The sequence below is a fragment of the Streptomyces sp. NPDC090119 genome, from assembly GCF_044747085.1.
GTDB lineage: Bacteria > Actinomycetota > Actinomycetes > Streptomycetales > Streptomycetaceae > Streptomyces.
This window is the reverse complement of sequence record NZ_JBIVDK010000004.1, coordinates 110837-336184: the sequence shown is the minus strand read 5'-3', so window position 1 is coordinate 336184 and position 225348 is coordinate 110837. Positions and strand designations below refer to the sequence as shown.

General features: G+C 71.8%; 207 protein-coding genes, 5 pseudogenes and 1 riboswitch. Of the genes and pseudogenes, 125 read left to right on the top strand and 87 right to left on the bottom strand.

Going from position 1 to position 225348, the window contains the following annotated elements:
- Positions 1–249: 249 nt before the first annotated feature.
- Positions 250–672, bottom strand: coding sequence for a YjbQ family protein (locus ACIPPM_RS19350; protein WP_382847214.1), 423 nt, complete (start codon positions 670–672; stop codon positions 250–252).
- 122 nt (positions 673–794) lie between these two features.
- Between ACIPPM_RS19350 and ACIPPM_RS19345 the strand changes: the two genes are divergently transcribed.
- The 5 genes from ACIPPM_RS19345 (at position 795) to ACIPPM_RS19325 (ending at position 4859) form a co-directional block, all read left to right on the top strand.
- Positions 795–878 (top strand): putative leader peptide, encoded by an 84-nt coding sequence (locus ACIPPM_RS19345; protein WP_343235472.1) that lies wholly within the window; start codon positions 795–797, stop codon positions 876–878.
- A gap of 143 nt (positions 879–1021) precedes the next feature.
- Entirely contained in the window at positions 1022–1891 is an 870-nt protein-coding gene (locus ACIPPM_RS19340) for an ABC transporter permease (protein ID WP_401449154.1), read from the top strand.
- A complete protein-coding gene (locus ACIPPM_RS19335; RefSeq protein WP_401449152.1) occupies positions 1864–2619 on the top strand; it encodes an ABC transporter ATP-binding protein in 756 nt (251 codons plus the stop codon). The genes ACIPPM_RS19340 and ACIPPM_RS19335 overlap by 28 nt, the downstream gene beginning before the upstream one ends.
- Before the next feature lie 51 nt (positions 2620–2670).
- The gene (locus tag ACIPPM_RS19330) at positions 2671–3684 is read left to right on the top strand and encodes an ABC transporter substrate-binding protein (protein ID WP_401450114.1); all 1014 of its coding nucleotides are present in this window, start codon (positions 2671–2673) and stop codon (positions 3682–3684) included.
- Between the two features lie 17 nt (positions 3685–3701).
- The gene (locus tag ACIPPM_RS19325; RefSeq protein WP_401449149.1) at positions 3702–4859 is read left to right on the top strand and encodes an LLM class flavin-dependent oxidoreductase; all 1158 of its coding nucleotides are present in this window, start codon (positions 3702–3704) and stop codon (positions 4857–4859) included.
- 39 nt (positions 4860–4898) lie between these two features.
- On the opposite strand, the gene mltG is transcribed toward ACIPPM_RS19325, so the two are convergent.
- Both mltG and ACIPPM_RS19315 read right to left on the bottom strand, forming a co-directional pair.
- A complete protein-coding gene (mltG, locus tag ACIPPM_RS19320; RefSeq protein ID WP_401449147.1) occupies positions 4899–5777 on the bottom strand; it encodes an endolytic transglycosylase MltG in 879 nt (292 codons plus the stop codon).
- An 82-nt stretch (positions 5778–5859) separates the two neighbouring features.
- Positions 5860–7635, bottom strand: a complete 1776-nt coding sequence (locus ACIPPM_RS19315) for an ABC transporter ATP-binding protein (protein WP_401449144.1) — start codon at positions 7633–7635, stop codon at positions 5860–5862.
- 142 nt (positions 7636–7777) lie between these two features.
- Here ACIPPM_RS19315 and ACIPPM_RS19310 point away from each other — a divergent pair, with 142 nt between their 5' ends.
- The 5 genes from ACIPPM_RS19310 (at position 7778) to ACIPPM_RS19290 (ending at position 13113) form a co-directional block, all read left to right on the top strand.
- Positions 7778–8224: a MarR family winged helix-turn-helix transcriptional regulator gene (locus tag ACIPPM_RS19310; RefSeq protein WP_401449141.1), complete on the top strand. Its 447-nt coding sequence runs from the start codon at positions 7778–7780 to the stop codon at positions 8222–8224.
- Between the two features lie 240 nt (positions 8225–8464).
- Complete coding sequence (locus ACIPPM_RS19305; RefSeq protein ID WP_401449138.1) at positions 8465–10318, top strand: ABC transporter transmembrane domain-containing protein; 1854 nt, start codon at positions 8465–8467, stop codon at positions 10316–10318.
- The gene (locus ACIPPM_RS19300; protein WP_401449136.1) at positions 10315–12096 is read left to right on the top strand and encodes an ABC transporter ATP-binding protein; all 1782 of its coding nucleotides are present in this window, start codon (positions 10315–10317) and stop codon (positions 12094–12096) included. The genes ACIPPM_RS19305 and ACIPPM_RS19300 overlap by 4 nt, the downstream gene beginning before the upstream one ends.
- 243 nt (positions 12097–12339) lie before the next feature.
- Positions 12340–12810, top strand: coding sequence for a DUF5709 domain-containing protein (locus ACIPPM_RS19295; RefSeq protein WP_401449134.1), 471 nt, complete (start codon positions 12340–12342; stop codon positions 12808–12810).
- A 42-nt stretch (positions 12811–12852) separates the two neighbouring features.
- Positions 12853–13113 (top strand): type B 50S ribosomal protein L31, encoded by a 261-nt coding sequence (locus tag ACIPPM_RS19290; RefSeq protein WP_401449131.1) that lies wholly within the window; start codon positions 12853–12855, stop codon positions 13111–13113.
- 14 nt (positions 13114–13127) lie between these two features.
- On the opposite strand, the gene ACIPPM_RS19285 is transcribed toward ACIPPM_RS19290, so the two are convergent.
- The gene (locus ACIPPM_RS19285) at positions 13128–13922 is read right to left on the bottom strand and encodes a metal-dependent hydrolase (RefSeq protein WP_401449128.1); all 795 of its coding nucleotides are present in this window, start codon (positions 13920–13922) and stop codon (positions 13128–13130) included.
- A gap of 145 nt (positions 13923–14067) precedes the next feature.
- Here ACIPPM_RS19285 and ACIPPM_RS19280 point away from each other — a divergent pair, with 145 nt between their 5' ends.
- Together ACIPPM_RS19280 and ACIPPM_RS19275 are read left to right on the top strand one after the other, a co-directional pair.
- Positions 14068–16581 carry a DEAD/DEAH box helicase gene (locus ACIPPM_RS19280; RefSeq protein WP_401449125.1) on the top strand — a complete coding sequence of 838 codons (2514 nt, stop codon included), beginning with the start codon at positions 14068–14070 and terminating at the stop codon, positions 16579–16581.
- Between the two features lie 19 nt (positions 16582–16600).
- Positions 16601–17467, top strand: a complete 867-nt coding sequence (locus tag ACIPPM_RS19275) for an acyl-CoA thioesterase (protein ID WP_401449123.1) — start codon at positions 16601–16603, stop codon at positions 17465–17467.
- Here ACIPPM_RS19275 and ACIPPM_RS19270 read toward each other — a convergent pair.
- Both ACIPPM_RS19270 and ACIPPM_RS19265 read right to left on the bottom strand, forming a co-directional pair.
- Positions 17454–18518 carry a DUF6397 family protein gene (locus tag ACIPPM_RS19270; RefSeq protein ID WP_401449121.1) on the bottom strand — a complete coding sequence of 355 codons (1065 nt, stop codon included), beginning with the start codon at positions 18516–18518 and terminating at the stop codon, positions 17454–17456. The genes ACIPPM_RS19275 and ACIPPM_RS19270 overlap by 14 nt on opposite strands.
- Positions 18519–18640: 122 nt before the next feature.
- Positions 18641–19054: a roadblock/LC7 domain-containing protein gene (locus tag ACIPPM_RS19265; protein WP_161150532.1), complete on the bottom strand. Its 414-nt coding sequence runs from the start codon at positions 19052–19054 to the stop codon at positions 18641–18643.
- Between the two features lie 92 nt (positions 19055–19146).
- Here ACIPPM_RS19265 and ACIPPM_RS19260 point away from each other — a divergent pair, with 92 nt between their 5' ends.
- Entirely contained in the window at positions 19147–19575 is a 429-nt protein-coding gene (locus ACIPPM_RS19260; RefSeq protein ID WP_388998835.1) for a PPOX class F420-dependent oxidoreductase, read from the top strand.
- A gap of 7 nt (positions 19576–19582) precedes the next feature.
- On the opposite strand, the gene ACIPPM_RS19255 is transcribed toward ACIPPM_RS19260, so the two are convergent.
- The 5 genes from ACIPPM_RS19255 to ACIPPM_RS19235 all read right to left on the bottom strand — a co-directional run bounded on the left by ACIPPM_RS19255 (position 19583) and on the right by ACIPPM_RS19235 (position 24606).
- The gene (locus ACIPPM_RS19255) at positions 19583–20185 is read right to left on the bottom strand and encodes an ATP/GTP-binding protein (protein ID WP_031180290.1); all 603 of its coding nucleotides are present in this window, start codon (positions 20183–20185) and stop codon (positions 19583–19585) included.
- A gap of 191 nt (positions 20186–20376) precedes the next feature.
- Positions 20377–20790: a DUF742 domain-containing protein gene (locus ACIPPM_RS19250; RefSeq protein WP_401449118.1), complete on the bottom strand. Its 414-nt coding sequence runs from the start codon at positions 20788–20790 to the stop codon at positions 20377–20379.
- 18 nt (positions 20791–20808) lie between these two features.
- On the bottom strand, positions 20809–21246 hold the full coding sequence (locus ACIPPM_RS19245; RefSeq protein WP_401449116.1) for a roadblock/LC7 domain-containing protein: 438 nt from the start codon (positions 21244–21246) through the stop codon (positions 20809–20811).
- Complete coding sequence (locus ACIPPM_RS19240) at positions 21243–23783, bottom strand: nitrate- and nitrite sensing domain-containing protein (RefSeq protein WP_401449114.1); 2541 nt, start codon at positions 23781–23783, stop codon at positions 21243–21245. Before ACIPPM_RS19240 ends, ACIPPM_RS19245 begins: the two co-directional genes overlap by 4 nt.
- Before the next feature lie 49 nt (positions 23784–23832).
- Complete coding sequence (locus ACIPPM_RS19235) at positions 23833–24606, bottom strand: MHYT domain-containing protein (RefSeq protein WP_401449112.1); 774 nt, start codon at positions 24604–24606, stop codon at positions 23833–23835.
- 173 nt (positions 24607–24779) lie between these two features.
- Here ACIPPM_RS19235 and ACIPPM_RS19230 point away from each other — a divergent pair, with 173 nt between their 5' ends.
- Positions 24780–25379 (top strand): class I SAM-dependent methyltransferase, encoded by a 600-nt coding sequence (locus ACIPPM_RS19230; protein WP_401449109.1) that lies wholly within the window; start codon positions 24780–24782, stop codon positions 25377–25379.
- A gap of 30 nt (positions 25380–25409) precedes the next feature.
- Here the strand turns inward: ACIPPM_RS19230 and ACIPPM_RS19225 are convergent, their stop codons facing one another.
- A complete protein-coding gene (locus tag ACIPPM_RS19225) occupies positions 25410–26309 on the bottom strand; it encodes an oxygenase MpaB family protein (protein WP_401449106.1) in 900 nt (299 codons plus the stop codon).
- A gap of 96 nt (positions 26310–26405) precedes the next feature.
- Here ACIPPM_RS19225 and ACIPPM_RS19220 point away from each other — a divergent pair, with 96 nt between their 5' ends.
- Both ACIPPM_RS19220 and ACIPPM_RS19215 read left to right on the top strand, forming a co-directional pair.
- Positions 26406–26702 (top strand): hypothetical protein, encoded by a 297-nt coding sequence (locus tag ACIPPM_RS19220; protein ID WP_401449104.1) that lies wholly within the window; start codon positions 26406–26408, stop codon positions 26700–26702.
- Between the two features lie 139 nt (positions 26703–26841).
- On the top strand, positions 26842–27705 hold the full coding sequence (locus ACIPPM_RS19215; RefSeq protein ID WP_401449101.1) for a hypothetical protein: 864 nt from the start codon (positions 26842–26844) through the stop codon (positions 27703–27705).
- An 11-nt stretch (positions 27706–27716) separates the two neighbouring features.
- Here the strand turns inward: ACIPPM_RS19215 and ACIPPM_RS19210 are convergent, their stop codons facing one another.
- Positions 27717–27899, bottom strand: coding sequence for a hypothetical protein (locus ACIPPM_RS19210; RefSeq protein ID WP_399714630.1), 183 nt, complete (start codon positions 27897–27899; stop codon positions 27717–27719).
- A gap of 278 nt (positions 27900–28177) precedes the next feature.
- Positions 28178–29344 (bottom strand): xylose isomerase, encoded by a 1167-nt coding sequence (xylA, locus tag ACIPPM_RS19205; RefSeq protein WP_401449098.1) that lies wholly within the window; start codon positions 29342–29344, stop codon positions 28178–28180.
- A gap of 160 nt (positions 29345–29504) precedes the next feature.
- Between xylA and xylB the strand changes: the two genes are divergently transcribed.
- From xylB to adh, 5 genes are all read left to right on the top strand, one after another.
- On the top strand, positions 29505–30950 hold the full coding sequence (gene xylB, locus ACIPPM_RS19200) for a xylulokinase (RefSeq protein ID WP_401449095.1): 1446 nt from the start codon (positions 29505–29507) through the stop codon (positions 30948–30950).
- Positions 30951–31101: 151 nt separating this feature from the next.
- Positions 31102–32310 (top strand): ROK family protein, encoded by a 1209-nt coding sequence (locus tag ACIPPM_RS19195; RefSeq protein WP_401449093.1) that lies wholly within the window; start codon positions 31102–31104, stop codon positions 32308–32310.
- Between the two features lie 493 nt (positions 32311–32803).
- On the top strand, positions 32804–33400 hold the full coding sequence (locus ACIPPM_RS19190) for an N-acetylmuramoyl-L-alanine amidase (protein ID WP_401449090.1): 597 nt from the start codon (positions 32804–32806) through the stop codon (positions 33398–33400).
- A gap of 77 nt (positions 33401–33477) precedes the next feature.
- The gene (locus ACIPPM_RS19185; protein ID WP_401449088.1) at positions 33478–34812 is read left to right on the top strand and encodes a GAF domain-containing protein; all 1335 of its coding nucleotides are present in this window, start codon (positions 33478–33480) and stop codon (positions 34810–34812) included.
- Positions 34813–34868: 56 nt separating this feature from the next.
- Entirely contained in the window at positions 34869–36392 is a 1524-nt protein-coding gene (adh, locus tag ACIPPM_RS19180) for an aldehyde dehydrogenase (RefSeq protein ID WP_401449086.1), read from the top strand.
- 89 nt (positions 36393–36481) lie between these two features.
- On the opposite strand, the gene ACIPPM_RS19175 is transcribed toward adh, so the two are convergent.
- From ACIPPM_RS19175 to ACIPPM_RS19165, 3 genes and pseudogenes are all read right to left on the bottom strand, one after another.
- The gene (locus ACIPPM_RS19175; RefSeq protein ID WP_401449084.1) at positions 36482–38188 is read right to left on the bottom strand and encodes a RecQ family ATP-dependent DNA helicase; all 1707 of its coding nucleotides are present in this window, start codon (positions 38186–38188) and stop codon (positions 36482–36484) included.
- A gap of 108 nt (positions 38189–38296) precedes the next feature.
- Complete coding sequence (locus tag ACIPPM_RS19170; RefSeq protein ID WP_401449082.1) at positions 38297–38491, bottom strand: hypothetical protein; 195 nt, start codon at positions 38489–38491, stop codon at positions 38297–38299.
- Between the two features lie 32 nt (positions 38492–38523).
- A pseudogene (locus ACIPPM_RS19165) lies at positions 38524–39440 on the bottom strand (LysR family transcriptional regulator).
- Between the two features lie 103 nt (positions 39441–39543).
- Here ACIPPM_RS19165 and ACIPPM_RS19160 point away from each other — a divergent pair.
- The 3 genes from ACIPPM_RS19160 to ACIPPM_RS19150 all read left to right on the top strand — a co-directional run bounded on the left by ACIPPM_RS19160 (position 39544) and on the right by ACIPPM_RS19150 (position 41317).
- Entirely contained in the window at positions 39544–40452 is a 909-nt protein-coding gene (locus tag ACIPPM_RS19160; protein WP_401449080.1) for an EamA family transporter, read from the top strand.
- Between the two features lie 138 nt (positions 40453–40590).
- On the top strand, positions 40591–40878 hold the full coding sequence (locus ACIPPM_RS19155; protein WP_401449078.1) for a DUF4190 domain-containing protein: 288 nt from the start codon (positions 40591–40593) through the stop codon (positions 40876–40878).
- Between the two features lie 64 nt (positions 40879–40942).
- Entirely contained in the window at positions 40943–41317 is a 375-nt protein-coding gene (locus tag ACIPPM_RS19150; RefSeq protein ID WP_401449075.1) for a VOC family protein, read from the top strand.
- A 14-nt stretch (positions 41318–41331) separates the two neighbouring features.
- On the opposite strand, the gene ACIPPM_RS19145 is transcribed toward ACIPPM_RS19150, so the two are convergent.
- Genes ACIPPM_RS19145 through ACIPPM_RS19125 form a run of 5 tightly spaced genes read right to left on the bottom strand, consistent with a single transcriptional unit; the run spans position 41332 to position 46823 of the window.
- Positions 41332–42222 carry a Gfo/Idh/MocA family protein gene (locus ACIPPM_RS19145; RefSeq protein ID WP_401449073.1) on the bottom strand — a complete coding sequence of 297 codons (891 nt, stop codon included), beginning with the start codon at positions 42220–42222 and terminating at the stop codon, positions 41332–41334.
- A 37-nt stretch (positions 42223–42259) separates the two neighbouring features.
- Positions 42260–43459, bottom strand: a complete 1200-nt coding sequence (locus tag ACIPPM_RS19140; RefSeq protein ID WP_401450112.1) for an ROK family transcriptional regulator — start codon at positions 43457–43459, stop codon at positions 42260–42262.
- 36 nt (positions 43460–43495) lie between these two features.
- On the bottom strand, positions 43496–44380 hold the full coding sequence (locus ACIPPM_RS19135) for a carbohydrate ABC transporter permease (protein ID WP_401449071.1): 885 nt from the start codon (positions 44378–44380) through the stop codon (positions 43496–43498).
- A complete protein-coding gene (locus ACIPPM_RS19130; RefSeq protein WP_401449069.1) occupies positions 44377–45396 on the bottom strand; it encodes a carbohydrate ABC transporter permease in 1020 nt (339 codons plus the stop codon). The genes ACIPPM_RS19135 and ACIPPM_RS19130 overlap by 4 nt, the downstream gene beginning before the upstream one ends.
- A 23-nt stretch (positions 45397–45419) precedes the next feature.
- Complete coding sequence (locus tag ACIPPM_RS19125) at positions 45420–46823, bottom strand: ABC transporter substrate-binding protein (RefSeq protein WP_401449066.1); 1404 nt, start codon at positions 46821–46823, stop codon at positions 45420–45422.
- A gap of 127 nt (positions 46824–46950) precedes the next feature.
- On the opposite strand from ACIPPM_RS19125, the gene ACIPPM_RS19120 reads away from it, so the two are divergent.
- The 5 genes from ACIPPM_RS19120 to ACIPPM_RS19100 are packed head-to-tail and all read left to right on the top strand — an operon-like array spanning position 46951 to position 52744.
- Positions 46951–47997 (top strand): zinc-binding alcohol dehydrogenase, encoded by a 1047-nt coding sequence (locus ACIPPM_RS19120; protein ID WP_401449064.1) that lies wholly within the window; start codon positions 46951–46953, stop codon positions 47995–47997.
- Between the two features lie 12 nt (positions 47998–48009).
- Positions 48010–48810 (top strand): sugar phosphate isomerase/epimerase family protein, encoded by an 801-nt coding sequence (locus tag ACIPPM_RS19115; RefSeq protein WP_401449063.1) that lies wholly within the window; start codon positions 48010–48012, stop codon positions 48808–48810.
- Positions 48807–50147, top strand: coding sequence for an MGH1-like glycoside hydrolase domain-containing protein (locus ACIPPM_RS19110; RefSeq protein ID WP_401449060.1), 1341 nt, complete (start codon positions 48807–48809; stop codon positions 50145–50147). The genes ACIPPM_RS19115 and ACIPPM_RS19110 overlap by 4 nt, the downstream gene beginning before the upstream one ends.
- The gene (locus tag ACIPPM_RS19105; RefSeq protein ID WP_401449058.1) at positions 50144–52048 is read left to right on the top strand and encodes a glycogen debranching N-terminal domain-containing protein; all 1905 of its coding nucleotides are present in this window, start codon (positions 50144–50146) and stop codon (positions 52046–52048) included. Before ACIPPM_RS19110 ends, ACIPPM_RS19105 begins: the two co-directional genes overlap by 4 nt.
- Before the next feature lie 27 nt (positions 52049–52075).
- A complete protein-coding gene (locus ACIPPM_RS19100; RefSeq protein ID WP_401449056.1) occupies positions 52076–52744 on the top strand; it encodes a Type 1 glutamine amidotransferase-like domain-containing protein in 669 nt (222 codons plus the stop codon).
- Positions 52745–52888: 144 nt separating this feature from the next.
- Here the strand turns inward: ACIPPM_RS19100 and ACIPPM_RS19095 are convergent, their stop codons facing one another.
- The 5 genes from ACIPPM_RS19095 to ACIPPM_RS19075 all read right to left on the bottom strand — a co-directional run bounded on the left by ACIPPM_RS19095 (position 52889) and on the right by ACIPPM_RS19075 (position 60360).
- On the bottom strand, positions 52889–55390 hold the full coding sequence (locus ACIPPM_RS19095) for a glycoside hydrolase family 2 protein (RefSeq protein WP_401449054.1): 2502 nt from the start codon (positions 55388–55390) through the stop codon (positions 52889–52891).
- Positions 55391–55407: 17 nt separating this feature from the next.
- Positions 55408–56283, bottom strand: coding sequence for a carbohydrate ABC transporter permease (locus ACIPPM_RS19090; RefSeq protein WP_401449051.1), 876 nt, complete (start codon positions 56281–56283; stop codon positions 55408–55410).
- Complete coding sequence (locus ACIPPM_RS19085) at positions 56280–57266, bottom strand: carbohydrate ABC transporter permease (protein ID WP_401449049.1); 987 nt, start codon at positions 57264–57266, stop codon at positions 56280–56282. The genes ACIPPM_RS19090 and ACIPPM_RS19085 overlap by 4 nt, the downstream gene beginning before the upstream one ends.
- A 174-nt stretch (positions 57267–57440) precedes the next feature.
- The gene (locus ACIPPM_RS19080) at positions 57441–58757 is read right to left on the bottom strand and encodes an ABC transporter substrate-binding protein (protein ID WP_401449047.1); all 1317 of its coding nucleotides are present in this window, start codon (positions 58755–58757) and stop codon (positions 57441–57443) included.
- Positions 58758–58995: 238 nt separating this feature from the next.
- Positions 58996–60360 (bottom strand): RICIN domain-containing protein, encoded by a 1365-nt coding sequence (locus ACIPPM_RS19075; protein WP_401449045.1) that lies wholly within the window; start codon positions 60358–60360, stop codon positions 58996–58998.
- Between the two features lie 349 nt (positions 60361–60709).
- Here ACIPPM_RS19075 and ACIPPM_RS19070 point away from each other — a divergent pair, with 349 nt between their 5' ends.
- A complete protein-coding gene (locus tag ACIPPM_RS19070) occupies positions 60710–62167 on the top strand; it encodes a glycosyl hydrolase (RefSeq protein ID WP_401449043.1) in 1458 nt (485 codons plus the stop codon).
- 30 nt (positions 62168–62197) lie between these two features.
- The gene (locus tag ACIPPM_RS19065) at positions 62198–63655 is read left to right on the top strand and encodes a glycosyl hydrolase (protein WP_401449041.1); all 1458 of its coding nucleotides are present in this window, start codon (positions 62198–62200) and stop codon (positions 63653–63655) included.
- 16 nt (positions 63656–63671) lie between these two features.
- Here the strand turns inward: ACIPPM_RS19065 and ACIPPM_RS19060 are convergent, their stop codons facing one another.
- A complete protein-coding gene (locus ACIPPM_RS19060) occupies positions 63672–65033 on the bottom strand; it encodes a GH1 family beta-glucosidase (protein WP_401449038.1) in 1362 nt (453 codons plus the stop codon).
- A gap of 278 nt (positions 65034–65311) precedes the next feature.
- On the opposite strand from ACIPPM_RS19060, the gene ACIPPM_RS19055 reads away from it, so the two are divergent.
- Positions 65312–66355: a LacI family DNA-binding transcriptional regulator gene (locus tag ACIPPM_RS19055; protein WP_401449036.1), complete on the top strand. Its 1044-nt coding sequence runs from the start codon at positions 65312–65314 to the stop codon at positions 66353–66355.
- A gap of 13 nt (positions 66356–66368) precedes the next feature.
- Here ACIPPM_RS19055 and manD read toward each other — a convergent pair whose 3' ends face one another.
- Complete coding sequence (gene manD, locus ACIPPM_RS19050) at positions 66369–67610, bottom strand: D-mannonate dehydratase ManD (protein ID WP_401449033.1); 1242 nt, start codon at positions 67608–67610, stop codon at positions 66369–66371.
- Positions 67611–68391: 781 nt separating this feature from the next.
- Here manD and ACIPPM_RS19045 point away from each other — a divergent pair.
- The 4 genes from ACIPPM_RS19045 to ACIPPM_RS19030 all read left to right on the top strand — a co-directional run bounded on the left by ACIPPM_RS19045 (position 68392) and on the right by ACIPPM_RS19030 (position 72041).
- The gene (locus ACIPPM_RS19045; RefSeq protein ID WP_401450110.1) at positions 68392–68805 is read left to right on the top strand and encodes a hypothetical protein; all 414 of its coding nucleotides are present in this window, start codon (positions 68392–68394) and stop codon (positions 68803–68805) included.
- Positions 68806–69040: 235 nt separating this feature from the next.
- Complete coding sequence (locus ACIPPM_RS19040) at positions 69041–70117, top strand: methyltransferase domain-containing protein (RefSeq protein ID WP_401449031.1); 1077 nt, start codon at positions 69041–69043, stop codon at positions 70115–70117.
- A gap of 377 nt (positions 70118–70494) precedes the next feature.
- Positions 70495–71439 carry an SDR family NAD(P)-dependent oxidoreductase gene (locus ACIPPM_RS19035; protein ID WP_401449029.1) on the top strand — a complete coding sequence of 315 codons (945 nt, stop codon included), beginning with the start codon at positions 70495–70497 and terminating at the stop codon, positions 71437–71439.
- A complete protein-coding gene (locus ACIPPM_RS19030) occupies positions 71436–72041 on the top strand; it encodes a TetR family transcriptional regulator (RefSeq protein ID WP_401449026.1) in 606 nt (201 codons plus the stop codon). The genes ACIPPM_RS19035 and ACIPPM_RS19030 overlap by 4 nt, the downstream gene beginning before the upstream one ends.
- A gap of 56 nt (positions 72042–72097) precedes the next feature.
- Here the strand turns inward: ACIPPM_RS19030 and ACIPPM_RS19025 are convergent, their stop codons facing one another.
- Positions 72098–72583, bottom strand: coding sequence for an SRPBCC family protein (locus ACIPPM_RS19025; protein ID WP_401449024.1), 486 nt, complete (start codon positions 72581–72583; stop codon positions 72098–72100).
- A 169-nt stretch (positions 72584–72752) separates the two neighbouring features.
- Here ACIPPM_RS19025 and ACIPPM_RS19020 point away from each other — a divergent pair, with 169 nt between their 5' ends.
- The 4 genes from ACIPPM_RS19020 to ACIPPM_RS19005 all read left to right on the top strand — a co-directional run bounded on the left by ACIPPM_RS19020 (position 72753) and on the right by ACIPPM_RS19005 (position 76129).
- Positions 72753–73634 carry a CPBP family intramembrane glutamic endopeptidase gene (locus ACIPPM_RS19020; protein WP_401449021.1) on the top strand — a complete coding sequence of 294 codons (882 nt, stop codon included), beginning with the start codon at positions 72753–72755 and terminating at the stop codon, positions 73632–73634.
- On the top strand, positions 73634–74887 hold the full coding sequence (locus ACIPPM_RS19015; RefSeq protein WP_401449018.1) for a sensor histidine kinase: 1254 nt from the start codon (positions 73634–73636) through the stop codon (positions 74885–74887). The genes ACIPPM_RS19020 and ACIPPM_RS19015 overlap by 1 nt, the downstream gene beginning before the upstream one ends.
- The gene (locus tag ACIPPM_RS19010; RefSeq protein WP_401449016.1) at positions 74884–75555 is read left to right on the top strand and encodes a response regulator; all 672 of its coding nucleotides are present in this window, start codon (positions 74884–74886) and stop codon (positions 75553–75555) included. Before ACIPPM_RS19015 ends, ACIPPM_RS19010 begins: the two co-directional genes overlap by 4 nt.
- 76 nt (positions 75556–75631) lie before the next feature.
- The gene (locus ACIPPM_RS19005) at positions 75632–76129 is read left to right on the top strand and encodes an SRPBCC family protein (RefSeq protein WP_401449014.1); all 498 of its coding nucleotides are present in this window, start codon (positions 75632–75634) and stop codon (positions 76127–76129) included.
- Here the strand turns inward: ACIPPM_RS19005 and ACIPPM_RS19000 are convergent.
- From ACIPPM_RS19000 to ACIPPM_RS18985, 4 genes are all read right to left on the bottom strand, one after another.
- Positions 76126–77571: a purine-cytosine permease family protein gene (locus ACIPPM_RS19000; RefSeq protein ID WP_401450108.1), complete on the bottom strand. Its 1446-nt coding sequence runs from the start codon at positions 77569–77571 to the stop codon at positions 76126–76128. The two genes, ACIPPM_RS19005 and ACIPPM_RS19000, sit on opposite strands and share 4 nt — an antisense overlap.
- Before the next feature lie 188 nt (positions 77572–77759).
- Complete coding sequence (locus ACIPPM_RS18995; RefSeq protein ID WP_401449011.1) at positions 77760–79568, bottom strand: cellulase family glycosylhydrolase; 1809 nt, start codon at positions 79566–79568, stop codon at positions 77760–77762.
- Positions 79569–79929: 361 nt separating this feature from the next.
- Complete coding sequence (locus ACIPPM_RS18990; protein WP_401449008.1) at positions 79930–80547, bottom strand: phosphatase PAP2 family protein; 618 nt, start codon at positions 80545–80547, stop codon at positions 79930–79932.
- Positions 80547–81221, bottom strand: coding sequence for a DedA family protein (locus ACIPPM_RS18985; RefSeq protein WP_401449005.1), 675 nt, complete (start codon positions 81219–81221; stop codon positions 80547–80549). The genes ACIPPM_RS18990 and ACIPPM_RS18985 overlap by 1 nt, the downstream gene beginning before the upstream one ends.
- 149 nt (positions 81222–81370) lie before the next feature.
- Here ACIPPM_RS18985 and ACIPPM_RS18980 point away from each other — a divergent pair, with 149 nt between their 5' ends.
- From ACIPPM_RS18980 to ACIPPM_RS18945, 8 genes and pseudogenes are all read left to right on the top strand, one after another.
- Positions 81371–81742 carry a BlaI/MecI/CopY family transcriptional regulator gene (locus ACIPPM_RS18980; RefSeq protein ID WP_401449002.1) on the top strand — a complete coding sequence of 124 codons (372 nt, stop codon included), beginning with the start codon at positions 81371–81373 and terminating at the stop codon, positions 81740–81742.
- A complete protein-coding gene (locus tag ACIPPM_RS18975) occupies positions 81739–82680 on the top strand; it encodes a M48 family metalloprotease (protein ID WP_401448999.1) in 942 nt (313 codons plus the stop codon). Before ACIPPM_RS18980 ends, ACIPPM_RS18975 begins: the two co-directional genes overlap by 4 nt.
- A gap of 120 nt (positions 82681–82800) precedes the next feature.
- Positions 82801–83660 (top strand): annotated as a pseudogene (locus ACIPPM_RS18970) (imelysin family protein).
- A 31-nt stretch (positions 83661–83691) separates the two neighbouring features.
- Positions 83692–84264, top strand: a pseudogene (locus ACIPPM_RS18965) (FTR1 family protein); the annotation flags it as partial.
- A 53-nt stretch (positions 84265–84317) separates the two neighbouring features.
- Positions 84318–84908: a hypothetical protein gene (locus ACIPPM_RS18960; protein ID WP_401448996.1), complete on the top strand. Its 591-nt coding sequence runs from the start codon at positions 84318–84320 to the stop codon at positions 84906–84908.
- A 216-nt stretch (positions 84909–85124) separates the two neighbouring features.
- The gene (locus ACIPPM_RS18955) at positions 85125–85826 is read left to right on the top strand and encodes a phosphatase PAP2 family protein (RefSeq protein ID WP_401448994.1); all 702 of its coding nucleotides are present in this window, start codon (positions 85125–85127) and stop codon (positions 85824–85826) included.
- Positions 85808–86470 carry a response regulator transcription factor gene (locus ACIPPM_RS18950; protein ID WP_401448991.1) on the top strand — a complete coding sequence of 221 codons (663 nt, stop codon included), beginning with the start codon at positions 85808–85810 and terminating at the stop codon, positions 86468–86470. The genes ACIPPM_RS18955 and ACIPPM_RS18950 overlap by 19 nt, the downstream gene beginning before the upstream one ends.
- The gene (locus ACIPPM_RS18945) at positions 86467–87828 is read left to right on the top strand and encodes a sensor histidine kinase (protein ID WP_401448988.1); all 1362 of its coding nucleotides are present in this window, start codon (positions 86467–86469) and stop codon (positions 87826–87828) included. The genes ACIPPM_RS18950 and ACIPPM_RS18945 overlap by 4 nt, the downstream gene beginning before the upstream one ends.
- 5 nt (positions 87829–87833) lie before the next feature.
- On the opposite strand, the gene ACIPPM_RS18940 is transcribed toward ACIPPM_RS18945, so the two are convergent.
- Entirely contained in the window at positions 87834–88664 is an 831-nt protein-coding gene (locus ACIPPM_RS18940; protein ID WP_401448985.1) for a hypothetical protein, read from the bottom strand.
- Between the two features lie 239 nt (positions 88665–88903).
- On the opposite strand from ACIPPM_RS18940, the gene ACIPPM_RS18935 reads away from it, so the two are divergent.
- The 4 genes from ACIPPM_RS18935 to ACIPPM_RS18920 all read left to right on the top strand — a co-directional run bounded on the left by ACIPPM_RS18935 (position 88904) and on the right by ACIPPM_RS18920 (position 91525).
- Complete coding sequence (locus ACIPPM_RS18935; protein WP_401448982.1) at positions 88904–89845, top strand: ATP-binding cassette domain-containing protein; 942 nt, start codon at positions 88904–88906, stop codon at positions 89843–89845.
- On the top strand, positions 89842–90681 hold the full coding sequence (locus tag ACIPPM_RS18930; protein ID WP_401448979.1) for an ABC transporter permease: 840 nt from the start codon (positions 89842–89844) through the stop codon (positions 90679–90681). Before ACIPPM_RS18935 ends, ACIPPM_RS18930 begins: the two co-directional genes overlap by 4 nt.
- A gap of 70 nt (positions 90682–90751) precedes the next feature.
- The gene (locus ACIPPM_RS18925; RefSeq protein WP_401448977.1) at positions 90752–91009 is read left to right on the top strand and encodes a hypothetical protein; all 258 of its coding nucleotides are present in this window, start codon (positions 90752–90754) and stop codon (positions 91007–91009) included.
- A gap of 27 nt (positions 91010–91036) precedes the next feature.
- On the top strand, positions 91037–91525 hold the full coding sequence (locus tag ACIPPM_RS18920; protein ID WP_401448975.1) for an MATE family efflux transporter: 489 nt from the start codon (positions 91037–91039) through the stop codon (positions 91523–91525).
- Here the strand turns inward: ACIPPM_RS18920 and ACIPPM_RS18915 are convergent.
- The 5 genes and pseudogenes from ACIPPM_RS18915 to ACIPPM_RS18895 form a co-directional block, all read right to left on the bottom strand.
- Positions 91440–92381, bottom strand: coding sequence for a M56 family metallopeptidase (locus ACIPPM_RS18915; RefSeq protein WP_401448973.1), 942 nt, complete (start codon positions 92379–92381; stop codon positions 91440–91442). The genes ACIPPM_RS18920 and ACIPPM_RS18915 overlap by 86 nt on opposite strands.
- The gene (locus ACIPPM_RS18910; protein WP_401448971.1) at positions 92378–92773 is read right to left on the bottom strand and encodes a BlaI/MecI/CopY family transcriptional regulator; all 396 of its coding nucleotides are present in this window, start codon (positions 92771–92773) and stop codon (positions 92378–92380) included. Before ACIPPM_RS18910 ends, ACIPPM_RS18915 begins: the two co-directional genes overlap by 4 nt.
- Before the next feature lie 76 nt (positions 92774–92849).
- Positions 92850–94157, bottom strand: coding sequence for a copper amine oxidase (locus tag ACIPPM_RS18905; RefSeq protein ID WP_401448968.1), 1308 nt, complete (start codon positions 94155–94157; stop codon positions 92850–92852).
- A gap of 40 nt (positions 94158–94197) precedes the next feature.
- Positions 94198–94974: a Tat pathway signal sequence domain protein gene (locus ACIPPM_RS18900; RefSeq protein WP_401448965.1), complete on the bottom strand. Its 777-nt coding sequence runs from the start codon at positions 94972–94974 to the stop codon at positions 94198–94200.
- Between the two features lie 169 nt (positions 94975–95143).
- A pseudogene (locus tag ACIPPM_RS18895) lies at positions 95144–95762 on the bottom strand (TOPRIM nucleotidyl transferase/hydrolase domain-containing protein).
- A gap of 76 nt (positions 95763–95838) precedes the next feature.
- On the opposite strand from ACIPPM_RS18895, the gene ACIPPM_RS18890 reads away from it, so the two are divergent.
- The 3 genes from ACIPPM_RS18890 to ACIPPM_RS18880 all read left to right on the top strand — a co-directional run bounded on the left by ACIPPM_RS18890 (position 95839) and on the right by ACIPPM_RS18880 (position 98778).
- Positions 95839–96348 (top strand): 2'-5' RNA ligase family protein, encoded by a 510-nt coding sequence (locus ACIPPM_RS18890; RefSeq protein ID WP_401448962.1) that lies wholly within the window; start codon positions 95839–95841, stop codon positions 96346–96348.
- 111 nt (positions 96349–96459) lie between these two features.
- Entirely contained in the window at positions 96460–96867 is a 408-nt protein-coding gene (locus tag ACIPPM_RS18885; RefSeq protein ID WP_401448960.1) for an FKBP-type peptidyl-prolyl cis-trans isomerase, read from the top strand.
- Positions 96868–97041: 174 nt separating this feature from the next.
- Positions 97042–98778, top strand: coding sequence for a DUF4157 domain-containing protein (locus ACIPPM_RS18880; protein WP_401448957.1), 1737 nt, complete (start codon positions 97042–97044; stop codon positions 98776–98778).
- Positions 98779–98802: 24 nt separating this feature from the next.
- On the opposite strand, the gene ACIPPM_RS18875 is transcribed toward ACIPPM_RS18880, so the two are convergent.
- Entirely contained in the window at positions 98803–100044 is a 1242-nt protein-coding gene (locus tag ACIPPM_RS18875) for a hypothetical protein (RefSeq protein ID WP_401448955.1), read from the bottom strand.
- 262 nt (positions 100045–100306) lie between these two features.
- Positions 100307–101659 (bottom strand): hydrolytic protein, encoded by a 1353-nt coding sequence (locus ACIPPM_RS18870; RefSeq protein ID WP_401448953.1) that lies wholly within the window; start codon positions 101657–101659, stop codon positions 100307–100309.
- A gap of 216 nt (positions 101660–101875) precedes the next feature.
- Between ACIPPM_RS18870 and ACIPPM_RS18865 the strand changes: the two genes are divergently transcribed.
- From ACIPPM_RS18865 to ACIPPM_RS18785, 17 genes are all read left to right on the top strand, one after another.
- Positions 101876–102583, top strand: a complete 708-nt coding sequence (locus ACIPPM_RS18865) for a LuxR C-terminal-related transcriptional regulator (protein WP_393593362.1) — start codon at positions 101876–101878, stop codon at positions 102581–102583.
- Positions 102584–102804: 221 nt separating this feature from the next.
- Entirely contained in the window at positions 102805–105942 is a 3138-nt protein-coding gene (locus tag ACIPPM_RS18860) for a hypothetical protein (protein ID WP_401450106.1), read from the top strand.
- A complete protein-coding gene (locus ACIPPM_RS18855) occupies positions 105939–106646 on the top strand; it encodes a DUF4255 domain-containing protein (RefSeq protein WP_401448950.1) in 708 nt (235 codons plus the stop codon). The genes ACIPPM_RS18860 and ACIPPM_RS18855 overlap by 4 nt, the downstream gene beginning before the upstream one ends.
- Positions 106643–108688, top strand: coding sequence for an ATP-binding protein (locus ACIPPM_RS18850; RefSeq protein ID WP_401448948.1), 2046 nt, complete (start codon positions 106643–106645; stop codon positions 108686–108688). The genes ACIPPM_RS18855 and ACIPPM_RS18850 overlap by 4 nt, the downstream gene beginning before the upstream one ends.
- Positions 108689–108829: 141 nt before the next feature.
- On the top strand, positions 108830–110383 hold the full coding sequence (locus ACIPPM_RS18845) for a phage tail sheath family protein (protein ID WP_401448946.1): 1554 nt from the start codon (positions 108830–108832) through the stop codon (positions 110381–110383).
- 48 nt (positions 110384–110431) lie between these two features.
- Entirely contained in the window at positions 110432–110872 is a 441-nt protein-coding gene (locus tag ACIPPM_RS18840; protein WP_388999042.1) for a phage tail protein, read from the top strand.
- Positions 110869–111366 (top strand): zinc-ribbon domain-containing protein, encoded by a 498-nt coding sequence (locus ACIPPM_RS18835; RefSeq protein WP_031183844.1) that lies wholly within the window; start codon positions 110869–110871, stop codon positions 111364–111366. Before ACIPPM_RS18840 ends, ACIPPM_RS18835 begins: the two co-directional genes overlap by 4 nt.
- Positions 111363–111521: a DUF6760 family protein gene (locus tag ACIPPM_RS18830; RefSeq protein WP_401448942.1), complete on the top strand. Its 159-nt coding sequence runs from the start codon at positions 111363–111365 to the stop codon at positions 111519–111521. The genes ACIPPM_RS18835 and ACIPPM_RS18830 overlap by 4 nt, the downstream gene beginning before the upstream one ends.
- Positions 111522–112866: 1345 nt before the next feature.
- Complete coding sequence (locus ACIPPM_RS18825) at positions 112867–114429, top strand: hypothetical protein (protein ID WP_401448940.1); 1563 nt, start codon at positions 112867–112869, stop codon at positions 114427–114429.
- 53 nt (positions 114430–114482) lie between these two features.
- On the top strand, positions 114483–114908 hold the full coding sequence (locus ACIPPM_RS18820) for a phage tail protein (protein ID WP_031181814.1): 426 nt from the start codon (positions 114483–114485) through the stop codon (positions 114906–114908).
- Positions 114909–114967: 59 nt separating this feature from the next.
- Entirely contained in the window at positions 114968–115690 is a 723-nt protein-coding gene (locus tag ACIPPM_RS18815) for a LysM peptidoglycan-binding domain-containing protein (protein WP_401448938.1), read from the top strand.
- The gene (locus tag ACIPPM_RS18810; protein WP_401448936.1) at positions 115687–117507 is read left to right on the top strand and encodes a VgrG-related protein; all 1821 of its coding nucleotides are present in this window, start codon (positions 115687–115689) and stop codon (positions 117505–117507) included. The genes ACIPPM_RS18815 and ACIPPM_RS18810 overlap by 4 nt, the downstream gene beginning before the upstream one ends.
- Before the next feature lie 44 nt (positions 117508–117551).
- Positions 117552–117872 (top strand): PAAR domain-containing protein, encoded by a 321-nt coding sequence (locus tag ACIPPM_RS18805; protein WP_401448934.1) that lies wholly within the window; start codon positions 117552–117554, stop codon positions 117870–117872.
- On the top strand, positions 117869–118291 hold the full coding sequence (locus ACIPPM_RS18800; RefSeq protein WP_401448932.1) for a GPW/gp25 family protein: 423 nt from the start codon (positions 117869–117871) through the stop codon (positions 118289–118291). Before ACIPPM_RS18805 ends, ACIPPM_RS18800 begins: the two co-directional genes overlap by 4 nt.
- Entirely contained in the window at positions 118291–120249 is a 1959-nt protein-coding gene (locus ACIPPM_RS18795) for a putative baseplate assembly protein (protein WP_401448930.1), read from the top strand. The genes ACIPPM_RS18800 and ACIPPM_RS18795 overlap by 1 nt, the downstream gene beginning before the upstream one ends.
- The gene (locus tag ACIPPM_RS18790; RefSeq protein WP_401448928.1) at positions 120246–120815 is read left to right on the top strand and encodes a phage tail protein; all 570 of its coding nucleotides are present in this window, start codon (positions 120246–120248) and stop codon (positions 120813–120815) included. The genes ACIPPM_RS18795 and ACIPPM_RS18790 overlap by 4 nt, the downstream gene beginning before the upstream one ends.
- A gap of 316 nt (positions 120816–121131) precedes the next feature.
- On the top strand, positions 121132–121959 hold the full coding sequence (locus tag ACIPPM_RS18785; RefSeq protein WP_401448925.1) for a zinc ribbon domain-containing protein: 828 nt from the start codon (positions 121132–121134) through the stop codon (positions 121957–121959).
- Between the two features lie 3 nt (positions 121960–121962).
- On the opposite strand, the gene ACIPPM_RS18780 is transcribed toward ACIPPM_RS18785, so the two are convergent.
- Both ACIPPM_RS18780 and ACIPPM_RS18775 read right to left on the bottom strand, forming a co-directional pair.
- Complete coding sequence (locus ACIPPM_RS18780; protein ID WP_401448922.1) at positions 121963–123324, bottom strand: mycothione reductase; 1362 nt, start codon at positions 123322–123324, stop codon at positions 121963–121965.
- Between the two features lie 45 nt (positions 123325–123369).
- Positions 123370–124743, bottom strand: a complete 1374-nt coding sequence (locus ACIPPM_RS18775; protein ID WP_393593384.1) for an NAD-dependent succinate-semialdehyde dehydrogenase — start codon at positions 124741–124743, stop codon at positions 123370–123372.
- 559 nt (positions 124744–125302) lie between these two features.
- Here ACIPPM_RS18775 and ACIPPM_RS18770 point away from each other — a divergent pair.
- From ACIPPM_RS18770 to ACIPPM_RS18760, 3 genes are all read left to right on the top strand, one after another.
- Complete coding sequence (locus ACIPPM_RS18770; protein ID WP_401448919.1) at positions 125303–131104, top strand: hypothetical protein; 5802 nt, start codon at positions 125303–125305, stop codon at positions 131102–131104.
- Positions 131105–131202: 98 nt separating this feature from the next.
- Positions 131203–132666: a hypothetical protein gene (locus ACIPPM_RS18765; protein WP_401448917.1), complete on the top strand. Its 1464-nt coding sequence runs from the start codon at positions 131203–131205 to the stop codon at positions 132664–132666.
- Positions 132667–132775: 109 nt separating this feature from the next.
- The gene (locus ACIPPM_RS18760) at positions 132776–133063 is read left to right on the top strand and encodes a hypothetical protein (RefSeq protein WP_401448915.1); all 288 of its coding nucleotides are present in this window, start codon (positions 132776–132778) and stop codon (positions 133061–133063) included.
- 22 nt (positions 133064–133085) lie between these two features.
- On the opposite strand, the gene ACIPPM_RS18755 is transcribed toward ACIPPM_RS18760, so the two are convergent.
- Positions 133086–134240 carry a glutathione-independent formaldehyde dehydrogenase gene (locus tag ACIPPM_RS18755; RefSeq protein WP_401448912.1) on the bottom strand — a complete coding sequence of 385 codons (1155 nt, stop codon included), beginning with the start codon at positions 134238–134240 and terminating at the stop codon, positions 133086–133088.
- Positions 134241–134659: 419 nt separating this feature from the next.
- Here ACIPPM_RS18755 and asnB point away from each other — a divergent pair, with 419 nt between their 5' ends.
- The 5 genes from asnB (at position 134660) to ACIPPM_RS18730 (ending at position 139787) form a co-directional block, all read left to right on the top strand.
- The gene (gene asnB / locus ACIPPM_RS18750; protein ID WP_401448910.1) at positions 134660–136501 is read left to right on the top strand and encodes an asparagine synthase (glutamine-hydrolyzing); all 1842 of its coding nucleotides are present in this window, start codon (positions 134660–134662) and stop codon (positions 136499–136501) included.
- A gap of 287 nt (positions 136502–136788) precedes the next feature.
- Positions 136789–137688 carry a glycoside hydrolase family 19 protein gene (locus ACIPPM_RS18745; RefSeq protein ID WP_401448907.1) on the top strand — a complete coding sequence of 300 codons (900 nt, stop codon included), beginning with the start codon at positions 136789–136791 and terminating at the stop codon, positions 137686–137688.
- A gap of 142 nt (positions 137689–137830) precedes the next feature.
- Positions 137831–138499 (top strand): HemK2/MTQ2 family protein methyltransferase, encoded by a 669-nt coding sequence (locus ACIPPM_RS18740; protein WP_401448904.1) that lies wholly within the window; start codon positions 137831–137833, stop codon positions 138497–138499.
- Between the two features lie 77 nt (positions 138500–138576).
- Positions 138577–138804 carry a CDGSH iron-sulfur domain-containing protein gene (locus tag ACIPPM_RS18735; RefSeq protein ID WP_401448901.1) on the top strand — a complete coding sequence of 76 codons (228 nt, stop codon included), beginning with the start codon at positions 138577–138579 and terminating at the stop codon, positions 138802–138804.
- The gene (locus ACIPPM_RS18730) at positions 138801–139787 is read left to right on the top strand and encodes an iron-containing redox enzyme family protein (protein ID WP_401448899.1); all 987 of its coding nucleotides are present in this window, start codon (positions 138801–138803) and stop codon (positions 139785–139787) included. The genes ACIPPM_RS18735 and ACIPPM_RS18730 overlap by 4 nt, the downstream gene beginning before the upstream one ends.
- Before the next feature lie 72 nt (positions 139788–139859).
- Here the strand turns inward: ACIPPM_RS18730 and ACIPPM_RS18725 are convergent, their stop codons facing one another.
- Together ACIPPM_RS18725 and ACIPPM_RS18720 are read right to left on the bottom strand one after the other, a co-directional pair.
- Positions 139860–140573 (bottom strand): hypothetical protein, encoded by a 714-nt coding sequence (locus ACIPPM_RS18725; protein WP_401448896.1) that lies wholly within the window; start codon positions 140571–140573, stop codon positions 139860–139862.
- Positions 140574–140617: 44 nt separating this feature from the next.
- On the bottom strand, positions 140618–141196 hold the full coding sequence (locus tag ACIPPM_RS18720) for a hypothetical protein (RefSeq protein ID WP_401448894.1): 579 nt from the start codon (positions 141194–141196) through the stop codon (positions 140618–140620).
- 228 nt (positions 141197–141424) lie between these two features.
- Between ACIPPM_RS18720 and ACIPPM_RS18715 the strand changes: the two genes are divergently transcribed.
- Positions 141425–141751 (top strand): DUF6343 family protein, encoded by a 327-nt coding sequence (locus ACIPPM_RS18715; RefSeq protein WP_401448892.1) that lies wholly within the window; start codon positions 141425–141427, stop codon positions 141749–141751.
- A 76-nt stretch (positions 141752–141827) separates the two neighbouring features.
- Here the strand turns inward: ACIPPM_RS18715 and ACIPPM_RS18710 are convergent, their stop codons facing one another.
- The gene (locus ACIPPM_RS18710) at positions 141828–143015 is read right to left on the bottom strand and encodes a zinc-dependent alcohol dehydrogenase (protein WP_401448889.1); all 1188 of its coding nucleotides are present in this window, start codon (positions 143013–143015) and stop codon (positions 141828–141830) included.
- A 66-nt stretch (positions 143016–143081) separates the two neighbouring features.
- Positions 143082–143297, bottom strand: coding sequence for a hypothetical protein (locus tag ACIPPM_RS18705; RefSeq protein ID WP_401448887.1), 216 nt, complete (start codon positions 143295–143297; stop codon positions 143082–143084).
- Between the two features lie 220 nt (positions 143298–143517).
- Here ACIPPM_RS18705 and ACIPPM_RS18700 point away from each other — a divergent pair, with 220 nt between their 5' ends.
- The 3 genes from ACIPPM_RS18700 to ACIPPM_RS18690 all read left to right on the top strand — a co-directional run bounded on the left by ACIPPM_RS18700 (position 143518) and on the right by ACIPPM_RS18690 (position 145255).
- Positions 143518–143877: a DUF3040 domain-containing protein gene (locus tag ACIPPM_RS18700; RefSeq protein WP_401448885.1), complete on the top strand. Its 360-nt coding sequence runs from the start codon at positions 143518–143520 to the stop codon at positions 143875–143877.
- Positions 143878–143891: 14 nt separating this feature from the next.
- Complete coding sequence (locus tag ACIPPM_RS18695; RefSeq protein WP_401448882.1) at positions 143892–144095, top strand: hypothetical protein; 204 nt, start codon at positions 143892–143894, stop codon at positions 144093–144095.
- Positions 144096–144208: 113 nt separating this feature from the next.
- A complete protein-coding gene (locus ACIPPM_RS18690; RefSeq protein ID WP_401450103.1) occupies positions 144209–145255 on the top strand; it encodes a PucR family transcriptional regulator in 1047 nt (348 codons plus the stop codon).
- A 42-nt stretch (positions 145256–145297) separates the two neighbouring features.
- Here the strand turns inward: ACIPPM_RS18690 and ACIPPM_RS18685 are convergent, their stop codons facing one another.
- Both ACIPPM_RS18685 and ACIPPM_RS18680 read right to left on the bottom strand, forming a co-directional pair.
- Complete coding sequence (locus ACIPPM_RS18685; RefSeq protein ID WP_401448879.1) at positions 145298–146821, bottom strand: flotillin family protein; 1524 nt, start codon at positions 146819–146821, stop codon at positions 145298–145300.
- A 78-nt stretch (positions 146822–146899) separates the two neighbouring features.
- A complete protein-coding gene (locus tag ACIPPM_RS18680; protein ID WP_401448877.1) occupies positions 146900–147409 on the bottom strand; it encodes an NfeD family protein in 510 nt (169 codons plus the stop codon).
- 262 nt (positions 147410–147671) lie between these two features.
- Between ACIPPM_RS18680 and ACIPPM_RS18675 the strand changes: the two genes are divergently transcribed.
- Together ACIPPM_RS18675 and ACIPPM_RS18670 are read left to right on the top strand one after the other, a co-directional pair.
- Positions 147672–148175, top strand: a complete 504-nt coding sequence (locus ACIPPM_RS18675; protein WP_401448875.1) for an SRPBCC family protein — start codon at positions 147672–147674, stop codon at positions 148173–148175.
- Positions 148172–149803 (top strand): phytoene desaturase family protein, encoded by a 1632-nt coding sequence (locus ACIPPM_RS18670; RefSeq protein WP_401448872.1) that lies wholly within the window; start codon positions 148172–148174, stop codon positions 149801–149803. The genes ACIPPM_RS18675 and ACIPPM_RS18670 overlap by 4 nt, the downstream gene beginning before the upstream one ends.
- Positions 149804–149832: 29 nt before the next feature.
- Here the strand turns inward: ACIPPM_RS18670 and ACIPPM_RS18665 are convergent, their stop codons facing one another.
- The 7 genes from ACIPPM_RS18665 to ACIPPM_RS18635 form a co-directional block, all read right to left on the bottom strand.
- Positions 149833–150384, bottom strand: a complete 552-nt coding sequence (locus ACIPPM_RS18665) for a type 1 glutamine amidotransferase domain-containing protein (protein ID WP_401448869.1) — start codon at positions 150382–150384, stop codon at positions 149833–149835.
- 107 nt (positions 150385–150491) lie between these two features.
- Complete coding sequence (locus tag ACIPPM_RS18660) at positions 150492–151340, bottom strand: STM4011 family radical SAM protein (protein WP_401448867.1); 849 nt, start codon at positions 151338–151340, stop codon at positions 150492–150494.
- Positions 151341–151350: 10 nt separating this feature from the next.
- On the bottom strand, positions 151351–152685 hold the full coding sequence (locus ACIPPM_RS18655; RefSeq protein WP_401448865.1) for an STM4012 family radical SAM protein: 1335 nt from the start codon (positions 152683–152685) through the stop codon (positions 151351–151353).
- Positions 152682–153494, bottom strand: coding sequence for an STM4013/SEN3800 family hydrolase (locus ACIPPM_RS18650; RefSeq protein ID WP_401450100.1), 813 nt, complete (start codon positions 153492–153494; stop codon positions 152682–152684). Before ACIPPM_RS18650 ends, ACIPPM_RS18655 begins: the two co-directional genes overlap by 4 nt.
- 46 nt (positions 153495–153540) lie before the next feature.
- A complete protein-coding gene (locus tag ACIPPM_RS18645) occupies positions 153541–154686 on the bottom strand; it encodes an STM4014 family protein (RefSeq protein WP_401448862.1) in 1146 nt (381 codons plus the stop codon).
- 10 nt (positions 154687–154696) lie between these two features.
- Positions 154697–155653, bottom strand: coding sequence for an STM4015 family protein (locus ACIPPM_RS18640; protein WP_401448859.1), 957 nt, complete (start codon positions 155651–155653; stop codon positions 154697–154699).
- Positions 155654–155773: 120 nt separating this feature from the next.
- Complete coding sequence (locus ACIPPM_RS18635) at positions 155774–156121, bottom strand: DUF1330 domain-containing protein (RefSeq protein ID WP_401448856.1); 348 nt, start codon at positions 156119–156121, stop codon at positions 155774–155776.
- A 277-nt stretch (positions 156122–156398) separates the two neighbouring features.
- On the opposite strand from ACIPPM_RS18635, the gene ACIPPM_RS18630 reads away from it, so the two are divergent.
- On the top strand, positions 156399–156602 hold the full coding sequence (locus ACIPPM_RS18630) for a cold-shock protein (RefSeq protein WP_007502648.1): 204 nt from the start codon (positions 156399–156401) through the stop codon (positions 156600–156602).
- Between the two features lie 87 nt (positions 156603–156689).
- Positions 156690–158375 (top strand): DEAD/DEAH box helicase, encoded by a 1686-nt coding sequence (locus ACIPPM_RS18625; RefSeq protein ID WP_401448853.1) that lies wholly within the window; start codon positions 156690–156692, stop codon positions 158373–158375.
- Positions 158376–158480: 105 nt separating this feature from the next.
- On the opposite strand, the gene ACIPPM_RS18620 is transcribed toward ACIPPM_RS18625, so the two are convergent.
- From ACIPPM_RS18620 to kdpF, 8 genes are all read right to left on the bottom strand, one after another.
- Complete coding sequence (locus ACIPPM_RS18620; RefSeq protein WP_388999149.1) at positions 158481–158927, bottom strand: response regulator; 447 nt, start codon at positions 158925–158927, stop codon at positions 158481–158483.
- Positions 158924–160465 carry a CHASE3 domain-containing protein gene (locus ACIPPM_RS18615; RefSeq protein WP_401450098.1) on the bottom strand — a complete coding sequence of 514 codons (1542 nt, stop codon included), beginning with the start codon at positions 160463–160465 and terminating at the stop codon, positions 158924–158926. Before ACIPPM_RS18615 ends, ACIPPM_RS18620 begins: the two co-directional genes overlap by 4 nt.
- A gap of 148 nt (positions 160466–160613) precedes the next feature.
- Positions 160614–161840 carry a PP2C family protein-serine/threonine phosphatase gene (locus ACIPPM_RS18610; RefSeq protein WP_401448850.1) on the bottom strand — a complete coding sequence of 409 codons (1227 nt, stop codon included), beginning with the start codon at positions 161838–161840 and terminating at the stop codon, positions 160614–160616.
- Positions 161841–162005: 165 nt separating this feature from the next.
- A complete protein-coding gene (locus tag ACIPPM_RS18605) occupies positions 162006–162692 on the bottom strand; it encodes a response regulator transcription factor (RefSeq protein WP_401448847.1) in 687 nt (228 codons plus the stop codon).
- Between the two features lie 112 nt (positions 162693–162804).
- Positions 162805–163473, bottom strand: coding sequence for a potassium-transporting ATPase subunit C (locus ACIPPM_RS18600; protein WP_401448845.1), 669 nt, complete (start codon positions 163471–163473; stop codon positions 162805–162807).
- A gap of 2 nt (positions 163474–163475) precedes the next feature.
- Complete coding sequence (gene kdpB / locus ACIPPM_RS18595; RefSeq protein ID WP_401448843.1) at positions 163476–165575, bottom strand: potassium-transporting ATPase subunit KdpB; 2100 nt, start codon at positions 165573–165575, stop codon at positions 163476–163478.
- A gap of 53 nt (positions 165576–165628) precedes the next feature.
- The gene (kdpA, locus tag ACIPPM_RS18590) at positions 165629–167290 is read right to left on the bottom strand and encodes a potassium-transporting ATPase subunit KdpA (RefSeq protein ID WP_401448841.1); all 1662 of its coding nucleotides are present in this window, start codon (positions 167288–167290) and stop codon (positions 165629–165631) included.
- Positions 167291–167298: 8 nt separating this feature from the next.
- The gene (gene kdpF, locus ACIPPM_RS18585; protein ID WP_009326374.1) at positions 167299–167388 is read right to left on the bottom strand and encodes a K(+)-transporting ATPase subunit F; all 90 of its coding nucleotides are present in this window, start codon (positions 167386–167388) and stop codon (positions 167299–167301) included.
- Positions 167389–167825: 437 nt separating this feature from the next.
- Between kdpF and ACIPPM_RS18580 the strand changes: the two genes are divergently transcribed.
- From ACIPPM_RS18580 to ACIPPM_RS18550, 7 genes and pseudogenes are all read left to right on the top strand, one after another.
- Positions 167826–169130 carry an NUDIX domain-containing protein gene (locus ACIPPM_RS18580; RefSeq protein ID WP_401448839.1) on the top strand — a complete coding sequence of 435 codons (1305 nt, stop codon included), beginning with the start codon at positions 167826–167828 and terminating at the stop codon, positions 169128–169130.
- A gap of 81 nt (positions 169131–169211) precedes the next feature.
- Positions 169212–170246, top strand: a complete 1035-nt coding sequence (locus tag ACIPPM_RS18575) for a GNAT family N-acetyltransferase (RefSeq protein ID WP_401448837.1) — start codon at positions 169212–169214, stop codon at positions 170244–170246.
- Positions 170247–170257: 11 nt separating this feature from the next.
- Positions 170258–170922: pseudogene (locus ACIPPM_RS18570) on the top strand (M15 family metallopeptidase).
- Positions 170923–171029: 107 nt separating this feature from the next.
- Positions 171030–172595, top strand: a complete 1566-nt coding sequence (locus tag ACIPPM_RS18565; protein WP_401448834.1) for a M1 family metallopeptidase — start codon at positions 171030–171032, stop codon at positions 172593–172595.
- Positions 172596–172792: 197 nt separating this feature from the next.
- Complete coding sequence (locus ACIPPM_RS18560) at positions 172793–174778, top strand: N-acetylmuramoyl-L-alanine amidase (RefSeq protein ID WP_401448831.1); 1986 nt, start codon at positions 172793–172795, stop codon at positions 174776–174778.
- A gap of 75 nt (positions 174779–174853) precedes the next feature.
- The gene (locus ACIPPM_RS18555) at positions 174854–175201 is read left to right on the top strand and encodes a VOC family protein (protein ID WP_401448829.1); all 348 of its coding nucleotides are present in this window, start codon (positions 174854–174856) and stop codon (positions 175199–175201) included.
- Positions 175202–175272: 71 nt separating this feature from the next.
- Positions 175273–175635: a DUF779 domain-containing protein gene (locus ACIPPM_RS18550; protein WP_401448827.1), complete on the top strand. Its 363-nt coding sequence runs from the start codon at positions 175273–175275 to the stop codon at positions 175633–175635.
- Positions 175636–175645: 10 nt separating this feature from the next.
- On the opposite strand, the gene ACIPPM_RS18545 is transcribed toward ACIPPM_RS18550, so the two are convergent.
- The 5 genes from ACIPPM_RS18545 to ACIPPM_RS18525 form a co-directional block, all read right to left on the bottom strand.
- A complete protein-coding gene (locus tag ACIPPM_RS18545; RefSeq protein ID WP_031181865.1) occupies positions 175646–175840 on the bottom strand; it encodes a hypothetical protein in 195 nt (64 codons plus the stop codon).
- Positions 175841–175941: 101 nt separating this feature from the next.
- Complete coding sequence (locus ACIPPM_RS18540; RefSeq protein WP_401448824.1) at positions 175942–177033, bottom strand: acyl-CoA dehydrogenase family protein; 1092 nt, start codon at positions 177031–177033, stop codon at positions 175942–175944.
- Positions 177030–178211, bottom strand: a complete 1182-nt coding sequence (locus tag ACIPPM_RS18535) for an acyl-CoA dehydrogenase family protein (protein WP_401448822.1) — start codon at positions 178209–178211, stop codon at positions 177030–177032. Before ACIPPM_RS18535 ends, ACIPPM_RS18540 begins: the two co-directional genes overlap by 4 nt.
- A complete protein-coding gene (locus ACIPPM_RS18530; protein WP_401448820.1) occupies positions 178208–179179 on the bottom strand; it encodes an NADPH:quinone oxidoreductase family protein in 972 nt (323 codons plus the stop codon). The genes ACIPPM_RS18535 and ACIPPM_RS18530 overlap by 4 nt, the downstream gene beginning before the upstream one ends.
- Positions 179180–179314: 135 nt before the next feature.
- Positions 179315–179929, bottom strand: coding sequence for a helix-turn-helix domain-containing protein (locus ACIPPM_RS18525; protein WP_401448818.1), 615 nt, complete (start codon positions 179927–179929; stop codon positions 179315–179317).
- Between the two features lie 79 nt (positions 179930–180008).
- On the opposite strand from ACIPPM_RS18525, the gene ACIPPM_RS18520 reads away from it, so the two are divergent.
- The 7 genes from ACIPPM_RS18520 (at position 180009) to ACIPPM_RS18490 (ending at position 186770) form a co-directional block, all read left to right on the top strand.
- The gene (locus ACIPPM_RS18520; protein ID WP_401448816.1) at positions 180009–181547 is read left to right on the top strand and encodes an ATP-dependent DNA ligase; all 1539 of its coding nucleotides are present in this window, start codon (positions 180009–180011) and stop codon (positions 181545–181547) included.
- Complete coding sequence (locus ACIPPM_RS18515) at positions 181544–182017, top strand: NUDIX domain-containing protein (protein ID WP_401448814.1); 474 nt, start codon at positions 181544–181546, stop codon at positions 182015–182017. Before ACIPPM_RS18520 ends, ACIPPM_RS18515 begins: the two co-directional genes overlap by 4 nt.
- A 76-nt stretch (positions 182018–182093) precedes the next feature.
- Entirely contained in the window at positions 182094–183479 is a 1386-nt protein-coding gene (locus tag ACIPPM_RS18510) for an NADP-dependent succinic semialdehyde dehydrogenase (RefSeq protein ID WP_401448812.1), read from the top strand.
- 25 nt (positions 183480–183504) lie between these two features.
- Complete coding sequence (locus ACIPPM_RS18505) at positions 183505–183738, top strand: DUF6213 family protein (protein ID WP_031181873.1); 234 nt, start codon at positions 183505–183507, stop codon at positions 183736–183738.
- A 227-nt stretch (positions 183739–183965) separates the two neighbouring features.
- Complete coding sequence (locus tag ACIPPM_RS18500; RefSeq protein WP_388999209.1) at positions 183966–185030, top strand: type III polyketide synthase; 1065 nt, start codon at positions 183966–183968, stop codon at positions 185028–185030.
- On the top strand, positions 185027–186241 hold the full coding sequence (locus ACIPPM_RS18495) for a cytochrome P450 (RefSeq protein WP_401448809.1): 1215 nt from the start codon (positions 185027–185029) through the stop codon (positions 186239–186241). Before ACIPPM_RS18500 ends, ACIPPM_RS18495 begins: the two co-directional genes overlap by 4 nt.
- 7 nt (positions 186242–186248) lie before the next feature.
- Positions 186249–186770 carry a cupin domain-containing protein gene (locus ACIPPM_RS18490; RefSeq protein WP_401448807.1) on the top strand — a complete coding sequence of 174 codons (522 nt, stop codon included), beginning with the start codon at positions 186249–186251 and terminating at the stop codon, positions 186768–186770.
- A gap of 84 nt (positions 186771–186854) precedes the next feature.
- Here the strand turns inward: ACIPPM_RS18490 and ACIPPM_RS18485 are convergent, their stop codons facing one another.
- On the bottom strand, positions 186855–188081 hold the full coding sequence (locus tag ACIPPM_RS18485) for an acyl-CoA dehydrogenase family protein (RefSeq protein ID WP_401448805.1): 1227 nt from the start codon (positions 188079–188081) through the stop codon (positions 186855–186857).
- A gap of 187 nt (positions 188082–188268) precedes the next feature.
- Here ACIPPM_RS18485 and ACIPPM_RS18480 point away from each other — a divergent pair, with 187 nt between their 5' ends.
- On the top strand, positions 188269–188913 hold the full coding sequence (locus tag ACIPPM_RS18480; protein ID WP_393602497.1) for a TetR family transcriptional regulator: 645 nt from the start codon (positions 188269–188271) through the stop codon (positions 188911–188913).
- 16 nt (positions 188914–188929) lie between these two features.
- Here the strand turns inward: ACIPPM_RS18480 and def are convergent, their stop codons facing one another.
- On the bottom strand, positions 188930–189469 hold the full coding sequence (def, locus tag ACIPPM_RS18475) for a peptide deformylase (protein ID WP_401448802.1): 540 nt from the start codon (positions 189467–189469) through the stop codon (positions 188930–188932).
- A 161-nt stretch (positions 189470–189630) separates the two neighbouring features.
- On the opposite strand from def, the gene ACIPPM_RS18470 reads away from it, so the two are divergent.
- The 8 genes from ACIPPM_RS18470 (at position 189631) to rocD (ending at position 196932) form a co-directional block, all read left to right on the top strand.
- Positions 189631–190869 (top strand): MurT ligase domain-containing protein, encoded by a 1239-nt coding sequence (locus ACIPPM_RS18470; RefSeq protein ID WP_135791091.1) that lies wholly within the window; start codon positions 189631–189633, stop codon positions 190867–190869.
- Between the two features lie 23 nt (positions 190870–190892).
- Positions 190893–191621 (top strand): type 1 glutamine amidotransferase, encoded by a 729-nt coding sequence (locus ACIPPM_RS18465; RefSeq protein ID WP_393602501.1) that lies wholly within the window; start codon positions 190893–190895, stop codon positions 191619–191621.
- Between the two features lie 211 nt (positions 191622–191832).
- Positions 191833–192858: a 6-phosphofructokinase gene (locus tag ACIPPM_RS18460; RefSeq protein WP_401448799.1), complete on the top strand. Its 1026-nt coding sequence runs from the start codon at positions 191833–191835 to the stop codon at positions 192856–192858.
- Positions 192859–192964: 106 nt separating this feature from the next.
- Positions 192965–193915, top strand: coding sequence for a cytochrome c oxidase assembly protein (locus tag ACIPPM_RS18455; RefSeq protein WP_401448796.1), 951 nt, complete (start codon positions 192965–192967; stop codon positions 193913–193915).
- A 90-nt stretch (positions 193916–194005) separates the two neighbouring features.
- On the top strand, positions 194006–194191 hold the full coding sequence (locus ACIPPM_RS18450; RefSeq protein WP_388999235.1) for a hypothetical protein: 186 nt from the start codon (positions 194006–194008) through the stop codon (positions 194189–194191).
- A gap of 52 nt (positions 194192–194243) precedes the next feature.
- Positions 194244–194729 carry an Lrp/AsnC family transcriptional regulator gene (locus tag ACIPPM_RS18445; RefSeq protein WP_388999238.1) on the top strand — a complete coding sequence of 162 codons (486 nt, stop codon included), beginning with the start codon at positions 194244–194246 and terminating at the stop codon, positions 194727–194729.
- A 167-nt stretch (positions 194730–194896) separates the two neighbouring features.
- A complete protein-coding gene (gene ddaH, locus ACIPPM_RS18440; protein ID WP_401448793.1) occupies positions 194897–195709 on the top strand; it encodes a dimethylargininase in 813 nt (270 codons plus the stop codon).
- Positions 195706–196932, top strand: coding sequence for an ornithine--oxo-acid transaminase (gene rocD, locus ACIPPM_RS18435; RefSeq protein ID WP_401448790.1), 1227 nt, complete (start codon positions 195706–195708; stop codon positions 196930–196932). The genes ddaH and rocD overlap by 4 nt, the downstream gene beginning before the upstream one ends.
- A 46-nt stretch (positions 196933–196978) precedes the next feature.
- Here rocD and ACIPPM_RS18430 read toward each other — a convergent pair whose 3' ends face one another.
- The 4 genes from ACIPPM_RS18430 to ACIPPM_RS18415 all read right to left on the bottom strand — a co-directional run bounded on the left by ACIPPM_RS18430 (position 196979) and on the right by ACIPPM_RS18415 (position 200864).
- Complete coding sequence (locus ACIPPM_RS18430; RefSeq protein WP_401448787.1) at positions 196979–197578, bottom strand: DUF305 domain-containing protein; 600 nt, start codon at positions 197576–197578, stop codon at positions 196979–196981.
- Between the two features lie 82 nt (positions 197579–197660).
- The gene (locus ACIPPM_RS18425) at positions 197661–198059 is read right to left on the bottom strand and encodes a DUF6153 family protein (protein WP_401448785.1); all 399 of its coding nucleotides are present in this window, start codon (positions 198057–198059) and stop codon (positions 197661–197663) included.
- Positions 198060–198122: 63 nt separating this feature from the next.
- A complete protein-coding gene (locus ACIPPM_RS18420) occupies positions 198123–199409 on the bottom strand; it encodes a cytochrome d ubiquinol oxidase subunit II (protein ID WP_401448783.1) in 1287 nt (428 codons plus the stop codon).
- Positions 199410–200864: a cytochrome ubiquinol oxidase subunit I gene (locus ACIPPM_RS18415; RefSeq protein WP_401448781.1), complete on the bottom strand. Its 1455-nt coding sequence runs from the start codon at positions 200862–200864 to the stop codon at positions 199410–199412. It abuts the gene before it with no gap.
- 198 nt (positions 200865–201062) lie between these two features.
- On the opposite strand from ACIPPM_RS18415, the gene ACIPPM_RS18410 reads away from it, so the two are divergent.
- Positions 201063–201773 carry a lysophospholipid acyltransferase family protein gene (locus ACIPPM_RS18410; protein ID WP_401448779.1) on the top strand — a complete coding sequence of 237 codons (711 nt, stop codon included), beginning with the start codon at positions 201063–201065 and terminating at the stop codon, positions 201771–201773.
- A 77-nt stretch (positions 201774–201850) separates the two neighbouring features.
- On the opposite strand, the gene ACIPPM_RS18405 is transcribed toward ACIPPM_RS18410, so the two are convergent.
- From ACIPPM_RS18405 to ACIPPM_RS18370, 8 genes are all read right to left on the bottom strand, one after another.
- The gene (locus ACIPPM_RS18405; RefSeq protein WP_401448777.1) at positions 201851–203446 is read right to left on the bottom strand and encodes an alpha/beta hydrolase; all 1596 of its coding nucleotides are present in this window, start codon (positions 203444–203446) and stop codon (positions 201851–201853) included.
- 114 nt (positions 203447–203560) lie between these two features.
- Entirely contained in the window at positions 203561–204331 is a 771-nt protein-coding gene (locus ACIPPM_RS18400; protein ID WP_401450096.1) for an urease accessory protein UreD, read from the bottom strand.
- A complete protein-coding gene (ureG, locus tag ACIPPM_RS18395) occupies positions 204328–205005 on the bottom strand; it encodes an urease accessory protein UreG (protein WP_401448774.1) in 678 nt (225 codons plus the stop codon). The genes ACIPPM_RS18400 and ureG overlap by 4 nt, the downstream gene beginning before the upstream one ends.
- Before the next feature lie 32 nt (positions 205006–205037).
- Positions 205038–205712, bottom strand: a complete 675-nt coding sequence (locus tag ACIPPM_RS18390; protein ID WP_401448772.1) for an urease accessory protein UreF — start codon at positions 205710–205712, stop codon at positions 205038–205040.
- Positions 205713–205720: 8 nt separating this feature from the next.
- A complete protein-coding gene (locus tag ACIPPM_RS18385; protein WP_401448770.1) occupies positions 205721–207442 on the bottom strand; it encodes an urease subunit alpha in 1722 nt (573 codons plus the stop codon).
- Entirely contained in the window at positions 207435–207746 is a 312-nt protein-coding gene (locus tag ACIPPM_RS18380) for an urease subunit beta (RefSeq protein ID WP_401448768.1), read from the bottom strand. The genes ACIPPM_RS18385 and ACIPPM_RS18380 overlap by 8 nt, the downstream gene beginning before the upstream one ends.
- Positions 207747–207756: 10 nt before the next feature.
- Positions 207757–208059 (bottom strand): urease subunit gamma, encoded by a 303-nt coding sequence (locus ACIPPM_RS18375; RefSeq protein WP_401450094.1) that lies wholly within the window; start codon positions 208057–208059, stop codon positions 207757–207759.
- Between the two features lie 214 nt (positions 208060–208273).
- Positions 208274–208564, bottom strand: a complete 291-nt coding sequence (locus ACIPPM_RS18370) for a type II toxin-antitoxin system Phd/YefM family antitoxin (protein WP_401448766.1) — start codon at positions 208562–208564, stop codon at positions 208274–208276.
- 86 nt (positions 208565–208650) lie between these two features.
- On the opposite strand from ACIPPM_RS18370, the gene ACIPPM_RS18365 reads away from it, so the two are divergent.
- From ACIPPM_RS18365 to ACIPPM_RS18355, 3 genes are all read left to right on the top strand, one after another.
- A complete protein-coding gene (locus tag ACIPPM_RS18365; protein WP_401448764.1) occupies positions 208651–209277 on the top strand; it encodes an ATP-dependent Clp protease proteolytic subunit in 627 nt (208 codons plus the stop codon).
- A gap of 7 nt (positions 209278–209284) precedes the next feature.
- Positions 209285–209593, top strand: coding sequence for a hypothetical protein (locus ACIPPM_RS18360; protein ID WP_401448762.1), 309 nt, complete (start codon positions 209285–209287; stop codon positions 209591–209593).
- Positions 209594–209934: 341 nt separating this feature from the next.
- Positions 209935–210148, top strand: a riboswitch (cyclic di-AMP (ydaO/yuaA leader).
- Between the two features lie 3 nt (positions 210149–210151).
- Entirely contained in the window at positions 210152–210625 is a 474-nt protein-coding gene (locus ACIPPM_RS18355) for a C40 family peptidase (RefSeq protein ID WP_401448759.1), read from the top strand.
- Between the two features lie 87 nt (positions 210626–210712).
- On the opposite strand, the gene ACIPPM_RS18350 is transcribed toward ACIPPM_RS18355, so the two are convergent.
- Positions 210713–211183, bottom strand: coding sequence for an ATP-binding protein (locus tag ACIPPM_RS18350; RefSeq protein WP_401448757.1), 471 nt, complete (start codon positions 211181–211183; stop codon positions 210713–210715).
- A gap of 222 nt (positions 211184–211405) precedes the next feature.
- Positions 211406–212536 (bottom strand): 8-amino-7-oxononanoate synthase, encoded by a 1131-nt coding sequence (locus tag ACIPPM_RS18345; protein WP_401448755.1) that lies wholly within the window; start codon positions 212534–212536, stop codon positions 211406–211408.
- Positions 212537–212714: 178 nt separating this feature from the next.
- Between ACIPPM_RS18345 and bioB the strand changes: the two genes are divergently transcribed.
- From bioB to ACIPPM_RS18295, 10 genes are all read left to right on the top strand, one after another.
- Positions 212715–213917, top strand: coding sequence for a biotin synthase BioB (gene bioB, locus ACIPPM_RS18340; RefSeq protein ID WP_401448753.1), 1203 nt, complete (start codon positions 212715–212717; stop codon positions 213915–213917).
- Positions 213910–215187: an adenosylmethionine--8-amino-7-oxononanoate transaminase gene (locus ACIPPM_RS18335; RefSeq protein WP_401448750.1), complete on the top strand. Its 1278-nt coding sequence runs from the start codon at positions 213910–213912 to the stop codon at positions 215185–215187. The genes bioB and ACIPPM_RS18335 overlap by 8 nt, the downstream gene beginning before the upstream one ends.
- A gap of 1 nt (position 215188) precedes the next feature.
- Positions 215189–215908 (top strand): dethiobiotin synthase, encoded by a 720-nt coding sequence (gene bioD, locus ACIPPM_RS18330; protein WP_401448748.1) that lies wholly within the window; start codon positions 215189–215191, stop codon positions 215906–215908.
- A 102-nt stretch (positions 215909–216010) separates the two neighbouring features.
- Positions 216011–216865: an ABC transporter ATP-binding protein gene (locus tag ACIPPM_RS18325; RefSeq protein WP_401448746.1), complete on the top strand. Its 855-nt coding sequence runs from the start codon at positions 216011–216013 to the stop codon at positions 216863–216865.
- Positions 216866–216870: 5 nt separating this feature from the next.
- Positions 216871–219438, top strand: coding sequence for an ABC transporter permease (locus tag ACIPPM_RS18320; RefSeq protein ID WP_401448744.1), 2568 nt, complete (start codon positions 216871–216873; stop codon positions 219436–219438).
- Between the two features lie 216 nt (positions 219439–219654).
- A complete protein-coding gene (locus ACIPPM_RS18315; RefSeq protein ID WP_401448742.1) occupies positions 219655–221349 on the top strand; it encodes a DEAD/DEAH box helicase in 1695 nt (564 codons plus the stop codon).
- 80 nt (positions 221350–221429) lie between these two features.
- A complete protein-coding gene (locus ACIPPM_RS18310; RefSeq protein ID WP_401448740.1) occupies positions 221430–221855 on the top strand; it encodes a GNAT family N-acetyltransferase in 426 nt (141 codons plus the stop codon).
- A 172-nt stretch (positions 221856–222027) separates the two neighbouring features.
- Entirely contained in the window at positions 222028–223383 is a 1356-nt protein-coding gene (locus ACIPPM_RS18305; RefSeq protein ID WP_401448737.1) for a hemolysin family protein, read from the top strand.
- The gene (locus tag ACIPPM_RS18300) at positions 223380–224393 is read left to right on the top strand and encodes a hemolysin family protein (protein ID WP_393593528.1); all 1014 of its coding nucleotides are present in this window, start codon (positions 223380–223382) and stop codon (positions 224391–224393) included. The genes ACIPPM_RS18305 and ACIPPM_RS18300 overlap by 4 nt, the downstream gene beginning before the upstream one ends.
- Positions 224394–224476: 83 nt before the next feature.
- The gene (locus ACIPPM_RS18295) at positions 224477–225277 is read left to right on the top strand and encodes an SGNH/GDSL hydrolase family protein (RefSeq protein ID WP_401448734.1); all 801 of its coding nucleotides are present in this window, start codon (positions 224477–224479) and stop codon (positions 225275–225277) included.
- Positions 225278–225348 lie beyond the last annotated feature (71 nt).

The window sequence follows — 225348 nt, the reverse complement described above, 5'->3', positions numbered from 1 at the left end:
GCTGCCCAGGAGGATGGAGCTGCCGACGCTCAGGCCCGTTCCAAGCACGGCCGACTCGATGACGAAGCTCAGCCCGCCGACAGTCGCCAATCCGATCACACCCATCGCGATTCCCTGAGGCAGTGTGCCGCACACTCTTGTCGCGTCCGCTGGGATCGAAGTGGTTGATGGAGGCGCCAGCGTAGAGGTCGGTTTGCTGCCGGAGGCGTCACCAGGCCGGTGATTCCGACCTGGACGTCAGTGAGGTGGTCACCCCAGAAAACTCAACCGCACCTGTCGGTTCGGATTATCCCTGTTCGTGTCCACCAGGCAGACCGACTGCCAGGTACCCAGTTCCAGGCTGCCGCCGATCACCGGCAGGGTCGCGTGGGGTGGGACGATCGCGGGGAGGACGTGGTCGCGGCCGTGGCCGGGGCTGCCGTGGCGGTGCTGCCAGCGGTCGTCGGCGGGAAGCAGGGTGTGCAGGGCGGTGAGCAGGTCGTCGTCGCTGCCCGCGCCGGTCTCGATGACGGCGACACCGCAGGTCGCATGGGGTACGAAGATGTTGAGGAGGCCATCGCGGCCCGCCGCGACCTCGCCCAGGAAGTGCTCGCATTCCTGAGTGAGGTCGACGACCCGCTCGCGGGAACCGGTGGCGACGTCGAGCACGCGCGTGGTGAAGGCATCTGACATGCCTCCATCCTCACCCGGTCGCCGTGTTTCACGCCCCTCGACGCGACCGTTCCGCGATACAGGCCGTCCACTGGACGAGACACCGTTGACCGGCGAACGCCCGGCTGGCTACGTTCACCGGCATGTCGCGTTCAGCCCTGCTCACCACGCGCGGTCACATCGACCTGCTGCGGGTGGCCTCCGCCGCTTGTCGCCCCGGCCGCTGACGCCTTTTACCCGTTCCACCTCCGCCCTTCCTTCGGGCCGCCTCGCGTTCCCCGTCCGCCACACGTGACCCTCCGCTGAGCCGAGGGCGCCGTGGCGGTCATGGGCGCACCTTCTTCAGCGCTCTCCACCGTGTGGAGCACCCATGAGCATCAGTCATGCCCCACCCCATACGTCCGACGCCCCGGACATGACCGGACTTCCCGCTTCTCCCCCGCTGCAACGCCTCGTTGCCACCTCCTCCCGGCGCACCAGGCTCCCCCGCTGGCTGCGCCGTACCACTGGCCCGCTCGCCCTCCTCATCCTGTGGCAAGTGCTCAGCAGCACGGGCGTGTTGACGCCCGATGTACTCGCCTCACCGGGCCGAATAGCCCAGGTCGCCGGTGATCTGATAGCCGATGGTTCGCTGCCCTCCGCAATGGGCGTCTCTCTGCAACGCGTCGCCGCCGGGCTGGTCCTCGGCACCGTCGTCGGCACCGGACTCGCCCTGATATCCGGGCTGTTCCGCATCGGCGAGGACATGGTCGACGCCCCGGTGCAGATGTTGCGGACGGTGCCCTTCGTGGGCCTCATCCCGCTCTTCATCATCTGGTTCGGCATCGGGGAGGCCCCCAAGATCGCCATCATCACCCTGGGGGTGACCTTCCCGCTCTATCTGAACGTCTACGCGGGCATTCGCGGCGTGGATTCCCAACTCATCGAGGCCGGTGAGTCATTGGGACTGTCCCGCTGGGGTCTCGTCCGCCATGTGGTGCTGCCCGGCGCCCTGCCCGGCGCGCTCACCGGCCTGCGCTACTCCCTCGGCATCGCCTGGCTGGCCCTGGTCTTCGCCGAACAGGTCAACGCCGACTCCGGCATCGGCTTCCTGATGGTGCAGGCACGCGACTTCCTGCGGACCGACGTGATCGTGGTCTGCCTGATCGTCTACGCCTTCCTCGGCCTCCTCGCCGATTTCATCGTCCGCTCCCTCGAAAGGCTGTTGCTGCGATGGCGACCGACGTTCACGGGCCGGTGAGCCCCGCGACCACCGAGGCCGCCCAGGCCGTCCATGTCGAGGGGCTGACCCGCGCCTTCGACGGCCGAGCCATCATCGACGACCTCGAACTCGACCTCGCGCCGGGTGAGTTCGTCGCCCTGCTCGGCCGCAGCGGCTGCGGCAAGTCGACACTGCTCCGCGTCCTCGCCGGACTCGACCGCGACATCGACGGCACTGTACTGGTCCCCCGCCGCCGCTCGGTCGCCTTTCAGGCGCCCCGGCTGATGCCGTGGAAGAGGGTGTGGCGCAACGTTCTGCTGGGACTGCCGGGCAAACCCGAACGCGCCCTGGCGGAGCAGGCGTTGGAGGAGGTGGGGCTCGGCCATCGAGTGAACGCGTGGCCGAAGACCCTGTCCGGCGGCGAGGCCCAGCGCGTCTCGCTCGCCCGCGCCCTGGTCCGCGAACCCGATCTGCTGCTGCTCGACGAGCCGTTCGGCGCCCTGGACGCGCTGACTCGTATCAACGCCCAGCGTCTGGTAGGTGAGTTGTGGCAGCGCCGGGGCTGCGCGGTCCTGCTGGTCACCCATGACGTGGAGGAGGCCGTGCTGCTCGCCGACCGCGTCCTGGTCATGGACGGCGGCCGCATCGCCCATGAGCAGCGTGTCGAACTCGACCACCCCCGCGACCTGACCGACCCCCGCTTCGCCGCGATCCGCGCCGACCTGCTGGCACGCCTCGGCGTCACGCCGACGGCGGAAGCGGCCTGAACCTCCCCCGCCCACTCGCGTCATGACCCTCGCACCATGAACGGAACCTTCATGCGACGACTCCTGGCCCCCGCCGCGCTAGTCCTTCCCTTGGCCCTTCTGCTCACCTCCTGCGGTGGGGACTCCGCGGCCGACACGGGCGCGCGGACCGACGGCTCGGGCTCCGTCACTCTCGCCGTCGGCGACCAGAAGGGCGGCTCCGAGGCCATCCTGCGGGCCGCCGGGGAGCTGAAGAACCTGGACTACCGGATCAAGTGGTCGACCTTCAGCTCGGGGCCGCCACTGCTGGAAGCGGTCAACGCCGGGGCCGTGGACATCGGCGGTGTCGGCAACACCCCGCCCGTGTTCGCGGCGGGCGCCGGCTCCAAGATCGCTGTGGTGGCCGCCTGGCACGGCACGTCCCGAGGCGACGCCATCCTCGTCCGGAACGACTCCGAGCTCACCGGTCCGAAGCAGCTCAAGGGCCGGTCCGTGGCCGTCGCCCAGGGCTCCTCCGCCCACTACCAACTGGTCGCCTCCCTCGAAGCGGCCGGGCTCCAGCTGAAGGACATCAAGGTCAAGTACCTCCAGCCGGCCGACGCGCTCGCCGCGTTCAACTCCGGCAAGGTCGACGCCTGGGCGGTCTGGGACCCGTACACCTCGCAGGTGCTCAACAGCAAGCGGGGCCGGGTCCTCACCACCGGCGACGGTGTCACCAACGGGCTCGCCTTCCAGGTCGCCTCGCCCGGCGCGCTGCGCGACGCGAAGAAGGCCGCCGCCGCCAAGGACTACCTGGCCCGGCTGCGGCGCGCGCAGGACTGGGTGAACGGACATCAGGAGGAGTGGGCCAAGGTGTGGGCGAAGGACACCGGTCTGCCGTACGAGGTGGCGCTCGCCTCCGTACGCCGTACCAACGCCACCCGGGTCGCCGTCGCCGTGGACAAACCGCTCGTCGCCTCCGAGCAGAAGATCGCCGACACCTTCACCGAGCTGAACCTGATCCCGAAGAAGGTCGACTTCGGCGACTTCGTGGACCCGCGCTTCAACGGCGCCCTGCCGCCCTCCACAACTCCGGCCAAGCACTGACACAGGAGGCCCCCCACATGACCGTACGACTCCACTGGTTCCTGCCGACCGGCGGCGACGGCCGCACCCTGGTCGACCGGCACGCCTACGGCTCCAACATCGGCCGCGAGACCCGCGGCCTGCGCACCCCCGACATCGAGTACCTGGCGCAGATAGCCAAGGCGGCCGAGCAACTGGGCTTCGAGGCGGTGCTGACCCCGACCGGCACCTGGTGCGAGGACGCCTGGCTGACCACGGTGGCCCTCGCCCAGCACACCGAACGCCTGAAGTTCCTGGTGGCCTTCCGCCCCGGACTGCTCTCCCCCACCCTGGCCGCCCAGATGGCCGCGACCTACCAGCGCCTGACCCGTGGGCGGCTTCTGCTCAACGTGGTCACGGGTGGCGACTCGTCCGAGCAACGCCGCTTCGGCGACCACCTCGACCACGACCGGCGCTACGAACGCACGGACGAGTTCCTCTCCGTCGTACGCGGCGTCTGGCGAGGCGAGCCCTACGACTTCCACGGCGCCCACTACCAGGTGGACGGCGGTCTCACCTCCCTCCCGCCGGACCCGGTGCCGGAGGTGTTCTTCGGCGGCTCCTCCCAGGCCGCGGGACCGGTGGCCGCCCGCCATGCCGACGTGTACCTGACCTGGGGCGAGCCACCGGCCCAGGTGAAGGCGAAGATCGACTGGATTCGCTCACTGGCCGAGCGGGAGGGGCGCACGGTCCGCTTCGGCATCCGGCTGCACACCATCTCCCGCGACTCGTCCGCCGATGCCTGGGCGACGGCGAACCGGCTGCTCGACGACCTGGACGCCGACACCATCGCCGCCGCCCAGGCAGCCCTGGGTCGCAGCGAGTCGGTGGGACAGCGGCGGATGCTGGAACTGCACGGCGGCTCCCGCGACCAGCTGGAGATCTACCCCAACCTCTGGGCCGGCGTCGGCCTGGTCCGGGGCGGCGCGGGCACCGCGCTGGTCGGCAGTCACGCGGAGGTCGCCGACCGGATCGAGGAGTACCACGCCCTCGGCGTCGAGCACTTCGTGCTCTCCGGCTATCCGCATCTGGAGGAGGCGTACTGGTTCGGCGAGGGTGTGATCCCCGAACTGGGCGCCCGCGGGCTGCTGTCCGCCGACACCGCGTCCCGGACCACCGGTCGCGAGGCCCCGCTCCTGGCCGCCCAGGGTCGCTGAGCCCTCGGAGCACCGCTCACCACCGGCCGCCCCGGCAGCTCACCGGGGCGGCCGCGTGACCGGGCTCGCGCTGCCCGACGGCGTGCTCGACCTGGCGGCGGCCTTCTGCTGGGCGTTGAAGTCGGCCACGTTCCGCAGATGCCTGGTGTAGTCGGCGGTGAAGCGGGTGTCGCCGGGCTTGACGGTGACGAAGTACAGCCAGTCCCCCTTCGGCGGATTGGTCACCGCGCGCATCGCGTCCTCACCGGGGTTGTCGATCGGCGTGGGTGGCAGCCCCATGCGCTGGTAGGAGTTGTACGGGCTCTCGATCCGGGTGTCGTCGACGCTGGTGTGGATGGTGTTGCGCTTCAGGGCGTAGTTGAGGGTCGAGTCCATCTGGAGCGGCATCCCGCGCTCCAGGCGGTTGAAGACGACGCGGGCCACCTTCCCCATGTCGCTCTTGGTGGCCGCTTCGGCCTGCACGATGCTCGCGACGGTGACGGCCTCGTAGACGTTCATCGCGTTCCGCTGCGCTCCGGCCGCGACCGGTGCGCCGTTGAACCGTCGGTTGGCCGTCTCGACCATCTGCCGGAGCAGCGACTCGGCGGTGGTGTCGTCGGTGAGGGTGTAGGTCGCCGGGAACAGATAGCCCTCCGGGTTTCCCTCGGCGGCGGACTCCAGCTTGAGCCCCGCCTTGGCGACGGTCTTGCGGGCGCTGCCGGGCGGCAGTGCGAGCGCCTTGTCGACCGCGTCGTAGATCTGGCTCGCGCGCCAGCCCTCCGGGATCACGAGGGTGGTGGGCTCGTCGTCGCCGAATCCCCCCAGGCTCAGCGGCACCACCACGGCGGTGCCGACCAGGACGGCGCCGACCCCGGTGAGGGCGAGCCTGCCCCGGCGCGTCAGTCGCGTCATGCTCCGTGACGGAGTCTTCGTCTGCATGCGGGCACGGTAATACGCATATCACCGTAAACTCGACATATCTTCAGCTTGTCGGCTTCCGATCGCCCGTCATGACGACCCGTCAGCCAGTGGGTTCCAGCTGGGCGTCCCTGCGCACCAGCGCCGCGTAGCGACCGTCGCGCTCCAGCAGTTCGTCGTGCGTGCCCAGTTCGGCCACCCGGCCGGAGTCGAGGACGGCTATCTGGTCGGCGTCCCGGACGGTCGAGAGCCGATGGGCGATGGTGATGGTCGTCCGGTCGGCCGACAACGCGTCGATCGCCTCCTGGACCGCCGCCTCGGTACGGGTGTCCAGCGCGCTGGTCGCCTCGTCGAGGATGAGGACGGGCGGGTCGCGCAGGATGGTGCGGGCGATCGCCAGGCGTTGCTTCTCCCCACCGGAGAACCGGTGTCCGCGTTCACCGACGATCGTGTCGTATCCGTCGGGCAGCCCGGTGATGTGGTCGTGGATCTGGGCGGCGCGGGCCGCCGTGTGCAGCTCGTCGTCGGTGGCGTCGGGTTTGGCGAAGCGGAGGTTGTCGGCGACGGAGGCGTGGAAGAGGTAGGTCTCCTGCGCGACGACGCCGACCGCGCGGGCGACGGTGTCGAAGTCGAGGTCGCGGACATCCACCCCGTCGACGGTGACGCGGCCGCCGGTGACGTCGTACAGCCGGGGCACCAGGCAGCCGAACGTCGATTTTCCGGCGCCGGTCGGACCCACGACGGCGAGGCTGCCTCCGGCCGGCACGGTGAGGTCGATGCCGTCCAGGACCGGGCCGCTCTTCTCGTCGTACCGGAACTCGACCCCCTCGAAGCGGACCTCTCCCTTGATGTCGTCGAGGTGGACGGGGTCCACGCGTTCGGTGATGTCGATGGGCAGGTCGAGGTACTCGAAGATGCGCTGGAAGAGCGCGAGGGACGTCTGGATCTGGACCCCGGTGGACAGCAGGCTCACGGCGGGCCGGAACAGACCCTGCTGGAGGGAGACGAAGGCGACGAGCGTGCCCAGCGAGACGCCGGGGCCTCCGAACTGGAGGGCCAGTCCCGCGGCCCAGTAGATGAACGCGGGCATCGCCGCCATGACGATCGTGATCACCGCCATGCGCCAGCGTCCCGCCATGCTCGCCCGGACCTCCAGGTCGACCAGGCGCTCGGACTCCTCGGCGAAGCCCGCGGTCAGCGAGTCGGAGCGGCCCATGGTGCGGCCGAGCAGGATGCCGCTGACGGACAGCGACTCGGTGACGGTGGCGGCCATCACGGCCATCTGTTTCTGCCGCCGGGTGGTGATTCTCTTGCGCTCGTCGCCGACCCGGCGGCTGATCCACACGAACACCGGGAGGAGGACCAGCGAGACGAGCGTGAGTCGCCAGTCGAGGGCGACCATCGCCACGATCGTGGCGACCACGCTGGTGGTGTTGGAGACCAGGGAGGTGGCGGTGGAGGTGACGGTGGCCTGCATCCCGCCGATGTCATTGGCGATGCGGGACTGCACCTCGCCGGTGCGGGTGCGGGTGAAGAAGGCGAGGGACATCCGCTGGAGTCGGCCGTAGACGGCGGTGCGCAGGTCGTGCATGACGCGCTGGCCGACGGTGGTCGAGATCAGCGTCTGGAGGACGCCGAAGACACTGGAGAGGACCGCGCTGAGGATCATGCCGAGCGCGAGCAGGCTCAGCAGTCCGGTGCGGCCCTGCGGGATGGCGACGTCGAGGATCTCCCGCAACAGGAAGGGTGTGGCCACCGAGACCAGCGAGGAGGCGCCGACCAGCAGGCCGACGACGGCGAGCCGACCGCGGTAGGGACGGAAGAGTTGGAGGATGCGGCGCACCTGTCGGGGCTGCTCCCCGGCGTCAGGAGGCGGCATCCAGGACGTTTCTCGTTCGAGGCTCAAAGGACTCCTAGGAAGGCGAGAAGGGCCGGACCGACGGGCGGCCGACTCTGACTCATTGATCATAGCTCACTGTTACCTATACTCACAATGAATGTGGTCCTGATATTGTTCCCGCATGACGACCCCAGATCCCGAGGGTGTGCTCGCCGAGCAGTTGCTGCGGCTGACCCGCCGGGTGCACCGCATCCAGAAGCGCCATCTCGAATGGCGTGACCTGGGGGTCACTCCCGCCCAGTCCCGCCTGCTGCGCACCCTCGCGCACTACGACTCGCCCCCACGCATGGCCGACCTCGCCGAGCGCCTGGAGGTGGTGCCGCGCGCGGTGACGACCCTGGTCGACGGCCTCGAGGCGCACGGCAAGGTCCGCCGGGTCCCGGACCCGACCAACCGCAGGGTCACCCGGATCGAGCTGACGGACGAGGGCCGCGCCACTCTGGGCGAACTGCGCGGAGCGCGCCGCTCCGCCGCCGAGGAGATCCTCGCTCCGCTGACCGAGAAGGAGCGACAGGTGCTCGGTGTCCTGCTGGACACCCTGGTGGACGGCGACACCACGCAGCGGTGAAGGCCCGCTCGGCCTCCCGTCGTCCTCCGCTTTCCTCGCATCCTCGCTTCCCCCGTCCGCGCGCCCTTGATCTGCGCGTTGTCGGGCCGAGAGGCGTGGCCGGAACCCGGTTACGGGTCGGGCGACCCGGGAAAAACCGTTTGAAATTCACCTCCACGCAAGGCGAACCTGTCACGGCTTGCCGCCACCTCCGGGTGTCGCCGCAGCCTGCCCCTCCCTGATACGAGCCACTGGGACGCCATGCAGATCCAAGACCTTCCGTACTCAGATCCCGGCGTACCGGACGCGCGTTCCGGCCCCCGCCTGCTGTGGTGGCTCGGGCGCAACCAGTTGGACGGGCAGTGCAAGGCACTGCTGTGGGGCGTGCTGCACTTCGTCTCGGTCTGCGCCCTACCCTTCTGCGTGGGCGTGGCCGTCCAGGCGGCCGTCGACCGCTCCGCCACCCGGCTGGCCCTGACCGGCGGTCTGATGCTGCTGTGCGGCACGGGCATCGCGGGGGGCGACACCTTCCTGCACCGCGCCGCGGTCACCAACTGGATCACGGCGGCCGCCCGCCTCCAGCAACTCCTGGCACGCAAGGCCGCTCACCTGGGCTCCGCACTGACCAGGCGGGTCGCCGCGGGAGAAGTCGTGACCGTATCGACGGGCGACGTCGAGAAGATCGGATGGTTCGTCGAGGCGGTGTCCCGCTTCACCGCGGCCGCGGTGACCGTCGTCGTGGTGTGCGTCGCGCTGGTCGTCTACCAGCCCGCCCTCGGCGTGATCGTCGCCGCGGGGCTGCCGGTGGTCGCGCTCGCGGTACTGCCTCTGCTGCCACGGGCCACCACCCGGGCCGACGTTCAGCGCGAGAAGGCCGGCCGCGCCACCGAACTGGCCTCGGACACCGTGGCCGGACTGCGGGTGCTGCGGGGAATCGGCGGCGAGGAACTGTTCCTGGACCGCTACCGCCGTGCCTCGCAGGAGGTGCGGCACGCCGCGGTGCGCAGCGCCCGGATGTGGTCGGCCATCTCGGCGCTGCAGGTACTGCTGCCGGGTCTGCTGCTGATCGTGGTCGTCCTGCGCGGCGTCCAGCTGGCCCGCGAGGGGCGGATCACGGTCGGTGAACTCGTCACCGTCTACAGCGCGATCATGATCGTCAACTATCCGCTGCGGCACTTCGTCGAGATCGCCATGGCGTACTCCTTCTCCCGGCCTTCCGCCCAACGGGCCGCGCGGGTCCTGTCGTTGGGACGCCCCACGGACACCGACGGCTCGCGCGCGAGCGAGGTGCCGGACGGCGATCTGTTCGACCCGGCCACCGGCCTTCTCGCCCCGGCCCACGCGTTCACCGCCGTGGTGTGCGGAGACCCGGACATGGCGGGTCGTCTCGCAGATCGTCTGGGTGGCCATCCCGCCGAGGCAGCCGTGTCGGTGCTGCTCGGCGGAGTGCCACTGGACGAGCTTCCCCTCGACCACGCCCGCACCGTCGTCCTGGTCCAGGACAAGGACCCGGTGCTGCTGTCCGGAACCCTGCGCGAACTGCTCGACGTACCCGCCTCCGGCGCCGTCCGCGCCGAGGACGCGCTGTCGGCCGCCCAGTGCGCGGACGTTCTGGACGCCCTGGTGCAGGGGTCGCTGGACGCCCGCGACCCGATGGACGCGCGGATCACGGAGCGCGGACGCTCCCTGTCCGGCGGCCAGCGGCAGCGTCTCGCCCTGGCCCGTTCCCTCGTCGCGGACCCGCAGGTCCTGGTACTGGACGAACCGACCTCCGCCGTGGACTCGCACACCGAGGCGAGGATCGCGGACGGGCTGCGCCGACTGCGCTCGGGCCGTACGACCGTGGTGCTCACCTCCTCCCCACTGCTGCTGGACCGCGCGGACGGGGTCGTCTTCCTCCATGAGGGCAAGGTCGCGGCGACGGGTACCCACCGCGAGCTGATCGGCTCCGAGCCCCGGTACCGCGCCGTCGTGACACGGGAGACCGAGGACGAGCAGCGCCAGGCCGAGGACGCCACCGGGCCGCCCTCGGCGCGGGAACGGTCAGCCACCACCGACGGAGCCGCTCTCCTGGGCGCTCTCGAACCGCTGGAAGAGATCGAGGAGAGCGCATGATCGGCGTAGCGCCACCGGCCTACGACCCGGCGGCCCCGACCACCGCCACGACCCTCCCCATCGGCGCGGCCGCGACCGTGCGCGACTACGTGGCGGAACTCTTCCGCCGTCATCGACGGGCCTTCCTGCTACTCATCGCCGTCAACACGATCGCGGTGATCGCCTCCATGGTGGGGCCCTATCTGCTCGGCGCTCTGGTCGAACGCGTGGCCGACCGGGCCTCCGACACCCATCTGGGGCTCACCATCGGGCTCTTCCTGCTCGCATTGGTCGTCCAGGCGCTCTTCACGCTGCAGGTGCGGCTGCGGGGCGCGATGCTCGGCGAGCGGATGCTGGCCGACCTGCGCGAGGACTTCCTGATCCGCTCGGTGCGGCTGCCGCCGGGGGTACTGGAGCGGGCCGGCACGGGCGACCTGCTCTCCCGCATCACCACCGACATCGACCGTCTGTCCAACGCCATGCGGGAGGCCGTTCCCGAGCTGGCGATCGGCGTCGTGTGGGCGCTGCTGCTGCTCGGCGGACTCGTCGTGACGGCCCCGCCACTCGCTGCCGCCATCCTGCTCGCGGTGCCGGTGCTGGTGGCCGGGTGCCGCTGGTACTTCAAGCGCGCCCCTTCCGGCTACCGCTCGGAATCCGCCGGGTACGCGGCCGTCGCCGCCGCGCTCGCGGAAACCGTGGACGCCGGCCGCACCATCGAGGCCCACCGCCTCGGCGCCCGCCGCATCGCCCTCTCGGACGAGCGGATCGCACAGTGGACGGTGTGGGAGAGGTACACGCTCTGGCTGCGCTCGGTGCTGTTCCCCGTGATCAACGCCGTCCACGTCATCGTGCTGGGCTCCGTCCTGATGGTCGGCGGTGTTCTCGTCCTGCGGGGCTGGATGGACGTGGGGCAGCTGACCACGGGCGCGCTGATCGCCCAGATGCTGGTCGACCCGGTCAACCTGATCCTTCGCTGGTACGACGAGGTACAGGTCGCCCAGGTGTCGCTGGCCAGGCTCGTCGGAGTCCGGGACATCGAGCCGGACGCCGGTGACGCCTCGCTGGTACCGGACGGGCGGGACGTGGACGCGGACCGGGTGCACTTCGGCTACCGCGAGGGCGTCGACGTGCTGCGTGCGGTGTCCCTTCGAGTCGCGCCGGGCACCCGGCTGGCCCTGGTCGGCCCGTCCGGCGCGGGCAAGTCCACGCTGGGCAGGCTGCTCGCCGGTGTCTACGCGCCGCGGACCGGCCATGTCACCCTGGGCGGCGCGGAGCTGTCCGGGATGGCCGCCGAACGCGTCCGCGCGCACGTCGCCCTCGTCAACCAGGAGCACCACGTCTTCGTCGGCTCCCTGCGCGACAACCTCCTTCTGGCCCGTACCGAGGCGCGGGACGCCGAGCTGTGGGCGGCGCTGGGCGCGGTCGACGCGGACACCTGGGCGCGGGCGCTGGACTCGGGGCTGGACACCGAGGTCGGTTCCGGAGGTCTGTCGCTGACCCCGGCGCAGGCCCAGCAGATCGCACTGGCGCGGCTGGTGCTGGCCGACCCGCACACACTGGTGCTGGACGAAGCGACCTCGCTCCTCGATCCACGCGCGGCACGCCATCTGGAACGGTCCCTGTCCCGCGTCCTCGACGGGCGCACGGTGATCGCCATCGCACACCGGCTGCACACCGCCCACGACGCCGACGTGATCGCGGTCGTCGAGAACGGCCGAGTCAGCGAGCTGGGCAGCCACGACGACCTGGTCGCGGCGGACGGCGCCTACGCCGCGCTCTGGCGCTCCTGGCACGGATGAGGGGCGGCGTACCGGGACCGACCGGAGTGGGGTGGGGCGAAGGGGCCGGTGCCGCCTCAGCCCCACCGCGCGGCGTTGCCGTTGCGCGGTCCCGAATCGGGGTGGAAGGCTGGACGAAGGCACAGGGCCCGGAATCCGGGGGACGTTTTCCCGGCCGTCATGTGGGACAGCAGGGCCGTATGTGCCCATGGGCCCGCGCCGGTGATGACGGCGCCGGGTCGTGCTCAGCGGATGGAGGTTCACGTGAACAGCGCCGACGGATGGGGTGACGACGTCTACCAGCCCGGCACCGACGAGATCCAGGAGGACTCCGGTGTGCTCGACGTCGAGGACACGCTGGACAGCGACGGTGTCGACGACCCCCTCGACCGGGGCTGGTCCCCTCCCGAGCGGCCGTGGGCGGTCGAGCACGATGGAGTGACGGCGGCGGAACGCGCGGCCGGGGAGACGCTGGACCAGCGGCTCGCCGAGGAACTGCCCGACGCGGCCGCCCCCGACGGCGACGGTCTCGGTGACTGCGACGGCACCGACGGTGAACTGCTCGACAACGAGGTCGGCCTCCGGCGTTCCGGCCGCCTGGTGGCACCCGACGAGGGCACCCACGAGGACGAGGAGAGCGCGCTCGTGGCCACCGACGTGGGCATCGACGGGGCAGCCGCCTCCGCCGAGGAGGCCGCCGTGCACATCGTCGACGAGGACTCCCTTCCCGGCTGATCCGGAAGCCTCCCGCCCCACCGACTCGTGCGAGGAGCCGCCATGCAGGACAAGCAGTCCGGTTACCGTCCCGTCGTCTTCCGCGACCGCTCGGCGGGCTACGCCTTTCTCACCCGGTCCACTGCGGTCAGCGAACAGACCATCGACTGGGACGACGGCGAGACCTACCCGGTGGTCGACGTGGAGATCTCTTCCGAGAGCCACCCCTTCTACACCGGCAAGGCCCGCACGCTCGACAGCGAGGGGCGCATCGACCGGTACGAGCGCAGATACGGCGGGAAGCCCCCGGACGCGACCGCCTGACGGGGAGCGCCTCGTCAGATGAAGTTGAGGGCCGCCGCGCCGCCCACTCCCCCGAGCAGCATGAACGCGGGCATGAGCACCCGCAGCTCGACCCAGCTGCCCGCCCGGAATCGCAGCGGCTTCGGCGGCCCGATCGGGTACCAGCGCTTGCGGCCCACCGGGATCGGCCACAGGACGGGGCAGCCGGACACGGTCAGCGCGTCCCCGAGATCGTGGACCAGGGCACCCAGCACGACCGGCAGACCCAGCCACATGTACTCCTGGCCGGGGGCCGTGAACAGCCAGTCGGCACCCTGGCCCGGCTTGTCCAGCATTCCCGCCAGGATCCAGGCACTGGTCGCCGCGAGCAGCCAGACCAGCACATCGCTGCTGGAACCACGTGCCGCCCGCCAGAGCAGACCCTCGATGGCCAGCACCATGTGCACGAACAGGATGCCCAGGACGCCCCAGCGGCCGCAGGTGATCGCCACCGCGGAGCTGCCCGCCCCGATCAGGACCGCCCACAGCCAGGTGTGGGTGAGGGTGCGGTGACCGCCCGACCGACGCGCGTCGCCCGGCTTCCGGGTCGCCTTGTAGACGGCGTACGACAGTTTGTCGACGATCTCGCAGATCCAGCGGGACACGGGTCCGAAGGCCCGGGAGATGGTGGCCGCCTTGTGGTCCAGGTCGGGGGCGAGCGCGGCCCCCGCACAGACGAGGGCACCCACCAGCAGGACCGGCCAGGGCATCGGGTAGCCGAAGGCCGCGGCGGCCGCTCCGACGCCCAGCCAGGCCGCGGCCCCCGACAGTGAGTGTGCTGGTCCCATCATGGCCGCGTCCCGCCCCATTCCTCGTGTGCCGCTGTCCAGTTGACCTGCGGTGCTGATGCTCTGTCGGCGACACAGCGTAGCCTCCATGATCTTGACGCCCGCAGCCGATTCCCCGGTTGACGGCACGGCCAGGCAAGATGGGGGCGTGACCCTCATCGATCAGCTGCCGCAGACCGCCGACCCCGACGCCCTGTACGAATCCTTCGAGTCGTGGGCCCAGGATCGCGGCCTCACCCTCTATCCCCACCAGGAAGAGGCGCTGATCGAGGTGGTGTCCGGGGCGAACGTGATCGTCTCGACGCCCACCGGTTCCGGTAAGAGCATGATCGCCGCCGGGGCGCACTTCGCTGCGCTGGCCCGCGACGAGGTCACCTTCTACACCGCTCCGATCAAGGCCCTGGTGTCGGAGAAGTTCTTCGAGCTGTGCAAGATCTTCGGCACCGAGAACGTGGGCATGCTGACCGGCGACGCCTCGGTGAACGCCGACGCGCCCGTGATCTGCTGCACGGCCGAGGTTCTGGCGTCCATCGCGCTGCGTGACGGCAAGGACGCGGACATCGGCCAGGTGGTGATGGACGAGTTCCACTTCTACGCGGAGGGCGACCGGGGCTGGGCCTGGCAGATCCCGCTGCTGGAGCTGCCGCAGGCGCAGTTCGTCCTGATGTCGGCCACGCTCGGCGACGTGTCCTTCTTCGAGAAGGACCTCACCCGCCGTACCGGCCGCCCCACTGCCGTGGTCCGCTCTGCCACGCGCCCCGTACCGCTCTCCTACGAGTACCGGCTCACCCCGCTCACCGAGACGCTCACCGAGCTGCTGGAGACCAGGCAGGCTCCGGTGTACATCGTGCACTTCACGCAGGCGCAGGCCGTGGAGCGGGCGCAGGCGCTGATGAGCATCAACATGTGCACGCGTGAGGAGAAGGACCGGATCGCCGAGCTGATCGGCAACTTCCGCTTCACCACCAAGTTCGGCCAGAACCTCTCCCGTTACGTACGGCACGGCATCGGCGTCCACCACGCCGGCATGCTGCCCAAGTACCGGCGCCTGGTGGAGAAGCTCGCCCAGGCCGGTCTGCTGAAGGTCATCTGCGGCACGGACACCCTCGGTGTCGGCGTCAACGTGCCCATCCGCACCGTACTGTTCACGGCGCTGACCAAGTACGACGGGAACCGGGTGCGCACCCTGCGGGCCCGCGAGTTCCACCAGATCGCGGGACGGGCCGGACGCGCCGGCTTCGACACCGCCGGACTGGTCGTCGCGCAGGCGCCCGAGCATGTCATCGAGAACGAGAAGGCCCTCGCCAAGGCGGGGGACGACGCCAAGAAGCGCCGCAAGGTGGTGCGCAAGAAGGCTCCGGAGGGCTTCGTCGGCTGGACGGAGAGCACCTTCGAGAAGCTGATCGCGGCCGATCCGGAGCCGCTGACCTCGCGGTTCAGGGTGACGCACACCATGCTGCTGTCGGTGATCGCCCGGCCCGGCAACGCCTTCGAGGCGATGCGCCACCTGCTGGAGGACAACCACGAGCCGCGCAGGCAGCAGCTGCGGCACATCCGCCGCGCCATCGCCATCTACCGCTCTCTGCTGGACGGCGGCATCGTCGAGAAGCTCGACAAGCCGGATGCCGAAGGCCGCATCGTGCGGCTCACGGTCGATCTCCAGTCGGACTTCGCGCTCAACCAGCCGCTGTCCACGTTCGCGCTCGCCGCCTTCGAACTCCTCGACCCCGAGTCGCCGTCCTACGCCCTCGACATGGTGTCCATCGTCGAGTCCACCCTGGACGACCCGCGGCAGATCCTCGCCGCCCAGCAGAACAAGGCGCGCGGTGAGGCCGTGGCCCTGATGAAGGCGGACGGCGTCGAGTACGAGGAGCGCATGGAGCGGCTCCAGGACATCACCTACCCCAAGCCGATGGAAGAGCTGCTCTTCCACGCCTACGACACCTACCGCAAGAGCCACCCGTGGGTCGGCGACCATCCGCTGTCGCCGAAGTCGGTCGTCCGCGACATGTACGAGCGGGCCCTGTCCTTCACCGAGTTGGTGTCCCTCTACGAGCTGGCACGCACCGAGGGCATCGTCCTGCGCTACCTGGCCGGCGCCTACAAGGCCCTCGATCACACCATCCCGGACGATCTGAAGTCCGAGGACCTCCAGGATCTGATCGAGTGGCTCGGTGAGATGGTCCGCCAGGTGGACTCCAGCCTCCTGGACGAGTGGGAGCAGCTGGCCAACCCCGAGGTGATGACCGCCGAGGAGGCGCAGGAGAAGGCCGACGAGGTGAAGCCCGTCACCACCAACGCCCGCGCCTTCCGCGTGCTGGTCCGCAACGCCCTCTTCCGCCGCGTGGAGCTGGCCGCACTCGACCAGGTCGACGAACTCGGCGAGATGGACGCCGAGTCCGGCTGGGACGCGGACGCGTGGGGCGAGGCCATGGACAAGTACTGGGACGAGTACGAGGACCTCGGCACCGGCCCCGACGCCCGCGGCCCCAAGCTGCTGGTGATCAAGGAGGAGCCGCAGAACGGTCTGTGGCGCGTCCGCCAGATCTTCGACGACCCCGATGATGACCACGACTGGGGCATCAGCGCGGAAGTCGATCTCGCCGCTTCCGACGCGGAGGGCCGAGCGGTCGTCCGTGTCACCGATGTCGGCCAGTTGTGAAAACAGGAGAAACCCACCGATGACGAATCCGGCCGAGAGCCTGGTCGATCTGCTCGACCTGGAGCAGATCGAGGTCAACATCTTCCGCGGCCGAAGCCCGCAGGAGTCCCTCCAGAGGGTCTTCGGCGGCCAGGTGGCGGGCCAGGCGCTGGTCGCCGCGGGGCGCACCACGGAAGGTGACCGCCCCGTGCACTCGCTGCACGCGTACTTCCTCCGCCCGGGCCGGCCGGGCGTGCCGATCGTGTACCAGGTGGAGCGCGTCCGTGACGGACGCTCGTTCACCACGCGGCGCGTCACGGCCGTGCAGCAGGGTCGCACGATCTTCAATCTGACCGCCTCCTTTCACAAGCCTGAGGAAGGACCGTTCGAGCACCAGCTGCCACCGGCCCGTGTGGTGCCGGACCCCGAGTCGCTGCCGCCGGTGGCCGAGGAGATCCGGAAGCACCTGGGCGCGCTGCCGGAGCAGTTGGAGCTGATGGCGCGCCGCCAGCCCTTCGACATCCGCTATGTCGACCGGCTGCGCTGGAACCCCGACGAGATCGAGGGCGCCGAGCCACGCAGTGCCGTGTGGATGCGCGCGGTGGGACCGCTCGGTGACGACCCGCTGGTCCACACCTGCGCGCTGACCTACGCCAGCGACATGACCCTGCTGGACGCGGTGCGCATTCCGATCGAGCCGCTCTGGGGTCAGCGGAACTTCGACATGGCGTCGCTGGACCACGCCATGTGGTTCCACCGTCCCTTCCGCGCCGACGAGTGGTTCCTCTACGACCAGGAGTCCCCGATCGCCATCGGCGGCCGTGGCCTGGCTCGCGGGCGCATCTACGACGTGCACGGGCAACTGCTGGTGTCGGTCGTCCAGGAGGGCCTGTTCAGGTCCCTCTAGCGTGACGTCCGGTCGGCGCGCTCCGAGGGGTTCTGCGGCACAGCCAGGTCAGCAGCCCTCGGGGTGGTCGCGGCGCGTCCGATACGGGCGCGTGTCCGTCGCGGGCGCGCGTCCGGGAGGTCGGTTCATCGGACCGGACGCGCGCCACGGCGATGTCGCTCGCCTCTGCCGCTGCGGGAGTTCGCGGCACCGGCGCTGTGGGCAGTCGCCGCACGCGCGCCCTGCGCGTCGTGTGATCGCGTGGGCCAGGTGCTGGTGACGAGACGGGCTGCGGCACGCGTGTGGCCTCCAGTTGTCGGGCCAGGTCCGCGGTCAGCCAGGCGATCTCGTCCGCGTCCCGCGCCGTCATGATCTCCTCGCCGAGCAGCGCGGAGGGAGACCCGGGGGCACCGTGGTCGGGCAGGGCGGGCCGGAGCCGGTTCAATCGAGCGCGTTCATAGGGACTCTTGACGATCCCCGCGATCTCGGCGTCCGGCAGGAAGGCGGCGATGGCCCCGGCTCGTGTCCACGGGTCCTCGGCCTGGCGCAGCAGGAATCCGAGATGGCGTCCCCGCCAATTGCGCGGTCGCAGATCGAGCCCCGACATCAGCTGGCTCCTGAGTGTCTCGGGCGTCCTGCCCTTGATCAGTTCGGCGTGGTCGTCGTTCGCCGCGAACTGCCTTAGTTCCTCGGCCAGATACAGCCACACCACGGCCCGATACCGGTTGAGGTAGAGGTGCACGGGCACCAGCAGCCCCAGCCGGGCGAGCCGGGCGAACCTGCCTTCGGAGACGCCCATGAGGGAGGCGCCCTCCTTGGTGCCCACGATCCGCACCCGCGCACGGAGCGTCTCGGGAAAACCCGCCTGCGCCTGGAGGCGGGCGATCTCCGCCCAGTCGACTCGGCGGCCACCGCCTCCCTCGTCGGGCACGGTGCGGATGCGGCCGAGTTGGACGGCCAGGTCGAACTCGTAGCGCTTGAGACCCAGTTCTCGAGCCGCGCGGCTCGGCGCGCAGCGCGCGGGGCGTTCTGGGGTCAGGGTGGTCACGGATGCGATGGTGGTTTCCGGCATGGCATGCTCCCCCGTGGAGTCCGGCTCACGCCCTGTGCGTTCGCCGTGCACACACCGTAGCCAAAGCCGCGCACTCCGCGGCAAGCCTGTGGATAACTCTCCGGGCTGCTCTGTTCCCCAGGTCAGAGCTCGGATACCGGGGTGTGTTCGGGCTGCCGGGCATTCACCCCGAGGTGTTCGCCGACCCGGTTCACGAGCAGCGTCATCTCGTAGGCGATCTGGCCGATGTCCGCCTCCGCACCGCTCAGCAGGCACAGGCAGCTGCTGGGCCCGGCTGCGGTGACGAACAGTACGGCGTCGTCGTACTCGATCATGGTCTGGCGGACGCGGCCCGCGCCGAAATGGCGTCCCGAGCCCTTGGCCAGGCTGTGCAGTCCGGAGGACACGGCTGCCAAATGCTCCGCGTCCTCACGCCTTAGTCCGGTGCTCGCCCCGGTGACCAGTCCGTCGTTCGAGAGCACCAGCGCGTGCCGCACGTGGTCCACGCGCTGGGTGAGATCGTCCAGGAGCCATCCCAGTCCCTGGTTCTGCGCCATGTTCCGTCTCCCCGTGTGGCCTCTCCCCCTGGCTGGAGGAGCTTTCCGCAAGCCTTCCCCACCTCCGGCGTCCGGGCAAGCAGGATGGGCGTATGGCACACAAGATGACCGACGAGGAATGGCGGGCGTTCGTCTCGGACGGCACCCGGACCGGCAAGCTGGCGACCGTAAGGGCCGATGGAAGCCCTCATATCGCCCCGATCTGGTTCCTGCTCGACGGTGACGAGCTGGTCTTCAACACCGGTGAGGAGACAGTGAAAGGGCGCAATCTCGCCCGTGACCCACGGGTCGCGCTCTGCGTGGACGACGACCGGCCGCCGTTCTCGTTCGTGGTGCTGAACGGCCAGGCCCGTTTGTCCGAGGATCTGGACGACATCCGCCGGTGGGCGACCCGGATCGCCGCGCGGTACATGGGCGAGGACCGCGCCGAGGAGTTCGGTGCCCGCAACGGCGTTCCGGGTGAACTGCTGGTGAGGGTGCACATCGACCACGTGGTCGCCGTGCAGGACCTCGCGGACTGAGGCGGGCTCAGCTCACCGAGTCGAGGAGCCGGGCGGTGTGCATGCGCCCGGCGTACTCGACGAGGCGGATCAGGACTTCCTTGCCGGAGTCGCGGTCACGGGCGTCGCAGAGCACCACGGGTGTCCCCTGGTCCAGGTCGAGGGCGCGCGAGACGTCATGGGCGCCGTAGGGACGTGCGCCGGGGAAGCAGTTGACGGCGACGACGAACGGAATGCGCCGGTGCTCGAAGTAGTCGACCGCCGGGAAGCAGTCCTCCAGTCGGCGGGTGTCGGCGAGGACCACGGCTCCGAGGGCTCCTTGCGAGAGTTCGTCCCAGATGAACCAGAAGCGGTCCTGTCCCGGCGTCCCGAACAGGTACAGGGCGAGGCCGGAGCGGATGGTGATGCGGCCGAAGTCCATGGCAACGGTCGTGGTGACCTTGTGGTCCACTCCGTCGGTGTCGTCGACCAGCTGGCCCGCCTCGCTGAGAAGTTCCTCGGTGCGCAGCGGCCGGATCTCGCTGACGGAGCCGACCAGGGTGGTCTTGCCGACGCCGAATCCCCCCGCCACCAGTATCTTCAGCGCCAGGGCGGAGATGTCGTCGGCGGCTTCGACGTGCTCAGAGGCCATGATCACTTCTCTCGGGAGGGCCGGCTGCGGTCGATGTGCTCGGGGCGTGAGGTCAGCATCATGACAACTTCGACACCGCCTCGGGGGTTCGGACTGAAAAGCACCAGATGTGACCGACTTCCGGCCGATCGACCACCGGAAGCATGCGGAACGGCGATCGAAGAGGCGCCGGGTCGGTCGTGAACGTTCATCTACAGGGCCCGCAACCCTTCGATGACCTCGCGCAGAATCCGCTCGTCCGGCAGTTGGGCAGGTGGTACCGGGCGGCTGACGGTGACGCGGCCCAGTTCCAGCAGGTCGCCCAGGAGGACTCGGACCACTCCTACGGGCAGGTCCGCGTCCGCCGCGAGTTCCGCGACCGACTGCGTCTCGGTGCGGCACAGCTCGATCAGGGTCCGGTGTTCCGGACCGAGCGCGCTGTCCTCGTCCGCCCCTGGTGTGGCGGGGTCGAGGGTGACGAGGGCAATGAGGTCGAAGGGGACTCCGGTGGGGCCTGGCTGGGTGCGTCCGCCGGTCATGGCGTAGGGGCGCACCAGTGGACCTGCCTCGCCGTCGTACCACTGGCTGCCCTCGTCCCGGAGGTCGCCCGGCGGGTTCTCGGTCATCCGTCGTGGCCTTCCCGGTCAGCCTGCTGCGGGCGGCCGTGAGGCGACGCGCGGTGCGGTGTAGAGGTGTTCGCCCACGCGTCTGACCAGGCGTGCCATCTCGTAGGCGACCAGGCCGATGTCGGCGGTCGCCGCCGTGAGAACGGCAAGACAGGAGCCGTCCCCCGCGGCAACCACGAAGAGGAAGGCGTCGTCCAGTTCCACCATGGTCTGACGGACGCCGCCCGCGCCGAAGTGGCGTCCCGTGCCCTTGGCCAGGCTGTTGAAACCGGAGGCCACGGCGGCGAGGTGTTCGGCGTCGTCGCGGCCGAGGCCGGTGGAGGCTCCGACCGCGAGGCCGTCGTTGGACAGCACGACGGCGTGGCGTACCTCGCCCACCCTCCTGACCAAATCGTCCAGGAGCCAGTCGAGTTCGCCGGATCGCTGGTTCACGGTCGTGTTCGGCTCCTGGATCATGCCGGTTCTCCTTCGGTGCTGTCGCTGCCCGTGACGGGCGCTGCTGCGAGGCGGCCGGGGCGGCGCCCGCCACCGCGTACCCAGCCGTCGCGGTAGGCCGCCATGCGGTCCCGCACGATTTCGGGGGTCCGCCCCTCGTCGCCGGGAGGTTCGGGTTCCGCCGCCGGTTCGGCTGGGCGCTCCTTGCGGAGCTGGGGCGCCAGACTGGCCTGGCGCACACGGCGCGGAAGGTCGTCCGAGGACTCGGAGTCGGTCGGCGGGCAGTGGGGCCTCAAGGTGCTGACTCCGGACGGCGGTGTGTCGGGGGCGGGTTCGGCGGGCGGTGGCACGGTGGCGGCGGCCGGTGGCACTGTGGCGGCCAGGGCGGGTCGCTCCGCCTGCGTGGTCACCACGGCCGGTACCGGCACGGGAGCGTCGGGCACGCGCGCGTAATCGTGTTCAGGCTCTCGGTCGACCGGGATTTCCTCCACGGGCTGCTCCGACGTGCCCTGGTGCACCAGGGCGGTGGGCAGGAGTACGACGGCGGTGGTGCCGCCGTACGGGGAGGTGCGCAGGTGCACCTTGATGCCTTGGCGGGCCGCGAGTCTGCTGACCACGAAGAGGCCCAGGCGGTCACTGTCGAAGAGGTCGAGGGCCTCTGACTGCTCGATGCGCCGGTTGGCCTCCACGAGGGTCTCGGCGCTCATGCCGAGGCCCCGGTCCTCGACCTCGAGCACGTAGCCGTTGCCGACTGGTTCACCGGACACGCGCACGCGCGTGTGGGGCGGCGAGAACTGGGCGGCGTTCTCGACCAGTTCCGCGAGCAGGTGGGTGAGGTCGGCGACGGCCGCTCCGACGACGGCCGCCTCCGGGAGCTGGCGGACCTCGACGCGCGCGTAGTCCTCGATCTCGGAGACCGCCGCGCGGACGACATTGGTCAGGGACACCGGCATGCGCCAGGCCCGGCCGGGCGCTGCCCCGGAAAGGATGATCAGACTTTCGGCGTGGCGCCGCATACGTGTGGTGAGGTGGTCGAGCCGGAACAGGTCACTCAGCTCGTTCGGGTCGTCGGAGCGGCGCTCCATGCTGTCGAGCAGGCTGAGCTGACGATGGACCAGTACCTGGCTGCGCCGGGCGAGGTTGACGAAGACGCCGGAGATGCCGCTGGCGAGTTCGGCGCGTTCCACCGCGGCGCGCAGGGCGGCCCGGTGCACGGTCGTCAGGGCCTCCGCGACCTGCCCGGTCTCATCCTCCGCGGGCGGTCCGGCGGGCGCCTCTGCGCGGATGTCGATGTCCGCGCCCGCGCGGAGTTTCCGCATGGCCGCCGGGAGTTTACGGCGGGCGATGTCCAGAGCGTCGTTGCGCAGACTCACCAGCTCGACCACGAGCGTGCGTCCGATCCGGACCGAGATGACGAGAGAGGCGACGACGGCGGCCAGGCCGAAGAGCACGGCGGCGCCGGCCGGGCTCAGCAGCCCGTGGGTGAACGGGTCGGCGCGGCCCGCGACCGCGCGGCTCGTGTCCGCCGCGATGGTGCTCATGTCCGCCTGCACGCGCGCGTGGGCGGTGGCCCAGGCCGAACCGGGCGCCGAGTCGATCGCCTTGGCGCCGGGGCCCGCGGCGAGGACGCGGTCCTCAGTGGCGGTGAGGGCGAGGTAGGCGCTGCCGTGGGCGACGCGGTTCCAGGCGGCGCGCTGGGCGGCGGGCAGATCGGCCACGGCGACCTGGGTGAGAGCGCGCCGGTTGGCGACGGCACCGTCCAGCAGCCGCAGCCGCGCGCCGCCGAGTTGGTCGCCGGGGCGCGTGCTCGCGAGGACAGTGTTCTCCTGGGCCAGTGCTTCGGCCGCTCGGGAGAATTCGAGCAGCACGCGCGCGTCGGAGCCGATATCGGCCCGCTGGATGCCGGAGAGGGCGCCATCGACGGCAAAGGCCGCGTCGATGGTCCTGGAGTACCGGCCGTACGCCGTCGCCCAGTCCGCCTGGCGGCCGAGCACGGCGGCACGCAGCGTGCGGAGCTGCTCGGCGCCGCCGACGAAGGTCTCCAGACGGCTGCCCACTCCGGCGGGGAGCTGCTGGCCGGCGGCGACGGTGCTGTCGTCGCCGAGGCGCAGCTCGGCCACCGCCCTGTCGGTGGTGGCCGCGCTGCCGCGGAGGTCGTTCCCGTGTGCCGCGTCCGGTTCGGCGGCGTACCGGACGGCGGCGGAACGTTCCACCTGGAGAGCTGCGACGGCCACCGCGACAGGGGTACGCAGTTCGGTGTCGACGCGCTGCGACTCGCGCAGTCCGGAGACGTCCTGGGCGGTGGTCACGGTGGCGTAGGCCCACAGCGCGAGGAGGGAGACCACCGGCACCATGAGGAGGCAGACCACCTTGGCGCGCACGGTCCGGGGGCGCATGTGCCAACGGCCCGCACGCGTGGGCGCGTAGTCCGGCGACATGTCGAGGTACGGGTCCGGTCCCTCGTCGGCCGGTGGCCCGGCATGCGCGCGTCGGCCGCGTAGCGGGGTCGGGGACTGCGCCGGTGGTCCGGCCTGGGGAGTGCTACGGGGTGGGCGCATGGCCTCCTCGCTCGGGCAGTGGGTCAGGGCTCTGGGGGCCGGGATTCCGTCAGCGGGCGGCGCCCTCGACGGGCCGTTGGGCCGTGGCGGACGCCTGGCGCTCGTCCGCCGTGGGCGAGAGGGCGACGAAGGCCGAGGTGATGAAGAGGTAGGAGCCGAGGCCCACGGCGAGCGGGAAGATGAACTGCATGGCCGTGGCTCCCGGCAGGGTCGCGCCCGAGGGGCTGACATGGACGCCCACCGCGAACATGCCGCTGTAGTGCATGCTGCTGACGGCCGCCCCCATGACGAGGGAGGCGAGCGTGACCGCGAGCGGGGACTTGATGTTGAGGGCCGCCCAGAGCGCGGCCGTGGCGGCGACGACCGCGATGACGATCGACAGCGCGACGAGGACGGGATCGTAGGTCACGTCGCCGTGCAGCCGGACCGCGGCCATGCCCAGGTAGTGCATGCTGGCGACGCCGAGGCCGGTGGTGAGGCCGCCGATCAGGAGGGCGCGGTTGCGGTCCTTGCCGTAACCGACGGCGAAGACGCCCGCGCACACGACGACCATGGCGACGACGAGGCTCAGGATGGTCAGCGGCACGTCGTAGCGGATGTCGGTGCCGCTGACGCGGAAACCGAGCATGGCCACGAAGTGCATGGTCCAGATGCCGGTCCCGATCGCCGAAGCGGCGGTGATCAGCCAGTTGCGCCGGGCCCGGCCGGTCGTGGCCAGCGCGCGTACCGTGCAGCGCAGGCCGAGTGCGGCCCCGATGCAGGCCATCGCATACGAGAGCGTCGGGGTCAGCCAGCCGAAGGCCGCGTGGTCAAGGTGTCCCATGGCCTCCGGACGCTAGCCGTGGCAGGGGCGTACAGAGGGGGCGCGTTTCGAAAGCTGGCACAACATGACGCGGAGGGTGTCCGAACATGACGTGGAGTTGCGGTGAAAAGATCGCATCGCGCTCGATCCATGCGCGTGCGGCGTCAGCGGTCGTGGTGAGAGATCATCGGAGTATGAGTGACGACCACACCCACGTCCAGGAGTTCTTCACCGCGCGGGCGGCCGACTGGGACAGCAAGTTTCCCGACGACGGCCCCGCCTATGCGGCCGCCGTGTCCGACATGGGGTTGAGCGTGGGCGGCCGGGTACTCGACGCGGGGTGCGGCACGGGCCGCGCGCTCCCGTCACTGCGCGCGGCTGTGGGACCGTCCGGGACGGTGATCGGGGCCGATCTCACCCTGGCCATGCTCGAGGCCGCCGCTCGGGCCGGGCGGAACGAGGAAGGGGCGCTGCTGCTCGCGGACGTCACCACGCTGCCCCTGCGGTCGGAGACCCTGGACGCCGTCTTCGCGGCGGGTCTCATCGCGCACCTCCCCGAGCCGCGCGAGAACCTGCGCGAACTGGCCCGGGTAGTGCGGCCCGGTGGCACGCTCGCCCTGTTCCACCCCATCGGCCGGGCCGCCCTGGCCGCTCGCCAGGGCAGGCAGCTCACGCCCGGCGACCTGCGGGCGGAAGCCAACCTCGGCCCTCTCCTGGCGCGTTCCGGCTGGCGCATGACCTCGTACGTCGATGAGCCCGACTACTTCCTCGCGCTGGCGGTCCGCGAGTCCTGAGACCGGCTTGCCGGAATCCGGGCCCTAGTCTCACTCCACCGTGTCGGCCGCCTTCGCCTGCTTCACCGGGCAACCGCCCATTCCCGGCACAGGGCGCGTGCCCAGGTCAGCGGGGCGGTAGCCGTTCGGGTAGCTCTTGATCTCCCGGTTCTGCCGCGCGAAATGGGGCGCTCGGCGCGGAGGCAGCAGCCTGACCAGCCGCCCGCGTGTCCGTACGACGCGACGCGCCAGCGAGGTGATCGTCGCGCTCGGTGCTTCGTAGCGGAAGGCACGCAGCAACGGCTCGTCGAGCAGGGCGAGCGTCGCCGAACGCAACAGTGGTGCCAGCGGCCGCGGATACCAGGACGCCATGAGGTCGAGCGTCGCGTCGGACACCTGCCGGGCCCGCTCGTCCCAGGCGAAGTGCTCTTTCTCGTACGAGTCGAGGAGGGCCTCGAATTCCTCGAACGTCTCCGGGATGTCGGGGATGCCCATGTGCCGCCCGAGGGTGCGGTAGTACTCCGTGGTGGCGACGATCTCGTGCCGGGACAGGCGCCGCCAGGCGTAGGTGTCGATCCAGCGTCTGGGCATCACGACGAAGGTCGACAGCACGTAGCGCATGTCGTCGTCGCTGATGTCGTAGCCGCGGTGCATCTGGTTGATGCGCCGGATCGCGCTACGGCCCTCGTGGGCGGCGAAGCCGTGTTCCATGACGGTGTCGAGCAGCAGGGCCGTGTCGTCGTACCGCCGCTGCGAGCGTTCGGTCAGCTCCGCCGTCTCGGCGAGCAGCCGGCCGATGCCGGGGACGGCGTAGGTGCGGTAGAGAGCCAGTTCCAGCGCTCGCGTGTAGTCCCAGGGGAATTCGAACGCGGCGCTGAGACGGTAGATCTCCACGGCGTCGGCGACCGGGTCCAGCCGCCGGATCCGGTCGAGCCGCTCGAAGCGTTTCACCGTGAGGTCCCCCTTATGCCGCCGGAGTTTCAACTCTACTTTGAGCAACGGGACATGTGCGAGGAGTGAGACCCCGGCCGGGGGAAGGTGGTTCGCGTGTTCGACCTACTGCGCAAGTACGCCGTCAGACTGGGCACTTCCCCGCGCGGGCAAGCCGTCGCCGAGCGGAAGAGGCGTGGGCACAATCTCTTCGAGGCCGCGGCGGCCTACGTGGTGGCCCGTGCGCAGGACGACCAGGACGGAGTGGACGAGGCGTCATCGTGGGTGTCGCCGGAGGCGCTCTCCTTCGGTGTCGGTGAACTGGCGAGCCGAGCGGTCCTCACCCTCGCCCGAGAGCGTTCCATGACCCCGAGGGCGGTGGCCCGCGACCTGCTGGGCCTGCCCGCGGACTGAGGAAGGCCCGGCCGGACAGGGGTGTTTCGCCCCTGTCCGGCAGGAAAACCGCAGCTCCCACCGGTGCGCGGACTCGTGACAAGCCTCTCCCCCGCGCACTAGGGTGCGCGCCGACGGACGAACCACTGGGGAGGCTGAGATGGCCGGGTCGGACGATGCACCCGTGGCTGCCGCGGACGAAGCGCTGTACGTGTTGACGGCGGTGCTGCTGACGCCCGCGCAGTTCCCGAGCGTGCTGGGTGACGACTACCCCGCGGCCTGCTCGGCACTGGGTCTCACACCGCTCGACGAGGGGTACGGGCTGGTGCTCGGGCAGGACGGTGCCGGAGCGCGGTGGACGGCGGTCATCGACGACGTCTCCCTGGTCGCGGTGGCGATCGCCTCCTGGGACTGCGGCATGGAGTACGACCTGTCGCCCGACGAGCGCACGCTCGTGGCGGCCCTCCCCGGCTGGCCGCTGGCACTGGCCGTCGCCGCACCCGACGTACCGGCCCCGCACGATCCGGTCACCGATGCCGAGGACCCACCTCCGCTCAGCCCGCCAGACACCAGCATCTGGGGGGCGGCCCAGCGGCGCCTCGGTGCCGACGAGATAGCCCTCCAATGGGCGGAGTGGCGCGGTCGGCTCGATGACGCCGACGTCCTGCCGAAGGAGCGCCCTTCAAGTACCGAAGCACCCGCACCGGAGACCGAGGCCGACACCGGCGCCGAACCCGGAGCTGCGGCCAAGCCCCGGCATCCGGGCGTACGCGAGGCGCTGGCGCAGGCGCGCGCCTACATCGACGCGCCGCCGCCCCTCGGACGTGTCCGTTCGTCGTTCGCCCCTGGTGACGCGCGGACGCTGCGTGCCGACGGTCCCGGCTGGTCGATCGTGGCCCGCACCGACGACATCGCGTTCGTCCTGCTCGACGCGGAGCCCGGCGAGGTCATCCCCGTGGGACGCGGTCCTGAACTCCCCGGCCTGCTGGAAGGGCTGGACAAGATCGCCGTACGTCCGATCTGACCCCGCTCGGCTCAGCGGCCGATCTCCTTGCGCGTGACCCGGCGCAGCCTGCGCCGCTGCGAGGGGTCCAGCGCCAGGTACGCGGCGGCGGGAACCCCCACCACGATCAGGAACGCCACCCACCAGGGCAGCCATATCAACAAGATCAGCCCGACCGCCACGCCACCTACGGCGATCTTCGCGTTTCTCGACATGCGCTCCGCCTCCTTCGTCACGTCCCACTGCCGCTCTCTGCATGGAAAACGGTCCCGGGCACCCCACGGTTCCGGCCGCCGCCCCTGAGACATCCCCGAAACCGGACCCTGAGGAACCCTGAGACGCCGTTCGGAGGCTGCAAACGATCTCCGTGGCCCTGAGGGTGATCACCCGCTCCAGCGACGAGCGACGAGTCCATCCAGCACTCACCGATGCCGATGGGAAGACGCGGGGCGCGCGTGCCCGGCCACAGTGGACCGTCCACGCGCGCGCCCTGTCAGCCGCGTGCGCCGAGCAGGTGATCCATCGCGAGCTGGTCGAGCTGCTCGAAGGCCATGCCACGTGCGGCGGCGGAGTCGACGTCGAAGTCCTCGAAGGCCGAACGGTCGGCGAGCAGGTCGTCGAGGCCGTCCGCGGCCGTGGGCAGCGCCAGCTCGTCCAGCCGCGAAGCGCGCAGTGCTTCCTGCACCTCCGGGTCGGCGCGGAAGGCGGTCGCGCGGTCCTTCAGGATGAGGTAGTTGCGCATGCATCCGGCGGCCGAAGCCCAGACGCCGTCGAGGTCCTCGGTCCGCGGCGGCTTGAAGTCGAAGTGCCGGGGCCCCTCGTACCCGGCGGTCTCCAGGAGGTCGACGAGCCAGAAGGCGGCCCGAAGGTCACCGGCACCGAAGCGCAGGTCCTGGTCGTACTTGATGCCCGACTGGCCGTTGAGGTCGATGTGGAAGAGCTTGCCCGCCCAGAGAGCCTGCGCGATGCCGTGGGGGAAGTTGAGCCCGGCCATCTGCTCGTGCCCGACCTCGGGGTTGACGCCGTACAGCTCGGGGCGCTCCAGGCGCTCGATGAAGGCGAGGGCATGGCCGACGGTGGGGAGCAGGATGTCACCGCGCGGCTCGTTGGGCTTGGGCTCGATGGCGAAGCGGATGTCGTAGCCCTGGGCGGTGACGTACTCACCGAGGAGGTCGAACGCCTCCTTCATACGGTCCAGGGCCGCCCGGACGTCCTTGGCGCCACCTGACTCGGCACCCTCACGGCCGCCCCAGGCGACATAGGTCTCCGCGCCCAGTTCGACGGCGAGGTCGATGTTGCGGATCGTCTTGCGGAGCGCGTAGCGGCGCACGTCGCGGTCGTTGGCGGTGAACGCGCCGTCCTTGAAGACGGGGTGGGTGAAGAGGTTGGTCGTCGCCATCGGTACGGCCATGCCGGTCGCGTCCAGGGCCTGGCGGAAGCGCTTGATGTGCGACTCGCGCTCGGTCTCGGAGGCGCCGAAGGGGATCAGGTCGTCGTCGTGGAAGGTCACCCCGTGCGCGCCGAGCTCGGCCAGCCGCTGCACGGACTCGACCGGGTCGAGGGCACGGCGGGTGGCGTCGCCGAACGGGTCCCTCCCCTGCCAACCGACGGTCCACAGGCCGAAGGTGAACTTGTCCTCGGGGGTGGGCTGGTAGTTCATACCGCGGCTCCTCGGTGCGTACGACTATTTCGTCATGGCCGTTTACAAATTAGTATGCGGAGGCGCCTCTGGGAAGAGACCGGATGTCTCCGACACCGGGGCGCCATCGACGAACGGCGTCGCTGCCGGTCGATGACGCCGCAGAAGAGGGAGAGCCCGAATGTCAGCAGCCGAGGGTCCGCTCGTCGTCGGTGTGGACACGTCCACCCAGTCCACGAAGGCACTGGTCGTCGACGCGTCCACCGGACAGGTGGTGGCGAGCGGCCAGGCCGCGCACAAGGTGACGTCGGGCGCCGGACGGGAGAGCGATCCGCGTCAGTGGTGGGACGCGCTGTGCGAGGCGCTGCGCCAGTGCGGCGAGGCGGCGCAAGAGGCGGCGGCGGTGTCGATCGGCGGCCAGCAGCACGGCCTGGTCACAATGGACGCGCACGGCGAGCCGGTACGCCCCGCGCTGCTGTGGAACGACGTCCGCTCGGCACCGCAGGCCCGGCGTCTTGTGGACGAACTGGGCGGCCCGGACGCCTGGGCGGAGCGCACGGGCAGCGTGCCGGGCGCGTCGTTCACGGTGTCGAAGTGGGCGTGGCTCGCGGAACACGAGCCGGACGCGGTCCGCGCCACCAGGTCCGTGCGTCTCCCCCACGACTACCTCACCGAACGTCTCACCGGCCTGGGCACGACCGACCGTGGCGATGTCTCCGGCACCGGTTGGTGGGCGTCGGCGACGGAGTCGTACCACGAGGAGACCCTCGCGCACGTGGGGCTCGATCCGGCACTGCTGCCCCGGGTGGCGCGGCCCGGCGAGGTGGTCGGCACCGTGCGCGACGGCCATGACCTGCCGTTCTCCAAGGGCACTCTGGTGGCGCCGGGAACCGGGGACAACGCGGCCGCCGCGCTCGGTCTCGGCCTTCGCCCGGGCACCCCGGTGCTCAGCCTCGGCACATCGGGCACGGTGTACGCGGTCTCGGAGCGCCGCCCCACCGATCCGACCGGCACGGTGGCGGGCTTCGCCGACGCGCACGGCGCCTGGCTTCCCCTTGCCTGCACCCTGAACTGCACCCTCGCCGTGGACCGGGTCGCGGCGCTGCTGGGACTGGACCGCGAGGCCGTGGAGCCCGGCACCTCGGTGACCCTGCTGCCCTATCTGGACGGCGAACGCACCCCGAATCTGCCCCACGCCTCCGGGCTGTTGCACGGCCTGCGCCATGACACGACCCCCGGTCAGGTACTCCAGGCCGCCTACGACGGCGCGGTGCACTCGCTGCTCGGCGCACTGGACCTGGTCCTCGACCAGGACGCCGACCGCACCGCTCCCCTCCTGCTGATCGGTGGCGGCGCACGCGGGACGGCCTGGCAGCAGACGGTGCGACGACTGTCGGGGCGGCCGGTACAGATCCCCGAGGCGAAGGAACTGGTCGCGCTCGGCGCGGCCGCTCAAGCGGCGGGGCTCCTGACCGGCGAGGACCCGGCGGCCGTCGCTCGCCGCTGGAACACGACGGAGGGACGCGTCCTGGACGCCGTGGAACGGAACGAGGAAGCCCTGGCCCGGATCGCCGGGGTACTCTCCGACGCGTCCCCGCTGTTGGAGCGGGATACGGACTCCCTCTGAGCCCGACGAGGCCCCGACCGGGCGCGTGCCCGGGTACGGCCGGACGCCGGACTGCCAGGGAGGACCACACGCAAGACCCGGCAGGCGACGGCCGACCGAACCGCCAGCCGCACACCCGCCACGGACATGGGCACGAAGAATCGACGGAGGCATGACCGCACCGCCGCACGACAGCCGACCTACGGGGAGCGGACGCACCCTGCCGGACACCCAGCAGGGCATGCGTCGCCGCAACCTTGCCCGGGTCATGCACACCGTCGGCACGGACGGCCCGCTGTCACGCGCCACGGTCGCCTCACGCATCGGCCTCACGCGGGCGGCCGTTTCCTCCCTCGTGGACGAACTGATCCGCTGGGACCTGCTGGAGGAACTGGGGCCCGAGCGACCGAGCCGGGTGGGACGGCCCGGCTCCGCGCTCGCGGTGAGCGGCCGCGGTCCCGCCGGGATCGGCGCGGAGATCGGCGTGGACCACCTCGCGGTGTGCGCCGTCGACCTTCGCGGCACGGTACGCGCGCGAGCCGAACGGCGCGGCGCGAACCGGGGACGGTCTCCGGAGTCCGTGGCCCAGGAACTGACGCGACTGATCCAGCAGGTGACGGCCGAGGTGGAGAAGGACGGCCTGTGGGTCGCCGGGCTCGCGGTCGCCGTACCCGGACTGGTCGCCCGCGACGGCCGTACCGTCGTACGTGCTCCCAATCTCGGCTGGCATGACACCGACCTCGGCAGCGTGCTGCCCGACAGCGTTCCGCTGACCGTGGACAACGAGGCCAACTTCGGCGCGCTGGCCGAGCTGTGGCTCGGCGTCGGCACACCCGGCGACTTCTTGCACGTCTCGGCGGAGATCGGCATCGGCGCGGCGATCGTCGTGAACGGGCAGCTGCTGCGCGGTACCCGCGGATTCGCCGGCGAACTGGGCCATGTACCGGTCCGGCCGGACGGCCCTCCCTGTCCGTGCGGGGGACGCGGCTGTCTGGAGCAGTACGCCGGAGAGGAGGCCGTGCTGCGGCTGGCCGGGATCGAAGCCCGCGAGGACGTGATGGGGGTGCTGGCGAAGCGGGCCGAGGCAGGCGACGACGAGGTGCGCACGGCACTCGGCGAGGCCGGTACAGCGCTCGGCATCGCCCTGACCGGAGCGGTCAATCTCCTGGACCCGGACACGATCGTCCTGGGTGGTGCGTTGGCGGCCCTCTCCCCATGGCTTCTCCCCTCTCTGCAACGCGAGCTGCGCGGCCGCGCAGCCGGTCCGCCATGTCCTGTCGCGGTGTCCGAGCTGGGTCCGCAGGGGCCGCTGCTCGGTGCCGCGCATTCGGTGGTGCGGGCCGTGCTCGACGATCCGGCGTTGGTGGCGGAACGGCCCTGACATTTCGGTGGATGCCCATGACGAACGCCTGTGACGCTCGCTGATGCCCGATACCCCTCGAACGGGTGGCCGACTTATCCACAATCCGCGAGTTGTCCACGGACCTGGCGCCCACCCTTCTACCCAACTCCCGTGCGCCGTACCGTGATTCGCATGTGTCGCGTCCGCTGCCCTTGAGCGGCGGAAGCGCAGGCCACACACGCGCCGAGCCTCAGCCGACACCGGCATCGAGGGGAGACATGTACATGGAATCGACCGGCTCACGACACCAGAGCCGACACCACCACGACCATTCCCGGTTCCCGCTGACCGGAACTGACACTGTGTCGGTCATACGCGCACGACTCCGCTGAACTGTGCGCGCACCACCCCCACGACCGCGCGCACTCCTCCAGCGACGGCTCTCAAGGACCCGCGCACCTCAACACACTCAACTGCCGCCTCATTCACGGCAGGTGACACTCACACTGCTGAAGGGCAGCCGACGATGGAGATGAACCAGCCCCGTACCCACCTCACCCGACGCGGCATCCTCAAGGGCGCGGCACTCGCCGCCGTCCCCTACGCACTCCTCCCCGGCCCCCAGGCGGCCGCCCAGACGGCGCTCGACTACCCGCCCGGCGAGTGGCAGCCGGCGAGCAACGGCAACTACACGGCGTCCAGCCGCCCCGCCGCCTACAAGATCGACCGAGTGATCATCCACGTCACCCAGGAGACCTACACCCGCACACTCACCATCTTCCAGAACCCCGAGAAGAAGGTGTCCGCGCACTATCTCGTGCGCTCGGCGGACGGCCATGTCGCCCAGTGCGTCCGGGAAGCAGATGTCGCCTGGCACGCGGGCGACTGGGCCTACAACACCCGCAGTATCGGCATCGAGCACGAGGGCTGGGTGGACCAGCCCGCCTACTTCACCAACGCCCTCTACGAGCAGTCCGCGAGACTGACGGCCGCGGTGTGCGACAAGTACGGCATCCCCAAGGACAGGGAGCACATCATCGGCCACTTCCAGGTTCCCGGCACCGACCACACCGACCCAGGGATGAACTGGGACTGGTTCCGGTACATCAGGCTTGTCAATTTCTCCTGACCTCACGTCGGCCCGGTTGTCCGCGGAGGAGTCGCGCGTGACGATGGCCCAGTTGATTCCCTCGCAGGGAGGACGAGTTGACCGATCAGTGGGTGGCTCTGGAGCCGGGAGTCGACCCAGGCGAAAGAGTCCGGGCACTGCGCCGAGCGCATGAGACCTTCACGACCGTCGGTACGGTTCCGCGCCCGGTCCGGCCAGTGGTGGCCGAGTCGTGGCGACGCAGCGCGCGGGCAGGTGTGGGACCGGACGGCACGGCGAGCGTGGAACTGACCGACGACGACCTCGGCGCCTACCGCGCCGAGCATCCCCTGGCCCAGGTCATGCCGCTGGTCCGGGAACTGGTGGGCACGTTCGCCGCCGACGGCTCGCATCTGCTCGCGGTGTGCGACGCGCACGGCAGGCTGATGTGGGTCGAGGGGCATCCGACGACGCTACGGCGGGCGGACCGGATGAACTTCGTGCCGGGGGCTCGGTGGTCGGAGGCGGCTGTCGGCACCAACGCGCCGGGCACAGCGGTGGCCGTGGACCGTCCGGTGCAGGTCTTCGCGGCGGAGCACTTCATACGGCGCGTGCAGCCGTGGACCTGTGCGGCCGCGCCGATCCACGATCCGCACACCGGCCGGGTCCTCGGAGCCGTCGACATCACCGGAGGAGACGGGCTGGCGCATCCGCACAGCCTGGGCTTCGTGCAGGCGGTGGCCCGCGCGGCCGAGTCACAGCTCAGCCTCCTCACCCCTCCGAAACCGCTGGAAGACACCGTCACGCTGGGCGCGCTGGGCCGGGACGAGGCGGAGCTCCGTCCAGACGGCGGCCGCCGGATCAGGCTGAGCCGTCGGCACAGTGAGATTCTCGTGCTCCTGGCCCGCCATCCCGAGGGCATGACCGGCGACGAGCTGTTGTGCGCGCTGTACGCGGACGAATCGGTGACGCCGGTGACCTTGCGCGCCGAGCTGGCCAGACTGCGTCCGCTGCTGCCGCCCGGGCTGCTGGCATCCCGGCCGTACCGGCTGTCCCTGCCGGTCGAGTGCGACGCGGATCTGGTGGAACGGCAGCTGGAGACGGGTGCGCTCACGGCCGCCATACGGGCGTACCGCGGGCCGCTGCTGCCGGGCTCCGAGGCCCCGGCTGTCGTACGGGTGCGGCGTAGGCTCGCCGCGGCCCTCCGGACGGCACTGATCACGCGCGGCGACCCGGATCTGCTGGCGGACTGGGCGCACGCGCCCTGGGGTGAGCACGACCTGCTGGTCTGGCGGGCTCTGGCGGCAGTGCGACCGAGCGCTCCGGCGCGGGCACGGATCGCGGCGCTGGAAGCCGAACTGGGCGTTCCCGGGGTACCGAGCCGTCGTCCTCACGTCCGCCAGACACCCTGGGTGACCAGCGGTGCAACATGTTCGCAACGTCCGCCCGTCTAGCCTCACGACGGGAGCTGCCCAACGGCGGGCAGCGCTGCACCGGGAGGCAGACCAGCATGACCCGTTACGCGACGCCCGGCTCCGAGGGCTCGATCGTCTCCTACCAGCCGCGGTACGACCACTTCATCGGCGGGGAGTACGTGCCGCCGGCGCGCGGGCAGTACTTCGAGAACCCGTCGCCGGTCAACGGGCAGCCGTTCACCGAGATCGCTCGCGGTACCGCGGAGGACGTCGAGCGGGCACTCGACGCGGCGCACGCGGCCGCGCCCGGCTGGGGCAGTACGTCGGTGACGGTGCGTTCGGACATGCTGCTGAAGATCGCCGACCGTATGGAGGCCAACCTAGAGGCCTTGGCGGTGGCCGAGAGCTGGGAGAACGGCAAGCCGGTCCGTGAGACGCTGGCCGCGGACATTCCGCTGGCCATCGACCACTTCCGTTACTTCGCGGGGGCGATCCGCGCGCAGGAGGGGTCGCTCGGTGAGATCGACGACGACACCGTGGCGTACCACTTCCACGAGCCGCTCGGGGTCGTCGCGCAGATCATCCCGTGGAACTTCCCGATCCTGATGGCGGCCTGGAAGCTGGCGCCCGCGCTCGCCGCGGGCAACGCGGTCATCCTCAAGCCCGCCGAACAGACCCCGGCCTCCATCCACTACTGGATGAGCCTGATCGCCGACCTGCTGCCGCCGGGCGTGCTCAACATCGTCAACGGCTTCGGCGTGGAGGCAGGCAAGCCGCTGGCCTCCAGCCCCCGGGTCGCGAAGGTGGCGTTCACCGGGGAGACCACGACCGGGCGGCTGATCATGCAGTACGCCTCCGAGAACATCAAGCCGGTCACGCTGGAGCTGGGCGGCAAGTCGCCCAACATCTTCTTCGACGACGTGTGGGCGCACGACGACGACTTCCGGGACAAGGCGCTCGAGGGCTTCACCATGTTCGCGCTCAACCAGGGCGAGGTGTGCACCTGCCCCTCCCGGGCTCTCGTCCAACGCGGCCACTACACCGACTTCCTGGAGGCGGCCGTGGCCCGCACCCAGCAGATCAAGCCGGGGCACCCGCTCGACACCGACACGATGATCGGCGCCCAGGCGTCCAACGACCAGCTGGAGAAGATCCTCTCCTACCTGGACATCGGCCGTCAGGAGGGCGCCAAGGTGCTCACCGGTGGCGAACGCGTCGAGTACGACGGCGAGCTGAAGGGCGGGTACTACGTCCAGCCGACCATCTTCGAGGGCGACAACCGGATGCGGATCTTCCAGGAGGAGATCTTCGGCCCAGTCGTCTCGGTGACGTCCTTCGACGATTTCGACGACGCGATGATGCTGGCCAACGACACGCTGTACGGCCTCGGCGCCGGCGTCTGGACCCGCGACATCAACACCGCCTACCGCGCCGGCCGCACGATCCAGGCGGGCCGCGTCTGGACCAACTGCTACCACGCCTACCCGGCCCACGCGGCCTTCGGCGGCTACAAGCAGTCCGGAATCGGCCGCGAGACCCACAAGATGATGCTGGAGCACTACCAGCAGACGAAGAATCTCCTCGTCTCCTACTCGCCGAAGAAGCTGGGCTTTTTCTAGACAGAAGACGTAAGGCGCCTGACCTGGGTTTTTACCCTTCAGGCGCCTTCCGCTCCCCCGTCAGGGTGGGTTCATCATTCCGGACCAGCTCAGCACACGGTCAGCAGATGGTTCCTGTTGATGACCTCGAGGGACAGCGTGCGGTATCCCACCGTCTCGAACAGCACCGTCAACCGCTCGTTCTCCTCGCTCATGACCGACCCCTGCCCCCACTGCTCGTGCCGTACGAGAGTGCCGGGCGGGAAGGGGTGCTGGTCCCCGGCGGGCGTCGGAGACGCCGACTCGGGGATCGGGCCACCCGTACCGGCCAGTACGGCGGGTCCGCCCTCCGTACCGCCGTCCTCCGCCAGTTCGGCGGCCTCGCACCGGTCGCACGCGCCGCAGGACTCGTCCTGCTCGCCGACCTGACCGAAGTAGCCGAGCAGGAACCGGCGCCGACAGCCGGTGGCCTCCGCGTAGCCCCGCATCATGTCGACTCGGGACCGTTCCAACTGCTGGTGGGCGTCGCCGAGTTCGATCGCCTGCTGTGCGGCGGCCTCCGGGCCGACCGTGCCGGTGGCCTCCAGTTCGCCGCCCTCGGTGGTGTGCACGGCGTCGACCTGCTCCAGGAGGTTGACGACGGCCGTGAGGCGGCTCGCCGTCAGGTTGGTCTCGTCGCGCAGCTCGGTCGGCGGGACGGGCCCGTCGTGCTCCTCCAGCGTGCTCACGACCTGGGTGACGGTGTCCGGGTCCGGCCGTCCCGCCGCGAAGAAGCGCTGCATGCCGAGGTCCTGCGGCCGGTAGGCGAGTATCGCGCGGGATTCCTCGCCGTCGCGTCCGGCGCGGCCGATCTCCTGGTAATAGGCGTCCAGGGAGCCGGGGACGGAGGCGTGCAGCACGAAGCGGACGTTCGGCTTGTCGATGCCCATCCCGAAGGCGGAGGTCGCCACGACCACGTCCAGCTCGCCCGCCATGAACCGGTCGTGCACGTCGCCCCGCTCCCGTGCGGGCAGCCCCGCGTGGTAGGCGGCCGCGTCCAGCCCGAGCAGGCTCAGTTCGTCGGCGTACTCCTCGGCCTCCCGGCGCGTACCGGCGTACACGAGGCCGGGCTTGGCCTCCGCGGCGGCGCGTTCGACGACGGCACGCTTCTTGGCCGCGGCCTCCCGGAACGGGACGACCTCCAGGTGGATGTTGGGCCGGTCGAAGCCGGTGACCACCTCGTGCACGTCGCGCATGCCGAGCTGGCTGACGATGTCGGCCCGTACCGGTGCGGCGGCGCTCGCGGTCAGGGCCAGTACGGGAGGCCGGCCGAGCCGGTCGATGACCTGGCCGAGCCGCAGGTAGTCGGGGCGGAAGTCGTGCCCCCACGACGACACGCACTGCGCCTCGTCGACGACGAACAGCGCGGGCTCCGCGGCGGCGAGCTGCTCGACCACCTCGTCCTTGGCGAGCTGCTCGGGCGCCAGGAAGAGGAAGTCGACGTCACCCTCGCTGATCCGGTCCCACACCGCCGCGTTCTCGCTGCCGCTCTGGGACGAGTTCACGGCCGCCGCTTCCGCGCCGTCGCGGCTCAGCAGCCCCCGCACCTGGTCCCGCTGGAGGGCGACGAGCGGCGACACCACGACGGTCGGCCCCGGCAGCAGCAGCCCCGGCACCTGGTAGACGGCCGACTTCCCGGCTCCGGTGGGCATCACGACCAGCGTGTCCCGCCGCTCCATCACCGCTTCCATCGCCACCAGCTGCTCGGGCCGCAGCTCGTCCCACCCGAACACGTCCAGCGCGCTCTTCCGCAGCCGCTTCGCCGTCGCGGTACTCATCATGCTCCCCCTGAATTCCGGGCCTTGCTCAGATCACCGGAATCGGCGCCTGCGTGAGCACCCGGTACCCCGGGGAGGCCGGAGTAGCGCCCCGGCGGCTCGGGAACCTCAGGAAGGTGGGGTCACCCGGAGGTCCTGCGAAGGCGAGCCGCCGAAGAAGTCCCCCAGCGACGACGCGAGCGCCTCCGGAGCCTCCTCCGCCACATGGTGCCCCGCGTCGATGCCGTGACCCGGCCCGCCGTGGCGGACGAGGATCGACGCCTCGTCGACCGGAATCCGGCTGGTCTCGAAGTCCTCGAACACGACCTGGCCCTCCCCCGACGTGTCTCCCCCGCCTACCCCACAGGCCCGTCGGGCAACTCCGCCCACCCCTGCTGCAGCGCGCGCACCGTCTCCACGATCGCCGGCCGCCCGCTCGCCCCCGTACGCCACAGGGCGTACAACCGGCGGACCGGTGCCGGATCGAGCGGCACCTCCACCGCGCCGGGCGGCAGCGGCCCACGCCCCAGCCGGGGCACGAGCCCGATGCCGAGGCCAGCCGCGACGAGGGCGACCAACGTCGGGTTCTCATCGGCCTGATGGACGATCTCCGGCGTATGCCCGGCCTCGCGGAGGGTACGGATCAGCCAGTCGTGGCACACCCGCCCCGGCGGCTGGCACACCCACCGCTGACCGCCAAGTTCCGTACGCCGTACGGAGGTACGCCCCGCGAAGGGATGCGTCCGGGGCACCAGCAGCGTGCACGGGTCGTCCCCGAGCACCGCCTGTGCACCCCCGGCGGGAGTGGCAGCGGGGCTACGTCCCAGTCGTGCACCACCGCCAGGTCGACGGCTCCCTTGGCCACCATGTCGACGGACAGATGCGGGTCGACCTCGCTGAGCCGGGCGTCCAACGCGGGGTGTCGTACGGCCAGTTCGGCCAGCACCTCCGGCAGCAGCCCACGGGCCGCCGAGGCGAAGGCGGCGACGATGAGCAGCCCGGCGGGCACCCCACGCCGCTGCTCCAGCTCCGTCTCGGCCCGCTCCATGACGGCAAGCATCTCCTGTGCTGCGGAGGCGAGTTGACGGGCTTCGGCGGTGAGGCGGACGCCCCGGCCGTCCCGTTCCAGCAGGACGGACCTGGTCTCGCGCTCCAGCTTGGTGATCTGCTGGGACACGGCGGACGGGGTGTAGCCCAGCGCGGAGGCGGCGGCGCCCACACTGCCGTGCACGGACACGGCGTGCAGCGCGCGCAGCCGCTGGAGATCGAGCATGCGGGACCACCTCTCGGACCACTCAACTCATCAGCACCGCTTAATCCAACCATGCAGAACTCGTCGCTGGTGCTTCATCGAGCTGGGATGTGATCCTCTCCCCATGCGTCCGTCCCACCTCGCTCTCGCCGTTCTCGTCGCCGCCGTCTGGGGTGTCAACTTCACCGTCATCGAGATCGGCCTCGCGCACTTCCCGCCGCTGCTCTTCTCCGCCCTGCGCTTCCTGGCGGCCGCGCTCCCGGCGGTGTTCCTGGTCGGCCGCCCCAAGGTGGCGTGGAAGTGGATCGTGGCCGTGGGACTGGTGCTGGGGGTGGCCAAGTTCGGGCTGCTGTTCGTCTCGATGGACCGGGGCATGCCGGCCGGGCTGTCCTCGCTGGTGCTGCAGATCCAGGCGGTGTTCACGGCCGTGTTCGCCTTCGCCGTCCTCGGGGAGCGGCCCTCACGGCTGGGGGTGCTCGGCATGGCGGTCGCGCTGGCCGGGATCGGCGTGGCCGCCTTGGACGAGGGTGCGTCGGGGCCGCTCGGGGCGTTCGTGCTGTGCGTGCTGGCCGCCGCCTGCTGGGGCGCGTCCAACGTGCTGACCCGCAAGGCCGCCCCGCCGGACTCGCTGAACTTCATGGTGTGGGTCAGCACGGTCCCGGTCCTGCCGCTGCTCGGCCTCTCCCTGCTCACCGAGGGCCCGTCCCGCGACCTCGACGCGCTCGCCGCCCTCGACTGGCCGGGGGCGGGCACGATCCTCCACGTCGCCTGGATCACGACCGTCTTCGGCTTCGGCGCCTGGGGCTGGCTGCTGCGCCGTCACCCCGCGTCCACAGTGGCGCCGTTCTCCCTGCTCGTCCCGTTCTTCGGCATGTCCTCCGCGGCCCTCTTCCTCGGCGAACCGGTGAGCGCCCTGCGCTGGTGCGCGGCGGCACTGCTGATCGGCGGGGTGGCCCTGGCGTCCTTCGCCCCTCGGCGGCGGGCAACGGAGCCCGGCGCGGCGATCGGGGTCCCCGTACCGGTACGGAAGTGAATTCGAGGTTCCACTTAATCCCTGGTTTCCCGTGGAATGCCGCAACGCCCCCCGGGCACACGGAGCCCAAGCACAAAAAGGCGACTGGGCGTTCATTCGACGTACCGGCATTCCTCTTTTCATGGAATGGGAGTTCTCATGACGAGTTACGGTGGCCAGCCGGCCGCTCGATCCGGTTCGCGGACCAATGGTCTCGCCATCGCGGGCCTGGTGTGCGGTATTGCCGGGTTCTTCTTCTTCAACGTCATTCTCGGCCCCCTGGCGATCATCTTCGGTATCGTCGGCGCGCGGCAGTCGGGCGCCAAGGGCGGGCGCGGAATGGCGAAGGCGGCCGTCGTTCTCGGCATCCTGGACCTCGTGGTCTTCGCCATTCTGATGATCGTGGCCGCGAACAACGGCGGATTCCACTGGTACGTCGGAGGCTGACGCCGGAATCGATATTCCGATATCCGGAAGCATGCGGAATGTGGGCTGCGGGCAGTGGTGAGCCATGACGACACTGCTCGCAGCCTTTGTGCTCGGTACCCCCGACCCGCCCGCACTGGCCGATTTCTATCGCGCCCTGCTGGGCTGGGAAGAGGTCGACCGGGAGTCCGACTGGGTCCGGCTCAAGGCCTTGGAGCGCGAACGCCCGGGTCTGAGCTTCCAGTTGGAGAAGGATTTCCGCCCACCGGTCTGGCCGTCCGGCCCCGGCGAGCAGCAGATGCAGGCCCACCTGGACATCCAGGTCGACGACCTCGCCGCCGAGACCGAGCGGGCGTGTGCCCTGGGTGCGACGGTGGAGAAGTACCAGCCGCAGGACGATGTCCGCGTGCTGCGCGACCCCCACGGCCACGTCTTCTGCCTCTTCCTCCTCGGCGCCTGAGCGGCGCGCGCGGCTCAGCCCTGTGCCGCCAGCTCCAGCAGTTCCTGCAGCCTCAGCCCCCGGCCGGCGTCCAGCTCGGTCGGGGTGTTCGTGCGTACGGCGGTGGCGAGCTCTTGGCGTAGCAAGGGCCAGCACTCCTCGTGGTCGATCCCGGCGGTGTCGTACCGCAACGGCTCGGCGGGACCGAAGAGTTCGACCGTGGTGACCGCTCGGGGCACGGCCACGCTGCCCGACAGAGTGGCCTGGCTGACGGCGCCGTTCGCGTGCTCGCAGGTCAACTCGGTCCAGCGGCGCGGATCTCCGGTGCGGCGGATGGCGGTGATCGGGGCTATCGCCGTGTCGAGAAGGTCCAGCAGATGCGGGCCGAGGTCGAGCAGGGCGCCGTGTTCCAGCCGCCAGCCCGTGGCGAAGTCGCCGCCCAGGAAGGCCCCGTGGAGGTAGCAGGAGCGGGCGCCGACGATGTCCAGGGTGCGCGCGGCCCGCAGGAAGGCCCGGGTGGCGGGGTGGTAGCGCTTGGTCAGGACGAGCTGGGAGACGACACCGGCCTCGGCGACCGCGTCGGCCACCCGTCGGGCCGCCGACAGGTCCGGGCCGAGCGGTTTCTCCAGCAGCAGCGCCTTCCCCCGCTTCGCGGCGAGCGGGGCCAGTTCGGCCTGCACGGCGGGCGGCACGGCGAAGGCGACCGCCTCGCAGTGGTCGAGCAACTCCTCGAATTCGGCGGCGACATGGGCGCCGTAGGGCGCGGCGGCCTGCGCGGCGGCCTCGGGGCGGCGGGCCCAGACGGCGGACAGCCGGGTCTCGGGTCCGGCGGCCAGCACACGGGCGTGCATGGCGTGGGCCCATGGACCGGCACCGACCAGTCCGACCTCGACGGGACGGTGCGGCCAGGGAACGGGTGTGGTCATGACTTCCTGTCCGAACGAGGTTGAGGAGAGGGCGGGTTCAGCGAGCGAGCCGCTCCAGCCGGGCGTCCGCGCGGTCGGCCGAGTAGAGGAACTGCACGACCATGGCGGCGGCGCCGATGAGCCCGGCGTGGTCGCCGAGCCGGGACGTGACGATCTGGAGGTTGCCGGTGGTGCGCGGCATGGCGCGCTGGTAGATCAGTTCCCGCACCCCGGTGAGATACGGGACCCCGGACAGCTCGCCCGCGAGCATCAGCACACCGGGGTTGAGCAGGGTGACGACCGTGACCAGCACCTCGCCCGTACGCCGTCCCGCTTCCCGCGCGAGCCGTACGGCCTCCGGGTGGCCCTCGGCGAGCAGGCGCCGGACATCGCGACCGGAGGCGGTGTCCAGGCCGAGCGCGCCCAGTTCGCGGGCGAGCGCGCCGCCGCTGGCCACGGCGGCGAGGCAGCCGTGCGCACCGCACATGCACTGCGCGTCGGGACGGTCGTGCAGCCGGATGTGCCCGATGTCGCCCGCGCCGCCGTCGATACCCCGGTACACGGAGTCGCCGATGACGACGCCCGCGCCGATCCCGGTGGACGCCTTCACCAGGACGAAGGAGTCGCAGTCGGCGTGGTTGGCCCGCTGCTCGGCCAGGGCCATCAGGTTGGCGTCGTTGTCGACGAACACCGGTACGGGGCCGTCCTCCATGGAGCCGCCGATGCGCCGGGCGTAGGTCTCCTGGAGGCGTTCCCGGATCGGGTACTGGTCCCAGCCGGGCATGATGGGCGGCTCCACGACCCGGCCGGTCGCGAAGTCCACCGGGCCGGGGACGGACACGCCGATCCCGCAGATCCGGGCCGGGGAGACGCCCGCGGCGGCCAGCAGGTCGGGGAACCAGTCGACGAGCCGGTCCAGCACCGGCTCGGGGCCGTCGGCGATCTCCATGGGCCCGGTGTGCTCGGCGAGGATCGTGCCCGCGAGGTCCAGGACGGCGGCCCGCGCGTGCCGGGTCTCCAGGTCGACGGCGAGGACGGCCGCGTGCGCCGGGTCGAACACGATCCGGCCGGAGGGGCGGCCCCCGGTCGAGGCGCCGGTGGTGTGCCGTATCCAGCCCGCCCGGTTGAGCAGGTCCAGCCGCTGGCCCACGGTGGAGCGGGAGAGGCCGGTGACGCGCTGGAGATCGGCGCGGGTGTTGGCGCGTCCGTCGCGGATGAGCTGGAGCAGTCCTCCCGCGCTGACCTGACTGGGCGTCATCATGATGTCCCCCTGGACTCCTGGTTCCGCTGGGCTTCAGCTCTTGTCGGCACCGCTGGTCAGGCCCTCGGTGAGCAGCCGTTCGGCGGCGAAGAACAGAAGTACCACGGGCACCGTCAGCACCACAGAACCGGCCATCAGCACCGTCTTGGGCACCTCGATGCCGTTGGACAGCTGGGCCAGGCCCAGTGAGACGGTCCACTTGCCGGGCGATGCGGCCAGGAAGAGCAGCGCGAACAGGAACTCGTTCCAGGCGATCATGAAGACGTACAGCCCGGTCGCCATGAGCGAGGGCAGCGCCAGCGGCAGGATCACCTTGCGGAGGGTCTGCAGGCGCGAGCAACCGTCCAGCGCGGCGGCCTCCTCGACCGAGTACGGGATGGTGACCAGGTAGTTCTTCAGCATGTAGATGGACACCGGCACGGTCTGCGCGACGTACACCACCGCCAGGCCCACCAGGCTGGAGGAGAGGCCGAGCCGGGCGAAGATCACGAACAGCGGGACGGCGAGCAGCGTCGCGGGGAACAGGTAGACCGCGAGGAAGAGGGCGCTGACCTGGCGGTGCCCGAAGAACTTCAGCCGGCTCACCGCGTAGGCGCCCGGTACGGCGGCCACCAGGGTGAGCGCGACCGTGCCGAGCGACACCAGCGCCGAGTTGGCCAGGAAGCCGAGGAAGCCCTGCCCGCCGTCGTCGGACGACTTCAGCACGTTCCGGTAGGTGTCGAGGGTGAGGTCGCGGGCGGAGACCCACAGCGAGCCGGGGTCGAGGAGCAGCGCGTCGATGGGCTTCACCGACAGCAGCAGCATGTAGTAGAAGGGGAGCACGGTGATCACGGCGAGGAAGGCGATGACGCACCAGCGCGCCACGCCGAAGAACCGCTCCTCGAACCGGGCCCTGCTCAGGGCGGCCTTGCGGGTCACGCTTCCTCCTGGACCTTGTTGCCGAAGAACTTGAAGTAGCAGCCCAGCAGGATCATCAGCGAGACCGCGAGCACCAGCGCCTGGGCGGCCGCGGCGCCCACGTCGTAGCGGGCGGTCAGGAAGTCGTAGACCCGGACGGCCGCGACGTCGGTGCCCGCGCCGCCGCCGGTGAGCAGGTAGACGTCGTCGAACTTGTTGAACGTCATGATGAAGCGCAGCACGCACAGCAGGGCGATGACCGGCATGAGCTGCGGGAGCAGGATGTGCCGGAAGCGCTGCGAGACGGTGGCCCCGTCGACCTCCGCGGCCTCCTCCAGGCCGTCCGGGACCGCCTGGAGACGGGCGAGCAGGAAGAGGAAGGCGAACGGGAAGTAGCGCCAGCACTCGAAGGCGATGACGGTCAGCAGCGCCAGCGGTATGTGGAAGTGCGCGCCGAACAGGCCGACTTCGTAGCTGCGGGTGGAGAGGAAGGCGACGGGGTCGTCCCAGCCGAAGAGGCGGTGCCCCCAGTCGTTCACGATGCCGTACTGCGGGCTGAGCGCCACCTCCCACACGAAGGCGACGGCGACGACGGGCGCCACGTACGGCAGGAGCATCGCCGCGCGCAGCAGGGCGCGGCCGCGGAACGGGCGGCGCAGGGCGAGCGCGGCCACCAGGCCGAGGAGGACGGAGCCGAGGGTGCCGCCCGCGGTGTAGAGCAGGGTGGTCAGCAGGCTGGACCAGAATCCGGCCGATTCGAAGACCGCCGTGAAGTTGTCCAGTGTCCAGCGGCCGAACAGGCCCATGCCCTGGATGTCGACGAGCCGGGCGTGCTGGAAGGCCAGCAGGAGGGTCCACAGGATCGGCAGGACGACCACGACGAGGACGACGATCAGGGTGGGAGAGACGAAGGCGAGACCGGCGCGGTTGGCACGCCGTTCGGCGGTCATCGGCCGGGCGGGCGGCTGCTGTCGTGCGGCGGGGGGCCGGGGTTCGGTGTCCGGGCGCGGCGCTGCGCCGGAGGGGGCTCGGGTCATGGGGATGCCTTTGTGACGTGCGGCTACTTCAGGGACTTCTGCAGCGCGGCGACCTCGTCGTCGGCTTCGCGGGCCGCCTCCTTCGGGGAGAGCTGGCCGCTGGTCATCGCGCCGATCGCCTTGGGTACGGGCAGTTCGCCGTTGGTGGCGCCGACGAGGGCGCCCTCGCCCTGCTCGATGCCCCAGCGGCGCATCTTGCCGACTCCGGCGGCGAGTTCGTTGAGCAGGCTCGGCGGGTACACCTGGTCGAACGGCTTCTTGGTGTCGACCCCGATGTCGCTGTGCCGCCAGGCGTCGAGATAGCGGTGGGGTTCGGCCGAAGTGCCCTTGCGGACGGGGATCTTGCCCTCGGGCGACATCCCGAACCAGGACTCGTAACCGGAGTTCATCATGTACTCGATGAACTGCTGCGAGGCCGCCGTCTCCGCGGTCTTGGTGGTGACCCAGGAGGTGATCTCCCCGAACTGGGCGCCTTCGCGGGCGTCGGGGCCCTTGAGCGCGGTCACGATGCCGCTGTCCCGGGCGAGTCGGCCGGGGTCCTTCTTGCACGCGGGGCAGCTCGGCAGGGCGTCCTTGCGCAGGCCCGCCAGCTCGTCCAGCAGGAACGAGGACCAGATGACCATGGAGGAGCGGCCGGCGAAGTAGGTGGCGCGGGTGGAGTCGACGCTCTGGGTGCCGGGGGCGCCGTGTTCGCGGGCGAGCTGGTCGTAGGTGCGGAACGCGGTCTCGCACTGCGGGCTGTGCAGGTCGACCTTGTGGTCGTCGTCGACGAGTTGGCAGCCGTTGGCGAGGGCCACGCTCTCGAAGCTCTGCGAGGTGAACACGTCGGAGGGGTCGGTGGCCGCCGACATGCCGTCGTGGCCGCCGCCGTCCAGCGCCCGTGCCGCGGTGAGTGCGCGGTCGTAGGTGTCGGGGGCGGCGAGGTGTTTCCGGGCGAAGTCGTCCTTGCGGTACACGAGCAGCTGGAGCCAGGCGTCGGAGGGGACGCCGAGGTGGGTGCGGCCGTCGGAGGTGAGCCCGAGCGCGTTGGCGTTGAACGTGCCGGGCCCGAGTTCCTTGACGATCCGCCCCGGTATCTCCGTGTTGAGCAGGCCGTTTCCGTACATCTGCCAGACCTGGCCCATCGGGGCGGCGCCGATCACGTCGGGGAGGTCGCCGGAGGCGGCCGCAGACATGATCAGCTGTGGGAGCTGGCCCTCGTCCACCCCGACGAGGTGCACTTTCACGCCCGACTTCCGCTCGAAGCCGTCGATGATCTTCCGCGTCGCCCCGACACGGTCGGGGAGGTTCTCCAGCGACCACACGGTGATCTCGTGGTCGGGTCTGCCGGGGCCGGTGCTGCCGGAGCAGCCGGTGACCAGCGCCAGTCCCAGGGCTGAGGTGAGGCCCACCGTGGTCGTCAGCGACCGTCGGCTCTTGGTGCGCATTGCGTCTGTCCTCGTGTCGACTTACGTCTACCGATCACGCATCTCAGCATCACTTTTGCTTGTTGACAAGACATAAGTGCGGGTTATTGTCGACGCAACCCGCAGCCGCAACCTTCCGGAGCCATCCGTGGAACGCGTCGTTCAATTCACCGGCCCGCGTCAGGTGGAGGTGGCCGAGCAGTCTCGCGCCGACCTCCCGCCCGGCCATCTCAGGGTCCGTACCCGCTACTCCGGCATATCCGCCGGTACCGAGCTGACCGCCTACCGGGGCACCAACCCCTACCTCACTCGCACCTGGGACCCCGAGGCCCGCCTCTTCCGGGACGGCGCCGCGGGCATCGAGTACCCGGTGGCAGGCTGGGGGTACTCCGAGGTCGGCGAAGTCATCGAGATATCACCGGAGTTGGCCGGTACGCCGGGCCTGCCGCGCCTCGGCGACACCGTGTGGGGCATCTGGGGGCACCGCAGCGAGGGCATCGTCCCCGTGGAGCGCATGATCGGCCACACCCTGCCCGCCGGACTGGACGACCTCTCGGGCGCGTTCGCCCGGGTCGGGGCCATCGCGTACAACGCGGTCCTGGCCGGGGACATCCACCTCGGTGAGGACGTCGCCGTGTTCGGCCAGGGCGTGATCGGCCTGCTCACCACCCGGCTCGCCCAACTCAACGGCGCCCGCGTCATCGCCGTCGACGCCTTGGACGACCGGCTGGAGGCCGCGAAGCGGTACGGCGCCCGGCACACCCTCAACGCCCGCACCGACGCCGTCGCCGAACGCGTCCGCGAGATCACCGCCGGGCTCGGCGCCGACCTCGCCATCGAGATCAGCGGCGCCCACCCCGCGTTGCAGGAGGCCATGCGCTCGGTCGCGGTCGGCGGCCGCGTGGTCGCCTCCGGTTTCTACCAGGGCGACGGCATCGGGCTCCGGCTCGGCGACGAGTTCCACCACAACCGGGTCCAGCTCGTCTGCTCCCAGATCGGCGGCGTGCCCCCGGCGCTGTCGCACCGCTGGAGCCAGGAACGCCTCCAGCACACCTTCCTGCGCCTGGTCGCCGAGGGCCAGGTCGATGTGAACTCCCTGGTCAGCCATGTCGTCCCGGCCGCCGACGCCGCCGACGCCTACGTACTGCTGGACGAGCGCCCCGCCGACGCGCTCCAGGTCGTCCTGGAATTCTGAGAGGTTCTACTGATGCTCACGATCGCCGCCCAGGAGCAACTGCTGCCCGGTGACACTCTCCAGGCCAAGTGGGAGTTCGCGCAGGACGCCGGATACGGCGCCATCGAGCTGCGCGCCAAGGGCGACCTCCACTTCGCCGGGCGCCTGGACGAACTCAAGCAGGCCGCCAAGGACGGGGTGGTCATGCCCACCGTCTGTGTCGACATGCTGCACTTCCTCGGCGCCTTCGACACGGAACTGCGCCGCGACGCCATAGCCCAGCTCAAGTCCCAGCTCACCGTGATCGCGGAGATCGGCGGCCGGGGCGCCCAGACCCCCGCCTCCTACGGCATGTTCTCCCGCCGTCTGCCGCCCTTCGAGCCCCCGCGCACCGTGGAGGAGGACCGCGAGATCCTCCTCACCGGCCTCACCGAGCTGGGCGAACACGCCCGCAGGGAGGGCGTCACGCTCTATCTGGAGCCGCTCAACCGGTACGAGGACCACATGGTCAACCGGCTGGAGCAGGCCGCCGACCTGATCCGCGCGACCGGCCTGGACTCGGTCCGGATCGGCATCGACAGCTACCACATGAACATCGAGGAGAGCGACCCGTCGGCCGCGATCCTGGCCCACGCCGAGTACATCGGGCATGCCCAGGTCTCCGACTCCAACCGCCTCCAGCCCGGCGCCGGTCACCTCGACTGGCCCGCCTGGCTCGGCGCCCTGCACACCATCGGCTACGACGGTGTCCTCGCGGCCGAGTGCCGGCTCGGTGGGGACCCCGTCGAGGCCGTCCGTTCCGTCCCGGCGTTCCTGCGGAGGTCGGGCGCATGACGGCGGTACTCGAACGCCCCTCCCCCGCCCACACTCTCCGGCGTGGCGCGGCGCGGGTCCTGTTGGACAACTGGACCGGGACCGCCACCGTCCCCTCCCGCACGCTCTACCCGCACCAGTGGAGCTGGGACTCCGCCTTCATCGCCATCGGGCTGCGCCACCTCTCCGCCCGGCGCGCCCAACGCGAACTGGAGTCCCTGCTCGCCGGGCAGTGGGCCGACGGCCGTATCCCGCACATCGTCTTCAACCCCGCCCAGCCGTACGACGCGTACTTCCCGAGCCCCGACTTCTGGCAGTCCTCCACCGCCGGGCGGCCCTCCGGCGCCCCGGCCGCGCCGGAGACCTCGGGCATCGTGCAGCCGCCCGTCCACGCGCTCGCCGCGTGGCTCGTGCACCGGGCGGACCCGGCCGAGTCGGACCGGCGCGGCTTCCTCGCCCGCGTCCACCCCCGGCTGGCCGCCTGGCACGACTACCTGCTCACCCGGCGCGACCTCGGGGGCGGCGGCCTGGCGGCCGTGGTCCACCCGTGGGAGCCCGGCATGGACAACAGCCCCTGCTGGGACGGCCCGTTGAGCTCGGTCGGCCCGGCCGACCCGGACACCTACCTGCGTGCCGACCTCGACCACGGCCAGGCCGCCGACCGCCCCACCGACCTGGACTACGGCCGCTACGTCCGCCTCGCCACCGACTACCGGGCCACCGGTTACGACGACCGCGCGACCGACCACGCCTTCGCCGTCGAGGACCCCTGCTTCAACGCGCTGCTCATCGCCAGCGAACGGGCCCTCGCCGCGATGTCCCGCCATCTCGGGGGAAGCGGCGCCGAGCACGAGAAGCGTGCGCGGGATCTCACCGGGCGGCTGGTGGAGCGGCTGTGGGACGAGGAGGCGGGGCTGTTCCGGGCCCGCGATCTGGTGGCGGGCGGGCTGATCGGCGAACGCGGGGTCACCGGCCTCGTCCCGCTCCTCGTGCCGGGGCTGCCGACCGGGATCGCCCGCCGTCTCGCCGACACCGTTGCCGGGCCACATTTCCGGGCCCCCGGCACCGGGCTGGTCCCCAGCTACGACCTCACCGGGCACGCCTTCGACCCGCAGCGGTACTGGCGTGGACCGGCCTGGTTCAACACCGCCTGGCTCGTCCACCAGGGTCTGCGCACCCATGGTCACCACGCCCGGGCCGACGAGTTGCGCCGGAGCTTCCTGGCCGAGGCGGGGCGGTCCGGCTTCGCGGAGTACGTCGACCCCACCACCGGTACCGGCCGGGGCGCCCGGAACTTCTCCTGGACCGCCGCCCTCACCCTCGACCTGCTCGCTCACGAAGAGGAGCCCCTGCCATGACCCCGGCCGACCCCCACGTCCAACTGGTCCGGGACGCCACCTTCGCCCGCCTCGACACCACGGGCGCCATCACCGGCGTACGCGGCACCGCGCCCGACGGCGTGTTCGCGCGCGACGGCCGCCACCTGAGCCGCTGGCAGCTCACAGTCGACGGCAGCCACCCGGCCGTCCTCGTACCGGCCGCGCGCGAGGACGACCACACGACGTCCTGCGTACTGACCCCGAAGGGCACGCGCGACGCCCCGCCCGCCTACACGGTCTTCCGTCAACAGAGCGTGGCGGCAGGCGAGTTCACCGAGCATCTGCGTCTGGTCAACAACCGTCCGGACGCGGTGACCGCCCGCCTCGAACTCACCGTGGACTGCGACTTCGCCGACCTGTTCGAGCTGCGGGCCGACGACCGGGACTACCCGAAGCCGGACGGCAGGCGGGAGGTAAGGACGGCACCCGGCGGCCTGGTCTACGCGTACCACCGGGCCGACTGGCACGCCGGGACGACGGTCACGTGTCACCCGGCGCCGGACGGCATCGCCGCCCCGGATGCCGGGACAACGGCCCGTACCCTCACCTGGGAGCTGGAGCTCGCCGAGCACGGGGAGGCGGAACTGCGCCTGACGGTCCGCACCGACCCGGCCCCACCCTCCTCGTCCCCGGCCGTCGAGCGGACCGCGCCGGAGGCGAACGACGACCTTGCCCGCGCCTGCGAACGCGGCCTGGCCGACATCGACTTGCTGACCATCGCGGTCGAGGGCGTGGACGGCGAGCAGGTACGCGTCCCGGCCGCCGGCATCCCGTGGTTCCTCACACTCTTCGGCCGCGACTCGCTGCTGACCTCGTACTTCCTGCTCCCCTACCGCCCCGGCACCGCAGCCGCCACCCTCAGCGCCCTCGCGGCGACCCAGGGCACCCGGTACGACGACTTCAGCGGCGAGCAGCCCGGCCGGATCGTGCACGAGACCCGCCAGGGGGAGCTGGCCCACTTCCGCCAGGTCCCCTACGGCCGCTACTACGGCGCCGTCGACGCCACCCCGCTGTTCCTGGTGCTGCTGCACGCCCACCACGAGACGACCGGCGACCCGGCGCTCGCTTCCCGCCTGGAGCAGCACGCCCGCAGCGCCGTCGACTGGATGCTGACCGACGGCGGACTGTCGCAGCACGGCTACCTCGTCTACTCCCCCGACCCGAACGGCCTGGTCAACCAGAACTGGAAGGACTCGGCCGGCGCGATCTGCTTCACCGACGGCACCCAGGCGAAGGGCCCGATCGCGGTCTGCGAGGCGCAGGGTTACGCGTACGACGCGCTGGTCCGTACGGCGGAACTGGCGGAGAAGGTCTGGGGGGACGCGGAGTACGCGGAGCAACTCCGCTCCTTCGCCTCGGCCTTGAGGCAACGCTTCGCTGACGACTTCTGGATGCCGGGCCCCGGCTTCCCGGCTCTGGCGCTGGACGGCGACGGACGCCAGGTCGACGCGCTGGCCTCGGACGCCGGGCATCTCCTCTGGTCCGGCATCCTCGACGAGGACCGCGCCCGGCGGGTGGGCCGACGCCTGCTGGCGCCCGACTTCTTCTCCGGCTGGGCCATACGCACCCTCGCCGCGGGCCAACGCCCCTACCACCCCCTCTCCTACCACCGGGGCAGCGCGTGGCCCCACGACAACGCCGTCATCGCCCTCGGCCTCGCCCGGCACGGCCTCCACGCCGAACTGCGCACCCTGTCGGAGGCGTTGACGGCAGCAGCGGCCCACCACGGCCACCGCCTCCCGGAAGTCCTGGCGGGCTACGCCCGCGGCTCGACCTCCACCCCGGTCCCGTACCCCCACTCCTGCGCCCCGCAGGCGTGGGCAGCGGCAACACCATTGGCCCTGCGGACCGCGCTGCGGCAGTCGGCGGGCGTTGCCTGAGTCCGACGGGCGTGATTGGCTCGGCCGATGGAACTTCTGCTGACGTCGGCCGGGCTGCGCAACGAGACCCTGAAGGATGCCCTACGGGACATGCTGGGCAAGCCGTTCGGGTCGGCGAACATCGTGTACGTCCCGACGGCGTCCATGGCCGAGTCCGGGGACCACGGGTGGCTCCTCGCCGACATGGCGAGCGTGCATGGCCTGGGCTGGCGGGAGTTCGACATCCTGGAGCTGAACGGCTTGCCGCAGCGGCTGGTGCTCGACCGGCTGCTGCGCGCCGACGTCATCTATGTCGGCGGCGGCAACCAGTACCACCTCGCCCGCAGCATCACCGGCAACGGCCTGGCCGACGGCTTCCTGAAGGCCCTGAACGACCGGGTCTATGTGGGCCTGAGCGCGGGCTCGATGATCCTCAGCCGACACCTCACCACCCACTCCGCCGACGTCCTCGGGGACACGGCGGACCTCCACCTGCTCGGCGCGACCACCGTGACCCCGCCCTTCGGCCTCCTCGACTCCTACCTGAAGCCCCACCTTTACTCGCCGAACTTCCCGGAACGCGACGACACCTGGGCCGACCGCATCGCCGCCCGAGCCGACTTCCCGATCTACTTCATCGACGACGACACCGCGCTGCGCGTCCGCGACGACAAGGTGGACGTCGTCTCGGAGGGCCGGTACCGCTTCCACCCATGACCGGCCCTCACCTCGACGGCGCGCGACAGCGGGAAGCCGGGGGCCGGGTCGGCAGTTGGCCTCTCGCAACGAGGACATCCTCCTTGCGCCACTCCTCCCGCACGCCCGCGCCAGGACGATCCAGCCCCCGCCCTGGTTCCGTGTTCAGCGCGACGCGTCGCCGAAGAGGATCGGCGCACCCGAGCCGTTGACCGCGCGGAGGGCGCCCAGCAGCGTCTCGGGGGCCTTGCCGTCCCAGCCTGTGACGGCGAACTCGGCGCTCTCCCCCGGCAGCAGTGTCACCAGACCGCGGTCGGCGCGGGCGTCGGGGTGGAGGCGGTCGGCCTGCAGGAGGAGGTCCCGCAGCAGGGTGTGCGCGGTCACCGTCACCCGGGTGCCCCCGTCCTCCCGGGTGACCTTGATGACGGCCTCGGCGGGCGGGTAGGCGAACTGCCGGTCCGGCACCGTGAAGTGCAGGGCGCGCAGGCCGTCCGCGTCGGCGACGAGGAACTCGCGGCGCGGATCGTCCGGCGTCGTCAGTGTGTCGGGCAGCTCGACGTCGGTCACCGCGCGCGCCGGGACGTCGACGGGCACCCGCTGCTCGGCCGCGACCGCGCCGTGGACGTCGAGGCGGCGCACCGTGGCCTCACAACTCCAGTGCGTGGCGCTCTGGTTCACCGCGGTCAGGACCAGTCGGCCGTCCTTGCGCCTGAGGGTGAGCAGGCGGTCGGCGTAGAGGCGGCCCAGTTCGTGGTAGAGCGGCTTCTCGCGCTCGTCGCCGTCGATGGCGGCCCAACTGGTCACCGGCCAGCAGTCGTTGAGCTGCCAGAGGATCACGCCTGCGCAGTGCGGCCAGTGGGCGCGCCAGTGCTCGACGCCGGTGGCGACGGCGCGTACCTGGTTGACCTGGGTCAGGTAGTGCCAGGTGTCGTAGTCGCCGGGGGCGGCGAAGTGCGGGGCGAGGCCGCGGGCGAGCTTGCCGTTGCCGTCCTCGGCTTTCTGGTGGTGCTGGACGCCGGGCGAGTCGGGCGTCAGCGGGTCGTCGGTGACGGCGCGCCGCAGGGTGGCGTGGGCCGGGGGCGCCTGCCAGCCGAACTCGGCGACGAAGCGGGGTACGTCGTCGCGGTAGGCGGAGTGGTCGAGGCGGTTCCACACCTCCCAGGAGTGGCTGGTGCCGTGTGCAGGGTCGTTGGGGTGCAGGTCGCGCGAGCCGGACCAGGGGCTGCCCGCCCAGTAGGGCCGGGTGGGGTCGGTGGCGGCGACGACGCGCGGGAGGACGTCCAGGTAGTAGCCCTCGCCCCATGAGGCGCCGGCGAGTTGGGGCTCCCAGCCCCAGTCACGGAAGCCCCACAGGTTCTCGTTGTTGCCGTTCCACAGCACCAGGGAGGCGTGCGGCATCAGGCGGACCACGTTCTCGCGGGCCTCGGCCTCGACCTCCGAGCGCAGCGGCTCCTCCTCCGGGTAGGCGGCGCAGGCGAAGAGGAAGTCCTGCCAGACCATCAGGCCCAGCTCGTCGCAGATGTCGTAGAAGGACTCGCTCTCGTAGACGCCGCCGCCCCACACGCGGACGAGGTCCACGCCTGCCGCCGCCGCCTGGGTCAGGCGGCGGCGGTAGCGGGCCGCGTCGACGCGGGTGATCAGGGCGTCGTCGGGAATCCAGTTGACGCCACGCACGAAGGTCCGCACGCCGTTGACGACGAGGGTGAAGCCGCTGCCCGCGGCGTCGGCGGACGTGTCCAGTTCGACGGTGCGGAAGCCGACGCGGCGCTCCCACCCGTCCAGCGGCTCGGCGGACGCGTCGGCGTCGGTGAGGGTCAGCGCACAGGCGTACAGGTGCTGGTCCCCGTAGCCGCGCGGCCACCACAGGTCGGCGTCCGGCACCTGGACGTCCACGGTGGCCGTCGTGGCGCCCGGCGCCAGTTCCACGTCCGCCTCGGCGTCGCCGACGCGGGCGACCGCGCGCAGGACACGGTCGGCGCCGCCCTCGGTTCGCTCGACTTCGATGCGCAGCCGTACCCGCCCGGTGCCGTCGGGGCCGACGGTGACTTCCGGACGGACCTCGGCGAGCCGGGCCACCGACCAGTGCTCCAGCCGGGCCTGCCGCCAGATCCCGGCGGTGACCAGGGTGGGCCCCCAGTCCCAGCCGAAGGAACTGGCCATCTTGCGGACGAAGTTGAAGGGCTCGGGGTAGGCGTTGGGGCGCGGTCCGAGCAGGTCGCGCACGCGTTCCGCCTCGTGGTGGGCGGAGGTGAAGTCGACTTCCAGGAGCGTTACGGTGCCGCCGCCGGTGCGGCCGGTGACGTCGTACCGGTAGGAGCGGTGCATGTTGCGGGTGGCGCCGAGCCGTTCCCCGCCGAGCCGGATCTCCGCGACCGTGTCGAGGCCGTCGAAGACGAGGTCGGTGCGCTCGTGCCCGGCGGCGTCCGCCGCCGCCAGGCGGGTGCGGTAGCTCCAGTCGGCGCGGCCGACCCAGGCCACTTCCGTCTCGTTGCGGTCCAGGAAGGGGTCCGGGATCAGTCCGGCGGCCAGCAGGTCGGTGTGCACGCAGCCCGGCACGGTGGCGGGCAGCGCCGCGTCGAGCAGGGCGTCCGGTGCCTGGCCGGGGCGGTGCCTGGTGGTGTTCAGGCTCACGGTCCAGCCGCTGGTGAGGGGCGTGCTGACCTTCATGCGTACTCCTTCTTCGCTCACTTGGTGGCACCGGCGGCGAAGCCGTTGTAGATGAATCGCTGCAGTACCAGGAAGACCACGAGGCTGGGCACGATGACGAGGGCCGCGCCCGCGGAGATGACTTCCCAGTGGGCGCCGTAGGGGCCCTTGAAGCGGAACAGCGAGGTGGAGACGGTGCCGAGGCCGTCGCTCGGCATGTAGAGGAAGGGGATGTAGAAGTCGTTGTAGACGGCGACGCCCTTGACGATGACCACGGTGGCGACGGCCGGCTTCAGCAGCGGCAGGATGATGCGCCGGTAGATCGTGAAGGAGTTCGCGCCGTCCAGTCGGGCCGCCTCGTCGAGGGAGACCGGGATGGACCGGATGAACTGAAGGAAGATGTAGATCGACACGATGTCGGTGCCCATGTAGAGCAGGACGGGCGCCCACCGGGTGTCCATCACCCCCATGCCGTTGACGATCTGGTACGTGGCGACCTGCGTGGTCACGCTGGGCACCAGCGAGGCGACGAGGAACAGCGCCATGACCAGCTTCTTGAACGGGAAGTGGAAGCGGTCGATGGCGTAGGCGGTCATGGAGCCGATCAGTACGGTGCCGAGCACCGAGAAGAACAGGATGAACGTGGTGTTCCCGAGGGCCCGCAGCATGTGGCCGTCGGTGAAGGCGACCGTGTAGTTGTGCGGGTTCAGCCAGTCGTCGGGCAGGGCCAGGGCGCTGCCGTCGGCCATCTCCCGGCTGCTGCGCAGGGAGGTGAGGAGGACGGCGGCCAGCGGCACCAGGACGACGGCGCTCGCGAGCACCAGGGAGAGGTACTTGAGGAACACCGCGACATGGCCGCGCAGCGGGGCCGTCGCCCTGCGCGGGCCGGTGCCGGGTCCGGTGACCGTCGTCATGACTGCTCCACCCTCTCGTCCGGGAACAGCGCCCGCTGCAACCAGGTGATCAGCAGGACGAACACCAGCAGCACGACCGCCGCGGCCGAGGCGAGCCCCGTCTTGTTGAAGTTGAACGCCAGCTTGATGGTCTGGATGACGAAGGTCTGGCTGTTGTTGGCGCCCCCGGTCATCACGTACGGAATCTCGAACACCGACAGGGCGCCGGAGACCGCGAGGATGACGCTGAGCGAGACGATGGGCCGGATGCTGGGCGCGATGATGTGGCGGAACTGCTGCCAGCGGCTCGCCCCGTCCAGCGCGGCGGCCTCGTACAGCTCCGGGGGGATGGACTGGATGGCGCCGATGAACAGGACCATGTTCAGGCCCATGAAGCGCCACACGGAGACGCCCGCGAGCGAGGTGTTGACCAGGTCGGGGTCGCCGAGCCACAGGTGGGGGCCTGCGCCGAACCAGTGCAGCACCGTGTCGAGGGTGCCGCCCGGCTGGAAGAAGTAGAGGAACACGAAGCCGATCGCGACGCCGTTGATCAGGTAGGGGAAGAACAGGATTCCCTTGAAGAGGTTGCGCAGCCGGGTGTTGAAGCTGAGCACCGTGGCGAAGTAGAGCGCCAGGGCGATCTGTACGGCCGATCCGGCGAGGTAGAAGAGGCTGACCCAGAAGACACGGAAGAGCTGGGGCCGGGTGAAGAGTTCGGTGTAGTTCTCCAGGCCGACATAGGAGCTCGTCGGGCTCAGTCCGTCCCAGTCGGTGAGGCTGTAGGAGAGGAGGCTGACCACCGGCACGCAGGTGAAGGTCACCAGGAAGGCGAGCGGGGCGATCAGGTAGAGCCACGGGGTGAACCAGCGGTGGCCGCGTCCGCCGCGACGCGGGCGCCCGGCGGGTTCGTACCGGGCCGTCCCGCGCGCGGGGGCGGCGGGCGCGTCCGGCGGCGGCAGGGTACGGGCGGGTGGGGTGCGGCCCGCGGTCCGCGGTGCGCTCATCCGGTCCTTCTTCCGATCGCCGCTGCGGTCAACGGCTTCTGGTGGGCGGTGTGCTGGTGGGGCGGGCACGACGGGGGACGGCGTGGCGGTGGTGGCCGCGCCCGGGGAGGTCGTCGGCACTCCCCCGGGCGCGGCCACGGCGGCGGGGCCCGCTCGGCCCCGGTCGCGGGTGGGTCAGCCGAGGGTGCCTTGGGCCTCGGACCACCTCTGATTGAGGTCCTTCAGGACGCTGTCCAGGCTGCCGCCGGCGGTCCCGCGCGCCGTGTCGACGATGCGCTGCGGGTAGTCCTGGGCGTTGAGGCCGACCTCGGACGCCTTGTCGATCTCGTCCACCTGGGCGGTCTTCTTGTTGACGAGGTGGACGAACTTCACGTCGGCGGCCTCGAAGGGCTTCAGCGGGGCCGGGAGCGGGGTGCCCTTGACCGAGGAGATGGACAGGGCGGCCTGGGCGTCACCGGACTTGTTGATGTACCAGTCCAGCCAGGCCCGGGCGGCCTCCTTGTTCTTGGAGTGGGCGCTGACGGCGTACTGGTAGTCGGGACGCACCACCGAGCAGAAGTGGCCGTCCTTCTGCGTGGGGAAGGGCATGAAGCCGATGTCGTCGGGGTTCTTGCCGGCGTCCTTCGCGGCGGCCCGCATCTGCACCACCGCCCAGGAGCCGAGCCACATGGTGCCGACCTGGCCGGTGCCGATCAGCTTCTTGGAGTTCTCCCAGTTGGTGGTGGTCGGGTCGGCCTCGGCCAGCTTGTCGTGCACGATGTCGTACAGCAGCGTGTCGACGGTGTACAGGTCCTGGCCGGGCGCCCAGGGCTCCTTGGTGTCGGCCAGCTTGTCGTTGGCGGCCGGGTCGCAGCTGGGCGAGCCGAGGGCGTTGCCCCAGTTCGTCATGGGCCAGCCGTCGTGGTAGTTCGTGTAGTAGGGCGTGACCTTGGTCTTGGTCTTGATGGCCTTCAGCGCGTCCAGGAACTCCTGCGGCGTGGTGGGCCAGTCGGTGACGCCCGCCTGCTTCCAGACGGCCTTGTTGTAGACGAAGCCGTTGGCGGTGCCGATGTTGGCGATGCCGTAGACCTTGCCGCCGACGGTGGCGCGGTCGGTGAAGTCGTACTTCTTCGACAGGTCGGCGGAGGGGCCGAGCGGGGCGAAGAAGTTCGGATACTGCTTCAGCGGGACCGAGTTGGGGATGGACAGGACGTCGCCGTAGTTCTCGCTGTTGAGGCGGATCTTGACGTCGCCCTCGTAGTCGGTGAGGCCCTGGAACTTCACCGTGACGTTCGGATACTCCTTCTTGAACCGGTCGGCGTAGCCCTTGAGGGTGCCGTCCTGTACCTGGTCGGTGCGGTTGGTGAGGACGGTGATGGTGCCGGACACCTTCTTCGGGTCGCTCGGTGCGTTCGCCGCGTCCGACGAGGACGATCCGCCGCCCGACCCGGCGCATGCCGAGAGGGTGAGGGCGAGGACGACTCCGGTGCCGGCCAGGACTGTTCTGCGCATGCCGGATCCAACTCCTAGTGCTCGAGCTGTGCTTGACGGGACACGCCGCGCTGCATGCCGCGCAGCGACGGACGTCTCGTCGTCGGGCGAAAGCGGCTGACGGCTGTTTAACGTAGGGGGAACATGGAGCCCTGTCCATAGAACGGTCTAGTTCGGTAAGGGCTAGGTGGCCGCGGGCATGCGGCACGAGGCGTGGGCCCTGGGACAGAGCGTTTGAGTGACGGCGAGCCAGGACGGGCTAGGCCAGGGGGTGCCGCTGGAAGAAGTCCCACATCAGCGTGTTGGCGCTGATCTCATGGGTGACCTTGCCGTTGCCGTTGTCGTAGGGCGAGTCGGGCCAGGTGTGACCGCCGTCGGAGACGGTGTACAGCTCGACGTCGGCACCGCCCCGGCAGCCGCTGTAGAGACCGCGCTGCACGTGCGTGGACACCTGGGTGACGGCGGGGCCGGTGGTGCAGCCGTTCAACGTCGCCCAGCGCTGCTGCGCCACGGGCACCGAGTAGCGCCAGGCGGTGCCGTCGCCGCCGCCGTCGTACGGATTGGTGGCGTCCTGCCGACCGTGGAAGGCGATCACCGGAACGGGGCGCGAGGGCGCGCAGCTCGCCGGGTCGGGGCGGCTGCCGTCCGCCGGGTCCGGACGGCCTGCGCGCAGACCCGCGACCGGCGCGATGGCGGCGATCCGGTCGGAGAGCAGACAGCCCAGCGCGGAGGTCATGCGTCCTCCGCCGGAGTAGCCGGTGGCGTAGACCCGCGCCGGGTCCAGGCAGGCGACGTCGGTGAGGGTGTCGATGACCTGCCGGAGGAAGCCGACATCGTCGCGGGTGCCGCTGGGCGTCACGTACGGCACGTTCCAGATGTAGCCGCTGCCGCTGGGCACCGCACCGGTCGGTGCCGCCACGACGAAGCCCTTGGCGTCGGCGGTGGGCGTCAGGTTGCTGTACGTCAGCTGCCCCGGACCGGTGGACTGGCTGCCGTGCAGGTCGAGGACGAGCGGGAGTCGGGTGCCGACGGCGCGCTGCGGGACGTGGACGCGCACCTGGTAGGTCTTGCCGCCGAAGCTGACGGGGGTGTCGTACTCACCGCTGCCGAGCCTCGGCGTGCACGAGCCGGGCGGGGGCGTGGTGCCGCCGTCGGGGAGGCGCCAGGTCTGCCAGGGGTTGGTGTTGCGGTCCCAGATCTGCAGGCGTGTGCCGTTGGCGGTGCTGCCGCCGGGGACGTCGAGATACCTGCCGGACTGGGGGTTCTTCAGGTGTCCGTCGGACTCGGCCGTCCACTGCTGTGCGCCGGAGCCGTTGCAGCCCCACAGTTGGAGCTTGGTGCCGTTGGCGGTGCCCTGGCCGGTGACGTCCAGGCACTTGCCCAGGGCCCGCAGGGTGCCGTCCGTACCCACCGTCCACTTCTGCGCGTCACTGCCATTGCAGTCGTAGAGCTGTACGGCCGTGCCGTTCGCGGTGCCGGACGCCGCCACGTCGACGCATTTGCCGCCGACGCCGGTGATCGGGCCGGTGGTGGGCGTGGCGGCGGAGGCGGTGGAGCCGGTACTGACGGTGAGGAGGGCCGCGGCGGTCGCGAGGGCGGCCGCGGCTGTCAGGGGTGTGCGCATGCGGGGGCCTTTCGTGTGCGGTTCGAGGTGGCGGCCCACTCATGGCATCTGCGGTGCCGGGTGAGGGGTCGCGTCACCGTAGACCCGGGGTGTTCGGGTGTCCATAGACCGTTCAAGTAGAGGGAGCGCTCCCATAGCCGTCTCGCCGGAGCCCAACTGGCCTCTCACCTGCTGAGGTCAATGGAAAGACCCTCCATGAAGTCCGAGCAGCCGAACTAACGCGTTTTATTTGGAGGCTGCTGAATCCATTGACACGTCCTGAACCCCGCTCTAGCTTCCAGGCGTCGATCCCTCCCCCACCCCCCGCGCCTGACATCGATGTCAGGCGCCGCCACGAGAGGGTCTCCCCTTGAGATCGAAGCTCTTCACGCGCAAGCACCTGGCCGCACTCGCGGCGCTTTCCCTGGCCGCCACCGGCTGGCTGGCCGCCGCCCCCTCCCAGGCCGCCGTCGCCCCCGCGCCGAGGGCCGCCGCGCTCGGTCCGTCCACGCCCCAGGCAGTGGTCGACTACCTGCGGCAGATCAGCGGCAACCACGTGGTCAGCGGCGTCCACAACAAGGAGCCGCTCAGCAACCCGTCGCAGTACACCGCGCAGGCGCACTCCCTCACCGGCAAGTGGCCGGGGCTGTGGGGCGGTGAACTGGGCTTCCGCGCGGACGACGTGGCCAACCGCCAGAGCCTGGTCAACCAGGCGAAGACCGAGTGGAACAACGGCTCGCTGGTGAGCCTCACCTGGCACATGTGCCGACCCGACGTGCCGACCTGCGAGTTCAACGGAGGCATCGACGGCAGCCGCCTCTCGGACGCCGAGTGGCAGCAGCTGATCACCAACGGCACTTCGCTGAACACCGCCTACAAGAACAAGCTGGAGGGAGCGGTGTCCTACCTCCAGCAGCTCAAGGACGCCGGGATACCGGTGCTCTTCCGGCCGCTGCACGAGATGAACGAGGGCTGGGCCTGGTGGGGCGGCCGGTCCGGCGCCAACGGCAGCGCGCGGCTGTTCCAGATCACCCGCGACTACCTGACGTCGCGGGGCCTGAACAACATCGTCTGGGTCTGGAACGTCAAGGACACCGACGCCAACAACGGCTCGGCCGGTGTGTCCGGCTTCTACCCAGGTGACAACTACGTCGACGTCGCGAGCCTCGACCCGTGGAACAAGGGCTACCCGACGAACGACTGGTACCAGGCCCTGGTCAACGTCTCCCACGGCAAGCCCATCTCACTGGCCGAGGTCGGCACCGTCCCCTCGCCGTCCCAGCTCGCCGCGCAGCCGCGCTGGGCGTGGTTCATGATCTGGGCCGAGTACCTCACCTCGTCCAACTCCGCCTCCGGACTCCAGACCACCTTCAACAACGCGCGGGTCCTGAACCAGGGGCAGGTCACCGTCGGCGGCGGGGGTCCGACGACGCCCCCGACCGGGCGGACGGGGCCGGTCACCGGCGCGGGCGGCAAGTGCGTCGACGTCGCGGGATCGGCCACGGCCAACGGGACCACCGTCCAGTTGTACGACTGCAACGGCAGTGACGCGCAGAAGTGGACCGTCGGTACGGACGGCACGCTGCGGGCGCTGGGCAAGTGTCTGGACGTGACCGGCCAGGGCACCGCCAACGGCACCAAGCTCCAACTCTGGGACTGCAACGGCTCCGGCGCCCAGCAGTGGACGGCCGAGTCCGACGGACACCTGAAGAACCCCCAGTCCGGCCGCTACCTCGACGTCCCCGGTGGCGGCACCGCCAACGGCACACGCCTGCAGATCTGGGACCGCAACACCAACCCCTGGCAGACCTGGCACCTCCCCGCTTGAACCCACCGGGCCCCCACGAAAGGCACAGCCATGTCCCTACGCGCCAGAACACGCGCCTTACTGTCCGGCACCGCCACGGCCACGGCCATCGCCCTCACCCTGACGATCGGTGGCACCGGCGCCTCCGCGGCACCCCCCGCCCCCTCGGGCGTCAACAAGGCCGATGTGCTCGCGTACCTGAAGGGTCTCACCGGCAACCACGTCCTGTCCGGGCAGCAGGGCGGGGCCAACAGCGATCCCGCCTACTGGACCCAGCGGGTCCACGACATCACCGGCAAGTACCCGGCCGTCTGGAACGGCGACTTCGGGTTCAGCCAGAACGACATCGACAACCGGCAGAAGGTGATCGACCAGGCCAAGACCGAGTGGAACAACGGCAGTCTGCCCGGCCTGATGATGCACGCCTGCCGTCCCGACGTGCCGACCTGCAATTTCGAGGGCGGCTCCAACCCGGTGAAGGGCAGCAAGCTGTCCGACGCCGAGTGGCAGCAGGTGATCACCGACGGCACCAAGCTGAACACCGACTACAAGCGCAAGCTCGACCAGTTCGGCAGCTACTTCCAGCAGCTCAAGGACGCCGGGATACCGGTGCTGTTCCGCCCGCTGCACGAACTGAACGAGGGCTGGGCCTGGTGGGGCGGCCGGTCCGGCGCCAACGGCAGCGCCCGGCTCTTCCAGATCACCCATGACTACCTGACGGCCAAGGGCCTGGACAACATCATCTGGGTGTGGGCGCCCAAGGACGTGCAGGGCGGCGCCTCGCAGGCGGCGAGCTACTACCCCGGTGACGCCTACGTCGATGTGGTCGGCCTGGACGTCTGGTGGGCCAAGTTCCCCGCCACCGACTGGTACAACGCGCTGTCGAACATCGCCGGCACCAAGAAGCCGATGGCGCTCGCCGAGGTCGGCAGCGTCCCCCAGCCCGCCCAGCTCTCCGCGCAGCCCAAGTGGGTCTACTGGAACGTGTGGCTGGACTACCTGACCAACGGGTCGTACAACACCAACGATTCGGTCAAGGCGGGCTACTACGACTCCCGGGTGCTCAGCCAGGGCCAGGTCAGCATTCCGGCGGGTGGCGGAGGTCCGACGACGCCCCCGACCGGGCGGACGGGGGCGGTCACCGGCGTGGGCGGCAAGTGCGTGGACGTCGCGGGATCGGCCACGGCCAACGGGACCGCCGTCCAGCTGTACGACTGCAACGGCAGTGACGCGCAGAAGTGGACCGTCGGCACCGACGGGACGCTGCGGGCGCTGGGCAAGTGTCTGGACGTGACCGGCCAGGGCACCGCCAACGGCACCAAGCTCCAACTCTGGGACTGCAACGGCTCCGGCGCCCAGCAGTGGACGGCCGAGTCCGACGGACACCTGAAGAACCCCCAGTCCGGCAGGTACCTCGACGTCCCCGGCGGAAACACCGCCAACGGCACACGCCTGCAGATCTGGGACCGCAACACCAACGCCTGGCAGGTCTGGCGCCTCCCCGCCTGACCATCGGGGCGGTCGCTTACGCCTGGGGCCGCCGCCGAGCCCGTAGGAAGTCGCTTAACCAGCGGGCGCTCTCCTTCGGGGTGCGGGTCATGGTCTCCCGGTCCACCGAGACGAGGCCGAAGGTGGGGCCGTAGCCGTGCGCCCACTCGAAGTTGTCCAGCAGGGTCCACACGAAGTAGCCGCGCACGTCGGCGCCCCGGTCGTACGCCTCGGCGACCGCGTCGATGTGCGCGGCGAGGAAGGCTATGCGGTCGGCGTCGCGGACCTGGCCGTCCACCAGGGCGGCGTCGGGGAAGGCGCCGCCGTTCTCGGTGATCACCAGCGGGACGGCCGGGTACTCCCGGGTCAGGCGCACGAGCAGGTCGGTGAGGCCGTCGGGGGTGATCGGCCAGCCGAGTCCGGTGGCCGGCCCGCCCTCCTCGCGGACGGGCGGGCCCTCGGCGCTGATCCGCTCGCTGAAGTAGTAGTTCACACCGAGGACGTCGAGGGGGGTGGCGATGACGTCCAGGTCGCCGTCGCGGACCGGGAGCGTGATGCCCTCCTCGGCGAGGCCGGCGGTGACGTCCTCGGGGTAGGCGTTACGCAGCAAGGGGTCGAGGTAGAGGCGGATACCGAGGCCGTCGGCGTGGTGGGCGGCGGCGACGTCCGGGGCGCTGTCGGTGGCGGGCAGGGCCGGTGTGAGGTTGAGGGTGAGGCCGAAGTCGTGTTCGGGACCGGCCTGTTCGCGCATCCGGCGCACCGCCTCGCCGTGGCCGAGCAGCAGGTGGTGGACGGCGTGCAGGGCGGCCTCGCGGTCGCGGCGGCCGGGGGCGTGCATGCCGTCGGCGTAGCCGTACATCGCCACGCACCAGGGCTCGTTGAGGGTGGTCCAGGAGCGGACGCGGTCGCCGAGCCGGTCGAAGACGAGGGTGGCATAGTCGGCGAAGCGGTGGGCGGTGTCGCGGTGCGGCCAGCCACCGGCGTCCTCCAGCTCCTGGGGCAGGTCCCAGTGGTAGAGGGTCAGCCAGGGGTCGACGCCGCGCGCGAGCAGCCGGTCCACGAGACGGTCGTAGAAGTCGAGGCCGGCCGGATTGGCGGGGCCCCGGCCGCCGGGCTGGACGCGGGGCCAGGAGACGGAGAAGCGGTACGTGTCCACGCCGAGGCCGGCCAGCAGGTCGACGTCCTCCGGCATGCGGCGGTAGTGGTCGCAGGCCGCCTCGCCGGTGTCGCCCCCGGTGACCGCGCCGGGCACGCGGCAGAAGGTGTCCCAGATGGAGTCGGTGCGGCCGTCGGCCGTGGGCGCGCCCTCGATCTGGAAGGCGGAGGTGGCCACGCCGAAGCGGAAGTCCGTCGGCAGGAGATGGGCACGGGCAGGCCGGGGCAGGGGGCGGTGGGACATGGAGGTCCTCGGCTCTCGTCACGGAGCGCGGGCGGCGGCAGGGTCACGCCGCCGACGGGGTGTGCTCAGCGTAGGAGGCGGGGCCGGTCCTGTCCATAAAACGTTTGAGTAGCCGCTCGACTCGGGCATGATCACAGGCACCTGAGTCTTCAGCGCCGGTAGGGGCTAGGCTAGGGCGGGCGTGGTGCTCGCGCGATCTATCGGCACCGGCCCGCCCGGCTCGGGCAGCGGCGGCGCCCCGCCCTGGGGCACGATCACGACACGAAGGCGGAACTCCGGTGAGTCAGACGGCAGCGTCCCCGAGCGACCGGCGCAAGGCGACGATCAAGGACGTCGCCAAGCTGGCGGGCGTCTCGCCCTCCGCGGTGACCATCGCGGTGCACAACAAGCCGGGGGTCTCCGCGAAGACGAAGGAGCGCATCCTCAAGGCCGCCCGCGAGCTGGGGTGGAGTCCGAACCAGGCCGCGCAGTCGCTGTCCGGTCAGGCTCTGCACACGGTGGGCCTGGCCATCGCCCGGCCTGCCCGGATGCTGGGTCTGGAGCCCTTCTACATGGAGTTCATCTCCGGCATCGAGAGCGTGCTGACCCGGCACTCCTGCTCGCTGCTGCTGCGGCTGGTGGAGCCGGAGGAGGAGATCGAGGTGCACCGGGAGTGGTGGCAGGGCAACCGGGTCAGCGGCAGCATCCTGGTCGACCTGCGGGTGGACGATCCGCGCATCCCGGCGCTCTCGGCGATCGGGCTGCCCGCCGTGGTGGTCGGGCATCCGTCGCTGGCCGGGCCGTTCACGTCGGTGTGGACCGACGACGCGGCGGCGACCGTGGAGGCCGTGCGCTACCTCGCCGCGCTCGGCCACCGCCGGATCGCCCGGGTCAGCGGGCCGGCCGAGTTGGGCCACAGCGCCATCCGCACCAAGGCGTTCACCGAGACCGCCGCGGAACTCGGCCTCCAGGCGCGGACGGTGGTCGCCGACTTCTCCGCCGACCAGGGGAGCCGAGCCTGCCGGACGCTGCTGCTGGCGGCGGAGCGTCCGACGGCGATCATCTTCGACAACGACCTGATGGCCGTCACAGCGCTCGGTGTCGCCTCGGAGTTCGGCCTCTCGGTGCCGCGGGACCTGTCCCTCCTCGCCTGGGACGACTCCCAGTTGTGCCAGCTCACCCGGCCCATGCTGTCGGCGATGCAGCACGACGTGTTCTCCTTCGGCGCCGACGTCACGGAGACGCTGTTCGACGTCATGGTGCGCCGCGAGGCCGCCTCGCACACCGCCCAGGTACCCAGCCTGGTACCGCGCGGCTCGACGGCACCGCCACCGCGCGACTAGGGGGTGTCTTGTCTCACCAGTCGTGCACGGTGCCGTCCGCGAGGCGGTTCACCGGCAGGTAGGCGGCCCGGTAGGGGAAGCGGGCGGCTGCCGCGTCGTCCAGTTCGACACCGAGGCCGGGTGCGTCGCCGGGGTGCAGCAGGCCGTCGGTGAAGCGGTAGGACGTGCGGAAGACCTCCAGGGTCTCGGGGGCGTGCCGCATGTACTCCTGGATGCCGAAGTTGTGCACGGCCAGGTCGAGGTGCAGGGCGGCGGCCATGCCCACCGGCGAGATGTCGGTGGGGCCGTGCATACCGGATTTGATGCCGAACACCGCTGCCAGGTCGAGCAGTTTGCGCATCGCCGTGATGCCCCCGGCGTGGGTCACCGCCGAGCGAACGTAGTCGATCAGCCGCTCCTGGAGCAGCGTGGTGTAGTCGTGGACGGAGTTGAACACCTCCCCGATGGCCAGAGGGGTGGTGGTGTGCTCCCGGATCAGCCGCAGGGCGCCCTGATCTTCGGCCGGGGTGGCGTCCTCCAGCCAGAACAGGTCATAGGGTTCGAGATCCTTGCCGAGCCGGGCCGCCTGAATGGGCGTCATGCGGTGGTGGCCGTCGTGCAGCAGCGGCAGTTCGGGGCCGAAGGTGTGGCGTACGGCCTCGAAGACCCCTGGCATGTGGCGCAGGTAGGCGCGGGTGTCCCAGGTCTCCTCGGTGGGGCGGACCCGGTCCGGGCGGGCGCGGCGGGCCGGTTCGTAGTCGTAGCGCTCCCCTCCCCCGGCGGCGGAGGCGGCGACGCCGTAGACGGAGTCGAGGCCGGGGATGCCGCTCTGGACGCGCACGGCGCGGAATCCGGCGGCCAGGTGCTCGCGGACCGAGTCGAGCAGCTCGGGGACGTCGCGCCCCGAGGCGTGCCCGTAGGCCAGGGCGCCGGTGCGGCAGGCGCCGCCGAGGAGCTGGTAGACGGGCAGCCCGGCGGCCTTGCCCTTGATGTCCCACAGGGCGATGTCGACGGCCGCGATCGCCGCCATGGTGACCGGGCCGCGGCGCCAGTAGGCGCCCCGGTAGAGGTACTGCCAGGTGTCCTCGACGGCGTGTGCGTCCCGGCCGATCAGCAGCGGGGCGACGTGCTCACGCAGATATGCCTCGACGGCGAGTTCCCGGCCGTTGAGGGTGGCGTCGCCGAGGCCGGTGAGGCCGTCCTCGGTGGTGATGCGCAGGGTGACGAAGTTGCGGCCGGGGCTGGTCACGACGACATCGGCGGCGGTGATCTTCACGGTGTCCTCCCGTCGGGCAGGGGTACGCGGCTCACGGGCGCCGCCGGGCCACGAGCACGCCGTACGGCGGCAGTTCCGCGCTGGTGATCTCCTTGCCGTCGATGTCCTCCGGCACGCCTGCGTCCACGCGGGGGCTGAGGAACCACACGCCGCGGTGCCCGTCGGCGTGCGCCGGTGTCGGCGGCGAGTGCCGCGTACACGGGGCGCCCGGCGGAGGGGGGCGGCCGCCATGTGCTCCAGGGGGTCACGAGGTGGCCCGTGCCGACACGGTGGCTCAGCAGCGCGGAGCTCTGGACCAGCCCTGCTCGCAGTGGGTGCGTCTAGCGCCTCCTTCTCGAACGATTCATGACCAGCACCCCTACGACGCCGCCAACCGCTCCGACAACGAGACCTATGACTGCCGTGGTTACGATCGTGACTCCCCTTCCTGGTGCAATGGGGCCTCCAGCCTTCGGGCCCGGTATGAGGTTTGCACGTGATCGACACCGGCGATCGACGTTTTTCCTCGGCTTGAACGTCGGCAAGGGCGAACACCACGCAACGCCGCCGGACCGGCGGGCGCCAGCCGGTCCCCCCTGCTACGGCCGAAGGCGCCGAGGATGGCCGAACGTGCGGTCCAGGACATCTACGCCACCCTGGGCGAACAGACCGTGACGGTCCTGGAGGGACGGGATGCTGGGACGCCCGGCTTCGTCCGTAGGATCACTCCGTGCCTGCCGACGAACGCGTAACCCGGTCCACGCTCTCCGGTCTTATCCAGCCGATAGCGGCTCCTCAACCGATGCCGGAGCTGCCCCAGCGGATCTGGTCGGATGACGACTGGAAGCGAATCCAGCTGGGCTACGCGTCACGGGACATGGACGAGAAGTGGGACGTCTTCACGGAGGGCGAGGTCGTCTTCCTGCACCGAAGCTGGACAGGTAACGGAACCTTCGCAGCGACCTTCGCGCCCGTCGACGGCGGTGGATGGCGGATCGTCAGTGCCGTGGTCGAACGTGACGCCGAACGCTATCGAGGAACGGACGATGCCTACGACCGCGTCATGCTTGAGCTGGTGATCAGCGCCATCGTGCTCGGCGAGCCAGCGACAGACCTTCGGACGCAGTTGGTCGAGTTGACACGCCGGAAGTCGAGTTCCGATGCCCCGGCCGGGCTGATCCAGCACAGCGCCGTGGGGCTGCGCTCCGGCTCCTAGCCGATGACTCCGGAACCGTTGGACGGACGTCGGATGCAGATCAGGCTGCAGGCGGCTTCGAGCAGACCCGGGTGGAGATCCGCCGTTCAGGGGTGGGCGGCCACAGCACCCGATCTGTGGCGTTTCGTGCGATTGACTCCGACAGGTCCGATATAGCGTCAAGCTCACGAAGGGCGGGAGACGGTTCTCTCCGCCACGACATGTGGGTGCGGCCGGATCGATCGGAGGTGTGGTCGTGTCGGTCGACATGAGCACCGTGGACGAAGCGAAGTTGAACGAGCTGCTCGGGAAGGTCGTGACCGATCTGGGTGCGGTCGCGGCGGCGCCCCTGGCCCTGCTCGGGGAGAGGCTGGGGCTCTTCCGGGCCCTCGCGGACGGCGAAGCCGTCACCCCCGGCGGGCTCGCGGAGCGCACCGGGACCACCGAGCGCAACGTCCGCGAATGGCTGGCCGCGATGGCCGCCAGCGGGTACCTGAACCACGAGGGCGACGACCACTTCCGTATGACACCGGAACAGAGCGCGGTCTTCGCCGACGAGAACAGCCCGGCCTTCGCGCTGGGCGGCTACCAGGCGTTCCTGTCCTGCGGCTCGGCCGAGGAGCGGGACCGGCTGGAGCGCGCCTTCCGGGACGGCCACGGCGTCGGCTGGCACGAGCACCATCCGGACCTGTTCGCGGGCACGGGCCGCTTCTTCCGTCCGGGCTACGCCGCGCATCTGGTGGACGAGTGGCTGCCGGCGCTGACCGGCGTGGTGGAGAAGCTGCGCGACGGCGGCAGGGCGGCCGACGTGGGCTGCGGACTGGGCCACTCCACCGTGATGATCGGCCAGGCATTCCCGGACGCCCTGGTGACCGGCTTCGACAGTCACGTGCCGTCCGTCGAGGCGGCTCGGGAGCTGGCGGCGGAGCGTGGCGTCGGGGGCCGGGTCTCGTTCGAGGTGGCCGGTGCGAAGGACTTCGGGGGTGGGCCGTACGACCTGATCGCGTTCTTCGACTGCCTGCACGACATGGGTGACCCGGTCGGCGCTCTGGCACACAGCAGGGAGCAGCTGGCCGAGGGCGGCAGCATCATGCTCGTGGAGCCGTTCGCGGGCGACCGGCTGGAGGAGAACCTCACGCCGCTCGGCCGCACGTTCTACAGCGCCTCGTCCCTGATCTGCACCCCGGCCTCGCAGTCCCAGGAGGTCGGCCGCGCTCTGGGCGCGCAGGCGGGCGAGGAGCGCACCCGCCAGGTCGCGTCGGAGGCCGGGCTGACCCAGTTCCGGCAAGCGGCACAAACCCCGTTCAACATCGTCTACGAGGCCCGCGTCTGACCGCGGAGCCCCAAGGAGGGAGCGGGGCGGCAGCGATCTGCTGCTCACCGCCGTCCTCCGCCCCGACGTCACGCTGCGGCACCGGTCGCCGCACATCCCCACCGCCGAGGACCTGATCGAGTATCCGCACCGGCACAAGCGCTCGGCGGTCAGCCGGCGTGAGGTCGGCACCGACACCGACTCGTTCGCCGCCGCACTGCGGTCGGGCCCTGCGCGAGGACCCCGACATCCCGCCCCTCGGCGATGGCATGCAGACCCTCGAAACCAGCCTCACCACCCTCGTCACGACAGGCGTCTCGGTCGACCCCACCTGGCCACCGACTCACCATGTTACGGTACTGAGTACCACATGGAACTCGGTACCGAAGGAGCCTGCCATGGGCAGCCGGACGATCGTGTTGACCGGAGTGACCCGCGGTTTCGGCCGCGAGGCCGTCGAGTCGCTGATGCGGGAACGGCCGCAGGACCACTACGTCGTGCTGGCACGCCGGGGCGGCGAACGCCTCGCCGTGGAACTCGCCCAGGCCACCGGCGCTACCGGGGTCACCGGCGTGGACTGTGACCTCGCTTCGCTCGCCGAGATCAGGCGAGCGGTGGCAGAGATCCTGCGCGGGCTCGACACCGGACGCCTCCCGCCCCTGGGTGGCTACCTCGGCAACGCCGGCCTGACGCTCACGACGACCCAGAACCGCACCACGGACGGGTACGAGATGACCTTCGGGGTCAATGTGCTGTCCCACTACCTGCTCGTCCGGGAGCTGCTGCCCCGGTTCACCGGTCCGGGCTGGATCGTGCTCACCTCGAGCGACTGCCACTTCGGGCAGTTCCGCCACACCCTCGGCGCCACACCGCCGCCGCGCTGGGAGACGCCGGACCGACTGGCCACGCCCCGTGCCGGTGGATCGCGGGAGGCCGGACGGGCGTACGCGACCAGCAAACTCGGCGTCATCTACCTGACCCACGCGCTGGCCCGCCGCCTGCCCGACACCGTCGGCGTCTACTCCTACAACCCGGCGCTCGTCGCGGGCACCGATTTCTTCCGCCACGCCCCGGGGCCCGTGCGGGGCGTGCTCAACGGGTTCTTCCAGCTTCAGCGGTTCCTCGGCCGGGGCATGACGCCGCGGCAGGCGGGCGCCCGGCTCGCCGAGACGATCCTGACCGGGCTGACCGCCCGGACCGGCTCCTACCTCGATCGCGGCCGCGACGTCCCGTCGTCGCCGGAGTCGTACGACGAGGCCCGCGAGGAGGAGCTGTGGCGCGAGGCCGCCCGCCTCGTCGACGCCGACCGGCGGGTGGAAGGGGCGGATATCCTGGCCGGATGAGCGTGAACGAGTTTCCGGTGGAGTCCTTGCGGGACCGTAAACGCCGCCGGACCCGGGAACGGATCATCGAGACGGCCTTCGCGCTCTTCATGGAGCGGGGGTTCGACGTCGTCACCGTGGACGAGATCGCCCAGCGGGCCGAGATCGGCCGCACCACCTTCTTCCGCTACTTCGGCGACAAGCAGGAAGTCGTCTTCTCCACCGAGGACGACTTCCTGGGCGCGCTCACCGCGGCCATGCGCGAGGCGCCCGCCGAGCCGCTCAAGGATCTCGCGCAGGCACTCGCCACATCTCGGCGGCTGCTGCTCGCCCTCTGCACCGAGGCCGCCCGCGACCCCGGCCACCACGCGGTGTACCACCGTCTGGTCACGCAGCACCCCGAGCTCGAAGACCGGCACACCCGCAAGACCCGGCACTACGCCGACCTCCTCGAGAAACACCTGCTCGACCATGGCGCCCCGCCCGCCACCGCCGTCCTCGCCGCCCAGTTGACCCTCGCCTGCTACCAGGCGGCGTGGCGCCTCGGCGGCCACGACGCGACGGCGCTGCTCCGCGAGGCGAACGACGCCTTCGACCTCCTGCTGGGCGCCACCGCCAGATGACCGGCGGACCGACCGTTTCCGCCAGGGAGCCGCATCGACCGGCATCGTCCTCGGACTCAGCGCGCACGCGCGGTGGCCACCTCGGCGAGGGAGTCCAGAGTCGCCTCCATGCCTGCGGTGTTGTGCGCTTTCAGGTCGAGGAGTTCCTCCCGGCTCTCACCCATGACCGGGAAGAGGCGTTCGACCTGCCAGGTCTCGGTCACGAGGGTGCCTCCGTCCTGGGGTCGGAGGCGGTAGTGCCACAGGGTGGCGTCCGCGCCCTGGACGACGACGTACCAGGCGAATTCACGTCCGGCCTCAGCCGCGTGGACGCGTGACCGGGTCACCCACTCGTGGTCGTGCCGCACATCCGCGTTGACGGCCGTGAACCATGAGCCCACCCGCGGCGCACCCTCGGTCTCGTATGTCGCGGAGACCAGGTCGGGTGTCCACGCGGGGGATGCCGTCACGTCGCTGATCAGGTCGTACACGGTCTGCGGGGGCGCGTCGATCCACCGCTCGCGCCGTACCCGCAACTCGGACAGTTCCACCAGGTCTGACATGGCGAGCCCTTCGGAAAGGGTGTCGAGCGTAACCCTCCAGCGCCTCCAACGCCCCTTGTTGCATCGAAAGTTGTAGGCGCCGAGGTTCGGCGGAACGGCGCTCGAAGCCGGAGCGGTGCGGTCCCTACCTTCGGATGGTCGCTCACCACCGTCCGGGAGGAACGCACAGATGTCCTCGCTCATCCGATCGCATCCACTGGCCGCCTTCTTCGCGCTCGCCTGCACGCTCAGCTGGCTCGGCTGGGTGAACTACATCCTCTCCAACCAGGGTCTGGGCATCATCGACGTCGATTACCCGGCCGTCCTCGGGACCACTCAGCTCGTCGGTGTGCTGCCCGGCGCGTACCTCGGTCCGATCGGCTCGGCCCTCATCGTCACCGCTGTCGTCGACGGTTGCGCCGGGCTGCGCGCCTGGGCGGGGCGGCTGTTCCGGTGGCGGGTCGGCGCGCGCTGGTACGCCGTCGCGCTGCTGGCCGTTCCCGCGGGACTGATGGTCGTCGGAACGGTCTTCTCCGGCGGCCGGATCTCGGCGCCGTCCCTGCTCGGCGCGTATCTCCCGGTCCTCGTGCTCCAGTTGGTCACGACGGGGCTCGCCGAGGAGCCCGGCTGGCGGGACTTCGCCTTGAGCAGGCTGCAGCGGCGGTACTCGCCACTCGTGTCCGCCGCGATCCTCGGACCGGTGTGGACGGTCTGGCACTACCCCCTCTTCCTCACGGACTGGGCGGAGGGCAATCGGGGTTGGGCGGGGCTGCTCGCCTTCACCGTGTTCTGCGTGTCGTTCAACGTCGTCATGTCGTGGATGTTCAACCGCACGAACGAGTCGCTGCCCCTGTCGATGCTCATGCACGTCAGCGTCAACACCTTCGTCTCCGTGCTCTGGGCGGACATCTTCCCCGGCCTCGCCACCGTCGCCATCCCGGTCATGTCCGTGGGGTCCGTGGTGGCGGCGCTCGCGATCATCACGCTCACCCGGGGGCGGCTCGGTCACCCGGCGCCGGTGGAACAGTCGGTCGAGGTCGAGCGTCACGGCGCTCCCCTACACTCCCGATGATGACCACTTCGCGGAGCGTGGCCGGGCGGGAAGCGCGGGGCGGCGCCGTGGTCGCGGGGGTCTGCTGCCTCGTCCTCGGCGTCGCGATCCTGCTGGCCGTGCCGCCCGTCGCCGAGCTGCCGGGCAGTTCCAGCACCGTTTCCGCCGTCGGTTCCGCCGCGTGGTGCGCGATCCTCGTCGCCGTGGCGGTGCAGTCGGGCGCCGTCGCGCTGAGCACGCGGAAGCCTCGTACCGCCACGGCGGTGGTCGTCCTCACCGCGCTTCTGCTCGCCGGTGTCGCGCCCGGCGACCTCGTCAGCGTGACCGCGGTGCCCGAGATCGCCGCTGCCTATCTGATCGCCGTGACGACCGGTCACCGACTGCGAAACGGGACGGCGGCGGCACTGTTCGCCGGAGTCACGGCAGCCACCGCCGTGAACGCCGTACGTTCCGGCACGGCGGGTCCGCTCGCCGCGCTGGGCCTGGGCGTCGGTCAGGGCCTCATCGTGGTGGGGGTTCCGCTGCTCATCGCCCTTGTCGTCGTCGGCAGACGTGAGGTGCGCGCGGCCCACCAGCGGGAGATCGCCGCGCTGTCGGGTGAGAGGGAGGCCCTGGTCGCCTCGGCGATCGCCGCCGAGCGGATCGCCCTCGCCCGCGATCTGCACGACATCGCCGCCCACCACCTCTCCGGCATCGCCATGCTCGCGGCCGCCCTGGGGCGGCAGGTCGACGACCGGCCCGCCGCGCGGGAGTCGGCGGACGACATCCGTGCCCAGAGCATGGCCGTCCTCGCCGACCTCCGCAGAATGGTCGGGCTGCTGCGCGACGACCACATGGCACCGCTCGCCGAGCGGTCGCTCCGGGCGATCCCCGACCTGCTCGAACCACGGCGCGCGGACGGTCACGGCATCGCTCTCACCGTCCGGCCGGACGGTGCCGACCTGGGCGCCGGGGTCTCCGCCCTCGCCCAGGTGGTCGGCTACCACATGGTCCAGGAAGCTCTGGCGAACGCGTCCCTGCACGCGCCCGGCGCACGATGCTCCGTCGTGCTCGACGGCACCGGTAACGACCGCGTCGCCATCACCGTCCGCAACGACCGCGCCCCGGGTCCTGTCCCCGCCTCCGAGCGCGGGGGCTTCGGCCTGATCGGTATGCGCGAGCGGGCCGCCCTCGTGGGGGCGGGCGTCGACTACGGGCCGACGCCCGGCGGCGGATGGCAGGTCACGCTGGAGCTGCCGCGCGAACGGCGCCTGACGGAAGGGGTGAGCCCGTGACCACGGGAATCCGCGTGGTGATCGCCGATGACCAGCCGCTCGTGCGGAAGGGACTCGCCGCGCTTCTCGCCACCGAGGACGGCATCGAAGTCGTCGGCGTCGCCGAGGACGGGGCGGAGGCGCTGCGGCTGATCCGGCAACAGCGCCCGGACGTGGCGTGCCTCGACATCCGCATGCCGCGGATGAACGGCGTGGACGTCGCGCGCGCCGTGCAGCACGACCAGGTCGAGGTGCTCATGCTCACCACCTTCGACCTGGACGAGTACGTCTTCGGTGCGCTGGAGGCGGGCGCCGCGGGGTTCCTGCTCAAGGACTCCGACCCGGACGTCATCGCCCACGCCATCCGCCAGGTCGCCCTGGGCCGCGGCATGATCGATCAGGGACTGACCCGGCGTGTCCTGCGCGCGTTCGTCGCGCACCGCCCGGCGCGGCCCGTCACCGTACGGGAGGACGCGGTGGCCGACGGCATCCTGACCCTGCGCGAACTCGACATCCTGCGGCTGCTCGCGCAGGGCATGAGCAACAGCGACATCGCGTCCGAGCTGTGTATCGAACCGTCCACGGTGAAGTCCCACCTCGCCCGGATGCTGCCCAAGCTCGGCGCGGCCTCACGTCTCCAAGCGGTCGTCTGGGCCTACCAGAACCGGGTGGTAGCCCTCCCCGAGTAGGAACGTATCCATGTACCGGCGATACCAGGTTCGTTGGGTCCTGGTTGCCGGACCGACACCGGCGGATTCTTGACTCATGCTGATCACACGCACCGACCGGACAGTGTCCATCACCGTGTTCGCGAGAACATCGGTCTCCCCCGAGACCGCGTTCTCCGTCATCGCGCCGATCGATCTTTCCCTGGTGTTCAAGGCGGACCGCTTCTTCCCCGGCGTCAGCCACATCGAGGGCCAGCACGACACCTGGGATCACGCCGGGGTGGCCCGGGAGCCGCACTTCACCGACGGGTCCCACGTCACCGAGCGACTGACCGAGTACACGGCCCCGCACGGCTTCGCCTACGAACTCACCGGGTTCACCAACGTGCTCAACAGCCTGGCACAGGGCGTCCGCGGAGAGTTCTCGTTCCTGCCCGACGGCACGGGGACCAACATCCGGTGGACCTACGAGTTCAAGCCCCGCCACGGGCGTGGATGGGTCCTGGGCGGCCCGTTCAAACCCTTGTGGCAGCGCTACATGCAGCGGGCCGTCGACCGCATGGTCGACATTTCCGAGGGCCGGGACCCTCGCTAGTCGCGGCGGGTCGGGACAGGTACGCGACGGCCCGCCCCCGGAGTGACGCCCTCGGCGGAGGCGCCGGACCTCGCCACCAGCCAGTACAGCGTGGCCGGTACGGCGAGGCCGATGATCCAGGAGATGTCCGCGCCGCCGAGGGATGCGACGAGGGGGCCGGTGTAGAAGGACGTTGCCAGGAAGGGGAGTTGGGCCAGGACGCCGACCGCGTAGACGATCAGGGCGTCGGCGCGCCAGGCGCCGTAGCGGCCGTGGGGGGCGAAGAGGGCGGGGATGTCGTAGCGCTCGCGGGAGATCAGGTAGTAGTCGACGAGGTTGATGGCCGACCAGGGCGTGAAGAAGGTCAGCAGGAACAGCAGGAAGTCCTTGAACGAGACCAGGAAGCTGTCCTTGCCCAGCAGGGCCAGCGCGGTGCCGGTCACCATGATCACGGCGATGTACGCGGCCCGGCCGCGCGGCGACAGCGTCCGTCGGCCACGGAAGCCGCTGATCCCCGTGACCATGGAGATGAAACCGCCGTAGGTGTTGAGGACGTTGATGGTGAGCTTGCCCAGGGCGATGACGAAGTACAGGAGCGACGCGGCCGCCCCGGCGCCGCCGAGCGAGACGACGTAACCAACCTGGTCGTCGAGGAACCGCTCCCCCGCGCTCGCCGCCACCAGCACGCCGAACGTCATGGACCACTGGGAGCCGAGCGCCGAGCCGGACAGCGTCCACCAGAATGTCGCCTTGGCGCTGGTCGTGCGCGGCAGGTAGCGCGAGTAGTCGGCGACGTACGGGCCGAAGGCGAGCTGCCAGGACGCGGAGAGCGACATGGCCAGCAGGAACATCGGCAGGGAGAAGTGGGCGTCGCCGAGCAGCGCGCCCACGTCGACGCGGTCGAGCAGCCGGACGCCCAGGAAGACGAAGGCGACGGCGCAGACAGCGCTCGCGACGCGGCCCAGGCCGTGGATGACGCGGTAGCCGATCGTGGCCACGACGGCGGTCAGCACGGCGAAGGCGACGATGCCCGTGGTGTCGTCGGTGTGGGTGAGGCGGGCGGTGGCCTGTCCGGCGAGCACGCTGCCGCTCGCGAAGAACCCGACGTACATCAGGATGACCAGGAGCAGCGGCACGGCGGCGCCCCGGACGCCGAACTGGGCCCGCGACTGGATCATCTGCGGGAGTCCGAGCCTCGGACCCTGCGCGGAGTGCAGTGCCATGACGGCGCCGCCCAGCAGGTTGCCCGCGACGAGCCCCACGAGCGACCAGACGACGTCGCCGCCGAAGACGACGGCCAGGGCGCCGGTGACGATGGCGGTGATCTGCAGGTTCGCACCGAGCCAGAGCGTGAACTGGCTGAACGCCCGGCCGTGTCGCTCACTGTCCGGCACCACGTCGATGGAGTGCCGCTCGATGATGCCGTCTGACCCGCCGGGGCTGCCCGTGGTGCGCGCGTCCATGTGGTCGGTACGACCTGCCCTGGTCATCGTCTGCCCTCCGCGCGCCGGTCCACCCGCTCTGCATATGGGTATGCAGACTCTGATCCACTGAATGATTTGTCAATAGTCCGGCGGCCCGGCACTGGTCGGCGCATGCCGGGTGAGCCGACCGGTCCCCGGGGTCCGGTCGGCTCACGCGTGACCGGGGCTCAGCTCGTCCGGCAGGTCAGGGCCGGTGCGGCGGCACCCCCCGGGGCCGCGCCGAAGCCGAACGACGCGGTCGCGCCGGGAGCGAGCGCTCCGTTGTGACCGGCGTCGGTGACCGTCACCGCCTTCCCGGTCTGGGTGTAGGAGGCGTTCCACATCCCGCTGATGGTCTGCGGGCCCTCCCAGGTCCAGGTGACGCGCCAGCCCTTCGTCGCCGTGCTGCCGGTGTTCTTCACGGTGACATCGGCGTTGAAGCCGCTGCCCCAGTCGCTGCTCACCTTGTACGTCGCCGTGCAGCCCGCGTCTCCCCCGCCGGAGCCGGAGGTCTTCGCGGTCACCGGTGCCGAGGCGGCGGAGGTGTTGCCCGCCGCGTCCCGCGCCCGCACGGTGTAGCCGTACCTCGTGCCCGCGCTGAGCCCGGTGTCGGTGAACGAGGTGCCGGTGACCGAACCGGCCTTGGCGGTGCCCCGGTACACGTCGTACCCGGTCACGCCGGTGTCGTCGGTGGACGCCGACCAGCTCAGCGAGAGCGAGGACGCCGTCGCGCCGGTCACGGTCAGCCCGGTCGGCACGGAGGGTGCCGTGGTGTCGCCCCCGCCGCCCGAGCCGCCCGCACCGAAACCGGGGGCCTTGATGCTCGCGAGGTAGCCGTCCTTGACGGTGTCCACGCTCTGCCAGTCGTCCTTCAAGATGCCGCCGGTGTCACCGGAGTTGGGGTTCCACGACCAGAACGTCCACTGGAAGCTGTCGGCGCCCGCCGTGCTGGTGGGGCGCAGGTAGTCGACGAGGGCGGCAAGCCACTTCTGGTCCACCGCTGCCTGCAGGGTGGTGCCGAACTCGCCGAGCAGCACCGGCGCGGTGTTCTGCTTGACGAGGTAGCCCCAGTGCTCGTCCCAGATGGCGGGCATGTTCGCCGGGAACGACGGGTCGCTGAACCAGGGCTGCTGGGCGACGCTGGTGGCGTAGTCGTGCGCGGAGTACACCAGGCGGTTCGGGACGTTCAGCCGTACCGGTGCGGTGGCGGCACCGGCCAGGTTGCCGCCCCACCAGTAGCTCTTTCCGCCGACCGTCTGTACGCCCTCCACGAAGATCAGCAGGTCGGGGTTGGCCGCCAGCACCGCGTTCCCGGCCCGTTCGGCGGCGAGGCGCCAGTCGGTGGCCTGGTCGCCGCAACCCCAACAGGCCGGGTCGTGGGGTTCGTTGTGGAGGTCGATGCCGACCACGGCCGAGTTGCCCCGGTAGCGGGTGGCCAGCGCCTTGAGGTGACTGATCCAGGTGCTCTCCGGGACGGCGGAGGTGTACCAGAGCGCCGACTGCGCCGACGAGTCGGGCCGGTGCCGGTCGAGGACCACCTTCAGGCCGATCGAGCCCGCGTAGTCGACGATCTTGTCCATGACCTGGAGGGAGTTCAGGCCCTCGAGGTCGGCGTTGAGACCGTTCGCGTACGAGATGCCGTTCGGGGTGGTGCCCTTGAAGATGTCGTCGCTGTAGGGCAGTCGGATGGTGTTGTACCCGAGCGACTTCATCTGGTCCGTCATGGACTTGTAGTCGCGCGACCAGAGGCCGTGGGCCACGTAGTTGGCCGTCTCGAATCCGAACCAGTTGATCCCGGCCATGCGCACCGGCTGGTTCTGCGCGTCGAGCAGGCGCCGTCCACTGGTGTGCCAGGGGCCGGTGCCGGGTGCGGCGGCCTCCCTCGCGGGGGTGGCCTGTGCGGAGACGGCGGTGAGCGGGATCAGTGCGGAGACCGCCAGCAGCAGGGCGACCAGGGCGTGCCGGAGGCGGCGTAAGAGCGGGTGCGGGTGTCGCATCGGAGACCTCTCCAGAGCTGTGGGAGCGCTCCCACCTTCAGGCGGAAGGGAGTTCGGGCGCCGGTGGAGCGGAGGGGTGTCCGGCGCGACGGCTCTCGTCGGTCCGAGCGGAGCGCCCCGTGTCGGGCGGGCCTCGTGCGTCGGGACCGGACTCAGCCCATGGAAGCCACTAAGCGTGCACACGTCAACACCTTGCGCACCGGCCGTTCATGGGCGGCGGCACTCCCCCGCCCGCCGCCGCCCACGCGTCCGCGCTCCCCCCGCCCGCCGCCACCCGCACGTCCGCGACACCCCGGCCGCACCGGACGAACCCGCCGTCACCGAGCAGTTCGCCCGGCCGCCCCGCCAGAGCGGCCGGGCCTCAGGACGCGACCAGCGGACGCCAGCGTCCCCGGCCCAGCAGCGTGGCCAGGGCGTCGGCGTACCGGGAGAGGGCCAGGGCGAGCAGTGCCGCGACGAGTGCTCCGACGGCGAGGCCCGCGACGATGTCGTGCGGATAGTGGGCGCCGACCCATACGCGGGAGGCCGCCATCGCCAGCGCGCCGATCGTGGCGATCGCGCCGAGGCGGGCGCTGACGAACCACAGGGCCACCGCCGCCGCGGCCGCCAGAGTGGCGTGGTTGCTGGGGAAGGACCAGTCGCCGGGAGCGGGACACGCCTCCAGCGTGATGACGTGCAGGGACTGGCAGGGCCGGTTCTCCCGGATCGCCTGCTTCAGCACGGTGCTGACGACGAACGCCAGCACGGTGAGCGCGGGCGCGGCGAGCGCCTTCACGGCCCGCGCCGCGTCCCGGTGGCGGGCCTGCCACCAGCCGATCAGCATCAGGACGGCGAACAGGGCGAGCCCGTAGGTGGAGTAGCCGGAGACGAGCTGGTCCAGCCAGGGCGGCGCGTGGTGCGCGGTGTCGACCACGTCGACGTAGATCGCGCCGTCGATGCCCGAGCCGTCGTACGCCTGCGTGGTGGTCGCGGTGTGCATCACGCGCCCCCGTTCGCACCACGGGAGCGGCGGGAGCGCAGGAGCTCCAGGCCGACCGGGATGAGCGACACGATGACGACGACGGCGATGATCGGCAGCAGATAGCGGTCGACGTCGGGGACCGACGCGCCGAGGCCGTAGCCCGCCAGCACCAGGCCGACGGTCCACACCAGACCACCGACGACCTGCCAGAGGGCGAAGGTGCGCGCCGGGACGGCCAGAACACCCGCCAGCGGATTCAGCACGGTCCGCACGACCGGGAGGAAGCGGGCGAGCACGATGGCCTTGGCGTGTCCGTACCGTTCGAGGATGTCCGCCGCCCGGTCCGCGCCCTCGCCGATCCTGCGGGACTTCGTACGCTTGAGCAGGGCCGGACCGGCCCGACGGCCGAGCAGATAGGCGAACTGGGCTCCGGCGAGCGCGCCGGTCGCGGCCGCGACGAGGACCCAGCCCAGGGAGAGGTGGACCGAGCCGCCGGCCGAGCCCGAGGCGCACAGCAGTCCGGCCGTGAACAGCAGTGAGTCGCCCGGCAGGAAGAATCCGATGAGCAGGCCGGTCTCGGCGAACAGGATCACGGCGATACCGAGCGTGCCGAAGGTGGCGAGCAGCGACTGGGCGTCGAGCACGTTCACGGCGAGTTGGAGCGGGGGTGCTGCGTGGTGCGCGAGCGTCATCGGCGCTGGCCCCTTCGAGGGTGACGGTCGGGTATACCGGACACGGACGGACCGGGACCTCTGCGGGAACGAGGCAGCGATCCACTTGCGTCTACAGGACTGTAGTCGGTCTACTTCACTGTAGACGACTCGAAGAAGGGCACGGTTCCATGACCGAGGCAGTGGGTGAGCGCAGACCCGCCGGCGAGCTGGAGGCGAGTGTGCTGGCGGCCCTGTGCGCGGCGGGTGGGCCGCAGTCGGCCGCCGATGTGCGAGCCGCGATACCGCAAGAGCTGGCCCGCACCACGGTGGCGACCCTCCTCGCGCGGCTCTTCGAGAAGGGGGCGGTGGGACGGAGTCCGGGTCGGCGCGGCTTCCTGTACTTCGCGCGGGAGGACTCCCACGGCTTGACCGCGCAGCGCATGCACCGGGAACTGGACCAGGACGACGACCGCAGTACGGTACTGGCCAGGTTCGTCGAAGGACTCAGCGCCGCCGACGAGGCGGAGCTCAAGCGCCTGCTGGACGGAGGCGGCCGTTGATCACTCTGCTGCTGATCCCCCTCGTCCTCCCGTGGGTCCTGCCGCCGCTGGCGCGGCGCGCCGTCGAGAGGGTCCGGCCCGAGACCGCGCTGTGGACGGTCACCTGCGCCACGGTCGCACTCGCCGTGGGAGTCCTGGCGAGCCTCGTCGTCCTGCTGCTGCCGCCGGCCCTCGCCTTCCCTCCGGCGGCCGCGCTCGCGGAGCTGATCCGACCGCTCACCACGGGCCCGCGCCCCCTGGTCCTCGGGGTCTCCGCGCTCTCCTCCGGCGCGCTCGCCCTGGCCGCCGTCCGCGTCGTACGCGGGGCCGCGTCGGAGGTGGCGCACCTGCGCACCGTGCGTCGGCTCGTCCACGGTCTGCCGGACGCGGGAGGGCTGTGCGTCCTGGACGATCCCCGTCCCGACGCGTTCGCGCTGCCGGGCGGACCGGCCCGGTCGGACCGGATCGTCGTGACCACCGGCATGCTGCGCGCCCTGGGGCCCGTGGAGCGTGAGGCCCTGCTCGCGCACGAGCGGGCTCACCTGGCCGCCCGACATCACCTCTTCCTGGGTGCCGCCCAGCTCGCCGCCTGGTGCCATCCGGCTCTGGCCGCTGCCACCGGCCACATCTCGTTCGCCGCCGAGCGGGCGGCCGACGAAGCCGCGGCCCGGCGCTGCGGCGACCGCGGCACCGCGGCGCAGGCCGTCGGGCGTGCCGCCCTGGCGGCGAGCAGCGCCCGCAGGTCCACCGCCGCTCCCGCGCTGGCCCCCGGCGCCGCCACCGGTCCGGTCCCGGCCCGAGTGAGGGCGCTGCTCTCCCCCGCGCCCGTGCGGCGGATGGCTCCGGCGCTGCTGGCCATGCTCCTCGTCTGCACGGCGGCCGGGGCATCCGCGCTGGCCGGTGCCGTCCGGCTGCACCAGGACGTGGAGGTCGCCCAGGGCGAGTCACCCGGCGACTGACGGCCCCTCACCGCGTGGAGTAAGGGCAGCCTTTCCTCACCGTCTACATCTATGTAGACTCCGCTGCGGCCGGACGGGTGCGTCCGTGCCACCGGCCCACGCGTGTGAATCGAGGCATCCATGCCCGCCAGACCCCGTCCCCTGCTCCTCGGCGCGGGCACCGCGACAGCTGTCGTGGCCACCCTGTCGGGCTGCACCCAGAAGGCGGCGAGCGACGAGGGCGCGATCACGGTGACCGCCTCGGACTCCACCTGCGCGGTGTCCAGGACCGAGATCGCGGCCGGGCACGTCACCCTGGCCCTGGAGAACAAGGGCTCCAAGGTCACCGAGGTGTACGTCCTCTTCCCGGACGACCGGATCGCGGCGGAGCGCGAGAACATCGGCCCCGACACCAGGGCGACGCTGGTCAGCGAACTCAAGGCGGGCGCCTACGAGATCGCGTGCAAGCCCGGCATGAAGGGCGACGGCATCCGCCGGAAGGTCACGCTCACCGGCGACGCGACGGCCGCCCGGCGCAGTCCCCGGGCGGACGCCGCGGTCGCCGCCTACCGTTCCTACGTGCTGGCGCAGGCCGAGCAGACCCTGCCGAGGGCGAAGGCGTTCGCCGACGCGGTGCGGGCCGGTGACCTCGACCAGGCGAAGAAGCTGTACGCCCCCTCCCGGATCGGGTGGGAGCGCACCGAGCCGGTCGGCTGCTGACGGACCTGGACGCCTGGGTGAAGAAGGTCGGCACCGCCGAGATCACGCCGACCTCCATGGCCAACGGCGCCAAGAGCCTCCTCGACGAGGTCGCCCGCAACAAGGTCACCGGCGAGGAGGAGCGCTACTCGCACACCGACCTGGTCGACTTCAAGGCCAACCTCGAGGGCGCGCGGAAGTCGTACGACCAGGTCTCCGAGGCGAAGCGCAAGGAGCTGTCGGACGGGGTCAACGCGCTGGCCGAGCCGCTGTCGAAGCTCGCCGCAGCCGTGGCCAAGTGAGCCGCGAGAGAAAGGAACCGGCGTGTTCGGCGCCCGCCACCTCAAGAGCGAACTGCAGGGCAGGCTCGACGCAGCGCTCGCCCTCGGCACCGGCGCCCTGGTGATCACCTCCTTCTTCGCCGTCGGCCGCGAGGGACTGGAGACGTCCCTGTTCATCTGGACCGCCGTCCAGGCCGGCGGCGACGGTGTGCGCCCCCTCGTCGGCGCCCTGCTCGGCCTCGCCACCTCGGTGGTGCTGGGCTGGCTGTTCTACCAGGGGACGCTGCGCATCGACCTGGCCAAGTTCTTCCGCTGGACGGGCGCGATGCTCGTCCTAGTGGCCGCGGGCGTCCTCGCGTACGGCATCCACGACCTCCAGGAAGGCGACCTCCTGCCCGGACTGCGCAGCCTCGCCTTCGACATCAGCGGCACCATCGCGCCCGACTCCTGGTACGGCACCCTGCTGAAGGGCGTCTTCAACTTCCAGCCCGACCCGACCGTTCTCCAGGTCGTCGTGTGGCTGCTGTATCTGGTGCCGGTGATGACCCTCTTCCTCGTCCCCGAGCGTTCCCGCCCACTGACCCGGCCCCGGCAGCCCGCCGCCGAGCAGGAAGCGGGCCGGTAGCCACCGCACGGCGTCCGTCCGTGCGCCCCCGCCGTCATCCAGGGAGTGGGCCGATGCCCGAAAGCCGAAGGCCCGTCGCCGAGTCGGTGCGCGCCGCCGTGCCGCAGGCCGAGCGGGTGCTGGCCTGGCTGGCGGCTGGTGAGGACATCGAACGCACCCTGCGCGTCCCGCTCGGCGGGCTGCCGAGTGCGCGGGACGAACGTCTCGCGCACATGGCCGAGGTCCTCCGGGCCACAGCCCAGGGACTGGGGCCGAGCGCGGCCGCCGTATGGGCGGGCGTACCCGAGCACCTGTTGCGGCAGTGGCTGGAGAAGGACCGGGAGTTCGCCGCTGCGGTGCGGGCGGCCTCATCTCTGGCCTCGGCACACGGAGTTGAGCCGGGAGCGAGGACACCGGCGGCGATCCGTACCGTCGTACTCGCCCTGCGGAACGGCGCGTCCTGGGAGGCGGCCGCCACCATGGCGGGGCTCAGCGATCACAAGCTCCGCCAGCTGTGGAGAGCGTCCCCCATGCTGGTCGCGCTGATGGAGGCGGCGCGTCGCGCCCGCCCCCGCAGGACACGGACCAACGGCACTGTGGAGCACCGGCCCCGGACGTCGGGCAACGGTTCCGGTTACCGGCTCGTGCGGCGCGACGACGCATGAGGGGTCATCTCGGGCGCGGGTAAGCGGGATCGCGCCGTCGGGAACGTCTCACCCTTCCGGATCGTCTACTGTGTTGTAGACCGTCTACAGCTCTGTAGTCACCGCATGCTCGCTCCGCGGTGCGCGAGGGAAGGGGCCCCGTCCCATGTCCATCTGTATCGACGCCGTGGCGTGGCGGCCGGGACGGCAACGCTCCGGCGCAGCGCCGATCGTCGGATGAGGCGCCGGGAGGCCGCGGATCTGGCCGGGAGTGTCACGCTCGGGATCTGGGCCGCGTTCGGCGTGCTGGCCGCGGTGGCCGTCGGGGGCGGAGGCGCGCCACTGGAGCTCGACCGCGACCTGCTCGCCTGGTCGCTCGGACACCGACCGGGCGCGGCACTGGCCCTGGCCCGCGCGGTGACCGGCACCGGGACCGGCGTGCTCCCGTACGCGCTGCTCGTGGTGGCCGCCCTCGTGACCGGGCGCACCTCCCGGCAGCGACTCGGCGCCGCCGCGTTCGGCGTGCTCTGCCTGGGCACCGGCCAGGCCCTCCGGTACGCGGTGATGGGGCTAACCCGACGGCCGCGCCCGCCGTTCGCGGACTGGGCGACGCACGCCTCCGGCTGGGCGTTCCCTTCGGGGCACAGCACGACGGGCGCGCTCACGGCCAGGCTGCTGCTCGTCGCCATTGTGCTGCGCGCTCCGCGAGGCGGGGCGGTGCTGCGGCTGCTCATCGGCTGCTGGGGTGCGGCGGTGGGGCTCAGCCGGGTCTACCTGGGGGTGCACTGGTTCACCGATGTCGCCGGGGGCTGGTTGTTCGCGGCGGGCTGGCTGGGCGTGTGTCTGTGGGGCGCCGCCCGGTGGCTGCCCGACCTGTTCGTCGCGGGTCGCGAGCCCCGGCCGAGCACCGAGGAAGGCTCATGCGGCCCAAGATCCTGATCGTCGAGGACGACCACGCGCTACGGGACTCGCTGCGCCGCGGACTGTCCGGCGACTTCGACCCCGTGACGGCCGCCGACGGCGCGACGGCGTTGCGGCTCGCGGACACCGGTATCGAGGCCGCGGTGCTGGACATCGGCCTGCCCGACTCGGACGGGCGCGACGTGTGCCAGGCGATGCGGGCCAACGGGTTCCGCGCTCCGGTGATCTTCCTGACCGCCCGGCACCGGATCACCGACCGGCTGTCCGGCTTCTCCGCCGGAGGAGACGACTACCTGTCCAAGCCGTTCCATCTCGCCGAGCTGACGGCACGGCTGCGAGCGATGCTGAAACGGTCCGCCGACCGGCCCGCGGTGTCGCACGCCGACCTCGTCCTGGACGCCGTCAACCACAGCATGGCGAGCGGTGGCGGGGCACCCGTCGCCCTGTCACCGACGGAGTTCCGGCTGCTGGCCGCGCTGGTCGCCGCCGGGGGAAGCATCGTGCGCCGCCTCGACCTCGTACGGACCGGCTGGCCCGAGGGCGCGTACGTCAGTGACAACACGCTGGACCAGTACCTCTCACGGATGCGGCGCAAGCTGCGCGAGGCGGGCAGTGGTCTGTCGATCGGCACCGCCCGCGGGGTCGGGCACCGCCTGTCATGACACCGCTGGCGCATCGACTCGCCCCACGCACGCTGCGAGGCCGTCTGTCCCTGGTGGCGCTGACCACGGCGGCGCTGATCATGACGCTGCTCACCATCGTGTTCAACCTGGCCGGCACCCGGCATCTACGGGCCCAGGCGGACGCGGAGCTGCGCAACCGGGCCGAGGCCGTCGCCACCACCGTCGACACCAGCGGCTCCCGGGCGCGCGTACGGGAGAGCGTGAACGACCAGCTGCTCGACACCAACGTGTGGATCTACGCGGACGGCCGACTGCTGGAGGGGCCGTCCGTCACGGCAGCGCCGGGCGGCCGACTCTCCGCGGTCGCCGCCGACATGGCCGGTGCGGGGCGACAGAGGTGCGCGACCGCCGACGGCGGCCTGCCGGTCCGCCTGTGTTCGCTGCGGGTGCCGGGTACGCATGCCGCCGTGATCGTCACCGCGCTGAGCCTGGGCCCGTACCGCGGTTCCGCCGATGCCCTGCTCAGGGCGTCACTCGTGCTCGACGCCGTGATGCTCGCGTGTACGTACGTCCTCACCCGGCTGTCGGTCGGCCGGGCGCTGCGCCCTGTGCAGTCCATGACCGCGCAGGCCGCCCAGTGGGGTGCGGTGGGGTCCGAGGAGCGGTTCGGCGCGGCGCACCATCCGGTCGAACTGGCCAGGCTCGGAGGCTCGCTGGACGTGCTGCTGGACCGGATACGGTCCGTGCTCCGGCACGAGCGGCAGCTGACCGGGGAGCTGTCCCACGAACTGCGCACCCCGCTCACCCGGATGGTCGTGGAACTCGACTGGTGGCGGGCCCGGCCGCGCTCGGAGGCCGAGACCCGGGCCACCCACCAGCGGCTCACCGAAGCGGCGCACTCGATGCGCGGTATCTGCGACGCGCTCCTCGACGACGCCCGTGAGCGGGCACTGGACACACCGGGCGCCACCGATGTCCTGCCGGTATTGGAGCGCATGCTCCGGCAGCTCCACTCGACAGAGGGTGTGAGAAGCACGCTCGATGCCGAGGAGCCGACCATCGGGGCGGCTCTCCCGCCCGCCCTGCTCGAACGCGTCGTCAGTCCTCTGCTGGCCAACGCCGTCCGCTACGCCCGTTCGAGCGTGACGGTGTCGGCCCGCCGGACCGCCGACGGCGTCCGCGTCGAGGTCACCGACGACGGCCCCGGCGTGCCCGAGGACTTCGTGGGAGACCTGTTCACTCCCGGTCGGCGCGCCGACGGCGACGACGGGCACGACGGTGCGGGCCTGGGGCTGCCTCTCGCGCGACGGCTGGCCCGCTCCGTGGGCGGTGAGGTCTCCTTCGACTCCGGTCACACGCGCGGAGCCCGGTTCACGGTCACTCTGCCCGCCCGCTGACGGGATCACGAGGAGGGCGTGGGCCTCGCCGAAGTGACGTCCTTACGGGTCACGGTCAGATGGATCACGAGTCCCAGGATCACCGCGAGGAACAGCGCACTCGTCACCACGGTGCCCAGGCCCAGGCCGCCGTCGGCGGACGGCTGGGAGAGGTAGTCGCCGATGGACGCGCCGAGGGGGCGGGTCAGCACGTAGGCGATCCAGAAACTCAGGACCGCGTTCATACCGAGGGTGAAACGCGCGACGGCTGTCGCCGCGATGGCGATCGCGAACAACAACGCGCCCAGCCAGTAACCCAGGTTCATCCGTTCGGAGACCAGATCCCCGGCCGCCGTGCCGAGGGCGAAGGTGAACAGGACGGTGAGCCAGTAGAACGTCTCCCTGGCGGCGGTGTCGATGTGGTGGATGGACAGCGTCCGCTCACGCCGGTACCAGACCGCGAAGACGACCGCGAGGAGTACGGCGAACACCGCGGTGCTGGTCTCCAGCGGCACCCCCAGGTTGTCCGTGAGGTTGTCGCTGATCAGCGTGCCGACGACGCTGATGAGGGCGACGGCGAGCCAGTACACCCCCGCGCGGTAGGACCGGGTGCGGAACTGGGCGACGAGCGCCGCCGCCAGCAGGGCACTCATCAGCACGGACACCCCGGTCAGGCCCAGTCCCGCCTTCCCGGCCAGCAGATCGGCCGCCGTCTCGCCGACCGTCGTGCACAGCACCTTGATGATCCAGAAGTAGGCGGTGACCTCGGGGACCTTGTTCCAGCGCGGTTGGAGCCGGGGCCAGGAGGCAGCGCCGGGCTCGACGGAGGGAGCGGGGTCTGATGTCTCGTATGTCATGAGGCCGCACCGTGCCACTCGCCGCCTGAACAGATCCTGACCACCGCGCGTCACCGTGCATTCCTCCGGACGCGTCCAAAAGGCGGAAAAGCGAGCCTCCGGACATGACAGCGACCTGAATATCTCGGCCAAATTCCGTGGGTCGCGCGTTAGGTCGCCGACCGGCGTGGCATTTCTTGGGCGATCTCCAAGACGGCGAGGAATACGTCGTCGCACGCGACCAGAGAGGCGGCGGACCGATGATCGAAGCTCGGCAACTCAGCAAGAGATACGGCGAGAAAACCGCCGTGGACGGCCTGGACTTCGTGGTGAAGCCGGGTTCCGTGACCGGATTCCTGGGCCCCAACGGGGCGGGAAAGTCCACGACCATGCGCATGATCGTGGGCCTGGACGCCCCGACGAGCGGCACCGTCACGGTGAACGGGCACCGGTACGACCGGCACCGGGCGCCGCTCCAGGAGGTCGGCACCCTCCTGGAGGCCCGGTCGATCCATCCGGGCCGCTCCGCGTACCAGCACCTCAGGGCGTTGGCGCTGACCCACGGCATCCCCCGCCGCCGCGTCGACGAGGTGATCGGCCTCACCGGCCTCGGCAGCGTGGCCGGGAAGCGGGCCGGTGCCTTCTCGCTGGGCATGGGACAGCGGCTCGGCATCGCTGCGGCGCTGCTGGGCGACCCGCGGACGGTGATGCTGGACGAGCCCGTCAACGGGCTGGACCCCGAGGGCGTGCTCTGGGTTCGCAACCTGCTGACGTCGCTCGCGGCGGAGGGGCGCACGGTGTTCGTGTCCTCGCACCTGATGAGCGAAGTGGCGCTGGTGGCGGACCACTTGATCGTCGTCGGACGTGGCCGACTGCTGGCCGACACGACCGTGCGGGAGCTCGTGCGCGAAGCGGGCGGCAACACCGTGCGGGTGGCCGCCCAGGACCCCGCCCGGCTGCGGGACGTGCTGGCGGGGCCCGGCGTGGAGATCACCGGACAGGCCGGTACGGAGGAGCTTCAGGTGACCGGGCTGTCGGCCCGCGACATCGGTCTGCGCGCGGCCGAGCACGGGATCGCCCTCTTCGAACTGCACACGCGTCAGGTCTCGTTGGAGGAGGCATTCATGGAACTGACCAGGGACGCCGTGGAGTATCAGGGCATCCGGGCCGAGGCCGTCGCGTCCGCCGGGGGGCTCGCGTGAGCACCCTCACCGCGGCCACCGAGGCACCGCCCGCCGCGAGCGGCCGTCCCGCCTACCGGGTGACCGGACGGCGCGTGCTCGCCTCGGAGTGGGCCAAGCTCTTCTCGCTGCGCTCCTCCTGGATCGTCCTCGGGCTGAGCCTGCTGTTCGTCGTCGGCTTCGGGCTGATCGCCGCGTTCCGCTTCCGGTCCGAGATCGGGTCCGGGCACATGGACCAGGACTTCGCCCGGCAGAACGCGGTGGGCCTGTCGCTCTTCGGCACGAACTTCGCCCAGTTGGCCGTGGGCGTCCTCGGGGTGCTGGTCACGGCCGGGGAGTACTCCACGGGCATGATCCGCTCGACGCTGGCGGCCGTACCGCGTCGGCTCCCGGTGCTGTGGTCCAAGGCGGCCGTGACCGGGCTGGTCTCGCTGGTCGTCGCGACGGCCGGGGTGTTCGTGGCCTTCCTCTTCGGCAGCCGGATCGTCGCCGGTACGCCCGGCGCCATGGGCTTCTCGCACCCCGGCGTCGTACGGAGTCTGCTGGGCGCCGGGCTGTACCTGTGCCTGGTCGGTGTGATCGGGGCCGCGCTGGGTGCGCTGCTGCGCTCCGTGGCGGGCGCCATCTCGGTCCTGGTCGCCGCGCTGATGCTGATCCCGGGCCTGGTCACCCTGCTCCCGAGCTCCTGGCACGACGGCATCAGCCCCTACCTGCCCGGCAACGCGGGTGCGGCGATGTTCGCCGTGACCCACGACGCCACCACGCTGACGCCCGGCGCCGGTCTGCTGGTCCTCCTCGGCTGGACCGCGCTCACGCTGGCCGCTGCCGCATATCGCCTGACGCACACCGACGCGTAGGGACGAGAAGTGCGGCGGAGAACGCGGAGCGGGTCGAACTGCCTACCTGGGCTCGATCGCCCTGTTCGCGGTGGCGGTCTCGGTCCCGGCCGTCGCGGACCGCACGGGTGTCCTCGGCGCGGTGACCGCGTTCTGGTCGGCCTACGTACTGACCCGTCCCCTCGGCTCGTCGATCGCCGACTGGATGGCCGCGCCCCACGCCCACGGCGGGCTCGGCTGGGGTGTCGGCCCGGTCACGCTGTCCTGGACGCCGGCGATCCTCGGTTTCGTGGGCTGTCTGATGGTGTCCCGCCGGGACTCCGTCGCCCCGGGCGCGGGCCGACCGTGAACCGCCCTGGCCTGCGCGGCCACGGTCATGACCGCCGTCGGCCTCGTCTATCTCACCCTGCCGCGCCTCGTCCTGGCCCCGATCCTGACGAACGGCTCCGCCCGGGCCATGACCATCGCCGGCCAACTGCTGATCGTCACGGCCTTCCTGCAGTTCTTCGACTGCGCCCAGAACATCGGCGTCGGTCTGCTGCGGGGTCTGGACGACACCAGGAGCGGTTTCCGGATCACCGTGATCGGCTACTGGGCCGTCGGCCTGCCCGCCGCATGGCTTCTCGCCTTCGCCCTGCACCTGGAGACGGTGGGAATCTGGCTCGGCCTCCTCACCGGCCTGGCCGCGACCGCCCTGCCCTGCTGCGCCGCTACGACACCGCGCTCACGGCGACACACCCCCAGCCCGTTCCCAGCACATGAGACGGCCGCACGCGCCCCTACTCCGCGCCGATCAGCCGCCGAGCCGCGTACTCCACGTACTCGTGCAGTCCGTAGGCCAGTCCGAGAGCCGCCACCGCCGTGACCACCACGGTTCCCGCCAGGGCGACGGCGGCTCGCCGGGCGCCCCCGCGCGGGGCCGTCGGCTCGGGGCGGAGCAGTGCCTCGACACGCCGTGGCACGGGGCCGTTCACCGCCGACAGCAGTGGATAGGCGCCGCCACGGCGGTGGGACGAACCGGCCAGGGCCGCCCGTGCGATGGCCGCGGCGGCGATCCGGCGGTCGCCCATGACTCGGGCCGCGCTCTCGTCCGCCCACCGCTCCAGGTGAAAGGCGAGCGATGCGCGCAGCCCCCGCAGGGCCGGGTGGACGACGGTGGCGAGGTCGACCACCGCCGACAGCAGGTGATGGCGCCCGGCCAGATGAGCCCGTTCATGCGCGAGCAGCACTTCGCGCTCGCCCGCCTTCAGCGTCCGCACCGTGCCGGAGGTCAGCACGACCCGGCCGGGCCGCCCCTGGTACGCGGGGAGCGCGAAGGCGTCCACGTCGGCGGCGGGAATCACCAGCACATCCCCGTCACCCGTCCCTTCACCGGCCAGCTGCCAGGCCCGCCGCAGCAGCGCACGCTGCCGCGCCCACCGGCGGACCAGCAGCACGGCCTGGACGAGCAGAACCGCACCCGCCGTACCGGCGAACGGCACCGCGGCCGGCCACTCCGCCAGCACCTGGGCGAGGGACATCCGCTCCAGGGCGGCGAGGAACGGTACGTGGAACAGACCGACCAGCGCCGCGGTCGTGCCGCCTGCCAGGAGGACCGCCGCGCCCGCCAACGCCCAGGACGCCTCACGAGGCGGCAGCACCAGGGCCAGGCGCCGGGCGACCAGGGCGGCGCCCCAGGGAAACCCCAGGGCCAGCACGACCAGGGCCAGTACCCAGGTCACTCGGGTTCTGCCTCGGCCTCGGTCTCGGCCTGGAGCAGCAGGCGTCGCAGCGTCTCCTCGTCGCTCTCGGACAGGGAGGACACGAACCGCTTCAGGACCAGGTCGCGGGCGGGCTCGCTCTCCAGTTCGCGGCGCATGCGGTCGGCGACCAGCCCCGCCGCGTCCTCCACCGGCTCGTACGCGAAGCCGCGTCCCGCGGGGGTACGGCGCAGGACGCCCTTCTCGAAGAGGCGGGTCAGGGTGGTGGCCATGGTCGTCCTGGCCAGCCCCTTGTCGAGGGCCGTGTTGACCTCCTGCGCGGTCAGCGGCCTGCCGGCCTCCCACAGCACCGCCAGCACGTCCGCGGCCAGCTCGCCGTGGGCCCGCCTCTCCTCCCGACGCTTGTCCGGCATTCTCTCCCCGTCCTTGGGCCCGCAGTTTTTCGGACAGCCAACGTACCGCCCCGTCGACAACGGTCCGTCGCCGACCTCAGGAGTGGGGATGGCCGTTCACACCGGCCAGGTCGCGCGGGGTGAGCGGGTTCATGGCGGTCACGTCACGCGGGGCGAGGGAGAAGCCCTGCCAGTGCACCGGCATCGGCTGCTGGTCCTCGTCCCGGGCGATGTGGTGGAAGCCGATGTTCACCCAGGTGATCGGGTGGGTCAGCGTCTCCCCGTTCACGAACCTGTCCACGCCGGCGGGGCTGCCGTTCGGGCACCCCGGATTGTTGCTCGCGTACTGCTCGCACGCCTTGTACTGGGTGAAGAACACGTCGTGCCGGGTGTACGGGCGCCCGGGGTGCTTCTGGCTGGCGCCGGGCACGATCTCGTAGGAACGGGGGTGGCCGTCCTTGTTCTTGCCCGCGGTGCTCACCACGCGCCACCAACGCATGTCGGTGCGGTCGCCGCTGAGTTCCTTGGTGATCGGCGTGCGACGGGTGGTGGTGGTCGGGCTGCCGCGTCCGCTCGGCGGGGTGACCTTGGAGTCGTACTGCTCGGCCTTGGTCCTGGTGGAGCCGTCGAGGTTGAAGTCCAGCCGCCAGAACACGTTGTGGGCGTGGCTCTCGGCCTTGGCCTGGGCGCCCTTGCCGATGGGCCAGCCCCGGGTGTCGCCGCCGTCGAAGTCGTAGGGCGAAAGGCTGCCGGTGGCGCCGACGTTGGAGCTGATGGTGCCGTCGGAGGCGAAGCGCCACTCGGTGATGTACTCGTACCACGACGCCTTGTTGACGGTGTAGACGAGCAGGTCCTTGCCCTGGGCCGTGTAGAGGTGGCCGTTGCCGTCGGTGCTGGCGTCGTTGTTGAGGCGGTAGGCGTGCCCGCGGGCGCGGGTGGTGACGCACAGGCCCGCGACGGTGCCCCGGTCGGGAACCTTGACGGACTTGATGGTGCCGCCGGGGCATTCGTCGGGGCGGAGCTTCTGCAGTTGCTGGCCGAAGTCGGTGCCGGTGACGTCGTCGTACTCCGCGTCGCCGTCGTCGTAGGGCACGTGGACCTGGGCGAGACGGGCGCTGGCGAGGACGCGGATGGGCTTGGCCTCGCCCTTGGGCTGGTAGCCGACCTTGTCCAGGATCAGGCCGGAGAGGGTGTTGTAGTGCCAGCACATGCGCCAGGTGGTGCCGCCGTCGAGGGTCTGCTCGATCTTGTAGGCGGTGCTGCAGTCGGCCGGGGCGGGCGCGGCGGGTGCCGCGGCCGCGGGGCTCACCAGGGCGAGCGGTGAGCCGAGGAGGGCGACGGCCGTGAGGATCGTCGCGGCCCGGTTTCGGGCATGCCGGAACAGGGTGCCGTACGGGACATGCATGACTGGTCGGCTCCTTCGCCGAAGAGGGAAGAGCGGGAAGTCAGCCGAGACGGCCGACGGAGCGGGCGCTGAGGTCGACGACGAAGGCCCGGGTGTCGATCCAGGGGCCGTTCCTGACCTTGGCCACGACCTGCAGACAGCGGTGCTCACCGCACGCCTCGAGGGCGGCGGGCAGTCGCTCGACGGTCTCCTTGCGGAAGACGAATCCGCTGAGGTCGAGGTCCGCGGGTCCGGTGAGGTTCTTCCCGGTGGCCTTCCGGTAGTCCTGCTTGAGGCCCTTGCCGTGGGCGTCGGCGATCAACACGCGGGCCGCTTCGGTGAGTTCCGCACCGCTGGGCGGTGGCTGCACGTGCCGGGCCGTGGTCGTGGAGGTGACCTTGCCGGTTCCCAGGTCCACCGTCCTGGTGGTGGTGACGTTCGCCTGGTAGTCGTAGTAGATGATCTCCGCGCGGCGAGCCCCCCGGCCCGTCGCGTCCTCGGCGAGGTTGGTGGCGATGCGCTGCGGGCCGCGGTCTCCCTCGACGTCCCGCGCGGCGGCGCTCATGCCGCTGCCGCGCAGTGCGATCTGCTCGGCACGCGCGGTCTCGGCGTCGGTGAGCGGGTCGCTCCCGACGCCGTGTTCCGGCTCCCGGGGCGCGGCCTCGACCTTGCCCGCGGGTGCCACGGCGTCCTGGCTCGCGGTACCGGCCGACTCGGCGCGCACCCCGGTCTCCGTCTGCTCCGGGAGCGTGACGGCTAACAGCAGGGCACCCGTGGCCACGGCGAGCGATCCGCCCGCCACGACCTTGCCGAGGTGACGTTCGATGACATGCCGCACATGATCCTCCTGTCCGACTCGGCACCCCATGTCGCGGATGTGCCGACGGTGCGTTCAGGCGGATAGACGGTCACCACTCCCTGAGCGTTGCCTGTGAGACCGAATCAATGACGACAATTCAGATGACGTGTGTGTCAAGGCTGTTGAGAGCAGAGGAGCCGATCGGCGGTCACAGGCTCGCGAGCAGGCCATCGAGCGGCGCGGGCACCTGGTCCGGTTCGAGGGCCTCGGCGAGTACGCGCCCGTAGTGGATCTTGCGCCCCTTCTTCGTGCCGAGGAAGCGCCGCAATTGCTGCTGCGGGGTGCGGTCCCGCTGGGCGGGCTGGCCGAGGAAGATCTCCAGGGACCGCAGGTCCCCCTCCGCGCGTACGAGGTCCTTCACCCGGGTCACCCCCAGCGCACGGATCAGCTCCTCCTCCAGGTCCGCCACGCACACCTGGAACCCGTGCCGCGGGGCACCCGCCCTCTCCAGGCCGCGGACGTAGTAGCGGTACTCCGCCTCGTCGCACATGCCGGTGAGGCGCAGGTCGAGGCCGGGCGGCCCCAGGAGACGGGCGAAGTGCCCGACGTTCATCGCGCCGCCCATCGGCAGGACACAGATCCCCTCGGCCGCCAGGTCCCTGCTCCGGCGCGCGGCCAGCGCCGTGACCGCCGCCGCGTCGCTCGGCCCTTCGAGCAGCACGACCACCCGGACCGGCAGCCGGTCGGCCAGCTCGCGCGCGAGCTCGCCGGACCCCCCGGGCCATCCACCCCGTGACCGCGTCCCGGAACGCCCCCATGTCAGCCATGCCACGAGTCTGGTCGTTCCCGGCCCGCGACGACAGGGAATATCCGCCGGTGCGGCCCGCGCCCTACGCTGGTCCTGTGCGCACGGTGGAGCTGCTGCCCGATGAAGCGACCGAGGCACGGGTACGGCGGGTCTGGGCGTGGCTCGCGGCGGCGGGGATGCCCAGCCTGGCCGGTCACCGGCACCCCACGAACCGGCCCCACCTCACCCTGACGACCGCGTCCGAGCTGCCCCGGGACGCACGGCCCGCGCTGACGGCCGCGCTCTCCGTACTCCCGCTCCCCCTACGGCTGGAGCACACGCTCCGCTTCGAGGGACGTACCTCGGTGCTGGCCTGGCGCGTCGTACCCGATGCCGCGCTGGCCGCCCTCCAACGGCGGGTGTGGGAGCTGCTGCCCGGGGCCGGTAACCCGCTGTTCGAGCCGGACGACTGGGTACCCCACCTCACCCTCGGCCGGACCCGCTCCAGGACCGGCCCATGGCCCGCGGACCTCCTGCCCACCGAGCTGTCCGAGCCCTGGGAGGGAACCTTCACCGCGGCACGGAGCTACGACAGCGAGACGCGGACCGTGCAGTGCCTCACCTAGACGTGGTCCACGCCTGCTCCGGGGCGGCCCGTGCGCTCGGTAACGTGACCCCCTGTCCCCATGTCCGGCTGGTCCGGGCGCCGGCTTCAGATGGAGAGTGACGAAACCGCGATGAGTGAACCGACGAAGCCCGAGGTCGACGTTCCCGGGGGTGACGCTCCCACCGAGCTGACCGTCCGGGACCTGGTCGTCGGGGACGGGGCCGAGGTGAAGCCGGGGATGGTGGTCCGGGTCCACTACGTCGGGGTGAACTTCGCGTCCGGGAGGGAGTTCGACTCCTCCTGGGACCGGGGCGAGCCGTACAAGTTCGCCCTGGGCGGCGGCAAGGTCATCAAGGGCTGGGACCGGGGGGTGCGGGGCATGAGGGTCGGCGGTCGGCGCGAGATCGTCGTCCCGCCGCGTCTCGGCTACGGGAATCAGTCGCCGTCGCCGCTGATCCCGCCGGGCTCGACCCTGGTCTTCGTGGTGGACCTGGTGGACGTGTACTCGGGCCCGGCCGGGTGGAGCAAGGGCCGGTAGCCGGGACCGGTGCGGGCCGCCCGCCCCGCACACCGCTGGCCATGGGCTTCTCCACGGGCACGGTTCTCACACAGGCACCCTCCGGGCAACCCCCCTGCCCCGCCACTGCCTCGGGCGTCCTGGTGGGCGCGGTGCGGGGCGGTCACCATGGAGGTACGTGAGGGAAGGTGCGAGATGGCGACACACCAGCGGCGGGGTCGGCAGGGCGGCCAGGGTGACGAGACGGCCGAGGGCCGGGGTGCGGCTTCGGCCCCCCGGACGGATGCCGTCGTAGCGGCCGGGCCGGAGCGGGCGGTGAGTCCGGGCAGTGTCGCGGCACTCCAGCGCTCGGCCGGGAACGCCGCCGCGGCGGCCGCCGTGCAGCGGTCGTCGGTGCATCGGGTGCTGCGTAAGGCCGGGCGGCCGCTGGACACCTCGGTGCGCGGGGAGATGGAGGCCCGGTTCGGCACCGGGTTCGGGGACGTGCGGGTGCACAGCGGGCCGGACGCGGAGCGGTCCGCGACCGAGATCGGCGCCCGTGCCTACACCGCGGGCAGTCATGTCGTACTGGGGCGCGGCGGCGGTGACAAGCACACCCTGGCGCACGAGTTGACGCATGTCGTGCAGCAGCGGCAGGGGCCGGTGTCCGGTACCGACTCGGGGCACGGCTTCGCCCTGTCCGATCCGGGGGACCGTTTCGAGCGGGCCGCGGAGTCCAACGCGCACCGGGTGATGTCCGGCCCGGTGCCGGACCGGTCCGGCACGGACTCGGGGCCGTCCCGGGACGGCGCGGCCGGGTCGGTGCAGCGGGCGCCCGCCACGGACTCCGGTCCGGTGCGGCGGGCCGCCGCCGCGGACCCCGCGATGGTGCAGCGGGCGCTGACCATGACGCTGGAGAACGCGACAGTCGCGCACTACCTGCCGTCGAAGGAGGGTGCGGAGGCGGCGCGGGACCTGCCGATCCAGCGCCCGCACGAGGTGAGCGGGCCGGTCCGGAAGACCGGCACGAAGGGCAGGGCCGCCGCTCCCAACCCGATCGCGGTGGGCAAGCTCCAGCAGGCTTACAAGGTGCGGGCGCGCGCCAACAAGTGGAAGGTGCCCAGCGAGGGGGAGGTGTGGAAGGACCTGTTCGGCGGGGCCGGGTACGACCGCGGGCACGTCATGGGTCTGGAGGTCGGCGGTGTGGACGACTCCAAGAACATCGTCCCGCAGTGGTCGCTCAACCAGGGCACCGGCATGTGGCGGCGCATGGAGCGGGCGCTCGCGGATCTCGACGCGGGCACCGTGCGGTTCGTGGTGCACTACGCGTCGGCGAACGGCACCCAGCGTGCGGTGATGGTGCCGACACGGATCGACGTCTACCACGACGGCGCGCACTACAAGCAGTGGGAGAACGAGCCGGACACCAACGACCTGATCAGGGCCGGGGCCGACCCGAGCGACATCTTCACCTTCTACGAGAAGGCCATGAACACCCTCGGTCTCAGCTCCGGCGACACCCTTACGAGCGGGGAGATGGACGACTTCGTCTACAAGGCGATGAGCACGGACCGGGCCGACATTCTCGCGCACGACGACTACCACAAGGCGGTCACCGCGGACAGCACGCCGGCTGCCGACGCCGCCGACCAGCACGAGGCGGGCATCTCCAAGTCCGACATCCCCCTGGACCGCCGCAAGAAGCAGCTCGAACGGTACGTGGCCGCGGATCTGGTGACCCGGAACGGCACGGGGGACACGGCCACCTACACGCTGCGCGACGTTCCGGACCTCGCGCCGGACAGTGACTCCAGCTCTTCGAGCGGTTCGGACGTGGAGATGTCCGAGGGGTCCCAGTCTCCGGGGCAGCCGTTCCTGACGATGAACTTCGACTCGCAGAGCAGCGGGGAGGAGTACCAGGACTCCGACGACCAGATGTCGACCTCTCCCTGACCGGGGCGTCGCCCGGCGCCGTCATCAGGCGCCGGGCGAACCCGAACGGGGCGATTCCCGCGCGGAGTTGGCCCGTGTGTTGTGCGGGGTGGTGGACTCCCGGAAGCGCAGGTCGCGCCCCTCGCGGCGGAACAGGTCGTCCACGAAGGCGTCGAGGGCGTCGAGCTCCTCCTCGCGCGAGTAGATGTCGACGAGGGCCTGGCGTTGGTCCCGGTCGATGATCCGCTGCCGGTCGAACCACGACTGGTCGGCGGGCGCCTGGGGCAGTCCGTCGAACTCCTTCTGCGTACGAACGTGGAAGCTCTCGACCGGTTCGAGGACGGCCGGGCCGCCGCCCGGGGCGTCGTGGGCGTGGTAGACGACGAAGACCAGCCCGTCCACGGCGCCGTCCCCGATCCGCTTGCGCAGCTCGGGCCACTCCAGGGTGCTGAGCACGCTGGAGCCGACGGTGCCGTCCAGGGCGTGGGCGGTGACGGTGCCGGTGAGGGCCTGGACGTAGGTCGTCGACAGGCGCTTCCAGAGCGCGGCCAGGGCGTCGGAGGCACTCCAGTTGGACAGGCCGAACAGGAGGCCGTCGAAGATGCGGCCCTGGACGGACGCCTCCAGGACCACGCCCCGGCCCACGCCCGCGTCCTCGGTGGGGATGGCCGAGTTCATCTTGGCCCAGAGCTGTCCGTGGTCCGCCGAGGCGCCGGCGACCCGGTCGAGCGACTCCTGGAAGCCCTCCTTGCCCTGGTGCCGGGCGTACCAGGAGTACTGGACGCGGTGGCCCTGCACCCGGGGGTCCTGGAATCCGGCGATGATCCGGCCGATGGCACCCCCGTCCACCCCGGTGGGCCGCCCGGCCCGCAGGTCGGCCTCGATGTTGTCGAGGAAGCCCTCGATGCCGGAGGTGAAGCCGTCCATGTTCTTCAGCGCCTCGATCCTGCCGATGCGCTGGAGGAGTTCGGCCTTGTCCTGGGCGAACTTGATCTGCTGCCGGTCGGCGAGGGGCACCGACGGGGCGGACGCCTGGGAGCTCTCGGTCTGCTGCGATTCCTGTGACTTCTGCGAGGTGCGCGAGGGTGGCCGCGAGGACTCGGGCGAACGCTGGACGACGTCCTCGGACTCGGACCGGGCGTCCGCGACCAGCCGGGACACCGCCGCGTTGCCCGCCGACCGCTGGAGGGCCAGGAGGGGAGGAGCCGGTGGGCCGCCCGGCCGTGCCCGATCGGTGTCGGGACCGTGCGTTCCGTCCCGGTCCGTCCCGTGTCTGTGTGTGCGCACCGCGCTCCCTCACCCCGGTCGAGCGGAACCGGATCATGACGGTGATCCCGCTCCGATGCTTAGAGGAGATCAAGCCAAGTTTGATTCATAGTCAATGACGCCTACACGCGGTTACCGAGAGAAATTCAGGCAAGACACCCGAACATAGTTGAGCAAATTCGGTCATTTGCGCGACAGGACCGGGGTCCGTTTTCCGGACTCCCGGCCCTGTCGCGGCTTTGCATCACGGCGCGTCTCGCAGAGCATGGGCGTGACGCCCAAGTCACCTGATGTCGCTGAGCACTCCGCTGACGTTGAGCACCTCATGGCACTCCTGGGCCCGCCTGCCGGTGGCGGGGGTGCCGGGCTTGGCACAGGTGACCTGGGCGGTGACCGTGTCGTTCGCGGCGATCCTGATGGGGGTGACCCAGTGATAGTCCTGGTTGCGGAAGGTCTCCAGCGCGATCGTCGTGATCTTCCGGTCACCGAAGTTGATGGTCAGCACCCCCTCGTCGCCCTGGAAGTTGGCCACGACGATGTCGGTGACCTGGAAGACCTTGTCGGCGGGGACCGTGTACGTGCCGGTCTTCTCCGCGCCGCCGCCCGTCTGTACGTCGATGGTGGCCGAGCTCTGGCCGCCGCCCGCGGCTCCACCGCCGCCGCCACCGCCGGTTCCCGTCCCGGTGCCCGTACCGTCGCCGCCACCCGTGCCCGGCTGACTGCCCGCGCCACCACTGCCGGTGCCGGGCCGCCCGCCGTCGGCTCCGGTGCCCGGACCGGCCTGCTCGCTGCCGCCGGGGGTGGGCCGCTGCTGGACGACCTCGTCGGCCGCCTCCTTGGCCGCGCTGCGCACGGCGGGCCGCACCAGGGTGAACCAGGCGAGGAGCAGCGCGATCAGGGCGGCGAGCACGGCGAGCAGCCACTTGGGGAAGACCGGGATCTGTACGAACTCCGCGTCCAGCGGTGTACGGATGGCGTCGGTCGGTTCCGGCTGCGTGGCCTCCGGTTGCGCCGTCTCGGCGACGGTGACCGTGAACGGCCAGATCACCGGGGCGCCGAACCACACCGGCTTGCCGATGCGCGCCCGCAGGCCGACCTCCGCCGACTCGCCGGGCTCCAGCGTCTGTTCGGCGGGCTTGACGGTGAAGCGCAGTTCCTCGCCGGGCTGGGCGGGGGTGAAGCCCAGGGTCACCGGGGAGTTGCCCTCGTTGCGCAGCGCCAGCCGGTAGCGGCCGCGCAGCCAGCCCCGGCGACGGCGCGGGGCGATCTCGGCGCGCAGCTCCCGGAACTCCTCGACGCGCACCGTCGATTCGGGCACCCGTACCGCCTCGGGGTGCTCGGTGGGCAGCACGCGCACGGCGAGCGGCAGTTCACCGGCCCGGACCTCGGGGGACCTCGGGGGTTCGAGGCGGATGGTCACCGTCTCGGAGGTTCCCGGGTACAGGGACACGCGCGCGGGCTCCACCGTGGCCCAGGCCGCGCAGTCGCCGACCACCTCGAGGCCGTATGCCTCGACGATGTCGCTGTCGTTGCGGACGGTCAGGGTGGTGGTGGCGAGGCCGCCGGGCGTCACCGACACCGCGGGGATGTCGGAACCGGGCGCGCCGGGGCTTGGGGTGGGTGCTGGAGACGTCACACGGTGACCGTATGACGGGGCCCCCGCACTTCGGAGAGACGCGAGGGCAAGCCCGCGGGCAGCGCGTGTGCCCCGGACAGCGCTCCCCTACTCCCTTCGGGATAGCACCAGTTGACTTTCGAAGACCCTGCGCGGGCCGACTTCCGCCGCTCGGTCCCGCACGTTGCTCCACGGCGCGTCGCACCACCCCCCACACGTTCGATGGAAACAGGACTCATGACCACGAGCTGCCCTCAGGCCAACCATCCCGCTCCCGCCGCCCACACCGCGCCCTGGACCACCTCGGCCCGGCGGCCCGAGCGGGTGTCCGTCACCGTCTACGCCCCCGATCCCGTCCTCTACGTCGGCATCGTGCACCAGTTGCGCCAGCGTCCCGAGATCGAGTTCGTGGAGGCCGGGTCGGCCGACAGCGCCCAGGTCTCCCTGATCACCGTCGACACGGTGGACGACGAGACATCGGCGCTGCTCAACCGGCTGCGCCACAACTCCGCGACCCGGACCGGCCTGGTGGTCGGTACCTTCGAGTCGGGTGACGCTCTCCAGCGCGCCATAGACAACGGTGTCGCCGCGGTGCTCCGCCGTGCCGAGGCCGACCAGGACCGGCTGCTGCGTCTGGTCCTCGCCATAGCCAACGGCGAGGGCATGCTGCCCGGCGATCTGCTCGCCAAACTCCTCACCCACGTCGGCAGCATGCAGCGCTCCTCCCCGCTCGACCCGCGGGCGGCGTCGCTGTCCACGCTGGCGCCCCGGGAGACGGAGATGCTGCGGCTGGTGGCGGAGGGCCTGGACACCGGGGAGATCGCCCGGAAGACCTCGTACTCCGAGCGCACCGTGAAGAACGTGCTGCACGAGGTGATCACCCGGTTGCAGCTCCGCAACCGGGCCCACGCGGTCGGCTACGCCCTGCGCAACGGCCTGATCTGACAGGTGCGTTGACCACCGGCTGTCGGCACACTGCCCGAAAGCCCCTCCACCCCTTCCCCCGAGAGCGTCCCGTCGGCCCTGCCGCACCGGGGACGGCGGCGCCCAGGATGGCGGGCGGTTGTGGATGAGCGGAGTGCGGACGGTGAGGTGGGCCCGTGACGGGCACGGACAAGGCCGGCGGGTGGCGGTACCCGCTGGAGCGGATCGGCCTGGCATTGCTGATGCTGGTCCCCTTGCTGGCGGTCACCGCGGCCGCCGGTCCCGGTACGGCGAAGGCCCGCCCGCGAGCCGGTGACGCGGCGGCGACCCGGATCGCCTTCGCGGGTACCCGGCACCGCAGCCTGGGCCGGGTGGTGACGACGAAGTCCAGCACCCCGCTGTTCGGCGCCGGTGCCACCCACTACGACGTGGAACCCTCGGCGCTGGGCGCTCAGTTGGTGTTCGCCAGCCGCCGGGACGAGCGGAACCCGCAGGTCTACCTGCGGGCCGCCGACGGCTCCGTGGCCAAGCTGACCAGCGGCCGGGACGCGGCGCACCCGCGGCTGACGCCGGACGGCCGGTCGGTGGTCTTCGACTCCGCCGAGCCAGGCGGCCCCGGTGGGGCGACCCAGCGCGACCTGTGGCTGGTGCGCACCGACGGCACGGGCCTGACCAGGCTGACGAACACCCCGGCCGACGAGGAGTGCCCGACGGTGTCGCCGGACGGGCAGCGTCTGGCCTATTCCAGCACCACCGACCCGCTGGCCGGGCAGCAGATCTACGTCCGCCCGCTCCAGGGCGGCAACGCGAACCGGGTCACCGGTCCGGAGAACGGCACGGCGAGCGATCCGGCGTGGAACCCGCTGGACACCGCCGAGAAGCGCGACATCATCGCGTACACGGCGACCACCGCCGACGGCCCCAAGCTGCGCTATGTCTATGCCAGTTCGGGTGACGGCGGCCCACTGCTGGGCGCTACGGAGGCAGGCTGGCGTACCCATGGGGCAGCGTGGTTGCCCGATGGGAACCAGCTGCTGTTCCTCAGCCCGGACCGCGACTGCACTTGCGAGGGCGACTTCGACCACGTCTTCAAGACGGTCGTGCACTCCGACAACGACGCCAACCGGTCGCTGGTCCTGACCGAGGACCGCGAGGTCGGCACGGTCACCTGGCTCGGACCGGTGGACGGCGGCGGGGCCGTGGTGGACCGCGTCACCGCGGCCGGACCGCATGTGGTGACCCTCCAGGACGCTCGCGCGGACGGCTCCGACCCCCGCGACCTGGGTCTGACGATCCTGAACGAGGACCCGGCCGCCGACACCAACACCGACCCGACGAAGGACCCGCTGTTCCAGCCCGCCGCCGGGTCCGACCCGTGGACGGAGCGGCAGAACTACACCCCGGACGGGCGGCGGATCGTGCTGACCCGGTTCGAGGACTCCGACGCCGGACGCGTCGAGCGGATCTGGCTGGCCGACGCCGACGGCTCCAACGCGCGGCCCCTGCCGCTGGCCGGTCGCGGCGCGAAGGACTGGGACACCGATCCGACCCTTTCCCCCGACGGCAAGTCCCTCGCCTTCCGGCGTACTTCACCCGGTGGCACCGGCGACGCGGCGGGGCCGAGCCGGGTGCTCGTCGCCGACGTGGCGACCGGCGCGCTCCGGGGCACGATCACCCCGCCGGCCGGGCAGGCGCAGGGCACCGACGCCCAGCCCACCTGGTCCTCGGACGGCACCCGGCTCGCCTTCACCCGTACGCAGGTCATCAACGGCGGCAACGGCAACAAGCACATCTGGACGGTCCCGGTCGACCGCCTCGACCAGCAGCGCGACCTCAGCGCCGCCGACTGTCCCGGCGCCTGCGACGTCATCGACGACAGCCCGGCCTTCTCCCCCGACGGGCTGACCATCGCCTTCAACCGCAAGGCGGGCGGCGGTCGCGTCGACCAGCAGGGCGGGCTCCTGCTCACCTCGGTGTCGGGTGACGACTGCCGGGTGCTGCTGCCCGCCGCCGCCCGTGGTCTGCCGGGCGCCTGCGGCCGGGAGCTGCCGGACGCCTCGGCCACGGGTCCGTTCCAGCCGCGGGACGCCGCCTGGACGGCCGACGGTACGAGCCTGGTGTTCAGCTCCCGTGCCGAACTCGCGGCGAACAGCCCGGAGAAGCTGAGCCGGGTGGACGTGGAGTCGGGCGCCCTGACCCCGCTCACCACCGGGCTGGGGGGCCGCCAGAAGGAGCCCTCGGTGCAGCAGTCCGTGGACCTCGCGGTACAGGCCCCCGACACGTCGGGGCGGGTGATCGTCGGCCGTACCGGCACCGTCCGCGTCGACGTCGTCAACCAGGGCCCGGCGGCCTCGCCGGGCACCCGGTTCACCGTGGCGCCGCCCCTCGGGGCGACCGTCACCGGGCTGACCGCGCCCGGCCGGAACTGCGACGTGCGCGGCCTCACCTGCGACCTCGGCGTGGTGCCGCCCGGCGCGACCGTCCCGGTGACCGTCACCGTCACCGGGGTCACGCCCGGCGACCAGCCGCTGGACTGGTCGGTGACCGGCGCCGTGCTCGACCCCGACCCGAGCGACAACACCGACCGCACGGTGGTCCCGGTGCGCGAGGCGCCCGCGCCGCCCGACCCGACGCCGAGCCCGACCCCGCCCACCCCGACGCCGACGCCGCCCACGACGCCTCCGGTGCCGCCCGCGCCCCCGGCGCCGCCGGTTCCGGAACCCCCGGCGCCGAAGGCCGGGCCGGGCGTGACGGTCACCGCCAATCCGAACCCCGGCTATGTCGGCGGCCGCGTGGTCGTCACGTACACCGTCCGCAACGGCCGCAACGCGCTGGCCACCGGGCTCCGGCTGCGCATCGGCCTGCCCGCGAACATCCCGAACAACGGGCGCCCGCCGGGCTGTGACGCGGGCTGGCTGTGCGCGCTGCCCGATCTGGCGCCCGGTGCCCGCAGCACCCTCCAGGTCGTGCTCAGCCCGAAGAAGGCGCTGACCGCCACGGTCACCGGCAAGCTGACCACCACCGGCACGGACGCCGACCGGGGCGACAACTCCGCCCGGCAGCGGCTGCGTGTCCTCCAGCCCCGGATCATCGCGGTGCCGCCGATCGGCAAGCCCGGCTTCGTGACCTCGGTGCGCGGCAAGGACTTCCCGCCGGGCGTGCCGGTCCGGTTCCGCTGGAAGCCCGGCATCACGGCCGCCGCCGCGCCGACGGTGCCGCTGCCGGACGGCACGTTCATCGGGCAGCTGCTGATCCTGGCCAAGGACCAGACGGGCCCGCGCACCATCACCGCGAGCGGCCCCGGCTTCTCCCCGGTGAAGACGGACTTCCTGGTCGTCAACGGCAGCGTGCAGCCCCCGGACGAGGTGACCCGCCGATGATCCACGAGGTCGACGAGGCCCTGCGGGGCCTGCTGGAGGAGTCCGGGCTCGCGGCGTCGGGCGTCGAGGTGGTCTTCGACGCGCCGACCAGCGACTGGGCGGCCCGGCGCAGCGCGCCCACGGTGTGCGCGTTCCTGTACGACGTCCGGGAGGACAACTCCCGGCGCAACAGCAGCGCGGGCGAGATCTACGACGAGGACGGCTTCGTCGTCGCCCGGCGCTCGCCCGCCCGGTGGTTCGAGCTGACGTATCTGGTCACCGCGTGGGCGAGCCGCCCGCAGGACGAGCACCGGCTGCTGTCCCAGGTGCTGACCACCCTGGTGTCCACGGACACCCTGGCCCCGCATCTGCTCACCGGCACGCTGGCCGAACTCGGCCTGATCGTGGGCATCGACGGGGGCGGCACCGGTCTGGACGCCCCGGCCGCGTCCGACGTGTGGTCCGCGCTCGGCGGCGAGCTGAAGCCCTCGCTCGGGGTCCGGGTACGGGCGCCGCTGGCCGGCATCGTGCGGGTCGCCGCGCCGCCGGTCACCGAGGGCGTGGTCGTACGGTCGGTGCCCCGGTCGCAGCCGGACGAGCCGGAGTCGGCGCGCCGACTCCGCTACGCGGAGATCGACGACCCCGGCGGGGAGGGCTTCGGCGGCTCCCGGGAGCGGCGGCCCGCGCCCGCCCGGCGCCGCAGGAGGGGTGACCGCCAGCCATGACGCACACCGTGGAACCGGAGCTGTGGCGGCGGCTGGGCATCGTGGAGGAGCGGGTACGGAAGGCGGTCGCCGCGCGACGGGCCGTCGACCCCGACCCGGACGACCCCTACCGCGGCCAGTACCTCACCCCCGAGGCGGCACAGCGCGTCCTCGACACCCGCGCCGAACCGTCCGCGACCGAGCCCGAGCAGCCTTCGGAGGGCTCCGAACTCGGCCGCCTGGCTACGGACTTCGACCTCACCCCCCTCGACCTCGACCTGCTGCTGGTCGCCCTGGCCCCCGACCTGGACGCCCGCCTGGAGCAGCTCTACGGCTACCTGAACGACGACCTCACCCGGCGCCGCCCCACGATCGGGCTGGCCCTCGAACTGTGCGGGCACACCGGGCGGTCCCCGGCCCGGTTCCGCCTCTCCCCCGGCGCGCCACTGCTCACCGGGGGCCTGCTGGAGGTCCATGACCCGGAACGGCCGCCGCTGTCACGGGTGTTGGTCGTGCCGGACCGGGTGACCGCGCATCTGCTGGGCGACACGGCGCCGGACGCCCTGCTGGGTTCCGTGCTCGGGGAGCGCACCGCCGACCCGGCGGCCGACCCCGCGCTGGTCCGGCGGGCCGCCGACGCGGCCCGGAGCGGCACCGGGCATGTGCACCTACGGGCAGTCGGCGGTGCCCCCGAGGGCCTGGCGGACGCCGCCCTGCGCGAAACGGGCCGCACACCGCTGGTCCTGGACGCGACGGCGCTGTCCCGGCACGCCCGCGACCTGCCCCGACTGGCCGCGGCCGCCGCCCGCGAGGCCCGGCTGACCGGCGCCGGGGTGGTGCTCGGCCCGCTGGACGACCTCCCCGACAAGCCGTCCGAGCGGACCCATGTGCTGCGCACGGTGTGCGCGGCGCTGTCCGGCATTCCGCTGTTCACCTACGGCTCGCAGGTCTGGGACCCGGGGTGGGCCGTCCGTACCCCGGTGTCCTTCACGGTGGGCACCTCCTCGCCCGAGCAGCAGGCCGTGCGGTGGCGGTTCGCGCTGGAGGCGGCCGGGGCCCCGGACGGCTCGGGCAGCGAGGACCTGGCGCGTGCCGTGTCCGCGCACCGGCTCGACTCGGGGCAGCTCCGGCGCGCGGCCGACGCGGCGGTGCGCACGGCCGCGCTCTCCGGGCGCCCGGTGGACGCCGAGGACGTACGGACCGCCGTACGGGCGCAGAACGGCGCGGGCCTCGCCCGGCTGGCGCGCCGGGTGGAGCCCGCGGTCGGCTGGGACGACCTGGTGCTGCCGCCGCGGACCCTGAAGGGGCTGCGCGAACTCGCGGTGCGCGCCCGCCACCGCGACCAGGTGCTCGGCCAGTGGGGCATGCGGCCCGGCGGCGGCCGGGGGCGTGGCGTGATCGCGCTGTTCGCCGGGGAGTCCGGCACCGGTAAGACGATGTCCGCCGAGGTGGTCGCCACCGACCTGGGCATGGATCTGTACGTGGTCGACCTGTCGACCGTGGTGGACAAGTACATCGGGGAGACCGAGAAGAACCTGGAACGGATCTTCACCGAGGCGTCGGCGGTCAACGCGGTCCTGCTCTTCGACGAGGCGGACGCGATCTTCGGCAAGCGCTCCGAGGTGAAGGACGCCCGCGACCGGCACGCCAACATCGAGTCGGCGTACCTGCTCCAGCGCATGGAGTCCTTCGACGGCATCGCCGTTCTGACCACCAACCTCCGGGCCAACCTGGACGAGGCGTTCACCCGGCGGCTCGACGTGGTGGCCGACTTCCCGATACCGGACGCGGCGCAGCGGCTCGCCCTGTGGGACCGCTGTCTCGGTGACCGGCTGCCGCGCGCCGAGGACGTCGACCTGACGTTCTGCGCGGATCGCTTCGAGCTGGCGGGCGGCTCGATCCGGTCATGTGCGGTGACGGCCGCGTATCTCGCGGCGGAATCGGGGAACGAGCTGACCATGCGGCAGGTCGTGGAGTCGGTCGCGCAGGAGTACCGCAAGCTCGGCCGGCTGGTGCTGGCCGCCGAGTTCGGTTCCTGGCTCGCGCAGGTCACGGGCGCCTGACCCTGCACGCGCGGTGCGGCCCGTCCGCCCGCGCGGGCAGCCGGGCTGCCCCCGGGCAGGGCCCGATGTCCCCTGCCTCCGGGCACGGCCTGAGGAAAGGGTGGAGGAGACCCGGACCGCAGGACCCGTGAAGGAGCGAGCATGCCGACGTACCTCACCCCAGGTGTTTACGTGGAGGAGGTGCAGTCCGGTGCTCGCCCGATCGAGGGTGTGGGCACCGCCGTCGCCGCGTTCGTCGGCTTCGCCGAGGAAGGGCCGTTCCACGAGCCCACGCTGGTGACGAGCTGGGACCAGTACAGCCGCCTGTTCGGCGGTTTCGTGCAGAGCGCGTACCTGCCGCACTCCGTCTACGGCTACTTCGCCAACGGTGGTGGCTCCGCCTACATCGTCCGCATCGGCGGCTCCGCCGACGACTCCTCCGCCCCGGCCGGTGACGGCGCGCGGCGCGAGCAGGCGGCACTCGCCGTCGAGGTGGGCGGCTTCCAGATAGCGGCCAAGCCCGGCGTGACCGGCGTGTCCATCGAGATCGCCGACCCGGAGGGCGAGAACCCGCCGGAGGACCGCTTCCGCGTCCTGGTCCGCCAGGGCGAGCAGGTCGCCGAGACCTACGACGCCTCGACCCGCCGCAACGTCAAGGGCTACCTGCCCACCCAGGCGCGCGGCTCGAAGCTGATCGAGGTGACCGAGCAGCGCGGCGGGAACCAGACCCGCCCGGCCGCCCAGACGATCGCCGTGCCGGACGCCCCGGCCGCCCCCGCGCCCGCCACCTCCGGCCAGGTGGCCCGGCTGAACCCGGCGGAGTACGTCGGCGACGCCGACGCGCGCACCGGCTTCGCCGGGCTGGAGAGCGTGGACGAGATCACCATGGTCGCCGTCCCCGACCTGATGAGCGCCTACCAGCGCGGTGACATCGACGCCGAGGGCGTGCGCACGGTGCAGCTCGCCGTCATCTCGCACTGCGAGCAGATGGGCGACCGGGTCGCCGTCCTCGACGCCCCGCCCGGCCTCTCCGCGCAGGCGGTCCGCAACTGGCGCAACGACGAGGCGGGTTACGACTCCCGCTACGCCACCCTGTACTACCCCTGGGTGCGGGTGCTGGACCCAGCAGCCGGGCGCAACATCACCGTCCCGCCGAGCGGGCACGTCGCCGGTCTGTGGGCCCGCAGCGACGCCGAGCGCGGGGTGCACAAGGCGCCCGCGAACGAGGTCATCCGCGGCGCGGTCGACCTGGAGCTGCGGCTGAGCAAGGGCGAGCAGGACCTGCTCAACCCGATCGGCGTGAACTGCATCCGCACCTTCCCCGGCCGGGGTGTGCGGGTCTGGGGTGCGCGCACCCTCTCCTCCGACCCGGCGTGGCGCTACCTGAACGTGCGCCGACTGTTCAACTACCTGGAGGAGTCGATCCTGCTCGGCACCCAGTGGGTGGTGTTCGAGCCGAACGACGACCGGCTGTGGTCGAGCATCCGGCGCAACGTCAGCGCCTTCCTCACCGAGGAGTGGCGCCGGGGTGCCCTGTTCGGGCGGACGGCCGCCGAGGCGTTCTACGTCAAGTGCGACCGGGACAACAATCCGCAGGAGTCCATCGACCAGGGACGCGTGGTCTGCGAGATCGGTGTCTCGCCGGTCAAGCCCGCCGAGTTCGTGGTGTTCCGCCTGGCGCAGTTCTCCGACAGCACCAGCCTCGTCGACGAGTGACCTCCGTCGCTTCCGGCACTTACCCACCCAGAAAGGTGACAGACAGTCATGGCTGAGGGCGATGCTCTTTCCACCCACATCTTCGGCGTCCAGCTCGGCGGCTACCTGGTCGAATCCATCCAGGAGATCAGCGGCCTGAGCGTCGAGGAGGAGGTGGTCGAGGTCCGGCAGGTCAGCTCCGAGGGCAAGCAGATCATCCGCAAGCAGCCGGGCGCCCGCCAGGCAGGCGAGATCACGATCACCCGCGGGCTCGACCAGAGCAGCGAGTTCACCTCCTGGATCAAGGAGACGCTGAACAACGGCGCGGTGGACACGGCGCGGCAGAACCTCACCATCGAGATCAAGGACTCCACCGGTGAGACCGTGCGGCGCATCCAGCTGATGCAGGGCTGGGCGTCCAAGTGGGAGGGCCCGTCCCTCAAGGCGGGCGAGTCGGCGGCCGCCACCGAGTCCGTGACCATCGTGTTCGAGGAGATCATCGTCGAATGAGGCGCCGTACGGTGACCGCGGGCAACCTGGACGAGATCCTCCAGGCGACGGCTCCCGCGAAGGACGAGGCCGAGGCGGTGTCCAAGCCGTTCACGCCCGCGGCGCCGCCGCGCCAGGAGCCCGCGCTGCGCACGGAGTTCGAGTTCGAGCTGCCGCGCGGGTACGTCGACGAGGCGGGCACCGTGCACCGGCACGGCTCGATGCGCCTGGCCACGGCCCGCGACGAGCTGCGCCCGCAGATCGACCTGCGGGTCAAGGAGAACCCCGCGTACCTCAGTGTCGTGCTGCTCAGCCAGGTGATCACCCGGATCGGCACGGTCACCGATGTGCACGCGGGGATCGTGGAGCGGATGTACGCGACCGACGTCGCGTTCCTCCAGGACTTCTACCGGCGCGTCAACAGCGAAGGGCACACGCGTGCGGCGGTCACCTGCCCGCACTGCGAGGGCGGCTTCGAGGTCGACCTCTCGGGTGGGCGCCTGGGGGAATCGTGACGTACGCGCCTTCCCGGCTGCGGGAGGAGATCGCGTACGTCGCCTACCACTTCCACTGGAGCCGCGAGGAGATCCTCGACCTGACCCATGGCGAGCGCCGGGAGTGGGTCTCCGAGATCGCCCGCATCAACACCCGCGTGAACGAAGGCGGTTGACCGCATGGGATGGCGAGACAGGGTGCGTCGGCCCCGGCCGTCCGCCGCCGAGAACGTCGGCAGCACCGGCTCCACCTCCGTGGAGCGGGCGTCTGCCGGCGTCGGCGCGCCCGAGGGCTGGGACGGCGGCTGGCGTGCCGCAGCCACGCCCGAACTGACGGTGTCCCGCGCCCCGTTGGCGGTCAGTGACGGCCTCGGTTTCCGTGCGGGGCTGGCGGCTTGGCGCGACCCGTCCTTCGACACGGGCCTCGCGCACGGGGTGCTGTCCTCGGCTCCGGCCGGACTGGTGCGGGGAGTCGCCCGACCCGCCTCGGCGTCCGGGGAGACGTTCAGCGGCGGCGGGCCGCTGCTGCTGCGTGCGGTGCGGCGGGAGGAAGCGGAGGAGGTCGCGCCCGCGGTCGGGGAGCGGCTGGAGAGGGTCGTCGCCGGTCGGTCCCGCGAGGGGGAGCGGTCGGCGGGGTCCGGGTCGGCGTCGGCGTCCAGGAAGGGCGCGAAAGGCGCGGAGGGCGGGCGGTCCGGTGGGCCCGCGGTGCAGCGGCGTGCGGCTGACTCCGTCGAGGAGCAGCGTGGGCTCACGTCCTCGGTGTCTCCGGCTGTGCTCGGCGCGGGCGAGGCTCCGCAGGTGCAGCGGGCGGCCGTGACGCCGACCGCGGCGCCGAGGGCGTCGCTTCCTGTGGTGCGGCGCGTTGCGGTGGTGGAGCCCCGTACGGGTGGGGCCGCTTCGCCGGGTCCCGTGCCGACACGTTCCACCGCTCGTCCCGAGAGTGCTTCGGCGCCGTCCGGCAGTGACAGCGGGCGCGCCGCTGCCGCCTCCCCCGCTTCCGTACGTCCGCTTCCCGTGGGCCGCTCGCTGATCGTCGCCCGGCGGCCGGTCGGTCCTGTGCGCCGGGTGGCTCCTGTGGCGAGCGCCGCTCCGAAGGCGGCCGCGCCCGCCGCGCAGGCCGAGCCGGAGCCGCAGGCCGCTCGGGCGGAGCAGGCGGACCGGACGACGGTTCAGCGGCGTGAGGGGAGCCGTCCGCCGCTGGGTGAGCCGTTGACCCAACTCCCGCCTACCGCAGTGCCGATGAAGCAGGGACCCGTGGCGGGGAACGCTCCGGGGCCCGCGCTTCCCGTGGTGCAGAGCCGGGCGGAGCCGACGGCGACCGGGGAGCGGCCCGTGCCGTCCACCGAGCCTGTCCAGCGCCGGGTCGAGCCTCAGGCTCCCCGCATCCGGACGGGTCTGGGGGCACCCTTGTCCGAGCTGCCTCCGACGGCCGACGTGCCCGGAAGCCGACAGCGGTCGGGGCGGGCGCCGGTGCAGCGTTCCACCGCACCTACACCGCAACAGCTGTCGCAGAAGCCTCTGTTGAGCGGACCGGATCGCGGCGCCGAGTCCACGCCCGACGCCGTCGTCCAGCGCCGCGCGACCACGGACCCCGCACCGACCGGCGCCCCCGCCGACTCGACGCCCCTGACCGTGGCCCGTCCGAACACCCCCGCGCAGGAGACGCCCGGCACCGCTGGCAAGGACGCCCCGGCGTCCAAGGACACGCGTCCCACGGCACAGCGCGCCCCGGCGAATCCGGCTGCCACGCCCCGCACCTCCGAGCGCCCGACCCTGGGCGCCCCGGAGCGGCAGAGTCCCGTAACCCCGGCCACGCCCCCCGGCGGCCGGAACCCCGCACGCCCGGCCACGACCCCCGATCGCCCCGCCCCCGGCGTCGGCCAAGGCGCGGTGCCCCTGACCCCGGCGCGGCCGGGCACGTCGGCCCCCCAGGCGTCCGGCACCAACACAGCGTCCGGCGCCAACCAGGCTTCCGTGCCGCCGACTTCGACCCGCCCGAGCACGCCCGGCAAAGCTCCCGCCAACGCGCCCGGCACCGGTCAGAACTCGGTCCCCCTGACCCCCGCCCGCCCGGTCAAGCCCAGCGTCCAGACCTCCCGCACCGACCAGCACCCGGCACGCCCGGCCACCCCGGCCCACCACGCACCCGGTACCGCCCAGTCCCCCACGGCCTCGGCTCCGGGGCACCCCGGCATGCCCACCCGCAGAACGCCCGGCGCATCCGGCACGCAGGAGACCGCAGCACCCCGTACACCTGGCACCCCGAAGAAAGCGGCACCCGGCGCCACCCCCCTGGTCGTAGCCCGGTCGGTCACCCTCACCGGTCAGCCCACCCCCACGGCCGCCCTCAAGCCGTCCCCCACCCTGAACCTCCTCCCCGCCCGTCCCCTCACCCTCAGCACCGAGGCGACACCCCCCGTGGCCGCGCCCGCGCAGCGCAGGACCGCCGAACGACCGGTGGTGGCCGCCCGCTGGGCACGCGAGTCGGCCGGGACGCAACCGTCGGCGCCGGTCCAGCGTGCGCCCCAAACCCCGGCCGCCCGCACCCCCCGCCCCACCCCGCTGGCCGCGACCCCCAACGCCCCCGCGCCACGCCCGCTCCCGACGACGGCACCCCAACCGCCCGCCGTACAGCCCTTCCTGGTGAACGCCCCCGCCCGCGAGACCATCGCACCGGCCCCCGCGCCCGTGGTCCGTCCCACGCACGTCCAGCGGGACACCGGCGGAGCGCACGCGACCGCGTCGAACGCCGCGCCCCCGCTGGTCCGCCCCGCGCAGATCCAGCGGGACACCGGCACGGCGCCCGCCGTACCGCACCCCGCTCCCCCGGTGTTCCACACCCAGATCCAGCGGGACACGGGCGGCACCACCACCCCGCCCGCCCAGGGCGTGCCCGCCGACGTGCCCACGTCCACGAAGCAGCAGGTCAACGGCGCAGGCCACGGCAAGCTGCCCGCCCCCGAGTCCTCCACCGACCTCGACGACCTGGCGCGCCGCCTGCTGGACCCCGTCGCCCGTCTGCTGCGCAACGAGCTGCGCAGGGGCCGGGACCGCACGGGCCGCCCCTTCGACGGCCGTCGCTGAACCTCACGCCCCACACCCACCCCGAACGCCCCACGGACGGAAACCCGAGCAGCATGACCGACAACATCTTCGCCACGAGCGTGTTCTTCCGGCTCGCCATCGGCGGGAACGACCTCGGCGCCTTCCACACGTGTTCCGGCATGGGTGCCCAGGTCGAGATGGAGACGTACGCGGAGGGCGGGAACAACGGGTTCACCTGGCAGCTGCCGGGCCGGGTGACCTGGTCGAACATCACGCTGACCCGGCCGGTCACGGCGGACACGGCGAAGATCGGCCGCTGGCTGGACGAGACGCTGCGCCGGGTGGAGCCGAAGGACGGCGAGATCGTGGCGCTGCGCCCCGACCTGAGCCGCATCATCGGCTGGCAGGTGTACGGGATCGTGCCGGTGCGCTGGCAGGGCCCGTCGTTCGACCCGGCCAGTTCGCAGGCGGCGGTGGAGACGCTGGAGATCGCGCACGAGGGGCTGGTTCCTTCCTGACCGCCCGCTCGCCCCACGCAGTCCCCACCTCCAAGGCTCCCAGGAAGGAACCACCCCCCATGTCCCCATCGGTCCGCGCCAGCCGGGCCAGGGCGCAGCTCACGCTCAAGGAGCCGCCTGCCTCCGTCGGCGCCAAGCCCGGCGGCACGCTCGCGCGGCTCGACCTGCAGTTCAACCCGTCGACGCTGGAGCTGAGCAAGTCCGTCGAGTGGCGGCGCTCCCCCGCGCGCATGGCGGGCGAGTCGGCGCTGCCGGAGTTCGTCGGCAGTGGGCCCCGGACGCTGAGCCTGGAGGTGTTCCTGGACGCGACGGCCACCCACGACAACTCCGTGGAGCAGGCCGTGGAGAAGCTGATGAAGGCATGCGTGCCCACGCAGGCGAGCCTCGGCCGGAAGAAGCCGGCGAGCCCCTGGGTGCGGTTCGAGTGGGGCACGGCGCGTACGACGTCGTTCGACGGGGTGCTGACCAGCCTGTCGGTGTCGTACACGCTGTTCGACGTGGACGGGAAGCCGCTCCGGGCCACCTGCTCGCTGTCCATCGAGGAGGCGAGCGTCGATGCGCGGGGGCAGAACCCGACGTCCGGCTCGAAGACGGCGCGCAGCACGCACACGGTGGTGGCGGGCGACAGCCTGGCGATGCTGGCGTGGCGGGAGTACGGGGACGCGGCGGCCTGGCGGGCCATCGCCGAGGCCAACGGCATCGACGATCCGATGGCGCTGGAGCCCGGCAGTGAACTGGTGGTGCCCGGACTGCGGGACGCCGGGGACGAGGAGGAGCGGTGAAGCCTTCGGAGTCGGGGGACGTCAGGTCGTTCGCGGCCGACCCCGTGGTCGAGGCGCCGGGCGAGCTGCCGCAGACCTGGGCGACCCAGCTGGTGAGCTGTGTGGTCGAGGAGAGCGTGGGGCTGCCGGACATGGCGGTGCTCACCTACCGCGACCAGCAGCACGAGTTCCTGGCCGCGACCGGCGTCACGATCGGCACCCCGCTGAAGGTGTCGGTGGTGACGGTGAAGGGGCAGGCGCGGGAGCCGCTGTTCAACGGCGAGGTGACGGCGCTGGAGCTGGACCGGGACGGCACCGGCACGTTCACCGTGGTCCGGGCGTACTCCAAGGCGCACCGGCTGCAGCGGGGCCGGAAGGTGGTCGCGTACCGGAACATGACGACCTCGGCGATCATCCGCAAGGTCGTCACCTCGGCGGGGCTGGCCTGCGGCAAGGTGGAGGCCCCGGCGGTGACGCACAAGCAGCTCTCGCAGGCGAACGTCTCCGACTGGGACTTCCTGCAGTATCTGGCGGCCGAGTGCGGGGCGCAGGTGCGGGTGGACGACAAGGGGGTCGTCCAGTTCACCCGGCCGGTGAAGGCGTCCGGCGCGCCGTCGCCGTCGATGCCCGCGACGCGCAGCCCGCTGGTGCTGGAGTACGGGCGGAACCTGCTGGCGCTCCGGGCGTCGCTGTCGATGGCGGACGCGGCGCAGAAGGTGCAGGTGCGCGGCTGGGACGCGACGACCAAGCGGGCCGTGGTGGCCGAGCAGGCGTCCATCACCAGCGACACGGTCGTGCCCGGTCTGAGCCCGGCGTCGGTGAACCGGTTCGGGAAGAAGACGCAGGTGACGGTGGCCGACACCCCGTACCGCACGCAGGCGGAGGCCACCGCGGTGGCGCGGGCGACCGCGGACCAGGTCAGCGCGTCCTACGGTGACCTGGAGGCGCTGACCACCGGCAATCCGGCGCTGCACGCGGGCAAGGCGGTGGCGCTGGGCAACGTGGGCCCGGCGTTCTCGGGGCGGTACACGACGACGGCGGTGCAGCACGTGCTGGAGCCACACGGCGGTTTCCGGACCACCCTGTGGGTCAGCAGCCGCCCCGATCCCTCGCTGACCGGTCTGTCCGGTGCCGGGTCCGGTGCGCGGGGTCCCCGCATCCCGGGGCTGGCGATCGGCGTGGTCACCGACGTGCGCGAGCCGAACGGCGCCGAACAGGGCGCGGTGCGGCTGAAGTTCCCCTGGCTGGACGACACGTACGTCTCGGACTGGACGCGTACCGTGCAGTGGGGCGGCAAGGGCGGCGGCGGGGTGGTCAGCCCCGAGGTCAACGACGAGGTGCTGGTCGGGTTCGAGCAGGGGCTGCTGGACAGTCCGTACGTCCTCGGCGGGCTCTACAACGGGGTGGACAAGCCGTCGAAGCACGATGTGCCGCTGATCGACAAGACCAGCGGGAAGGTCAACCGGCGTTCCTTCGTGTCGCGTTCGGGGCACCGGCTGGAGCTGCTGGACGCGCCCCGGCCGGGTCCGTCGGGGCTGCGGCTGGTGACGGCGGACAAGCGGCTGGAGGTCCGGATGGACGATCGCCAGGACCGGATCGAGGTGACCGTGTACCGGGCGCCGGGGCAGGCGGGCACGTCCATGGTGCTGGACAAGCAGGACATCACCCTGAGCGCGCCGATGGGCCAGGTGGTCCTGAAGGGGCGCCAGGTGGTGCTGGAGGGGCAGACGCAGGTCTCCGTGTCCGGTGGCGCGGTGGCGGTGTCCGGGCGCTCGTCGGTCGAGGTGGACGGCGGTCTGCTGGGTGTCCTGAAGGCCAAGCTCATCCGGATCAACTGAGCCGTTCCGCATGTGTGTTGTTGTCGATTACCGAGGAGTCCATGATGCCGGCCGCAGCCCGTACCGGTGATCCCACGAGCCACGGCGGCCGGATCACCACCCCGCCGCCCGCGGCCGCGACGCGGGTGGCGACCGTACTCATCGGGGGTCGCCCGGCGGCCGTCGTGGGCAGCCTGCACGTGTGCGTGGTCCCGCCGCACGCGGCCACCGGACCGGCGAACGTGATCATCCCCGATCCGAAGGCGCTGGTTGGCAAGGGCGTCCTGATCGGCGGGCTGCCCGCCGCGCGGATGGGGGACAGGACGACGTGCCAGGCGCAGATCGTGATGGGTGAGTTGAGCGTGGAGATAGGTGGCGTGCTGTGAGTGAGCGGTTCATCGGCCGCGGCTGGGCGTTCCCGCTGCGAGTCGGCCCCACCGGCGGCATCGCCATGGTGGAGCGGGCGCGGGAGATCGAGGAGGCGATCCGGCTGATCCTCGGCACCGCGCCCGGCGAGCGGCCGATGCGTCCCGAGTTCGGCTGCGGCATCCACGACTACGTGTTCGCGCCGGGCGACGGCGCCACGGCGGGCCGGGTCGCGCAGCAGGTGCGGGAGGCGCTGGAGCGGTGGGAGCCGCGGATCACCGTGGACGACGTCGTGGTGGCCTTCGACGCGGTGGACGCCGGGACGCTCTACATAGACGTGCACTACACGGTGCGTTCCACCAATGACCGGCGCAATCTTGTGTTTCCGTTCTACACGATCCCCTCCGAGGAGGGTGTCGAGGAAGTGGTCGGCGACTGATGGTCCTGCCCTCCCCCAATCTGGACGACCGGCGCTTCCAGCAGCTCGTCGACGAGGCGAAACGGTATGTGCAGCAGCGCGCCCCCGAGTGGACCGACCACAATGTGTCGGACCCCGGTGTCACGCTGATCGAGACGTTCGCCTATCTGGTGGACCAGTTGCTGTACCGGCTGAACCGGGTCCCGGAGAAGAACTACCTGGCTTTCCTGGACCTGTTGGGCATCCGGCTGTTCCCGCCGTCGGCGGCGGCCGCCGAGGTCGACTTCTGGCTCTCCGCACCGCAGCCGGAGACGGTGACGCTGACCGCGGGCACCGAGGTGACGACCGGCGCGGGCGAGGACGAGGAAGCCGTCGTCTTCGCCACGACCGGCGAACTGCGCATCGTACCCAGCGAGTTGATCCGACTGGTGACGGCGCCGCGCGGCGGTGAGCAGACCGACCGGACGAACGCGCTCGCCGAGGGCCGGGACGTGCCCTGCTTCCAGACGACGCCGGAGCCCGGTGACGCGCTGCTGTTCGGGCTGCCGACGGCGGTGCCGCGCTGTGTGGTCGCCGTCCGCCTGGACAGCCGGGTCGAGGGCGTCGGCGTCGACCCGCGCCAGCCCCCGCTGGCCTGGGAGGCGTGGGACGGCACGCGCTGGCTGCGGTGCGAGACCGGCGAGGACACCACGGGCGGTCTGAACCGGCCCGGCGAGGTCATCGTCTACGTGCCCGCGTCGCACACCGCGTCCGTGATCGGCGGGACGCACGCGGGCTGGCTGCGCTGCCGGGTGATTCCGGCCGAGCCCGGCCAGCCGTTCTACTCCGAGTCGCCGACCGTGCGGGAGGCCGCCGTGTTCACGGTGGGCGGCACGATGACGGTCGAGCACGCGGAGACGGTGACGGATGTGCCGCTCGGCGTCTCCGAGGGGGTCGCGGGGCAGACGTTCCGCCTCGACCGGCCGCCGGTGCTGCTCGATGGCGAGCCGCCCGTGGTGGAGGTGTCCTCCGCCGACGGCTGGCAGCGCTGGCAGGTCGTCGAGCACTTCGGCCGCTCCGGCCCCGAGGACCGGCACGTACGGGTCGACGCCACCTCGGGCGAGTTCGGCTTCGCGCCCGCGCTGCGCGAACCCGACGGCACGCTGCGCGCGTGCGGCGCGGTGCCCGGCAAGGGCACCCAGATCCGGGTGGCCCGCTACCGCACCGGTGGCGGCCCGGCGGGCAACGTGGCGCGCGGCGCGATCAATGTGCTGCGCAGTTCGGTGCCGTACGTCGCCCGCGTCGGCAACCGGGAGGCGGCGCGCGGCGGGGTCGCGGGCGAGACGGTGGCCAACGCCCGGCTGCGCGCCCCGCAGGCGCTGCGCATGCAGGAGCGCGCGGTGACCGCCGAGGACCACGAGATCATCGCCCGGCAGGCGGCGCCCTCGGTACGCCGGGTGCGCTGTCTGCCCGCCGCCGACGAGCCGGGCGCGGTACGGGTCCTGGTGGTGCCGGACGCGGTCCCGGACGTCGACGGCCGGGTCCGCTTCGAGCAGCTCATCCCGTCCGACCAGGTGCTCGCGACGATCACCGGGGCGCTGGACGAGCGGCGCCTGATCGGCACCCGGCTCGTCGTGGAACCGCCGGTCTACCAGGGCGTCACCGTGGTGGCCCGGCTCACCGCCCCGGCCGCCGTCGCCGACCGGGTACGGGCCACCGCCCTGGCCGCGCTCTACGACCACCTGGACCCGCTACACGGCGGCCCCGACGGCACGGGCTGGCCGTTCGGGCGGCCGGTGCAGTACGGCGAGGTGTTCGGCGTGCTCCAGCGTGCCGTGGGTGACGTGCTGGTGGAGGACATCCGGCTGTTCCCGGCCGACCCGGTGACCGGGCGGCGCGGTACGCCGGTCGATCGGGTCGACATCGGCGCGGGCGCGCTGGTCTTCCCGTACCAGCACCAGGTGGTCGTCACGGCGGCGGAGCCGGAGGCCCGGGTATGAGCCGCGCCGCGATCCCCGGTCTGCCGAGCCGCCATCCGATCGGCGGGCAGCTGCCCGCGTTGTACGCGGAGGACGACTTCGCCCAGCGTTTCACCGCGGGTCTCGACACGGTCCTGGCCCCGGTGTTCAGCACCCTGGACAATCTGCCCGCCTACCTCGACCCGAGGGTGGCCCCCGACGACTTCGTGGCCTGGCTCGCCTCCTGGGTGGGCGGCGTGGACGATCCGCGCTGGCCCGCCGAGCTGCGCCGCGAGGCCACGGTCCGGGCGATGGAGCTGCACCGGGGGCGCGGGACGAAGCGCGGGATGCTGGAGGCGCTGCGGCTGATCCTCGGGGTCGGCGCCGAGATCACCGGCGACGGTGCCGCCGTCTGGTCCCGCACCCCCGGAGCCGAGCTGCCGCCCGCGCCGGACGCCGAGGTCGTCGTACGGGTGTGGCCCGAGCGGGACGCGACGGTCGACGCGTCCCGCGTCCACGAACTGGTCCGGGCGCTGTGCCCGGTGCACACACGATGCCGGGTGGAGGTCCTCACCGCTCCGCCCGCCGACTCCGGCGAAGGGGAGTGACGTCATGCGTGAGTGTCCCGCCTGCGGGGCTTCGAACGAGGCGACGGACGACTTCTGCTGGAACTGCGGGAGTTACCTCGGCTGGTCGGAGGGGTCGGCACGGGGCCGGGGCGGGTCGGCCGACACCCCCGCGGAACCGGCGCCGGAGCCGGCCGCCGAGCCCACGCCACGGCCTGCGGCCGCCGAGGAGCCCACGCCGGAACCCGCACCGGCTCCGGCTCCTACGGCTCCAGCTCCCGAGCGCGCCCCGGAGGCGTCCAGCCCGGCTCCCCCGGTCCCCGAGCCACCGACTCCTCCGACTCCCCCTGCGACCCCTGTGGTCCCGACGGCCCCGGTGGTCCCGGCGACCCCGGTGGCCCCGGCGGCCCCGCAGCCGGTCAAACCGGCCAAGGCGGTCGCCCCCCGGCCGGTGGTCCGGCCGCTCCCGGCGACGGACGAGGACACCTCCGGGGTGCCGTGCCCCGTCTGCGGTACGCCCAACCCGGCGTACCGCCGTTTCTGCCGGAAGTGCGCCGCGCCGCTGACGCCCGCGACGACTCGGGAGCGGCTGCCGTGGTGGCGGACCGTGTGGCCGTTCCGGCGCCGCACCCGTGGCGGCTCCGGGCGGCTGGCGCGGCTGCTGGTCATCCTCGCGGTGGTGCTGGCGCTGTGCGCGGCGGGTTTCCTGCTGCTCCCGGCCGGACGGAAGCTGATCGAGGACACGCGGGACAAGCTGGGCACACCCAAGGCGGTGAGTCCGTCCCGCGTCTCCGCGACGGCCGAGCTGCCGGGACACTCGGCCCGGCTGACCACGGACGGCCTCACCAACCGCTACTGGGCGATCCCCGGCAAGGGCGCGGCGGTGACGTACACGTTCGCGAAGCCGTTCCGGTTCGTGGACGTGATCGTCACCAACGGCGCGTCCAAGAACGCCGAGGATTACGGCACCCAGGCCCGCGCCCTCCATCTGGACATGGATGTCTTCGCGGAGGACGGCAAGGTCCAGCGCAAGGAGATCGACCTGAGCGACAAGCCCGGCCCGCAGCCGATCGTGGTCGGCATGAGCCGGGTCACCCAGGTCCGGCTGACCCTCAGCGACCCGGTCGGCCTGTCCGGCGGACGGCACGTCGCGCTGGCGGAGGTGGAGTTCTTCCAGCGGACGTGACGCTCAGTCCAGCTCTCGCAGGGCGTTCTCCACGACCTCCGTCAGGGCCGGGTGGATCCAGAGCGGCTGCTCCGCGAGGTCGCGTGCGGTGATGCCGAAGGTCTGGGCCACCACCAGCGGCTGGATGAGGGTGGCCGCCTGCGGGCCGAGCAGGTGTGCGCCGAGCAGGCGGCCGGTGCGCCGGTCGACGAGCACCTTGCAGAAGCCCTGGGTCTCCTCCAGGGCCCAGCCGTAGGCCACGTCCTCGTACCGGTGGGTGGCAGCGGCGTAGTCGAGGCCCTGCTCGCGGGCCTCCTGCTCGGTGAGGCCGACCTGGGCGATCTGCGGGCGGGTGAACACGGCGGCGGGCACCGCGTCGTAGCTCATGGTGCGCGGGTCGCCGGGGTGGACCAGGTTGTGCGCGACCACCTCGGCCTCGCGGTTGGCGACGTGCTTGAGCGGTACGGGCGTGGACACGTCCCCGAGCGCCCACACGCCCTCGGCGCTGGTGCGCAGCTGCTCGTCCACGGTGATCCGGCCGTCCTCGGCGTCGATCCCGGCCGCGTCCAGGCCGAGCCGGTCCCCGTTGGGGCGGCGGCCAACGGCCACCAGCAACTTGTCGGCGCGCAGCTCGGTGCCGTCGTCCAGGGTGAGGCGCAGGTCGCCCGGCTCCCCCGAGACCTCGGTCAGCTCGCGGCTCAGGCGCAGGTCCCACCGGTCGCGCACGATGTCGGTGAACGCCTCCGAGATCGCTTCGTCCTGCTGGCCCAGCAGCCGGTCCTGCTGCTCGACCACGGTGACGTGGCTGCCCGCCGAGTGGAAGACGTGCGCGAGTTCGGCGGCGATGTACCCGCCGCCGAGCACGACGAGGCGCTCCGGCGGACTGTCCAGCCGCATCACCGTGTCGGAGGTCTCGTACGGCAGCCCGGAGTCGGCGACCACCGGGGGTACGACGGGGCGGCCGCCGACCGCGACGACGATCCGGTCGGCGCGCAGCTCGACCGGGCCGCTCCCGGTCTCCACGGCGAGGGTCCGGTCGCCGGTGAAGCGGGCGCGGCCCCGGTAGACGGTGATGTTGTCCGCGGCCCGGCGCCCCTGCTCACCCTCCTTGGCGGCGGCGTCGAGGCGGCCGAACACCCGCTCGCGGGCGTCGGCCCAGCGCACCTGGCGCAGCTCGGCGTCGACGTCGTGGCGGTGGGCGTCGCGGACGGTGTCGGCCACGTCGGCGGTGGCGGCGAGCATCTTGCTGGGGATGCAGCCCGCGTTGAGGCAGGTGCCGCCGAAGGGGCCCTCGGAGACGATCGCGACGTCCAGGTGGGCGAAGCGGTCGTCGACGAGGGCGTTGCCCGTCCCGGCTCCGAGGACGATCAGGTCATGAGTGCGCATGCCGGGAACGTGTCCCTTCGGTCGGCATTCATGTCCCTTCGCCCCTCAGCGGGTGACGCGGACCAGCTTGTGGTTGGCGAACTCCTCCATGCCGTAGCGGCCCAGTTCGCGGCCGAAGCCGGACCGCTTGACCCCGCCGAAGGGCAGCTCGGCGGCGGTGCCCGCCGGTCCGCCGAGGAACACCATGCCGGTGGCGAGGCGCTGGGCCACCCGGTCGGCCTGTTCGTCGTCGTCGGTCTGCACCGAGGCGCTCAGGCCGTACGGCGAGTTGTTGGCGAACTCGACCGCCTCGTCCTCGGAGCCGACCTTGAAGAGCAGCGCGACCGGGCCGAACAGCTCCTCCTTGTAGGCCCGCATCTCGGGCGTGATGTCCGCGAGCACCGTCGGCTCGTACCAGGAGCCCGGCCGGTCCACGCGGCGGCCGCCCGCCAGCACGGTCGCGCCCTTGGAGATGGCGTCCTGGACCTGCTCGTCCAGGGTCTCGACGGCCTTCTCGGAGGAGAGCGGGCCCATGAAGGTGCCGGGGTCGGTGGGGTCGCCGGGGACGATACGGCGGACCGCCTCGGTGTACTGCTCGGCGAAGTCGTCGTAGTGCTCGTCCAGCGCGATGATCCGCTTGGCGGAGTTGCACGCCTGGCCCGCGTTGAACATGCGGCCCTGGAGGGTGTTCTTCACGACCCGGGACATGTCCGAGACGCCGAGGATCAGATACGGGTCGGAGCCGCCCAGCTCCAGCACGACCTTCTTCAGGTTCCGGCCCGCGATCTCGGCGACGGCCGCGCCCGCCCGCTCGGAGCCGGTCAGGGAGACGCCCTGGATACGGTCGTCGGCGATCACGTCCTCGATCTGCGCGTTGCTGGCGAAGATGTTGACGTAGGCGCCCTTCGGCAGCCCGGCGTCCTGGAAGATCCGCTCCATCTCCAGCGCGGACTCCGGACACTGCGGGGCGTGCTTGAGCAGGATCGCGTTGCCCAGCATCAGGTTGGGCGCGGCGAAGCGGGCGACCTGGTAGTACGGGAAGTTCCACGGCATGATCCCGAGCAGGGTGCCGACGGCCTCCTTGCGGATGACGGCACGGCCGCCGGAGGCCACGTCCAGCTCCTCCTCCTTCATGAACTCCTCGCCGTGGTCGGCGTAGTACCGGTAGATCGAGACGACGATGTCGATCTCGCCGAGGGCCTGCTTGACCGGCTTGCCCATCTCGCGGGTGATGATCCCGGCGAGCTGGTCCCGGCGCTCCTCGTACAGGTCGGCCACCCGGTGCAGCACGGCCGCGCGCTCCTCGGGCGGCCGGGCGGCCCACTCGGCCTGCGCGGTGTCGGCCAGTTCGAGCGCCTCGCGCAGTTCCGCGTCGGTGGCGGTCGGGTACTCCCGCTCGGTCTCGCCGGTGGCGGGGTTGACGATTCGGTAGTGCTCCATGACGTCCTCTCGTTCTCCGGCTCTCGTTCTCCGGATCTCGTTCACCGGTCCGGAGAGCCGCGGGCGGGTGGCGGCGGCCGGTCGCTACCGGACGGTACGGCCAACCGGCTACCCGTCGGACAGGCCCGGAACACCCGCACCGGACGTCCCCGCCTCCCCCAGGCTGACCGAGGTCCGCGGGATGCGCTCGCCGAACAGCGGGGGACGCGGCGCCATCCGTGGCGCCCAGGGCGTGTCTCTCCAAGGCGTGGCGCGGCCGGGGCGCACGGCCCAGTGGCTCCCGCCGGTGGCGGCCGACCCGCGATCCGTGCTGTGGGCGGCTTCGGGCTCCCCTCGGCTCAGGCGATCCCGGACATCGGCGAGAGGGACACGTGGCCGCGAGCGCGGTCTCTTCCGCGAATGCCTCGCCGTCCTCCGACCCGTTTTGATATGACTGTCCATCACCGGAACTCCCGTGCTCACCAGCGGGACCGGGGGAAGCGCGCGCGAAGTTGGGGGGCCAGTGACTTCGGTTTCTTCGTTCAGGCAGTGGCTGCGAGAAACGCCCGAGCTTGTGCTCATGCTGTTCCGGCATGTCGAGAACGCGCACGGCCTCACCGCACTGCACTACGAGGGTGGCCCCGCCGCCTCGAAGCTGCACAGGACCGCCGGGGCCCGCATGTGGGTGACCCGGGCGCCCGAGCGACTTGTCCTCAGCCTCGGCGCTTGCGGAGTCAGGCTGGCCGATTCCCGGCTTCGCGAGATGGGGCACCCGGTAGCGCTGCCCGACGCCGACGGCGATGAACTCTTCCGGATGATGGCCGAGTTGCCGCCAGACCTGGCGCGCCTCGTACTACAAGGGCTCTCCCTCTTCGAGGAGGCGCCCGCCTGTCGGCCGCTGCGCGAGCATCCGGAGCAGCTCCGGCAGGCGGCCGACAGCCCGGCGCCCCCGCTGACACAGACCGATTACGAGCGCCTCTCCTGTGAGGACCGGGTGCCGCGGGAATCCGGCGACGCGGCGCGACCGGGAACCGACGAAGAGCGGCCGAACCGACGGAAAGCGAGGGGAGGCGGGGTCGTGATGCGACAGGACGCCAAGGAGATCGAGCGGGAGACGGCGCGGTTGAAAGAGGCCGCCGGGCGGCTGGCGAACAGGATCGATGACTTCGTCGAGGCCATGCGTGCCGGTCGACTGGCCGGCGATCCCCGGTTGTTGCGCGCGACCGCGGAGTGGGTCAGGGAACGCCGGACTCTGGCTCGAACCCTCCAGGAGGCCGGCGCCGACGAGAGGTGGGGCGACGACGAAGGCTGGGCCACCGCCGAGTCGCTCCTCGGGCAGGTCCGGGAGGGCGAGCGTCGCAGGGAAGCGGCCCGCCGGGAGTTCTCGGAGGTCAAGCAAGCACTCGACGAGGCACGCTCGGTCTACGAGTCCTCGGCGAGCGAGATGCTTCGGGGCCACCTCCGCGACAAGATCACGGAGTACGAGCAGCGGCTCCACGAGCTGGGTGAAGACGCGCCGGGCGAACCGCACGACCCGCCACACCTCGGTGAGGTGGCCGGCCCCGCCGCGGTCGTGGAGTCTGGCGACGCCGCCGCGCCCTCGGCGGAGGAAGCGGACAGCGAAGCGGTCGACACCCCGAGCAGCACCACGGCCGAACCCGCGATCATCGCGGTCGGCGCCGCCACCGGGCTGGACAGCGACGCCGAACCGGCCCGAGCGCTGATGCGCACCGAAGACTCCCTGACCGGCTCCGCCGCGGGCTCGGCCCCGTCTGTGGAGGACGGCCCCCCGGAGAGCGGCGAATCCCCGGAGCACGGCGAATCCGCGGAGGGTCCCGCATCGGTCGGCGGGCTGGGCGGGTCGACGACGCCTGAGAAGCCCGCGGACCAGGTGAAGCCCGAGCAGGGCGACGGATCGACGGACGCGGTGGTGCACGAGGTTCCAACCCTCGCCCTGGACGGCGCTCCCGACCAGGGCCGGTCGGAGCGGGCGCCTGGGCCGACCGCTGACCCGTGGTCGGGTGACTCCGCCCCGGTAGCCACACTGATCGAGCAGGGAAGGCTCGCCGAGTCCTACTGGCTGAGCCGAGCCGCTGGCGCGGACGCGCACCGCCTGGTCGCGCTGGCGTACGCGGACGCAGCCTTCCACGCGGCGTCCACATGGTCCTCCGACCTGCAGGTGGACGCCGAGAAACGGATCGAGGCGGTAGTCAAGGAGTATTCCTGGGACGACGATCGCGATGCCCACCTGGTTCTGCTGACCGCGGCCATCCGCAGCGGTATGTCGGCGCGGTGGGCAGGCGGAATCCTGACCGACTTCACCTCGCTGCCCGGTCTGTCCGGACCTTGGGCGACGCTGTTGGAGGAACTGGTGCACGCGGTGCGGCATTCCGTCGACATCAAGCCCGGTGACCTGGACGCACCCACTGCCGCGTCCGCCGCCGACCGTCGCGAGGAGATCGGTGAGCGGGCCCGTCAGCTCGCCCTCGATCTGCCGCAGCGCACCATCAAGTACCAGCGAGCCACGATCGTGCTGCAGGCCCTCGCGGCACCCGACGGTGTGCTGGGACGCACTCTGGAGATGCTCCAGGCGTGGGCCGAGGGCCACGTCGAGTCCGAAGAACTCGTCAAGGAAATGGAGGAGCGTTACAAGCGCTCCGACGCCGCCGACCGGATCATCGACTCCACCGACCGTGCGAAGCGGACGCCCAAGCAGGCGAAGCACCCGATCCACTCGGCCGCGCGTGAACAGCTCCGGGGTCACGTCAAGAACGTGCAGGACCTGCTCACGGCAGCCCTGCGGATCGCCGCTTCACCTCGGCCGTCCGGCAGCCGTGACGTCGGCCGGGATCTGATGAGGGCGATCACGGCCGCCCGGCAGGCGGAGCCGGTGCCCGGAGTGGGCGGGGCGCTCCTCGCGCTGCTGCTGCGCTGGCTCGACGGCTCCTTCTCCCCGGAGTCGCGCGACACTCGGTTCAGTCCTCCCGTCGACGGCCTCCTCCACCTGCCCGGCCTGTCCTGGCGCGTCGAGGAGGGCCGGGACGAGCCCGACCTGGGAAGGCCGGACGCACTGGCGGCCATGCTCGGACTGCTGGGCCCCACCGACATCGCCGTGGCGCTGCAGAGCCACCAGGGCCAGGGCAACATCCACCTGGCGGCCCGTCTGCTGGACAGGCTGGAGCAGGGGCGGATCGCCGGCACGAAGCCGCAGCCGGCTCAGTTGTCGGACTGGCGGGAGGGACTGTCGGACGCGGCCGCCGGCTGGCGGCGCAAGTGCACCGAGGAGCACCGTCGCGCCCAGCTCGCCCTGGCACAGATGCGGGTCCAGAACCTGCTGAAGCCCGAGCACGAGCACGACTTCACCGTGCGGCTCCTCGATCTGGAGGCGGACCACGGGGACCGTCACGGAGAGAGGTTCCGCGCCACCGCCGAGATCGGCCGTCGTCTGCGAGCGCTGGAGGAGGAGCAGACGGCTCAGCTCTACCGCGAACTGGATGCCGCGCGCCTGACCGATTCGGAGGAGCAGCGCATCCGCGAGCTGCTGGAGCGGAGCGAGACGGTCGCGGCGGAGGAACTGCTCTCCTTCGCCCGTGGGGGCGAAGCGCTGCCCGCCCCCACGGAACCGGTGGGCCAGGAACTGTCGCGCTTCCTGGCGGGTGTGTCGCACCGCGACGCACCGCCACCCACGCGGCACGGAGTCAGCGCACGCTGGTGGGCACAGCACTACGCGGGCGACGACTCGCTGGTGCAGAACGCGGTCGCGGGGCTGGACTCCTGGGAGAACCTGATCCGGGAGCGTGACTCACGCAAGATCCGGGGTCTGGCCAGAAGCGTGCTGCGCCTGCTCGGCCTGAGCGTGACCGAGTCCAACGTCGAGGAGGCCCGGCACGGTGTGACCCGGCTGAGCGTGCGTGCGGACATCACCGAGAGCACGCCGGGCTACGTCGCCGCCCTGGGCTCCCAGTCCCGCCGCATGTACAAGGTCGTCGTGATCGCCGACGAGCTTCGGGGCGAGGGACCGCTGCGACACCTCCCGGATTCGGCGATCGGCGCCAACGTGATCCTCTATCTGCAGCCCCTGGGCATCGAGGGGCGCCGTAAGCTCGCACGCGCCTCCCGCAGCCGGAACGAGCAGGCCCTGGTGGTCGACCCGGCCGTCGTGGGCTGGGTCGCAGCCCGCGCCCCACGCTCGTTCCGTGCCGCGCAGCGAGTGACGCTCCCGTGGACCGCGTACACGCCGTACACCCCGCATGTCGCCGGTCTCGTTCCGCCGGAGGTCTTCAAGGGCCGGGCGGAGGAGATGCGCGAGGTGCTGAAGCCCGACGGCTCCATCTTCCTCTTCGGCGGGCGGCAGCTCGGCAAGTCGTCGCTGCTGCGGCAGGCGGTCGAGGTCTTCCAGAAGGCCGACCCGGACCACAACATCGCCGTCTACATCGACCTGCTCAAGGCGGACATCGGACATGCCGAGCCGCCGGACGGTATCTGGCGGGTGCTTCTGTCCGAGTTGAAGCGTCGCGACGTCATCCCCGCGAACACCCCCGACAGCAGTCCCGTCGACGCCATCGCCGAGGAGATCAGGCGGTGGGTCGAGGCCGAGCCCGGCCGGCGCATCCTCCTGCTCGCCGACGAGGCCGACGCCTTCCTCACCGCCGATGCCCAGGCCGTCTACACGGGCGGCGGTCAGTCCACGTTCCGCACCGTCAAGCGGCTGCAGCGTCTGATGGAGACCACCGGACGATCCTTCAAAGCGGTCTTCGCCGGTCTGCACCAGGTACAGCGCTTCAACCACCTGACCAACGTAGTCACCGCACACGGCGGTCCCGGTGTCCTCGTCGGTCCGCTGAAGCCGCGGGCCGCCGTCGCACTCGTCGAGGAGCCCCTGGCCGCGGTCGGTCTTGTCTTCGAAAGGCCCGACCTGGTCTGGCACATCCTGGGTGTCACCAACTACCAGGCCAACCTGCTGCAGATCTTCTGCGATCACCTCGTCGCCTACATGCAGCAGCGAGCCATGCCCGCGAACGGTCGGCGCGCACCGATCACCTGGAACGACGTCCAGGCCGTCGCGAACCTGGAGCGAGTCCGCGAACTCATCGCGGAGCGACTGCGTTACACCATCAACCTGGAAGACCGCTACCGCGTCCTCACCCTGCTGATCGCCCTGCGCGCCTTCGAACACGGCTACGCGCACGCCAGCCGCCCGGCCGAACTGCTGGAGGAGGCACATCAGATCTGGCCGGAGGGGTTCCCGCTCAACAGCGAACGGCAACTGACCATCTTCCTGGACGAGATGGTCGGCCTCGGCCTGCTCATCAAGCTGCCCGCCGAGGAACGTGCCTACGCGATGCGCAGTCCCAACGTGGTCAACATGCTGGGCAACCGCAACGAGCTCAAGAGCGAGCTGCACGACACCGAGTTCGATCTGCCCTACGACTACAACCCGCGCTCCGCCCGTCGTTCCGTCGGCATCATGCGGGGTGTCCAGCGGATGAGTCCGCTGACCGAGGGGCAGTTCGACGAGATGCTCGCCCACTCCACCCGCACGAGCATCGTTCCCTGCACCCGGGCACTCGGCGATCACCTTGTCGAGAGCGGCCTGCGCCTCTACGGCGAAGGCTACGGTTTCGATGTCGTCTCCGTGGGCCCCGCGGACGAGCTGGTCGACGCGATCGCCGCGAACTCACGTCGCAGGCGCGGTTCCAGGCTCCTCTTCGTCGATCTGCGCGGCCGCCCGGGTCCCGAGGTGAAGGACGCCGCCGAGCGCTTGGTCGAGCACACGGGGGCTCCCGCACTGGAAGCCGAGACGGCGTCCGGAGCGCCCCGGCGGTACGCGGTCGTCCTCTGTTCACCGGACGCCGCGGCTCACGCGGAAACAACGAAGGCGGGTCTCGTCGTACCGCAGCGATGGACCGTCGACAGCGTCCGCGCCTGGCCGGAGTCACCCTTCGGGTTGCCCCAGGAACGCCGCAGTCTCATCGCCGCCACCGGTGGCTGGCCCGCTCTGGTCGAGCTGGCCATGCACAACGTGCGCTCCGGAATGCGGCAGAAGGAGGTGCTGCAGAGCCTGTGCGACCGGTTCGACACAGCCGACGCGGCCCGGGCCCATCTGCGGGCGGCCGGACTGACGGAGGAGGACACCTCCCCCATCGCGGCCTGGGCGCAGTTCTACAGCGTCGAGGAGTACCTCGGCGGCAACGCGGTCATCTCGCCCGGAGACCTGGCCGCCGCCTTCTTCGAGGAGAGCGGCGATGCCGACGCCCTGCGCTCGGCCGAACGCATGCTGGAGCGCCTCGACCGGCTGGCCGTCCTCGACCAGGTCGAGAAGGGTGCCCGGTTCGATGCCGTCACCTTCCGGTCGCTGAAGACGGTCGGACCCGACCGGTGACCGCGGCCGACCCGTGGCCGCGGGACACCGTTCCCGAAGGTGCCGGGTCCTCGGAAGACGGTGGTCCGCCTCCGCGGGTCCCGAAGGCTCGTGCCCCGGTGGCGGAGGCCCTGGGCGCCGTCCGGCGCGTGGAGGACGAGGGCTTCGCACGGCTTCCCGGACCACGTCGGCATCTCGATCTGCTGAAGACGGATCTCCTGTCCGGTCGCAGCTGCGTCTGGTACTTCCCCGATCCCGTGGTGGCGTCCGGACGCGCCGACTTCTTCATCGACGAGCTGGCTCATCGCATCGAGGGGGTGATCTCCGTGCCCGGGGCCGTGTCGTTGGCCGACCGCGATTCAGGGCCGTCGTCGGCGCGGCGAGCTCCCTTTCCTGATGCGCGCGTGTCCGTTCCGGTCACGGAGGGCATGGGGCAGGTGGTTCTGCCGGACGATCCGTACGGCGATCTGCTGAGCGATCTCGTCGTCACCGCGACGGCGGGACCGCCGGCGGCGTCACCCGCCGAACCCACGCCGCACTCGACGTTGCAGGACCGCCTGGCCAAGGAACTCGGTGTTGTCGACGACCCTCTCGGGGCGCTGGCCCGACAGGCCGCCGACGGTCAGGCACCGCACACCGTCTTCGTCCGCTGCTGGAACGAGGTCTCTCCCGAGGAGGCGGCCAGGATTCTCCGGGTCGCCGCGGCCACCTTCCACGAGGCCGGGCTGTCCGGTGCCGCCCAGCCTCGGTTTCTCTTCGCGGCCCGGGCGGCCGACCTGCCTCGCCGTGTGCTCGGCGACCGCAGCCGATCGTCGGTCCACTGGTGGTGGAAGGTCTGGACCCGTCTGGACACCGAGGTCCTCATGGCCTGGCAGTCGACCGGTGGCATCGACGACCCGGCCGACGCACTGCTCCGGCGCGTCACGGACGCTGTCGTCGCAGAGGTCTGCGGTCCCGACATCGACCGTGCTCTCCTCCTGCGGGACGTCTGGAAGGGCGGAGACCTGGACAGTCTGCGCGCGGCGCTCGTCGGGCTGCTGCCGGACGAGCACGACGACGAGGCGGAGCACACCTCGATCCTGCGGATGTCGGCCGCGCACGCATGGGCTCCCGCCGCCGAGATCCACGACGCGTGGGCGGGCGGCTCCGTCGACAGCTGGGACGGGCGCATCCGTTCCGTGTACGGCCGTCATCTGGCGGACGCCAGGTCGGACGACTTGCGCGTCTGCGTCTGTCACGCGCAGAACCGGGTCCTCCTCCCCCTCATCGAGGAGGCGCGCACAGCCCTGATCCACCTGGTGCCCGATCTGCTCCGCAAGAAGAGCCACAGCCTTGAGGATTTCTGTACCAAAGCGCGTTCGCAGTACAAGAACAAAGTGACGACGGCGGCGCCGGACCTCCGCGAACTGGAGATCGGCGGCCTCTCGGCTGCCGCGTACATGTTGAACCTGACCACTGTCCAGCGCGACCGCCTGCGCGCGCTGCACACAGCCCGTAACACGCTCTCGCACCGCACTCCCCTCATTCACAGGGACCTTGTGACCCTGACGAAGGTGTTGACCACGGACTGGACGGCCGGGTAGCCGACCCCGCCCCGGTTTCCGTACGCCTCTGACCAGGGGGCTGCGCCGCATGGCACGAGTTTGCGATCCGGGGGTCGTGCAAGGCGGGATCGGGGGTACACGGGCCCGCATGGCAGCGATGAGCGATCACTCCCGAATCCGGCGGGCCGTACGGCAGTTGCGCCGGGTGCGTGTCTTCTACGCGACCGGCGTGGCCCTGTGGCTGGCCGCCGCGATCTGGACGGGATGGATGAGTCCCGGCAGTCGCCAGATGTGGGTCTCCGTCCTCCTCCTCACGCTCTTCGCCGGGCTGCTGGGCACGGCGACGCTGTGGCTCCAGCGGCTGCGCACCCGGAGCGCGGACGCTCCGGCCCACCATGCCGCGCCGGGACGGAAGATCGCCGCCCGGCACGCCTGATCCGGCGGGCCGGAGCCCCGGTTCACGCCGCGAGGTCGTGGCCGGGGTGCAGGACCACCTTGGTGTAGCCCTCGATCCGCTTGTCGAACTTCTCGTACGCCTCCGGGGCCTCCTCCAGCGACAGTTCGTGGGAGACCACGAAGCTGGGCCGGGCGCGGCCGGAGGCGATCATGTCGCGCAACTGGCGGTTGTACTTCTTGACGTTGCACTGGCCGGTGCCCATCTTCTGGCCCTTCTCGAACATCTTGCCGATCGAGACCAGGAGTTGGCCGTGCTTGGCGTTCTCGTCGGGGCCGCCGGGGTCGGAGGGCACGTACAGGCCGGGTATGCCGAGCCTGCCGGTCGGCCGGACCGTCTCGACCAGCTGGTTGAGGACGATCGCGGGCTCCTCGTGACCGCTGTCGTCCCCGGTCTGGGCCTGGTAGCCGACGGCGTCGATGCCCTTGTCGGTGCCCTCGCCGTTCGTCTGGGCCTTGATCTGCTCGGCGGGGTCGCCCTGGGTGAAGTCGATCGGGATGGCCCCGATCTCCTCGGCCTTGGCGAGCCGCTCGGGCACCCGGTCGACCACGAACACCTTGGACGCGCCGCGCAGCAGCGCCGAGTAGGCGGCCATCAGGCCGACCGGCCCGGCCCCGTACACCGCGACCGTCTCGCCGGGTGAGACCTGGGCGAGTTCGCAGCCGTGGTAGCCGGTGGGGAAGATGTCGGCCAGCAGGATGTAGTCGGTCTCGTTCTCGTCGCCCTCGGGCAGCTTCAGGCAGTTGAAGTCGGCGAAGGGCACCCGCAGCCGCTCCGCCTGGCCGCCCGTGTACGGGCCCATGGCCACGTAGCCGTACGCGCCGCCCGCGAAGCCGGGGTTCACGGTCAGGCAGAACCCGGTCTCACCGGCGAGGCAGTTCTTGCAGAACCCGCAGGCCACGTTGAACGGCATCACGACGCGGTCGCCCACGGACAGCGAGGTCACGCCGTCGCCGACCTCCTCGATGATGCCGAGGTTCTCGTGGCCGAACACGATGCCCGGCTCGGCCGCCGTGCGCCCCTCGTACATGTGCAGGTCGGAGCCGCAGATCGCGGACGAGGTGATCCGGACGATCACGTCGTTGGGGTGCTGGATCTGCGGATCGTCGACTTCCTCCACCGTGACGCTGAAGGGCCTTTCGTAGACAACGGCTTTCACCTCGGTCACCTCCGCGTCTCGTACTGGATGACGGTGCCGGGGCGGGCCGGGCCGCCGCCGGAGCGCGCGGGTGGGCGCGGCCGTGCCGGGGCCCGCTGCCCTCGTTCCACCGCCGTTGCTTCCAGGTAACGCCCCCGGAGCGGGCGCTGCAACCCACCCGTGGATTGGCGAAGTTTTTGCCCGTGGCCGGTTCGCGGTGCCGCCGCGCTGCTCACCGGGCACGCGGCGGCTTTCGCTTCGGCAAAGTGCGGCCCGAAACCGGCGGTGGCGCGTGTCGTGGAGGTTACGGGGCCGTTGACCGGCGCCGGTGCCGGGCGGAGGCTCGTCATATAGGTGCTCGATACAACTGGTTCGGCGGCCGGGCTCTGCGCTGGCGGGAAATCGCAGGTCAGCGGCGCGCCGTAGGCAGGAGGCAGCGCATGTGCGGCATCACCGGCTGGGTGTCCTTCGACCGTGATCTCGGCGCCGAGGACGCCGTATTGGATGCGATGACCGAGACGATGGCCTGCCGGGGTCCGGACGACCGGGGCACCTGGGCGGAGGGGCCCGCCGCTCTGGGGCACCGGCGGCTCGCCATCATCGACCTGCCCGGCGGACGACAGCCGATGTTCGTCCGCACTCCCCGGGGGAACGTCGCCCTCGTCTACTCGGGAGAGGCGTACAACTTCACCGAGCTGCGCCGCGAACTCACCGACCGGGGGCACCGGTTCACCACCGACTCCGACACCGAGGTGGTGCTGCGCGGCTACCTGGAGTGGGGCGACACGGTGGCCGAGCGGCTGAACGGCATGTACGCGTTCGCCGTCTGGGACGGCCGCCACGACAAGCTGGTGATGATCCGCGACCGCATGGGCATCAAGCCGTTCTACTACCGGCCCACCGCCGACGGCGTCCTGTTCGGCTCCGAGCCGAAGGCGATCCTCGCCCATCCGCTGGTCCGCCCCCGGGTCACGCTGGACGGGCTGCGGGAGCTGTTCACCATGGTCAAGACGCCGGGGCACGCCGTGTGGGACGGCATGCGCGAGGTCGAGCCGGGCACTGTCGTCACCGTCGACCGCTCCGGCCCGCGCACCCGCGTGTACTGGCGGCTGGAGACCCGCCCGCACCCCGACGACCAGGACACGACGATCGCCACCGTCCGCACCCTGCTCGACGACATCGTGCGCCGCCAGCTCGTCGCCGACGTGCCGCGCTGCACCCTGCTCTCCGGGGGCCTGGACTCCTCCGCCATGACCGCACTGGCCGCCGAGCAGCTCGCGGAGCGCGGTGAGAAGGTGCGCAGCTTCGCGGTGGACTTCGCCGGGCAGGCCGACAACTTCGTCGCGGACGAGCTGCGCGGGACGCCGGACACCCCCTTCGTCCACGACGTGGCCCGGCTCGCCGGGACGGACCACCAGGACATCGTCCTCGACGTGCAGTCCCTGGCCGACCCCGCCGCCCGCGAGCAGGTGATCCGCGCCCGTGATCTGCCCGCCGGGTTCGGCGACATGGACGCCTCCCTCCTGCTGCTCTTCCGCGCCATCCGGGACCAGTCCACGGTGGCGCTGTCGGGCGAGTCGGCGGACGAGGTGTTCGGCGGGTACCTCCAGTTCTTCGACGAGGAGGCCCGGCACGCGGACACGTTCCCCTGGCTGGTGAGCTTCGGCCGCCACTTCGGCGACGACAAGGGCGTGCTGCGGCCCGAACTGGTCGACGCGCTGGACCTGCCGGGGTACGTCGCGGACGGCTTCCGTACCGCGGCCGCCGGGGTCGAACGGCTGGACGGCGAGAGCGACTTCGAGTTCCGCATGCGCCGGATGTCCCACCTCCACCTCACCCGGTTCGTGCGCATCCTGCTCGACCGGAAGGACCGGATGAGCATGGCGGTCGGGCTGGAGGTGCGGGTGCCGTTCTGCGACCACCGGCTCGTGGAGTACGTGTACAACACGCCTTGGGCGCTGAAGTCGTTCGACGGCCGCGAGAAGAGCCTCCTCCGGGAGGCCACGGCGGACGTCCTGCCCCGCTCGGTGTACGACCGCGTCAAGAGCCCGTACCCCTCCACCCAGGACCCCGGCTACGGCCGCGCCCTCCAGACCCAGGTCAAGGACCTGCTGTCCCGGCCGTCCCACCGCGTCTTCGACCTCCTCGACCGGGAGAACGTCCGGAGGATCGCGGAACACGACTCCCTGGCCGGTACGCAGGCGGCCCGGCGCGGCCTGGAGCGGACGCTCGATCTCGCGGTGTGGCTGGACCTCTACTCGCCCGAGGTGAGCATCGACTGAGCCGACCCCGAAGGGTGCGGAGGGCATCGAGAAATGCCCTCCGCACCCTTTTGTCTGCCACCGTACGATCGCTCGACTCCCTTTCCAGGCAAGCAAGTTGACCGAACTTCGCCCCTTCCTCGCGCAGCCTCTTGACTGGTACAGACCAATGCGTTTGAGTGTGGCCTCACACCCCCCATCACGGCCGCCCCCCACGCCTTCGCCGGTGTCTCGGCGTGCACGAAAGTGAGCGCGCCCGCGTTCCGCCTCGCGCTGGAACGGCCGTGGCACCTCTAGGAGTTGATTCAGTGTCGAGACGGCACATCTCCGCCGCGCTGGCCGCACTCGCCCTCGCCGTGGCCCCCGCCCTGCTCCCGGCTCCGGCCGCGTCGGCCGCTCCGGCGGCCTCCTGTTCGAGCTACCCGAACTGGGTGGCCGGCAAGTCGTACCGGGCCGGTGACGTCGTCCGCTACACGGACGGCAAGGCGTACATCGCCGAGCACGACAACCCGGGTTACGACCCGATCATCAGCACCTGGTACTGGGACCCGTACAACTGCGACGGCGGCGGCGGGAACACGCCCGTCGGCAACTTCGTGGTCACCGAGGCCCAGTTCAACCAGATGTTCCCGAACCGGAACTCGTTCTACTCCTACAGCGGGCTGGTGAACGCGCTCGGCGCTTACCCCGGCTTCGCCAACACCGGCAGCGACTCGGTGAAGAAGCAGGAGGCCGCGGCCTTCCTCGCCAACGTGAACCACGAGACCGGCGGTCTGGTCTACGTGGTCGAGCAGAACACCGCGAACTACCCGACGTACTGCGACTGGAGCCAGCCGTACGGCTGCCCGGCCGGTCAGGCGGCGTACTACGGGCGCGGCCCGATCCAGCTCAGCTGGAACTTCAACTACAAGGCGGCCGGTGACGCGCTCGGCATCGACCTGCTGCACAACCCCAACCTGGTGCAGAACGACAGCGCCGTCGCCTGGAAGACCGGCCTCTGGTACTGGAACACCCAGTCCGGACCGGGCTCCATGACCCCGCACAACGCCATGGTGAACCAGGCGGGCTTCGGGCAGACGATCCGCAGCATCAACGGCTCTCTGGAGTGCGACGGCCGCAACCCGGCGCAGGTGCAGAGCCGCGTCGACGCCTACCAGCGCTTCTCGCAGATCCTCGGCGTCTCCCCCGGCGGCAACCTCTACTGCTGACGAGGGCCCCGCTCCCGGCGCGCCACGGCCACCCCGGCCGTGGCGCGCTCGTGCGTCACCGGCCGCCGCATCGAGGTGTGGGTCCGGCGACGAAGGGCACTCAGACACCGGCACGAGAACGCCCGGCGTCCAGGAGGCGGACATGGGAACACCGGTCGCACTGCCGACACCGCCGGGCGTGTACACCCCGCAGCACGACACCGGCCTCATCGCCCGCGCCCTGGAGCACGAACGCCTGGACAGCGGTTCCGCCGTCCTCGACCTGTGCACCGGCAGCGGCGCGCTGGCGGTGCGGGCCGCGCTGCGCGGGGCACGGGTCACGGCGGTCGACATCTCCTGGCGCGCCCTGGCCACCGCGTGGTGCAACGCGCTGCTCGCCGGGCAGTGCATCACCGTCCGCCACGGCGACCTGGTCTCGGCCGTTCCGGGCCGCCGGTACGACCTGGTGGTGAGCAACCCGCCCTATGTGCCCGCGCCCGCCCCGAACCCGCCGAGCCGGGGCTCGGCCCGTGCCTGGGACGCCGGGCCGGACGGCCGGGTCTTCGTGGACCGGATCTGCGACAGCACCTCCGGCGTGCTGCACCGCGGCGGGGTCCTCCTGCTCGTGCACTCCGCCCTGTGCGGCACCGCCCCGACCCTGGACCGGCTCGCCGCCACCGGACTGGACGCGGCCGTGGTGGACCGGGCCACCGTGCCCTTCGGTCCCGTGCTGCGCGAGCGCCGGTCCTGGCTACACAGCCGGGGCATGCTGCGCGACCGGCACGAGGACCAGGAGGAGCTGGTGGTGGTCCGCGCCGTCCGCCGCCACTGACCCGAACGGGCCGTTTCGGCGGCTTCCAGCGGGTACTCGTGAGGGACGGTGAGGACCCGAGCCGGGAGGACGGTGCCGTGCGCCGAGAAGCCGAGACCAATACCGCGACCGCGACCGGTGTGACGATCACCCCCGACGGCCCGCTGCTCCTGCCCGGCCCGGTCGAGGTGACCCTCCCCGACGGCACCGTCGTCACCTCACGGCGCTTCACGGTGGCCCTCTGCACCTGCCGCCGCAGCCGTATCTACCCCTGGTGCGACACCAGCCACCGCCGACGCGCGAAGAACACGAGGGAGACCAGGTGACCGCGCCCCCGCTCCCCCAGCCGCGCGGCGACCTTTCCGCCGCGGTCGTCTCCGCGCTGACCGGCAGGGACACCGCGCAGGCCAACCGGCCCCCGGCCACCGTGGACCCGTACGGCGAAGACCTCCAGCTGGCCCTGTACACCCTCTACGAGCTGCACTACCGCGGCTTCGAGGGCGTGCCCGAGGAGCTGGAGTGGGACCCCGGCCTGCTGGCGCTGCGCCGCTCGCTGGAGCGGCCGTTCCTCGCCGCGCTGCGCCGGGACGCACCGCCGGGCGCGAGCGCCGAGGAGGCGCTGGACGCGCTGCTGGTCGAGCCGGTGGGGCACGACGACAGCAGCGTCAGCCACCATCTCCAGCGCGACGGCGAACTGTGGCAGCTTCAGGAGTACGCGGCCCTGCGCTCGCTGTACCACCTGAAGGAGGCAGACCCACACGCCTGGGTCATCCCGAGGCTGCGCGGCCGGGCCAAGGCGGCCATGGTGGCCGTGGAGTTCGACGAGTTCGGTGCCGGACGCCCGGACGAGATCCACGCCCGGCTCTACGCCGACCTGATGACCGACCTCGACCTGGACACCACGTACGGCCACTATCTCGACCGGGCGCCCGCCCCCGCCCTGGCCACCGTCAACCTGATGTCCCTGTTCGGGCTGCACCGCGCCCTGCGGGGCGCCCTGGTCGGCCACTTCGCCACGGTTGAGGTGACGTCGTCCCCGGGCTCCCGGCGGATGGCCGCGGCCCTGCGCCGTACCGGTGCGGGCGCGGCCGCGCAGCGGTTCTACGACGAGCACGTGGAGGCGGACGCCGTGCACGAACAGGTCGTCCGCCGTGACGTGGTCGGCGGCCTCCTGGCCGACGAACCGCACCTCGACGCCGACATCGCCTTCGGCGTACACGCCACCGGCCTCCTGGAGGACCAGTTCGGCAGCCATGTGCTGAAGGCGTGGCGCCAACAGCACAGCGCCCTGCGCACACCGCCGCCCTGAGTGCCGTACGACACGACGGCGGCCCGGACCTCCTCGGTCCGGGCCGCTACCGCGTTCTGGCGTGAGCGGGGCTCAGGCGTCCAGGAGCTGGTTGAAGAAGGTGCGGTACTGCTGGAGCGCCACGCGCAGACCCTCGGTCTCGACCTGCTCGCCGCGGCTCCACTGGCCCTCGAGTTCCTTCTTGTGGTCGGCGAAGGTCGCGGCCAGCGACTGGATGACGTCGGCGACCAGCGCGTCCGCGGAACGGACCGCGTCCTTGGGGTCATCGACGAAGGTGCCCTGGATCTTCGCCCAGCGCTCGCGGAAGCTGTCCGCCTCCTGGTGGGCGATCAGCGGGTCGGCACCCTCGTCCACCGAGCGCGGCTGCCCGCCGCCCGGACGCTGGTCCCCGCCCTGTCGCTGGTCGTGGTCGTCCCGTTCGGTCAGGGGGGTGCGTTCCGGGGCTCCGGTCGGCTCGCCCATGGCGGTCCGCTCGGGCGCGTCGGCCCGCTCGCCCGTGGAGGTCCGCTCGCCGGGTACGTCCCGCGTCCCGTCGGAGACGGCCGACGCGTCGCCGGGGTAGGACGGCGGGGGCGTGTCGGACGAGCGGTCGGGGCGCGCCCCGGACAGCGGGCCGGAACGGGCGTCCGGCGGGGTGTCCTGGCCGGTGTCGGACGGCGCGTCGGAACGCGTCCCCGACAGGGGGCCGGAGCGGGCGTCGGGACGGCTGTCCCGGCCGGAGCGGGCCAGGTCCTCCGTGCTCAACTCGCCCTCGCCGTGGCCGCTGTTGGTGTGCCGATCTGACATGACAACCTCGTTTTCGCTCGTGCCGTGATGGAATGCGCGCCGGGTCAGGCCGCGTCGTGTCCGGTGCTCTCGTGGTGCGGGGGACGGCCGCTGCCCAGCAGGTCGTCGAAGAGGGTGCGGTAGCGCACCATGGCGCCGCGCAGTTCCTCGGTGGTCGCCTCGCCGTTCTCGTTGCGCAGGCTCACGTCGTGGGCGTCGCGGTAGTGCTCCAGGGTCTGCGCGTGCTCCACGGACAGGTCCCGAAGCTGCTGCTCGAAGCCCTCGGTGGGGTAGCCGCGGTCGCGCATGAGCTGGGTGACCAGGCGGTCGGCGTCGTCGACGCTCTGCGCCGGGTGGTCGACGAACCGCTCCTGGGTGCCCCGCCACTCGGTGGCGTAGTGGTCCCGCTCCTCGGGGGACAGTTCCTTGAGGTCGAGGTCGCGGTGGCGCTTCTCGCGGGCCTGGAGTTCGCGCTCGGCCTCCCGCCTGCTCTCGCCGGACTGCACGGCCCGGTCGTACTCGGGTCCGAACTTCTCCTGGAGGTGGCGCCTGCGGCGGCTCCTCACGAGCGCCACGCCCGCGGCGATCAGGATCAGGATGACCACGATGGGAATCAGAATGGCGAGCAGCGTTGCGGTGGACATCGCCTCTCCCGCTGGGTGAGTTGAGTGGACGGGCGGGCCGGTCGACGGCCCGCCGGGGTACTCCGCCCGAGTACCCCGGCCCCGTTCCCGCACACCGCCTCACCGGCAGGCGCGCGGGGGTGGTTGCCCGGCTCTGCGCGCGGGTACGCGGAGGCGGCACCGGGCAGCCCGGCCGTCCGTCGTGCGGCGGGCCGCCACCTTCCTGCGACATGGGACGGGGATGAGGGCATGAGCCGACGACACGCACAGGACGACACGGCACACCTGCCGCGCTCGCGTCCGGGGACGACCGGCCACCACCACCGGGAGCGCACGGGGACCGAACCGGTCACCGCCCACAGCGCGCTGAGGCTGCGGCTCGTGCTCGGCGTGCTCGGTCTGCTCGTCTTCCTGCTCGGTACGGCGCTCTTCGCCCTGTGGGCGGGCACGGTGACGCAGCGGGACGTACCGGACCCCACCCAGCTCACGGTGCTGGCCGTCATCTGCGGAGTGCTCGCGCTGTTCGCGGCGGTGGACCTCATGGTCGTCGCCCTGCGGCTCCTGCGCGAGCGGTGACCGGGAAGCGCCTCAACCCGGCCGGACGGCGGCCGGGTTGAGGCGCTGTCGGACACGGCTCACCACGGGACGGAACTCACCACGGTTCGAGAACCGTCTTGATCATTCCGTCGCTCTTCGTCTGGAACGTCTCGTACGCCTGGGCGCCCTGCTCCAGCGGCAGGACGTGGGTGGCGAAGGTGTCCACGCCCAGCGGGTCGTCGTCGGTGAGCAGCGGGAGGATGTCGTCGACCCAGCGGTGCACGTTGGCCTGGCCCATGCGCAGCTGGATCTGCTTGTCGAACAGGGTCAGCATCGGCATCGGGTCGGCCATGCCGCCGTACACGCCGGACAGCGAGATGGTGCCGCCCCGGCGGACGATGTCGATGGCCAGGTGCAGCGCGCCGAGCCGGTCGACGCCCGCCTTCTCCATGATGCGCTGGGCGAGGGCGTCGGGGAGCAGTCCGGTGGCCCACTGGGCGGCCCTGGTGACGGGCGCGCCGTGCGCCTCCATGCCGACGGCGTCGATCACGGCGTCCGCGCCCCGGCCGTCGGTGGCGTCGCGGATCGCGTCGGCCAGGCGGTCGCCGTACTGTTCGAGGTCGTAGACGGTGATGCCGTGTTCCCTGGCCCGCTGGAGGCGTTCGGGGACGAGGTCGACGCCGATGACGTTCTCGACGCCCCGGTGCCGGGCGATGCGGCAGGCCATCTCGCCGATCGGGCCGAGGCCGAGGACGACGAGGGTGCCGCCGGGCGCGACGTCCGCGTACTCGACGGCCTGCCAGGCGGTGGGCAGGACGTCGGAAAGGTACAGGAAGCGCTGGTCGGGCGGCCCGTCGGGGATTCTGATGGGAAGCCGGTCACCGAAGGGCACGCGGAGGAACTGGGCCTGCCCGCCGGGGACCTGGCCGTACAGCTTGGTGTAGCCGAAAAGGGAGGCGCCCTTGCCCTGGTCGCGCACCTGGGTGGTCTCGCACTGGGAGTACAGGCCCTGACCGCACATGTGGCACTCGCCGCAGGACACGTTGAAGGGCACCACCACGCGGTCGCCCGGGGCGAGGGCGGACACCTCGGGGCCGGTCTCCTCCACGATGCCCATGGGCTCGTGCCCGAGGATGTCCCCGGCGTCGAGGAAGGGGCCGAGGATCTCGTACAGATGCAGGTCCGATCCGCAGATGCCGCTCGACGTCACGCGGACGATCACGTCATCGGGGTCCTGGAGCCGCGGGTCGGGCACGGACTCGACCCGGACGTCCCTCCTGCCCTGCCAGGTGAGAGCACGCATGTCTCCTCCTAGGTATGTGGGTACGCGGCTCGCTCGCCGCCGGGCGCCTCGGCCGGAGAGCCCGCCTCAGCCGGAGGGCTCGTCGGGTACGGGCTGGTCCGGGCGTACCCCGGCGGATTCCGGTGCCCCGCTCGGGCCCGCGCCCGCCTCGTCCATCTCGGGCACCTCGCGGGCGTCGTCCCGCGTACGGGCGTCCCAGCGGTCGTCGCCGTGACCGGCCTGCTGGTCGGGCAGGTCCCTGGGGACGCGCCGGGTGTGCGGGTCGTGATGCTGCTCCGTCATGGCTCCTCCTTCGTCGGCCGGGATCACCGCCCGCGCGTGACTCGCGGCGAGCGGTCCGTCGCGGGTACCCCTGAGCCCGGCGGACATGCGGGGTCGGCCCGAGGCGGCGTACGCGGCCCGAAAGCCGAGCGGACCAAGCGATGGAACGTTTCGTGTTTCAGGGCAAACCAGACGGATACCCGCACGCAGTCGTACCAACAGTTCAGAGGAAGTGTTCACGGTGGGTGCACCGAGCCTTACCCCGCAGGAATCGCGCCGTCTGGCCGAGATCGAGGAGAGCCTGAGCGCGGACGAGGTGCTGGCCCGGCGGCTGCGCACCATGCGCGTCTCGTCCCGGTCGGCGACGTGGGGCCGCCGGGCGCTCGCGCCATGGGTGGCCTTCGGCGTACTGGTGACCCTGACGCTGCTCGGCCTCGAGATCGCGTTCCGGCAGACGTATCTGATCTGGGCGATCGCGGCCGTGTGGCTGCTCACCGTGGCCGGTCTGGTGGGTCTGGTCGTACGGGCGTGCCGTCGCTGGGAGGCGGCGGAGCGGGCGGGGCAGAAGACTCCGTGGCCGATCGATCCGTCGCAGGTGTGAGGGGGGACCGGGAGATGCCGGACGACCTGGAGAGCGAGGACCCCGGGGAGGCGAAGCTGCCGCGCGCTCGGCGCCGGCTCACGGAGGAGGAGTTCCGTGAGCTGATGCGCGAGGCCCGGCAGGAGGCGCGCCGGCTGCGGTTCGGCAGACCGCCCGAGGAGGATTCGGCGGTCGCGCTGCGCACCCAGCACGCCGAGTTCGGCGCGGCCGCCCACTGAGCGGGCCCTGCCGCGTCGCCGGTGGCGGCCGATACGCTCCACCGGACGGATCACGTCAGGGGCACATCAACGGATGTGGCGGGGAGAGCGGGGGCGCGGTGGCGGAGCTGGACATGGCCGAGTACCTGGGCGGGTACGCGCGGATGCTGGCCGAGGTCTCCCACACCGGGCGGCGTCCCACGCGTACGGAGCTGGGCGAGCGGCGCGCCCTCGGGGAGCGGGCCGCCGAGGCGGGGCACAGTCTGCGCGCCCTGGTGCGCGGGCATCTGTCGGCCACCCGGACGGCGTGGCCGAACGGCACCCCGGCGGGCTCGGTGGGCGGTGTGCTGGCCGCCGTCGAGCAGGCGGTGGACGCCTTCGCCGAGGGGTACGAGCGGGCGCAGCGGCTCGCGGTGCGGCAGGAGGAGGCGGCGCGGCGGGAGTTCATCGACGACCTGCTGTACGGCCGCAGCGATCTGGGGCGGCTGGCCGAGCGGGCCGAGCGCTTCGGTCTGGTCCTCTCCCACGCGCACGCGGTCGCGGTGGCGGAGGGTCCGGAGGCGTACGTCGACACCGCCCCGGTGACCCGGCGGGTGGAGTCCGCGTTGCTCACCCGGTTCAGTGAGCGGCGCATCCTGCTGACCACCAAGAACGGCAAGCTGATCTGTATCGCCCCCGGCGACCAGGAGGAGGTGCTCGCCTGCTTCGCCGAGCAGGTGCGGGTCACCCCGGACTGCGGCCGGGTGGCCATCGGCCGCCCCCGGCAGGGCCCGGGCGGCGTGGTGCAGTCGTACGAGGAGGCGCTGAGCACGCTGGAGCTGGCGGAGCGGCTGGACCTCGCGGAACCGGTGGTGCGGGCGGCCGACCTGCTGGTCTACCCGGTGCTGCTGCGGGACCGGCAGGCGATGGCGGACCTGGTGCTCAGCGCGCTGGGGCCGCTGCGGGAGGCGCGCGGGGGCCCGGAGCCGCTGCTGCGGACGCTGGAGGCGTACTTCGAGTCGGGGTGCCGGGCGGCCGACGCGGCGCGGCGGCTGGCGCTGAGCGTGCGCGCGCTGACGTACCGGCTGGAGCGTATCCACCAGCTGACCGGGAACAACCCGGCCGATCCGGTGCACCGGTACACGTTGCAGACGGCCGTGATCGGGGCCCGGCTGCTGAGGTGGCCCGCGCGGGAGCTGTGAGGGGGCCCGCCACCTGGGCGGGCCCCCTCCTGTGCGCCCGGCTCAGCCGGTGATCTCGACCTTGCCGTTGTCCTGGGCGGGACGCTCGGCGCTCGCCGGGGCGCGCCCGGTGACGTCCTTGAGGAGCCGGGTCAGGTCGACGCCCGTGGTGGAGCCGAGCAGTTCCAGGCCCTGGGCCACGTTGTCGGCGACCGCGCGGGGAATCCGGCCGGCGCCGTCGGTGGAGATGACCGTCATCTTCTCGACGGCGCTGAGCGGCTCGGACGCCTTGGCGACGACCTCCGGCAGCACCGAGACGAGCATCTGGAGGACGGCGGCGTCGCCGTACTGCTCGTACGCGTCTGCCTTCTTGCGCATGGCCTCGGCCTCGGCCGCGCCCTTGGCGGTGATCGCCGCGGCCTCCGCGTCGCCCTCCAGCCGGACCGCCTCGGCGGCCGCCGCACGGCGGGACCGCTCGGCCTCGCCCTGCTTGAGTCCCTCGATGGCGTCCGCCTCGGCCAGCGCGCCACGGCGCTGCTTCTCGCCCTCACCGGTGAGCCGCGCCCGCTCCGCCTCGGCCTCGGCCGCCGCGATGGCCGCCAGCCGCTCCGCCTCGGCCTGCTTGACGCGGGCGACCCGGCGGGCCTCCGCCTCCTGCTCGGCGGCGTAGCGCTTGGCGTCGGCGGGCTTGCGGACCTGGGTGTCGAGCTGACGGTCCGTCAGTGCGGCCTGACGCTCGGCGACCCGCTCCTGCTCGACGAGGATCTCCTGCTGGCGCGCGGCCTCGGCGAGCGGGCCCGCGGCGGCCGCGCGGGCGGCGGCCTCGTCGGTCTCCGCCTTGATCTCCGCCTGCTTCAGCGCGAACGTCCGCTGCGCGACGGCGATCTCCTCCGCGGCCTTGAGCCGGGCCTGTTCGGCGGCCCGCTGGGCCACCGCCTCGGCGATGTCGGCCTCCTGCCGGGCGCGGGCGGCCTCGGGACGGCCGAGGTCCTCCAGGTAGGAGCCCTCGGTGGTGATGTCCTGGATCTGGAAGGCGTCCAGCACCAGGCCCTGCCCGGACAGGCTGGACTCGGCCTCCTCGGCGACCTGCCCGGCGAAGGCGGCACGGTCGCGGATGACGTCCTCCACGGACATCCGGCCGACGATGGCGCGCAGCGCGCCGGAGAGCACTTCCTGGGTGAAGCCGACGATGCCGTCCTGCTGCATCAGGAACCGCTGGGCGGCGGCGCGGATGGAGTCCTCGGTGCCGCCGACCTTGACGATGGCGACGCCGTCCAGGTTGGCCTTCACCCCGCGCAGGGTGACCGCGCCGCGCACCGCGACCGGGATGTGCCGCGAGGACAGGTCGAGGGTGAACCGCTGCTGCACGAACGGCACGACGAACACACCGCCGCCGACGACGACCTTCTGGCCACTGTTGTCGGTGAAGACGCGCCCAGTCTCCGGGTCGGTGGACTTCTTGCCCCGGCGGCCGGTGACGATGAACGCCTGGCTCGGTCCGGCCACCTTGTAACGACTGACGACGGTGAGCGCCAGCAGCACGAGGAGTACGACGACTCCGGCCACGGCGATGACGACAGGACTCATATCAAGGCCCCCATACGTTGATACACAGAAACATGACACCCCGTCAGGGGTGGAGAACGGTGCGGCGGCGAGCCGGGTTCAGCGCTCCACCGGGCGCACCACGACGGAGGTCGGCGACGGCACCGCTTCCACCCACACCTCGGCTCCGCGCGCCACCGGCACCGCGCTGCGGGCGGCGAACTTGACGGTCTGGCCGCCCAGCCGGACGAGGACCTCGCCGAAGCCAGCGGCCGGGATGGCCGTGACCACGTCGGCCGAGGTGCCGATCAGGTCGTCCCCGGTCGGGGTGGCGTCCGTCTGGTCGCGCAGCAGCATCCGGCTGAGGCGGTAGGTCAGCCACGCGGTACCCACGCCCGCCGCCGCGCCGATCGCGGTGGCCGCGACCGGTGCGATGCCCAGCCCCTCGTGGGCGATGACCCCGCCGAAACCGGTCATCGACAGGAACCCCGCGATGACCGGCAACGACAGCCAGCCGTCCAGCGCGCCCCCCAGCGCGCCGTCGAACAGGCCGTCCAGCAATCCGTCGAAGATCAGCGACAGGACGAGCAGCACGACCCCCGTGATGCCGATTCCAAGAAACCAGGCCATCCGCGCCGTCCCCCTCCCGTCCGCCGCTGATCTCCGGCTCGACGGAATGCTCACACAGGCCTTCGCTCCATTTCATTGCCTGAACCCGGCAATCTTTACGCTTTTTTTATGCCTTCTTTGCGTCGGCCGGACCCGGAGCCCGACGGCCGCCCTCGTCATCCGTTCGGCGCACGGACGCGTGATCCGTGGTCACCGGGTTACTCGTGCGGCAGTGCGCGGTCGCCCCCGGTCCGCGGCGGGTGTTTGCGTGAAGGAGGAGATCGTGGCCATCCGGTACCAGCTCATCCGGCGTCCGCCGGCCGCCGTGTGGAAGGTTCTCGAGGAGCCTGCCCATTACGCGGACTGGGTCGTGGGAACGCACGAGACCGCTCCCCGCGAGGGCCGCTGGCCCGAGCAGGGGTCGTCGCTGACCTACACCCTCAAGATCGGCCCGCGCCGGGTCGAGGGCTACACCGTGGTCCGGCGCCACGAGCCGCCGCGGCGCCTGGAACTGGAGGCCAAGTCCCCCTTCGGCAACGCGCGCATCGCCATCGACGTGCGCGACTGGGGCGGCGAGAGCCTCGTCGTCGTGGACGAGCATCCGCTGCGCGGGCTGGGCGACAAGCTGCACAACGTCGCGCTGGACACCGTGATCCAGCTCCGGCACCGGGGCATGCTGAGCAGGCTGGCCCGGCTGGTCGAGCGGGAGACCCCCCGGAACACCGGCGTCGGAGGCCCGGCGGGGTCCCGCTTCGGTGCCGTCCCGGGCGAAGGAGGCGGGTCATGAGCGACGCGGTGGTCATCGGGGCGGGGCCGAACGGGCTCGTCGCCGCCAACCTCCTCGCCGACCAAGGCTGGAGCGTGGAGGTGCTGGAGGCCCAGGAGCGGCCCGGCGGCGCCGTGTTCAGCGACCGCGCGGTCCACCCCGACTTCGTCAACGACCTCTTCAGCTCCTTCTACCCCCTGGCCGCCGCCTCGCCGGTCATCGCCGGGCTCCGGCTGGAGGACGAGGGGCTGCGCTGGTCGCACGCCCCGCGGGTGCTGGCCCACCCGCTGGCCGACGGCCGCTGCGCGGTGATCGACCGCGACCTGGACGTCACCGCCGAGGGCCTGGACGAGCTGTGCGCCGGGGACGGCCACTCCTGGCGTGCCCAGTGCGCGACCTGGGACCGGGCCGGGCACGACCTCCTCCAGGCGCTGTTCACCACGATGCCGCCCATCCGGGCGCTCGCCGGGCTCGGGATGAAGCTGCGCGGCGGCGGTGCCCTGCGGCTCGCCCGCGCCATGCTGCTGCCGGTACGCCGCCTCGGCGAGGAGGAGTTCGACGGTGAGGGCGCCAGGCTGCTGCTCGCGGGCAACGCCCTGCACGCGGACCTGGGCCCGGAGTCGGCGATCGGCGGCGGCTTCGGCTGGCTGATGTCGATGCTCGGCCAGCAGTTCGGCTTCCCGGTGCCGGTCGGCGGCGCGGTCTCCCTCACGGACGCCCTGGTCAGCCGCCTGCAGCGCCGGGGCGGGGTGATCCGCTGCGGGGAGCCGGTGACGGAGATCGTGGTGGAGCGGGGCAGAGCCGTCGCGGTCCGCACGGCGGGCGGCGACACGGTCCCCGCCCGGCGCGCCGTCCTCGCGGACGTGTCCGCGCCCGCCCTCTACGGCCACCTGGTCGCGCCCGAGCAGCTGCCCTCGCAGGTGCTCGACGACATGCGGCGCTTCCAGTGGGACTTCGCCACCTTCAAGGTCGACTGGGCACTGGACTCCACCATCCCGTGGAAGGCCGGGGCGGCGAGCGGCGCGGGCACCGTGCATCTCGCCGACAGCGTGGACGACCTCACCCGGTTCGCCGCGCAGATCGCCATGGGTCAGATCCCCGACAACCCGTTCCTGCTGGTGGGGCAGATGACCACCGCCGACCCGACGCGGTCGCCCGCGGGCACCGAGTCCGCCTGGGCCTACACCCATCTGCCCCGCGTGGTGCGCGGCGACGCCGGGGACGCCGGGCTCGACGGCTCCTGGGACGCCGCCCAGCGCGAGATCATGGCGGACCGGATGGAGCAGCGGGTCGAGCAGTTCGCGCCCGGCTTCCGCGCCCGGATACTGAGCAGGCGCGTGCTGTCGCCGCCCACGCTCCAGTCCGAGGACTCCAATCTCAGCGAGGGCGCCCTCAACGGCGGCACGACCGCCCTGCACCAGCAGGCGGTGTTCCGGCCCATCCCCGGCACGGGCCGCCCCGAGACCCCGGTCCGCGGGCTGTATCTCGCCTCCGCCTCCGCCCACCCCGGCGGCGGGGTGCACGGCGCCCCCGGCGCCAACGCGGCGCGGGCCGCGCTGGGCATCCGCCGGACCGTCGGGGACGTCATGTCCCTGGTGCAGCGGACCCTGACCGGCGGAAGCGGGGCGGCCGCGGTCGGAAACCGCTGACCGCCCCGCTTCCGGGCGGAGACTGCCGGTCAGTCCTCCAGGCTGCGGATGATCGCGGCCGAGAAGGCGTCGAGGTCACCGGGGTTGCGCGAGGTGATCAGGGGGTGGCCGCCCTCGGTGTCGACCACGACCTCCTGGTCGGTCCAGGTGGCGCCCGCGTTCACCAGGTCGTCCAGCAGCGACGGGTAGGAGGTCATGTCGCGGCCCTCGGTGAGTTCGCTGTTCACCAGCAGCCAGGGGCCGTGGCAGATCGCCGCCACCGGCTTGCCCTCCCGCGCGAACGCCGTGACCAGCCGCTGCGCGTCCTGGTCGACGCGGAGCTGGTCGGCGTTGAGGGTACCGCCGGGGATGATCACCGCGTCGTAGCCGTCGGAGGTCGACTCCGCGAGCGTGGTGTCCGGCTCGACCTTGTCGCCGGGGTCCTTGTCGGAGACCAGGGTGGCGATGGCCTCCGGTTTCTGTGCCGCGACCACCACGCGGGCGCCCGCCTCGCGCAGGGCCGCCACCGGCTTCTCCAGTTCGTCTTGTTCCGTCCCGTAGTTCGTCGTGAGGACGAGGACGCTCTTGCCGTCGAGAGCCATGGGTCGGTACTCCTCCCGTCTCCCCCTGGTTCCCGGTACGCGGACCCGCTCCTGGCGGCGTCCGGGCAGCCGGTCTTACCTGCACCGGCTGCCCCTTTGGCCCCGGTTCATTCGACGGCGGCCGGAATCCGTTCCAGCACCCCGCCCGCGAACACGTCGTACAGCGGCAGCGTCTCCAGATGGACGTAGCCGATGTGGCAGTCGCAGCTGGTCAGCGGGCAGGCGCGAGGGCGCAGCGCGGCGCGGTAGGAGCCGTCGTAGAGGTTGCCGAGTTCCGCCGGGACGAAGTGGCAGCGGCGGACCGTGCCGTCGCCGTCCACCGAGATCACCGACTCACCGGTACGGCACGGCAGCCCGGCGCTGGCGTGCGGGTGCCTGCTGTACGGGAACAGCGGGTCCAGCGCGGTCCACGCCTCGGCCTCCTCGTCGGTGTAGGTGTGCCCCTCGGCCGCGTTCACCCACAGGTACACCCGCCCCGGCAGCTCGGCCCGCAGCCGCCGCGCCGCGTCGAGGTGCTCGGGCAGCCCGACGATGCCGACGCTGTACCGCACGCCGAGCCGGTCCAGCTCCCGGCACTTGCCGAGGAACCGGTCGTGCGGCGTCTGTCCCGGGTGGAACGTGCACCACAGCGCCAGGGTGTCGCGGTCGGCGTCGGCGAGCCAGTCGGTACGGCAGCTCAGGTTGGTCTGGATGGCGACCCGGCGGATGTGCGGCAGCCGGGAGAGGTCGGTCAGGGCGCGCCGGTACCAGGAGCGCACCAGCCCCTCGCCCCAGGGCGTGAACAGCACCGAGAGCCGGTCCTCGGTGCGGGCCCCGGCCCAGTCGGCGAACCGCTCCAGGCTCGCCCGGTCGGCCCGCAACTGCCCCCGGCTGTCCCGACGCTTGGCGAAGGGGCAGTAGGGACAGTCGTAGTCGCAGGAGGCCAGCGGGCCCCGGTACAGCAGGGTCAGGTCCATGACGGGCGGCTCACTTGCGTTCGTAGGCGGCCATCGCGGCCCGCACGGCCGGGGAGAACAGTTCGGGGCCGAGCGCGTCGGAGTGGGCCAGCCCCTCCGGGGTCAGCCGCAGCACCGGGCCGGGCTCCAGCCAGCCCAGGTCCCCGAACCGCGCCAGCTCGGCCGGGAAGTCCTCCGCCGGGGTACGGCCGCCGAACCGGGCGCGGTAGTCGGCGACCGGCAGCCCGTCCGCCTGGAGCAGCGACTGCAGCAGATGGCGGCGGCGCGGCTCGTCCCCGGTCATCCGGCGCCCGTACTCGGCGTGCGCGAAGTCGGTCGCGTGGCGGGTGACGTAGCCGTCGATGATCTTGCGGATCTCCTGCATCCCGACGGCGTAGTCGAACGAGTAGTGCAGCCCGGCGGTGTACGAGCGGGCGCCGCAGCCCAGGCCGATCATGCCGTCGGTCTGGCACGCGTAGTCGTCGGCGCCCTCGGCCGGGGCGTCGGCGCGGCGGAACATCCGCATGGACCGCTGCTCGTAGCCCTGGGCGAGGAGGTGGTCGCGTCCGGCGCGGTACAGGCGCAGCCGCTGCTGGTCCCACTCCGGGTCGGCGGCGTCGGCGCGGCGGCCGAGGCCGGTGAGCGGGCGTATGTAGAGCGGATAGAGGTACAGCTCCTCGGGCCGCCAGGCCAGCGCGGCGTCCAGCGAGCGCAGCCAGCTGTGCTCGGTCTGGCCGTCGATGCCGTAGATCAGGTCGATGTTGAGCACCGGTATCCCCGCGTCCCGGACCCGGCCGAGCGCCGCCTCCACATCGGCGCGACGCTGCGGGCGTACGGCGGCCCGCGCCTCGGTGTCGTCGAAGCTCTGCACGCCGAGGCTGAGGCGGGTGGCGCCCCGCTCGGCGAGGACTTCGAGCCGGTCGGCGGTGGCCGTGGCCGGGGACGCCTCCACGGAGAGCGGGACCGCGCGCAGATCGGCGCCCATGCGGTGCTCGGCGATGTCGCAGAGCCGGGTCAGCTCGGCGGCGGTGAGGAAGGTGGGGGTGCCGCCCCCGAAGGCGGCGGTGGCGAACCGGACAGGGGCCCGCTCCCCCAGCGCCTCCCGCACGGCGCCCGCCTGCCGCTCCAGCGCGTCGAGGTAGGCGCCGGTGAGTCCGTCCGGGGCGCCGATGCGGGTGAACAGGTTGCAGAACCCGCAGCGGATTTCACAGAACGGGATGTGCAGATAGAGGGAGAGCGCGTCCTTGGGCTCGTCCGCCCAGAGATCCTTGAGCAGCGGCCGGTCCTTCAGCTCCTCGTACGCGGTCTTGTGCGGATAGGCGTAGACATAGCTCTGGTAGGGGGCCGGGGCGGTCGCGGTGGTCATCGGGCCGCCTCCTGGTCCAGGAGGAAGTGGGCGTACGGCACGGTCCACACCGACTCGTGGCCGATGCGGTGGCCGGTCCAGCCGTCGTCGCCGTAGGCCGTGCCGTGGTCGGAGCAGACGATGGCGAGGCAGGGGCGTCGGCTGCTCATGGCGGTGAAGAGGCGGCCGATGTGCCGGTCCACGTACTCCAGCGCGGCGGCGTGGGTGGCGCGGGAGTCACCGTCCTCCTTGGACGCGCCGGGCAGATGGAACCAGTTGGGCTGGTGCAGCGCGGAGACGTTGACGAAGAGGAACAGCGGCTGTTCCGGGGGCGTCCGGGCGGCGATCTCCTCGGCGCGGGTCACCTGGGACTCGAAGGAGGTCGGGGAGGTCACTCCGAACTCCGGTTCCCAGTGCGACTCCTCGAAGAGTCCGGGCAGCACCGAGCCGAGCGCGCCCTGCTTGTTGAAGAAACCCACTCCCCCGACGCACGCCGTGCGGTAGCCCGCCTTGGCGAGGCCGGAGACCAGGTCGGGGGTGTCGTGGACGAAGGTGCCGTCGGCCGTGGTCTCGCTGCCCGCGAAGGCGGCGGCGAACAAGCGGGGGTGGCGGCCGGGTTCGGCCGGGGTGGGCAGGAAGCCCGCGAAGATGGCCTGGTGGGAGGCGTAGGTGAAGCTGCCGGGCGCGTGCCGCTTCTCCCAGCGGCCGCCGGGGAGATGGCGGGCGAGGTTCGGGATGCGGCCTGCTTCGGCGAGTTCGGCGGCCACGTCGTAGCGGAGCGTGTCGAGGGTGAGCAGCAGGATGTCGTGGCTGCCGACGATCCGGTTCATGTCCGGTACGCCCGGGGCCACTTCGGGCAGGTGGGCGGTGGCCGGGTCAGGCGCTGGCATGGGTGGTTCCTGTTCTGTGCGGGTGGTGCGGGCCGGGCCGCCCGGCGAGCGGGGCCCGGCGCAGGACGGCGGCGACCTGCGCCGCGTACGTGTCGAGGCCCTCGGCGCCGCTGCCTGGCAGACCGGTGAGCCGGGGCAGCAGATCCCCGAAGGCGTTGACCTCGCCGACGAAGGCGCGGCGCCAGCCGACGGCGGGCAGCAGGTCGACGCCGACGCAGAGGGTGTCCGGGAAGCAGGCCGCGGCCCGCTCGCAGATCCCGAGTACCTCCGGCCAGCGCAGCCCCGCGCTCTCGGCCGTCTGCCGGGCCCCGGTGAGGTCGCCCCGGCGGCCGCCGAGGTGGAGGTTGGTGAGCGGTCCGGCGCTGGTGCGGACCACGGCGTGGGTGGCGCGGCCGTCCACCACGACCACCCTGAGATCGGCGGCGCGGCCGCCCTGGGACGCCTTGGGCACCCAGCGCTCCAGGTGCAGGCCGTCCGGCGCGAGCGCGTCCACGATGGCGGCGATGTCCCGCTCCCGCTGGTAGCGGCGCACCTTGAGGGAGTTGAACAGCCGTCCTTCAGGGTCGAGTTCGACGGATGTGGTGGCCCTGATCCGGCCGTCTCCGGCCGAGTCGACGGCGAGCACCCCGGAGGCGGACGAGCCGTGCGCGGGCTTGACGAACAGCCGGGGCATCCGGTGCTCCCGCATCAGCGCCCGCACGTCGTCCCAGCCGCGCACCGGGGCGCCCGCCGCGCCGGAGGTGGGTGACTCCGGCACCGGTACGCCCGCCGCGGTGAGGGCCGCGTGGCAGCGCCGTTTGTCGAACATGACCGCCACGTCGTCGGCGCCGTCCAGTCGGATGCCCCCGCGCAATGTGCCCAGGGCCGCCGTGAAGCGTGCGTACCAGCGGGCGGTGCCCTCCACGCGGGTCGGGTCGGGCATGCCGCGCAGGAGGAGGTCGACCTCGGGGTCCTCGCCGGGCGAGTCCACCCGGACGATGTCCTCGGCGCCGAACTCGGCCCCGCCCGCGCGCAGGACGTCCAGCCAGGGCACCACGCGGGGCGCGGGCAGCCCGGCGGCCCGGACGGCCTCCGCGAAAAGGGTCACCCTGCGGCCGCCGGGGTTGCCGACCACCGCGAAACACCGGTTCATGGCCTGCCGCTCACTCGCCGATGGCGACGAAGCGCTGCACGGTGCCGTCCTCGTTCTCGTACGAGTCCGCGTCATCCTCGTCCAGGTCGAGCCGGACGCCCGCCGGTTCGAGCGTCTCGCGCAGGCGCTGCTGAAGGGGCTTGGTGATGTAGTGGTGGTGCAGGTCGAGGAAGCCGAGGTGGGTCAGTGGCCGACCGGCGAGCAGCGCGGCGGCGCCCTCGTCGCCCAGGGTGCCCATGGAGAGGTCCAGCGTCTCCAACTGGGCCACGACGGGCGCGGAGGCGACGGCGGCCGCGATCTCGTCCTGTATCTCGCTGTTGCGCAGCCCCAGATGACGCAGGGCGGGCAGCCGGGTTCCGGAGAGGATCGGCTCCAGGTCGGACACCGCGGTGTCGGCGCCGTACATCGAGTCGCCGAGCCAGAGTTCGAGGTGCTCCAGCGCGGGCAGGGCGCTGCCGCCGACGCCCCGCACGACCTCCACGGGCAGGCCGCCGGTCTCCACGACCAGCTTGCGCAGCGCCGCATGCTCCAGCGCGCGGAACTCCAGCCCGGTACCCCCGCGCACGCCGAACTCGGTCAACTCGGGGAATCCGGTGAGCAGTCCGGCGACATCGGTCTGCTGGATCCAGGAGAGTTCGGCCTCCTCCATGACGAGGTCGCCGAGGAACAGCGCGCGCAGGGCGGGCAGCCGGTCACGGGCGGCGAGCAGCGCCGCGATGACGGCGGAGGAGTCCGTCTCGTACGCGTCCGTCCAGGCGCCGACGATCAGCGCCCGCACACGTGTGGTGTCCACGGTGGCGAGGAAGCGGGCGAAGGCGTCCACCCACTCCTCCTCCGCGTCGTACACGTCCCCCGCGATCCGCCAGGCGACGGCGTCGGGCTCGGGCAGCTCGGCCTTCGCGTCGGGTCCGGGGAAGGCGAACGCGGGGAGGCCGTACAGCTCCTCCAGGTGGTGACCGATGGTCATGCGGGCTGCTCCTGACGTGCGATGGGCGCGAACGTGTGCGGTCCACGGCGTACGCAGGAAGTTCTACCAACCCGCACTGACAGCCGGTCACGGGCCTGTGGACAACTCTTCGGCGGACAACTACTCGGTGGACATCGCCTCACGCAGCGCCTTCGCGGTGGTGGCCGGGTCGTAGCCCTCGGGGACCCCGTCGACCAGGATGATGTCGCCGGCGATGTGCCGGGAGCGCAGCGGGGCGATCTCCCGGTAGGCGGGCGAGTCCCACCAGGCCCGCGCCTCGGTGATGCCGGGGAAGCCGATGAGCACGACATGGCCCGGCCAGCCGCCCTCCTTCACCTCGTGCTGCGCGCCGTGGACGAGGAAACGGCCGCCGTACGGTTCGAAGGTGGTGGTGATCCGCTCGATGTACTCCGCGATTTCCGGGTGCGGAGCGGCTTCGCGGAGATGGGCTATGGCGTAGGCGGTCATGACATCCTCCACATCACAGGCGATCGTCAGTTTGTCGCACCGGTGATGCTTCCACCCCCGGCGACCGGCGTCGATGGTCTGTCAGGTGATCGACATCGACACGCCGGGAAGATCACACCGCCCCCCACACCGAGGCGGATCTGTGCTAGTCTTTCTCTTGTTGCAGTTGTGGTACCCATGAACTTTATGTGCGCCTGACGGGAAATGTTTTCTCTTTAGGCGCATTTTGTTTTCCGGCATCTCCGGATGGGGCCTCTGCCATCAGAAGGAGAAGGTCATGGCACAGGGAACCGTCAAGTGGTTCAACTCGGAAAAGGGCTTCGGCTTCATCGAGCAGGACGGCGGCGGCCCGGACGTCTTCGCCCACTACTCGAACATCGCCACCCAGGGCTTCCGTGAGCTCCAGGAGGGCCAGCGGGTCAGCTTCGACGTCACGCAGGGCCAGAAGGGCCCCCAGGCCGAGAACATCGTTCCCGCCTAATAGCTGGACGCGTATTCCGCTCACCGGGGTCCGCACCGTCATGGTGCGGACCCCGGTTTGTGCTGTGTTGAGGAAGGCAGTAACCGCATGCCCCGCAGGTATCAGAAGCCGAACCGCGGCTCGTCGCCGTCCCGGCCCTCGTCGGCTCCCCAGGCTCCCCAGGAATTCCGCCTGCCGGAGAGCACGACGCCCGCACTGCCCGCCGTCGCTGAGTTCGCCGACCTCGACATGCCCGCGGCACTGCTGAAGACGCTCACCGCGCAAGGGGTGACCACTCCCTTCCCGATCCAGGGCGCCACGCTGCCGAACTCGCTGGCGGGCCGTGATCTGCTGGGCCGTGGTCGCACCGGCTCCGGCAAGACCCTCGCCTTCGGCCTCGCCCTCCTGGCCCGTACGGCCGGACTGCGCGCCGAGTCCAAGGCTCCCCTCGCCCTGATCCTGGTGCCCACCCGCGAGCTGGCCCAGCAGGTGACCGACGCGCTGACCCCGTACGCGACGGCGGTCAACCTCCGGATGGCCACCGTGGTCGGCGGACTGTCGATCACCAAGCAGGCCGCCACGCTTCGGCGCGGCGCCGAGGTGCTGGTGGCGAGCCCCGGCCGCCTCAACGACCTGGTGGAGCGCGGCGACTGCGTGCTGCACGACGTCCGCATCACGGTGCTGGACGAGGCCGATCAGATGACCGACATGGGCTTCCTGCCGCAGATCACCAAGCTGATCCAGCAGGTGAACCCCGACGGCCAGCGGATGCTGTTCTCGGCCACCCTGGACCGGAACATCGACAAGCTGGTGCAGCGGTTCCTGACCGACCCCGTGGTGCACTCGGTGGACCCGTCCGCCGGTGCCGTCACCACGATGGAGCACCATGTGCTCCACCTTCAGGACGAGACCGACAAGAAGGCCGTCACCACCCGCATCGCGGCCCGTGATGGCCGGGTCATCCTGTTCCTGGACACCAAGCGCTCCGCCGACCGGCTCGCCAAGCGGCTGCTGTCGGTCGGGGTCCGCGCCGCCGCCCTGCACGGCGGCCGCTCCCAGCCGCAGCGCAACCGCGCCCTGGAGCAGTTCAAGACCGGCGAGATCACGGCGCTCGTGGCGACGAACGTCGCGGCGCGCGGTATACACATCGACGACCTCGACCTCGTGGTGAACGTCGATCCGCCGACCGACCACAAGGACTACCTCCACCGCGGCGGCCGTACCGCCCGCGCGGGTGGTTCCGGCAGTGTGGTCACGCTGGTGCTGCCCGAGCAGAAGCGGGAGATGAACCAGCTCATGTCGGCCGCGGGCATCAGCCCGAAGACGGCCCGTGTCACGTCCAGCGCCCCGGAGCTGGCCGCCATCACCGGCGCCCGCGAGCCCTCCGGCGTGGCCGTCGTCATCGCCACCCCGGAGCCGACGCCCCCGAAGACGTCCCGTCCGGCCCGCAGGTCCGGTTCCGGGTCCGAGGGCGCCGGCCGCTCCGGCCGCCGTCGTCGCCCGGCCGGTGCCGGTACCGGTGAGGGTACGGCCGGTCAGGGCCGCAAGCCCGAGGGCCGCTCCAAGCCGGGCACCGCGAGCGGCGGCACCGGTGCGTCCGGCGGGCGCGGCACGGGCCGCCGCACGAGCGCCGAGGGCGCCAAGGGCGGGGGCGCCGCCGGCCGCCGTACCGCCGGGGGCGCTGCTACCGGCAAGGCGCCCGCGCGCGGCACCGCCCGCAGGGCGCCGGGCGAGCGCACGCCGGGCACCGGCGGCTCCGACCGCCGCGGCGGCCGCCGCCCGGCCGCAAGCTGAGCACGGCACCAGCGCAGCACCACGAAGAACACCCCCCGACCGGTCCGGTCGGGGGGTGTTTCGCGTCCGAGGTGTCTAGGGGGTGCCTTGTCGACAAGGCACCCCCTAGCCGCGCCCGGGCAGGCGGACCACCTGGACGAAGAAGTCGTCGATCTGGCGGACGGCGGCGATGAACTGGTCCAGGTCGACCGGCTTGGTGACGTACGCGTTGGCGTGCAGCTTGTAGCTGCGGAGGATGTCCTCCTCGGCCGCCGAGGTGGTGAGGACGACCACCGGGATGTCCGCGAGGTCCTGGTCCGACTTGATGCGCTCCAGGACCTGACGCCCGTCGTACTTGGGCAGGTTCAGATCCAGCAGGATCAGGTCGGGCCGGGGCGCGCCGGTGTGGTCGCCGCGCCGGTAGAGGAAGTCCAGCGCCTCCTCGCCGTCCCGGACCACGTGCAGCGTGTTGCCGATCTTGTTGTCCTCGAACGCCTCCCGGGTCATCAGCTCGTCGCCGGGGTCGTCCTCCACCAGGAGGACGTCGATCGGGGTGGCGTCGGGAGTCGTCATGTGAGGGCCTTCTCCTCGGAGGTGGTGCCGGTCTCGTCCGGGGCGGTGGCCACGGGCAGGGTGAAACGGAAGCGGGTGCCGCCTGAGTACTCGGTGTCCAGCCAGATCCTGCCGCCGTGATGTTCCACGATCTTCTTGCAGAGCGCCAGGCCGATGCCGGTTCCACCATAGGCGTCCCGGCTGTGCAACCTCTGGAAGATGACGAAGACCTTCTCGGCGAACTCGCCGGGGATGCCGATGCCGTTGTCCGTGACGCTCAGCCGCAGACTGCCCGGCTCGTCCGGGTCGGTCTCACAGGTGATGGTGACCTGCGGGGCGCGGTCGGGGTGGCGGAACTTCAGGGCGTTGCCGATCAGATTCTGCCAGAGCATGGTGAACAGGGTCGGGTCGCCCACCACCTCGGGCATCTCCGCCGGCCGTTCGACGCGGGCACCGGACTCCTCGACGGCGGTGCCCAGGTTCATCATGGCCTTCTCCAGCGCCTTGTCCAGGCCGACGGGCACGCGGTCGTCGGTGAGACGGCCGACCCGGGAGAAGGTGAGCAGGTCGTTGATGAGCACCTGCATGCGCTTGGCGCCGTCCACCGCGAAGTCGATGTACTGCCTGCCGCGGTCGTCCAGCTTGTCGTAGTACCGCTTCTCCAGGAGCTGGCAGAAGGAGGCGACCTTGCGCAGCGGCTCCTGGAGGTCGTGGGAGGCGACGTAGGCGAACTGTTCCAGCTCCACGTTGGAACGGCGCAGCTCGATCGCCTGGGCGTCCAGGTCGGCGGCCTGGGTGGTGAGGACGCGCTGCTGGGCGTGGGAGGCGTCCAGCTCGGCCACGATCCGTCGGCGCATGCCCTCGACGTCGACGGCCAGGGCGGTGAGGTCGGTCGGGCCGTCGCCCGAGATGACGTACTCGAAGTCACCGCCCGAGACCCGGCGGGACGCGGTGCGCAGCCGCTCCAGGGGCCGGGTGACGAGCAGCCGCACGAAGACGGCGAGGGCCACACCGGTCAGCAGGAACGCGGCGACCATGGCGACGAGCACCGAGTTGCGCAGCGTGCGCTCCTGGGCGATGTGGGCGCGGCCCTCCTCGACGACGCGGGTCATGTGGGTGTTCTGGTCGGCCCAGCCGGCGCGCAGCTTGTCGAAGTCCTCCTTGCCGCGTTCCACCGTCCGCAGGTCGACGGCCTTCGGCTTTCCGGGGGTCACGGAGGCGACGAGCGGCTCGGCGTAGTTAAGGCGCCACGCGGCGGCCTGGCGCTCCACGGCGGCCAGGTCGTCACGCAGCTCGGGCCGGTCCGCGACCAGGCGGCGCAGCCGGGCCGCGGACTCCGCCTCGTTCTTCTTGCCCTGGATGTAGGGGGTGAGGAAGCGCTTGTCGGCGGTGATGGCGTAGCCCCGGATGCCGGTCTCCTGGTTGACCATGGCGGACTGGAGCCGGTACGCCTCGGTCTGGGCGGGCTGTACGCCCTCCAGCAGGGTGTCGGTGGCCTGGGCCGTGCGGTTGAGCAGGGCGGCGCCGATCACGGTGCCGAGGAGCACCAGGAGTGTCATGAGCGACAGCACCAGGTAGAACCAGCCCTGCACGGTCAGCCGACGTGCGGTCCACGGCTTGCCCGTGACGTTGTTCACCCTGTGCTCCGAACCCACTGGTCACTCACGCGTCCCACTCGTTTCTCTCGTCTCGACGGTCTCGACGTTCTCAGTTCCAGCTCACGTGGACGACGGCGACGTCGTCCGCGAGGCCGCCGCGTTCCTCGGCCAGCCCCTCGGCGTCGCCGATGAGCCGGTCCACGAACTCGTCGGGCGCCAGTCCGGCCGCGTCGCGGGCGAGCTGGAGCAGGCCCTCCTCGCCGAGCCGCTGCGGGCCGCGGCTGACGTGCCCCTCGAAGAGGCCGTCGGTGAAGAGGACGACGGAGGCGCCCGGTGGCACCGGAAGTTCCGCGGTCGGCCAGTGCGCGCCGCCGGGGACCAGGCCCAGCGCGGGCCCGCCCGGCACCTCGACCCAGTCCACGTCGCCGTCGCCGCCGCGCCGGAGCAGCCCGTGATGACCGGCCCGCACCACACTGGCCCGTTGCTCGCCGGGTACGGCGGCCAGGCTGATCAGGGTGGCGAACACCTCGTCCCGGGCGCGCTCGGCGACCAGGATCTCCTCCAGCCGGGCCACCTGCTCGACGCCGGTGATTCCGCTGAGAACCAGTGTGCGCCAGGCTATCCGCAGGGCGACACCGAGGGCGGCCTCGTCCGGTCCGTGGCCGGAGACGTCCCCGACCAGGGCGTGTACGGTGCCGTCCGCGCTCTGCACGATGTCGTAGAAGTCGCCGCCGAGCAGTGCCTGGGCGCGGCCTGGGCGGTAGCGGGCGACGACCTGGACGCCGTCGGCGCGCAGCAGCGGGCGGGGCAGCAGTCCGCGTTCCAGGCGGGCGTTCTCCTGGGCCTGCATCAGGCTGGCCTGGAGCGCCACGGCGGACTGTTCGGCCTGCTTGCGCTGGATCGCGTAGCGGACGGCGCGCCCGAAGAGTTCGGGTTCCACTCGGCCCTTGACCAGGTAGTCCTGGGCTCCGGCGGTGACGGCGGCGAGCCCGGTCTGCTCCTCGGCCAGGCCGGTGAGGACGACGATCGCCACCTGGTCGGCGCGCGCCTTGACCAGGGAGACCGCTTCGAGGCCGCTCGCGTCGGGCAGGTGCAGGTCGAGCAGGACGCAGTCGGGGCGCTCGGTGGAGAGCACCTCGGCGGCCTCGGCCATCGAGCGCACCCAGCGCAGGCGCATCTTCAGGGCGCTGTCGGCGACCAGTTCCTCCACCAGCAGCGCGTCGCCCGGATCGTCCTCGATCAGGAGCACGGACGGCTGTCGCTCGTCCCACGCCGTGTCGACTCCGCCCACGGTCACCGGCATCAGCTCATGAGCATCAGCCCGCGACGTCACCATGGTCCCGCCCTTTCCGCCCCACTCGTGCCGCCCGCCGTCAGAAGTTGTCGACCGACAACATTGGATGAGCATACTCAGTACGAAGATCCGGGCGTGACCAGTCCGGGTGACATCATTCACCCATCCGCACTCGGGCGCGACGACGCGGTCCTCTTCGGCCCTTGTTCACCCTTCGAAGCGGTAGCCCATACCGGGTTCGGTGATGAGATGGCGCGGGTGGGAGGGGTCGGCCTCCAACTTACGGCGCAGCTGGGCCATGTAGACGCGCAGGTAGTTGGTCCGGTCGCTGAGGGAGACGCCCCAGACCTCGCGCAGCAGGTGTTTCTGGCTGACCAGGCGGCCGGGGCGGGTGACAAGAATCTCCAGCAGATGCCACTCGGTGGGGGTCAGGCGGACGTCCCGGCCGTCGCGCACGGCCTTCTTCGCGGCGAGGTCGAGGGTGAAGCCGGCCGTCCGCACCGTCGTGACCTCCGGGGCGGACCGGGTGGCCTCGGTGCGGCGGACGGCGGCGCGCAGCCGGGCGAGCAGTTCGTCCATGCTGAACGGCTTGGTGACGTAGTCGTCGGCCCCGGCGTCCAGGGCGGCGACCTTCTCCTCGGACGCCTGCCGGGCGGAGAGGACGAGGATCGGGACCCGGCTGCGGCCGTCGCGCAGGGACCGTATGACGTCGGCGCCGTCCATGTCGGGCAGCCCGAGGTCGAGCACGACCACGTCCGGCCCGCGGTCGGCCGCGAGCCGGAGCGCGGTGGCGCCGTCCGGGGCGGCGTCCACGGTGTACCGGCGGGCCTGGAGGTTGATGACGAGGGCCCGTACCAGCTGCGGGTCGTCCTCCACCACGAGCACCCGTGTCATGGACGCGCGCCCTCCTGTCGTACGCCGGATCAACGGCAGCAACCTACGTCATCCGGGCGGGGGTCGGCGGTTCCGGTGCGGCTTCCGGACACCGCCGACCCGCCGCGCGCCGTCAGCGCCGGGCGGCGAGGTCCCTGAGCGCGATGTTCAGCTCCAGCACGTCGACGCGGGGTTCGCCCAGGAAGCCGAGGGTGCGGCCGTCGGTGTGGGCCTGGACGAGCCGGGCCACCTCGGTCACGGGGAGGTGGTTCCGGGCGGCGACGCGGTAGGTCTGGAGCCGGGCGTACTGGGGGGAGATGTCCGGGTCGAGGCCGGAGCCGGAGGAGGTGACCGCGTCGGCGGGGACGTCGGCGGGGCTCACCGGGTGGCCGGGTACGGAGTTGTCCCGGACGACCGCGGCCTTGGCGGCCCGCACCCGTTGGGCCAGGACCTGGCTGTCGGCCGCGAGGTTGGTGGCACCGGACAGGAGCAGCGAGTAGCGGGTGTTCTCGCTGTTGGTGCCGAGCCCGGCCGCGGGGCGCCCCTGGAACCATCTGAGGTCCGGCTCCGGCGTCTCCTGGCCCTTCTTCGGCGGGAGTGTGTACGACTGCCCGATGAGGGAGGAGCCGACGACCCGCCCGTCCGCCCGGACCTCGGAGCCGTTCGCCCGGCCGGGGAAGAGGAGTTGGGCGAAGCCGGTGACGGCGAGGGGGTAGAGGACGCCGGTGACGAGGGTGAGGACGAGCAGCGCGCGCAGGCCCGCGCCCAGTGAACGGGCCCTGCCGGTGAGGAAGTTGTTCATGGTCAGCCGATCCCTGGGATCAAGGAGAGGAGCAGGTCGATGAGCTTGATGCCGATGAATGGCGCGACGAGGCCGCCGAGGCCGTAGAAGGCGAGGTTGCGCCGCAGCAGCCGGTCGGCGCTGACCGGCCGGTACCGCACGCCGCGCAGGGAGAGCGGGACCAGCGCGATGATGATCAGCGCGTTGAAGACGACGGCCGAGAGGATCGCGGAGTCGGGCGAGGCCAGCCGCATGATGTTCAGCCGGTCGAGCCCCGGATACACGGCGGCGAACAGCGCCGGGATGATCGCGAAGTACTTGGCGACGTCGTTGGCGATGGAGAACGTGGTCAGCGCGCCCCGGGTGATGAGGAGCTGCTTGCCGATCCCGACGATCTCGATGAGCTTGGTCGGGTCGGAGTCCAGGTCCACCATGTTGCCGGCCTCCTTGGCGGCCGACGTGCCGGTGTTCATGGCCACGCCGACGTCCGCCTGGGCCAGCGCGGGGGCGTCGTTGGTGCCGTCCCCGGTCATGGCGACGAGTTTGCCGCCCGCCTGCTCCCGCTTGATCAGGGCCATCTTGTCCTCGGGGGTGGCCTCCGCGAGGAAGTCGTCGACTCCCGCCTCCTCCGCGATGGCCTTGGCGGTCAGCGGGTTGTCCCCGGTGATCATGACGGTCCTGATGCCCATGCGGCGCAGCTCGGCGAATCGTTCCCGCATGCCCTCCTTGACGACGTCCTTGAGGTGGACGACGCCCAGCACGCGGGCGCCGCGGCCGTCCCGTACGGCGACCAGCAGCGGGGTGCCGCCCGCGCGGGAGATCCGGTCGGCGGTCCGCTCGGTGTCCTCGGCGACCGTGCCGCCCTGCTCCCGCACCCAGCGCAGCACCGAGCCCGCCGCGCCCTTGCGGACGGCGCGCCCGTCCACGTCCACGCCGGACATCCGGGTCTGCGCGGTGAACGCGACCCACTCGGCACCGGCCAGCTCGCCCTGGTGCCGTTCGCGCAGGCCGTAGGCCTCCTTGGCCAGGACGACCACGGAACGGCCCTCGGGGGTCTCGTCGGCCAGCGAGGACAGCTGGGCGGCGTCCGCCAGCTCGGCCTCGCTCGCGTCGCCCACCGGCACGAACTCGGCGGCCCTGCGATTGCCCAGGGTGATGGTGCCGGTCTTGTCCAGCAGCAGCGTCGACACGTCACCGGCCGCCTCGACGGCCCGGCCCGACATGGCCAGCACATTGCGCTGGACCAGGCGGTCCATGCCCGCGATGCCGATGGCGGAGAGGAGGGCGCCGATGGTGGTGGGGATCAGGCACACCAGCAGGGCGACCAGCACGACCATCGTGAGGTGGGTGCCCGCGTGGGCGGCGAACGGCGGCAGCGTGGCACAGGCCAGCAGGAAGACGATGGTGAGCGAGGCCAGCAGGATGTTCAGCGCGATCTCGTTGGGGGTGCGCTGCCGGGCCGCGCCCTCCACCAGTCCGATCATCCGGTCGATGAAGGTCTCCCCCGGCTTGGTCGTGATCCGGACGACGATCCGGTCGGAGAGCACCTTGGTACCGCCCGTGACGGCGCTGCGGTCCCCTCCGGACTCCCGGATGACCGGCGCCGACTCGCCCGTGATCGCGGACTCGTCCACCGAGGCGACGCCCTCCACGACATCGCCGTCGCCGGGGATCACCTCGCCCGCCTCGCAGACGACCAGGTCGCCGACGCGCAGCTCGGTGCCGGACACCTGTTCCTCGGTGGTCCCGGTCAGCCTGCGGGCGACGGTGTCCGCCCTGGCCCTGCGCAGGGTGTCGGCCTGCGCCTTGCCCCGGCCCTCGGCGACCGCCTCGGCGAGGTTGGCGAAGAGCACGGTCAGCCACAGCCAGGCGCTGATCGTCCAGCCGAACCAGTCGGTGGGGTCGGTGCAGGAGAACACCGTGGTGAGCACGGAGCCGATCCACACCACGAACATCACGGGCGACTTGGCCTGGGTGCGCGGGTCGAGCTTGCGGAAGGCGTCCGGCAGCGATCTGACGAGCTGCCGGGGGTCGAACAGGCCCGCGCCGACCCGGCCCCCGCCGGACGGGCCCCCGGCCGCCGCCTCGTCGTGCGGCACGCGGGTGGGAGTGGCTGTGGACATGGCGGCCTCTGGAGGGTCGGTACGGGTTATCGGCTCATCGGTACGGGGAGGTGTCATGCCAGCCCCTCGGCGAGCGGTCCCAGCGCCAGGGCCGGGAAGTACGTCAGGCCGGTGATGATCAGGATCGCCCCGACCAGCAGGCCCGCGAACAGGGGTTTCTCGGTGCGCAGGGTGCCCGCGCTCTCCGGGACGGGCCGCTGCGCGGCGAGCGATCCGGCCAGCGCCAGGACGAACACCATGGGCAGGAAGCGGCCCAGCAGCATGGCGAGCCCGGTCGTGGTGTTGAACCAGTCGGTGTTGGCATTCAGCCCGGCGAACGCCGAGCCGTTGTTGTTGGCGGCCGAGGTGAAGGCGTAGAGCACCTCGGAGAACCCGTGCGCGCCGGAATTGAGCATGGAGTGCGGCGGGGTCGGCAGGGCGAGCGAGGCGGCCGTGAAGACCAGGACCAGCGCGGGGGTGACCAGGATGTAGCAGGCGGCGAGCTTCATCTCGCGGGCGCCGATCTTCTTGCCCAGGTACTCGGGGGTGCGGCCGACCATCAGACCGGCGAGGAACACCGCGATCACGGCCATGATCAGCATGCCGTACAGCCCGGAGCCGGTGCCGCCGGGCGCGATCTCGCCCAGCATCATCCCGAGCATGGTGATGCCGCCGCCGAGCCCGGTGAAGGAGGAGTGGAAGGAGTCCACGGCGCCGGTGGAGGTGAGCGTGGTGGACACCGCGAAGAGCGCGGAGCCGCCGACGCCGAAGCGGACCTCCTTGCCCTCCATCGCGCCGCCCGCGGCCTGGAGCGCCGGTCCGTGGTGGCTGAACTCGGCCCACATCATCAGGGCGGTGAAGCCCAGCCAGATGGTGGCCATGGTGGCGAGGATCGCGTAGCCCTGCCGGACGCTGCCGACCATCAGGCCGAAGGTGCGGGTCAGCGAGAACGGGATGACGAGGATCAGGAAGATCTCGAACAGGTTGGTGAAGGGCGTCGGGTTCTCGAAGGGGTGGGCGCTGTTGGCGTTGAAGTAGCCGCCGCCGTTGGTGCCCAGCTCCTTGATGGCCTCCTGGGAGGCGACCGCGCCGCCGTTCCACTGCTGGCCATTGCCCATGAACTGCCCGACCTCATGGATGCCGGAGAAGTTCTGGATGGTGCCGCACGCGACGAGGACCAGCGCGCCGAGCACGGCCGCCGGGACCAGGACACGGAGCGTGCCGCGCACCAGGTCGGCCCAGAAGTTGCCCAGTTCGCCGGAGCGCGACCGGGCGAACCCGCGCACCAGGGCGACGGCGACCGCCATGCCCACGGCGGCGGACACGAAGTTCTGCACCGCGAGCCCCGCCGTCTGCACGACATGGCCCATGGTCTGTTCGCCGTAGTACGACTGCCAGTTGGTGTTGGTGACGAAGGAGACGGCGGTGTTGAAGGACTGCGCCGGGTTCACGGAGGAGAACCCGAGCGAGCCGGGCAGCACCCCCTGGAGCCGCTGGAGCAGGTAGAGGAAGAGGACACCGGCGACGGAGAAGGCGAGCACCCCGCGCAGATACGCGGGCCAGCGCATCTCGGTGTCGGGGTCGGCGCCGATGGCCCGGTAGATCCACCGCTCGACGCGCAGGTGACGGCGCGAGGAGTACACCTGGGCCAGGTAGTTTCCGGCGGGCACGTAAATGAGGGCCAGCGCGGCGATGAGGGCGAGCAGTTGGAGCACGCCCGCGAGTACGGAACCCATGTCGGCTCTCAGAACCTCTCCGGGAAGATCAGGGCGAGGACGAGATAGCCCAGCAGGGCGACGGCCACGACCAGGCCGACGACGTTCTCGGCGGTCACAGCTTCGTCACCCCCTTGGCGACGAGTGCCACCAGCGCGAAGGCCGCGAGCACGGTGACGACGAAGGCCAGGTCGGCCATCTTGGGACTCCTGAACGGACTCGGGGTCGAAAGGGGAACCCTTCGAGGAAACCCCTGCTCCGAGCGGTGGGAGCCCCGCGTTGACGCTCCTCATACGTCCAGGGCCACGGCTTTGACGGGACTCTGACGGGGGCGCGGGCGCGCCGGGCCGCGGGGGGGCGAGGGCGGGGGGGCAGCAAGTGTGCGCTTCCCTCGATCGAACGAGTTTGGGAACGGCGACCCTTGGCGCACCGGGCCGAGAGGGCGATGGGAACACACGTTCCGGAATTTGCCTCCGCCGAGCCGTGACAAGGCCGGTGTCCGAGGCGTTTTTAGAGCACCAGTTCACTTCCCACTCGGATGGAGGAGGTCGACGACATGAGTACGTTCGCCCCTGGTTCCGCCCACCTCACCTGCCGCGCGCTCGTCATCGACCGCGAGCGGCGCGTCCTGCGGGTACTGGGCCCGGCCGGTGGCCCGCCCGTGCTCCCCGGCGCGCGGGCCGGGGCGGACGACCGCACACTCCTGGAGGTGGCGCTGCGCGCGGTCACCGAGCGGACCCGGCTCACACCGGCCGACCTCTGCCTGACCCCCGAGCTGCTGACCACCCCGGCCCACGTCGAGGCCCTGACCCCGACCCACTACGAGTTCACCTTCGCCCTGTACCTGGCCCACGAACTCCCCGAACCCCTGCCCGACGCCGAGTGGACACCCGTCGACCAGCTCGACTCGGCCGATCCGGGGGCCACATCGAGTGCGGCGGCGCTCGACGGGAGACCGATTCCCGTGAACGCCTCGGCGCTGATCCACGACGGCGAGGGCCGCTATCTGCTCCACCTGCGCGACAACATTCCGGGCATCTGGGAGCCAGGAGCGTTCGCCCTGCTCGGCGGCGGCCGCGAGCCCGGGGACCGCACACTGGAGGACACCCTCCGGCGTGAACTGGCCGAGGAGGTGCCGGGACTCGAACCGGCCGACCTCGAGCCGTACGCCGTCGAGGAGGCCGTCGGCACCGATGGCCTGTGCGTGCCGGTGCAGGTCTTCTCCGGCCGCTGGACCGGCGATCCGGACAAGGTGGGGCTGGCGGAGGGCGTGCTGCTGCGCTGGTTCCGCCCGGAGACGCTGCACCGGCTGCGGCTGGACCCCGGGACCCGTGAACTCCTCCTGCGCCACGCCTCCCGTCCCGCCGCGCCCACTCCGGTGATCCCCCGCCCGGCGAAGGCCCCCGACGCGGGCGGCACGGAGCTGAACATCGTCGGGGTGCATCTCTACGCGGAGGACGACGAGGGCCGTGTGCTGCTGGGCCTCCGCCATCCCGACGCGGTCTTCGCGGGGTCCACCTGGCATTTCCTGGCCGGGCACTGCGAGCGGGAGTCCGCCGTCGCGTGCCTGGTGCGGGAGGCGCTGGAGGAGGCCGGGCTGCTCATCGACCCGGGCGACGTGGAGCTGGCCCATGTGGTGCATGTGCTGCACGGCCCGAGCGCGCGGCCACGCCTGCAACTGGTCTTCCGCGCCCGCCGCTGGCAGGGGACACCCTGGCTGAGGGAGCCGGACAAGTGTCTCGACTGGCGCTGGTGGGACCCGGACCGGCTGCCGGAGCCGCTCGTGCCGTACGCCCGCGCGGCCATCGACGGCATCCGCACGGGCCGCGCCTACTCGGAGATGGGCTGGTGCCCGGCATGAGCGCCACGACCGACGCAATCCGTGGCCGTCTCCGCGGAGTTCGGCACCGGACCGGCTCGCCGCACCCCTTGGAGACGCATCGTGAACAGTGAGACCCTGCGCACCCGCCCCCGCCCCTCCGGCACCGCGCACGCCGCCCGGCCCGCCACGCCCGCCGACGCGGAGGGCATCGTCCGGCTGCGGTCCGCCTTCGTCCTCGCCGAGCCGTTGGCAGAGGAGTGGATCGTCCGCTCCGGCGCCGAGCTGGCCGCCCGGCTCGCTCCCGGTGGCGACGCACGCGCCTGTGTCGTCGACGCCCCGGACGGCACCCTCGCGTCCTGTGCGCTCGCGCTGATCCACCCCGTCCTGCCGGAACCCGCGTCGCCCTCGGGCCGGGCGGCGCGGGTGCACGCGGTCGCCACGCATCCCTCGTGGCGGCGCCGGGGGTACGCCGGGTCGGCGCTGACCGCACTGGTCGACCGGCTCCGGGCGGAGCGGGTGTCGCCTGTGGAAGCGGACGTGTCCGGCGCCTCGGTGGCGCTCTTCCGTGCCTCGGGATTCTGCGGCAGCCTGGCGCCCATGCGGATGACATGGCCCGAGCCGCCGGTCCGGGGCCGGGTGGACGAGAAGACCGGCCATGTCTGGCTGCCGCTGGAGCAGTACGCCGAGACGGTGATGAAGGCCACCGGCTTCGCCTGCCTCCTCTTCACCGACACCCGCGACCGGCCCGTCCAGCTCCACGGGGTCTACAGCGAGACTCATCCCTGGCAACTGGTCGGCGGCACGATGGACCCCGGCGAGCGGCCCTGGGAGACGGCCGTCCGGGAGTGCCGGGAGGAGACGGGAATCGAGCTGAGCGGGCCGCCGAGGCTGCTGGCGACGGTGTACGGCCTGCCCGGCACCGAGTGGCCGTACAGCACGATGGGGCTCGTCTTCGACGGCGGACGGCTGGACGAGGGACAGATCCGGGACATCGTGCTGGACCCGCGTGAGCACGACGAGGTCCGGGTGCTGTCGCTTCCGGAGTGGCAACCGCTGATGCCACCAAGGGACTTCGCGCGGCTCGGCGCGGTGATGGAGGCCCGCCGCACCGGCGTGGCCGCCTACTTCGACGCCTGGGACTGGGGGACGGAGTGAGCGTCGTACTGATGTCGGACCGGCGGGTGGCGGCGATCCCGGTGCGGGAGTGCGGCGAACCGCTGGTCGACGTCCGGGCGCACGGCGCCCTCCGGGCGACCGGCGCAAGCATGATGCCGAGGGCGCCTTCGCGCACCTGCGCCAAGGTGTCCTCCACCGCCTGCTGCACGCCCAGTCGCTCCTGCCGGACGGCCTGCGGCTGCTGTTCGTCGAGGGGTACCGGCCGCCCGCCCTGCAGCGCCGCTACTTCGAGGAGTACACCGGCGTGCTCGGCCGGGACAACCCCGGCTGGACCCCCGCCCGTGTCCGGGAGGCGGCCAGCCGCTTCGTATCCCCGCCCGAGATAGCCCCGCACAGCGCGGGCGCCGCCGTGGACCTGACCCTGATGGACGCCGACGGCCGTGAACTGGACCTGGGCACCCGGATGAACGCCGACCCGGAGGAGAGCGAGGGAGCCTGCTACACCTCGGCGACGAACATCACCCCCGAGGCCGGGGCCAACCGGAACACCCTGGCCACGGCCCTGACCGAGGCGGGCCTCGTCAACTACGCCACGGAGTGGTGGCACTGGAGCTGGGGCGACCGTTACTGGGCGTTCCGGACGGACAACCCGACCGCCCTCTACGGCCCGACCGAACCGGTCCGGGAGTCAGGCCCGACCACCGGCGGACCCTGACCCCGCGCTCAGTCGGCCTACGTGACGGAGCACCCGATTTCATCAGTCGAGCCCTGCCACGCGGGCATATAAGCCGCATACCGCCCGCCCGCTGGCATAGTGCCGCCATGACCCTCACGCCCCGTAAGAACGGCTCGCGGCGGGGCGGTGGCCGCCGGCGCGCGGTCCTCGCGCTGGCCTGTGCCCTTGGGATCACGGGCGGCGTCGTCCTCGCGCTCGACCTGTCCTCGGACGAACCCCGCACGCCTGCCCTGCCCGGCCGTCCCGCCCCCGGCCCGTCGGACGTGCCCTCCCCCGGCGCCCCCGGCATCGGCGACCCGCTCATGCCGCTGGACGGGAACGGCGGCTACACGGTCCGCCGCTACACCCTGGACTTCGACTGGCAGGCGCCCCGGACGCGGTTCGCCGCCGCCACCACGATCAGCGCCACCGCGACCCAGGCCCTCTCCCGCTTCGACCTCGACTTCGCGGGCAACACCCTGCGCGGTGTCACGGTCGACGGCGTGGCGGCGAGGACCGCGCGCGAGGGGGACGAGCTGGTCGTGACCCCGGCGCGGCCGATCGCGCGGGGCCGCGCCTTCACCGTGCGGGTCGCCTACACCGCCGACCCCACGCTGCACCGTCACCGCACCGACGCGATCCAGGACTACGGCTGGGTGCCCACGGCCGACGGCACGGTGCTGTCGCCGCAGCCGAACGGCGCCCGCATGATCTTCCCGGCGGACGACCACCCCAGCCTGCGCGCGCCGTTCACCTTCCACATCACCACCCCGCCCGGCCTGACGGCGGTGGCCAACGGACGGCTCGTCACTCGCGTGCCCCAGCGCGACGGCCGGGTCCGGTGGACGTACGACTCCGAGCACCCGGTGGCCCCGCAGCTGGTCCAGTTGGCCATCGGCCGGTTCGACGTGGTGGACGGCACCGGCCCGCACGGGCTGCCCCTGCGGGACGTGGTGCCCCAGGGGCTGGTGGCGGAGACCAGGGCGTACCGGGCGCTGACGCCGGACCACCTCGCCTGGCTGGAGCAGCGGCTCGGCCCCTACCCGTTCCGGCGGTACGGGGTGCTGGTGGGCGACACCGAGCTGCCGGTGGCGCTGGAGACACAGTCGCTGTCGGTGGTGCCGAGCGCGGATCTGCTGGGGGATCAGGTATCAGCCGAACGCAATCTCGTGCACGAGCTGACCCACCACTGGACCGGGGACAGCGTGGCGATCCGCCGCTGGTCGGACCTGTGGCTGAGCGAGGGTCACGCCCGTTTCTACGAGTTGCTGTACGCCGACACGCGGGGCGGTCCGGACCTGGAGGACATGATGCGTTCGGCCTACGAGCAGCACGACCAGTGGCGGCACGACGACGGCGCGCCCGCCGAGCCGCACGAGGAGGGCCTGTTCCGGCAGATGCGCTACGACGGCTCGGCTCTGGTGCTGTACGCGCTGCGGGAGAAGGTAGGCGCGGACACCTTCGAGCGGGTGGAAAAGGCGTGGGTGACGACGTATCGGGGGCGGGTGGCCGGTACCCGAGACTTCGTCAGACTCGCCTCGAAGGTGGCGGGCGAGGACCTGACGGGGTTTCTGACCCCCTGGCTGTACGGGTCGCACACCCCATCGATGCCCGGCCACCCCGACTGGCGGGTGGACCCGGTCGAGCCGGGCGGGGAGGGCGGGGAGGGGTGAACACCCGCCCGCCACCCGGCGGGTCCGCTGCCGCCGACCGGGTGGCCTGAGCGCGGGGGCTGGTCCACGCCAGTGACGCTCGGCGCGACGCGGCGCGCGAGGCAAGGAAACGTGAGCGGGGTGACATGCGGGGCGCGCCCTCGTTCGCGCCCTGGCCGCATGTCCAGGCCGCGCCGAACCTCGTTGGAGCCAGCCGTATGAGAAAACGCGTCGCCCCCCGCCTGTCCAGTGCCATGCGCGGGCATCGGCGGATCGTCTGCGTGACCGCCGCGTCGGCGGCGCTTCTGGTGCCCCTGCTGATCGACCACTCGGACGACTCGGGCGGTCCCCCCGACCAACGCCTCCAGGACGACTACACCGCGGCGGCGGACGAGTTCCATGTCCCCCGCAGCGTGCTGATGGGGGTGTCCTATCTCCAGTCGCGGTGGGACTCCCACCAGGGCGCGCCGAGTGTCATCGGCGGCTACGGGCCGATGCACCTGGTGGACTCCGCCGGCCCGCCCGCAGCGACTCCCCCGCACCATGTGACACCCCATCCGAAGGTGCAGAAGGCCAGCCCGTCCCCGGCGCAGAAGGCGGCCGAGGACGCGCGGCGCTCCGCCGACCTGCGGCGGGCGGCCGCTCTGGTCGGCCTCCCGGTGGAGCGGCTGCGCACGGACGACGCCGCGAACGTGCGCGGCGGCGCGGCCCTCCTCGCGGCGGCGCAGAAGACGCTCGGCAAGCCGCTCAGCACCGACCCGGCCGACTGGTGGGACGCGGTGTCGCGTTTCCCGGGGTCGACCGACGCCGACTCGGCGGCGACGTATGCCAACGATGTCTTCGACATCATCCGCACGGGCGCGAACCGGGTCACCGACGCCGGTCAGCACGTCGTCCTGGCCGCGAGCCCGCGGGTACGTCCGCACGCCGGGGCGGCGGGTTCGTCCCGGTCGAAGGACGTGGAGTGCCCGGCGGAGCTGTCGTGTTCCTGGCTGAGCGCGCCGTACGTCCGGATCGACGACGAGGCGTACGGCAACCACGACCTGGCCGACCGGCCCAAGGACCAGAAGATCGAGTACATCGTCATCCATGACACCGAGGCGCCGCTGGCCTCGATGCTGCTGACCGTCCAGGACCCGACGGAGGCGTCCTGGCACTACTCGATCCGGTCCAGCGACGGCAGTGTCACCCAGCACGTGAAGACCAAGGACGCGGCCTGGCACTCGGGCAGCCAGTTCGTGAACGGCCGCTCGATCGGCATCGAGCACGAGGGCTTCCTGCGGCAGCCGGACGCCTGGTACACGGAGCAGATGTATCGTTCCTCCGCCCGGCTGGTGAAGTACCTGACCAAGAAGTACGACATCCCGCTGGACCGGCAGCACATCTTCGGCCACGACAACGTGCCCGCGCCGACCGAGGACACCATCCCGGACATGCACGACGACCCCGGGCCGTTCTGGGACTGGCGGCACTACTTCGACCTGCTCGGCGCCCCGCTGAAGGCGACGGCGGGCCCGGACAGCGACACGGTGATGATCCTTCCGGAGTACGCCAAGCACAAGCCGGTGTTCACCGGGTGCGTGGAGAGCGGCGAGAAGTGCGCGCCGCACGGCTCCAGCGCGGTCCGGCTGCACACCGAGCCGAGCGAGGACTCCGCGCTGATCCAGGACCCGGGCCGCAAGCCGGACGGCGACGACACCACGGTGGACGTCAACGACCTGGGTTCGCGGGTGTCGGCGGGTCAGACGTTCGCGGTGGCCGGGCGGCAGGGTGACTGGACGGCGATCTGGTTCCAGGGCCACAAGGCGTGGTTCAAGAACCCGAAGGACCAGCCGACCGCGGTGGGCGAGCGGGCCCGGACGATCACGCCGAAGGAGGGCCGCCAGGAGATCCCGGTGTTCGGGCGGGCGCTCCCGGAGGAGTCGGCGTACCCGGAGGGGGTGGACGAGCAGCAGGAGGCGCCGCTGCCGTACACGATCCAGGAGGGGCAGCGGTATGTGACGCAGTCCGTCGTCCACGGCACCTACGTGGACCGGTCCTCGTTCGGTGACACCCCGGCGCCGGTGGTGAAGGGTCAGGAGGAGTACTACGAGATCCAGCTCGACCACCGGCTGGCCTATGTGCGGGCGAGCGACGTGGACGTGAAGGAGCCTCCGGCGGCCGCCGGTGCGCCGAAACCGGCCAAGCCGAAGTCCAAGAGCTGACACACTGCGGCCGGGCCCGGTTCCCAGGGACCGGGCCCGGCCGCTTGCGTGCCCGACCGGCGAAGGAGTCGTGTGATGTCCGTACGGCGTGTGGTGCCCACCGTCCCGGCGGCGGCGCGGGCGGAGAGCGTGGCGTTCTACGGGGTGCTGGGGCTGGAGCAGGTCATGGACCACGGCTGGGTCACCACGCTGGGCTCCCCCGCGAACCCCACCGCGCAACTGAGCCTGATGGACGAGGACCGCACCGCGCCGGTGGTGCCCGACCTGAGCATCGAGGTGGACGACGTGGACGCGGTGTACGCGGCGCTGCGGGAGCGGGGCGCGGAGATCGTGCATCCGCTGACGGACGAGGAGTGGGGCGTGCGGCGTTTCTTCGTCCGGGACCCCGCCGGTCGCGTGGTGAACGTGCTCGGCCATCGCTGACCGCTGGACTGCCTTCCGGTCAGCGCCCAGACTGGGGGTGTCGGACGCCCCGCTCTTCCTGGACGGTGACCGTGGAAACGCAAGAGAGTCAGCGCGTCGAGTTCACGCCCGAGGCCGCCGCGCTGGTGCGCAAGCTGCGCGAGGAGCATGGTCCGCTGATGTTCCACCAGTCCGGCGGCTGCTGCGACGGCAGCGCCCCGATGTGCTACCCCGAGGGCGAGTTCCGCACCGGCGGCTCCGACGTCCTGCTGGCCGAACTGACCGTGGACGGCGTCCCGGAACCGGTCGGCTTCTGGATGTCGAAGTCCCAGTTCGAGGTGTGGAGCCACACCCGTCTGATCGTGGACGTGGTCCCCGGCCGGGGCAGCGGCTTCTCCCTGGAGGCCCCGGAGGGCGTCCGCTTCCTGATCCGCTCCCGCGTGATCGGCTCCTAGGCCGCGCGCGTCATGGGCGCAGGCCGCTCACCAGGTCCGCCGTGGCCGTGAGGCCGTTGCTGATGGTGGGGGCCATGCTGGTGCTGGCCAGGTAGAAGCCGAGCATCATGCAGACCAGGGCGTGCGAGATCTTCAGCGCGCCGTTGCGCATGAAGACCACGGCCAGGATCAGGAGCAGCAGCACCACTGAGATGGAAACAGCCATCGGAACCTCCTCCGCCACGCCAGGTGTGCGGCGTTCGGCCGCAAGTGTGGCGTAGCGGAGGCTTGTTCCGGGGCGCTGACGTGTCCCCCGTAAGGGTGGTGTCAGGGAGCCTGGAGGTCGGCCAGGCGTGCGAGGGCCTCGCGGTGGGCGCCCGCACTGCCGTAGGCGAGGGAGTCGGCCTTGGCCCGCTTCAGGTACAGGTGGATGGGGTGTTCCCAGGTCATGCCGAGTCCGCCATGGAGTTGCAGGGCCTCCTCGGCGGCGCGGACGGCGACGGGCGAGGCGTAGGACTGCGCCACGGCGACGGAGAGGTCGGTGTCGTGGCCCGTGGTGAGCGCGTCGGCGGCGGCGCGGGCGGCCGCGCGGAGGTTCACCACCTCCAGCCAGAGCTGGGCGAGCCGGTGCTTGAGCGCCTGGAAGCCGCCGACGGGCCGGTTGAACTGCTTGCGCTCCTTCAGGTAGCGCACGGTCTCGGTCAACGACCAGTCCGCGAGCCCCAGTTGCTCGGAGGCGAGCAGTCCCGCACCGCCGCGCAGGGCACGCCGTACGGCGGGTTCGGCGGGGCCTAGGGAGCGGCCGGGGGCGCCGTCGAGGGTGACGGTGGCGAGCGGGCGGGTGAGGTCGAGCGGGGTCCGCAGGGTGCGGGTGACCGCGTCGGCGTCGACCGCGTAGAGGTTGCCGTCGTCGGCCGGGACGAGCAGCACGTCGGCCGCGACCGCGTCCGCGATGGAGGTCAACTCGCCGTGCAGAGAACCGTTCTCGGCCCGCACCCGCGCGAAGGCCGCGCCGGGTGCCGTGGTGAGGGAGACGGCGAGCGCGCCCACCGTGCGGCCGGAGGCGAGTCGCTCCAGCAGCTCGGCGTCGTCACAGGCCAGCAGCGCCTCGGTGGCGACCACGGCACTGGTGAGGTAGGGCACCGGCGCCACGGCCCGCCCCAACTCCTCCAGCACGACGGCGACTTCGCGGTGCGTCGCACCCTGGCCGCCCTGAGCCTCGGGGATCAGCAGCCCCGCCAGGCCCATGCCCTCGGCGAGTTGCTTCCACAGGGCCGGGTCGTGCGGGGTGTCCGACTCGGTGCGGGCGATCACCGCGGCGGGCCCGCAGTGGTCGGTGAGCAGGTCGCGGACGGCGGCGCGCAGCGCCTCCTCCTCCTCGGAGTGGAGGAGGTCGGGCTCGGCGTTCGGCGTGCTCATCGGGCCAGGTCCTTCCAGGGGACGTCCTTGTCGGTGCGCGGTTCGGCGGGCAGGCCGAGGACACGCTCGGCGACGATGTTCAGCAGGACCTCACTGGTCCCGCCCTCGATGCTGTTGCCCTTGGAGCGCAGATACCGGTACCCGGCGTCGCGCCCGGTGAAGTCGACCAGCTCGGGGCGGCGCATGGTCCAGTCGTCGTAGAGCAGCCCCTCCTCGCCCAGGAGTTCGACCTCCAGGCCGCTGATCTCCTGGTTGAGGCGGGCGAAGGCGAGCTTCATGCCGGAGCCCTCGTAGCCGGGCTGGCCGGCGTTGAGCTGCTGGCGCAGGCGTTCGGCGGTGAGCCGGGACACCTCGGCCTCGACCCAGAGCTTCAGCAGCCGCTGGTGCAGGTCGTGGGTGCGCAGTTCGGGGCGTTCCCGCCAGGTCTTCGCGACCGGACCGATCATGCCGCCCTCGCGGGGCAGCCGCATGCCGCCGATGGAGACGCGTTCGTTCATCAGCGTGGTCTGGGCGACCCGCCAGCCGTCGCCGACCTCGCCGAGGCGGTGGCTGTCGGGAATGCGGACGCCGGTGAGGAAGACCTCGTTGAACTCGGCCTCGCCGGTGATCTGGCGCAGCGGCCGGACCTCCACGCCGGGGTCGGTCATGTCGCAGATGAAGTAGGTGATGCCCGCGTGCTTGGGCGCGTCCGGGTCGGTGCGCGCGATGAGGATGGCCCAGCGGGCCAGGTGGGCGCTGGAGGTCCACACCTTCTGCCCGTCGACCACCCAGGAGTCGCCGTCGCGTACGGCACGGGTGCCGAGGGCGGCCAGGTCGGACCCGGCGCCGGGCTCGCTGAAGAGCTGGCACCACACCTCCTCGCCGGTCCACAGCGGGCGCAGGAAGCGGGCCTTCTGCTCGTCGGTGCCGTAGCGCAGCACGGTCGGGGCGGCCATGCCGAGGCCGATACCGATGCGGCGCGGGTCGTTGTCGGGGGCACCGGCAACGGCCAGCTCCTCGTCCACGACGGCCTGGAGGGAGCGCGGGGCGCCGAGCCCGCCGAGGCCCTCCGGGTAGTGCACCCAGGCGAGCCCGGCGTCGAAGCGGGCCCGGAGGAAGTCGAGGCGGTCGGTGGAGGAGGGCGGGTACGCGGCCAGCAACTCCTGCGTGCGGCGGCGCAGTTCCACGGCGTCGGTCATGCGGTGGCTCCGTTCTGCGGCAGGACGGCGATCCGGCCGGTGGTCACGCCGTCGGCGACCCGCTGTACGGCGTCGGCCGCCCCGGCGAGCGGTACGCGCTCGCTGACCAGCGGCTTGATCGCGCCGCGCGCGGCCAGCTCGGTCAGCTCCTCGTGGCAGCGCAGCACCAGCTTGGGGTTCTTGGTGTTGTACAGGCCCCAGTGGAGGCCCACGATCGAGTAGTTCTTCACCAGGGCATGGTTGAGCGCGGGGCTCGGGATGGAACCGCTGGCGAACCCGACGACCACGATCCGTCCCTCGAAGGCGACGAGCTTGGCGGACTGCGCGTACGCCTCTCCGCCTACGGGGTCGTAGATCACGTCGGCGCCCTTGCCGCCGGTGGCCTCCTTGACGGCGGCGATCACGTCCTCGGCACGCCGGTCCACGACCACGTCGCAGCCCAGTTCACGGGCGACGGCGGCCTTGTCGGCGCCGCCGACGACACCGATGACCCGTGCCCCGGCGGCCTTGCCGAGCTGCACGGCCGCGCTGCCGACACCGCCCGCGGCGGCGTGCACGAGCAGGGTCTCCCCCGCCTCCAGGTGGGCGCGCCGGTGCAGGCCGAACCAGCCGGTCTGGTAGCCGATGTGCAGGGCGGCCGCCTCGGCGTCGTCCAGCGCGTCGGGCGCGGGCAGCAGCGCGCGGGCGTCGGCGAGCGCGTACTCGGCGAAACCGCCGTACGGCAGCGCCGGGTTGGCGATGACGCGGCGGCCGTCCTCGGTCTCGCCGCAGATCTCCACGCCGGGGGTGAAGGGCAGCGGGGGCCGGATCTGGTACTGGCCCCGGCAGAGCAGGGCGTCCGGGAAGTTGACGTTGGCGGCGCGCACACGCAGCAGCACCTGGCCCTCGCCGGGCGTGGGGGTCTCCACCTCCGCCAGGCGCATCACCTCGCGCGGCTCGCCGTTCTCGTGCACTTGCCATGCCTGCATGCCGGGCCTCCACGGGACTGCGTCGTCTGAACCGGGGTCCTGGGCATACTAAGCGGTCGCTTGCCGATGAGGGAACAGTCGGCCGAAGAACGGGACGAGGGAACAGTCGACCGAAGAACGGGATGACGGACCCCGTCAGTCCTCCTCCCCGGCCCGCCGCCCCGCCCGCGCCCGCAGATGCATCCGCTCCCCCTGCGGCCCGAACAGGCTCAGGAACTCCACCGGCCCGTCCCACGCCGACCCGAACCAGTGCGGTACGCGGGTGTCGAACTCGGCGGCCTCCCCCGGGCCCAGCACCACGTCGTGGTCGCCGAGGACCAGCCGCAGGCGTCCGGAGAGGACGTACAGCCACTCGTAGCCCTCGTGGGTGCGCGGGTCGGGCTGCCGGTCGCGACGCGGTTCGACCACCTTGTACGCCTGGGGGCCGCCGGGGCGCCGGGTGAGGGGGTAGAAGGTGCGGCCGTCACGGATGATCGGCTCGCTCCGCACCCGCGGGTCACCGACCGGCGGGGCGCCGACCAGCTCGTCCAACGGGACCCGGTGGGCCTGCGCGATGGGCAGCAGCAGCTCCAGGCTGGGGCGGCGCAGGCCCGACTCCAGCCGGGAGAGGGTGCTCACCGAGATACCGGTCGTCTCCGACAGCGCGGCCAGTGTCACGTCCCGCTCCTTGCGGAGGCGGCGCAGTCTCGGGCCGACGGCGGCCAGCACCTCGTCGGTGCTCTCCGCGCCCGCGTCGCTCGTCTCGCTCATGCCCCTCATTGCAGATTCGGCAAGCGGGTTTGTCAATCCAGCAGGTGTGAGCGGGGCCTTCGCGGAGCACCCATGCTGCATGCTGCTCACTCGGCTCGCGGAGGTGTCGGGTCAGGTCGCCGCCACGGCGTCCCGGACCCGCAAGACGGATCTGCTCGCGGAACTCTTCCGGGACGCGGAACCCGACGACGTGCCCGTGGTCATCCCGTATCTCGCGGGAAAGCTGCCGCAGGGCCGGATCGGCGTCGGCTGGAAGGTGCTCGGCCGCGAGGTGCCGCCCGCCGCCGAACCGACGCTCACCGTGCGCGGGGTGGACACCCTGCTGACCGGGCTGGCCTCGGTGTCCGGGGCCGGTTCGCAGGCCGAGCGGGCGCGGATCGTCGACGAGCTGATGGGCGCGGCCACCAAGGACGAACAGCGCTTCCTGCGGGGCCTGCTGACCGGCGAGGTCCGCCAGGGCGCCCTGGACGCGCTCGCCGTGGAGGGGCTGGCCCGCGCCACGGAGGCCGATCCCGCCACGGTACGGCGGGCGGTGATGCTGGCCGGCTCGCTCCAGACGGTCGCCCAGGCGCTGCTGGCCGAGGGCCCCGGCGCGCTGGACGAGTTCCGGCTCACCGTGGGCTGCCCGGTGCTGCCGATGCTGGCCCGCAGCGCCTCCTCGGTCGCGGAGGCGGTGGAGAAGCTCGGGGCGTGCGCGGTGGAGGAGAAGCTCGACGGCATCCGCGTACAGGTGCACCGGGACGGTGCCGAGGTGCGGGTGTACACCCGGACGCTGGACGACATCACCGACCGGCTGCCCGAGGTGACGTCGGCGGCGCTGGAGCTGCCGGGCGAGCGGTTCGTGCTGGACGGCGAGGTGATCTCCTTCGGCCCGGACGGGCGGCCCCGGTCCTTCCAGGAGACGGCGGGCCGGGTCGGCTCGCGGGTGGACGTGGCCAGGGCGGCCGAGGAGGTCCCGGTCTCCCCGGTGTTCTTCGACGCGCTGTCGGTGGACGGCCGGGACCTGCTGGACCTGCCCTTCGCCGAGCGGCACGCGGAGCTGGCCCGGCTGGTGCCGGAGCCGATGCGGGTGCGCCGGGCGCTGGTGGCCGGGCCGGAGGACACCGCGGCGGCGGAGGAGTTCTCGGCCGGGACCCTCGCGCGCGGGCACGAGGGCATCGTGGCCAAGGGGCTCGACGCGCCGTACAGCGCGGGCAGGCGCGGCGCGTCCTGGCTGAAGGTCAAGCCCGTACACACCCTCGACCTGGTGGTGCTGGCCGCCGAGTGGGGGCACGGCCGCCGCACCGGCAAGCTCTCCAACCTGCATCTGGCCGCCCGCACCGCCGACGGCGGTTACGCGATGCTCGGCAAGACCTTCAAGGGCATGACGGACGTGATGCTCGCCTGGCAGACCGAACGGCTGGGCGAACTCGCGGTGGAGGAGAAGAGCTGGGGCGTGACCGTACGCCCCGAACTCGTCGTGGAGATCGCCTACGACGGACTCCAGCGCTCCACCCGCTACCCGGCCGGGGTCACCCTGCGGTTCGCGCGGGTGATCCGCTATCGCGAGGACAAAAGGCCCGAGGACGCCGATACGGTGGAGGCCCTGCTCGCGGCCCACCCGGAGGTCAAGGCGTGACAGTGCGTGCGACGAAGCGCAGTGCGGGACTGCTGTTGTTCCGCCACACCAGCCGAGGGCTGGAGGTATTGCTCGGCCATATGGGCGGCCCGCTCTGGGCCACGAAGGACGAGGGGGCGTGGTCGGTGCCCAAGGGCGAGTACCAGGCGGACGAGCCCGCCTGGGAGGCGGCCCGCCGGGAGTTCCAGGAGGAGCTGGGCCTCGCCCCGCCGGACGGCCCGGCGCTGCCGCTGGGCGAGATCACCCAGCGCAACGGCAAGATCGTCACGGCCTGGGCGGTGGAGGCCGACCTCGACCCCCAGGCCATCGAGCCCGGCACCTTCTCCATGGAGTGGCCGCCCCACTCGGGCCGGGTCCAGGAGTTCCCGGAACTGGACCGGGTGGCCTGGTTCACCGCCGAGGAGGCCCGGCCGTTGATGATCTCCGGACAGAGCACGTTTCTCGACCGTCTGGCGGAGCACTCGGGCTGAACAGGGGACCGATGCGTTGCGGTACCGCATGCCGCGCGCGATGGTCGACGCACACCCCGGTACCAGGAGGTCAGCCATGCCCATCGCCACGGTGAACCCGGCGAACGGCGAGACGGTCAAGACGTACGAGCCGATGGACGACGCCGAGGTGGAGCGCCGCCTCCAGCTCGCCGAGGCCACCTTCCGGACCTACCGGACGACGTCGTTCGCCGAGCGCGCCGAGCATCTGAACCGGGCCGCCGACCTCCTGGAGGCGGACAACGACGAGGTCGCCCGGATCATGACGACCGAGATGGGCAAGCCGCTCGCGCAGGCCCGCGCGGAGGCCGCCAAGTGCGTCAAGGCGATGCGCTGGTACGCCGAGCGGGCCGAGAAGCTGCTCGCCGACGAGGTGCCGGACGAGGCGGACGTGAAGGACTCCGGCGCCTCGCGGGTCCGGGTCGTCTACCGCCCGCTGGGCCCGGTGCTCGCGGTGATGCCGTGGAACTTCCCGCTCTGGCAGGTGATCCGGTTCGCCGCGCCCGCGCTGATGGCGGGCAACGTCGGCCTGCTCAAGCACGCCTCCAACGTGCCGCAGACCGCCCTGTATCTGGAGGACCTGTTCCAGCGGGCCGGGTTCCCGGTCGGCTGCTTCCAGACGCTGCTGGTCGGCTCGTCGGCCGTCGACGAGATCCTCCGGGACGACCGGGTCAAGGCCGCCACCCTCACCGGCAGCGAGCCCGCCGGACGCGCGGTCGCCTCCACCGCGGGCGAGATGATCAAGAAGACGGTGCTGGAGCTGGGCGGCAGCGACCCCTACCTGGTGATGCCCTCCGCCGACATCGACCGGGCGGCGAAGGTCGCGGTGACCGCGCGGGTGCAGAACAACGGTCAGTCCTGCATCGCCGCGAAGCGGTTCATCGTGCACACGGACGTGTACGACGCCTTCCTGGAGAAGTTCGTCGCCGGGATGAAGGACCTGACCGTCGGCGACCCCATGGACGACCACACCGACGTCGGCCCGCTCGCCACCGAGCAGGGCCGGACGGACGTGGAGGAACTCGTCGACGACGCGCGCCGCAGCGGGGCCGACATCCTGTGCGGCGGCCAGCGGCCGGACGGCGTCGGCTGGTACTACCCGCCGACCGTGATCGCGGACGTCGAGCGCGAGATGCGCATCCACCGCGAGGAGGCGTTCGGGCCGGTGGCCACCGTGTACCGGGCGGACGACCTGGAGGACGCGATCCTCATCGCCAACGACTCGCCCTTCGGGCTGAGTTCGAGCGTGTGGACCGAGGACGCGGACGAGATGGCGCACTGCGCGCGGGACCTGGAGGCCGGGGGCGTGTTCATCAACGGCATGACCGCCTCGAACGCCGCGTTCCCCTTCGGCGGGATCAAGCGGTCCGGGTACGGACGTGAACTGTCCGCGCAGGGAATCCGGGAGTTCTGCAACATCACCACCGTTTGGCAGGGAGCGTGAGGATCGCACGGATACGATCCGGTCTGTGAACGGCGAAGTGACCCTCCCTCTGATCGTGGACGAACGTGGTGCGCTGCGGGTGTCGGCGGGCGACGTCAGCAAGTTGCTGCGCAGCGTGGGCGCGAGGTGGGTGCATCTGGTGGAGGCCGGTGAGCGGGGGTTGGACGAGGACACCGTCGCCGAGCTGACGATCGAGTTGGCCAAGCTGGCCGATCGGATCGATGTGGCGTGCATCGCGCATAGCAGTGGGGCGCCGTAGGGGGCTTGGGTACGTGGTGGGGTGCTGCGGCGTCGTGGCTTGTCGCGCAGTTCCCCGCGCCCCTTTTACAGTGGGCCTGAGCTGCGAAAATGAGGCATCGTCACTCTCTGTCGTCCCCGGTTCGGCGTAATTCGGCGCGAGATCGTCGGCCTTCCGGGTGAGTGTGGGTGGACCACCTTCTGACCGGCGGACGAAGGCCCGCCGGACGGCGAAAGCAGGGACCGCTCATGGCGACTTTGTGCAGACCCTCGGTGTCCGTGCCGGAACACGTGATCACCATGGAGGAGACCCTGGAGCTGGCCCGCACGCACCACGCGGACAACCCGCAGCTCCCGCTGGCCCTCCGACTGATCGAGAACACCGGAGTGCGCACCCGGCACATCGTGCAGCCCATCGAGGAGACCCTGAAGCATCCGGGCTTCGAGCAGCGCAACAAGCTGTACGAGTACGAGGCCAAGGCCCGGGTGCCCGCGGTGATCCAGCAGGCCCTGGACTCGGCCGAACTCCTCACCTCTGACATCGATGTCATCGTCTACGTGTCGTGCACCGGCTTCATGATGCCGTCGCTCACCGCGTGGCTGATCAACGAGATGGACTTCTCCAGCACCACCCGGCAACTACCCATCGCGCAGCTCGGGTGCGCGGCCGGAGGCGCTGCCATCAACCGGGCGCACGACTTCTGCTCGGCCTACCCGGAGGCCAACGCCCTCATCGTGGCCTGCGAGTTCTGCTCGCTGTGCTACCAGCCGACCGACCTCGGCGTCGGCTCCCTGCTCTCCAACGGCCTGTTCGGCGACGGCATCGCGGCCGCCGTCGTGCGCGGCCGGGGCGGCACGGGTGTGCAGCTGGAGCGCAACGGCTCGTACCTGATCCCCAAGACCGAGGACTGGATCTCGTACGACGTCCGGGACACCGGGTTCCACTTCCTGCTGGACAAGCGGGTGCCGACCACGATGGAGCCGCTGGCCCCGGCGCTCCAGGAACTCGCGGGCAACCACGGCTGGAACGCCTCCGACCTGGACTTCTACATCATCCACGCGGGCGGCCCCCGAATACTCGACGACCTCAGCAAGTTCCTGAAGGTCGAGCCGCACGCGTTCCGGTTCAGCCGGGCCACGCTCACCGAGTACGGCAACATCGCCAGCGCCGTCGTCCTGGACGCGCTGCGTCGGCTGTTCGACGACGGGGGTGCCGAGCACCGGGCACGCGGACTGCTCGCCGGGTTCGGGCCCGGCATCACCGCCGAGATGACCGTCGGCCGCTGGGTCGGCCGGGACCAGGAGGGGCGATGAGTGACGAGACGCTCACCGGGACCCCGCCTCCCATCCGGGACTGGCCGGTGACCGACCTGGCGGGCACCGACTTCGACCCGGTGCTGACCGAGCTGATGAACGAGGGCCCGGTCACCCGCATCCAGCTGCCCAACGGCGAGGGCTGGGCCTGGCTGGTCACCCGGTACGACGACGTACGGACGGTGACCAACGACCCGCGCTTCGGCCGGGAAGCCGTGATGGAGAAGCAGGTCACGCGGCTCGCCCCGCACTTCATCCCGGACCGGGGCGCGGTCGGTTTCCTCGACCCGCCGGACCACACCCGGCTGCGCCGCGCGGTGGCCGCCGCGTTCACCGCGAAGGGCGTGGAACGGGTCCGGGAGCGGTCGCGGGCCGTGCTGGAGGAGCTGGTGGACGGGCTCCTCCGGGCGGGACCGCCCGCCGACCTCACCGGCGCGGTGCTCAGCCCGTTCCCCATCGCGGTGATCTGTGAGCTGATGGGCGTACCCGCCGCCGACCAGCACGCCATGCACGAGTGGACCCAGCGCATCCTGTCCTCCGCGCACGGCAAGGAGGTCAGCGAGCAGGCCAAGCGGGAGATGAGCGCCTACTTCACGGACCTCATCGGCCACCACGCGCACGGCCGCGGCGAGGACGTCTGCTCGCTGCTGAGCGCGGCCGTGGACCGGGACGAGGTCACGCTGGTTGAGGCGGTCGGTCTCGCCGTACTGCTCCAGATGGGCGGCGAGGCGGTCACCAACAACAGCGGGCAGATGTTCTATCTGCTGCTGACCCGGCCGGAGTTGGCCGAGCGGCTGCGCTCGGACCCGGAGATCCGACCGAGGGCGATCGACGAGCTGCTGCGGTACATCCCGCACCGCAACGCGGTGGGCCTGTCCCGGATCGCCCTGGAGGACGTGGAGATCGGGGGCGTCCGCATCCGCGCGGGCGACGCGGTCTACAACTCCTACCTGGCCGCCAACCGCGACCCGGAGGTGTTCGCCGACCCGGACACCATCGACGTCGAGCGCAGCCCCAACCCGCATGTGGCGTTCGGCTTCGGCCCGCACTACTGCCCGGGCGGGATGCTGGCCCGGCTGGAGTCCGAGCTGCTGGTGGACGTCCTGCTGGACCGGGTGCCGGGGCTGAAGCTCGCCGTGCCGCCGGAGGAAGTCCCCTTCCGTAAGGGCGCGTTGATCCGGGGGCCCGAGGCCCTGCCGGTGACCTGGTGAGCCGGTCATGACGACGACCGAGGGGCTGCTCGTCCCGCCGGGGCACGGCCGGGTGATGGAGACGGCCGCCCAGCGGGTCACGTTCAAGGTCACCGGCACCCACTCGCGGACGGCCTCCACCTTCGAGGTGGAGGTCCCGCCGGGCTTCGACGTGGGCGCCCATGTGCACACCCGCAGCGAGGAGCTGTTCTACGTCCTCGACGGCGAACTCGACGTCCTCGCCTTCGAGCCCCGCATCCGCACCCCCGACAACTGGCAGCGCTGGGAGTCGGGTTCGGGCACCCGGGTGGTCCGCGCGACGCCGGGCACGCTCATCGTCGTCCCGCCCGGCTGCCCCCACGCCTTCGCCAACCCCACCGACACCCCGGCCCGCATGTTCTTCCAGGCCTCTCCCCCACCGGACCACGAGCGCTACTTCGAGGAACTCCTGGAGATCCTGGACGCGGGAGGCCCCCCGGACCAGGAGGCCATCGAGGAGCTGAGAAAGCGCTACGACATAGACCAACTCACCCCGCTGAAACACCGATGAGTGAGCTGGCCAAAGGGGCGCGGGGAACTGCGCGACAAGCCACGACGAACCGTGAGCCCGCAACGCACCCCGCGCCCCACGGCGCTACCGAATCGGAACCCCGGCCAAGGTACGAGCGATCACCAGCCGCTGAATCTCACTGGTCCCCTCGAAGATCGTGTAGATCGCCGCATCCCGGTGCATCCGCTCCACGGGATACTCCCGCGTATATCCGTTCCCCCCGAGGATCTGAATCGCCTGCCCAGTGACCTTCTTAGCCGTCTCGGAAGCGAACAGCTTCGACATGGACCCCTCAGCCGCGGTGAACGGCCGCCCGTTGACGGCCATCCACGACGCCCGCCACACCAGCAGCCGGGCCGCGTCGATGGACGTCCGCATGTCGGCCAGCTGGAAGGCGACCCCCTGGTTGTCAACAATGGGCCGCCCGAACTGCTCACGCGTAGTGGCGTATTCGAGGGCGACCTCGTAGGCGGCGCGCGCCGTGCCGACCGCCATCGCCCCGACGGCGGGCCGGGACGCCTCGAAGGTGGCCATCGCCGCGTTCTTCACCCGCTCACCGCCGGTGCGGGCCCGCTCCCGTGCCCGGGCCAGCCGCTCGTCCAGCTTTTCCTTGCCGCCGAGCAGGCAGGAGCCGGGCACCCGCACGTTCTCGAGGACGACCTCGGCGGTGTGCGAGGCGCGGATGCCGTGCTTCTTGAACTTCTGGCCCTGACTGAGACCGGGCGTGCCCGGCGGGACGATGAAGGAGGCGTGGCCCTTGGAGCCCAGCTCCGGGTCGACCACGGCGACGACGACATGGACGTTGGCGATGCCGCCGTTGGTCGCCCAGGTCTTGGTGCCGTTCAGCACCCACTCGTCCTTGGCCTGGTCGTACACCGCACGGGTGCGCATGGAGGACACGTCGGAGCCGGCGTCGGGCTCGGAGGAGCAGAAGGCGGCGACCTTGACGTCGTTCACGTCGCCGTACATCTGGGGAATCCAGGTGCCGATCTGCTCCTCGGTGCCGTTGGCGAGGACGCCCACGGCGGCGAGGCCGGTGCCGACGATGGAGAGGGCGATGCCCGCGTCCCCCCAGAACAGTTCCTCCATGACCATCGGTATGCCGAGGCCGGTGGGGTCGAAGTGCTGCTGGGCGTAGAAGTCGAGGGAGTAGACGCCGATCTTGGCGGCCTCCTGGATGACCGGCCAGGGAGTCTCCTCACGCTCGTCCCATTCGGCGGCCGCGGGCCGGATCACATCGGCGGCGAAGCCGTGCAGCCAGTCCCGGACCTCCTTCTGTTCGTCGTTGAGCTCCATGGTGAACTCGGCCATGTCCCCTCCAGCGGCGCACGTACGGTGTTACCGGCAAGACGATGTTACTAGCGGTAACCAGAGTCTGTTACCGACGGGTAGGTAAAGTCAACTCCGGATGACGGCTCGGTATCCCGTTCGATGTCAGGGGCGCGGTGGGTGTTAGTTTGCGCAGGCGTCACCGAATCAGCACGGGTGGGGAGACCACATGGACACCACACAGCGGACCGATCAGCAGCGGTCCGCCGACCGACGACGGCGGGAGCTGCTGGAGGCCGCCGACCGGGTGGTGCTGCGCGACGGCCCGCAGGCGTCGATGAACGCCATCGCCGCGGAGGCGGGCATCACCAAGCCGATCCTCTACCGCCACTTCGGCGACAAGGGCGGGCTCTACGCGGCCCTCGCCATGCGGCACACCGACGCGCTGCTCGACTCGCTGCGCGCCGCGCTGGACGCGCCCGCCGAACGCCGTGAGCGGGTGGAGTCCACGCTCGACACCTACCTCGCCGCCATCGAGGCCCGGCCGCAGGTGTACCGGTTCCTGATGCACCCCTCCGAGGGCGGGCAGGGCGGCGACCAGGGCTTCGACGTCGGCAAGCACAGCGCCCCGCTGCTGCGCCGGATGGGCGAGGACCTGGCTCAGGTCATCGAGGAGCGGGTGGACCTCGGTCCGGGCAGTCAGCAGCTGGCCCGGGTCTGGGGGCACGGCATCGTCGGCATGATGCACGCCGCCGGGGACTGGTGGCTGGGCGAGCGCCCCTGCTCGCGGGCCGAACTGGTGCGTTCGCTGGCCGACTTGCTGTGGGGGCGGCTCGCGGCCGCCGGGGACCGCGTGGGCGGTCCGGGCTTCTGACCCGCCCCGGCGGGCCTCAGCCGTGCCAGGGGGCCTTGCGTACCTGCCGGTCCAGCTTGCGCCTGCGGCGGCCCGTCACGCGGTCGGCGTAAACCGTGCCGTCGAGATGGTCGCACTCGTGCTGGAGACAGCGGGCGAAGAAGCCGGTGCCGTCGATGGTGACGGGCTCCCCCGTCATCGTGACACCCTCCACCACGGCGTGGTCGTACCGCTCCAGGCCCGCCTCCAGGCCCGGCAGCGACAGGCAGCCCTCGGGGGCCAGGAACTCCAGCCCGTCGGCGGCGACCAGCCGGGGGTTGACCACATGGCCGAGGTGGCGCACCTCCTCGTCGTCCGGGCAGTCGTACACGAACACCCGTTGATCGACGCCGATCTGGTTGGCGGCCAGGCCCACCCCCTCGTTCGCGTACATGGTGGCGAACAAGTCCTCCACGAGCGCGGAGAGTTCCGGACCGAAGTCGGTGACGTCCCGGGACGGTGCGTGCAGCACGGGGTCGCCGAGGAGGGTGAGAGGCCGGACGCGCCCGTGGGCACCCGGTATCGAGCGGTGTCGCATGGCGGCAAGGGTACGGTTCGTTCGGCCCGCACCGAGCGCGCGAGGGCGGGCCGGGTGGACCGGGATTCGGGTGTGCGAACGGTTCTCGATAGGCTGAGGCCCCCACCACGCTGCCGGATGGCCCCCAGGCGCGGCGCGTACGCAAGGAGGATCGAGGACTGATGGCAGGCAACTCGGACCCGCTCTCGCCGCGGGCCAAGCTGGCCGTGACCGCGGGCAAGGCGGTCGCGGCGGCATCGCGCGCCGCGGGACGCGGCAGCGGGTCGGTGATCGGCGGCAAGGTCGCCCTGCGGCTCGACCCCGACCTGCTCGCGCGGCTCGCCACCCACCTGGACGTGGTCCTGGTGTCGGCGACCAACGGCAAGACCACCACCACCCGGCTGATCGCGGAGGCCCTGCGCGCCGCCGGGCCGGTCGTGTCCAACGCGCTCGGCGCCAACATGCCGGCCGGGATCACCTCCGCCCTCGCGGGCGGCTCGGACGCCAAGTTCGGTGTCATCGAGGTCGACGAGAAGTACCTGGCCGGTGTGGCACGTGACACCAGCCCCAAGTGCATCGCGCTGCTGAACCTCTCCCGCGACCAGCTGGACCGCGCGGCCGAGACCCGGATGCTCGCGGAGAACTGGCGCGAGGGCCTGTCCGGCTCCAAGGCCGTCGTCGTCGCCAACTGCGACGACCCGCTGGTGGTGTGGGCGGCCTCGTCCTCCCCCAACGTGGTCTGGGTCGCGGCCGGTCAGATGTGGAAGGACGACGCCTGGTCCTGCCCGTCCTGCGGCGGTGTGATGCAGCGCCCCGGCGACGACTGGTTCTGCGGCGAGTGCGGCTTCCGCCGTCCGACGCCGACCTGGGCGCTCTCCGGCGACCACGTCCTGGACCCGCACGGCTCGGCCTGGCCGATCCACCTCCAGCTGCCGGGCCGCGCCAACAAGGCGAACGCGGCCAGCTCGGCCGCCGTCGCCGCCGTGTTCGGGGTGCCGCCGCAGGTGGCCCTGGAGCGCATGTACCAGGTGCAGGCGGTCGCCGGACGCTACGACGTGGTCCAGTTCCAGAACCGCGACCTGCGGCTGCTGCTGGCGAAGAACCCGGCCGGCTGGCTGGAGACCTTCTCCCTGATCGACCCGCCGCCCACCCCGGTGATCCTCTCCGTGAACGCGCGCGGGGCGGACGGCACCGACACCTCCTGGCTGTGGGACGTGGACTACACCCGGCTCACCGGCCACCCGATCTTCGTCATCGGTGACCGGAAGCTGGACCTCGCCGTCCGCCTGGAAGTGGCGAACCAGCACTTCCAGGTGTGCGAGAACCTCGACGAGGCCGTCGCCGCGGCCCCGCCGGGCCGGATCGAGGTCATCGCCAACTACACCGCGTTCCAGGACCTGCGCCGCCGCGTCGGCAACTGAGCCAGAAGGGCGACAACCTCCTCATGAGCGACAACCAACTGCGGCTGGTGTGGATCTACCCGGACCTGCTGAGCACCTACGGCGACCAGGGCAACGCCCTCGTCGTCGAGCGCCGGGCGCGCCAGCGCGGCCTGGACGTGGCCCGGCTCGACGTGCGCAGCGACCAGCCGATCCCGACGTCGGGCGACATCTACCTGATCGGCGGCGGTGAGGACCGTCCGCAGCGGCTGGCGGCCGAGCGGCTGCGCCGCGACGGGCACCTGCAGCGCGCGGTGGAGAACGGCGCGATCGTGTTCTCCGTGTGCGCTGGTTACCAGATCCTCGGCCACGAGTTCATCAACGACCTCGGCCAGCGAGAGCCGGGCCTCGGCCTGCTCGACGTGACGTCGACGCGCGGCGAGGGCGAGCGGTGCGTGGGCGATGTCCTCGGCGACATCGACCCGCGTCTGGGCCTGCCCCCGCTGACCGGCTTCGAGAACCACCAGGGCATCACCCATCTGGGCCCGAGTGCCCGCGCTTTCGCCCAGGTCCGGCTGGGCCGGGGCAACGGCACGGGTGACGGCACGGAGGGCGCGTACAACGGGACCGTGTTCGGTACGTACATGCACGGCCCCGTGCTGGCCCGTAACCCGCAGGTCGCGGACCTGCTGCTGAAGCTGGCGCTGGACGTGAACGCGCTGCCGCCGATCGACGACACCTGGTACGAGGCGCTGCGTGACGAGCGCATCGCCTCGGCGCAGCAGCCCGCGTAATCGGCGTAACAACCGCATATCCGTACACCCGTCAGGCGGGCCCGTGAGCTTTCGCGGGCCCGCCTGACGCGTCGTCCGCTCACCTGTGCGGGTGCGTCCAGCAGGCGGACGCCCGCTGGGTGAGGGGCCCCCACCGCCGGTAGTCTGGCCGGGACCCCGCCGGACAACGTGGTCCGGTCTCCCGGCCCACGTCGAGAAGGTAATCCGGGCTATGCGCATTGGTGTCCTCACCTCCGGCGGCGACTGCCCCGGCCTGAACGCCGTCATCCGGTCCGTCGTGCACCGGGCCCTCGTCGACCACGGCGACGAGGTCATCGGCTTCCGCGACGGCTGGAAGGGCCTGCTGGAGTGCGACTACTTGAAGCTCGACCTGGATGCCGTCAGCGGCATCCTGGCGCGCGGCGGCACGATCCTCGGCTCCTCCCGCGTCCGTCCCGAGCATCTGCGCGGCGGGGTGGAGCGGGTCAAGGGCCATGTCGAGGAACTCGGGCTGGACGCGATCATCCCGATCGGCGGTGAGGGCACGCTGAAGGCGGCCCGGCTGCTGTCGGACAGCGGGCTGCCGATCGTGGGCGTGCCCAAGACCATCGACAACGACATCGCGGCGACCGACGTCACCTTCGGCTTCGACACGGCCGTGGGCGTCGCCACCGAGGCGCTGGACCGGCTGAAGACCACCGCCGAGTCCCACCAGCGGGTGCTGATCGTGGAGGTCATGGGCCGCCACACCGGCTGGATAGCGTTGAACTCGGGCACGGCGGCCGGCGCGCACGCCATCGTCGTGCCGGAACGCCCCTTCGACATCGACGAGTTGACCCGCCGCGTCGGTGCCCGGTTCGAGGCGGGCAAGCGGTTCGCCATCGTGGTGGCCGCCGAGGGCGCCAAGCCGCGTCCCGGCTCCATGGAGTTCGACGAGGGCGGCCGGGACATCTACGGCCACGAGCGCTTCGCCGGGATCGCCCGCCAGCTCTCCGTGGAGCTGGAGCAGCGGCTCGGCAAGGAGGCCCGGCCGGTGATCCTCGGCCATGTGCAGCGCGGCGGCACGCCGACGGCGTACGACCGGGTGCTGGCCACCCGGTTCGGCTGGCACGCGGTGGAGGCGGTGCACCGGGAGGAGTTCGGCCGGATGACCGCGCTGCACGGCACGGACATCGTGATGGTGCCGCTGGCCGAGGCGGTCAGCACCCTGAAGACGGTCCCGGCGGGGCGGTACGCCGAGGCGGAGTGCGTGCTGTAGCGGCGGTGCGGGTGGCGGCGGACCCCGCTCACGGACGGGCGCGGGGGCGCCCGTACCCTGAGTGCGGACAGAAACCGCTCAACCCCCACGAACCAGGAGCCGCCGGATGGACCACAGCGGGCACGGCATGGTGCCGGATCTGCCGCCGTTCACGCTGGGACGGGGGCTCGTGTGGTCGGCGGACCCCTTCTTCCTGATCGCCTGCCTGGCCGGGCTCGCCCTGTACGGCTGGGGGGTGCTGCGGCTGCGGCGGCGCGGCGACGCGTGGCCGGTGTCGCGGACGCTGTCGTACGTCGTCGGTGTGCTGACCATCGGTCTGGTGATGTGCACCCGGCTGAACGACTACGGCATGGTCATGTTCAGCGTGCACATGGTGCAGCACATGGTGATCAGCATGCTGTCGCCGATCCTGATCCTGCTGGGCGCGCCGGTGACGCTGGCGCTGCGGGCGCTGCCGACGGCGGGGCGGGGCCGCAAGGGCCCGCGTGAACTGCTGCTGGCGCTGCTGCACAGCCGGTACATGCGGTTCATCACCCATCCGGCGTTCACGATCCCGCTGTTCATCGCCAGCCTGTACGCGCTGTACTTCTCGCCGATCTTCGACTTCCTGATGGGGTCGAAGGCCGGGCACATCGCGATGATGGTGCACTTCCTGATGGTCGGCGTGGTGTTCTTCTGGCCGATCATCGGCGTCGATCCGGGCCCGCACCGCCCGAACCATCTGATGCGGATGCTGGAGCTGTTCGCGGGCATGCCGTTCCACGCCTTCTTCGGCATCGCGCTGATGATGGCGTCGGAGCCGATGGTGAAGACGTTCCTGCATCCGCCCGCCTCGCTCGGCATAGACGCGCTCTCGGACCAGGGCGCGGCCGGTGGCATCGCGTGGGCGTTCAGTGAGATCCCGTCGGTGCTGGTGCTGATCGCGCTGCTGTTCCAGTGGTACCGCTCCGAGCAGCGGCAGGCCCGCCGCAAGGACCGGGCGGCGGACCGGGACGGCGACCAGGAGCTGGCGGCGTACAACGCCTATCTGGCCTCGCTCAGCGGGCGCGAGGGCTGATCCCGCGCGGACCGGCTCGGCCATCGGAGTGCCGGTGGCGCGGGAACCGGGGCACGATGGTGGTGGACGGACCACTAGGAGGGTGCCGCGATGCCCGGTTCCATGCGAGGTTCCAGCAAGGCGGACGGTTCCACCAGGGCGATGGGGGCGCTGACCGTGGGCGGCCTCGTCGTCGTCACGGCGTACACGGTCGCGATCGGCGGCAACGGCTGGCTCTGGTTCGGCTGGGTGGTGCTGGGGCTGCTGACGGTGGCGCTGGCGGTCACGCAGTCGTAGCGCGCCGCGCCGCCGGGGCCGTTGGTCGACCAGGGCTGATTACAGTGGCCGCGTGAACAGCAGGGCCGCGTCCTTCGACGACCTCGACCGCAAGATCATCACCGCGCTGATGGCGAACGCCCGGAGCAGCTTCGCCGAGATCGGCGCGGCCGTCGGTCTTTCGGCCACGGCGGTCAAGCGGCGGGTCGACCGGCTCCGGGAGACCGGGGTGATCACCGGGTTCACGGCGACCGTGCGGCCCTCCGCGCTCGGCTGGCGCACGGAGGCGTACGTCGAGGTCTACTGCGAGGGCGCGGCTCCGCCCCGGCGGCTCGCGGAGGTGGTCAGCAACCATCCGGAGATCACGGCGGCGATGACGGTGACCGGGGGCGCCGACGCCCTGCTGCATGTGCGGGCGCGGGACGTGGAGCACTTCGAGGAGGTGCTGGAGCGCATCCGCGCCGAGCCGTTCATCCGGAAGACGATCAGCGTGATGGTGCTGTCCCACCTCCTCCCGGAAAGCCCCGAGGCGGGCGCCACCCAGGCCGCACCCGAGTGATCGTCCGCCAAACCCGCTGAACGCGCAGGTCTCGTGCGTTCCTACCGGTGGATGCGCAGCGATCCTGCGCGATCACGCAGCTTTCGTCGCTTGTCGCGCCTCGGCCGGAGTTTCTACCGTGGTGTCACCGCCGTGAGTAACACACTGAAAAACGGAGGAAACCCTCTGTGGCCGAAACCCGTGCGCAGCGCCCCCGGCGCTTCCTGGTCTGCGAACCCAGGCACTTCACCGTGCAGTACGCGATCAATCCCTGGATGCGTCTGGACGCCCCCGTGGACGTCGATCTCGCCCAGTCCCAGTGGCAGACCCTGATCGACGCCTACCGCGCCCATGGTCACACCGTGGACGCGGTCGACCCGGTGCCGGGCCTGCCCGACATGGTCTTCGCGGCCAACGCCGCCTTCGTGATCGGCGGCCGCGTCTTCGGGTCGCTGTTCCACGCCCCAGAGCGGCGACCGGAGTCGCAGCACTACGACTCCTGGTTCAAGACCGCGGGGTACGACGTGTACCGCCCGCTGGCCGTGACCGAGGGCGAGGGCGACCTCGTGTGGACCGGGCGGTACGTGCTCGCGGGCACCGGTTTCCGCACCACTCGCGACGCCCACCGCGAGGCGCAGGAGTTCTTCGGCCACCCGGTGATCGCGCTGACCCTGGTGGACCCGTACTTCTACCACCTGGACACGGCGCTGTTCGTGCTGGACGACGACAACATCGCCTACTACCCGGAGGCGTTCTCGGAGGGCAGCCGCGAGGTGCTCCGGCGGCTGTACCCGGACGCGGTGCTCGCCACCCGCGACGACGCGATGGCGTTCGGCCTGAACTCCGTGTCCGACGGGCGGCACGTCTTCATCGCCCCCCAGGCCGAGGTGCTCGCCGAGCGCCTGGCGACGCATGGCTACGACCCCGTGCCCGTCGACCTGTCGGAGCTGCACAAGGCAGGCGGCGGCATCAAGTGCTGCACTCAGGAGATCCGCTCATGACCGCACCCGCGCACGCGCGCACGTCCGCCGACCTGATCCGGGCGGAGGAGCCGGTGCTCGCGCACAACTACCACCCGCTGCCCGTCGTCGTGGCACGGGCCGAGGGCGCCTGGGTGGAGGACGTCGAGGGCCGCCGGTACCTCGACATGCTGGCGGGCTACTCGGCCCTGAACTTCGGCCACCGCCACCCGGCCCTGATCCAGGCCGCGCACGACCAGCTGGACCGCCTGACGCTGACCTCCCGCGCCTTCCACAACGACCGGCTGGCGGGGTTCGCGGAGCGGCTCGCCGCGCTGACCGGCCTGGACGTGGTGCTGCCGATGAACACCGGCGCGGAGGCGGTGGAGAGCGGCATCAAGGTGGCCCGCAAGTGGGCGTACGACGTGAAGGGCGTCCCCGAGGGGCAGGCCACGATCGTGGTCGCGGCGGACAACTTCCACGGCCGGACGACGACCATCGTCAGCTTCTCCACGGACGAGACCGCGCGGGCGGGCTTCGGCCCCTTCACGCCCGGTTTCAAGATCGTGCCGTACAACGACCTGGCCGCGCTGGAGGAGGCGGTCGACGAGAACACCGCGGCGGTGCTGATCGAGCCCATCCAGGGCGAGGCCGGGGTGGTCATCCCGGACGAGGGCTATCTGACCGGGGTCCGGGAGCTGACCCGGCGCAAGGGGTGCCTGTTCGTCGCGGACGAGATCCAGTCCGGTCTCGGCCGCACCGGGCGCACCCTCGCCGTCGAGCACGAGTCGGTGGTGCCGGACGTGGTGCTGCTGGGCAAGGCGCTGGGCGGCGGCATCGTGCCGGTGTCGGCGGTGGTGGCCCGGCGCGAGGTGCTGGGCGTGCTGGGCCCGGGTGAGCACGGCTCCACCTTCGGCGGCAACCCGCTGGCGGCGGCGGTCGGCACGGCGGTGGTCGAGCTGCTGGAGACGGGCGAGTTCCAGCGCCGCGCCGACGAGCTGGGCGTGGTCCTGCGCGAGGGCCTGGAGGCGCTGCGCGGGCACGGGGTGAGCGGGTTCCGGGCGCGCGGTCTGTGGGCGGGCGTGGACGTGGACCCGGCGCTGGGCACCGGCCGGGAGATCAGCGAGCGGCTGATGCGCGAGGGCATCCTCGTCAAGGACACCCATGGCTCCACCATCCGGCTCGCTCCCCCGCTGACGGTGACGGCGGACGAGCTGCGCTCCGCGCTGGGCACGCTGGAGAAGGTGCTGGGGCAGGCGGGCTGAACGGGTGCGGGCGGGGCCGGTGAGCACACCGGCCCCGCCCTCCTGCTCACTTCTCGCCGAGCAGGCCCTTCATCTGCTTGATCTCGGCGCTCTGCGCGGCGATCACGTCGTCCGCCATCTTCGTCGCCCGGCCGTCGCGGCCCTTGGCCTTCTCCGTCTTCGCCATCTCCACGGCGCCCTGGTGGTGGGCGATCATCAGGGTCAGGAACCTCTGGTCGAAGTCGGCGCCGGTGCTCTTCTCCAGCGCGGTCATGTCGTCGGCGCTCATCATCCCGGACATGCCCGCCATGCCGCCGTGCCGGGAGTGGTCCATGCCGGCCATCGGGGGCTCCGCGCCCCAGGACTTCAGCCAGCCGGTCATGGTGCGGATCTCCGGGTCCTGCGCCTTCTCGATGCGGGCGGCCAGCGCCTTCACCTCGGCGGAGGCGGCGTGGCCGGGGGCCAGCCGGGCCATCTCCAGGGCCTGCTGGTGGTGCGGGATCATGCCCTGCGCGAAGGTGACGTCCTGGGCATTGTGGGCGTCCGTCGCGGCCGGGGCGCCGTGGGCTCCGGTGTGCTGCTCCCCGCCGCAGGCGGCGAGGAGGACGACGGCACAGACGGTGGCGACGCCGAGCGCGGCACGGCGGATCGCGTGGGAGGTGGTCATGCGGGAACTCCTGCTGGTGAAAAGGGGATTCGGGCACGCGTCGGGACGGCCGCGCTCGATGGACGCGCGGTCGTGGGTGCCGCTAGATCCGCAGGAGTTGGAGTTCCGCCAGTGAGGGGGGTGCGCGGGCGCCGTCCGGCGCGGTGACGGCACGGATGCGTGGGTCGCCGCACGGTGCGGGCGCGGGCGCCAGTACCGCGAGCGGCTCCGGCAGTTCGGGTCCGCCGCCGACGGCTCCGGACGCGCAGGTGGGGTCGGCGTGGTGCATCCGGTGGCCGCCGCAGTGGCCGTCGGGGCAGTCGCCGGGCGCGTCGATGACGGCACCCGCGTGGACGGCGTGGGTGTGCTCCGGGTGCCCTGTGCCGCCGACCGGAGCCAGGGCGTGCATCCCGAGCAGCCCGGCCAGCACCGCGAGCACGAGCAGCCCCGGCGAGCGCCGCTGGGGCGGTCGCCGGGGCTGCTGGTGCGCGGGGCCGGGCATGCCGGTCATCCTACGAGTGCCGCTCGCGCGGGGTACGGCGGGACTCGCCGCCCGGCTCTCCTGTCAGGGTCGGCCGGGGGTACCCCTGTCCCGCGTACGCCGTACCGCCCGCGCTCCCGCCACCGCGGTCGCGGCCACCGCACCGGCCCAGAGCGCGTAGGGCACCCAGCGGGGGCGGGGCTCCTGCTGGACGGCGGTCGGGTCGAGCGGGACCGCGGGGACCTGGCCGACGCCGGTCCCGGCCGTGGAGACCCGGCCCGTCCCGGCGTCGCGGTGGCTCCCGGTGGCGGCGGCCGCGCGGGCCGCCGTCCCGACGTGCTGGTCCTTCTTCGTCAGGTCGCCCCGAAAGGGACGTTCGTCCACCCCCACGTCGCCCCGGCCGCTGAGCCGGAACAGGAGCACCAGGGACGGCACGATCAGCAGCCCCGCGACGATGGCGACGCCCACCACGACGGCCAGGGTGGCGTCCGGTGCGGCGGCCTCGTTGATGGAGAGGTGCGTGCCGAGGAGATACGGGGTCTGGGCGACGCCCCAGCCGATCACGACCAGTGCGACCGCGCCCGCCGCCGCCACCCGGGTGCCGATGGTCCGTCTTGCCCACAGCAGGGCCAGTCCGACCAGGCCGCCGACGGCCGCGAGGACCACCAGGGGCAGCGCCGGTCCACTGAGCCGGTCGAAGAGGCGCGGCGAGTCGGCCTGGAGGACGAAGATGCCCGCGATGGTGACCGCGCCGGTGGCCGCTCCGGCTGCGATCGCCCGGTCGCGGTAGTACCGGTACAGCTTCTGGTCGTCGCGGTGCAGCGCCTCCACGGTCAGGTAGGTGGCGGCGAGGTAGGAGCAGGCCAGGATGGCGAGGATGCCGCCGAGGATGCTGGTGGGGTTGACCCAGCTGGACACCGCGTCGCCGTTGCCCGCCGTGGGCACGCGGCCGGAGGCGAGGCCGCCCGCGATGGCGCCGAAGCAGTACGGCGTCAGGACGGAGGAGAGCGCGAAGGCGGCGCCGTACAGGCGTTGCTCCTCGGTGCGGACGGTCGCCTTGCGGAAGGCGAATCCGGCGCCGCGCAGCACGATGCCGAGCAGGGCGAGGACCAGCGGGATGTAGAGCGTGGTGGTGATGGCGGCGAAGGCGGAGGGGAATCCGCTCCACAGGACCACGAGACAGTAGATCAGCCAGGTGTGGTTGGCCTCCCAGACCGGGGCCAGCGAGACGTCGATCAGATGGCGTGGCTCGCGGCCGCGCTTGGCGCCTCCGGCGATCATGTCCCAGAAGCCCGCACCGAAGTCGGCTCCGCCGAGCACCGCGTAGGCGACGACCCCGATGAAGAGGAATACCGCGACCAGCTCGGCCATCTACGACACCTTCCTCTCGGACCGCTCGGACCGCTCGGAGCGCTCGACCCGGGAGCCGGGCGTGGCGTCGGGGCCGTAGGGCACCAGGACGTTCTCGTCACCCTGCTTCTGCCAGCGTCGCTTCATCGACAGCAGCACCCAGATGGCACCGGCGCCGACCGCCAGGTAGAGCACCAGTACTCCGGCGAAGGTGGGCCAGAGGTTGCCCTGGGTGGTCACCGCGTCTCTGGTGCGGAGCAGCCCGACGACGATCCACGGCTGGCGGCCGACCTCGGTGGTGACCCAGCCGGCCTCCAGGCTGGCGATGGAGACGAGGCCGCACACGGAGGCCGCGCCCAGGAACCAGCGGTTGGTCTGCAGCGTGTGCCGGCGCTTCCACCAGACCCAGACGAACCAGGCGGCCACGGCGAGCATCAGCATGGAGGTGCCGACCATGATGTCGAACGCCCAGTGCACGATGTTGACCTGTGCGGTGGTGGGCCTGATGTCGGCCGGGATGGAGTTCAGCCCCTGGATGCGGGTCGAGGGTTTGAACCCGGCGAGGATGGAGGCCACCCAGGGCACCGAGATGCCGTAGCGGACCTCGCCGTCGATGAGGACGCCGCCTAGGGTCTCGGGGACGTGGGTGCCGGTGTTGGGCAGCAGTTCGATGGCGGCGAACTTGGCGGGCTCGCTGTCGAAGACCTGCCGGGCGATGGTGTCCCCCACGAAGATCTGCACCGGCAGGGCGACGGCGGCGGTGATGAAGCTGATCAGGAAGCCGAGCTTCTGGTAGTGGCCGCGCCGCCCTCTGATCATGCCCACCGCGTAGACGCTCGCCACACAGAACCCGGCGACGATGTAGGCGGCCAGCAGCATGTGCCAGAACTGGAGCCAGAAGGCGTTGTTGAAGAAGACCTCGGCGGGCCGGACATCGACCAGCTGGCCGTTCCGCAGCGTGATGCCGCCGGGCTGGTTCATCCAGCTGTTGGCGGCGATGACCGCGCCCGCTCCCCCGATGCTGGCCAGCGCGACCGGCACGCCCGACCAGAAGTGGGCCCAGGGGGGCATCCGGTCCCAGCCGTAGATGTAGATGGCCACGAAGATCGCTTCGAGGAAGAAGAACAGCCCCTCGATGGCGAACGGGAACCCGAAGGCGGCGCCGTATTTCCCCATCAGCCCCGGCCACAGCAGGCCCAGCTCGAAGGAGAGGACGGTCCCGGTGATGGCGCCGACCGCGAAGAGCACGGCGGCCACCTTGGACCAGCGCCGGGCGAGCAGCAGCGCGGCCTCGTCGCCCTTGCGCAGCCCCCGGTAGTTGGCGATGAGCATCAGAGACGTCAGCGCCACCCCGAAGGGGACCAGGATGATGTGGAAGCCCAGGGTGAAGGCCATCTGTTCCCTGGCCGGCAGCAGCTGATCCGGCTCCGCTGCTGCCAGGAGCAAGGGGTACCTGGCCAGGTCGACCGTCAACATGGACGGGCCCTCCTCTACGCGGGTTCAGCCGTTCTCGGACGGGTCTGTCCATACTTACCCCTTTTTGACCTGAAGCGGATGCACGGAGTCGTCTGTTCGAGGAGGAGCCGCTTCCGCGAATTCGCCGCGCGAGGAGCATGAGCCCGGCCGCGGGCGGTAACAGGTGACTGCACATGCCGCTGCGAGCGAGGGGGAGCCGTGTTCTACCACTTGCTGAAATACGTGCTGCTGGGCCCGATCCTGAGGCTGTCCTTCCGGCCCCGGATCGAGGGGCTGGACCATGTGCCGGAGTCCGGCGCGGCGATCATCGCCGGAAACCATCTGTCGTTCTCCGACCACTTCCTGATGCCCGCCATCCTGAAGCGCCGGATCACCTTCCTCGCCAAGGCGGAGTACTTCACCGGGCCGGGGATCAAGGGCCGGCTGACGGCGTTCTTCTTCCGCAGCGCGGGCCAGATCCCGGTGGACCGCTCGGGCAAGGAGGCCGGGCAGGCGGCCGTCCGCGAGGGACTGAAGGTGCTGGGCCGGGGCGAGCTGCTCGGGATCTACCCCGAGGGGACCCGGTCGCACGACGGGCGGCTGTACAAGGGGAAGGTCGGGGTCGCCGTGATGGCGCTGAAGGCCGGGGCGCCCGTCGTGCCCTGCGCGATGATCGGCACCTTCGAGGCCCAGCCGCCCGGCCGGAAGATCCCGAAGCTGCGCAAGATCACCATCCGCTTCGGCGAGCCGCTGGAGTTCTCCCGCTACGCGGGGATGGAGGACGAGAAGGCGGTCCTGCGGGCCGTCACGGACGAGATCATGTACGCGGTGCTGGAGCTGTCGGGCCAGGAGTACGTGGACCGGTACGCCGCCGAGGTGAAGGCGGAGGCGGAGGCGGCGCGGACCCGCCGGTTCGTCCGGCGGCGCTGAGCCGTCCGGGAACGCCGGAGGGGGCGACCGGGTCTCCGGCCGCCCCCTCCGTCTTGCTCCTGGCTCGCTCCGGGCCGTTACGGCTTGGGCGTGGCGTGCGGTGCGCAGCTGACGTCGGAGCTGTCGACCGCACCGGTCAGCAGGTAGGCGTCGACCCGCTCGTTGACGCACGGGTTGACCAGGCCGGTCACGCCGTGGGAGCCGGCGCCCTCCTCGGTGATCAGACGCGAGCCCTTGAACCGCTGGTGCAGCGAGACGGCACCCTCGTAGGGAGTGGCCGCGTCACGCGTGGACTGCACGATCAGCACGGGCGGCAGACCCTTGTGGGTGCCGACCTCGACCGGGGTGTGCTGCTTGGCGCCCCAGGTGGCACAGGGCAGGTTCATCCAGGCGTTCGCCCAGGTCATGAACGGGTAGTCCTTGTGGAGCCGGGTGTTGTCCCGGTCCCACTTCTGCCAGCTCGTGGGCCACTTGGCGTCGGCGCACTCGACGGCGGTGTAGACCGCGTTGCCGTTCTCCGCGGAGATGTTGCCCGCGGTGTCCGACAGGTCGGGCGCGGCGGCGTCCACGAGCGCCTGGGTGTCACCGGCGACGTACTTGCTGAACGCCGTGGCGACCGGCACCCACGAGGAGTCGTAGTACGGGGCGCTCTGGAAGAAGGAGATCAGCTCGGCCGGGCCGACGACTCCGCCGAGCGGGCTCTTCGCGGCGGTGGCGCGCAGCTTGAGCCACTGCTCCTGCACGGCGGCGCGAGTGGTGCCGAGGTGGAAGGCCGCGTCGTTGGCGGCGACCCAGTACTGCCAGTCCTTCCAGCGGCGCTCGAAGGCGATGTCCTGGTTCAGGTTGGCCTGGTACCAGATGTTCTCGCGCGCGGGGTCGACGACGCTGTCGACGATCATCCGGCGGATGTGACCCGGGAACAGGGTGCCGTAGACGGCGCCGAGGTAGGTGCCGTAGGAGACGCCCAGGTAGTTGAGCTTCTTCTCGCCGAGTGCGGCCCGGATGACATCCAGGTCGCGCGCGGTGTTCGGCGTGGTCATGTGCGGCAGCATCGCGCCGCTGCGCTCGGCGCAGCCCTCGGCGTACTCGCGGGCCAGCTTGCGCTGGGCGCGCTTGTCGGCCTCGTTCGCGGGCACCGGGTCGGCCTTGGGCGCCTTGACGAACTCCTGCGGGTCGACGCAGGAGATGGGCGCGGAGTGGCCGACGCCGCGCGGATCGAAGCCCACGAAGTCGTACGCCTTGGCGGTGTTGGTCCACAGCGCGCTCTTGGTGGTGATCCGGCGCGGGAAGCGCAGGCCGGAGCCACCGGGGCCGCCGGGGTTGTAGATGAGGGCGCCCTGGCGCTCCTCCTTGGTGCCGGTGTTGCCCATACGGTCGACGGCGAGCTTGATCTGCTTGCCGTTCGGCTTGGCATAGTCCAGCGGCACGGAGACCCAGCCGCACTGGATGGGCTTCTCCAGCCCCCAGTCGGCGGGGCAGTCCTGCCAGTCGATCCCGGCCTTGGCGGCGCGGGCGGCTGCCGTGGCGGCGCCGCTGGCCTCTCGGTCCTGGCCGTGGCGGCTGTCGGCGCTGGCCGCGGGTGCCGTCACCGCGCCGGCTATCAGCGTGGCGGTGACGAGTGCGCCGGCCGAACTGAGCGCCAGCAGACGGCTCTTCGGTTTGTTCTCCCTCAAGGGGTCCCCTCCCCGTGACTTCACTGCGAGTGGTCAGGCGGGGAATCCTCTCGGCTGTGAGCCGTCTGAGAACAGGGGTGACAGACCTTCTTTACCAATCCGATAAACGGATGGTCAGTTCCGATCGGCGGTCAGTAGCGTCAGCGCCTCGTCCAGGCGGCGCCGCAGGGCGAGCGCGTCGGGCGCCACGGCGCTGACGAGGACCCCGGGTCCGGCGAGCGGCATCAGGGCGGTGCCCTCCCCCAGCATCCGGGGCTCCGCCGGGATTTCCCGCAACTCCGCGGACACGAAGACCAGTTGTCCGACCGACCGGTGTCCGCCGAGCACGGCGGGGCCGTCCCAGCCGCCCGGCGCTCCGGGGCCGCAGCTCAGCTCCTGGTCGAGCAGCGTGGTGCCGCCGAGGCGGACGGTGAGCCTGCTGGTCAGCCGCCCCGGCTCTTCCCCGGCCCGCCCGAGCACCTGCTCCTCGCGCAGCAACAGCGCCGCTCCGGGCGCGAGTTCGGCGCGCGTGGTGACTCGCAGGTCACTGCCCCGGGCCGAGATCAGCTGCTCGGGCAGCCAGTGCAGCTCGCCTCCGGCGGCCACGTCGAGCCGTACGTCGTAGCGGGCCTCGCCCTTGGCCTGGCCGGGCAGGGCGAGGGTGGCGGTGGCCGAGCCCAGGTGCAGCCGGGCGCCCTCCCCCACCTGGGCGTCGATCGAGAAGCGGTCGCCGCCGAGCGGTCCGCTCATCGCGCCGACCAGCAGGACGCGGGCCTCGGTGCCGTGGGCGCGGGTGCGGCGCGGGGCCAGGGGGCCGTCGCCCTCCAGCACCGGGAGCGCGGTGCCGCCCCGGCCGTCGGCGCGGGCCTCGATCCGGGCGCGGGCGCGGACTCCGGCCGAGGTCACGCCGTCCACGCCGCGAGCTTCTCGCGCACCCATCCGGCCACCTCGCCGACCCCGCCCTCGACGCGCAACGTCTGAAAGATCACCGGGAGTTCGGCGCGCTGCGCCTTGGCGTCGGCGGCCATGCGGGCGAGGTCGGAGCCGACGTAGGGGGCGAGGTCGGTCTTGTTGACCACGAGGAGGTCGGCGGTGGTGACACCGGGGCCGCCCTTGCGCGGGATGTCGTCCCCTCCGGCGACGTCGATGACGAAGATCTGGGCGTCCACCAGCCCCTTGGAGAAGGTGGCGGTGAGGTTGTCGCCGCCGGACTCGACGAGGATCAGGTCGAGCGGGCCGACGGCGTCCTCCAGGTCCTCCACCGCCTCGAGGTTGGCGGAGATGTCGTCGCGGATCGCGGTGTGCGGGCAGGCGCCGGTCTCCACGGCCGTGATCCGCTCGGGCGGCAACACGGCTTCGCGCAGCAGGAATTCGGCGTCCTCGCGGGTGTAGATGTCGTTGGTGACGACGGCGAGGGAGAGTTCGTCGCGCAGGGCGCGGCACAGCGCGGCGACGGTCGCCGTCTTGCCCGAGCCGACCGGACCGCCGAGGCCGATGCGCAGCGCGCGCCGGGCGCCGTCGGGGCGGTGCGCGTCGGCGCTGACGGCGGCGGGCCCGGTGTGGGTGTGGTCGAGATGCATGTGCGGCTCCAAGTGACGTTGTTTCGGGGCCTCTAGGAGGCGAAGAGGCGGACCGGCCAGGCGGCGTGCGCCTGTGCGCCGATCTCCAGCAGGGGCGCGGACGCGGCGGGCAGGGCGTCGGTGCCCTCGGCCAGCGCACGCCGGGCGGCCTCCACGGCTCGGTCGGCCACCCGGTCCAGCTCGGGTGCCAGCCTGGCCAGGACACCGGTGGCGTCGAACGGGTCGAGGCTGAGCAGCCGTACGGTGGCGGTCGCGGGGCCGCTGACGCTCTCGTAGAGCGCGCAGTGCGCGGCGTCCAGCGGCTCCAGACCGGCCGCGCGGGCGGTGAGGCCGAGGACGACCGGCTGATGGGCGCCCTTGGGGAACTCTCCTACTAGCGCGTCCAGTTCGGGTGACGGCCAAGTGGCGCGTGCCGCCCGTACCAGCTGACGGCCCAGTCGCCGGGCGGCGGTGCGCAGGGCGGGTGACGGGGTGCGGGCGTCGGCGGCCGCGTCCAACTCCCGTGCGGAGAGGCCGAGTACGGCGGCTGCCGCGAAGGAGGCGGCGACCAGGCCGGTGGTGTGCAGGCGTCCCCGGCAGAAGTCCTCCAGGGTCGCGGCGTCGGTGATCCGGCCCGCCTTGACGGCGGCCTCCGCCCCGCCGGAGTGGGCGTGCCCTCCGGCGGGGAAGCGGCCGTCGGCCAGGACGAGCAGCGCTGCTCGGGACATCAGCGGCCTCAGAAGAGGAAGTAGCGCTGGGACATGGGCAGTTCGGCCGCCGGCACCGCCTCGACCAGCTCCCCGTCGATGTGCACGGCGAAGCTGTCCGGGTCGATCCGTACGTCCGGCATGGCGTCGTTCTCGCGCAGGTCGGCCTTGGTGACCGCGCGGGTGGACTGGATCGCCACGAACTCCTTGCCCAGTCCCAGCCGTTCGGGCAAGCCGTCCTCGATCGCCAACTGGCTCACGAAGTTGCACGAGTTGGCGGCCGGGGCCCGGCCGATCGCGCCGAACATCGGGCGGGGCAGGATCGGTTGCGGGGTGGGGATGGAGGCGTTGGCGTCGCCCATCTGCGCGTAGGCGATCTGTCCGCCCTTGAGCACGAGCAGCGGCTTGACCCCGAAGAACGCGGGCTCCCACAGCACCAGGTCGGCCAGCTTGCCGGTCTCCACCGAGCCGATCTCGGCGGCGAGGCCCTGCGCGAGCGCCGGGTTGATCGTGTACTTGGCGACATAGCGCCGTACCCGGTGGTTGTCGGCGCGGCCGTCGCCGGGCAGCGCGCCCCGGCGGCCCTTCATCACGTGGGCGGTCTGCCAGGTGCGCAGGATGACCTCGCCGACGCGGCCCATGGCCTGGGAGTCGGAGGAGATGATCGAGATCGCGCCGAGGTCGTGGAGGATGTCCTCCGCGCCGATGGTGGACGGCCGGATGCGGGACTCCGCGAAGGCGAGGTCCTCGGGGACGGCCGGGTTGAGGTGGTGGCAGACCATCAGCATGTCGAGGTGTTCCTCGGCGGTGTTGACGGTGAACGGCCGGGTCGGATTGGTCGAGCTGGGCAGCACGTTGGGCTGCGAGACGACCGTCATGATGTCCGGCGCGTGCCCGCCCCCGGCACCCTCGGTGTGGTACGAGTGGATGCCCCGCCCGGCGATGGCCGCGAGGGTGTCACCGACGAAACCGGCCTCGTTGAGGGTGTCGGTGTGGATGGCGACCTGGATGCCTGTGCGGTCGGCCACGGTGAGGGCCGCGTCGATGACGGCCGGGGTGGAGCCCCAGTCCTCGTGCAGCTTCAGCCCGACGGCGCCGCCCCGGATCTGGGACAGCATCGCCTCCTGCGAGACGGTGTTGCCCTTGCCGAGGAAGCCGACGTTGACGGGGTACGCCTCCATCGCCTCCAGCATCCGGGCGAGGTGCCAGGGGCCCGGGGTGACGGTGGTGGCCTTGGAGCCCTCGGCCGGGCCGGTGCCGCCGCCGACCAGGGTGGTGACCCCGGAGGACAGCGCCTCGTCGGCGATCTGCGGGCAGATGAAGTGCACATGGGCGTCGATGGCGCCCGCGGTGAGGATGCGGCCGTTGCCCGCGATGATCTCGGTCTCGGGGCCGATGACGAGGTCGGGGTGGACGCCGTCCATGGTGTCGGGGTTGCCGGCCTTGCCGATGCCGGTGATCCGGCCGTCGCGGATGCCGACGTCGGCCTTGATCACGCCCCAGTGGTCCACGATGACGACACCGGTGATCACGGTGTCCGGGGTGCCCTCGGCGCGGGTGGCGCGGGACTGGCCCATGGACTCGCGGATGACCTTGCCGCCGCCGAACACCGCCTCGTCGCCGGAGGTGCCGGGGCCGCCGGAGCGGTCCTCCTCGATCTCGATGAGGAGGTCGGTGTCGGCGAGCCGGATACGGTCGCCGGTCGTGGGGCCGAACAGGTCGGCGTAGGCGGCGCGGGAGATCTCAGGCATCGAGGGCACCTCCGGTCTCGCCGCGCAGTCCGGGCACGATCCGGGCGCCGCCCAGCGGCACGAGTGCGACCTCGACGGGGATGCCGGGCTCGAAGCGGACGGCCGTACCGGCGGCGATGTCCAGCCGCTTGCCGCGCGCGGCGGCCCGGTCGAAGTCCAGGCCGGGGTTGGCCTCGGCGAAGTGGTAGTGGGAGCCGACCTGGACGGGCCGGTCGGCGGCGTTGAGGACGGTGAGCCGGGTGGACTCGCGGCCCTCGTTGTAGACGACCGGGTCGTCCGCGAACAGCACCTCTCCGGGAATCATCGCGGGCCCCTCAGACGATCGGGTCATGGACGGTGACCAGCTTGGTGCCGTCGGGGAAGGTGGCCTCCACCTGGACGTCGTGGATCATCTCGGGGATGCCCACCATCACGTCGTCCCGGGTCAGCACCTTGCGGCCGGAGGACATCAGCTCGGCGACGGTGCGGCCGTCGCGGGCGCCCTCCAGGATGTGCGACGTGATGAGCGCGACCGCCTCCGGGTGATTGAGCTTCACGCCGCGGGCCCGGCGCCGCTCCGCCACGTCGGCCGCCACATGGATCAGCAGTCGCTCTTGCTCGTGCGGGGTCAGTTGCACGTCCCACCTCACAGTCCTCGCTCCGGGCCGTGCGGGGCCCGGTCGCCGCGGCCACGACTGGGGTCGGCTCGGGTGGAAAACCCCTGGTGGCGTGGGAGCGAAGGCTAGTTCGCCGGCGTTTCGGCGACGTTAACCGGCGGGTGTTCGGCGTGCCTCGGCATCACGGCGAGCCTCGGCCTCAGGTGGCACCCCGACCGCACGGCGTGCCTCGGCCTCAGGTGGTGCCGGGCCGCCGGTGCTCGGCGGCAATGCCGAAGCGCTGGCGCTCGTGCGGCGGGGAGGCGGAGATCTCGCGGATGCCGGAGACGGAGCTGATCACCTGCTCGTCCTGCTCGGCATCCTGCGCGTCGAGCGCTTCCAGCCGCGCCAGGTCCTCGGCCGAGACCAGCGCGACGAGCGGTTTGCCGTGCCGGGTCACCACGACCCGCTCACCGCCGTACACCACGCGGTTGATCAGTTCGGCCAGCTCGGCCCTGGCTTGCGTCACCGGAATCTCGTAGGCCATGACCCCATTCTAACGTCACGTACGTCCTGTACATTTTTTACAGAAGCGGGGTCGCCAGTGGTCCCGTCGATCAGGAGGGGTGTGCCATGACCCGACCGAACGCCCGACATGTCCTGCCCGAGTTCACCGAGCGCGACGGAGGCGTCCGCCGCACGCTCGACCCGTACTCCGAGCTGTTCGAACACCGGATCGTGTTCCTGGGCACGCCGCTGGACGACGCGGCGGCCACGGATGTGATCGCCCAGCTCATGCAGCTCGAACACGCCGCCCCGGACCGGGACATCACGCTGTACCTGAACTGCCCCGGCGGCGACTTCCACGCCATGACGGCGGTGTACGACACGATGCGCTACGTCGGCTGCGACGTGGGGACCTACTGCCTGGGCCAGGTCGCCTCGGTGGCCGCCGTGCTGCTCGCGGCCGGTACGCCCGGCAAGCGGTTCGCGCTGCCCGGCGCGCGGGTGGTGCTGCGTCAGCCGGAGCTGGCCGAGCCGGTGCGGGGGCAGCCCAGCGACCTGGAGATCAAGGCGGCGGAGCTGGTGCGGGCGCGGGAGCTGATGGAGGAGCTGCTCGTCCGGCACACCGGCCGGGACGCCGCCACCGTCACCGCGGACCTGGAGCGGGAGCGGGTCCTGGACGCCACCGACGCCCTGGAGCACGGCCTGGTCGACGGCGTCGTACGCGACCGCAAGCACCTGCCCAGCGCCCGGTGAGCGGGCCGTGCTGCCGGAGGAACTGCCGCCGCTGCCCGCGCTGACCCGCGCCGAGGGCGAGCTGATCGACCGTTACCTGGAGGCGGCCGACCTGCTGGGCCGGATCAACCCGGCTCGGGACGGGGACACGTACCGGGCCCTCAGGGCGGCGCAGGCACTGGTGCGCACGGCCACGGCGCTCCGCGAAGCGCTCGCGCTGATGCACGGGCGGGGCGAGGCGGAGCTGTACGGGCGCACGCTGGCACACGCGCTCCGGGTGCTGGACGGGGAGCGCCGGGCCGCGCGCGTCACGCTCCCGCCCGATGGTGTCGGCTGAGCCGGCCACCGGGGTCGGCCGGACGGGGCCCGGCGTGTCGTACGCCGCGCCGAAACGGGCCGAACGTGCTACCGCCGACCGGTGTATCTCCGCGCCCGTTTCCGGGCCCGCCGAGTTGCGCGCGGCGCGCCCGGCGGGCCGACGCGCGGCGATCGAAGCCCAGGTCCGGGGCCATGCAGGGGAATTGACGGCGGCTCGGACATACCCCTGTCCACCCGAACGGGTGAGTGGTGAGTAACACCACAAACCCCCGGTTCCATTGGGATTTTCGGACAGGAGTGGGCCAAGATCCCTGTCTGACGACAAGACCCCGCCACAACGGCGGGGCGCATCCGGGCGGACGCCGAGTCCTGCCGCCACCCGGATGACCGGTCGACAGAAGTGCATCGGCAGGAGTGGAGGACCCGAGCAAGACGGGTCGCCGGGACGGATGTCCGCGAGACGCGGACGATCGTGCCGAGCAGCCCTTGGGGTGAAGCCGTGGTGACACGGCCGGGCAACTTCGCCAGCCCGAATCCGACAGGTCATCCTTCACAGGCGGCTGACGAAGGGTTGCGCATGACTGCGCTCAATCGTGTCCCGTCGCTGATGGCCCGGGCCGGTACGGCCTCGGCCCTCACCCTGGCCGCCGTCGGCGGTTCCATCATGGTGCCGGGACTGGCCACCGACGCCTCCGCCGCGACCACCGCGTCGAAGGCACTGAAGGTCGCCGCGTCCAAGAAGGGCGCCCCCTATCGCTACGGAGCCACCGGGCCGGGCCGCTTCGACTGCTCGGGCCTGACGCTGTACTCGTTCAAGAAGGCGGGCAAGAAGCTGCCGCGGACGGCCGCCCAGCAGTACAACAAGACGCACCACATCCCCTCGGGCCACCGCAAGGCCGGTGACCTGGTGTTCTTCCACTCGGGCTCCAGCGTCTACCACGTCGGCATCTACGCCGGTAAGGGCAAGATCTGGCACGCACCGAAGAGCGGGGACGTGGTGCGGCTGCAGAAGATCTGGACCAAGAGCGTCTGGTACGGCCGGGTCAACTGACCCTCGGGAGCGCGGCGGGAGCGGCTCTGCACGGGCGTACGCGCGCCCCGCGGGCCGCTCCTGGCCACCCGAGTCACGCGAGGCGGTTCAGCGGGCCGGTGAGGGCTCCGGGCGGGTCGTGACGGTCAGCGGCCGGCTCGGGACGCTCCAGGGCAGCTCGACGAAGACCGTCTTGCCGCCCTCGCGGGTCGGCCGGACCCGGAGCTTGCCGCCGCACTCGACGGTGAGACATCGGATGATGGCCATGCCCCGCCCGTTGTCCTGGGCGACCGCCGCCGGGAGCCTCTTGGGCAGCCGGGGGTGGCTGTCCGTCACCCCGATGAGCAGCAGCTCGTCCCTGGCCAGCACGATGTCCACGGTGAAGGTGGGCGACTGGCCCAGGGTGTGCTGGACGGCGTTGGTGGCGAGTTCGGAGACGATGAGGCGCACCGTGTCGGTGACCTCGTCGTCCGCGGGAAGCCCCCAGCTCGCCAGGGTGCCCACCACGTAGGACCTGGCCGTGCGGACCGAGGCGGGATCGCTCGGCAGAGTGACGGATGCTTCCAGATGGTCTGCCATGGCGAAGTCGTCCCTTTCCCACGGGCGGCCCGCCGACCTCCCACGCGCCGCGCGGCGACGCGGGGCGGAGGATTCGGGCACGGTCCCGCTCTGGTGCCTGCAGGTCACCCTGCCATCACGGGGCCGGTCCGGGGAACCAACCCCCCAGATACGCGGACATCTGTCGCTCAACGGGGTGAACTCTGCGACGTGCGCCCGTATTTGGCGGGGTTTTTCCCGACCTCAGCTGGGCCGAACGGCGGTGATGGTCCGAACGGCCCGTTCGATCTCCGCCCCGGACAGGTCCGCGCGGGCGGTCAGCCGCAGCCGGGAGACGCCGTCCGGGACCGACGGCGGGCGGAAGCAGCCGACCGACAGGCCCTCGGCACGGCAGTCGGCGGCCCAGCGCACCGCGGCGTCGGCGGACGGTGCGCGTACGGAGACCACGGCCGCGTCCGGGCGGACCGCCGACAGGCCCTCGGCGGTCAGGCGGGCGTGCAGTTCGGCGGCGACCTCGCGGACGCGCGCCGTGCGCTCCGGTTCACGCCGGATCAGGCGCAGCGCCGCGAGCGCCGCCCCCGCGGCGGCGGGGGCGAGTCCGGTGTCGAAGATGAACGTCCGCGCGGTGTTGACCAGATGGCCGATCACCCGCGCCGGGCCCAGCACCACCCCGCCCTGGCTGCCCAGCGACTTGGACAGCGTCGCGGTGACCACCACGTCGCCCGCGCCCGCGAGCCCGGCCGCGTGCGCCGCGCCCCGGCCGCCCTCCCCCAGTACGCCGAGGCCGTGCGCGTCGTCCACGACCAGCCCGGCCCCGTGCTCCCGGCACGCGTCGGCCAGTCGGCGCAGCGGGGCGGCGTCGCCGTCGACGGAGAACACCGTGTCGGAGACGGCGATCGCCTCGCCCTCGTGGGTCGCCAGCGCCTTGGCCACGGACTCCGGGTCGGCGTGCCCGACGACCTGGGTGGTGCCGCGCGCCAGGCGGCAGCCGTCGATCAGGGAGGCGTGGTTGCCCGCGTCGGAGACGATCAGCGAGCCGTGCGGGCCGAGCGCGGTGACGGCGGCCAGGTTGGCCGCGTAGCCGGAGGACAGGACGAGGGCCGCCTCGAAGCCGCAGAACTGGGCGAGTTCGGCCTCCAGCAGGGCGTGCAGCTCGGTGGTGCCGGTGACGAGGCGTGAGCCGGTGGCGCCGCCGCCCCAGGTCCGGGCCGCGTCCGCCGCGCCCTCGGCGACCTCCGGGTGGCGGGCCAGGCCCAGGTAGTCGTTGCTCGCCAGGTCCAGCAGCGGCGAGTCGGCGGGACGGGGGCGCAGGGTCCGCAGGAGTCCGGCGCGGCGGCGCGCCTCGGCCTGCTCGTCGATCCAGCCGAACGCCATGGCTCCTCCGGGCTTTCGCTGACAGGGGCTTTCGCCGACACAGGATTTTGTAGACAACAGACAGACACTAGCGGCGCGGAGAGCCGCCCATGATGTGGCAATACCCACACGGTGAACCCCGGTCGTTGTGCGAAGTCTCCTTGGCCCCGGGCGGTCGGGTAGGACAGGATCAAGCCTCATGGACCTGCTGAACACGCTGGTGGACAAGGGACTGCGGCGCGAGACGCCGACGCGCGAGGAAGCGCTCGCCGTGCTCGCCACCTCCGACGACGACCTGCTCGATGTGGTGACCGCGGCCGGCAAGGTGCGACGGCACTGGTTCGGCCGCAGGGTGAAACTCAACTATCTGGTCAACCTCAAGTCGGGCCTGTGCCCGGAGGACTGCTCCTACTGCTCGCAGCGGCTGGGCTCCACGGCGGGCATCCTCAAGTACACCTGGCTGAAGCCCGACCAGGCGTCCGAGGCGGCTGCCGCCGGGCTCGCCGGGGGCGCCAAGCGGGTGTGCCTGGTGGCGTCCGGGCGCGGGCCCACCGACCGGGACGTGGACCGGGTCTCCGACACCATCAAGGCCATCAAGGACCAGAACGAGGGCGTCGAGGTGTGCGCCTGCCTCGGCCTGCTCTCCGACGGCCAGGCGGAGCGGCTGCGCGCGGCGGGCGCCGACGCCTACAACCACAACCTCAACACCTCCGAGGCGACCTACGGCGACATCACCACCACCCACACCTACGCCGACCGGGTGGACACGGTCAACAAGGCGCACGCGGCCGGGCTCTCGGCCTGCTCGGGGCTGATCGCGGGCATGGGTGAGCGCGACGAGGACCTGGTGGACGTGGTGTTCGCGCTGCGCGAGCTGGACCCGGACTCCGTTCCGGTGAACTTCCTGATCCCGTTCGAGGGCACCCCGCTGGCCAAGGAGTGGAACCTCACCCCGCAGCGGTGTCTGCGCATCCTGGCGATGGTCCGCTTCGTCTGCCCGGACGTGGAGGTGCGGATCGCGGGCGGCCGTGAGGTGCATCTGCGCTCGCTCCAGCCGCTCGCGCTGCACCTGGCCAACTCGATCTTCCTCGGGGACTACCTGACCAGCGAGGGCCAGGCGGGCAAGGCCGACCTGGACATGATCGCGGACGCCGGGTTCGAGGTGGAGGGCGCGGACGAGGTGACGCTGCCGGAGCACCGGGCGGCGGCCGTCGGGGGCGGCTGCGGTTCGCACGCGGCGGCGGGCGGCTGCGGGTCGGACGCGGAGAACGCCGGGTGCGGTTCGCACGCGGAAGGTGGCGTCTGCGGTCCGGCCGACGCACCGGCCTCCGCCGAGCCGCGTACCGACCTGGTCGCCGTACGCCGCCGGGGTGCCGGGACGGACCTCGCGCCCAATGCCTGACCTGGATACGGCCGAGCTGCTGGAGCTGGACCGGCGGCATGTGTGGCATCCGTACGGTCCGATGCCGGGCCGGAGCGAACCGCTCGTCGTGGAGTCGGCGAGCGGGGTCCGGCTGCGGCTGGCGGACGGCGCGGAGCTGGTCGACGGGATGTCGTCCTGGTGGTCGGCGATCCACGGCTACCGCCACCCGGTGCTGGACGAGGCGGCGCGGGCGCAGTTGGGGCGGATGAGCCATGTGATGTTCGGCGGGCTGACCCATGAGCCCGCCGTACGACTGGCGAAGCTCCTTGTCGACATGTCGCCCGAGGGTCTTGAGCACGTCTTCCTCGCGGACTCCGGGTCGGTGTCCGTCGAGGTGGCCGTCAAGATGTGCCTGCAGTACTGGCGTTCGCTCGGCCGTCCCGGCAAGCGGCGGCTGCTGACCTGGCGCGGCGGCTACCACGGCGACACCTGGCACCCGATGTCGGTGTGCGACCCGGAGGGCGGCATGCACGGGCTGTGGTCCGGCGCGCTGCCCCGCCAGGTCTTCACGGACGCGCCGCCCGCCGCCTACGAGGAGGCGTACGCGGAGCAGCTGCGGTCGACGATCGAGCGGCACGCGGACGAACTGGCCGCGGTGATCGTGGAGCCGGTGGTGCAGGGTGCGGGCGGGATGCGGTTCCACTCCCCCACGTATCTGCGGGTGCTGCGCGAGGCGTGCGACGCGCATGACGTGCTGCTGGTGTTCGACGAGATCGCCACCGGCTTCGGGCGTACGGGCGCGCTGTTCGCGGCGGAGCACGCGGCGGTCTCGCCGGATGTGATGTGCGTGGGCAAGGCGTTGACCGGCGGTTATCTGACGCTGGCGGCGACCCTGTGCACCGCGCGGGTGGCCGACGGCATCTCGCGCGGCGAGGTGCCGGTGCTCGCGCACGGGCCGACCTTCATGGGCAACCCGCTGGCCGCGAGCGTGGCGTGCGCCTCGGTGGAGCTGCTGCTCGGGCAGGACTGGCGGGGCGAGGTCAAGCGGATCGAGACCGGCCTGCGGGAGGGTCTCGCCGAGGCCGCTGAGCTGCCCGGCGTCCGGGACGTGCGCGTGCTCGGCGCCATCGGAGTGGTCCAGCTCGATCGCGAGGTGGACATGGCGGCCGCGACGCGGGCCGCCGTGCGGGAGGGCGTGTGGCTGCGCCCCTTCCGTGACCTGGTCTACACGATGCCGCCGTACGTCACGGACGACGCGGACGTGGCACGGATCGCGCGCGCGGTGTGCGCCGCGGCGCGGGAGGGATGACATGCCGGTACTGGTGATCACGGGCACGGGGACGGAGATCGGGAAGACGATGGTGACGGCCGCCGTGGCGGCCGCCGCCCTCGCGGCCGGCCGCTCGGTGGCCGTCCTGAAGCCCGCGCAGACCGGGGTGCGCCCCGACGAACGCGGCGACGCCGACGAGGTGGCCCGCCTGGCGGGCCCGGTCACGGCCCGCGAACTGGCGCGCTACCCCGACCCGTTGGCCCCCGCCACGGCCGCCCGCCGGGCCGGTCTGCCCCCGGTGCGGCCGCAGGACGTGGCCGAGGCGGCGGCCAAGCTGGCCACCGATCACGACCTGGTCCTGGTGGAGGGCGCGGGCGGCCTCCTGGTCCGCTTCGACGCGGAGGGCGGCACCCTGGCCGACGCCGCGTCCTTCCTGAGCGCCCCGGTCCTCCTGGTCGCCCCGGCGGGCCTGGGCACCCTCAACTCCACCGAACTCACGGCCCGCGAACTACGCTCCCGCGAGCTGGAGTTGACCGGCGTGGTGATCGGCTCCTGGCCGGCCTCCCCCGACCTGGCCACCCGCTGCAACGTCACCGACCTCCCGGAGGCGGCGGCAGCCCCCCTGCTGGGCGCCCTCCCCCAGGGCACGGGCGCCCTGCCCCCGGCGGAGTTCCGCACCCAGGCACCCTCCTGGCTGTCGCCCCGGCTGTGGGGGACGTGGGACCCGGACGGGTTCCGGGAGCGGGAGAGCGCGGGGTAGGAACGTACGGAGTCTCGCCTTTCCGCGGCGCTCTTGCATCCACGGCTCCACCGATTGCCGAACATCGTTTCAGGTGTGGTTCGGGTCACACTAGGCTCGGCCATGGCCGAGGAGTCGGGATGTCGAGGCGACGGGGAGTGCATCTTGTTCACATCTGCTGCTCAGGACGCGCCGGGCGCGGTGCCGGGGGACGGGACGGTGGCTCGTGCTCGTGGGCTGACCAAGGCGTACGGCACCGGGGAGACGGCCGTGATCGCGCTGGACTCGGTGGACGTGGACATCGCGCGCGGGCGGTTCACCGCCGTGATGGGGCCGTCCGGGTCGGGGAAGTCGACGCTGATGCACTGCCTGGCGGGGCTGGACACGGTCTCGGCCGGTCAGGTGTGGCTCGGGGACACCGAGATCACCGGGCTGAAGGACGGGGAGCTGACCCGGCTGCGCCGGGACCGGATCGGGTTCGTCTTCCAGTCGTTCAATCTGATCCCCACGCTGACGGCGGCGGAGAACATCACGCTGCCCATGGACATCGCGGGCCGCAGTCCGGAGCCCGGCTGGGTGGACCAGGTGATCGACAGCCTGGGGCTGCGCGACCGGCTCGGCCACCGCCCGGCGGAGCTGTCCGGCGGTCAGCAGCAGCGCGTCGCGTGCGCGCGGGCGCTGGCCTCGCAGCCGGAGCTGATCTTCGCGGACGAGCCCACCGGCAACCTGGACTCCCGCTCGGGTCTGGAGGTGCTGGGCTTCCTGCGCGGCGCGGTGGACGACCTCGGGCAGAGCGTCGTCATGGTCACGCACGACCCGGGCGCGGCCGCCCACTCCGATCTGGTGCTTTTCCTCGGCGACGGCAGGATCGTGGACCGGATGGAGCGGCCCACGGCGGACACCGTGCTGGAGCGGATGAAGGCCTTCGACGTGGTCCGGGGCAGGCTCGGCGACGGCGCCGTGGCGCGGGAGGACTGAACCCCGTGCTCAAGGCGACGCTGCGCAGTTTTCTCGCGCACAAGGGGCGGCTGGCGCTCTCCGCGCTGGCCGTCGTGCTGTCCGTGGCGTTCGTCTCGGGCAGTCTGATCTTCTCGGACACGGTGACCCGTACCTTCGACCGGCTGTTCGCCTCCACCGCGGCGGACGTGACGGTCGGCCCGAAGCAGGACCTGCGCTCCCCGGTGCCGGGCGGCGGGGTGCAGACCGTGCCCGCGGACCTCGCGGGCCGGGTCGCGAAGGTCCCCGGTGTCGCGTCGGCGCACGCGGACGTGTCGGTGCAGAACATCACGGTGATCGACGGCCGGAACCGGTCCGTCGGCCCGACCACCGGCGCGCCGACGATCGCGACCTCCTGGTACCTGACCGACCGCAGCCCGGTGGAGCTGACCTCGGGTCACGCGCCGCGCGGGGCGGGCGAGGCGCTGCTCGACGCGGACACCGCGGACAAGAAGCACGTACGGATCGGCGACACGCTGACCGTGCAGGCGCAGCCGGGGACGTTCCGGGTACGGGTCGTGGGCATCGCCACGTTCCGGACCACCAACCCCGGCGCGGCGCTGGTCTTCCTGGACCAGGCCACGGCCGGGAAGCAGTTGCTGGGCTCGGCGGCCAAGGCCACCGCCATCTCGGTGGAGGCGGCGCCGGGCGTCACCGACCCGGTGCTGAAGGACCGGGTCGCCGCCGCGATCGGCAGTGGGAACTACGACCTGAAGACCGCCGCCGAGCAGGCCAAGTCGGCGGCGGCGAACCTCGGCGGGTTCCTCGACGTGATCAAGTACGTGATGCTGGGCTTCGCCGGGATCGCGGTACTCGTCGGCATCTTCCTGATCGTCAACACCTTCTCGATGCTGATCGCGCAGCGCACCCGTGAGCTGGGCCTGCTGCGGGCGCTGGGCGCGGACCGGCGGCAGGTGCGGCGGTCGGTGCTGCTGGAGGCGCTGCTGCTCGGGGTGGTGGGCTCCACGCTGGGGCTCGCGGCCGGGATCGGGATGGCGTACGGGCTGATCCGGCTGATGAGCCTGTTCGGGATGAACCTGAAGGCCACGGAGATGGTGATCGGCTGGAGCACGCCGGTCGCGGCGTACGTGGTCGGGGTGGGCGTCACCTTCGTCGCCGCGTACCTGCCCGCGCGGCGGGCGGCGACGGTGTCGCCGATGGCGGCGCTGTCGGACGCGGAGATCGCCGGGATCGACAAGCCGCTGACCGGCCGGGCCGTCGCGGGCGCCGTCATGGGCGTGGCCGGGGCGGCGGCGCTCGCCGGATGCGTGGCGGCGACGAAGGCGGCTCCGGCTGCCGCGCTGCTGGGGCTGGGCGTGGTGCTGACGCTGATCGCCACGGTGATCGCCGGGCCGCTGCTGGTGCGGCCGGTGATCCGGGTGCTGGGCGGCGCGTTCCCGGCGCTGTTCGGTTCGGTGGGCCGGATGAGCCAGCGCAACGCGCTGCGCAATCCGCGGCGCACGGGTGCCACGGCGGCGGCGCTGATGGTGGGGCTGGCGCTGGTCGGCGGGATGTCGGTGGCCAGTGCCTCGATGTCGGCCTCGTTCGACCGGCAGATCGACCGCACGCTCGGGTCCGACTTCATCGTGCAGAGCACCAACTTCACGCCGTTCAGCGACGACGTACGGCGCACGGTCCGCGGCACCGAGGGCGTCGGGCTCGTCGTAGCGCAGCGGATCACACCGCTCGCGGTGCGGATGCCGGACGGCAGGCGGGTGCAGACGGCCGCGTCGGGCTACGGGCCGGGCCTGGACGACGTCGTGCACCTCACCTACGCGCGCGGCGGCACCGGGGCCGCGCTGGCGGACGGGCGGCTGGCGATGGACGCCGGGTTCGCGCAGGACCACGGCGCGCGGATCGGCACCGTGCTGCCGGTGGAGTTCCCCGGCGGACGCGAGGCGCGGATCACGGTCGGCGCGCTCACCAACCTGGAGTCGCCGGAGGGGTTCGGCACGCAGGGCGGGATCTTCCTGGGCCTGAGGACGGTGGACCGGTACGTGCCCGGCGCCCAGGACTCGGTGCTCTTCGTCAACGCCGCCCCCGGCACCGACGCGGCGGAGCTGCGGTCCTCCCTGGAGTCGGCGCTCAAGCCGTATCCACAGCTCCAGGTCCGCGACCAGGCCGACTACAAGAAGCTGGTGCACGACCAGATCTCGGTGCTGCTGTTCCTGGTGTACGCGCTGCTCGGGCTGGCGATCGTCATCGCGGTGCTCGGGGTGGTCAACACCCTGGCGCTGTCGGTGGTCGAGCGCACCCGGGAGATCGGGCTGCTGCGGGCGATCGGGCTGAGCAGGCGGCAGCTGCGCCGGATGATCCGGCTGGAGTCGGTGGTGATCGCCGTGTTCGGCGCGGTGCTCGGGCTGGCGCTGGGGCTGGTGTGGGGCGTGTGCGGTCAGCAGGTGCTGGCGCTGCGCGGGCTGAAGGAGCTCCAGGTGCCGTGGGGCACCATCGTCGCCGTGATGATCGGCTCGGCGGTGGTGGGCGTGGTGGCGGCCCTGCTCCCGGCACTGCGGGCCTCGCGGATGAACGTGCTGGCCGCGATCGCGCACGAGTGAGCGGGCCGGGGCCGGTCGGGTGGCGGGTTTCCGTCCGGCACGGCACGGTATAGATGGTCCGTACCGCGTGATCTGCAAGGGGGCGCGTCCCGGCGCGGACTTCGGGCTCGTACACCGGGTCCGGGCGTCGTCCGGGCCGAGCCCGGCCGGCCGGCCACCAACCCCTTGGACCACGGGTCCGGGTATCGCGTCCCCCAGCCGGAAAAGGGATGCGCCATGACGACCAACACCAGCGAAGGGCAGGTCGGCTTCGCCGATCTCGACCTGGCCCCCGAGATCCAGCGGGCGCTGAGCGCGCTCGGCTACGAGGAGCCCACCCCGATCCAGCAGGAGGCCATCCCGCCCCTGCTGGAGGGCAACGACCTGCTCGGGCAGGCGGCCACGGGCACCGGCAAGACCGCCGCGTTCGCGCTGCCGGTGATCCAGCGCATCGCCCGCGACGGCAAGGGCAAGGGGCCCAGTGCCCTGGTGCTGGTGCCCACCCGTGAGCTGGCCATCCAGGTCTCGGAGGCCGTGCACCGCTACGGCACCGACCTCGGCGTGCGCGTGCTGCCGGTCTACGGCGGGCAGCCCATCGGCCGCCAGCTGCGCGAACTCCAGCGCGGGGTGGACGTGGTGGTGGCGACGCCGGGCCGGGCCCTGGACCACATCGCGCGCGGCACGCTGCCCCTCGGCGGCCTGCGCACGGTCGTGCTGGACGAGGCCGACGAGATGCTGGACATGGGGTTCGCGGAGGACATCGACTCGATCCTGGAGAACGTGCCGGAGGAGCGGCAGACGGTGCTGTTCTCGGCGACGATGCCCTCGCGGATCGACTCCATGGCGCGCAAGCACCTCAGCGACCCGGTCCGGGTGCGGATCGAGCGGGAAGCCCCGGCGCCGGGTGAGGCGCCGCGCATCCGGGAGTCGGCGTACATCGTGGGGCGGGCGCAGAAGGCGGCCGCGCTGGGGCGGCTGCTGGACGTGGAGTCCCCGGAGGCGGCGATCGTGTTCTGCCGCACCCGTGACCAGGTCGACCAGCTCTCCGAGACCCTGAACGGCCGCGGTTACCGCGCCGAGGCGCTGCACGGCGGCCTGAGCCAGGAGCAGCGGGACCGGGTGATGGGCAGGCTGCGCGGCGGTACGGCGGATCTGCTGGTCGCCACCGACGTCGCGGCCCGCGGTATCGACGTCGAGCATCTGACGCATGTGATCAATTACGACGTGCCCTCGGCGCCGGAGTCGTACGTGCACCGGATCGGCCGGGTCGGGCGCGCCGGGCGTGAGGGGGTGGCGATCACGCTGGCGGAGCCGCGCGAGTCCCGGATGCTGAAGGCGATCGAGCGGGCGACCGGCCGGAAGGTCCCGTTGGAGAAGGTGCCCTCGGTCGCGGATCTGCGGGCCAGGCGGCTGGAGCTGACGCGGGCCGCGCTGCACGAGAGCCTGCTGGAGGACGAGGACCTGGAGCGGTTCCGGGTGGTGGTGGAGACCCTCGGGGACGAGTTCGACGTGATGGACGTGGCGCTGGCGGCGGTGAAGCTGGCCCACGAGTCGGGCGGCGCGGCGTTCGACGAGGAGGAGATCCCGGAGCTGGCGCCGAGGGACCGCGACCGGGACCGCGGCGACCGGGGCCGGGGCGACCGTGACCGGGGTCCGCGCGGGCGGCGCCCCCAGCGGACCTCGCCGGGGATGACCCGGCTGTTCGTCGGGGCCGGGCGCAGTTCGGGGGTGCGTCCGCAGGATCTGGTCGGCGCCATCGCCGGGGAGACCCGGCTGAGCGGGCGGGACATCGGGGCGATCGAGATCGCGGACCGTTTCTCGCTGGTGGAGGTGCCCGAGGAGGCGGCGGACGACGTGGTGAACGCGATGCGCGGCGCCAACGTCAAGGGGCGCCGGGCCCAGGTGCGCCGGGAGCGGGACCAGTCCCGCTGACGGGTCAGGTCCGGCCGCCGGGGTCTCACATACCGGAAACTCCCTGGTCCGGCGGCCGGGCGCTCTGCTTGGCTCGGCCCATGAGCGATCCGCGGATACGTCACGCCACTCCCGCCGACATCGACACCGTGCTGGCGTTCTGGGGCGAGGCGGCCGAGGGCACGAGCATCAGCGACGACCACGCCGGGGTGGCCCGGCTGATCGAACGGGACCCGGAGGCGCTGCTCCTCGCCGAGCTGGGCGGGGCCCTGGTGGGCACGGTCATCGCGGGATTCGACGGCTGGCGGTGCTCCGCCTACCGGCTCGCGGTGCACCCCGGCCACCGCCGCCGGGGCGTCTCGCGGGCACTGCTGGCGGCCGCCGAGGACCGGTTCGCCGCGCTGGGCGGGCGCCGGGTGGACGCGATGGTGCTGGTCCGCAACGAGACCGCGCACCATGCCTGGAGCGCGGCGGGGTATGGGCCGGAGGAGAAGTGGCGCCGCTGGGTCAAGCCGCTGACGGGCTGAGGTCCCGCTGAGATCCAGCGAGGCCGCTTTGCTGATCCTTTACCATTGAGGCAGCATCTCGGCACTCGATGAAAGGTTGTGAGCGTCCACCCATGGGCGATCCTCCCAGTCCGCGCCACCGACATCGCGCGGTCCACCCCGTCCTGACCGATCCTGGGACGGAGGTGACCCGATGACCGAAGTGCTGCTCCTGCTGGTGGCGATCCTGCTGTCGCTCGCCTGCGGCGCCTTCGTGGCGGCCGAGTTCTCGCTGACCACGGTCGAGCGCGGCGAACTGGAGCGGGCCGCGGCGCGTGGCGAGCGCGGTGCCTCCGGCGCGCTGAAGGCCGTACGCAGCCTCACCTTCCAGCTCTCCGGCGCCCAGCTCGGCATCACCGTCACCAACCTGGTCGTCGGCATGCTCGCCGAGCCGTCGATCGCCGCGCTGCTCGCGGGGCCCTTCCGTGACATGGGCCTGTCCGCCACCGCGGCGAGCTCCGCCGCGCTGGTCCTCGGCACCGCGCTGTCGACGGTGTTCCTGATGGTGGTCGGCGAACTGGTGCCGAAGAACTGGGCGATCTCCTCGCCGCTGACGGTGGCCAAGCGGGTGGGCACCCCGCAGCGCTGGTTCAGCCTGGCCTTCCGCCCGTTCATCACGCACCTCAACAACACCGCCAACCGCGCGGTACGCCGCTTCGGCCTGGAACCCGCCGAGGAGCTGGCCTCCGCGCGCGGCCCGCAGGAACTGGTGGCGCTCGCCCGGCACTCCGCGAAGGCGGGCGCGCTGGAGCCGGACACCGCCGAGCTGTTCGTGCGCACGCTGAACCTCGCCGACCTGACGTCGGAGAACGTGATGACCCCGCGTGTCCAGGTCGTCGCCCTCGACACGCAGGCCACCTGTGAGGACGTGGCGAACGCGACGCGGGCCACCGGCCTGTCCCGGTTCCCGGTGTACCAGGGCAACCTGGACTCGGTCGTCGGCGTCGCCCACATCAAGGACGTCCTGGCGCTGCCCGCCGAGGACCGCCCCTTCCGCCCGGTCACCCGGATCATGCGCGAACCCCTGCTGGTCCCGGAGTCGCTGACCGTGGACCGGCTGCTGGACCGGCTGTCGGGCAGGCGGACCATGGCCGTCGTCATAGACGAGTACGGCGGCACGGCGGGCGTGGCGACGCTGGAGGACATCGTCGAGGAGGTCGTCGGCGAGGTCCGCGACGAGCACGACCCGCACGAGACCCCCGACCTGGCCCCCGCGGGCACCGACGACCGGGGCCGTGCCCTGTACTCGGCGGACGGCGCGGCCCGCACCGACCAGCTCGCGCGGGTGGGCCTCCGGGTGCCCGAGGGCCCGTACGAGACGCTGGCCGGGCTGGTCGCCACCGAGCTGGGCCGCATCCCGCGGGTCGGGGACAGCGTGGAGACGGACGGTTGGCGGCTGGACGTGGTGGACGCCTCCGGGCACCGGGCCGCGCGGGTGCTGCTGCACGCTCCGGTGGCGGACCCCGCGCACCAACGGCACGCCGACGAGTCGACGGAGAGGGCGCGATGACCGCCGTACAGCTGCTGATCGGCCTGGCGACCCTCGTCGTCAACGCCTTCTTCGTGGGCGCCGAGTTCGCACTGATCTCGGTGCGCCGCTCGCAGGTCGAGCCGCTGGCCCAGGAGGGCGACAAGCGGGCCCGGCGGGTGCTGTGGGGGCTGGAGCACGTGTCGGCGCTGCTGGCCGCCGCCCAGCTCGGCATCACGCTGTGCACGCTGGTGCTCGGTGTGGTCGCGGAGCCCGCCATCGCGCATCTGCTGGAGCCGGTGTTCCACGCGGCCGGGGTGCCCTCGGGCGCCGGGCACGTGGTGTCCTTCGTGATCGCGCTGACCCTCGCCACCTATCTGCACATGCTGCTGGGCGAGATGGTGCCGAAGAACATCGCGCTGGCCGAGCCGGTGCGCAGCGCGCTGCTGCTCGGCCCGCCGCTGGTGGCGCTGTCCCGTGCCCTGCGTCCGGTGATCTTCACGATCAACGCCTTCGCCAACGGGCTGCTGAAGCTGCTGCGGGTGGAGGCCAAGGACGAGGTGTCGGCGACGTTCACCGACACCGAGCTGGCCGAGATCGTCAAGGACGCCACCGAGGCCGGTCTGATCGACGACCGGGCGCAGGAGCGGCTGCACGACGCGCTGGAGCTGGGCAGCCGCCCGGTGAAGGACGTGGTGGTGCCGCTGGAGCGGGTGGTCTACGCGGGCGTCGGCGTCACCCCGGAGGAGCTGGAGCGGCTGTCGGCCGAGTCGGGGTTCTCCCGGTTCCCGGTGGTCGACGTGGGGCGCCGGATCGTGGGCTACCTCCATGTGAAGGACGCGCTGGACGCCTCGCCGCGTGACGTGCCGTTCCGGCTGCGCGACATGCGGCCGATCGCGCGGGTCCGGGAGACGTCCCCGCTGGACGACGTGCTGACCGCGATGCGCGGCAGCCGTACGCACGTCGCGGCGGTGACCGGCGCGGACGGGAAGCTGGCCGGTCTGGTGACCATGGAGGATGTGCTGCGGGAGCTGTTCGGCCAGCCCGCCTGAGGGGCGCCGGGGCCGGGAGGGGCCAGGGAGGGGGCGGGGGCACCGACTGGTGGGTATGGCGCCGGGATACCATCGCTGTCGCCATGCAGACGAATCCCACACCTCCCGCGTACACCAGCCTCGTCGCCGTCGGCGACTCCTTCACCGAGGGCATGTCGGACCAGCTGCCCGACGGCTCCTACCGGGGCTGGGCGGACCTCCTCGCGGCCCGGATGGCCGCCCGGACCCCCGGCTTCCGGTACGCCAACCTGGCGGTGCGCGGCAAGCTGATCCAGCAGATCGTGGACGAGCAGGTCCCGCTCGCGGCCGCGATGCGCCCCGACGTGATCACCCTGGTCGGCGGGCTCAACGACACCCTCCGCCCCAAGTGCGACATGGTCCGGGTACGGGACCTGCTGACCGAGGCCGTGGAAACGCTGGCGCCGAACTGCGAGCGGCTGGTGCTGATGCGCAGCCCCGGCCGCCAGGGCCCGGTGCTGGACCGGTTCCGGCCGCGCATGGAGGAGCTGTTCGCCTGCGTCGACGAGCTGGCCGCCAAGCACGACGCGGTGGTGGTCGACCTGTACGGCGCGCCGTCGCTGGGCGACCCGCGCCTGTGGGACGTGGACCGGCTGCACCTGACACACGAGGGGCACCGCAGGGTGGCGGAGGCGGTCTGGCAGGAGCTCGGCCACGACGCGGAGGACGCCGAGTGGCGCACCCCGATGGCGGCCACCCCGCCGCCCGGCTGGCGGGACCGCCGGGTCGCCGACGTCCGCTTCACCCGCCAGTACCTGCTGCCGTGGATAGCCCGCCGCCTCACCGGCCGCTCCTCCGGCGACGGCCTCCCGGCCAAGCGCCCGGACCTGCTGCCGTACGAGCTGATCCACGAGGACCGGGCGTAGGGACCCGGGCCTGGGACCGTCCGCCGGACCGGAAGGGCCGGACCGGCCCGGCGGACGGTGATCGGGGGTTC

Bases quoted from the DNA above. Each gene is read 5' to 3' on its own strand.
- ACIPPM_RS19350 (WP_382847214.1), bottom strand. From the start codon at position 672: ATGTCAGATGCCTTCACCACGCGCGTGCTCGACGTCGCCACCGGTTCC.
- ACIPPM_RS19345 (WP_343235472.1), top strand. From the start codon at position 795: ATGTCGCGTTCAGCCCTGCTCACCACGCGCGGTCACATCGACCTGCTG.
- ACIPPM_RS19340 (WP_401449154.1), top strand. From the start codon at position 1,022: ATGAGCATCAGTCATGCCCCACCCCATACGTCCGACGCCCCGGACATG.
- ACIPPM_RS19335 (WP_401449152.1), top strand. From the start codon at position 1,864: ATGGCGACCGACGTTCACGGGCCGGTGAGCCCCGCGACCACCGAGGCC.
- ACIPPM_RS19330 (WP_401450114.1), top strand. From the start codon at position 2,671: ATGCGACGACTCCTGGCCCCCGCCGCGCTAGTCCTTCCCTTGGCCCTT.
- ACIPPM_RS19325 (WP_401449149.1), top strand. From the start codon at position 3,702: ATGACCGTACGACTCCACTGGTTCCTGCCGACCGGCGGCGACGGCCGC.
- mltG (WP_401449147.1), bottom strand. From the start codon at position 5,777: ATGCAGACGAAGACTCCGTCACGGAGCATGACGCGACTGACGCGCCGG.
- ACIPPM_RS19315 (WP_401449144.1), bottom strand. From the start codon at position 7,635: ATGCCGCCTCCTGACGCCGGGGAGCAGCCCCGACAGGTGCGCCGCATC.
- ACIPPM_RS19310 (WP_401449141.1), top strand. From the start codon at position 7,778: ATGACGACCCCAGATCCCGAGGGTGTGCTCGCCGAGCAGTTGCTGCGG.
- ACIPPM_RS19305 (WP_401449138.1), top strand. From the start codon at position 8,465: ATGCAGATCCAAGACCTTCCGTACTCAGATCCCGGCGTACCGGACGCG.
- ACIPPM_RS19300 (WP_401449136.1), top strand. From the start codon at position 10,315: ATGATCGGCGTAGCGCCACCGGCCTACGACCCGGCGGCCCCGACCACC.
- ACIPPM_RS19290 (WP_401449131.1), top strand. From the start codon at position 12,853: ATGCAGGACAAGCAGTCCGGTTACCGTCCCGTCGTCTTCCGCGACCGC.
- ACIPPM_RS19285 (WP_401449128.1), bottom strand. From the start codon at position 13,922: ATGATGGGACCAGCACACTCACTGTCGGGGGCCGCGGCCTGGCTGGGC.
- ACIPPM_RS19275 (WP_401449123.1), top strand. From the start codon at position 16,601: ATGACGAATCCGGCCGAGAGCCTGGTCGATCTGCTCGACCTGGAGCAG.
- ACIPPM_RS19270 (WP_401449121.1), bottom strand. From the start codon at position 18,518: ATGCCGGAAACCACCATCGCATCCGTGACCACCCTGACCCCAGAACGC.
- ACIPPM_RS19265 (WP_161150532.1), bottom strand. From the start codon at position 19,054: ATGGCGCAGAACCAGGGACTGGGATGGCTCCTGGACGATCTCACCCAG.
- ACIPPM_RS19260 (WP_388998835.1), top strand. From the start codon at position 19,147: ATGGCACACAAGATGACCGACGAGGAATGGCGGGCGTTCGTCTCGGAC.
- ACIPPM_RS19255 (WP_031180290.1), bottom strand. From the start codon at position 20,185: ATGGCCTCTGAGCACGTCGAAGCCGCCGACGACATCTCCGCCCTGGCG.
- ACIPPM_RS19250 (WP_401449118.1), bottom strand. From the start codon at position 20,790: ATGACCGAGAACCCGCCGGGCGACCTCCGGGACGAGGGCAGCCAGTGG.
- ACIPPM_RS19245 (WP_401449116.1), bottom strand. From the start codon at position 21,246: ATGATCCAGGAGCCGAACACGACCGTGAACCAGCGATCCGGCGAACTC.
- ACIPPM_RS19240 (WP_401449114.1), bottom strand. From the start codon at position 23,783: ATGCGCCCACCCCGTAGCACTCCCCAGGCCGGACCACCGGCGCAGTCC.
- ACIPPM_RS19235 (WP_401449112.1), bottom strand. From the start codon at position 24,606: ATGGGACACCTTGACCACGCGGCCTTCGGCTGGCTGACCCCGACGCTC.
- ACIPPM_RS19230 (WP_401449109.1), top strand. From the start codon at position 24,780: ATGAGTGACGACCACACCCACGTCCAGGAGTTCTTCACCGCGCGGGCG.
- ACIPPM_RS19215 (WP_401449101.1), top strand. From the start codon at position 26,842: ATGGCCGGGTCGGACGATGCACCCGTGGCTGCCGCGGACGAAGCGCTG.
- ACIPPM_RS19210 (WP_399714630.1), bottom strand. From the start codon at position 27,899: ATGTCGAGAAACGCGAAGATCGCCGTAGGTGGCGTGGCGGTCGGGCTG.
- xylA (WP_401449098.1), bottom strand. From the start codon at position 29,344: ATGAACTACCAGCCCACCCCCGAGGACAAGTTCACCTTCGGCCTGTGG.
- xylB (WP_401449095.1), top strand. From the start codon at position 29,505: ATGTCAGCAGCCGAGGGTCCGCTCGTCGTCGGTGTGGACACGTCCACC.
- ACIPPM_RS19195 (WP_401449093.1), top strand. From the start codon at position 31,102: ATGACCGCACCGCCGCACGACAGCCGACCTACGGGGAGCGGACGCACC.
- ACIPPM_RS19190 (WP_401449090.1), top strand. From the start codon at position 32,804: ATGAACCAGCCCCGTACCCACCTCACCCGACGCGGCATCCTCAAGGGC.
- adh (WP_401449086.1), top strand. From the start codon at position 34,869: ATGACCCGTTACGCGACGCCCGGCTCCGAGGGCTCGATCGTCTCCTAC.
- ACIPPM_RS19175 (WP_401449084.1), bottom strand. From the start codon at position 38,188: ATGAGTACCGCGACGGCGAAGCGGCTGCGGAAGAGCGCGCTGGACGTG.
- ACIPPM_RS19160 (WP_401449080.1), top strand. From the start codon at position 39,544: ATGCGTCCGTCCCACCTCGCTCTCGCCGTTCTCGTCGCCGCCGTCTGG.
- ACIPPM_RS19155 (WP_401449078.1), top strand. From the start codon at position 40,591: ATGACGAGTTACGGTGGCCAGCCGGCCGCTCGATCCGGTTCGCGGACC.
- ACIPPM_RS19150 (WP_401449075.1), top strand. From the start codon at position 40,943: ATGACGACACTGCTCGCAGCCTTTGTGCTCGGTACCCCCGACCCGCCC.
- ACIPPM_RS19145 (WP_401449073.1), bottom strand. From the start codon at position 42,222: ATGACCACACCCGTTCCCTGGCCGCACCGTCCCGTCGAGGTCGGACTG.
- ACIPPM_RS19140 (WP_401450112.1), bottom strand. From the start codon at position 43,459: ATGACGCCCAGTCAGGTCAGCGCGGGAGGACTGCTCCAGCTCATCCGC.
- ACIPPM_RS19130 (WP_401449069.1), bottom strand. From the start codon at position 45,396: ATGACCCGAGCCCCCTCCGGCGCAGCGCCGCGCCCGGACACCGAACCC.
- ACIPPM_RS19125 (WP_401449066.1), bottom strand. From the start codon at position 46,823: ATGCGCACCAAGAGCCGACGGTCGCTGACGACCACGGTGGGCCTCACC.
- ACIPPM_RS19115 (WP_401449063.1), top strand. From the start codon at position 48,010: ATGCTCACGATCGCCGCCCAGGAGCAACTGCTGCCCGGTGACACTCTC.
- ACIPPM_RS19110 (WP_401449060.1), top strand. From the start codon at position 48,807: ATGACGGCGGTACTCGAACGCCCCTCCCCCGCCCACACTCTCCGGCGT.
- ACIPPM_RS19105 (WP_401449058.1), top strand. From the start codon at position 50,144: ATGACCCCGGCCGACCCCCACGTCCAACTGGTCCGGGACGCCACCTTC.
- ACIPPM_RS19100 (WP_401449056.1), top strand. From the start codon at position 52,076: ATGGAACTTCTGCTGACGTCGGCCGGGCTGCGCAACGAGACCCTGAAG.
- ACIPPM_RS19095 (WP_401449054.1), bottom strand. From the start codon at position 55,390: ATGAAGGTCAGCACGCCCCTCACCAGCGGCTGGACCGTGAGCCTGAAC.
- ACIPPM_RS19090 (WP_401449051.1), bottom strand. From the start codon at position 56,283: ATGACGACGGTCACCGGACCCGGCACCGGCCCGCGCAGGGCGACGGCC.
- ACIPPM_RS19085 (WP_401449049.1), bottom strand. From the start codon at position 57,266: ATGAGCGCACCGCGGACCGCGGGCCGCACCCCACCCGCCCGTACCCTG.
- ACIPPM_RS19080 (WP_401449047.1), bottom strand. From the start codon at position 58,757: ATGCGCAGAACAGTCCTGGCCGGCACCGGAGTCGTCCTCGCCCTCACC.
- ACIPPM_RS19075 (WP_401449045.1), bottom strand. From the start codon at position 60,360: ATGCGCACACCCCTGACAGCCGCGGCCGCCCTCGCGACCGCCGCGGCC.
- ACIPPM_RS19065 (WP_401449041.1), top strand. From the start codon at position 62,198: ATGTCCCTACGCGCCAGAACACGCGCCTTACTGTCCGGCACCGCCACG.
- ACIPPM_RS19060 (WP_401449038.1), bottom strand. From the start codon at position 65,033: ATGTCCCACCGCCCCCTGCCCCGGCCTGCCCGTGCCCATCTCCTGCCG.
- ACIPPM_RS19045 (WP_401450110.1), top strand. From the start codon at position 68,392: ATGCCGGAGCTGCCCCAGCGGATCTGGTCGGATGACGACTGGAAGCGA.
- ACIPPM_RS19035 (WP_401449029.1), top strand. From the start codon at position 70,495: ATGGGCAGCCGGACGATCGTGTTGACCGGAGTGACCCGCGGTTTCGGC.
- ACIPPM_RS19030 (WP_401449026.1), top strand. From the start codon at position 71,436: ATGAGCGTGAACGAGTTTCCGGTGGAGTCCTTGCGGGACCGTAAACGC.
- ACIPPM_RS19025 (WP_401449024.1), bottom strand. From the start codon at position 72,583: ATGTCAGACCTGGTGGAACTGTCCGAGTTGCGGGTACGGCGCGAGCGG.
- ACIPPM_RS19020 (WP_401449021.1), top strand. From the start codon at position 72,753: ATGTCCTCGCTCATCCGATCGCATCCACTGGCCGCCTTCTTCGCGCTC.
- ACIPPM_RS19015 (WP_401449018.1), top strand. From the start codon at position 73,634: ATGACCACTTCGCGGAGCGTGGCCGGGCGGGAAGCGCGGGGCGGCGCC.
- ACIPPM_RS19005 (WP_401449014.1), top strand. From the start codon at position 75,632: ATGCTGATCACACGCACCGACCGGACAGTGTCCATCACCGTGTTCGCG.
- ACIPPM_RS19000 (WP_401450108.1), bottom strand. From the start codon at position 77,571: ATGGACGCGCGCACCACGGGCAGCCCCGGCGGGTCAGACGGCATCATC.
- ACIPPM_RS18995 (WP_401449011.1), bottom strand. From the start codon at position 79,568: ATGCGACACCCGCACCCGCTCTTACGCCGCCTCCGGCACGCCCTGGTC.
- ACIPPM_RS18990 (WP_401449008.1), bottom strand. From the start codon at position 80,547: ATGCACACCGCGACCACCACGCAGGCGTACGACGGCTCGGGCATCGAC.
- ACIPPM_RS18985 (WP_401449005.1), bottom strand. From the start codon at position 81,221: ATGACGCTCGCGCACCACGCAGCACCCCCGCTCCAACTCGCCGTGAAC.
- ACIPPM_RS18980 (WP_401449002.1), top strand. From the start codon at position 81,371: ATGACCGAGGCAGTGGGTGAGCGCAGACCCGCCGGCGAGCTGGAGGCG.
- ACIPPM_RS18960 (WP_401448996.1), top strand. From the start codon at position 84,318: ATGCCCGAAAGCCGAAGGCCCGTCGCCGAGTCGGTGCGCGCCGCCGTG.
- ACIPPM_RS18955 (WP_401448994.1), top strand. From the start codon at position 85,125: ATGAGGCGCCGGGAGGCCGCGGATCTGGCCGGGAGTGTCACGCTCGGG.
- ACIPPM_RS18950 (WP_401448991.1), top strand. From the start codon at position 85,808: ATGCGGCCCAAGATCCTGATCGTCGAGGACGACCACGCGCTACGGGAC.
- ACIPPM_RS18945 (WP_401448988.1), top strand. From the start codon at position 86,467: ATGACACCGCTGGCGCATCGACTCGCCCCACGCACGCTGCGAGGCCGT.
- ACIPPM_RS18940 (WP_401448985.1), bottom strand. From the start codon at position 88,664: ATGACATACGAGACATCAGACCCCGCTCCCTCCGTCGAGCCCGGCGCT.
- ACIPPM_RS18935 (WP_401448982.1), top strand. From the start codon at position 88,904: ATGATCGAAGCTCGGCAACTCAGCAAGAGATACGGCGAGAAAACCGCC.
- ACIPPM_RS18920 (WP_401448975.1), top strand. From the start codon at position 91,037: ATGACCGCCGTCGGCCTCGTCTATCTCACCCTGCCGCGCCTCGTCCTG.
- ACIPPM_RS18910 (WP_401448971.1), bottom strand. From the start codon at position 92,773: ATGCCGGACAAGCGTCGGGAGGAGAGGCGGGCCCACGGCGAGCTGGCC.
- ACIPPM_RS18905 (WP_401448968.1), bottom strand. From the start codon at position 94,157: ATGCATGTCCCGTACGGCACCCTGTTCCGGCATGCCCGAAACCGGGCC.
- ACIPPM_RS18885 (WP_401448960.1), top strand. From the start codon at position 96,460: ATGAGTGAACCGACGAAGCCCGAGGTCGACGTTCCCGGGGGTGACGCT.
- ACIPPM_RS18880 (WP_401448957.1), top strand. From the start codon at position 97,042: ATGGCGACACACCAGCGGCGGGGTCGGCAGGGCGGCCAGGGTGACGAG.
- ACIPPM_RS18865 (WP_393593362.1), top strand. From the start codon at position 101,876: ATGACCACGAGCTGCCCTCAGGCCAACCATCCCGCTCCCGCCGCCCAC.
- ACIPPM_RS18860 (WP_401450106.1), top strand. From the start codon at position 102,805: ATGCTGGTCCCCTTGCTGGCGGTCACCGCGGCCGCCGGTCCCGGTACG.
- ACIPPM_RS18855 (WP_401448950.1), top strand. From the start codon at position 105,939: ATGATCCACGAGGTCGACGAGGCCCTGCGGGGCCTGCTGGAGGAGTCC.
- ACIPPM_RS18850 (WP_401448948.1), top strand. From the start codon at position 106,643: ATGACGCACACCGTGGAACCGGAGCTGTGGCGGCGGCTGGGCATCGTG.
- ACIPPM_RS18845 (WP_401448946.1), top strand. From the start codon at position 108,830: ATGCCGACGTACCTCACCCCAGGTGTTTACGTGGAGGAGGTGCAGTCC.
- ACIPPM_RS18840 (WP_388999042.1), top strand. From the start codon at position 110,432: ATGGCTGAGGGCGATGCTCTTTCCACCCACATCTTCGGCGTCCAGCTC.
- ACIPPM_RS18835 (WP_031183844.1), top strand. From the start codon at position 110,869: ATGAGGCGCCGTACGGTGACCGCGGGCAACCTGGACGAGATCCTCCAG.
- ACIPPM_RS18820 (WP_031181814.1), top strand. From the start codon at position 114,483: ATGACCGACAACATCTTCGCCACGAGCGTGTTCTTCCGGCTCGCCATC.
- ACIPPM_RS18815 (WP_401448938.1), top strand. From the start codon at position 114,968: ATGTCCCCATCGGTCCGCGCCAGCCGGGCCAGGGCGCAGCTCACGCTC.
- ACIPPM_RS18805 (WP_401448934.1), top strand. From the start codon at position 117,552: ATGCCGGCCGCAGCCCGTACCGGTGATCCCACGAGCCACGGCGGCCGG.
- ACIPPM_RS18795 (WP_401448930.1), top strand. From the start codon at position 118,291: ATGGTCCTGCCCTCCCCCAATCTGGACGACCGGCGCTTCCAGCAGCTC.
- ACIPPM_RS18790 (WP_401448928.1), top strand. From the start codon at position 120,246: ATGAGCCGCGCCGCGATCCCCGGTCTGCCGAGCCGCCATCCGATCGGC.
- ACIPPM_RS18780 (WP_401448922.1), bottom strand. From the start codon at position 123,324: ATGCGCACTCATGACCTGATCGTCCTCGGAGCCGGGACGGGCAACGCC.
- ACIPPM_RS18775 (WP_393593384.1), bottom strand. From the start codon at position 124,743: ATGGAGCACTACCGAATCGTCAACCCCGCCACCGGCGAGACCGAGCGG.
- ACIPPM_RS18770 (WP_401448919.1), top strand. From the start codon at position 125,303: ATGCTGTTCCGGCATGTCGAGAACGCGCACGGCCTCACCGCACTGCAC.
- ACIPPM_RS18760 (WP_401448915.1), top strand. From the start codon at position 132,776: ATGGCAGCGATGAGCGATCACTCCCGAATCCGGCGGGCCGTACGGCAG.
- asnB (WP_401448910.1), top strand. From the start codon at position 134,660: ATGTGCGGCATCACCGGCTGGGTGTCCTTCGACCGTGATCTCGGCGCC.
- ACIPPM_RS18740 (WP_401448904.1), top strand. From the start codon at position 137,831: ATGGGAACACCGGTCGCACTGCCGACACCGCCGGGCGTGTACACCCCG.
- ACIPPM_RS18725 (WP_401448896.1), bottom strand. From the start codon at position 140,573: ATGTCAGATCGGCACACCAACAGCGGCCACGGCGAGGGCGAGTTGAGC.
- ACIPPM_RS18720 (WP_401448894.1), bottom strand. From the start codon at position 141,196: ATGTCCACCGCAACGCTGCTCGCCATTCTGATTCCCATCGTGGTCATC.
- ACIPPM_RS18715 (WP_401448892.1), top strand. From the start codon at position 141,425: ATGAGCCGACGACACGCACAGGACGACACGGCACACCTGCCGCGCTCG.
- ACIPPM_RS18710 (WP_401448889.1), bottom strand. From the start codon at position 143,015: ATGCGTGCTCTCACCTGGCAGGGCAGGAGGGACGTCCGGGTCGAGTCC.
- ACIPPM_RS18705 (WP_401448887.1), bottom strand. From the start codon at position 143,297: ATGACGGAGCAGCATCACGACCCGCACACCCGGCGCGTCCCCAGGGAC.
- ACIPPM_RS18695 (WP_401448882.1), top strand. From the start codon at position 143,892: ATGCCGGACGACCTGGAGAGCGAGGACCCCGGGGAGGCGAAGCTGCCG.
- ACIPPM_RS18690 (WP_401450103.1), top strand. From the start codon at position 144,209: ATGGCCGAGTACCTGGGCGGGTACGCGCGGATGCTGGCCGAGGTCTCC.
- ACIPPM_RS18685 (WP_401448879.1), bottom strand. From the start codon at position 146,821: ATGAGTCCTGTCGTCATCGCCGTGGCCGGAGTCGTCGTACTCCTCGTG.
- ACIPPM_RS18680 (WP_401448877.1), bottom strand. From the start codon at position 147,409: ATGGCCTGGTTTCTTGGAATCGGCATCACGGGGGTCGTGCTGCTCGTC.
- ACIPPM_RS18670 (WP_401448872.1), top strand. From the start codon at position 148,172: ATGAGCGACGCGGTGGTCATCGGGGCGGGGCCGAACGGGCTCGTCGCC.
- ACIPPM_RS18665 (WP_401448869.1), bottom strand. From the start codon at position 150,384: ATGGCTCTCGACGGCAAGAGCGTCCTCGTCCTCACGACGAACTACGGG.
- ACIPPM_RS18660 (WP_401448867.1), bottom strand. From the start codon at position 151,340: ATGGACCTGACCCTGCTGTACCGGGGCCCGCTGGCCTCCTGCGACTAC.
- ACIPPM_RS18655 (WP_401448865.1), bottom strand. From the start codon at position 152,685: ATGACCACCGCGACCGCCCCGGCCCCCTACCAGAGCTATGTCTACGCC.
- ACIPPM_RS18650 (WP_401450100.1), bottom strand. From the start codon at position 153,494: ATGAACCGGATCGTCGGCAGCCACGACATCCTGCTGCTCACCCTCGAC.
- ACIPPM_RS18645 (WP_401448862.1), bottom strand. From the start codon at position 154,686: ATGAACCGGTGTTTCGCGGTGGTCGGCAACCCCGGCGGCCGCAGGGTG.
- ACIPPM_RS18640 (WP_401448859.1), bottom strand. From the start codon at position 155,653: ATGACCATCGGTCACCACCTGGAGGAGCTGTACGGCCTCCCCGCGTTC.
- ACIPPM_RS18635 (WP_401448856.1), bottom strand. From the start codon at position 156,121: ATGACCGCCTACGCCATAGCCCATCTCCGCGAAGCCGCTCCGCACCCG.
- ACIPPM_RS18630 (WP_007502648.1), top strand. From the start codon at position 156,399: ATGGCACAGGGAACCGTCAAGTGGTTCAACTCGGAAAAGGGCTTCGGC.
- ACIPPM_RS18625 (WP_401448853.1), top strand. From the start codon at position 156,690: ATGCCCCGCAGGTATCAGAAGCCGAACCGCGGCTCGTCGCCGTCCCGG.
- ACIPPM_RS18620 (WP_388999149.1), bottom strand. From the start codon at position 158,927: ATGACGACTCCCGACGCCACCCCGATCGACGTCCTCCTGGTGGAGGAC.
- ACIPPM_RS18615 (WP_401450098.1), bottom strand. From the start codon at position 160,465: ATGACACTCCTGGTGCTCCTCGGCACCGTGATCGGCGCCGCCCTGCTC.
- ACIPPM_RS18610 (WP_401448850.1), bottom strand. From the start codon at position 161,840: ATGGTGACGTCGCGGGCTGATGCTCATGAGCTGATGCCGGTGACCGTG.
- ACIPPM_RS18605 (WP_401448847.1), bottom strand. From the start codon at position 162,692: ATGACACGGGTGCTCGTGGTGGAGGACGACCCGCAGCTGGTACGGGCC.
- ACIPPM_RS18600 (WP_401448845.1), bottom strand. From the start codon at position 163,473: ATGAACAACTTCCTCACCGGCAGGGCCCGTTCACTGGGCGCGGGCCTG.
- kdpB (WP_401448843.1), bottom strand. From the start codon at position 165,575: ATGTCCACAGCCACTCCCACCCGCGTGCCGCACGACGAGGCGGCGGCC.
- kdpA (WP_401448841.1), bottom strand. From the start codon at position 167,290: ATGGGTTCCGTACTCGCGGGCGTGCTCCAACTGCTCGCCCTCATCGCC.
- ACIPPM_RS18580 (WP_401448839.1), top strand. From the start codon at position 167,826: ATGAGTACGTTCGCCCCTGGTTCCGCCCACCTCACCTGCCGCGCGCTC.
- ACIPPM_RS18565 (WP_401448834.1), top strand. From the start codon at position 171,030: ATGACCCTCACGCCCCGTAAGAACGGCTCGCGGCGGGGCGGTGGCCGC.
- ACIPPM_RS18560 (WP_401448831.1), top strand. From the start codon at position 172,793: ATGAGAAAACGCGTCGCCCCCCGCCTGTCCAGTGCCATGCGCGGGCAT.
- ACIPPM_RS18555 (WP_401448829.1), top strand. From the start codon at position 174,854: ATGTCCGTACGGCGTGTGGTGCCCACCGTCCCGGCGGCGGCGCGGGCG.
- ACIPPM_RS18545 (WP_031181865.1), bottom strand. From the start codon at position 175,840: ATGGCTGTTTCCATCTCAGTGGTGCTGCTGCTCCTGATCCTGGCCGTG.
- ACIPPM_RS18540 (WP_401448824.1), bottom strand. From the start codon at position 177,033: ATGAGCACGCCGAACGCCGAGCCCGACCTCCTCCACTCCGAGGAGGAG.
- ACIPPM_RS18535 (WP_401448822.1), bottom strand. From the start codon at position 178,211: ATGACCGACGCCGTGGAACTGCGCCGCCGCACGCAGGAGTTGCTGGCC.
- ACIPPM_RS18530 (WP_401448820.1), bottom strand. From the start codon at position 179,179: ATGCAGGCATGGCAAGTGCACGAGAACGGCGAGCCGCGCGAGGTGATG.
- ACIPPM_RS18525 (WP_401448818.1), bottom strand. From the start codon at position 179,929: ATGAGCGAGACGAGCGACGCGGGCGCGGAGAGCACCGACGAGGTGCTG.
- ACIPPM_RS18520 (WP_401448816.1), top strand. From the start codon at position 180,009: ATGCTGCTCACTCGGCTCGCGGAGGTGTCGGGTCAGGTCGCCGCCACG.
- ACIPPM_RS18510 (WP_401448812.1), top strand. From the start codon at position 182,094: ATGCCCATCGCCACGGTGAACCCGGCGAACGGCGAGACGGTCAAGACG.
- ACIPPM_RS18500 (WP_388999209.1), top strand. From the start codon at position 183,966: ATGGCGACTTTGTGCAGACCCTCGGTGTCCGTGCCGGAACACGTGATC.
- ACIPPM_RS18495 (WP_401448809.1), top strand. From the start codon at position 185,027: ATGAGTGACGAGACGCTCACCGGGACCCCGCCTCCCATCCGGGACTGG.
- ACIPPM_RS18490 (WP_401448807.1), top strand. From the start codon at position 186,249: ATGACGACGACCGAGGGGCTGCTCGTCCCGCCGGGGCACGGCCGGGTG.
- ACIPPM_RS18485 (WP_401448805.1), bottom strand. From the start codon at position 188,081: ATGGCCGAGTTCACCATGGAGCTCAACGACGAACAGAAGGAGGTCCGG.
- ACIPPM_RS18480 (WP_393602497.1), top strand. From the start codon at position 188,269: ATGGACACCACACAGCGGACCGATCAGCAGCGGTCCGCCGACCGACGA.
- def (WP_401448802.1), bottom strand. From the start codon at position 189,469: ATGCGACACCGCTCGATACCGGGTGCCCACGGGCGCGTCCGGCCTCTC.
- ACIPPM_RS18470 (WP_135791091.1), top strand. From the start codon at position 189,631: ATGGCAGGCAACTCGGACCCGCTCTCGCCGCGGGCCAAGCTGGCCGTG.
- ACIPPM_RS18465 (WP_393602501.1), top strand. From the start codon at position 190,893: ATGAGCGACAACCAACTGCGGCTGGTGTGGATCTACCCGGACCTGCTG.
- ACIPPM_RS18460 (WP_401448799.1), top strand. From the start codon at position 191,833: ATGCGCATTGGTGTCCTCACCTCCGGCGGCGACTGCCCCGGCCTGAAC.
- ACIPPM_RS18455 (WP_401448796.1), top strand. From the start codon at position 192,965: ATGGACCACAGCGGGCACGGCATGGTGCCGGATCTGCCGCCGTTCACG.
- ACIPPM_RS18450 (WP_388999235.1), top strand. From the start codon at position 194,006: ATGCCCGGTTCCATGCGAGGTTCCAGCAAGGCGGACGGTTCCACCAGG.
- rocD (WP_401448790.1), top strand. From the start codon at position 195,706: ATGACCGCACCCGCGCACGCGCGCACGTCCGCCGACCTGATCCGGGCG.
- ACIPPM_RS18430 (WP_401448787.1), bottom strand. From the start codon at position 197,578: ATGACCACCTCCCACGCGATCCGCCGTGCCGCGCTCGGCGTCGCCACC.
- ACIPPM_RS18425 (WP_401448785.1), bottom strand. From the start codon at position 198,059: ATGCCCGGCCCCGCGCACCAGCAGCCCCGGCGACCGCCCCAGCGGCGC.
- ACIPPM_RS18420 (WP_401448783.1), bottom strand. From the start codon at position 199,409: ATGGCCGAGCTGGTCGCGGTATTCCTCTTCATCGGGGTCGTCGCCTAC.
- ACIPPM_RS18415 (WP_401448781.1), bottom strand. From the start codon at position 200,864: ATGTTGACGGTCGACCTGGCCAGGTACCCCTTGCTCCTGGCAGCAGCG.
- ureG (WP_401448774.1), bottom strand. From the start codon at position 205,005: ATGCATCTCGACCACACCCACACCGGGCCCGCCGCCGTCAGCGCCGAC.
- ACIPPM_RS18390 (WP_401448772.1), bottom strand. From the start codon at position 205,712: ATGTCCCGAGCAGCGCTGCTCGTCCTGGCCGACGGCCGCTTCCCCGCC.
- ACIPPM_RS18385 (WP_401448770.1), bottom strand. From the start codon at position 207,442: ATGCCTGAGATCTCCCGCGCCGCCTACGCCGACCTGTTCGGCCCCACG.
- ACIPPM_RS18380 (WP_401448768.1), bottom strand. From the start codon at position 207,746: ATGATTCCCGGAGAGGTGCTGTTCGCGGACGACCCGGTCGTCTACAAC.
- ACIPPM_RS18370 (WP_401448766.1), bottom strand. From the start codon at position 208,564: ATGGCCTACGAGATTCCGGTGACGCAAGCCAGGGCCGAGCTGGCCGAA.
- ACIPPM_RS18365 (WP_401448764.1), top strand. From the start codon at position 208,651: ATGACCCGACCGAACGCCCGACATGTCCTGCCCGAGTTCACCGAGCGC.
- ACIPPM_RS18355 (WP_401448759.1), top strand. From the start codon at position 210,152: ATGACTGCGCTCAATCGTGTCCCGTCGCTGATGGCCCGGGCCGGTACG.
- ACIPPM_RS18350 (WP_401448757.1), bottom strand. From the start codon at position 211,183: ATGGCAGACCATCTGGAAGCATCCGTCACTCTGCCGAGCGATCCCGCC.
- ACIPPM_RS18345 (WP_401448755.1), bottom strand. From the start codon at position 212,536: ATGGCGTTCGGCTGGATCGACGAGCAGGCCGAGGCGCGCCGCCGCGCC.
- bioB (WP_401448753.1), top strand. From the start codon at position 212,715: ATGGACCTGCTGAACACGCTGGTGGACAAGGGACTGCGGCGCGAGACG.
- ACIPPM_RS18335 (WP_401448750.1), top strand. From the start codon at position 213,910: ATGCCTGACCTGGATACGGCCGAGCTGCTGGAGCTGGACCGGCGGCAT.
- bioD (WP_401448748.1), top strand. From the start codon at position 215,189: ATGCCGGTACTGGTGATCACGGGCACGGGGACGGAGATCGGGAAGACG.
- ACIPPM_RS18325 (WP_401448746.1), top strand. From the start codon at position 216,011: ATGGCCGAGGAGTCGGGATGTCGAGGCGACGGGGAGTGCATCTTGTTC.
- ACIPPM_RS18315 (WP_401448742.1), top strand. From the start codon at position 219,655: ATGACGACCAACACCAGCGAAGGGCAGGTCGGCTTCGCCGATCTCGAC.
- ACIPPM_RS18310 (WP_401448740.1), top strand. From the start codon at position 221,430: ATGAGCGATCCGCGGATACGTCACGCCACTCCCGCCGACATCGACACC.
- ACIPPM_RS18305 (WP_401448737.1), top strand. From the start codon at position 222,028: ATGACCGAAGTGCTGCTCCTGCTGGTGGCGATCCTGCTGTCGCTCGCC.
- ACIPPM_RS18300 (WP_393593528.1), top strand. From the start codon at position 223,380: ATGACCGCCGTACAGCTGCTGATCGGCCTGGCGACCCTCGTCGTCAAC.
- ACIPPM_RS18295 (WP_401448734.1), top strand. From the start codon at position 224,477: ATGCAGACGAATCCCACACCTCCCGCGTACACCAGCCTCGTCGCCGTC.